Annotated in this window: 161 protein-coding genes and 1 pseudogene; 88 read left to right on the top strand and 74 right to left on the bottom strand. The window is 70.6% G+C overall.

From position 1 onward, the window contains the following. The first annotated feature begins 92 nt into the window (after window positions 1–92). Both K8640_RS31720 and K8640_RS31715 read left to right on the top strand, forming a co-directional pair. Complete coding sequence (locus K8640_RS31720) at window positions 93–608, top strand: ureidoglycolate lyase (RefSeq protein ID WP_223750506.1); 516 nt, start codon at window positions 93–95, stop codon at window positions 606–608. Window positions 609–684: 76 nt separating this feature from the next. Next, window positions 685–2340, top strand: coding sequence for an FAD-binding dehydrogenase (locus K8640_RS31715; RefSeq protein WP_223750505.1), 1656 nt, complete (start codon window positions 685–687; stop codon window positions 2338–2340). Window positions 2341–2352: 12 nt separating this feature from the next. Here K8640_RS31715 and K8640_RS31710 read toward each other — a convergent pair whose 3' ends face one another. The 4 genes from K8640_RS31710 to K8640_RS31695 all read right to left on the bottom strand — a co-directional run bounded on the left by K8640_RS31710 (window position 2353) and on the right by K8640_RS31695 (window position 4569). Then, a complete protein-coding gene (locus tag K8640_RS31710; RefSeq protein ID WP_223750504.1) occupies window positions 2353–2694 on the bottom strand; it encodes a DUF2845 domain-containing protein in 342 nt (113 codons plus the stop codon). A 75-nt stretch (window positions 2695–2769) separates the two neighbouring features. Further along, entirely contained in the window at window positions 2770–3162 is a 393-nt protein-coding gene (locus tag K8640_RS31705; RefSeq protein WP_223750503.1) for a hypothetical protein, read from the bottom strand. Next, window positions 3159–4145 (bottom strand): C2 family cysteine protease, encoded by a 987-nt coding sequence (locus K8640_RS31700; protein ID WP_223750502.1) that lies wholly within the window; start codon window positions 4143–4145, stop codon window positions 3159–3161. Before K8640_RS31700 ends, K8640_RS31705 begins: the two co-directional genes overlap by 4 nt. Before the next feature lie 133 nt (window positions 4146–4278). Then, window positions 4279–4569 carry a hypothetical protein gene (locus tag K8640_RS31695; RefSeq protein ID WP_046717013.1) on the bottom strand — a complete coding sequence of 97 codons (291 nt, stop codon included), beginning with the start codon at window positions 4567–4569 and terminating at the stop codon, window positions 4279–4281. A gap of 273 nt (window positions 4570–4842) precedes the next feature. On the opposite strand from K8640_RS31695, the gene K8640_RS31690 reads away from it, so the two are divergent. From K8640_RS31690 to K8640_RS31680, 3 genes are all read left to right on the top strand, one after another. Then, the gene (locus K8640_RS31690) at window positions 4843–6126 is read left to right on the top strand and encodes a Fic family protein (protein WP_223750501.1); all 1284 of its coding nucleotides are present in this window, start codon (window positions 4843–4845) and stop codon (window positions 6124–6126) included. Window positions 6127–6438: 312 nt separating this feature from the next. After that, a complete protein-coding gene (locus K8640_RS31685) occupies window positions 6439–6957 on the top strand; it encodes a hypothetical protein (protein WP_223750500.1) in 519 nt (172 codons plus the stop codon). Window positions 6958–7374: 417 nt separating this feature from the next. After that, entirely contained in the window at window positions 7375–8394 is a 1020-nt protein-coding gene (locus K8640_RS31680; RefSeq protein WP_223750499.1) for an ABC transporter ATP-binding protein, read from the top strand. Here the strand turns inward: K8640_RS31680 and K8640_RS31675 are convergent. Both K8640_RS31675 and K8640_RS31670 read right to left on the bottom strand, forming a co-directional pair. After that, window positions 8388–8909, bottom strand: a complete 522-nt coding sequence (locus K8640_RS31675; RefSeq protein ID WP_223750498.1) for an aminoacyl-tRNA deacylase — start codon at window positions 8907–8909, stop codon at window positions 8388–8390. The two genes, K8640_RS31680 and K8640_RS31675, sit on opposite strands and share 7 nt — an antisense overlap. Before the next feature lie 113 nt (window positions 8910–9022). After that, complete coding sequence (locus tag K8640_RS31670; RefSeq protein WP_223750497.1) at window positions 9023–9220, bottom strand: hypothetical protein; 198 nt, start codon at window positions 9218–9220, stop codon at window positions 9023–9025. A 363-nt stretch (window positions 9221–9583) separates the two neighbouring features. On the opposite strand from K8640_RS31670, the gene K8640_RS31665 reads away from it, so the two are divergent. The 4 genes from K8640_RS31665 (at window position 9584) to K8640_RS31650 (ending at window position 13295) form a co-directional block, all read left to right on the top strand. Further along, window positions 9584–9910 carry a DUF2171 domain-containing protein gene (locus K8640_RS31665; RefSeq protein ID WP_141332421.1) on the top strand — a complete coding sequence of 109 codons (327 nt, stop codon included), beginning with the start codon at window positions 9584–9586 and terminating at the stop codon, window positions 9908–9910. A gap of 147 nt (window positions 9911–10057) precedes the next feature. Beyond that, complete coding sequence (locus K8640_RS31660; protein WP_223750496.1) at window positions 10058–11308, top strand: kelch repeat-containing protein; 1251 nt, start codon at window positions 10058–10060, stop codon at window positions 11306–11308. A gap of 84 nt (window positions 11309–11392) precedes the next feature. Continuing rightward, window positions 11393–11776 (top strand): hypothetical protein, encoded by a 384-nt coding sequence (locus K8640_RS31655; protein ID WP_223750495.1) that lies wholly within the window; start codon window positions 11393–11395, stop codon window positions 11774–11776. A gap of 115 nt (window positions 11777–11891) precedes the next feature. Next, window positions 11892–13295 (top strand): M24 family metallopeptidase, encoded by a 1404-nt coding sequence (locus tag K8640_RS31650; RefSeq protein ID WP_370640418.1) that lies wholly within the window; start codon window positions 11892–11894, stop codon window positions 13293–13295. 60 nt (window positions 13296–13355) lie between these two features. Here K8640_RS31650 and K8640_RS31645 read toward each other — a convergent pair whose 3' ends face one another. Beyond that, window positions 13356–14516, bottom strand: a complete 1161-nt coding sequence (locus K8640_RS31645) for a cytochrome-c peroxidase (protein ID WP_223750509.1) — start codon at window positions 14514–14516, stop codon at window positions 13356–13358. 201 nt (window positions 14517–14717) lie between these two features. Beyond that, on the bottom strand, window positions 14718–15131 hold the full coding sequence (locus K8640_RS31640; protein ID WP_223750493.1) for a hypothetical protein: 414 nt from the start codon (window positions 15129–15131) through the stop codon (window positions 14718–14720). 413 nt (window positions 15132–15544) lie between these two features. On the opposite strand from K8640_RS31640, the gene K8640_RS31635 reads away from it, so the two are divergent. After that, a complete protein-coding gene (locus K8640_RS31635) occupies window positions 15545–16000 on the top strand; it encodes a DUF2267 domain-containing protein (RefSeq protein ID WP_223750492.1) in 456 nt (151 codons plus the stop codon). A gap of 78 nt (window positions 16001–16078) precedes the next feature. On the opposite strand, the gene K8640_RS31630 is transcribed toward K8640_RS31635, so the two are convergent. Together K8640_RS31630 and K8640_RS31625 are read right to left on the bottom strand one after the other, a co-directional pair. Then, window positions 16079–16771 (bottom strand): hypothetical protein, encoded by a 693-nt coding sequence (locus K8640_RS31630; RefSeq protein ID WP_223750491.1) that lies wholly within the window; start codon window positions 16769–16771, stop codon window positions 16079–16081. Window positions 16772–16918: 147 nt separating this feature from the next. Then, the gene (locus K8640_RS31625) at window positions 16919–18649 is read right to left on the bottom strand and encodes a S8 family serine peptidase (RefSeq protein WP_223750490.1); all 1731 of its coding nucleotides are present in this window, start codon (window positions 18647–18649) and stop codon (window positions 16919–16921) included. Between the two features lie 463 nt (window positions 18650–19112). Between K8640_RS31625 and K8640_RS42960 the strand changes: the two genes are divergently transcribed. Further along, window positions 19113–21593 carry a serine/threonine-protein kinase gene (locus K8640_RS42960; RefSeq protein ID WP_305070700.1) on the top strand — a complete coding sequence of 827 codons (2481 nt, stop codon included), beginning with the start codon at window positions 19113–19115 and terminating at the stop codon, window positions 21591–21593. A gap of 13 nt (window positions 21594–21606) precedes the next feature. On the opposite strand, the gene K8640_RS31610 is transcribed toward K8640_RS42960, so the two are convergent. Beyond that, window positions 21607–22281, bottom strand: coding sequence for a hypothetical protein (locus tag K8640_RS31610; RefSeq protein ID WP_223750489.1), 675 nt, complete (start codon window positions 22279–22281; stop codon window positions 21607–21609). Window positions 22282–22832: 551 nt separating this feature from the next. Between K8640_RS31610 and K8640_RS31605 the strand changes: the two genes are divergently transcribed. After that, window positions 22833–27395 (top strand): two-component regulator propeller domain-containing protein, encoded by a 4563-nt coding sequence (locus K8640_RS31605; protein ID WP_223750488.1) that lies wholly within the window; start codon window positions 22833–22835, stop codon window positions 27393–27395. Between the two features lie 9 nt (window positions 27396–27404). On the opposite strand, the gene K8640_RS31600 is transcribed toward K8640_RS31605, so the two are convergent. Next, window positions 27405–28376: a PDR/VanB family oxidoreductase gene (locus K8640_RS31600; protein ID WP_223750487.1), complete on the bottom strand. Its 972-nt coding sequence runs from the start codon at window positions 28374–28376 to the stop codon at window positions 27405–27407. 439 nt (window positions 28377–28815) lie between these two features. On the opposite strand from K8640_RS31600, the gene K8640_RS31595 reads away from it, so the two are divergent. Both K8640_RS31595 and K8640_RS31590 read left to right on the top strand, forming a co-directional pair. Beyond that, a complete protein-coding gene (locus K8640_RS31595; protein WP_223750486.1) occupies window positions 28816–29460 on the top strand; it encodes a hemerythrin domain-containing protein in 645 nt (214 codons plus the stop codon). 154 nt (window positions 29461–29614) lie between these two features. Beyond that, window positions 29615–30373: an SIMPL domain-containing protein gene (locus K8640_RS31590; RefSeq protein ID WP_223750485.1), complete on the top strand. Its 759-nt coding sequence runs from the start codon at window positions 29615–29617 to the stop codon at window positions 30371–30373. A gap of 89 nt (window positions 30374–30462) precedes the next feature. Here K8640_RS31590 and K8640_RS31585 read toward each other — a convergent pair. Together K8640_RS31585 and K8640_RS31580 are read right to left on the bottom strand one after the other, a co-directional pair. Further along, window positions 30463–31261, bottom strand: a pseudogene (locus K8640_RS31585) (tyrosine-type recombinase/integrase); the annotation flags it as partial. Window positions 31262–31304: 43 nt separating this feature from the next. Further along, window positions 31305–32715, bottom strand: a protein-coding gene (locus tag K8640_RS31580) for an IS3 family transposase (protein ID WP_223750484.1) whose coding sequence is annotated in 2 segments (ribosomal slippage) — window positions 31305–32358 and window positions 32357–32715 — 1413 coding nt in all. Because the reading frame shifts where the segments join, the coding sequence is not laid out codon by codon here. A 182-nt stretch (window positions 32716–32897) separates the two neighbouring features. Between K8640_RS31580 and K8640_RS31575 the strand changes: the two genes are divergently transcribed. The 6 genes from K8640_RS31575 to K8640_RS31550 all read left to right on the top strand — a co-directional run bounded on the left by K8640_RS31575 (window position 32898) and on the right by K8640_RS31550 (window position 38609). Then, on the top strand, window positions 32898–34247 hold the full coding sequence (locus K8640_RS31575) for a hypothetical protein (RefSeq protein ID WP_223750483.1): 1350 nt from the start codon (window positions 32898–32900) through the stop codon (window positions 34245–34247). Continuing rightward, window positions 34237–35766, top strand: coding sequence for a DUF2380 domain-containing protein (locus K8640_RS31570; RefSeq protein WP_223750482.1), 1530 nt, complete (start codon window positions 34237–34239; stop codon window positions 35764–35766). Before K8640_RS31575 ends, K8640_RS31570 begins: the two co-directional genes overlap by 11 nt. Further along, window positions 35763–36233 (top strand): NUDIX hydrolase, encoded by a 471-nt coding sequence (locus tag K8640_RS31565; protein ID WP_223750481.1) that lies wholly within the window; start codon window positions 35763–35765, stop codon window positions 36231–36233. The genes K8640_RS31570 and K8640_RS31565 overlap by 4 nt, the downstream gene beginning before the upstream one ends. 420 nt (window positions 36234–36653) lie before the next feature. Next, window positions 36654–37016, top strand: a complete 363-nt coding sequence (locus tag K8640_RS31560; RefSeq protein WP_141327471.1) for a helix-turn-helix transcriptional regulator — start codon at window positions 36654–36656, stop codon at window positions 37014–37016. A 31-nt stretch (window positions 37017–37047) separates the two neighbouring features. Further along, entirely contained in the window at window positions 37048–38169 is a 1122-nt protein-coding gene (gene arsB, locus K8640_RS31555) for an ACR3 family arsenite efflux transporter (RefSeq protein WP_223750480.1), read from the top strand. Then, complete coding sequence (locus tag K8640_RS31550) at window positions 38166–38609, top strand: arsenate reductase ArsC (protein ID WP_223750479.1); 444 nt, start codon at window positions 38166–38168, stop codon at window positions 38607–38609. Before arsB ends, K8640_RS31550 begins: the two co-directional genes overlap by 4 nt. Window position 38610: 1 nt before the next feature. Here the strand turns inward: K8640_RS31550 and K8640_RS31545 are convergent, their stop codons facing one another. After that, window positions 38611–39228, bottom strand: a complete 618-nt coding sequence (locus K8640_RS31545) for a TetR/AcrR family transcriptional regulator (RefSeq protein ID WP_223750478.1) — start codon at window positions 39226–39228, stop codon at window positions 38611–38613. A 127-nt stretch (window positions 39229–39355) separates the two neighbouring features. Here K8640_RS31545 and K8640_RS31540 point away from each other — a divergent pair, with 127 nt between their 5' ends. Beyond that, window positions 39356–40360 carry an NADP-dependent oxidoreductase gene (locus tag K8640_RS31540; RefSeq protein WP_223750477.1) on the top strand — a complete coding sequence of 335 codons (1005 nt, stop codon included), beginning with the start codon at window positions 39356–39358 and terminating at the stop codon, window positions 40358–40360. Between the two features lie 153 nt (window positions 40361–40513). Here the strand turns inward: K8640_RS31540 and K8640_RS31535 are convergent, their stop codons facing one another. Further along, window positions 40514–42382: a PAS domain-containing protein gene (locus tag K8640_RS31535; protein ID WP_223750476.1), complete on the bottom strand. Its 1869-nt coding sequence runs from the start codon at window positions 42380–42382 to the stop codon at window positions 40514–40516. 1134 nt (window positions 42383–43516) lie between these two features. Between K8640_RS31535 and K8640_RS31530 the strand changes: the two genes are divergently transcribed. After that, window positions 43517–45355 carry a hypothetical protein gene (locus K8640_RS31530; protein ID WP_223750475.1) on the top strand — a complete coding sequence of 613 codons (1839 nt, stop codon included), beginning with the start codon at window positions 43517–43519 and terminating at the stop codon, window positions 45353–45355. Window positions 45356–45364: 9 nt separating this feature from the next. On the opposite strand, the gene hxsC is transcribed toward K8640_RS31530, so the two are convergent. From hxsC to K8640_RS31490, 8 genes are all read right to left on the bottom strand, one after another. Next, on the bottom strand, window positions 45365–46534 hold the full coding sequence (gene hxsC, locus K8640_RS31525; RefSeq protein WP_223750474.1) for a His-Xaa-Ser system radical SAM maturase HxsC: 1170 nt from the start codon (window positions 46532–46534) through the stop codon (window positions 45365–45367). Between the two features lie 3 nt (window positions 46535–46537). Beyond that, the gene (gene hxsB / locus K8640_RS31520; RefSeq protein ID WP_223750473.1) at window positions 46538–47980 is read right to left on the bottom strand and encodes a His-Xaa-Ser system radical SAM maturase HxsB; all 1443 of its coding nucleotides are present in this window, start codon (window positions 47978–47980) and stop codon (window positions 46538–46540) included. Window positions 47981–47994: 14 nt separating this feature from the next. After that, a complete protein-coding gene (gene hxsD, locus K8640_RS31515; RefSeq protein WP_223750472.1) occupies window positions 47995–48324 on the bottom strand; it encodes a His-Xaa-Ser system protein HxsD in 330 nt (109 codons plus the stop codon). Window positions 48325–48341: 17 nt separating this feature from the next. Next, entirely contained in the window at window positions 48342–48860 is a 519-nt protein-coding gene (locus K8640_RS31510; RefSeq protein ID WP_223750471.1) for a hypothetical protein, read from the bottom strand. Then, complete coding sequence (locus tag K8640_RS31505; protein ID WP_223750470.1) at window positions 48857–50434, bottom strand: hypothetical protein; 1578 nt, start codon at window positions 50432–50434, stop codon at window positions 48857–48859. The genes K8640_RS31510 and K8640_RS31505 overlap by 4 nt, the downstream gene beginning before the upstream one ends. 688 nt (window positions 50435–51122) lie before the next feature. After that, window positions 51123–53351: a DEAD/DEAH box helicase gene (locus K8640_RS31500; RefSeq protein WP_223750469.1), complete on the bottom strand. Its 2229-nt coding sequence runs from the start codon at window positions 53349–53351 to the stop codon at window positions 51123–51125. Then, on the bottom strand, window positions 53326–54666 hold the full coding sequence (locus tag K8640_RS31495; protein WP_223750468.1) for an ATP-binding protein: 1341 nt from the start codon (window positions 54664–54666) through the stop codon (window positions 53326–53328). The genes K8640_RS31500 and K8640_RS31495 overlap by 26 nt, the downstream gene beginning before the upstream one ends. Next, entirely contained in the window at window positions 54663–57407 is a 2745-nt protein-coding gene (locus K8640_RS31490; RefSeq protein ID WP_223750467.1) for a TerB N-terminal domain-containing protein, read from the bottom strand. Before K8640_RS31490 ends, K8640_RS31495 begins: the two co-directional genes overlap by 4 nt. 227 nt (window positions 57408–57634) lie before the next feature. Between K8640_RS31490 and K8640_RS31485 the strand changes: the two genes are divergently transcribed. The 3 genes from K8640_RS31485 to K8640_RS31475 all read left to right on the top strand — a co-directional run bounded on the left by K8640_RS31485 (window position 57635) and on the right by K8640_RS31475 (window position 59265). After that, window positions 57635–58138, top strand: coding sequence for a hypothetical protein (locus tag K8640_RS31485; RefSeq protein ID WP_141330795.1), 504 nt, complete (start codon window positions 57635–57637; stop codon window positions 58136–58138). After that, a complete protein-coding gene (locus tag K8640_RS31480; protein ID WP_223750466.1) occupies window positions 58135–58512 on the top strand; it encodes a hypothetical protein in 378 nt (125 codons plus the stop codon). The genes K8640_RS31485 and K8640_RS31480 overlap by 4 nt, the downstream gene beginning before the upstream one ends. A gap of 189 nt (window positions 58513–58701) precedes the next feature. Next, the gene (locus K8640_RS31475; protein ID WP_223750465.1) at window positions 58702–59265 is read left to right on the top strand and encodes a hypothetical protein; all 564 of its coding nucleotides are present in this window, start codon (window positions 58702–58704) and stop codon (window positions 59263–59265) included. Between the two features lie 30 nt (window positions 59266–59295). On the opposite strand, the gene K8640_RS31470 is transcribed toward K8640_RS31475, so the two are convergent. The 5 genes from K8640_RS31470 to K8640_RS31450 all read right to left on the bottom strand — a co-directional run bounded on the left by K8640_RS31470 (window position 59296) and on the right by K8640_RS31450 (window position 70816). After that, on the bottom strand, window positions 59296–62832 hold the full coding sequence (locus K8640_RS31470; RefSeq protein ID WP_223750464.1) for a putative Ig domain-containing protein: 3537 nt from the start codon (window positions 62830–62832) through the stop codon (window positions 59296–59298). Window positions 62833–62995: 163 nt separating this feature from the next. Then, window positions 62996–65791, bottom strand: a complete 2796-nt coding sequence (locus K8640_RS42955; RefSeq protein WP_305070698.1) for an Ig-like domain-containing protein — start codon at window positions 65789–65791, stop codon at window positions 62996–62998. A gap of 128 nt (window positions 65792–65919) precedes the next feature. After that, window positions 65920–67341 (bottom strand): IgA Peptidase M64, encoded by a 1422-nt coding sequence (locus K8640_RS31460; RefSeq protein WP_223750463.1) that lies wholly within the window; start codon window positions 67339–67341, stop codon window positions 65920–65922. 134 nt (window positions 67342–67475) lie between these two features. Next, window positions 67476–68996: a PEGA domain-containing protein gene (locus K8640_RS31455; RefSeq protein ID WP_223750462.1), complete on the bottom strand. Its 1521-nt coding sequence runs from the start codon at window positions 68994–68996 to the stop codon at window positions 67476–67478. Window positions 68997–69052: 56 nt separating this feature from the next. Continuing rightward, window positions 69053–70816, bottom strand: a complete 1764-nt coding sequence (locus K8640_RS31450; RefSeq protein WP_223750461.1) for an Ig-like domain-containing protein — start codon at window positions 70814–70816, stop codon at window positions 69053–69055. A 346-nt stretch (window positions 70817–71162) separates the two neighbouring features. Here K8640_RS31450 and K8640_RS31445 point away from each other — a divergent pair, with 346 nt between their 5' ends. The 9 genes from K8640_RS31445 (at window position 71163) to K8640_RS31405 (ending at window position 79757) form a co-directional block, all read left to right on the top strand. After that, window positions 71163–72167 carry an SDR family oxidoreductase gene (locus K8640_RS31445; protein WP_223750460.1) on the top strand — a complete coding sequence of 335 codons (1005 nt, stop codon included), beginning with the start codon at window positions 71163–71165 and terminating at the stop codon, window positions 72165–72167. An 80-nt stretch (window positions 72168–72247) separates the two neighbouring features. Then, window positions 72248–73255, top strand: coding sequence for a diacylglycerol kinase family protein (locus tag K8640_RS31440; RefSeq protein WP_223750459.1), 1008 nt, complete (start codon window positions 72248–72250; stop codon window positions 73253–73255). A 57-nt stretch (window positions 73256–73312) separates the two neighbouring features. Then, window positions 73313–74002, top strand: coding sequence for an NrtR DNA-binding winged helix domain-containing protein (locus K8640_RS31435; RefSeq protein WP_141332218.1), 690 nt, complete (start codon window positions 73313–73315; stop codon window positions 74000–74002). Window positions 74003–74164: 162 nt separating this feature from the next. Next, a complete protein-coding gene (locus K8640_RS31430) occupies window positions 74165–74971 on the top strand; it encodes a protein phosphatase 2C domain-containing protein (protein WP_223750458.1) in 807 nt (268 codons plus the stop codon). A gap of 4 nt (window positions 74972–74975) precedes the next feature. Continuing rightward, window positions 74976–76847, top strand: a complete 1872-nt coding sequence (locus K8640_RS31425) for a hypothetical protein (protein ID WP_223750457.1) — start codon at window positions 74976–74978, stop codon at window positions 76845–76847. A 37-nt stretch (window positions 76848–76884) separates the two neighbouring features. Next, on the top strand, window positions 76885–77949 hold the full coding sequence (locus K8640_RS31420) for a nicotinamidase (RefSeq protein ID WP_141332215.1): 1065 nt from the start codon (window positions 76885–76887) through the stop codon (window positions 77947–77949). A gap of 99 nt (window positions 77950–78048) precedes the next feature. Beyond that, window positions 78049–78852 (top strand): hypothetical protein, encoded by an 804-nt coding sequence (locus K8640_RS31415; protein WP_046716976.1) that lies wholly within the window; start codon window positions 78049–78051, stop codon window positions 78850–78852. Between the two features lie 87 nt (window positions 78853–78939). Then, window positions 78940–79485 carry a nucleotidyltransferase family protein gene (locus K8640_RS31410; RefSeq protein WP_141332214.1) on the top strand — a complete coding sequence of 182 codons (546 nt, stop codon included), beginning with the start codon at window positions 78940–78942 and terminating at the stop codon, window positions 79483–79485. Further along, window positions 79482–79757, top strand: a complete 276-nt coding sequence (locus K8640_RS31405) for a hypothetical protein (RefSeq protein ID WP_141332213.1) — start codon at window positions 79482–79484, stop codon at window positions 79755–79757. The genes K8640_RS31410 and K8640_RS31405 overlap by 4 nt, the downstream gene beginning before the upstream one ends. Before the next feature lie 48 nt (window positions 79758–79805). Here K8640_RS31405 and K8640_RS31400 read toward each other — a convergent pair whose 3' ends face one another. Both K8640_RS31400 and K8640_RS31395 read right to left on the bottom strand, forming a co-directional pair. Further along, a complete protein-coding gene (locus K8640_RS31400) occupies window positions 79806–82550 on the bottom strand; it encodes a CARDB domain-containing protein (protein ID WP_223750456.1) in 2745 nt (914 codons plus the stop codon). Between the two features lie 164 nt (window positions 82551–82714). Further along, complete coding sequence (locus tag K8640_RS31395; protein ID WP_223750455.1) at window positions 82715–86692, bottom strand: MopE-related protein; 3978 nt, start codon at window positions 86690–86692, stop codon at window positions 82715–82717. Between the two features lie 421 nt (window positions 86693–87113). Here K8640_RS31395 and K8640_RS31390 point away from each other — a divergent pair, with 421 nt between their 5' ends. After that, window positions 87114–88304, top strand: a complete 1191-nt coding sequence (locus tag K8640_RS31390) for a glycosyltransferase (RefSeq protein WP_223750454.1) — start codon at window positions 87114–87116, stop codon at window positions 88302–88304. Here K8640_RS31390 and K8640_RS31385 read toward each other — a convergent pair. Next, complete coding sequence (locus K8640_RS31385) at window positions 88276–89535, bottom strand: glycosyltransferase family 4 protein (protein WP_223750453.1); 1260 nt, start codon at window positions 89533–89535, stop codon at window positions 88276–88278. The genes K8640_RS31390 and K8640_RS31385 overlap by 29 nt on opposite strands. A gap of 89 nt (window positions 89536–89624) precedes the next feature. Between K8640_RS31385 and K8640_RS31380 the strand changes: the two genes are divergently transcribed. The 4 genes from K8640_RS31380 to K8640_RS31365 are packed head-to-tail and all read left to right on the top strand — an operon-like array spanning window position 89625 to window position 92570. Beyond that, window positions 89625–90524 (top strand): hypothetical protein, encoded by a 900-nt coding sequence (locus K8640_RS31380; RefSeq protein WP_223750452.1) that lies wholly within the window; start codon window positions 89625–89627, stop codon window positions 90522–90524. Next, complete coding sequence (locus tag K8640_RS31375; protein WP_223750451.1) at window positions 90521–91174, top strand: hypothetical protein; 654 nt, start codon at window positions 90521–90523, stop codon at window positions 91172–91174. Before K8640_RS31380 ends, K8640_RS31375 begins: the two co-directional genes overlap by 4 nt. Continuing rightward, on the top strand, window positions 91171–91518 hold the full coding sequence (locus tag K8640_RS31370) for a hypothetical protein (RefSeq protein WP_223750450.1): 348 nt from the start codon (window positions 91171–91173) through the stop codon (window positions 91516–91518). The genes K8640_RS31375 and K8640_RS31370 overlap by 4 nt, the downstream gene beginning before the upstream one ends. After that, on the top strand, window positions 91518–92570 hold the full coding sequence (locus K8640_RS31365) for a hypothetical protein (protein WP_223750449.1): 1053 nt from the start codon (window positions 91518–91520) through the stop codon (window positions 92568–92570). The genes K8640_RS31370 and K8640_RS31365 overlap by 1 nt, the downstream gene beginning before the upstream one ends. Window positions 92571–92648: 78 nt before the next feature. Here K8640_RS31365 and K8640_RS31360 read toward each other — a convergent pair whose 3' ends face one another. Beyond that, complete coding sequence (locus tag K8640_RS31360; RefSeq protein WP_223750448.1) at window positions 92649–93032, bottom strand: serine/threonine protein kinase; 384 nt, start codon at window positions 93030–93032, stop codon at window positions 92649–92651. Window positions 93033–93290: 258 nt separating this feature from the next. Between K8640_RS31360 and K8640_RS31355 the strand changes: the two genes are divergently transcribed. The 3 genes from K8640_RS31355 to K8640_RS31345 all read left to right on the top strand — a co-directional run bounded on the left by K8640_RS31355 (window position 93291) and on the right by K8640_RS31345 (window position 96484). After that, window positions 93291–94784, top strand: a complete 1494-nt coding sequence (locus tag K8640_RS31355) for an ATP-binding protein (RefSeq protein ID WP_223750447.1) — start codon at window positions 93291–93293, stop codon at window positions 94782–94784. 100 nt (window positions 94785–94884) lie between these two features. Beyond that, the gene (locus tag K8640_RS31350; RefSeq protein WP_223750446.1) at window positions 94885–95487 is read left to right on the top strand and encodes a hypothetical protein; all 603 of its coding nucleotides are present in this window, start codon (window positions 94885–94887) and stop codon (window positions 95485–95487) included. A 10-nt stretch (window positions 95488–95497) separates the two neighbouring features. Further along, on the top strand, window positions 95498–96484 hold the full coding sequence (locus K8640_RS31345; RefSeq protein WP_223750445.1) for a LysR family transcriptional regulator: 987 nt from the start codon (window positions 95498–95500) through the stop codon (window positions 96482–96484). Between the two features lie 43 nt (window positions 96485–96527). Here the strand turns inward: K8640_RS31345 and K8640_RS31340 are convergent, their stop codons facing one another. The 3 genes from K8640_RS31340 to K8640_RS31330 are packed head-to-tail and all read right to left on the bottom strand — an operon-like array spanning window position 96528 to window position 99085. Then, a complete protein-coding gene (locus K8640_RS31340) occupies window positions 96528–97469 on the bottom strand; it encodes a pirin family protein (RefSeq protein WP_223750444.1) in 942 nt (313 codons plus the stop codon). A gap of 60 nt (window positions 97470–97529) precedes the next feature. Further along, window positions 97530–98462, bottom strand: a complete 933-nt coding sequence (locus tag K8640_RS31335) for a LysR family transcriptional regulator (protein ID WP_223750443.1) — start codon at window positions 98460–98462, stop codon at window positions 97530–97532. Window positions 98463–98494: 32 nt separating this feature from the next. Next, window positions 98495–99085, bottom strand: coding sequence for a TetR/AcrR family transcriptional regulator (locus K8640_RS31330; RefSeq protein WP_223750442.1), 591 nt, complete (start codon window positions 99083–99085; stop codon window positions 98495–98497). A 188-nt stretch (window positions 99086–99273) separates the two neighbouring features. Between K8640_RS31330 and K8640_RS31325 the strand changes: the two genes are divergently transcribed. The 3 genes from K8640_RS31325 (at window position 99274) to K8640_RS31315 (ending at window position 101808) form a co-directional block, all read left to right on the top strand. Continuing rightward, window positions 99274–100287, top strand: coding sequence for an NAD(P)-dependent oxidoreductase (locus K8640_RS31325; RefSeq protein WP_223750441.1), 1014 nt, complete (start codon window positions 99274–99276; stop codon window positions 100285–100287). A gap of 32 nt (window positions 100288–100319) precedes the next feature. Next, window positions 100320–101336, top strand: coding sequence for an NAD(P)-dependent oxidoreductase (locus tag K8640_RS31320; protein WP_223750440.1), 1017 nt, complete (start codon window positions 100320–100322; stop codon window positions 101334–101336). Window positions 101337–101505: 169 nt separating this feature from the next. Continuing rightward, window positions 101506–101808 (top strand): hypothetical protein, encoded by a 303-nt coding sequence (locus K8640_RS31315; RefSeq protein WP_223750439.1) that lies wholly within the window; start codon window positions 101506–101508, stop codon window positions 101806–101808. Here K8640_RS31315 and K8640_RS31310 read toward each other — a convergent pair. From K8640_RS31310 to K8640_RS31300, 3 genes are all read right to left on the bottom strand, one after another. Continuing rightward, the gene (locus tag K8640_RS31310) at window positions 101805–102311 is read right to left on the bottom strand and encodes a MarR family winged helix-turn-helix transcriptional regulator (protein WP_223750438.1); all 507 of its coding nucleotides are present in this window, start codon (window positions 102309–102311) and stop codon (window positions 101805–101807) included. The genes K8640_RS31315 and K8640_RS31310 overlap by 4 nt on opposite strands. Before the next feature lie 57 nt (window positions 102312–102368). After that, entirely contained in the window at window positions 102369–102746 is a 378-nt protein-coding gene (locus K8640_RS31305; protein WP_223750437.1) for a response regulator, read from the bottom strand. A gap of 80 nt (window positions 102747–102826) precedes the next feature. After that, window positions 102827–103180 (bottom strand): helix-turn-helix domain-containing protein, encoded by a 354-nt coding sequence (locus K8640_RS31300; protein WP_141327495.1) that lies wholly within the window; start codon window positions 103178–103180, stop codon window positions 102827–102829. Between the two features lie 232 nt (window positions 103181–103412). On the opposite strand from K8640_RS31300, the gene K8640_RS31295 reads away from it, so the two are divergent. From K8640_RS31295 to K8640_RS31285, 3 genes are all read left to right on the top strand, one after another. Further along, window positions 103413–104879 carry a GDSL-type esterase/lipase family protein gene (locus K8640_RS31295; RefSeq protein WP_223750436.1) on the top strand — a complete coding sequence of 489 codons (1467 nt, stop codon included), beginning with the start codon at window positions 103413–103415 and terminating at the stop codon, window positions 104877–104879. 2 nt (window positions 104880–104881) lie between these two features. Beyond that, entirely contained in the window at window positions 104882–107098 is a 2217-nt protein-coding gene (locus K8640_RS31290) for a serine hydrolase domain-containing protein (protein WP_370640419.1), read from the top strand. A 665-nt stretch (window positions 107099–107763) separates the two neighbouring features. Continuing rightward, window positions 107764–108423, top strand: a complete 660-nt coding sequence (locus K8640_RS31285; RefSeq protein ID WP_223750434.1) for a YIP1 family protein — start codon at window positions 107764–107766, stop codon at window positions 108421–108423. A gap of 94 nt (window positions 108424–108517) precedes the next feature. On the opposite strand, the gene K8640_RS31280 is transcribed toward K8640_RS31285, so the two are convergent. Beyond that, a complete protein-coding gene (locus tag K8640_RS31280) occupies window positions 108518–109615 on the bottom strand; it encodes a hypothetical protein (protein WP_223750433.1) in 1098 nt (365 codons plus the stop codon). Window positions 109616–109813: 198 nt separating this feature from the next. Beyond that, window positions 109814–110281 carry an amidohydrolase family protein gene (locus tag K8640_RS31275; protein ID WP_223750432.1) on the bottom strand — a complete coding sequence of 156 codons (468 nt, stop codon included), beginning with the start codon at window positions 110279–110281 and terminating at the stop codon, window positions 109814–109816. Between the two features lie 227 nt (window positions 110282–110508). On the opposite strand from K8640_RS31275, the gene K8640_RS31270 reads away from it, so the two are divergent. Then, complete coding sequence (locus tag K8640_RS31270) at window positions 110509–111228, top strand: trimeric intracellular cation channel family protein (RefSeq protein WP_223750431.1); 720 nt, start codon at window positions 110509–110511, stop codon at window positions 111226–111228. Between the two features lie 87 nt (window positions 111229–111315). Here K8640_RS31270 and K8640_RS31265 read toward each other — a convergent pair whose 3' ends face one another. Then, entirely contained in the window at window positions 111316–112431 is a 1116-nt protein-coding gene (locus tag K8640_RS31265) for a kelch repeat-containing protein (protein ID WP_223750430.1), read from the bottom strand. 175 nt (window positions 112432–112606) lie between these two features. On the opposite strand from K8640_RS31265, the gene K8640_RS31260 reads away from it, so the two are divergent. Both K8640_RS31260 and K8640_RS31255 read left to right on the top strand, forming a co-directional pair. Continuing rightward, complete coding sequence (locus tag K8640_RS31260; protein ID WP_223750429.1) at window positions 112607–113509, top strand: LysR family transcriptional regulator; 903 nt, start codon at window positions 112607–112609, stop codon at window positions 113507–113509. 86 nt (window positions 113510–113595) lie between these two features. After that, window positions 113596–114093, top strand: coding sequence for a DoxX family protein (locus K8640_RS31255; RefSeq protein WP_223750428.1), 498 nt, complete (start codon window positions 113596–113598; stop codon window positions 114091–114093). On the opposite strand, the gene K8640_RS31250 is transcribed toward K8640_RS31255, so the two are convergent. Together K8640_RS31250 and K8640_RS31245 are read right to left on the bottom strand one after the other, a co-directional pair. Next, a complete protein-coding gene (locus K8640_RS31250; RefSeq protein ID WP_223750427.1) occupies window positions 114060–115400 on the bottom strand; it encodes a nicotinate phosphoribosyltransferase in 1341 nt (446 codons plus the stop codon). The genes K8640_RS31255 and K8640_RS31250 overlap by 34 nt on opposite strands. A gap of 60 nt (window positions 115401–115460) precedes the next feature. Beyond that, window positions 115461–115913 (bottom strand): co-chaperone YbbN, encoded by a 453-nt coding sequence (locus tag K8640_RS31245; protein WP_223750426.1) that lies wholly within the window; start codon window positions 115911–115913, stop codon window positions 115461–115463. A 258-nt stretch (window positions 115914–116171) separates the two neighbouring features. Between K8640_RS31245 and K8640_RS31240 the strand changes: the two genes are divergently transcribed. The 4 genes from K8640_RS31240 to K8640_RS31225 all read left to right on the top strand — a co-directional run bounded on the left by K8640_RS31240 (window position 116172) and on the right by K8640_RS31225 (window position 121027). Continuing rightward, window positions 116172–117185: a 2-hydroxyacid dehydrogenase gene (locus tag K8640_RS31240; RefSeq protein ID WP_223750425.1), complete on the top strand. Its 1014-nt coding sequence runs from the start codon at window positions 116172–116174 to the stop codon at window positions 117183–117185. Between the two features lie 33 nt (window positions 117186–117218). Next, entirely contained in the window at window positions 117219–118508 is a 1290-nt protein-coding gene (locus tag K8640_RS31235; RefSeq protein WP_223750424.1) for a universal stress protein, read from the top strand. Between the two features lie 191 nt (window positions 118509–118699). Then, complete coding sequence (locus K8640_RS31230; RefSeq protein ID WP_223750423.1) at window positions 118700–119287, top strand: superoxide dismutase; 588 nt, start codon at window positions 118700–118702, stop codon at window positions 119285–119287. A 105-nt stretch (window positions 119288–119392) separates the two neighbouring features. Then, complete coding sequence (locus K8640_RS31225) at window positions 119393–121027, top strand: hypothetical protein (protein ID WP_223750422.1); 1635 nt, start codon at window positions 119393–119395, stop codon at window positions 121025–121027. A gap of 7 nt (window positions 121028–121034) precedes the next feature. On the opposite strand, the gene K8640_RS31220 is transcribed toward K8640_RS31225, so the two are convergent. Together K8640_RS31220 and K8640_RS31215 are read right to left on the bottom strand one after the other, a co-directional pair. After that, window positions 121035–121694: a hypothetical protein gene (locus tag K8640_RS31220; protein ID WP_223750421.1), complete on the bottom strand. Its 660-nt coding sequence runs from the start codon at window positions 121692–121694 to the stop codon at window positions 121035–121037. 121 nt (window positions 121695–121815) lie between these two features. Continuing rightward, window positions 121816–122874, bottom strand: a complete 1059-nt coding sequence (locus K8640_RS31215; protein ID WP_223750420.1) for an SMP-30/gluconolactonase/LRE family protein — start codon at window positions 122872–122874, stop codon at window positions 121816–121818. Between K8640_RS31215 and K8640_RS31210 the strand changes: the two genes are divergently transcribed. From K8640_RS31210 to K8640_RS31185, 6 genes are all read left to right on the top strand, one after another. Continuing rightward, window positions 122873–123778, top strand: a complete 906-nt coding sequence (locus K8640_RS31210) for a hypothetical protein (RefSeq protein WP_223750419.1) — start codon at window positions 122873–122875, stop codon at window positions 123776–123778. The genes K8640_RS31215 and K8640_RS31210 overlap by 2 nt on opposite strands. Window positions 123779–123880: 102 nt before the next feature. Beyond that, window positions 123881–124762, top strand: a complete 882-nt coding sequence (locus tag K8640_RS31205; protein ID WP_223750418.1) for a LysR family transcriptional regulator — start codon at window positions 123881–123883, stop codon at window positions 124760–124762. A gap of 98 nt (window positions 124763–124860) precedes the next feature. Then, entirely contained in the window at window positions 124861–125493 is a 633-nt protein-coding gene (locus K8640_RS31200; protein WP_223750417.1) for a CHRD domain-containing protein, read from the top strand. Window positions 125494–125597: 104 nt separating this feature from the next. Continuing rightward, entirely contained in the window at window positions 125598–127205 is a 1608-nt protein-coding gene (locus K8640_RS31195; RefSeq protein WP_223750416.1) for an LVIVD repeat-containing protein, read from the top strand. Between the two features lie 155 nt (window positions 127206–127360). After that, window positions 127361–128545, top strand: a complete 1185-nt coding sequence (locus tag K8640_RS31190) for a hypothetical protein (RefSeq protein ID WP_223750415.1) — start codon at window positions 127361–127363, stop codon at window positions 128543–128545. A 102-nt stretch (window positions 128546–128647) separates the two neighbouring features. Then, window positions 128648–129388: an SDR family oxidoreductase gene (locus K8640_RS31185; RefSeq protein WP_223750414.1), complete on the top strand. Its 741-nt coding sequence runs from the start codon at window positions 128648–128650 to the stop codon at window positions 129386–129388. A 15-nt stretch (window positions 129389–129403) separates the two neighbouring features. Here K8640_RS31185 and K8640_RS31180 read toward each other — a convergent pair whose 3' ends face one another. Both K8640_RS31180 and K8640_RS31175 read right to left on the bottom strand, forming a co-directional pair. Beyond that, the gene (locus K8640_RS31180) at window positions 129404–130072 is read right to left on the bottom strand and encodes a metallophosphoesterase (RefSeq protein WP_141332676.1); all 669 of its coding nucleotides are present in this window, start codon (window positions 130070–130072) and stop codon (window positions 129404–129406) included. A 3-nt stretch (window positions 130073–130075) separates the two neighbouring features. Next, the gene (locus tag K8640_RS31175; RefSeq protein ID WP_223750413.1) at window positions 130076–130990 is read right to left on the bottom strand and encodes a transcriptional regulator; all 915 of its coding nucleotides are present in this window, start codon (window positions 130988–130990) and stop codon (window positions 130076–130078) included. Window positions 130991–131186: 196 nt separating this feature from the next. Here K8640_RS31175 and alr point away from each other — a divergent pair, with 196 nt between their 5' ends. Further along, window positions 131187–132398, top strand: a complete 1212-nt coding sequence (gene alr / locus K8640_RS31170) for an alanine racemase (protein ID WP_223750412.1) — start codon at window positions 131187–131189, stop codon at window positions 132396–132398. A gap of 110 nt (window positions 132399–132508) precedes the next feature. Here alr and K8640_RS31165 read toward each other — a convergent pair whose 3' ends face one another. Next, on the bottom strand, window positions 132509–133504 hold the full coding sequence (locus K8640_RS31165) for a lysophospholipid acyltransferase family protein (protein WP_223750411.1): 996 nt from the start codon (window positions 133502–133504) through the stop codon (window positions 132509–132511). Window positions 133505–133596: 92 nt separating this feature from the next. Here K8640_RS31165 and K8640_RS31160 point away from each other — a divergent pair, with 92 nt between their 5' ends. Beyond that, a complete protein-coding gene (locus K8640_RS31160; RefSeq protein WP_223750410.1) occupies window positions 133597–136347 on the top strand; it encodes a M1 family metallopeptidase in 2751 nt (916 codons plus the stop codon). A 56-nt stretch (window positions 136348–136403) separates the two neighbouring features. On the opposite strand, the gene K8640_RS31155 is transcribed toward K8640_RS31160, so the two are convergent. Beyond that, entirely contained in the window at window positions 136404–137156 is a 753-nt protein-coding gene (locus tag K8640_RS31155; protein ID WP_223750409.1) for an enoyl-CoA hydratase, read from the bottom strand. Window positions 137157–137245: 89 nt separating this feature from the next. Beyond that, window positions 137246–138151: a ribose-phosphate pyrophosphokinase gene (locus K8640_RS31150; RefSeq protein ID WP_223750408.1), complete on the bottom strand. Its 906-nt coding sequence runs from the start codon at window positions 138149–138151 to the stop codon at window positions 137246–137248. A gap of 136 nt (window positions 138152–138287) precedes the next feature. On the opposite strand from K8640_RS31150, the gene K8640_RS31145 reads away from it, so the two are divergent. From K8640_RS31145 to orn, 3 genes are all read left to right on the top strand, one after another. After that, entirely contained in the window at window positions 138288–138974 is a 687-nt protein-coding gene (locus K8640_RS31145; RefSeq protein WP_223750407.1) for a phosphoribosyltransferase, read from the top strand. 54 nt (window positions 138975–139028) lie between these two features. Continuing rightward, on the top strand, window positions 139029–139721 hold the full coding sequence (locus K8640_RS31140; protein ID WP_223750406.1) for a dienelactone hydrolase family protein: 693 nt from the start codon (window positions 139029–139031) through the stop codon (window positions 139719–139721). 119 nt (window positions 139722–139840) lie between these two features. Beyond that, the gene (gene orn, locus K8640_RS31135; protein WP_046716931.1) at window positions 139841–140392 is read left to right on the top strand and encodes an oligoribonuclease; all 552 of its coding nucleotides are present in this window, start codon (window positions 139841–139843) and stop codon (window positions 140390–140392) included. A 21-nt stretch (window positions 140393–140413) separates the two neighbouring features. On the opposite strand, the gene K8640_RS31130 is transcribed toward orn, so the two are convergent. Next, a complete protein-coding gene (locus K8640_RS31130) occupies window positions 140414–140809 on the bottom strand; it encodes a response regulator (protein WP_223750405.1) in 396 nt (131 codons plus the stop codon). A 163-nt stretch (window positions 140810–140972) separates the two neighbouring features. Further along, window positions 140973–142517, bottom strand: coding sequence for an AMP-binding protein (locus K8640_RS31125; RefSeq protein ID WP_141330564.1), 1545 nt, complete (start codon window positions 142515–142517; stop codon window positions 140973–140975). 299 nt (window positions 142518–142816) lie between these two features. On the opposite strand from K8640_RS31125, the gene K8640_RS31120 reads away from it, so the two are divergent. The 7 genes from K8640_RS31120 to K8640_RS31090 are packed head-to-tail and all read left to right on the top strand — an operon-like array spanning window position 142817 to window position 153244. Further along, entirely contained in the window at window positions 142817–144061 is a 1245-nt protein-coding gene (locus K8640_RS31120) for an efflux RND transporter periplasmic adaptor subunit (protein WP_223750404.1), read from the top strand. Beyond that, complete coding sequence (locus K8640_RS31115) at window positions 144058–144825, top strand: ABC transporter ATP-binding protein (protein ID WP_223750403.1); 768 nt, start codon at window positions 144058–144060, stop codon at window positions 144823–144825. Before K8640_RS31120 ends, K8640_RS31115 begins: the two co-directional genes overlap by 4 nt. A 38-nt stretch (window positions 144826–144863) precedes the next feature. Beyond that, window positions 144864–147281: an ABC transporter permease gene (locus K8640_RS31110; RefSeq protein ID WP_223750402.1), complete on the top strand. Its 2418-nt coding sequence runs from the start codon at window positions 144864–144866 to the stop codon at window positions 147279–147281. A gap of 20 nt (window positions 147282–147301) precedes the next feature. Beyond that, window positions 147302–147979 (top strand): ABC transporter ATP-binding protein, encoded by a 678-nt coding sequence (locus tag K8640_RS31105; protein ID WP_223750401.1) that lies wholly within the window; start codon window positions 147302–147304, stop codon window positions 147977–147979. A 19-nt stretch (window positions 147980–147998) separates the two neighbouring features. Then, a complete protein-coding gene (locus K8640_RS31100; RefSeq protein ID WP_223750400.1) occupies window positions 147999–150404 on the top strand; it encodes an ABC transporter permease in 2406 nt (801 codons plus the stop codon). Between the two features lie 33 nt (window positions 150405–150437). Next, window positions 150438–151889: a sigma-54 dependent transcriptional regulator gene (locus tag K8640_RS31095; protein WP_223750399.1), complete on the top strand. Its 1452-nt coding sequence runs from the start codon at window positions 150438–150440 to the stop codon at window positions 151887–151889. Then, on the top strand, window positions 151886–153244 hold the full coding sequence (locus tag K8640_RS31090) for an ATP-binding protein (protein WP_223750398.1): 1359 nt from the start codon (window positions 151886–151888) through the stop codon (window positions 153242–153244). Before K8640_RS31095 ends, K8640_RS31090 begins: the two co-directional genes overlap by 4 nt. A 7-nt stretch (window positions 153245–153251) precedes the next feature. Here the strand turns inward: K8640_RS31090 and K8640_RS31085 are convergent, their stop codons facing one another. From K8640_RS31085 to K8640_RS31075, 3 genes are all read right to left on the bottom strand, one after another. Further along, entirely contained in the window at window positions 153252–153692 is a 441-nt protein-coding gene (locus K8640_RS31085) for a VOC family protein (RefSeq protein WP_223750397.1), read from the bottom strand. A 773-nt stretch (window positions 153693–154465) separates the two neighbouring features. Then, complete coding sequence (locus tag K8640_RS31080) at window positions 154466–154738, bottom strand: hypothetical protein (protein ID WP_223750396.1); 273 nt, start codon at window positions 154736–154738, stop codon at window positions 154466–154468. A 129-nt stretch (window positions 154739–154867) separates the two neighbouring features. Further along, window positions 154868–155392, bottom strand: a complete 525-nt coding sequence (locus K8640_RS31075; protein WP_223750395.1) for a hypothetical protein — start codon at window positions 155390–155392, stop codon at window positions 154868–154870. Between the two features lie 587 nt (window positions 155393–155979). On the opposite strand from K8640_RS31075, the gene K8640_RS31070 reads away from it, so the two are divergent. The 3 genes from K8640_RS31070 to K8640_RS31060 all read left to right on the top strand — a co-directional run bounded on the left by K8640_RS31070 (window position 155980) and on the right by K8640_RS31060 (window position 160010). Continuing rightward, window positions 155980–156555 (top strand): imm11 family protein, encoded by a 576-nt coding sequence (locus tag K8640_RS31070; RefSeq protein ID WP_223750394.1) that lies wholly within the window; start codon window positions 155980–155982, stop codon window positions 156553–156555. Window positions 156556–156672: 117 nt separating this feature from the next. After that, the gene (locus K8640_RS31065; protein WP_223750393.1) at window positions 156673–159246 is read left to right on the top strand and encodes a glycoside hydrolase family 15 protein; all 2574 of its coding nucleotides are present in this window, start codon (window positions 156673–156675) and stop codon (window positions 159244–159246) included. Between the two features lie 68 nt (window positions 159247–159314). After that, entirely contained in the window at window positions 159315–160010 is a 696-nt protein-coding gene (locus K8640_RS31060) for a hypothetical protein (RefSeq protein ID WP_223750392.1), read from the top strand. Between the two features lie 57 nt (window positions 160011–160067). On the opposite strand, the gene K8640_RS31055 is transcribed toward K8640_RS31060, so the two are convergent. The 3 genes from K8640_RS31055 to K8640_RS31045 all read right to left on the bottom strand — a co-directional run bounded on the left by K8640_RS31055 (window position 160068) and on the right by K8640_RS31045 (window position 164859). Next, entirely contained in the window at window positions 160068–160724 is a 657-nt protein-coding gene (locus K8640_RS31055; RefSeq protein WP_223750391.1) for a hypothetical protein, read from the bottom strand. 90 nt (window positions 160725–160814) lie between these two features. Beyond that, window positions 160815–162098, bottom strand: coding sequence for a hypothetical protein (locus tag K8640_RS31050; protein ID WP_223750390.1), 1284 nt, complete (start codon window positions 162096–162098; stop codon window positions 160815–160817). A 1-nt stretch (window position 162099) separates the two neighbouring features. Beyond that, window positions 162100–164859: a TonB-dependent receptor domain-containing protein gene (locus K8640_RS31045; RefSeq protein WP_223750389.1), complete on the bottom strand. Its 2760-nt coding sequence runs from the start codon at window positions 164857–164859 to the stop codon at window positions 162100–162102. Window positions 164860–165195: 336 nt separating this feature from the next. Between K8640_RS31045 and K8640_RS31040 the strand changes: the two genes are divergently transcribed. The 5 genes from K8640_RS31040 (at window position 165196) to K8640_RS31020 (ending at window position 170357) form a co-directional block, all read left to right on the top strand. Then, window positions 165196–166305 carry a GRAS family protein gene (locus tag K8640_RS31040; RefSeq protein ID WP_223750388.1) on the top strand — a complete coding sequence of 370 codons (1110 nt, stop codon included), beginning with the start codon at window positions 165196–165198 and terminating at the stop codon, window positions 166303–166305. Between the two features lie 31 nt (window positions 166306–166336). Beyond that, complete coding sequence (locus K8640_RS31035) at window positions 166337–166843, top strand: CinA family protein (protein ID WP_223750387.1); 507 nt, start codon at window positions 166337–166339, stop codon at window positions 166841–166843. A gap of 102 nt (window positions 166844–166945) precedes the next feature. Further along, window positions 166946–167344, top strand: a complete 399-nt coding sequence (locus K8640_RS31030; protein WP_223750386.1) for an STAS/SEC14 domain-containing protein — start codon at window positions 166946–166948, stop codon at window positions 167342–167344. A gap of 274 nt (window positions 167345–167618) precedes the next feature. Beyond that, window positions 167619–169853: a M4 family metallopeptidase gene (locus tag K8640_RS31025; RefSeq protein ID WP_223750385.1), complete on the top strand. Its 2235-nt coding sequence runs from the start codon at window positions 167619–167621 to the stop codon at window positions 169851–169853. A gap of 102 nt (window positions 169854–169955) precedes the next feature. Then, window positions 169956–170357 carry a hypothetical protein gene (locus tag K8640_RS31020; protein WP_223750384.1) on the top strand — a complete coding sequence of 134 codons (402 nt, stop codon included), beginning with the start codon at window positions 169956–169958 and terminating at the stop codon, window positions 170355–170357. Here K8640_RS31020 and K8640_RS31015 read toward each other — a convergent pair. Together K8640_RS31015 and K8640_RS31010 are read right to left on the bottom strand one after the other, a co-directional pair. Next, window positions 170324–176035 (bottom strand): AAA family ATPase, encoded by a 5712-nt coding sequence (locus K8640_RS31015; protein ID WP_223750383.1) that lies wholly within the window; start codon window positions 176033–176035, stop codon window positions 170324–170326. The two genes, K8640_RS31020 and K8640_RS31015, sit on opposite strands and share 34 nt — an antisense overlap. Window positions 176036–176214: 179 nt before the next feature. Continuing rightward, window positions 176215–177288, bottom strand: coding sequence for a gamma carbonic anhydrase family protein (locus K8640_RS31010; RefSeq protein ID WP_223750382.1), 1074 nt, complete (start codon window positions 177286–177288; stop codon window positions 176215–176217). Window positions 177289–177565: 277 nt separating this feature from the next. Here K8640_RS31010 and K8640_RS31005 point away from each other — a divergent pair, with 277 nt between their 5' ends. Continuing rightward, window positions 177566–178984 carry an MATE family efflux transporter gene (locus K8640_RS31005; protein WP_223750381.1) on the top strand — a complete coding sequence of 473 codons (1419 nt, stop codon included), beginning with the start codon at window positions 177566–177568 and terminating at the stop codon, window positions 178982–178984. A gap of 8 nt (window positions 178985–178992) precedes the next feature. Here K8640_RS31005 and K8640_RS31000 read toward each other — a convergent pair whose 3' ends face one another. From K8640_RS31000 to K8640_RS30980, 5 genes are all read right to left on the bottom strand, one after another. Then, the gene (locus K8640_RS31000) at window positions 178993–179412 is read right to left on the bottom strand and encodes a VOC family protein (RefSeq protein ID WP_141327056.1); all 420 of its coding nucleotides are present in this window, start codon (window positions 179410–179412) and stop codon (window positions 178993–178995) included. A 46-nt stretch (window positions 179413–179458) separates the two neighbouring features. Next, window positions 179459–179872: a hypothetical protein gene (locus K8640_RS30995; protein WP_141327058.1), complete on the bottom strand. Its 414-nt coding sequence runs from the start codon at window positions 179870–179872 to the stop codon at window positions 179459–179461. A 99-nt stretch (window positions 179873–179971) separates the two neighbouring features. Then, window positions 179972–181009 carry an ABC transporter ATP-binding protein gene (locus K8640_RS30990; protein ID WP_223750380.1) on the bottom strand — a complete coding sequence of 346 codons (1038 nt, stop codon included), beginning with the start codon at window positions 181007–181009 and terminating at the stop codon, window positions 179972–179974. Then, complete coding sequence (locus tag K8640_RS30985) at window positions 181009–182673, bottom strand: iron ABC transporter permease (protein WP_223750379.1); 1665 nt, start codon at window positions 182671–182673, stop codon at window positions 181009–181011. The genes K8640_RS30990 and K8640_RS30985 overlap by 1 nt, the downstream gene beginning before the upstream one ends. After that, window positions 182670–183716 carry an ABC transporter substrate-binding protein gene (locus K8640_RS30980; protein ID WP_223750378.1) on the bottom strand — a complete coding sequence of 349 codons (1047 nt, stop codon included), beginning with the start codon at window positions 183714–183716 and terminating at the stop codon, window positions 182670–182672. The genes K8640_RS30985 and K8640_RS30980 overlap by 4 nt, the downstream gene beginning before the upstream one ends. A gap of 141 nt (window positions 183717–183857) precedes the next feature. Here K8640_RS30980 and K8640_RS30975 point away from each other — a divergent pair, with 141 nt between their 5' ends. Next, window positions 183858–184352 carry a MarR family winged helix-turn-helix transcriptional regulator gene (locus tag K8640_RS30975; protein WP_223750377.1) on the top strand — a complete coding sequence of 165 codons (495 nt, stop codon included), beginning with the start codon at window positions 183858–183860 and terminating at the stop codon, window positions 184350–184352. An 84-nt stretch (window positions 184353–184436) separates the two neighbouring features. Here K8640_RS30975 and K8640_RS30970 read toward each other — a convergent pair whose 3' ends face one another. Both K8640_RS30970 and K8640_RS30965 read right to left on the bottom strand, forming a co-directional pair. Further along, complete coding sequence (locus tag K8640_RS30970) at window positions 184437–185693, bottom strand: SO2930 family diheme c-type cytochrome (RefSeq protein WP_305070696.1); 1257 nt, start codon at window positions 185691–185693, stop codon at window positions 184437–184439. Between the two features lie 28 nt (window positions 185694–185721). Further along, complete coding sequence (locus tag K8640_RS30965; protein ID WP_223750376.1) at window positions 185722–187227, bottom strand: parallel beta-helix domain-containing protein; 1506 nt, start codon at window positions 187225–187227, stop codon at window positions 185722–185724. A 209-nt stretch (window positions 187228–187436) separates the two neighbouring features. Between K8640_RS30965 and K8640_RS30960 the strand changes: the two genes are divergently transcribed. The 4 genes from K8640_RS30960 (at window position 187437) to K8640_RS30945 (ending at window position 191830) form a co-directional block, all read left to right on the top strand. Then, window positions 187437–188366, top strand: a complete 930-nt coding sequence (locus tag K8640_RS30960) for a DUF3445 domain-containing protein (RefSeq protein WP_223750375.1) — start codon at window positions 187437–187439, stop codon at window positions 188364–188366. Window positions 188367–188577: 211 nt separating this feature from the next. Further along, complete coding sequence (locus K8640_RS30955) at window positions 188578–189357, top strand: FKBP-type peptidyl-prolyl cis-trans isomerase (RefSeq protein ID WP_223750374.1); 780 nt, start codon at window positions 188578–188580, stop codon at window positions 189355–189357. 114 nt (window positions 189358–189471) lie between these two features. Further along, window positions 189472–190302 carry a dienelactone hydrolase family protein gene (locus K8640_RS30950; RefSeq protein WP_223750373.1) on the top strand — a complete coding sequence of 277 codons (831 nt, stop codon included), beginning with the start codon at window positions 189472–189474 and terminating at the stop codon, window positions 190300–190302. 109 nt (window positions 190303–190411) lie between these two features. After that, entirely contained in the window at window positions 190412–191830 is a 1419-nt protein-coding gene (locus K8640_RS30945) for an alpha/beta hydrolase (RefSeq protein WP_223750372.1), read from the top strand. On the opposite strand, the gene K8640_RS30940 is transcribed toward K8640_RS30945, so the two are convergent. The 4 genes from K8640_RS30940 to K8640_RS30925 form a co-directional block, all read right to left on the bottom strand. Next, a complete protein-coding gene (locus K8640_RS30940; RefSeq protein WP_223750371.1) occupies window positions 191824–192462 on the bottom strand; it encodes a CAP domain-containing protein in 639 nt (212 codons plus the stop codon). The two genes, K8640_RS30945 and K8640_RS30940, sit on opposite strands and share 7 nt — an antisense overlap. Window positions 192463–192538: 76 nt before the next feature. Beyond that, window positions 192539–193162, bottom strand: a complete 624-nt coding sequence (locus K8640_RS30935; RefSeq protein WP_370640417.1) for a CAP domain-containing protein — start codon at window positions 193160–193162, stop codon at window positions 192539–192541. 86 nt (window positions 193163–193248) lie between these two features. Further along, complete coding sequence (locus tag K8640_RS30930) at window positions 193249–194592, bottom strand: DUF1552 domain-containing protein (RefSeq protein ID WP_223750369.1); 1344 nt, start codon at window positions 194590–194592, stop codon at window positions 193249–193251. Beyond that, window positions 194589–196268, bottom strand: a complete 1680-nt coding sequence (locus K8640_RS30925; RefSeq protein WP_223750368.1) for a DUF1592 domain-containing protein — start codon at window positions 196266–196268, stop codon at window positions 194589–194591. Before K8640_RS30925 ends, K8640_RS30930 begins: the two co-directional genes overlap by 4 nt. A 271-nt stretch (window positions 196269–196539) precedes the next feature. Between K8640_RS30925 and K8640_RS30920 the strand changes: the two genes are divergently transcribed. Next, on the top strand, window positions 196540–198309 hold the full coding sequence (locus tag K8640_RS30920) for a R3H domain-containing nucleic acid-binding protein (protein ID WP_223750367.1): 1770 nt from the start codon (window positions 196540–196542) through the stop codon (window positions 198307–198309). A 4-nt stretch (window positions 198310–198313) separates the two neighbouring features. On the opposite strand, the gene K8640_RS30915 is transcribed toward K8640_RS30920, so the two are convergent. Together K8640_RS30915 and K8640_RS30910 are read right to left on the bottom strand one after the other, a co-directional pair. Next, window positions 198314–199495, bottom strand: a complete 1182-nt coding sequence (locus K8640_RS30915; RefSeq protein WP_223750366.1) for a serine hydrolase — start codon at window positions 199493–199495, stop codon at window positions 198314–198316. A gap of 1710 nt (window positions 199496–201205) precedes the next feature. After that, entirely contained in the window at window positions 201206–203287 is a 2082-nt protein-coding gene (locus K8640_RS30910) for a M3 family metallopeptidase (RefSeq protein ID WP_223750365.1), read from the bottom strand. Window positions 203288–203638: the final 351 nt, after the last annotated feature.

The following is a 203638-nucleotide window of genomic DNA, read 5'->3' as shown; positions in this document are numbered from 1 at the left end:
AAAACCGCACGTACGGTTTGAAAGGAGGCGGGTGGAAACGGGCCGCTGACCGGTACCGCGCCACCCATCTACCAATGCGTGAGCATCCAGACGTGCCCCGAGTCCTGGTCGCGCGGCCACTGACCCCCGAGGGCTTCGCGCCCTACGGCGACGTGGTCAGCGCGGGGCTCGGACCCGGCGCGCTCGCGAACCAGGGCACCGCGGTGCGCTTCGACTGGTCCGCGAAGCTGGAGAACGCTCGCGAGTCCGCGAGGCCCAACCTCGCGGTGTTCCGCTCGGTGGCGCGCTCCCTGCCGTTCACCGTGAAGCTGCTGGAGCACCACCCGTACTCCAGCCAGGTGTTCCTGCCCATGCGCTGCGAGCGCTACCTGGTGTGCGTCGCGCCGACGGCGCCCTCGGGCGGTCCGGACCTGGAGCGCCTGGAGGCGTTCATCTGCGGTCCCGGTGAGGGTGTGAACTATCACCGGGGTGTGTGGCATCACCCCATCGTCGCGCTCGATGCGCCCGCGGAGCTGGCCATGCTGGCGTGGGAAGACGGGAGCGAGGGCGACTGTGTGGTGCTGCACTTCGAGCCGTCCGCGCACGTCCAGGTGCGATTCGACGGCTGAGGCGTGACGCCGACGCGGACGGACGCGCGCGCTTCCCCTATCATCCGGGGCCTTCCTCGTGGGTTGGAGGCTCCGGATGGGACAGCAAGCGGACGTCATCGTCGTGGGCGCGGGGCTGGCGGGGCTCGTCGCCGCGACGGAGCTCGCCGACGCGGGCAAGCGCGTCATCGTCGTGGACCAGGAGGGCGAGCAGAACCTGGGAGGACAGGCGTTCTGGTCCTTCGGCGGTCTGTTCCTGGTGGACTCGCCCGAGCAGCGGCGCATGGGCATCCATGACTCGCACGCGCTCGCGCTCGAGGACTGGCTGGGCACCGCGGGCTTCGACCGCGAGGAGGACCACTGGCCCCGCAAGTGGGCCGAGGCCTTCGTGGACTTCGCCGCCGGCGAGATGCGCCCGTGGCTCTACAACCAGGGCCTGCGCTGGTTCCCCGTCGTCGGCTGGGCCGAGCGCGGGGGCTACGGCGCCGTGGGCCACGGCAACTCCGTGCCGCGCTTCCACGTCACGTGGGGCACCGGGCCCGGCGTGCTCGCGCCCTTCGTGAGGCGCGCCGAGGAGGCGCGCAAGAAGGGGACGCTGACGTTCCTGTTCCGCCATCGCGTGGACGAGCTGCTCACCGAGGGCGGCGCCGTCGTCGGCGTGCGGGGCATGACGTTGGTGCCCTCGGACGTGGAGCGCGGCGTGAAGAGCTCGCGCGACACGGTGGGCGACTTCGAGGTGCGCGCGTCGGCCGTCGTCGTCACCTCGGGCGGCATCGGCGGCAACCACGAGCTGGTGCGCAAGAGCTGGCCGTCGCGCCTGGGCCCCGCGCCCGCGTTCATGGTGCAGGGCGTGCCCGACCATGTGGACGGACGGATGATTGCCATCACCGAGTCCGCGGGCGGACGGGTCATCAACCGCGACCGCATGTGGCACTACACGGAGGGCTTGCGCAACTGGAACCCCATCTGGCCGCGCCACGGCATCCGCATCCTGCCGGGGCCCAGCTCGCTGTGGCTGGACGCCACGGGCAAGCGCCTGCCGCCGCCGCTGTACCCGGGCTTCGACACGCTGGGGACGCTGGAGCACATCCTGAAGACGGGGCACGACTACTCGTGGTTCGTGCTGAACCAGTCCATCTTGAAGAAGGAGTTCGCGCTCTCCGGCTCCGAGCAGAACCCGGACCTCACGGGCAAGGACTGGAAGGGCGTGCTCAACCGCGCCGTGGGCAAGAAGGCCATGGGCCCGGTGGAGGCGTTCAAGGAGCACGGCGCGGACTTCGTCGTCGCCGAGGACCTGCGCACGCTGGTGGCGAAGATGAACGAGAAGACCGACACGAAGCTGCTCGACTTCGCCACGGTGGAGCGCGAGGTGCTCGCGAGGGACAGGCAGCTGGACAATCCGTTCGGCAAGGACCTGCAGATCGCCGCGATTCGCCAGGCACGCAACTACCGGGGAGACCAGCTGGTGCGCACCGCGAAGCTGCACCGGCTGCTGGACCCGAAGGCCGCGCCGCTCATCGGCGTGAAGCTGAACATCCTCACGCGCAAGACGCTGGGCGGCTTCGAGACGGACCTGTCCAGCCGCGTGTTCGGCGCCGAGGGCAAGCTGGTGCCTGGGCTCTACGCGGCGGGCGAGGTGGCCGGGTTCGGCGGCGGCGGCGTGCACGGCTACCGCGCGCTCGAGGGAACCTTCCTGGGCGGGTGCATCTTCTCGGGACGCGCGGCGGGCCGGGCGCTGGCGGCGACGGTGTAGCGCGAGGGTCTGCTACTTGCCGTAGACCGTGCTGCGCACGTCGGTCAGCTTGCCGTCGGTGAAGGTCACCACCTGCATGAGGCGGTTGGGGCCGAAGTTGTAGGTCCACTCCTCGACCTCGACCGTGACGGTCTTCGAGGTCGAGGACTCCTCCTTGCCCTCGCGCACCCGCTCCTTGGTGGAGGTGGACTCGGTGCGGCGCTGCTTGGACAGGGGCTCGCCGCACTTGATGACGGCGTCGGTGGTGGTGGCCCCATCGGAGATGAGGTTGTTGCCACAGCGCAGCGTGGCGGCGTCCGCGTGCAGGGGCAGCAGCAGACCGGCGAGGGCGAGCGGGGCGAGGACCAGACGCATGAGGGCTCCACGGGGGAATGAAGGTGGGCGTCCGACGCGCGGGCCCCCGGGTTATTCACGCTGTCTCCGGAAGACTCAGGGCGCGCGGAGCTTGAGCCGCAGGCGCTGGTCGTCTCCCCGGTCGATGACCTCGGAGATTTCCAGCACCGAGCCCGCGGCCTCCACCGTCTGCCCCGCGCGCACGCGCACGTGCTGCTGCGAGGGGGGCTGGAGGTTCGCGTCGAAGATGAACAGCGCGGCGGTGGGCTCGCGGGTGCCCGCGTCGGTGCCCTCGGGCCAGAAGTTGCCCGTGGCCAGGCTCAGGCGGGGCGTGACCTGGAGGGGCCCGTGGTTCTTCGTCAGGGTGATGACGCCGGGCGCCGCCTCGGAGGACGGCGCCACGGCGGGCGTCTCGCGGGCGCACCCGGTCAGCACCAGCCCGAGGGCCAGCGCCAGACCGGTGTAGCCGCGCGACGCCCGGGGACTCACTTGGTGGGGTTGCTGTTGGCGTACTGGAAGGACTCCTGGAACTCCTTCTCGGTCAGCACGATGTCCGGCGTGCCGGCGCCCCAGGGGTTGCGCAGCGTGACGGTGCCGGCCTTGGTGTCCACGCCGGTGATGAAGTACTCGTGGTCCGCCACCAGCGTGCCGTCCTTGTAGCGCGCGCCGTCGGTGCCGTCCGGCAGGTCGATGCCGAGGAACTTGATGTCGTCGTGCGTGCCCGCGGTGAGGGCCTCGCCGGCCTTGAGGCGCGCGTCCAGGTCGGCCAGCGTGGTGCTGTCGACGTCCAGGCTGCTGCTCTTCTTGCCGGTGATGGCCTCCATCGCCTTGGCGCTGTTGCCGTGGACGATTTCGGGGTAGCCGCCCTTCCACTGGGCATAGGCCTTCTCGACCAGGGCCGGCCACAGCTCCGCCTTGCCGTTCTCCTGCGGGGTGCCGGCGTAGGCCGGGTCACCGCTGGCGTTGAGGGGCAGGTCGGGGGTGACGGTGATGTTCACCGGCTTGCCCTTGTCCTGGAAGGTGACGGTGTAGTTGCCGGACGCGTCCGGGCCCTTGACCATGTTCTCGATGAGGGCCGGGTTGGCGCGGGCGATGGCGCCCATGGAGGTCATCAGGTAGCAGTCGCCAATCTGGCCCTGCTGCACGTCGTTCCAGTGGGCCTTGGTGCCGTCGGTGCCGGCCTCGAAGACGCTGCCGTTCTTGACCTGACCGTAGGTGACGTTCGTGTCGAGCGCCTTGGGGTCCTTGGTCTTCGGCGTCTCGGCGCCGCTGGCCTGGAAGGTCTGTCCGAGCGCGGCGGCGAACTGCTCGCGGCGGCTGGGAGGCAGCATCCCGTCCTGGCTGCGTCCGCTGGCCCACTCGGGCTTCGTCTCGCGGACCTCCTGCTTCTTCACCTCCGGACGCACCGCCTCGGTTTCCTTGCGGGTGGTCTGGGTGACGCGGGACCCTTCATTCCCAATCTTGAAGCTCATGAACGTACTCCCCCTCGATGCGACTGACTTTGAACTTGGGACCGCCGTCCCCCAAGGACGGTGGTGGATGTCTGGATTATCTCAACGGCACTGCCCCGAGTTGCGTGGGGCCCGCACTTGCGGTGCGGGGGGGCTAGCGGACCTTGAGGTGGATGGCGGCTTCCTGGCCGTTCTCGCCACGGACCTCGAGGATCTCCAGCTTCGCTCCGTCGACCTCGACGACCTGGGAGGCGTGGACGCGCACGTGGTCCTGCTTGGAGGGGGAGGTGCGGGTGTCGATGATGAAGAGGCCCGCGGTGAGCTGCTTCTCGCGGCCGTCCACTTCCTCGGGCCAGAAGTTGCCGCTGGCCAGGCGCAGGTGCGGCTTCTGCGGGAGCACGAGGGGCCCCTGGCCCTTGATGAGTGTGATGGTGTCGGATGACATGCCTGTTTCCCCCAAGCGTCAGGACGTGCGGACCCATGGAACGGGCCTCGCGTCAGATGTTCCCGGACGCTAGCACGGGGGCCTGTCCCTGGCGGGAGAGGCTTTGACTGGGAGTGTGGGATGGGGTGGGCGGGTGGAGGCCTGTCCCCCGACTTCGGCATGAACTACTAATTTCATGCGGTAATTAGTAGTTGCTGGTACTTTTCGTCCATGCGGATGCCGGAAATCCCTCCTGATTCCAAGGAGATCCTTCAGGGGAGGGCACCCTGGGAGGTGGCGCGTACGCTGGAGCTGCTGGCCCGACCGGGGCAGGCCGAGGTGGAGGGGCGCTACCTGCATTGGGACGAGCTGCGGCGTCACCCGGTCCCCGTGGGGCTGACCCATCGGGAGTGGTGGTTTCAGATCGACATGACCCGGCGGGCGATGAGAGCCCCCCTTGCCCTGAGGGACAAGCAGGGGCGTCCGTTCTGCTATGCGACTCCGGGCAACGTGCTCGAAGGGCTCCATCGCATCGACCGTGAGCTGGGCAATCACCTGGAGTCGACCGCCCCCCAGTTGGGCGACAAGGAAATCCAGGAGCGCTACATCGTCCGCTCGCTCATGGAGGAGGCCATCACCTCCAGCCAGCTCGAGGGCGCCTCGACCACGCGCAAGGTCGCCAAGGAGATGCTGGTCGAGAAGCGTCAGCCGCGCACGAAGAGCGAGCGGATGATCTCCAACAACTTCCAGGCGATGGAGTGGCTGAGAAGGCAGACGAAGGAGCGACTCTCCATCTCCTTCCTCCGGGAGCTCCACGAGATCCTCACTCAGGACACGTTGGAGGCCGATGAAGTCGGACGGCTTCGACGTGCGGACGAGCAGGTCACGGTGATGGACCAGGGGGATGGAGAGGTTCTCCACATCCCTCCCGAGGCGGAGGCGTTGCCGGAGCGGCTCAAGGCGCTCTGTGCCTTCGCCAACGAGGAAGGAGCGAACGGCTTCGTCCACCCCGTGGTGCGCGCCATCGCGCTGCACTTCGCGCTGGGGTACGAGCATCCCTTCGTCGACGGGAACGGACGGACCGCGAGAGCACTCTTCTACTGGAGCATGATCCGGCAGGGATATTGGATTGCCGAGTTCCTCCCCATCTCCCGCATCCTGCAGCGTGCCCCGGTGAAGTACGGTCGCGCGTTCCTGTTCACCGAGACGGACAGCAATGACTTGACCTATTTCCTGCTGCACCAATTGGAGGTGCTCCGCTATGCGACCGAGGACCTCTATGTCTATCTGAGGCGCAAGCAGGAGGAGGCGCTTCACGCGGAGCAGATCCTCCGGAGAGAAGTCGACCTGAACCATCGGCAGCGCGAGCTGCTGCTTCATGCGCTGCGCCACCCCACGGCGCGCTATGACATCGACTCCTATCGGCGGCAGCATTCCGTGGTGTACCAGACCGCCCGGCAGGACCTGCTCGACCTGGAGGCGGCGGGATTGCTGCGGAAGGTCCGGGTCGGACGTGCGTACTCCTTCTCTCCGGTCTCCGGGCTCCAGCAGGTGATGGAGCGGAAGAAGGCCCGGTAGTTGTCGTCGGACTGGAGGAGCTGTCCTCCGGCACGCTGCGCATCGACGGAGAGGTCGTGAACGGCATGTGCCCCAAGGAGTGGGACATCAGCGTCTCCGAGAGAACCCAACCATGGCCGCGATGCGGGGTCTGCCTTTCCCTCTCCGCCCGCCAGTCTGTATGGCCTAACGCGCCCCGGACGGCGTCGGCCAGTCCACACACGGGCGTCCGAAATTCATACATCGTGATGGCGGCCCACTCAATGATGTACTGCCCGTGCGTATGGTAGCGGGCACGTCAACGCGCCCTTTCACCATCACAGGAGTGTTATGATGAACAGCCGTTCCGCCACGCTGTTGCTCGGTCTCGTGTGCCTCATCGCCCTGCCCCAGGCCGCGTCTGCCCAGTCGGACGATGGTCCCTTCTTCAGCAAGGCGCATCTGGTAGGCCACTGGCAGAACTCGCCGGAGTCATCCGCCCTCGAGATCTCCCTCAATGCATACACCGCCTATACGCGGATCGGCTTCGGGCCTGCCCTCCGCATGGACTACTTCAGTTGCCAGGACGGCCTCATCCGGACCGATTGCAACCAACTCCAGGGCCCGTTCGTCGTGGATTGGCAGCTCAGCGAATACCTGAACGCGTCGCCGGGAGCCGGCCACCTGCACGTCTATCTGGATGGCAATGTGTTCATGATAGGCTTCGGTCCGCTCTTCGGCACCTACCGCTACCGGACCTGCTACGGCGACACGAGCCCATTCGGGTATGGCGTCAACAAGTACATCCTGATGCAGTCCGGCTCGAACATCTACGGGCCGGTCCCCGGCCTGTCGTGCCTGCCGCGCCTGTAGCCCCGAGGCAGTGAGCGCTCGGAGCCGGCTGGTCGGGCTCCGAGCGTCACGCATGAATGACGCCATCGAGCGCGATGAACTCGCCGCCGATGCTCTCCCGTCTGACCGCGGCCTCGACCACTCGCAAGGTCGCCAAGGAGAGGCTGCTCAAGGGGCGTCAGCCTCGCACCAGGCGCCTTCCAGGCGATGGAGTCACTGCGAAGGAGCGGCCTGGCTCCGAGAACTCCACGAGATGCTCACGCAGGACACGCTGGAGGGGTGGAAGGCCCGGGAGTTGTCAGCCGGTGCACGTCGCCGTGACATCGCGCTTGCCGTGCGGGGTGTCGTGGCGATGCTCCGGGGTCATGCACCCTCGGACGACAGCTTCGACTTGGACGACATGGGCCCGGGCTTCGGGCCTCGGGGAGGCCTAGCCGCGTGGCGACGGTGTCCCTGGAGGATGTACGCAAGGTGTACCGGGGCGGCGTCGCCGCCGTGAAGGGTGTGACGCTCCACATCGCCGACGGCGAGTTCGTGTCACTCGTCGGCCCGTCCGGCTGCGGAAAGTCCACCACCCTCAACCTCATCGCCGGGCTGGAGGAGCTGTCCTCCGGAACGCTGCGCATCGATGGCACTGTCGTGAACGGCATGTCCCCCAAGGAGCGGGACATCGCCATGGTCTTCCAGAGCTACGCCCTCTATCCCCACTTGGATGTGGCCCGGAACCTCGCCTTCCCGCTGGAGGTCGCCGGCCTTCCTCGCTCGGACATCGATGCTCGCGTGCGCGAGGTCGCCTCGGTGCTCGGCCTGGAGGCCCTGCTCTCGCGTCGCCCGAAGGAGCTGTCCGGTGGACAGCGCCAACGCGTGGCCCTGGGTCGCGCCCTCGTGCGCCGCCCCAAGGTGTTCCTGTTCGACGAGCCCCTCTCCAACCTCGACGCCGCCCTGCGCACCCAGATGCGCGGCGAAATCAAGAAGCTGCACGAGCGACTCCAGGCCACCTTCATCTACGTCACCCATGACCAGGCCGAGGCCATGACGCTCTCCGACCGCGTCGTCGTGATGAGCCAGGGCGAGGTGCAGCAGGTGGCTCCACCGCGCGAGCTGTATGACGCCCCCGCGAACCTCTTCGTCGCGGGCTTCTTCGGCTCGCCTCGCATCAACCAGCTCAAGCCCCGGACCCTGGGACTCGCCGGAGAGGAGGTGGTGCTGGGCCTGCGCCCGGAACACCTGGAAGTGATGGCGTCCCCATCGACGGACAGCGCGCTGACGGGCCGCGTGTACCTGGTGGAACCCATGGGCGCCGAGAGCTGGGTGACCGTGGACGTGGGCGGTGAGCACCTGGTGGCCCGTGCACCCGGTGACTTCCGCGCGGCGTCAGGCGCGGAGGTCGCGCTGCGCTTCGATGCGTCCAGGCTGCGCCGCTTCGATGCGCGCACGGGCCGCGCGCTCGCTCAATAGTCGGGCTGGAGCGCTTCTCTGTCGAACGGGAGCCTCCGAGCCTCTCCCGGGCGGTCATGGACGATGGCGCCGAGGTACGGCGCCTCCACGCCCACGAAGTCCGCGAAGCGCAGCTCCAGCGCTTCATCGTGCGAGCCCGCGCGGAACAGCAGCGTCTCCGCCTCGCCCAGGTGCCCGTCCACCACCACCGGCAACCCATACCGCCTGCCGAACGGTGGCTCCGCGCCCACCTCGCAGTCGGGGAAGAGGTGGGCGAACTCCGACTCGTCCGCGAGCCGCAAGCCCTTCGCGCCCGTCACCTCCGCGACGCGGTCCACGTCCACCGTGTCCGGCGCTCCCACGACACAAATCCAGAACGAGTCCTCCGAGCGGAGGATGACCGACTTGGCCACCTGGAAGCCGCTGACGTGCAGCGACTGTGCGAGCGCCTGCGCGGTGATGGCTCGCAGGTGCGGTCTTCGCTCGAAGGGAATCTGGTGACGCTCCAGGTACTGGAGGATGTTCTGCGGAATCATGGCGCGGCCTCCCTCGGTCCTTCCCAAGGAAGGTGCGCCCCTCCGCGCACGACGACCAATCGCTGTCACTCGCGCGCATGGCCCGCGAGCCGCCGCCCTGGCGCTCCACTCGCTCAGGCGTAGACGGGATTGCCCTCCAACGACATCTCCAACCGACGGTTCAACTGCTCCAGCCGGTCATGCCGCTCGCGCAGCATGTCGCGGTAGGCCCGCTGGTCCGTCCGGGAAATCTCGTCGAGCAGCTCACGCAACGCCGTGTCCAATGCCTGCTTCAGCTCGCGTCCCTCTACCTCGGAGAGCTCCAGTAACATGCCGCACCTCCCGTGACGGAAAGTAGGCATCTGCGCTTCATGCGGGCAGGGCCCGCCCGCCCGCCGCGGACCCCGGCGACCTCTCGGCCGCTGTCCTTCCTCCCGACATGACCCCGGACAGGGCAGACCGCGGGGAGGGGCTCCTGCGCTCCTGGCCGCCCCTTGAAATGTCCGAGGGGCGCGCTCGCCCTTCCGTGCTCGAAGCAGCCCGAGGCCCTGGGCCTACGTGGGTCGCCTCGCCGCTCCTCGGTCCGTGAGCCCTGGCGCGAGCGCCTCCTCGCCTGCTCCCTCGGACTGTCATCGGCCACCCGGTGCCCGCAGGTTCTCCCTGACGAGGGCACGGTGTGGCCGCGAGGAGGTCCGATGATTCAGTCCGGCGAAGTGCGTGAGGGAATGACGGTGAGGACCGCGGATGGGCGCAAGCTGGGGCGCGTCGCCGCGGTCGGTGACATCCACTTCGAGCTCGAGCAGGGCCTGGTGCCCGTGCCTCGCCGCGACTACCTCGTGGAGTTCCGCGACGTGGACTACGTCAGCGCCGACGACGTGTACCTCGCCAACGCGGACCATCCGCTGTTGAAGCTCGAGGTGGATGACGACGGCGGCGCGCTCCCACCCCGAAGCTCCCGCGGCATGGACGCCGAGCCGGTGAACACGCCAGCCCTCGGGGACGACGACTCCGTGCGCCACTGAGCGGCTCGCGGGACCTCCTCCGCGAGGGTCTGACGCCCGACCCTTCAGGCGGGTCAAGCGTCCGGAATCACTCAGGTTGGACATCCCTGGAATGTCAGACCGTCAGGCTACACGGGCTCTCTTCGACCTGCGAGGCGAGTGGGCTCCATGCGACGTGTTCCGACATCCTTCCTGGGCGTGGCGCTGTGCGCGCTGGTGTTCTCGTGCGGCGCCGCTCCGCGTCCGGACGAGGGCGCTCGGGACGCCGTCGCCGTGCCGCTGCGTCTGCTGACGCCGCGCAAGCTGTTGCCGTTCGTCACGCTGGCGGATGGCCGCGTGCTGGCCGCGGGTGGGCATGATGGTCAGCGCACGCTCGCGAGCTGCGAGGTGTTCGAGCCGGAGACGGGGCTGTGGCGCGCGACGGGCGCGCTGAACAGGTCGCGTCGCAACCACGCGGCGGTGCGCCTGTTGGATGGGCGGGTGCTGGTGGTGGGCGGTGCCCAGGTCGCCGCGCCGAGCGCGCTGGCGGACGCGGAGGTGTACGAGCCGACCACGGGACAGTGGACGGTGGTGGCGCCGATGTCCGAGCCGCGCAATGACCCTGCCGTGGTGCTGCTGCCGGATGGCCGCGTGCTGGTCGCGGGCGGCACGGACGCGGACCGTCGGCCGCTGCGCTCGGCGGAGTTGTTCCAGCCGGAGACGGGCACGTGGGTGCCCGCGACGCCCCCGGGCTTCGTGCGAGGAGGCGCGGGGACGGCGGTGGTGCTCGGGCAGGGCAAGGTGCTCTTCGCGAGCGGGCTCCAGGCGGAGCTCTACGACGTGGCCACGGGGCGCTGGGAGAAGGCGGGCCTGACGGGAGGCGCGGCGGGGACCCATCGCGTGGGGCACTCCGTGACGGCGCTGCCGGATGGACGGGTGCTCGTGGTCGGCGGCGCCACGGCGCGCGCCTCGAGCACGGCGGAGCTGTATGACCCGATGACGGGCCTGTGGACGCTGGTGGCCGCGCCGTCCGTGCCTCGCGAGCACCACGCGGCGGTGGTGACGAAGGAGGGGATGGTGCTGGTGCTCGGCGGCGAGCACTTCACCACGGGCGCGCTCACGTCCGTGGAGCGCTTCAACCCGATGACGGGCCAGTGGTCCTCGGCGCCGGCGCTCGATGAGCCTCGGAGGTTCTCGCACGCGCTGCTGCTGTCGGACGGCGCGGTGTTGCTCGTGGGGGGCGCGAACGAGATGACGGGCATGCTCGGCTCGGGCGAGCGGTATCTGCCCGGGGGCTGCGTGCCGGTGACGTGTGAGGCGCGCGTGGGCGCGTGTGGCGCGGTGCCGGATGGCTGCGGTGGGGAGCTGCAGTGCGCGCCTTGCTTCGTGGACCGCTGTGACGCGCCTCCGTGTCACGCGGAGGGCCTCACGCGGCGGTGACGGACGGTGGCACGGACGTGTCCCGCGTGCTCACGGGGCGAGCGCAGATGACAGCCGTGGACGATTCCGGCTGGAATGCGCCGCATGCGCGGGTGGCTCGTCGGAATCGTCGTGGGACTGGGACTGCTCGGCTGCGGTGGTGACGGCGTCCCCACGCTCACCTACGACGAGTGGGCCGAACGTTCGGCCACCGCGCAGTGCTCCCACGCGCGCACCTGCGCGGGCTCCACGCTGGAGCAGGAGCCCTGTGTCGCCCAGGTCCTCGACAGCTACCAGCAAGTGGAGCCCACGCTGGAGGGCGCCGAGGGCGCCAGGTCCGGCTGCGTCCAGTGCATGCGCATCCGCACCGAGGAGCTCACCACCGCGCTCGACAGCGACTGTCAGCGCCCGCCCGACGCCGCGCGCATCGACGCGGCCTGTGGCGCCGAGCGTCAAGCCTGCCTCGGTGCGCCATCGCTCACACCCTGAGCCGTGCCCACGTGCGACTGCGTGAGCACTCCCGCACGGAAAGCCTCGCAACCCACGAAGCCCCGGACGCGCCGACGCGAGACGGCCCCTGCCGTGCGTGCCACACTGCGCGCCCATGCGAACCCGCCTCCGCCTCCTCGCACCGCTCATGCTCTCCACCGCATGCGCCTCCGTCTCCTCTCAGTCCCCGGATGCCCCCGCCGCGACGGTGAAGCCCTCCACGCCCGAGCGCCCCTTCGGCACGCTGCGCGAGCAGGCCGAGCGGCAACAGGCCTGGCTGCGCGAGCGCATGGACACGGCCCTGCCCCAGCTCATGCGCAAGTACGGCGTCGAGATGTGGGTCGTCCCCATGCGCGAGTACAACGAGGACCCCGTCTTCAAGGCGCTCGTGTCCCCCACGACGTTCGCCGCCCGCCGCCGCACCATCTACGTGTTCCATGACCGCGGCCCCGAGAAGGGCGTGGAGCGCCTGGCGCTCGGCGGTGGACCCCAGGGCGGTGTCTACGTGCCGCGCCGCGCGCAGCAGCAGGTCAGCCACGGCGGCCAGGGCCTGCGCCAGGCGGAGCTGTGGGGCCCCGACCAGTGGCTCGTCCTCAAGCAGGTGCTCGAGGAGCGGCAACCCAAGAGCATCGCGCTCGACATCTCGCGCACCTTCGCCTTCGCGGACGGCCTCTCCCATGGCGAGTACGAGGGCATGGCCGAGGCGCTCGGCCCCGACTGGGTCCAGCGCTTCAAGCCCGCCGGCGGCCTGCCCGTGGACCTGCTCGCCTGGCGCATCCCCGACGAGGCGCGCTTCTACGAGGACCAGACGAAGCTCGCCTGGAACATCATCGAGACCGCCTTCTCCAACCAGGTCATCACCCCCGGCACCACCCGCGTGAAGGACGTGGAGTGGTGGATGCGCCAGCGCCTGGCCGACCTGGGCCTGGAGACCTGGTTCCAGCCCTCCGTGGACGTGCAGCGCCAGGGCGTCACCGACGAGCAGCTCGGCGACGACCCCGTCATCCAGCGCGGCGACGTGCTCCACTGTGACTACGGCGTCACCGCCCTGCGCCTCAACACCGACACCCAGCACATGGGCTACGTGCTGCGCGAGGGCGAGACGGACGTGCCCCAGGGCCTCAAGGCCGCGCTCAAGACGTCCAACCGCCTGCAGGACATCGTCTTCGAGGAGCTGGTCCCTGGCCGCACCGGCAACGAGGTCCTCCAGCGCGCCCGTCAGCGCATGACGAGCGAGGGCATCGACGGCACCATCTACTCGCACCCCATCGGCCTGCACGGCCACGGCGCCGGCGCCATGGTGGGCCTGTGGGACCGTCAGGAGGGCGTGCCCGGCAACGGTGACCACAAGGTCATGCCGAACATGTGGTACTCCATCGAGCTGCAGGCCACGAGCGCCGTCCCCGAGTGGAACGGCCAGCGCGTGCGCTCCGCCCAGGAAGAGGACATCACCATCGACGCCGAGGGCCGCGTGCACTGGGCCTGGAAGCGTCAGACGGACTTCCACCTGGTGCGCTGAAGGCCCGCGTCACCGGGGCGGGCTCTCGTGCGAACCGCGCGCGCGAGGGCCCTGGCTTCGTCAGCGCGGCGTGCCGGTCAGCGACTTGAGCAGCTCCACCAGCGCGCGCTTCTCCGCGTCCGTCAGGTCCAGCGCGACGATGGACACCGTGCGCTTGCCCGTGAAGGTGCCGTCCGGGTCGCCGCCCTCGTTGTAGAAGTCGACGACCTCCTCCAGCGTGGCCTGCGCGCCGGTGTGCATGTACGGCGCCGTCAACGCCACGTTGCGCAGCGACGGCGTGCGGAACGCGCCCTCCAGCTCCTCCTGCTTCGCCTGCGTGCGCAGCGTGGCGAGCCGCCGCGCGTCCGCGCCGCTGCGGTCATCGCTGTAGCGCCCCGCCGCGTTGAACTCCCAGTCCAGCAGCGACTGCAGCACCGCCCACTGTCCCCCCGCGCCCGGCCCCTTGTCCTGAAGGCCCACGTTGTGGAACAGCTCGTCCGTCAGCGACGGGCCCTTGTGGCACACGATGCACTGGCCCTTGCGCACGAAGGTCTTCAGGCCCAGGTACGCCGGGTCGCTCTCCGCGGTGCCCGCATCCACCGCCGCCAGGAAGCGCCGCACGTCCACGTCGAAGGGCGCCTCCACCCGCATCAGGTCCCGCTCGTACGCCGCCAGCACCTTGCCCACGTTGGCCATCAGCTCCGGGCCGGGCTCCGCGCCCGGGTCCGCGCCGAACAGCTCCACGTAGCGCGAGCGGTACGAGTCCTGGGCCTGCAGCCGGGCGCGCACCACCTCCGCGTCCGAGTCCATCTCCACCGGGTTCGTCAGTGGGAGAATCGCCTGCGACCAGAGCGAGTCCGCCCGGCCGTCCCACATGAACCAGCGGTTGTGCCGCACGTTCAGCACGGTGGGCGGGTTTCTCTCCGTGCGCTGGCCGCCGCAGCCCTCCGCCGTCGGCGTCTCCACCGTGCGGCCCTCGCCGGTGTGACAGCTCTCGCACGACACCGAGCCGCAGCGCGACAGCCCCGGGTCCCGGAACAGCTCGTTGCCCAGCGTGCGCGCCGCCTCCAGCCCGTCCACGCGGTTGGTGGCGTCCAGGCGCGGGTGGCTCGACAGCGAGTGCAGGCTGCGCAGCTGGTCCAGCTCGTCCAGCGTGGGGAAGGGTTCCTCGGACTCACACGCCAGCCCCATCCCACCCAGGCTCAGGGCGAGCAGGGCGGTGCGCCAGCTTCTCGAAATCATCACCGGGTCGTCCTTCTTCACCATCCGTCGCGGCCCGGCCTGGTCCGGTACCTCGCGCCGCTCCACGGGCGGTCTGCCGGAAGCTTCGCGCCCCTCGGTGCGCGAATCAATCCGGAATTCCTGGACGACCTGGAGCCTACCTGCCCGCTCCGCTCCCGACACCGGGGCGGAGAGGGCAGGGGACGGCGAACGACGGTGAGCTCAGGAGCCGCAGCTCACGGTGAAGTCGCGCGTGCCGGTGGCGTAGTTGCTCAGCTTCAGCCCGGACGGCTCCGGGGAGATGCTGGGCGCGGAGCCGTTGTCGCACTTCAGGCCCGACTCGGCCACCGCGCTGATCTGCAGCTCGGTGTTGCTGGGGATGCCGGACACCGTGAAGGAGCAGCGGTTTCCGCGGCTGGACTTCACCATGCCGTGACCCAGGCCGTCGGTGGGCGTGCTCGCGTGAGCGACCACCACGCGCAGCTGGTCACACGGGTTGCCCGCCTGGGCCAGCCCGGTCTCCGGCAGCTTGATGACCCCGGCGACGTTGGCGTTGCCCTCGCGGCTCCCGCCGCCTCCCGTGGTGGCACAACCAGTGGCGGCGAGCATCAAGGCGGCAACGGCGATGCGATACATTTTTTCCTCAATTCATGGGGGAAGGAGAAGGCGGCTCGGTCGCCGCACAGACGACCTACGTCGCGCGCCCATTACAATTGCGACGACATTTCATTCCATCCATTTCGCTCGCACGCGAGGTGCCGGGTTTTCTCCAAATCGCGCGGAAGTCCGTGCGGTTCTGGACGCGGCGTCGACGGGCGGTGCGACCGGGCGTGCGGTTCGATGAGTCTTCTTCATCGCTCGAATCAAAGACAGACATGGTGCCCGTCCCTGGGATGGTTGGACGTCCCAGGAGCGGACAGGATTCCCATGTTTGGGAATGCACGAACGCTCGTGCCCCGCGCGGAGCGTGCGGCCGGGACGCAGTCCCTTTGTCTGCTGCCGGACAGCGCTCGCGCCCCCACGGTGAAGGCGCGAGAGAGGAGACGCGCATGTCGATGCAGAAGCAGGAGACGACGCAGTCGTGGTCGGGGCTGGGCGTGGGGACGGACCGGAAGTCCTTCCTGGCGGCGGTGTCCGCGCAGCTGCCGGACTTCGAGGCCGAGCGCGCGGCGGAGGCGGTGTTCTGTGGCCTGTCGGAGCTCTTGTCCGACGGGCTGATGCGGCAGCTGCGCGAGCAGCTCCCGGAGGACGTGCGGGGAATGCTGGATGCGTGCCCGCGTCATGCGCGGGAGGGCGGCAAGGTGGACCGGGATGACTTCTACCTGCAGGTGGCCAACCACCTGAACGCCGAGCCGGAGAACGTGAGGCTGGTGCTGCACGGCGTCTTCGCGGCGCTGCGGGCCCAGCTCACCGAGCAGGAGGCGGGCAAGGTCGAGGGCCAGCTCCCCCGGTGGCTCCAGGGCACGTGGGCCGCGGCGAAGCTGGGCATCGACCGGCCCTCGTGAGCGAGGGCTGACGGGGCGGGGCTCGCGCTCCCCCGAGGCGTCCGGACCCTCGCGGCCCGGACGCCTCGCGCGCGTCCCCTAATAGGTGCCGCCAATCTGCAGCGTCCCCATGTAGCGGCCGTCCAGGGCGTTGGGCGTCGCGGAGGTGGGGGCGAAGCCCTGGTCGAAGAGGAAGTTGTAGCTGACGCGCGCGTCGGCGGTGATGAGCTTGTTGACCTGGTAGCGCAGGCCCAGGCCCGCGGGCACGTAGCCGCTGGTGTCGTCCTCGAAGCCGAAGAGGCGGCCCTGCGCGTCGTGGCGGATGTTGTAGTCGTCGATGCCCAGGCCCGTCACCGCGTAGGGCTGCAGCCGGGTTTCGGTGAAGTTGCCGACGACGAGCGCCTGGCCTCCGCTGCGCACCACGTCCGGGCCGCTGCCCAGGCTGCCGCCGCGGCCGTTGCCGTCGATGTCCACGTCATTGACGCTGCCGTTGTAGCCGAGCTCCACCGCCATGAAGGGAATGGGCCGGTAGCCCACCGCGGCCCCGTAGGCGAACCCCGCCTCCATGCGGGGCGCCAGCTGCCCGGTGTAGCCCTCCGCGCCGCCGCCCAGCTGCGCGTACAGCCCGGTGTCGGCGCGCCGGGACTCCTTCTGCCGGCGCGGCTCGTCCTCCCGCGAAGGCTCCACATAGCCCTGGGCCCGCTCCGCGCTGGGGCGGAAGTCCTCCTGGGCCGCCACGGCGCATCCCCACAGCGCCCCCACACATCCCGCGATACGCACGAAGGTCTTCATGTCGGACTCCTTTCCAAGCGTCCGGAAGGCAACGTGACGTCCTCATTCCTCCCCGGCATGGTCCCGTGGGGAGGCGCGGGCGGAGGGCGGGCGCGTCGGCCGTCCCCGCGTCCCACCCGGGCGGGCGGGGCGGGCGGGCTCGTCGCCTCAGGGCATGGCGCCGATGAGCGCCTCCATCGCGCCGCGCGCCTGCACCAGGCCGTGGCCGTGCTCCGTGTCATACCCCGGCGCGCCCAGGTCCTTCGCGCTGGACTGGAGCGCGGCGCGCACCTGGGCGGGCGTCGCGCCGGGGCGGGCGCTGAACAGCAGCGCGGCGATGCCGCTGACGTACGGCGTGGCCATGGAGGTGCCGGACATGTACGCGTAGTCCACCGGGCGCAGCGTCAGCCGCGTGGTGGCGCCCAGCTGCCGGCCCATCACCGTGCTCGCCGCCTGGGTGATGGTGACGGCGGGCACCCACGCGCCGTGCTGCGGGACGGAGAGTATCTCCGCCCCGCCCTCCGCCAGCTCGCTGGCGAAGATGACCGCGCGCGCGCCCTGCTTCATCACGTTGACCATGGCCCGCTCCGGCCTCACGTAGGGGTGCGGGTGCAAATAGGCGATGAAGCCGTCACAGCTGCTGTCCTCGCCGCACGAGTCCAGCGTCCCGCCGTGCCCGCAGTCCACCAGCGCGCCCCAGGTGTTCCCGGTGGGTGCGTACAAGAGGGAGCGCGACGCGGGCCGGGCCCGTCCCAGCTCCAGCTGCGCGAACGAGCCCAGGCCCCGGGGGAAGGTGGACAGCACGTCCACGCCCGGCGCCATCAGCGCCAGCCGCTCGCCATGGGAGGAGAAGTACACGCGCCGGTCCAGGTCATCCACCGCGCCCACCGCGAGCACGGACGGGTCCGACGCCGGATAGGACACCAGGAACTGGCCCTCGTTGCCCGCCGCCGCCACCACCAGCATCCCGCCGTCGAGCGCGGCCTTGAAGATGTCCTCGGACGTGAAGGTGGCCAGGCCTCCGGCCAGCGACAGCGAGGCGACCCGGGCGCCCTGGCTCATGCACCACTCGACGGCCTCGAGCACCACGCTCATGTTCGTGCGGCCGTTCAGGTCCAGCACCCGCGCCACGAGCAGCTGGGCCCCCGGCGCCACGCCCATCAGCCCGCTCTCGGTGAGCACCGGTCCACCCTGGCCCCCCATGCCCGCCCGGGCCGCGATGATGCCCGCCACGTGCGTGCCGTGGCCGGTGCCCCAGCGGGCCTCCTCGCCGTCCGTCGCGTCGTCGTCACCGTCCAGGAAGTCCCGCGCCGCCACCACCGCGTCGCGCAGCTCCGGGTGGTTCATGTCCATGCCGCTGTCGATGACGCACACGCGCACGCCCGCGCCCGTCACCGCGCCCGGGTCCGGTACCCCGTCCCCGTCCCGGTCCCACACCTCGAGCGCCTGCACCCGCTGCAGCTTCCCGGTGTAGTCGCCGGTGCCGCTCGCGCCGAGCCCGACGCGCGTCAACGCCCCCAGCGGCAGCGCGCCGAGCCCCGTCGCGCGCAGCTCCGCGTCCGGCTCGATGCTCTCCACCGACGGGTCCAAAGCCAGCGCCAGCCGCTCCTCGGGCGTCACGCGCGCGGCCAGCGCGGGCGCGTGGCGGAAGCTCGCCGTCACCCGGCCTCCCAACTGGTGCACCCGCGCCGCCGTCACGCTCCGGGCCTGGCGGTAGCGGATGATGACCGGCTCCCGCCCGTCGTCCTCCGAGGCGACCTTCTGGGTCGTCCGGGGCTCCTGGGGCAGCGCTCCGGCATTGATGCCGGGGCAGACATTGCGCAGGGCGTCCCGCTGCTCCGAGTCGTCCGGCATGCACCCCGCCAGCACCATCAGCCCGATGAATCCCCAGCGCTTCATGAGCCACTTCCTTCCGTCGCCATCCCAGGCGACCTCGCGGGGCCCGGCCGGAGGGCTTCCAGCCGGACGACCCCACCAGCCCCCAGGGAGTGCATCCCTCCCCCGGGCGGCAACGGCGCTCGAAGCCCGCCGCCGACGGGAGGTGCGTGGGTTCACATCCGGACCGCGCCGCGTGTCTCAAACTGGCGTCCGACCCCGACCGCCCCTGGGAGCGGCTGTCCCGAAACCCGCCCTCCTTGCCCACCTCCACGCGGAGGGGAGGACCCCCGTGGCGCCGGGCGGACGCAAGCCCCGGGGCGGGGGCAGAGGGCGCCGTCACGCTCCTTTCTGCCCCACCGGTCTGACACCGGGAGGGGGAGCGGCCGGCTTTCTGTTTCGGGCCCGTGCGGTGTCCGACAGAGGCGAGGGAGCCCCCGGAGCTTGCTTCCGTGTGTGTCCGGGTGCTTCGCTGCCACGTGAAGCCATGAGCACCGAACCTACAGAGTCCTCCCGTTTCCTCGGGCGCTACGAGCTCGTCCACCCCCTGGGCCAGGGCGGCATGGGCGAGGTGTTCCTGGCGAAGATCAGCGGCGCGGCGGGCTTCGAGAAGCCGTGCATCGTGAAGACCATCCTCCCGGCGCTGCTGAAGGACCGGCAGTTCCTGGACCGCTTCCACCATGAGGCCAAGGTGCTGGTGCACCTGGTGCACTCGTCCATCGCCCAGGTCTACGACATGGGGGAGACGGACGGGACGTACTACATGGCGCTGGAGTACGTGGCCGGCGTGGACCTGGCGTACCTCCTGGAGCAGGCGCGGGTGCAGGGCGCGCAGGTGCCCGTGCCGGTGGCGCTGTTCCTGGGGCAGCGCATGGCGGAGGGCCTGGGCTACGCGCACCGCAAGGTGGGGCCGGACGGGGTGCCGCTGGGCATCGTCCACCGCGACGTGTCGCCCCACAACGTCATGGTGTCGTACGAGGGCGAGGTCAAGGTCATCGACTTCGGCCTGGCCAAGTCCGCCGCGCGCAGCAAGTACACGCTGCCCGCCACGGTGATGGGCAAGCTGGGCTACATGTCGCCGGAGCAGGTGCGCGCCGAGGCGCTGGACCACCGCAGCGACATCTACTCCTGCGGCGTGGTGCTCTGGGAGATGCTCGCCGGCCGCTCGCTCATCCCCCACGGGACGGTGGGGGAGATGATGGCGGCCATGTCCCATCCCACGGTGCCGCCGCTGACGGGGCTGCGCGGGGACGTGGACGAGGCGCTGGACGCGGTGGTGCGCCGCGCGCTGGCGACGAAGCCGGATGAGCGCTACTCGCGCTCGGACGAGCTGGCGCGCGCGCTCAACGGCGAGCTGGTGCGCTCCGGCGCGGCGGTGGGCGCGGAGGAGGTGGGCCACTTCGTCCGCGCGCTGTGCCCGGAGGCCTTCGCGGCGCAGCGGCAGCTCATCTCCAAGGTGACCTCGTCCTCCAGCCACCGCCGAACCCCCGCGCCCATCCCCCTGGTCGCCGGCGGCACGGGCGCGTACGGCACGGGGCCTCAGGAGGTGGAGCCCGCGGGCTTCGAGCCGACCCTGATGCGCAAGCAGGACGCGCCGTCGGGGGAGAAGCAGGTGGCCGGCATGGCCCGCCCGGACGTGCCCGGTCACGGCGAGTCGATGGCCACCGACGCCACCACCCTGCGCTCCGGCTCGGACCCCGGCGCCGCCACGGCGAGGACGGCCGTCTTCGACGGGGCGACGGGGAGCACGCCGCGCCCTGCCGGCGCCGAGGCGTCGGCCTCTGGTCCCCGGGCCGAGAAGGCGTCCGGCTCCGGCCCCCGCTTCTCGGGCAACACCTCGGTGCTCCCGCCCCAGGCCGAGAGTGCCTCGGGCTCGGGGCCCCGCGCCGCGGCTCCGCGGGAGCAGGCCCCGGCGCGCCCGGTGTCTTCGTCACGGGAGCACGCGCCCGTGCCCGCGCGCAGCGACGAAGGGCGTGGTCGCAAGGGCCTGTTCGCGTTGGTCGCCGGCCTGGTCGTGCTGCTGATGGTGGGCACCGCGGTGACCACGGCGCACTTCATGCGGCCCCAGGGCCCGCCGCCCGTGGACGCCCCGCCGCCGCCTCCTCCGGGGGGGCTGGCCGGGAGGGACGCAAGGCCCCCGCCGCCGGGGCAGCCCCCTCCCCGGGAGCCGCCGCCCACCACGGCCCCGGTCATCGAGCAGACGCCACCGCCCGCCACCGCCCAGGCGCCGGCCCAGCCCGAGCCGACGCCCGTCCCCAAGAAGCCGACGCCCAAGCCGGACAAGGTCGTCACGGCGCCGCCCAAGCGCCCCACCCCTGCGCCCAAGCCGGTTCCGGAGCCGGACAAGGCGCCGCCGGTGGAGCCCGTCGTGGCCGCCAACACCCCCGCCTTCGGCTACTTCGCGCAGGTGCTGCCGCTGACCGCCGATGACGGTACCTTCCTGGTGAAGGGGGCCCGCGCCAGGGCCTTCCAGACGGGCATGGACGTGAAGGTGGTGGGCGACGCGACGTCCGACGGACAGCGTCCCGTGCTCGGCACCGCCCGGGTCGTCGCCACCGACAGGCGGCAGGCGCGCCTGAAGCTGGCCAAGGACGTCAAGTCCGCCCCGAAGCTCTACGCCGCCGTCCCCGCGGAGGACCCCTACTTCGGAGAACCCACCGAGCGGGGCGTGGAGCCCGCGTCCGCCACCGCCCCGCCCCCGAAGTCCGGCGCGTTGACGGGACACATCTCGAAGCGCGACCCCCTGATTGGCGCCACCTCCTACACGGTGAACAACGCCGACGAGTTCGAGTGGACCGACTGCGTCCTCGTCATCGAGACGCGCCAGCGCGCGACCCTGGGAGAGGTGCCCGCCTACTCGAAGCGAGAGGTGAAGCGCTTCAGCAAGCCCCAGACGCAGCAGGTGCCCCCCGCGGGCAAGGCGGGCGTGTACTGCAAGGAGGGGACGCTCTTCTCGACGGTGAAGTGACGCCTTCCGGGCGCTACGGCCCGCCCGAGCGCTCCGCGGCCACCGGACAGTCCGCCACCACCTCGCGCACGTCCTCGCGCCCTCCGCGCGCCTCGCGCACGGCCCGGCTCAGCGACGTCTTGCACTCCCACGTCACGTCCCGCGTGCCGTGGCAGCAGTGCCAGCCCGTCAGCGTCCGCCCCAGGTACTTGAGCATCTCCGCCCGCGTGGGGGTGACGAGCAGCCACACCGCGCCCGCGATGAGCCCCAGCCAGGGCAGCTGCGCGCCCAGCCCCTTGAGCCGCGCCGAGGCGCCCGCCGTCACCGGCTCCGCGTGCACGCCGAGCCAGGTGTCCAGGGGACGGCGTTGCAGCACCGGGGTGATGAGCAGGTCCACCGGCGTGGTGAGCGCCCGGGCCAGGGCGCGCGGCACCCCGGGCGCGCGGCCCATGTGCACCAGCCGCACCCCGAGCAGCTGCCGCCACAGCGTCCTGCCCCAGATTCCGCCCACCGCCGACACCGCCAGCCAGGCCAGCAGGATGGCGACGAGCATCGCCACCGGGGTCCGCTCGTGCTCCAGCGCCCGCAGCGCGGCCCAGCCCACCAGGGCCGCCGTCGCCAGGTCCAGCACGTCCGCCACCCACAGGTGCCACTGGTACCGCGCCTCGGTGGTCACCTTGTCCGTCGAGAACAACGCCCCGTCGCTCATCCGCCCACGCTCCTCGGGGCGCCGAGCATAGACCTTCGCCCGGCCCCGCGGGGGACTGACGCGCCTGCCTTCCTCGCGCGGGTCCCCGTCCGGAAACAGTCGTCCGCGTGCGTGACGCCGGGCGGGAGAGCGGGCGCCCACGGGCCGCCCTGGGGCGACCGGGGGACGTGACTCCTGTCTGTTTCCCGCAGTGGCGCCCCGGGCCCCTGGCTCCCATCTTGGGTTCAGCGCGATGCGGCGAGGCCCCCGCCACCACCGGGGCCTCGATGCGCGGCGCGGACGCCACGTCCCCGGTCCTCCGGGGCGCGTGGCTCCTCAGGTGCCGACAGGTGGTGGCGTACGAGGCGACAGCGGCGGGGGGAAGTTTGGGAGTCGTGGGGGGGCAGGTGGTCCCCCGCCGCTGTCGCCGAGGCCGTTGGCGGCCAACGTTCCACTCCGGGTGAACGCCCGAGGTTTGGCCTCGGGGGCGATTCTGCCGGACACTGTGGCCCGTCATGGGCATTCCAGGGCATCGGCTCCGCGCGGCGTCGCGCGGGCTCGGGGGGTTCGTCTTGCTGGCTGGGCTCGTCCTGGCGTGGCCGGGCCTTGCCTTGGACCCGCAGCGCTGGGTCTCCCAGTACAGCCAGGACTCGTGGCGCAGCGACGACGGGCTGCCGCAGAACAGCCTGCTGTCGATGGCGCAGACGCGTGACGGCTACGTGTGGCTGGGCACGTGGGAAGGCCTGGTGCGCTTCGACGGCTCGCGCTTCGTCGTCTTCGACAAGCGCAACACGCCGGAGCTGCGCAACCACACCATCAAGGCGCTCGCGGAGGACGCGTCCGGCGTGCTGTGGGTGGGCACGGACCAGGGCCTCGTCTCATACGTGGACGGCCGCTTCGAGCGGGCCCCGGGCGCCTCGGCCCCGCTGGAGGGCTTCCGCGTGGAGCACCTCATCGTGGGCGAGGGCTCCCTGTGGGCGGGCACCTCGGGCGGGCTGTGGCAGGTGCCGCTGGGCGAGGGCGTGGCGCGGCAGTACACGGAAGCCGATGGCATGCCGGGCATGTCCATCACCGCGCTGGCGCGGGGCGGCGGGGACAACCGGCTGTGGGTGGGCACCAAGACGGGCCTGGCGCTGCTGGAGGGCGGCCAGGTGCGGGGCCTGCCCTTCCCGATACCCGGCGGGGACGTGCGCTCGGAGGTGACGTCGCTCTTCCAGGACGTCACCGGCACGCTGTGGATGGGCACCGAGGCGGGGCTGGTGTCGTGGAACGGCACGCTGGCCCGGCGCTTCAGCACGTCGGACGGGCTGCCGGCCGTCGTCACCGCGCTGCTCGCGGACAGCCAGGGCAACCTCTGGGTGGGCACGCGGCGGGGCGGACTGCTGCGGCGCGAGGCCGCGGGCTTCAGCGCGCCGCTGCATGGCGCGGGGCTGGTGGACGCGGAGGTGCTGTCGCTGCTCGAGGACCGGGACGGCTCGCTGTGGGTGGGCACCTATTCGGGCCTGTTCCGCCTGCGCGACGGCCCGTTCGCGACGTTCGGCGCGCCGGAGGGCCTGAGCAACGAGACGGTGAGCACGGTGCTGGAGGACAAGCACGGCACGGTGTGGCTGGGCACGGTGGGCGGCGGCCTGTTCTTCCTGCGCGACGGGCGCATCCACCGCATGGACGACTTCGAGGGCGGCACGGACCCGGTCATCACCGCGCTGCACGAGGCGCCGGACGGGACGCTGTGGGCGGGCTCGAAGGCGGGCGCGTTCCGGTACGACGGGCACCGCTTCGCGAAGTCCTCGCGGGTGCAGGGGCTGCCGGACGACGTGGTGACGTCCATCCTGGTGGACTCGCGGGGCACGCAGTGGTTCGGCACGCGCAAGGGCCTGGCGCGGGTGCGCGGCGGCGACGTGACGGTGTTCGGTCCGAAGCAGGGGCTCTCCTCGCCCATCATCGTCATGGCCGAGGACGCGTCCGGGGCGCTGTGGCTGGGCGCGGACAGCGGGCTGTGGCGCTACGAGGAGGGCAAGGGCCTGCGGCGCTTCACGGCGAAGGACGGCGCGCCGGGCGAGGTGGTGCTGGCGCTCCTGGCGGACCCCGACGGCACGGTGTGGGTGGGGACGGAGACGGGACTGGGCCGGTGGAGGGACGGCACGTGGTTCCGCTACACGGTGTCGCAGCACGGCCTCTACGACGACGCGGTGTTCAGCATCGTCTCGGATGGGGACGAGCACCTGTGGATGAGCAGCAACAAGGGCGTGTCCCGGGTGTCGCGGCGCGAGCTGGAGGATGTGGCGGAGGGCAAGCGCACGCGGCTGGCGGTGATGGGGTTCGACCAGACGGACGGCATGCGCACCGCGGAGTGCAACGGGAACACGCAGCCGTCGGGGTGGCGGGGCCGGGACGGGCGGCTGTGGTTCACCACCATCCAGGGCGCCATCGTGGTGGACCCGGTGCGCGTGCGCGCGACGCGGCAGCCTCCCGAGGTGCGCATCGAGGAGGTGCGGGTCAACGGGAAGCTGGTGTCGGCGCCAGGCCCGGTGGAGCTGCGGCCGGACGACTCGCGGCTGGACATCCGCTTCACGGCCTTCACGCCGGGGGACGCGGTGCGCGTGCCCTTCCGCTACCGGCTGGTGGGCCATGACGACGGCTGGGTGCGCGCGGAGATTCGCCGGGCCACGTACACGGGCCTGCGCCCCGGGCGCTACCTGTTCCAGGTGCAGGCGGAGCTGCGCGACGGCGGGTGGACGGAGCCCGTGTCGCTGGACGTGGTGCTGGAGCCGAGCCTGTGGCAGCGCACGGAGTTCTGGGCGCTGTTCGTGCTGGGCATGGGGATGCTGGGCGTCAGCGTGTATCTGCTGCGCGTGGGGCAGCTGAAGGCGCGCGAGCGGTGGCTGGAGGCGCGCGTGCAGGAGCGCACGCGGGAGCTGGCGCGCGCGAACGAGGAGCTGGAGGCCAACGTGCGCACGCTGCGGCAGACGCAGGCGCAGCTGGTCCAGGCGGGGAGGATGGCGGCGGTGGGCCAGCTCGCGGCGGGCGTGGGGCACGAAATCAACAACCCGCTGGCGTACATCGTGTCCAACCTGGAGCACGCGAGCGAGGAGTCGGACATGCTCGCCCGCGAGCTCGGCGAGACGCGCGCGGCGGGGACGCGGCTGCGCGAGGTGGGGCAGGCCCTGCGCGAGGCCCTGCACGGCGCGGACCGGGTGCGGCGCATCGTGCGTGACTTGAAGACCTTCTCCCGGCCGGATGACGAGAAGCAGGGGCCGGTGGAGCTGGGGGCGGTGCTCGACTCGGCGGTGAAGATCGCCATGGGCGAGCTGCGGCCGCGCGCGAAGCTGGTGCGCGACTACGGGGACGTCACGTGGGTGGAGGGGAACGAGGCGCGCCTGGCGCAGGTGTTCCTCAACCTGCTCATCAACGCGGCGCAGGCGCTGCCGGAGGGCCGCGCGGAGCAGAACGAGGTGCGCCTGGTGACGCGCGGGGGCGCGGACGGCTGGGTGGTGGCGGAGGTGCGCGACACGGGGAGCGGGATTTCGCCGGAGTCGCTCGGGCGCATCTTCGACCCGTTCTACACGACGAAGCCGGTGGGCGTGGGCACGGGGCTGGGGCTGTCGTTGTGCCACGCGTACGTGACGGCGATGGGCGGCACCATCTCCGTGGAGAGCGAGCTGGGCAAGGGCTCGGTGTTCCGCGTGTCCCTGCGGCGCGCGAGGGCCCCGGGCGCGGGCGTGGCCGTGGATGCGCGGCGGGGCGGCGGCTGGTCCGCGCGTGGGCCGGGTGAGCGCGCGTCATCGCCCACGGGCTATCCGACGGTGCCCGACCCGCGGCGGTCCACGACGGAGCCCACGGCCTCGACGGTGGCGCACGAGGTGTCGAAGCCCGCGGGGGACCCGCCGGCCAGCATGTCCAATCACACCTTCGTGGACGCGAGGGCCGTCTCCGAGCGTGCGTCCGCGCCGAGGTTCTCCGAGTCGTCCCCGGGCGACAGGGCCAGCACGGGGCACACGCCCGCGCCCAGGTTCTCCGAGTCGTCCCCGGGCGACAGGGCCAGCACGGGGCACACGCCCGCGCCGAGGTTCTCCGAGTCGTCCCCGGGCGACAGGGCCAGCACGGGGCACGCGCCGGCGCCGGTTCGCGAATCCTCCACGGAGGACCGTGTCGCCGTGTCGGGCCTCGCTCCGTCCTCGGCGCCAGGCCCCCGGCCATCGACGGAGCGCTCCCTCGCGCCGTCGGACGTCAGCGCCATCGCGCACCGTGCCTCGGAGGTCGCGGGCGCGACGACGGGACGCACGTTCGTGACGGGACACCCCCCGGCCGTCGAGCCCTCCTCGGGCATGCGGTCCGCGTCGGAGCCCGCGTCACCCTCGAGGTCCGTCTCGGGCTCGAGTCCGCTCGCGGAGGCGAGCTCGTCCCCAACCCGCGCGTCGGTGGAGCCCGCGTCGTCCGCGAAGCCCTCCTCGGGGGCGGGCCCGCTCGTGGAGGCGAGCCCGTCTCCGGTGCGCACGTCGGCCGAGCCCGCGTCACCTGTCGTGAGCCCGTCCTCCACGCTGGCCACCAGCGCGGCGGGCCCCGCGTCTGCCCTCCCCGCGACGGTGGCCTCCGCCAGCGCCATGGACTCCTCCTCTTCACGCCCCGCCCCAGGCGGCACCGAGGTGTCCATGTCGAGCCCGCCTCCAGGCCCCACCCAGGACGCCCCTCCGGGCGCGCGTCCCGCCGAGTCCGAGCCCGTCGTACCCCAGGCCCGAGGCCGTGTGCTGGTCGTGGACGACGACGCGCTGGTGAGCGGCGCCATCCGGCGCACGCTCTCGCGCGAGAACGACGTGGACGTGGTGGTGAGTGCCCGGCAGGCGCTGGAGCGGCTCAGCGGACCGGAGCCCCGCCACTACGACGTGGTGCTGTGTGACCTGATGATGCCGGAGATGACGGGGATGGACCTCCACGAGGCGCTGGGGCGCGCGGCGCCGGCCGTCGCGGAGCGGATGGTGTTCATCACCGGCGGCGCCTTCACGCCCACCGCGCGCACCTTCCTGGAGCGGGTGGAGAACCCGCGCGTGGAGAAGCCGTTCGACCCGGAGTCCCTGCGCGCGCTGGTCCGCTCGGAGGTGGCCCGGGCGCGACGCGAGGCCGCGGGCCGGGCCGCCTGAGCCGGCCGTCTACAGGTCCAGCACCAGTCGCTTCGAGCGGGCCCGCGACACGCAGATGAGCATGCGCTGATTGCCCGCGGGCTCCTGCTGGAAGAAGGTGTCGCGGTGCTCGGGCTCTCCCTCGCAGACGCGGGTGACGCACGTCCCGCAGGAGCCCGCCTCGCAGTCGCTCGTCACGCGCAGCCCGTTGCGGCGCAGCACGTTGAGCACCGACTGGCCCTTGGGCACGCTGAGCACCTGCCCCGTGCTGCGGATGGTCACCTCGAAGTCGGTGTCCTCCCGGGTGGCGAGCGCGCCCACGCCGTCGGCGCCGAACGACTCGAAGTGGACCTTCTCCCACGGCCAGCGGTGCCTCGCGGACGCGTCGCGCACCGCCTTCATCAGCCCCGCGGGGCCACAGCAGTACAGCCGCGTGCCTGGCGCGCGCGTGGACAACAGCCCGGACACATCCAGGCCCTTGTCCGGGTCACCCCCATCGAAGTGGAAGCGAACGTGGTCCGCGAAGGGTGGCATGGACAGCAGCTCACGGAACGCCGCGCGCTCCGGGGCGCGCGCGCAGTAGTACATCGTGTAGGGCAGCCCGGTCCGCTGGAGCTGCCGCGCCATGGACAGCAGCGGCGTGACGCCGATGCCGCCGGCCACCAGCACATAGCCGCGCGCGAACAGCAGCGGGAAGTCGTTGCGCGGAGGGCTCACCACCAGCACGTCCCCCTCGTGCACGCGCTCGTGCATGGCGCGCGAGCCGCCGCGGCCCCTCGCGTCCCGCTGCACGGCGATGACGTAGCGGTGCGTCTCCTCCGGGTCGTTGCAGAGCGAGTACGAGCGCAGCGTGGACTCCTTGCCGGGGATGCGCACGTCCAGGTGGGCTCCGGCCTCGAAGGCCGCGAGCGTGCCGCCGTCTTCCGCGACCAGCTCGTACGACAGGATGTCCTCGGCTTCGCGGGCGATGCGGGCGACGCGCACGCGCAGCGCTTCATTCATCACGGTGTTCACCAACTTCCCCTCTCCCTTCCCGCGGACGACGCGGGCCCAACCCTCCGTTCCGACGGACACGACATTGAGCAGAGGTGGTCCAGCGTGGGATTGCCCCCGGGGGCGGTCGGCGCGTCGCCTCCTCCACGCTCTTCGTGACGACGGGTGGACACCCCGGCGCCCGCGTTGCCCGACATGGGAACGACGCTTCCCTCCCGGGGTGCCCGCTCCACGTGGATGAGCGCGGGGGTGCCGCGCTTGAGGCCTGGGAGCGCCCGACATGGCAAGCGTGTCGCCCGGTCGCCGAGCACACGGGAGAGCAGGCCATCCGCGCGTCGCTCCGGCATCGCGCGCAGGTCATCCCCACCATCCAGGACATGCCGCGTCATGGACCGTGCACGCCACGGAGGGGATGCGCGGCCCCCGGAGCCCCAGGGAGGCAAACGACATGGATGCCATCGCGTTGCTGAAGGCGGACCACAAGACGGTGGAGCAGCTGTTCCGCCGGTTCGAGAAGGCGGGCCCCAATGCCCACAAGCTCAAGCGCAAGCTGGTGGAGCAGATGGTGCTCGAGCTGTCCGTGCACTCCTCCATCGAGGAGCAGGTCTTCTACCCGGCGGTGCGCCAGCGCTCGGCGTCCTTGCGCGACGAGGTGCTCCGCTCGCTGGAGGAGCACCACGTGGTGAAGTGGGTGTTGTCGGAGCTGGACGGGCTACCCTCGGAGGCCGAGCGCTTCGACGCGAAGGTCTCCGTGCTGATGGAGAACGTGCGCGCGCACGTGCTCGAGGAGGAGACCACGCTCTTCCCCGAGGTGAAGAAGGCGTTCCGTCCGAACGAGCTGCGGGAGCTGGGCCAGGTGCTGGAGGCGGCGAAGCAGGCGGCCCCCACGCGCCCGCATCCGATGGCGCCGGACACGCCGCCGGGCAACCTGGTCGCGGGCGCCGTGTCGGCGGTGATGGACATCGGCCGGGACGCGCTCCGGGCCGCGCGTCGCAAGGCCACGACCAAGGTGCGCGAGGTGACGGGGCGCGGCCCGAAGTCGCGCGCTCCCTCTGCCCCCGAGTACGAGGCCGGCGAGTCCGCCAGTCCGTGAGCGCGTGCTCCCCGAGTGAGCGGGCCCGGCTCTCCGTATGGTGGGCCGGGCCCTTTCTCGTGGGCGTGAATGTCCTCGTGGAGGGGCCGTCCCAGGGAGTAAGGCAGCGGCAACACGACCCCGCCGTACCGCCCATCCGCCCCAAGGAGGCGCCATGCTTCACGCCCGTCCCGTTCGTTCCTGGCTGCTCACCGCTGTCCTGCTCGCCACGATGGGCGCTTCCGCCCAGCCCCAGCCCGTGTCCCAGGCCCGCCCCGCGGTGGACCCTTCCACGCGCACCCTGCGCGTCGAGGGCACCGGCGAGGTGAAGGCGCAGCCCGACGAGGCCTTCATCGACCTGGCCGTGGAGACGCTGGAGAAGACGGCGAAGGCCGCGGGCGAGCAGAACGCGAAGAAGATGGAGAAGGTCATCGCCGCGCTGACGTCCGCGGGCATCCCCCGCAAGGAAATCCAGACGCGCAACTACTCGGTGTACCCGGACTACGGGCCGCCGGCGCCCAACGAGACGGAGCCCAAGCTGCGCGGCTACCGCGTCAGCAACGTGGTGAGCGTGCACCTGACGGAGCTGTCGCGCGTGGGCAGCGTGCTGGACCAGGCGCTGGCGGCGGGCGCCAACCGGGTGGACCAGGTGCGCTTCGGCCTGGCGCGCCAGGACGCGGTGCAGGGTGAGGCGCTGCGGCAGGCGGTGGCGCGGGCCCGCAAGTCGGCCGAGGTGCTGGCCGCCGCCCTCAACGTGAAGCTGGGCGCGGTGGTGGACGTGAGCACCGTCACGGAGCCGCCGCAGCTCTACCCGGCCCGCTTCGCCATGGCGGAGATGGCGTCCGACGCCCGCATCGCCACGCCCATCCAGCCGGAGGAGCAGACGGTGCAGGCCAAGGTGACGCTCATCTACGTCATCGAGTCCGCGCGCTAGTCCGTCGTCCAGCGATATCCAGGGCCTGCTGGGGTGTGCCATGCCGGTGATTCAGGCAGGTGCCCCCAGTGTGCCCCTTCGGTGAGGTGACCCGAAGCGGCTTGTCTCGAGGGGCTGGGACGGTCGAGCTGTTGGACCGCGTTCTCGCGGGTCTCCGGGGGGAGGTGGGCGTAGCGCATCGTCATCTCGATGGTGGCATGGCCCATCAGCTCCTGGAGGACCTTCAAGGGGACTCCGCGCATGGTGAGGTGACTGCCGTAGGTGTGGCGCAGGTCATGCCAGCCGATGCGTCCCTGTTCGCGCTGGATGTTCGCCAGCCTCAAGCAGCGCTCCAGCGGGCGCCGCATCAGTCTCGAGGTGAGGGGCTGGCCGTCCTCCTGGCAGAACACGTAGGGCCCGCGCAGGTGACGGTGTCTCTTGAGCGCGTCGAGGGCCGACAGTGGGATGTCCACCGTCCGCTCGCGTCCGCCCTTGGGCCGTCCTTCGGACTTGAAGCTTGCCATGGTGCAAGTCCAGGTCGCTCCACTGGAGCCCCATCAACTCTCCCTGTCGAAGCCCTGTCTTGAGGGCCACGAGGAGAATCGTTCTCCACTCGGGCTCGGCCAGGAAGACCAGCCGCTCGGCCTCCTCGAAGGTGAGGAAGTCGTAAGCGGTCTTCCCCAGCTTGAAGAGCTTCACGCGCGGGATGTGGGCGATGACGCCCTGCTCCTGCGCGAGCGCGAACACCTTGCGCAGTACGCTCAACGCGTTGTTGATGTACCGGAGGCTCATGGGCGGCGGGCCCGAGCCCTTGCGCATGCGGAGGGCCGCAGGTGAAGGGGCCTCCTTTCGTGCGCGTGCACCCGAGCGCTTCTTGCGCATGGCCGTCTTGAAGTTCTCGATCTGAGCCTGCGGAACCTGTCAACGCGAGTGAGACAGCGAGTTCGAGAGATTACTGCGCAGCCTCCTGTGAGTGAGCGAGCCGTGCGGGGTCGTTGATCCAGACGGCAGTCGGGAGGGCCTGCGGCTTGGGTGCGCCGCGCGGGAAGCGCTCGGGGTGGGTGGCGTAGGCGGCGGCGAGCACGGCGGCTCGGGCCGCGAGGCGCTGGGCAGCCAGGCCGTGGTGCACGTCGTGGGGCGTGAGCAGGCCAAGGCCGGAGTGATGATGCTCCTCGTTGTACCAGCCGAAGAAGTCGCCGCAGAAGCCCCGGGCGTCCTGGAGACAACCGAAGTGCTGGGGGAAGTCCGGCCGGTACTTCAGCGTCTTGAAGTGCGCCTCGCTGAAGGGGTTGTCGTTGGAGACGTGGGGTCTGGAATGCGTCTTCGTCACGCCCAGGTCCGCCATCAGCAATGCCACCGGCTTGGAGGTCATCGAGGTGCCGCGGTCGGCGTGAATGGTCAGCTGGCCAGGCTCAATGCCCTGACGTTCGCAGGTCTGAGCCAGCAGCCTCTGAGCCAGGACGGCCGACTCGCGGTGCGCCACCATCCAGCCGACGACGTACCGGCTGAAGACGTCTAAGACGACGTAGAGGTAGAAGTACGTCCACTTCGCCGGGCCGTGCAGCTTCGTTATATCCCAGCTCCAGAGCGCATTGGGCTTCGTCGCGTGCACCTGGGGCACTGGGTGGCTGGGGTGGCGCAGTTGATTGCGGCGCTCGCGCACCTCGTGGTTCTCGGCGAGCACCCGGTACATGGTGCGCTCCGAGCAGAGGTAGCGGCCCTCATCGAGCAGCTGCGCGTAGACTTCCGCGGGCGCGGCATCCTGGAATCTTGGCTCATGCAGCACCGTGAGCACCTCGGCCCGCTGCTCGGGTAGCAGGGCTCGCGGTGGGCTGCCTCGGCGCACCGGCTCCTGATTCGGCCGGGCTCGCCGGTAGAAGGTGGCTCTGGGCAGACCCAGCGCCTGGCACACCGGCGCCACGCCCAGCTCACCAACGGCCTCCAGTGCCACGCGCATCAAGGCTCCTCGTCGGGCTTGGGCAGTCCCACTCCCAGGATTTCCGAAACTTTTTTTGGAGGTCCAGCAGGGCCTCCGCGCGCTTGAGCCGCGCCTGGGCCCGAGCCAGCTCCTTCTCCAGTTCGGCGACGCGCCGGGCGCTCGCGTCGGGCAGCTTCGCCGGCGGGCCGCGCTTCTTTGGACTGCTGGCGGACAGCTCTCCCGCATCGCGCTGGCGTCGCCACGCGCTCAGCAGCGACGAGTACAGCCCCTCCCGACGCAGCAGCGCTCCCACTTCACCGGGCTTCGTGCAGCGGTCCGCTTCCGCCAGCACTCGCAGCTTGTACTCCGTCGTGAAGCCTCGCCGCCTGGCTTTCTCCACCACCTCGGTCTCCCGGACCCGAGCCTCTTCCACCACCGGATTCATCGTCCCTGCCTGGGTCGCCCTGCACACTAAACTGCTGGGTACGGACTGTCTCACTCACCTTGGCAGAGAGGGCTTTCCCCTCACCACCGCGGATTCACCACCGGCGCGGCGCGAGTCGCTCCAGCCGACCGGGAGACGTGTGTTCTTCGTGCCTCATTCCGGGGCACGCACAGGAGGCGTGTATGCACAGGAAGCGAAGCTGTCTGGCCGCGCTGCTGCTGTTGCTGTTACCGACGACGGGAGGTGCCTCGGAGCCCCCTGCCCCGGAGGCAGAATCATCCACCACCCCGGATGCACTACCCGCGCGCAAGTGGCACTACCTGACGCGCGTGGAAGCCACGACGCTGGCGTTCCTTCCTCGTGCTGGCGCGGGGGAAGACGAGGGCTTCATGCAGGTGGAGCCCACGTTCATCCTCGACGGTGGCCCCGAGTTCGGCGTCAACCTGGGGGCGCCCGTGCGCTTCCGTCTTTGGGGCGGGGAGGATGGCGGGTCCCTCGTGCGTCGCGAGGACTGGGACACGCTCTCGGACTGGGGGCAGCTCGTTCGCGGCCTCTTGTTGGGGTCGGACGACGCGCCCATGGGAGTCTGGTTCGGCCCGCTGGAGGAACACAGGCTCCTCTCGGGTCATCTGGTCCGTCGCTACTCCAACCGGACCAATCCCGACTACCACCCGGCCGGGGGCATCTTCACCGGCACGCTGGGGCCGCTCTACACCGAAGCCTTCGCATCGGACGTGCTGGGAGCGCGGTTGGTGGGTGCGGAGTTCTCCCTGGACGTAGAGCACATCTTCTTCGGCCAGCCCGAAAAGGGGGGGCGGTACACGCTAGCTCTGTCCGCTGTCCACGATGGGGGGCGAGCTGGAGGTGACGCGCCTTCGATGACGCTTGCGCACCTGGATGCGATGGCGGTGGTGGTGGCGCGCTCCGACATCGAGGCCCACTTGATTGCCGGGTGGGGAGGTCGTCCTGGCGAGGGCGGCGCGTGGGGAGCTGTCGTAGGGGGCGGGGTGGACTACCTCACCGACAGGTTCAACCTGCGCATGCGACTGGAGGCGAGGCGCCAGCATGGCGGCTTCCGACAAGGCTTCTTCGGCGCGGACTACGAACTGGCGCGCTTCCAGGCGGCGGGCCCTGACGGCGTGCCGCTCGCGGATGCTCGCTTTCCGGACGGCTACTCCGCATTCGCAGAGGCCATCGCGGAGTGGGATGCCGTCAGCTACGGGGGCCCCAACAGGCACCTGAACCTCTCGGTGGGCGCGGAAGTCTTCTCATGGGGCCGCGCTGATGTTGATGGGCGTGTGGCGGTGCAGCTCTTCGAGCGCAGCTTGGAAGTAGCGTTGAAGGGACTCGCGGTTGGAGCTGGGAAGCCCGGAGCGCGCTACCTCGGAGCGGCGGAAGTCCGGTGGAGGTTCCTGGGGGGCGCGCTCTACGCGATGGGGACGGGCGGCACGCTGTTGTTTCCCACGGCGGAAGGGACATTGCGACCTGGCGCCTTCGCGTCGGTGGGCCTGGGGGTGGACCATGCGCGCTAACATCCTGTGGCTCGCGCTGGTGCTGTTCACCTCGGGATGCGTTTCGGTGCCTCATGCTCCCGGACGTGGCCGCACGCTGCACTACACGCCGCGCGCGGTGACACCTCCCGAGAGGGCGGATGTGCCGAGCGACGAGAACCCCGATGCCTTCGTTCCTCTCCCGTCCTCCATCGCGAGCTCCGGGAGGCAGCAGCGATTTGTGCGCCATGTGGGGCCACGAAGCGTTGCAACGAGGGCTGCATCCGGAGCCGTCGGGGGTGGAGCGCGGTCCGGCACCTCGCAGCGACAGGCTATCCTCGATGCCATCGACGAAGTGAAGGTCTCACTGGACGGGGTTGAGGGGGCATTCTCGAAGCTGGCGGACCGGCCTGCTGCACTCGGTGACCGGCGTCTCGATGGGGGAGTGTTCAGGCGCTATGTCGAGCACGGCTCCGCTCAAGTGACGTGGCTCCGTGGCGCGCTCGGGAGTGCAACCGGGCTGACGGAGGTGGCCTCGGAAGTGGGCGACTCGGACATGGAGCTGGGGGTACTTCGCATGACGGGGCCCAAGCTCCAGGCCGCGATGTTCGGGTCCTTGCTGCTGGCCGCCTGGGTGGACTTCCTCCAGCTCTCTGACGCTGTCCTCCGACATTGCTTCGTATGCAGCGACGAGAAGCTGTTCGTGGACCTGCACCGGGTGCAGGGCTTGATGGCGCCCACGTTGATGGACCTCGAATCGCTCGACCCGGAGCGAGTCGAAGCGGCGGCAACCGCGATGCCCGAGTTGATGGGGAAGCTGACCCGGGAGTTTGCCGCAATCCACGCGCATACCCGTGAGAGCATGAGAATTGGTGAGAAGGTTCTGACAGCGGCGCAGGTGTTGGAGATGCTGTCCATGATTTCCACGCTGAAGATGTCTCTGCCTCGACTGCCTCCGGCCGCACCGGTGACACTTGGCATGAGCCTCGCGATGGGGTCGGGGGGCGTCATGGCGGGCTCGCGGCTCGTCGTCTCCGCTGAGTGGGTGGAGATGATGCGAAGGCTGGTGCAGGCAGGCGTCATCTCCCTCCCCGCCGTCAGCGCGGCCGTTCGCATCCACGGCGGACAGGTGATGATGGCGCAAGCGCACCAGGACTTGCCCGAGGGCGTGCGAGAAGCGCTGGGGGACAGTCCCGAGGTGCGGGGTATGAGGGTGACGGGCAGAGCCGGAGCGGGCATGTCCGAGGCCCCGAAACATCACGTCATGCCGAAAGAGCACCGCGAGTGGTTCGAGCAGCGCGGCTTCAAGGGTGACATGGACATCGACCAGTTCTGTGTCCGGCTGGAGCGGTCCCACCACGAGGCGATTCACGGCGGGGGGAACTGGAAGCTGGGGCGCCTGTGGCCCGGAGAGTGGAATCGGCTGGTCATGGAGGCCCTGCACGAAGCCGAGACCACGGCAGGTCGGATGTTGACGCGGAATCAGGTCCTGGACATCGTCGCGGGGCGCATGCGGAGCTACGACATCCCGATGAAGTTCTCCAAAGGGAGCAGCCGATGACCGATGGACGCTCGTGGCAGGGCAACTGGAAGGCCCGCTTGTATGAGCGCGTTCGCGAACGCGGCTACGACTCACTCACAGCCTTTGCCGAGTCCCGTCCCACCGCATCGTTGGAGGCACTGGCCGAGGAGCTTGGACCCGACGATGTTGCGGGAGTCCAGGTGTACGATGGGCTGGTAGTCGAGGCGGTGCGAAGCAAGCAGGTGACCCGCTTGGTTCGTGGACAACTCGTGCGCGAGCTATGGGAGAACCTCCCCAATGGGTGGCCGACAGTGCTCGACGACACGAGTCGATTCGCCGTCGCAAAGGCACTTGGCCCCTGGATTGCCTATGCCCCGGATACGCACAAGGGGCGCGCACGCGAATTGAGGACGTCGCTCCTCGCCAATCCGCCCCCCGCTGGCTGGCGTCCTCTCGGTCCTGACGACGAGCTTCTCCGGACCCTCCTTCCCGACAACGAAGCCTGAACGGAGCTGGTGGCCCCAGGAGCTCCAGCCGGATTCCCCCATGTGCCCCCAGTGTGCCCCTCCAGGGTGGAGCGAGCGTGCACACGGGGGAACAGCCTGGGACGGGACGAGATGACGTCTCCGAGCGAAAACCGAGGCACCAGCGGGGAACAGCGCGTCCTGCTTGGGTTTTTCTGGTGCCGTGGCGACGGTGACGCTCATCTACGTCATCGAGTCCGCGAAGTAGTCAGCCGTTCAGCGGCGGCAAGGGCTTGCTGGGGTGCGCCATGTCGGTGTGATTCAGGCAGGTGACCCCAGTGTGCCCCTCGCGGAGGCCTACCCCCGGTCACCGGGTTCTTGCCGAATCGACCCCTTGCCCCCGGAGCGAGCCTCGCGACGGGGATTGTCGGGATGCGGACATGTGGATATATTCATGTCGATATGTCTTCTGGCCCCTCTCTCGACGTGCGCCCGCTGACCCGGGTGCTCAAGGCCCTGGGCGACGAGACGCGCCTGCGCATCGTGTCCCTGCTTTCGCACTCGGAGTTGTGCGTCTGCCATCTGGAGAGCGCCCTCTCCATTCCGCAGTCCAACACCTCCCGGCACCTGTCCGTCCTCAAGGCGGCTGGGCTCGTGGAGGCACGTCGGGAGGGCAGCTGGGTCTACTACCGGCTGGCGCCGCAGACGGATGCGCTGTGCGCTTCCCAGGTGCAGGCCCTTGTCTCTGCCTTCGCGACGCGCGCGACGCTCCAACGCGAAGTGGCGCGCGTCCTGAAGTCCTGCGGCCCTGAGGCCTGCAAGTAGCGCCTTCCTCTTTCCTGGGTTGCTTCCGTCCATGTCCTCGCCGCGTGCCTCCGAAAACATCGTCAAGAAGCTCTCCCTCATCGACCGTTTCCTGCCGGTGTGGATCTTCGCCGCCATGGGCCTGGGCATCGGCCTGGGGCGCGCCTTCCCGGACCTCGGGAGCCGGTTGGACACGGTGAAGCTGGACACGGTCTCGCTGCCCATCGCGTTGGGCCTCTTGTGGATGATGTATCCGGTGCTCGCGAAGGTGCGTTACGGCGAGCTGGGGCGCCTGCGCACGCGAGGGAAGCTCTTCACCACGTCCCTGTTTCTCAACTGGGTGGTGGGGCCGCTGCTCATGTTCGCGCTGGCGTGGCTCTTCCTTCCGGACCTGCCGCACTACCGCAATGGCCTGGTGCTCATCGGCCTTGCCCGCTGCATCGCCATGGTCCTCATCTGGAACATGCTGGCGTGTGGCAGCACCGAGGTCGCCGCCGTGCTCGTGGCCCTCAACTCCCTCTTCCAGATCTTCTTCTATTCGGTGCTCGGCTGGCTCTTGCTCACCGTCGTTCCGGGGTGGCTCGGAGCGGAGGTCGCGGCGTTCGACGTGTCGATGTGGAGCATCGCCCGGAGCGTGCTCATCTTCCTGGGCGTGCCGCTGGTGGCGGGCGCGCTGACACGCGTGGGGCTGACCCGCCTCAAGGGAGAGGCCTGGTACGAGCAGCGCTTCTTGCCGCGGCTGGGGCCTACCGCGCTGCTGGGGCTGCTCTACACCATCGTGCTCATGTTCGCGATGCAGGGCGAGAAGATCACCCGCCTGCCGTTGGATGTGGTGCGCATCAGCATTCCGCTGCTGGTCTACTTCGTCGTCATGTTCGCCAGTGCCTTCTTCCTCTCGCGCAAGCTGGGCTTCGACTACGAGGAGACCGCGTCACTTTCCTTCACGGCGGCGGGCAACAACTTCGAATTGGCCATCGCCGTCGCCGTGGGGGTCTTCGGCGTGTCTTCTGGAGAAGCGCTGGCCGGAGTGGTGGGGCCGCTCATCGAGGTGCCCGCCCTCATCGCCCTGGTCTACCTCTCGTTGTGGCTGCGACGTCGGCTGTTCCCCAGGGCGACGAGCGCGGTCCTTCCTCGCCGTTTCAGTGAGAGCCCGTTCGAGGAGTCCCCCCGATGAAGAAGGTCATCTTCGCCTGTGTGCACAACGCGGGCCGCTCCCAGATGGCGGCTGCGTTCTTCAATGCCTTGGCTGACCCAGCGCGGGCGCGGGCCGTGTCCGCTGGCACGCAGCCGGGCACCCATGTCCATCCCGAGGTCCAGGCCGTGATGGCCGAAGTCGGGGTCGACCTGTCGGGAGCCAGGCCCCAGCACCTCACGGACGAGCTCGCCCAAGGCGCCCAGTGGCTCATCACCATGGGCTGCGGGGAGGCGTGCCCCTTCGTGCCTGGCTTGAAGCGGATGGACTGGCCCTTGGAGGACCCCAAGGGCCAGCCCATGGAGCGTGTGCGTGAGATTCGCGAGGAGGTGCGGACGCGCGTCGCGGAGTTGCTCTCTCAAGAGGGCTGGGCGCGCTCGCTGGACGGGCTCCAGGGGCCGGCAGGCGACGCGGTGTCCTGAATCACCGGGTGCGCGTGCTCTTGGGTTCCCCTCGACCGACAGCGGTGCTCCCACCGGAAAAAATCGCCTCAATCGAGGAGCGCACGCGAGTGGCCACCTCCTGCCTTGTCCCCGTGCCGAGCTTCCCGTCGAGGTGAAGGAAGGCAAGCCCGTGGACAAGGGACCAGCCCGCCGTCGACAGCGCGCTCGCGTCGGCTCCCGGGAAGACGCTCGCCAAGGCCGTGGACACGAGGCCTCGGACCTCAGTCGCTGCTCGAACCCGCTCATCGTTCGAGTCGTCACACGCGTTGCCGAACATGAGACAGAAGAGGGCGGGCCGCTTCAGCGCGAACTCCACGTACCTGACGCCCAGCTCGGCGATATCGGACACCGTCCGCGGGGTGACGCCCGCCTGGGAGAGCTCGCGTCCCAACTCGCGGAAGCCCTCCGCGGCCAGCGCGGACTCCAGCGCACGCTTGTCGGCGAAGTGACGATAGGGCGCGGCGGACGACACTCCGGCACGCCGGGCGACCTCTCGCAGGGAAAGCTCGCTACCTGTCTCGAGCAGCTCCAGCGCGGCCTTCAGCAGCGCCGCGCGGAGATCTCCGTGATGGTAGCTGTCCTTTCCTGATGTTGACACCGTTAACACCCTCGCCTATGTATGCACCGTAAACTTCGGTCCGGCTCGCGACAAGGCCTTGAGGCAGAGCACCCCGTCGCCCGAGCCCCGGATCGTGCCCTGGTCCTCAGTGAAGGCAAGAGACCTCATGCGTGCATTCGTCCTCACCCGGTATGGCGGCCCCCAGGCCGCCGAGCTTCGCGACATGCCACCGCCCGAGCCGGGGCCTGGCGAGGTGCGCATCGACGTGAAGGCGGCAGGCCTGAATCCCGTCGACTTCAAGACACGCGAAGGCAAACTCCGGGTCATCGACTCCTACGCGCTTCCGGTCGTGTTCGGCTGCGAATTGTCCGGCGTTGTCACGTCGGTCGGTGAAGGCGTGACGCGGTTCCGCCCAGGTGACGAGGTCTTCGCTCGCGTGGCCAGGCATCGGCTCGGCGCCTTCGCTGAGACAGCGTGCGTGGGCGAAGAGCTCGTCGCGAAGAAGCCGGCGTCACTCGATTTCGTTCAGGCCGCCGCGGTGCCGCTCGCGGCGCTCACCGCGCTTCAAGCGCTGCGCGACGAGCTCGCCGTCGCGCCGGGCATGCGCGTCTTCATTCCAGGTGGCGCAGGGGGTGTTGGGACTTTTGCCATCCAGCTCGCCAAGCACCTTGGCGCGACCGTCGCGACGACGGCGTCCGCGCGGGGCAGGAGACTCGTCGAGCGCCTCGGTGCGGATGTCGTCGTCGATTACACCACCCAGGACATCACCACCGAGCTGCGCGAGTACGATGCCGCGCTGGACCTCGTCGGCGGCGACACCCTCACGCAGACCTTCTCGACCGTTCGCCGTGGCGCCAAGGTCGTCAGCATCGCGGGCATTCCCGAGCCCCTGACCGCGACCCAGGACCTCGGCCGCGGCCCTGGACTCGCGATGCTCTTCTGGCTCGCGAGCGCTGGGGTTCGATTTCGCGCCTGGCGCTCGGGCGTCACCTACCGCTACCTGTTCATGCATCCGAGCGGAAAGGACCTTGAAGCGCTCGCTGCCCTCATCGACGCGAAGAAGCTCGAAGTCGTCATCGACCAGGTCTTTGCCTTCTCCAACATCGCCGATGCGTTCGACCATCTCGAGAAGGGCCACGCCAAGGGCAAGGTCGTCGTCTCGATGGGCTGAACATCGTCCGTTCTGGAGTGACACCTCTTCCTGACGACGATGCCTGAACGGAGCGGGTAACCCCGCGAGTCGACCTGTGCCCCTCCAGAAAGGCGTCTCCTGGTGACTTGGCCAAGGTGACGCTCATCCACGTCATCGGGCCTTCCGCGCCCGCTAGCGCGGCAGGCTCACGGTGAAGGTGGTGCCATGCTCCGCCGTGGACTCCACCTCGACGTGCCCCTGGTGCGCGTCGACGATGGCCTTCACGATGAAGAGCCCCAGCCCCACGCTGCGGCTCGCCAGGTCCACCGCGTCGGTGCCGCGCTGGAGGGGCTGGAAGAGGTTCGGGAGGCGCGAGGCGGGGATGGGCGGGCCCTCGTTGTGGACCCGCAGCGTCACCCAGGCGCCCTCTCCTCGCGTCTCCACCTGGACGGGGGCTCCGGGGCGCCCGTGCTTCAGCGCGTTCATCAGCAGGTTCTGGACGACCTGCGCCAGCCGCTCCTCGTCCCACGCGCCGTGCCCGTCGCCGCTCGCCGCCACCCGCACGTCCGCGGCGGGGTGGGCCGCCTCCACCTCCTCCACGGCCGCCTGACAGACCTGGTGGAGGTCCGCGGGGGCGCGCTCCAGCCGGATGCCGCCGCCCAGCCGGGCCTGGGTGAAGTCGAGCAGCTCCTTCACCAGCTTCACCGCGCGGGTGGCCGACGCCTGGATGCGCTCCACCGGCCTGTGGGCCTCCGGTGGCAGGGACTCCAGGCGCTTGAGCCGCTCGGCCCCCATGAGGATGGCGCCCAGGGGATTGCGCAAGTCATGGCTCACGATGCCGATGAGCAGCTGCTCGAACTCCGCCTGCTGCTGGAGCTGTCGCGCGTGCTGCTCCCGCTCCTGCTCCAGCTTGCGCTGCGCCGTGATGTCCTGCAGGAGCGCGACATAGCCGTCCACGGAGCCGCCCGGCGAGTGGTGCGCGATGAAGGACACCCGCACGTCCCGCTTGCCCCCCAACCGGTAGGGCACGTCATGCTGCTCGAAGGAGAAGCTCTCGCCCGCCAGGCCCCGCCGCACGTACGGGCCCAGCACCGCGTAGGCCGCCTCCCCGATGACCTCCCGGACCTTGCGGTTGCGCATCTGGTCGCGCGAAATCCCGAACCACTCCTCGTACGCCTTGTTGACGCGGCCGTAGCGCTCGTCCGCGTTGACGTACGAGACCAGGACGGGAATCGCGTCGAGCAGCAGGGACTGCTCCGCCTCGCTCGCGCGCAGCTGCTCCGTGAGCGCCTCGTTGCGCTGGCTCACCTGCATCTTCTCGGTGACGTCGCGGAAGATGAGCACGGCCCCGGAGGGAGCGCTCGGTCCCGTGCGAATCGGCGCGGCGCTGTCCTCGATGGGGACGTGCGTCCCATCCTTGCGCAGCAGCAGCGCGGGCCCCGTGAGGCGCTGGACCGACTCGGAGCCGAGCGCCCGCTCGACGGGGTTCTCCAACGGCTCCCGGGTGACGGCGTCGACGACGCGGAAGACCTCCGCGACCGGAAGCTGCCACGCCTCGGACGTGCTCCAGCCGGTGAGCCGCTCGGCCACCGGGTTGAGGAAGAGGACGCGTCCGACCGGGTCCGTGGTGATGACCGCGTCGCTGATGGAGGCGAGCGTCGTGGACAGGTGGGCCTCGCGCTCCCTCAGCCGCTCCCCCTGGGCCCGCACGCGCAGGAGGCTGGCCACCCGGGCGAGCATCTCCGCGTCGTCGAAGGGCTTGGCGACGTAGTCGTTGGCGCCCGCCTGCAGGCCCTCCGTGAAGTCCTCGTGGGCTCCCCGCGCGGAGAGCATCAGGATGGGGAGGGTGACTTCATCGTAGCGCTCGCGGACGTAGCGGCACGCGTCCAGCCCCGACACGCCCGGCAACCGCCAGTCCAAGAGGAGCACGTCGGGAGGTGGCCCCGAGGAGAGCCGCTCGAGCGCCTGCTCGGCGTCCTCGAACGTCTCCACCGCGTGGTGCCTGGCCAGCAGCTCCCGGGCCCGCGCGCGCTGGAGCGGACTGTCCTCGACCAGCCACACGCGGGCGGATGGCGCCGTGCGCGAAGAGCGCTCCTTCGAGGCTGGAGGAAGACCCGGGGGCTTGTTCAAGGGCGGGGGACGTCGGTGGTGCGCGGGGGCGCTTGTCCACCCAAGTTAGGCAGGACCCGGCGGGTCCGTCGAGGGCTTCACCCCGAGGCCAAGGTCCCCTCACTCTTCATCCCAGCGCCCGAGCGCACCCGTGCGCGCGCTCGAAAGGCCCGGCCCGCCCGGCCGCCTGGCCCAGGCTGAAGCCACCGGTCGCCACGGGCTCAATCCGATGCATTCCACGACCAGGGGGATGGAATCCCATCCAACCAGGTTGGGATTGGGCCTGTGTGTTCGTCGGCTGACGATGCATGGCGTCATGAGGTTGCGGCTTGACTGACAGACTTTATCTCGTTTCAATGATTACTCCGGGTCCGCCAGTTCTTCTCGTGGCGTGAACCGGTTGTCCGTATCACTCACACAGGAGCAACCCATGAAGATCAAGACGCGCGTTCGTGCGGGCCCCATGTCGGCTGATGACGGTATCGGCGGCGGCGGAGGTCGCGGCTGTGGCGGCGGCATCATCATCGCCACGCCCCTCGACATCTGAGCGGCTTCCCGTCGTAGCGACTCGGCCGTCGGCGGACCGTGCACGGTCCGTCGGCGGTCGTTGTCTTTCCGGCCCCCAGGGCACGGCCCGTCTCGGACACCCAGGTCCCGAGGTGATTTCGGGGTGTCTGTTAATTCTTGATATTCAAGTATTGATGTCTTTGTGGCTGGAATTCCAGCACGCAGGACAGTGATTGCGGGGCATCGCGTCACGCGTGTCCGCAACCGGTGCCTGGATGGCTGGTGCAACTTGACCTCAAGATTCGGATTGGTTCTGATTGCGACTCCGGGTCCGCGAGGTTTGTGCTTCGCGTGAAGCGGAAATCACGTCTCACTCACACGAGGAGCAGTCCATGAAGATCAAGACGCGCGTTCGTGCTGGGCCGCAGTCCGGTGGTCGTGGCTGTGGTGGTGGCGTCATCATCGCCGCGCCCCTCGACACGTTCTGAGGTGGTGGCGTTGAGCTGAGCCAGTCGCTGGTGGCCCGTGCACGGGTCGCTGGCGGCTGTTTTTCTTCCAGGACCCGTCAGGAGCATTCGCGTGAGCCAGGACTCGGTGCCGGTGTCGGTGGACCCCCACGAGACGCTGTACGTGCCGCTGAGGCGTCGCTTCATCAAGGAGTACCTGACCTCGCCCGAGGGCGTGCGCGAGCTGCACATCTATTACGGCACCCGGGAGATCTCCATCGAGGAGCAGGACCTGCACTCCTTCGGAGAGCAGCTGTGCCTGGAGGACTCCTTCATGGCGGGCAACGCCACGAAGTGGACGACCGGTGAGCCGTATCCCTGGGAGCGGGTGAAGGAGCTGCTGGAGGCGCTGCTGGAGGAGGGCGTCGTCACGCGCGAGGCCCCGACGCTCGCCTTCGAGAGCGAGTCCCACCGCAAGTACCTGGCGATGGAGGCCAGGCGCGTCGCGCCCACCGAGCCCCTGTGGTGGAACCCGGACGCCCCGGAGGTGATGCGCAGGCTGACGGGCCGGCCCCTGGAGCTGGGGTTCCTGGAGGCGGTGCTGCCGGTGTACCGCATCGCGCACCCCGCGCTCGACACCGAGGGGCGGCACATCGGGGAGAGCAACACCTTCCCCGAGCAGATGCGCATGAAGATGGACACCGAGTTCAAGGCCTGCCACTTCGCCGGCAGCCGCTATCGGAACAACGCGCCCATGAACGTGACGGCGCTCAAGTCGATGATGCGGCACTGGAAGCCGATGATGCACGCGGTGCGCGCGGTGCGGCAGGCGTTCCTGCGCCCCGACACGGTGCTCCCGGACGGGCGCTGGCGGATGGGGGACCTGCACGCGGCGGCGTGCGCGGTGCTCGCGGTGCCCTCGTACATGCTGATGCGCGCCAACGACCCGGTGCCCAACGGGCAGCTGGACCCGGTGCTCTCCAACATCTACCGCGTGACGGACGGCGTGCGGATGGTGGCCGCGTACATGCTCTTCCTGCCGGAGGAGCCGCTCACCTACGACTCGCCCATCTCGTCCGCGGAGCTGTTGTACGTGACGGACCGCGACAACCACTACCTGTCCAACCGAGGCGTGTGCGCGGGGCCGCCGAACCTGGTGGACGAGTACTTCCAGACGCTGATGGACGGGCGGCCGGTGGCGAACGAGGAGCCCATGTCCTTCGCATGGGAGAAGGACATCGTCCCGGGCGTGGACTACGGGCAGCTGGGGCTGCAGCTCTACTCGCTCCAGTTCAACCTGTGGAGCTACATGTGCCGCGCGTACGAGCAGGTCCGCGCGGTGGCCGAGTCCGTCACGCCGACGGAGGGCGACTTCTGGAGCGGCCTGCGGGCGCGGCTGAAGAAGGACTTCGAGATGATGCGGCCCACGCGCCTGCACACGGCCACCCAGCGCGACTGGGCGGAGGCGCGCTACATCGAGATGTTCGACCGCGCGCAGCGGGGCATGAGCACCTTCAAGGAGGAGTCGCTGGTCCACCTCAAGGACATCTTCACGCCCGTGCACGACGCGGTGTTCGAGGCGACGCGCAAGCGGCTGCGCATGGTGGTGCGCGCGAAGGTGGGCGACGCGTTCGGGACGCAGGCGGACGCCATCGCGGACGCGGTGGCGGAGTACCTGACGCTGGAGCGCTCGGCGCTCCTGGCCCTGGAGAACGTGCAGCGGGAGACCAACGCGCTCCTGCGGCGGCCTCATCCGGAGCGGCGGTTCACCAACAAGGACCTGTCGCTCCACCACCGCATGCGCGCGGGCACCGTCGGCGTGCTGCCGTACCTGCTGGACGTGTTCCGGGACGAGTTCGGCGTGGACATCGACAACTCGCCGGAGGGGACGAAGCTGACGCCGGTGGGCGCCCCGCTGGCGGCCGAGGGCGCGGTGTGTCCGTTCACCGGGCGGACGGCGTCCGTCGCGTAGCCGCCCTGCTCAGTCCAGGAAGGGCTGGATGCCCCGGCTGCGCTTCGCGAGGCCGGAGGCGAAGAGCCCGCCGCAGTCCTCCCGGCGGGTGCAGCGCTCGCAGTCCTCGGCGTAGAGGTTCTTCCAGTCGGAGATGCTCTTGCGCGCGAAGGGGTGCAGCTCGCCGGGCAGGGTGCAGAGCGGGTGGTTGTAGAGGGACGTCTCCAGCCCCGCGCGGCTCAGCGTGCGGACCGCGGCGGTGAGCTGGGGCCGGTAGTCGAGCGGGTCCATCCAGAGCAGGCCGAGGTTCGCCTTGGCGAACCCCATCAGCTCCAGCCCCATCAGCGCGACGTGGTCGACGAAGGCCAGGTTGCGCGCGATGAACTCCGCCAGCTGGGGCAGGCGCGCGTACGTCTGCGCGTGGACCACGCAGCGCAGCTCCACGCGCACCCGGGCGCGCTTGAGGTGGAGGATGCCTCGGACGGTTTCATCGAAGGCGCCCAGGGCCTGGACGACGTAGTCATGCTCCTCGGGCAGGTCCGAGTAGAGCGGGATGCCCAGCATCAGGTCGGGGTGCTGGACGTCCGCCACCGCGCGCGCCAGCTCGGGGTTCGCGAAGCCGCGCCCGTTGGTCAGGAGGTGGACGGCGGTTGTTGGCAGGTGGTGCTTCATCTGCGCGAGCAGCGCGATGAGGCGGCCCTTGAGCAGGCTCGGCTCGCCGCCGGTGATGCCGAGCTCGCGCGTCTCCGGGGAGATGAGCGGGAGCGCCTGCATCAGCTCGTCCACGAGCCAGGAGTCATCCTGCTTGCGGGGTGGCTGGGAGCACATCAGGCAGTGGTTGTCGCAGCGCTCCGTCACCAGGAACGTGTTCGACGGCGAGGCGCGGCGGTACAGCGTCGACAGGGCGTCGCGCTCGGGGTGGATGCGCACCACGTCCCCGTCCGCGAGGTAGCGCAGGTTCGGAGGCAGGACGTAGGTGTCCCCTGGGGCCGGGCTGCTGCTCACGAGGCCCTCGTCCCACAGGAGGTACCCCCGGAAGCCCGGGGGCAGTGAATGCGTGGGACGCCGGACGAGGAGCACCTCCCGCTCATGGGCGAGGGGCGCGTCGTCCAGGTGCTCGCGGAGGCGGGCGATGAACGGCTCAATGGAGCGCGTGGAGAGCGCCTTCAGGCCGGCCGAGGAGAGGTCCAGGGCGGGCATGGCTCAGCGCCACCCCATGAGGATGTCACGCGCGCGGGCGTCATCCGCGAGCAGGCCGATGAGGTGGCGCAGCACGCGCATCTGCTTCTGGCAGAAGGCGCTGAACGCCTTGTGTCCGACGGCGTCCTTCATCGTCGCCTGGTGGAAGACGGGGTCGGCGCCACAGTAGGGGAGGAAGGCGCAGTCGCCGCACATGGGCACGCCCTCCGGCATGGTGTCGCTCAGGTGGGCGAGGAGCGTGTCGGACGTCATGATGGACTCGTAGGAGTCGTGGGAGAGGTGCCCGAGCCGGAAGGAGAAGTCACCCATCTCCGCGAGCATCCGCCCCTCGTCGGAGGCGTACACCGCGCCGTCGTAGTTGTAGACGAGCGCGCCGATGCCGATGCCCGCGGGCGACTGGAGGTCGACGTACGTCGAGCCCCGGGGCGAGAAGAGCTTCTGCAACAGGATGGCGGTGTACTCCTCCTGGAGCGGATAGCCCTGCTTGTTGATGCGGAGGATGTGCGCGAGCCCGCGCCGGTAGAACTCCACCCACGCCCCGACGTCGTACTGGCGAGAGGCGCGCTGGCGGACGGCGAACCCGTAGGGGCTGATGTTCCTGAGGAAGATGCCGTGGAAGCCCTGGCGCACGTACTCGTCGATGATGTCCTCGACGCGCGTGAGGCTCGCCTGCGTCGTCGTCATCAACGCGGAGACGGAGTCCGGTCCGAGCGCCTGTCGCGCCCGGTGAATCGCCTGGAGCGTGCGTCGGTGGCTGTCCCCGCCGCGCACGGGGCGCTGGGTGTTGTGCAGGTCCTCGGGGCCGTCCAGGGAGGTCGAGAGCAGCACGCCGTGTTCGCGGCAGAAGTCGAGCACCTCGTCGGTGAGGCGGGAGAGGTTGCTCGCGATGACGAACTGGAGGTCGCGGCGGTGCACCTGGTTGAGGGCCTTGGCGCGCTCGACGATGTACCGGATGCGCTCGAAGTGGAGCAGCGGCTCTCCGCCCTGGAACTCGACCTTGAGCGTGGGCGAGGGACTGCGGAACATGAAGTCGAGCGCCCGGTCCGCGTGCTCCTGTGACATGTCGAACTCGCGGGCACCCTCTGCCTGACGGGACACCTGACAGTACGCGCAGGAGTGGTCGCAGCGCAGGGTGACCACGAAGATGTGCAGCCCGGTGAAGTTCGCGAGCTGCTCGGCGCGGGTGCGGTACTTCAGCGCGAGCAGCTCCAGCGCCACGCGGGAGTGCTCGTCGAACAGGAAGTGCTTCGACTTGAGCGTCTTGTAGGCCTCGCGGTGCGGGGGCAGCGCGTGACGGACGAAGTCGACCAGCTCGTGTCGGGGGAGCACGACGTATTCGCCCACGTCGTTCGTCACGACGTAGCGGGCGTCGTCCAGCCGGCTGAAGCGCAGGGGCGCGAGCTGGTAGCCCTTCGTGGACTGGTACCTGGCGCGGTCATGGAACATGGTGTGCGTCGACCTCAGTCCTGGCGAATCAGGCCGGTGCGTGAGAAGGCCTGCGCGACAATCAATGCGCGCAGGGCCCGGGTCTCGTCGCCCACCTGCTCTCGCAGCTCCTGGTCCAACAGCTCCTGGAAGAACAGGCGCACCGTCTCCAGCGCGTCGCGCTCGGTGACGGTGGGGGCGAAGAGGAAGCGGATGGGAAGCCGGTCCGCGTCGGGCGAGCCGAGCACCGCGGTGCACCGGTCGGCGAAGCGGTACGCGGACTTCTGTATCGCCGCGAGTCGATAGACGCGCAGGTCGAGGACGGCCTGCACGGCGCCGTCGCGGAAGGTGGGGTCGGTGTCCATGGTCACGTGTCTGCTCCTCACCACTCGATGGTGACGTCGCCCGTCTGGCCGGCGACCAGGTCCACCTCGACGGTGGTGGTGCCGAGGAAGCGGTTCTCGATGCGGACGGTGTGCTTGCCCGCCGCCAGCCGCATGAGGGCCGTCACGTCCTGACCCGCGGGCTTGTCGTCGACGAAGATGCGTCCGCCGGGGAAGGCGACGAAGGACACCGTCGCGGGCTTGGGGGGCGGCTCGGGCGCTTCGTCGGGAGCGGAGTAGCCGCCGCCGTAGCTGCGGCTCCTGCTGCCGGAGTAGTGGCTGCGGTGCGAGGAGTGGGAGCGGTGCGAGCGATGACCCGCGAGCAGTATCTGTCCGTTGGTGGGAGGGACGACGAGAAGCAGCTCGTCGCGCGAGTCCTCTTCGTTGCGTCGCCGCCACGTGGGTTGGGCGACCTGGAGCTCGATGCCGGGCACGAGCAGCCCTGATGGGGCCGCGCCTCCGAGCAGTCCCATGAGCGCCGCGCTGACGGAGAGCAGCCGGGGAGGTTTCGGGTTCATGGCTTCACCTCACCGATGCGCAGCTCCATCAGGTAGATGCCGTTCCATCTCGCCACGAGCGTCACGCGGCCATCCTTCCAGGTCGTCTGCGTGGGGGGCTTGCCTCCGCGAGGCTGGGGCGGCGCGGGCAGCTCGACCGGATGTCCGAGGACACGGGAGAGCAGCTCCTTCGTCACGGGCGTGCGCTTCAGATTGTTGAGCACGCGGGACTCCTTGTCCGCGCCGGCCAGGTACGCGCCCACGCAGCGGCCGTCCCGCAGCTCGCACGAGAGGGCGACTGACTCCGTGGTCTTCGACAGGATGTTCGGGTGGCTGGTGGCCTTCAGTTGGAGCAGGGAGATGGCCACCTCGCGCTCCGCGCCGATGAGCGGAATCCGCTCCCGTTCCTCCCGGGCCCACGTGGCGGCCTGTTTCGCGAGGACCGACACCGGTGGGTCGTGCGGCGTATCCGCCAGTTCGGCGGCGAGCGCGGTCGTCTTGTGGAGGTGGAGGACCCAGTCCAGGGTGACGGCCTTGGGACGCGGCCTGGGCGTCAGTTGCTCCACGAGCATCGCGCGGGCCTGTCCGAGTCGCTGCTCCCGGCTCGGTGTGAGCTCGGCGCGAAGCGCGAGGGAGAGCGTCTTCCAGCGGCAGGAGGCCGTTGTGCAGGCCGCGTGCTCCGCCTCGTAGAGGCGCGCGGTCAGCTCGTTGAGGTCCTTCGGGAACGCCTGGGCGAGCACGGGCTGGGCGGAGGCGAGTACCTCCGAGGCGGAGGACACATTCTTGCGCTCGAGCGACGCGAGGACCTGCTGACGTGTGAGGGACAGGAGGTGTTGTTCGACCTTCGCCCGCTCGGGTGCTTTGGACGCCATCGCGAGGGCATCCTTGACGACCTCGTCCACGTTCTGCTCACGGAGCGCATGGGCCAGGTGGAGGTCCGCCCAGGCCTGCTGAAGCTCGGGTGATTCGGGCTCACCCAGTGCCTGCAGCTCCGTCTGTGCGTCATCGAGGCGGCCCTCCGAAATGTCTCGCCGTGCTTCGAACAGCCAGGGTTCGGCGAATAGCGCAACGACAATGGCGATGAGCGCATACACAGACATGCCAAATCGCCACTGGCGAATCTTCTGTCTCCTGCCCAGGGTCCAGTCCTGGACCAGGCGGTCAGTGACGACCGCGAAACCACCGAGGGAGAACAGCAGTGCCGCCAACCAGCCGTTCCAGAAGAAGGAGCCGCGGAGGATGTAAAGAAGTGGGATTCCCAAGGCCACGGCGATGAGGGGCAACCGTACCGCAAGGACCTTTCGCCCCCGAGCGGTGAGCTGCCGGTCCTCCTCGACCGGTGGCGCGAGCATTCGCCTTCCCTCGAATTGAACCGTGGTTGAGGGCGCGTTCATGATGCCGTAGGACACGTGCGCGGCGGGCACCTCGAACACCTGGAAGCGCTGGCGGGTGATGCGCTCGTTCACCTTCACGGGGACGCGGGTCTTTCCCCAATGCTCCTTGACCCAGTCTCCTGGGAGGTGCTGCGCGACCTTCTCCTGGGGGAGCACTCCATTCGCGCTGATCTCCCCCACGAGCTTTGCGTCCTGCTCCATGTCCTCATTCGTCCACACCAGTCGGCGCAGGTGCTCGTCCTCGGACATCACGAGGACGTCGGTGCGGACTGAGTCGACCAATTCGAGCCAGCGCTGTTCGCGACCGTGTCCCAGACAGGGTGCACAGGACACGCTCCCTGAGTTGCAGCCACTACAGGAGACCCTCCCACTCGCATCGCACTGCCGGCAGTTCATGAGTCGTCGAGAGTTATTCTTGGCGTAGCCGTAGGCCTTTCGCGTGCCTCGACAGTTCCAGCATTGGACGTTCCCTCTCCCCTTGCACTTGGGGCAGGGGGTCGAGCCCACGCCTCCGCATGGGGAACAGGCGAGAACGGAGAGGCTGCTGTTACGAAGGCTCTCGGACGTTTCCGCCCAGAGGTCGACGCTGCTGGCTTGTCGCCTCAATCCTGTAACGGGGGGAGAGCCGTGAGTCGGGCCTTCCTTCCACACGACACTCCGCTCCGTGATGGTGGAGTAGATACGTGCGGCTCCGCGCGCCTTCGGCTCCACGGAGCGGATGAACTCTTGCGGATTCGGAGGCGGCACGGGCAGTCGCCGGGTCCACTCGACGAAGGCCTGGACGGCGGCCTTCTGGAGGGCCTCCGCGTCCGCGGGAGGCATCGGGTCGACAGCCTGGGGTTCCTGGGATGGAAGGCTCATGGGAGACAAGGCCTCGTCAGAAGACGCATCACTGCAACACCTGCCGGGCGACACGCCACGCACCCTCGACGTCCAGGTACCGGGCGGCGTAGTCGCGAGCGAGCAGGTCCTCCGGCACGAAGCCGTCATGTTTCTCGAGCGCCATGTTCTCCACGTGGCGCGTGAGGGACTCGGCCCGAGGTGGCCCCTCCGCCACGAGCGCGCGCAGGGCGCCCTCCACGTCGGCCTGCGGTCCCGCCACGCTCAACACGGGACCCAGCGTCTGCACCGACAACCCACGGGCCTGGAGCGTGAGCGCCAGCGTGTGCACCACCGCGTCACCAGCCCACGGGAAGACATGGACCTCCATCCCCGAGGCCACGATGGAGCGCTCGCCGAGCCGCCATCGCTGGAACGTCGCCCGAGCCTCCGCGAGCAGCTCCAGCGCCCGCGCATCCAGGTAGCGAGGCAGCCCCTCACCGGCATAGATGGCGCGCATCTGCTCCCGGACGCGGTCATGCACGCGGCCGACACCGGTGGGCTCGAACACGGGCACGCGTCCGGCGGGCGCGGGCTCCAGCTCCACGACCTTCTCGTCGCCCTGCACGGCGAGCACGCGCCACCGCCGTCCACCGAAGATGAGGTACGCGCCGACGAAGAGCGGCTGGTCGAAGGGCATCGTGCCCAGCGTGCGACCCCCGGCCACCAGCCGGAACTCCTCCACCGAGGCGAAGGCCGCATAGAAGCTGTAGTGGTTGACGAGCCGCTCACCCACGCGGCCCAACAGCAGCGTCCCATCCGAGGACTGTGAGAGCAGCTCGCGCTGCCCCAGCCCGCGCAGGAAGCGCACGAAGTCCTCGCGTGACACCCGCGCGAAGGGACCTTCGTGGCACAGCGCCAGGAAGGCCTCGCCCGCCTTGACGCCGCCGTGCTGCGCGATGAGCGAGAGCAACTGCTGCACCAGCGTGGAGAAGTGGAAGGCGCCCGAGGCGGGGGGCTCGAACCAGTTCGTCAGCAGCAGCTCCAGCATCGCCACCGACTGGACCAGCCGCACCCGGAGCTGGTCCGGCAGGGGACTGGTGCTCGTCAGCTCCGCTTCTTGAAGATACAGCCGGAGCACGGAGGGGCCGCCCTTGCGCCCGCTGCGTCCCAATCGCTGACGGAGGCTGGACACCGAGGGAGGCACGCCCACCTGCGCGATGCTCTGCACGGAGCCCACGTCGATGCCCATCTCCAGTGTCGTCGTGCACACCAGGCTCACGGGCCGCTGCTTCGCCTTGAGCGCGGCCTCCGCCTCCTCGCGCAGCTCCTTGGACAGGTTGCCGTGGTGCGGGAAGAACTCGTTGGGCAGCCGCGCGTCTTCACACCTGCGACGCAGGAGGTCCGCGTACAGCTCGACGTTCGCGCGGCTGTTGGCGAACACCAGGTTGTGCGTCCCGCGCAGCGTCTTGAAGAGGTGCGCTCCCACGTCGTGCTCGTCCTCGGGCGGGCCGTCCGTGGGCTCCTCGTCTTCTTCCGGAGTGCGCGCATCGGGCGCGCGCTTGCGATAGCCCCGGAGCTGGAGGAGCAGCTCGCCGCCGCCCGAGTCGGAGTTGCACAGCCGCACCTTCGCGCCCGCGCCGGGACGGAGGAACTCCGCGGCCAGCGACATGTCGCCCAGGGTGGCGCTGAGGCCCACGCGGGGCACGGTGCGACGCAGGCTCAGCTCGACACGGTGCAGGAGCGACTGGAGCTGGCAGCCCCGCTCGGTGCCGATGAAGGCATGCAGCTCGTCGATGACGATGTGCTCCAGCCCGGAGAACAGCCCGGCGAGCGCGGAGCCCTGCCGGATGAAGAGCGCCTCGAGTGACTCCGGGGTGATGAGGAGGATGCCCGCGGGGGACTGGAGCAGCCGGGCCTTGTGGCCCTGGGACACATCGCCGTGCCACCGGTGCACGGGGATGTGGAGTCCGTCGCAGAGCCCGTCGAGCCGCTCGAACTGGTCGTTGATGAGCGCCTTGAGCGGGCCCACGTAGATGGCGCGCACGCTGCCGCCGGCGTCCTCCGCCAGTCGGCTGCAGATGGGCAGGAAGGCGGCCTCCGTCTTCCCGCTGGCCGTCGACGCGGAGAGGATGACGTCCTGGGTCCCCTCGAGGATGGGGACGATGGCGGCCTCCTGGATGCCGCGCAGCTCCTTCCACCCCTGGGTCCACACCCAGCGCCGCACCTGGGGGTGCAGCCGGAGGAAGGCGCTCGACGCGGCGCCGCCCGGGTCAGAGCTTGAAGGATGCGAGCTCATCATCCGCTCCGGCCGCGGGGGCTCCCGCCTCCGTCTCGCCCAGGGGCGCGAGGTCGGGATTGACGTCCGCGGCGAGCTCCACGCCGCCGAGCAGCTCCTTCCAATCCGCGCCCGGGTTCTGTTCGAGCACGGCCAGCAGGTTGATGAACGCCGTCACGGTGCTGCGGGGCGTGCGGAAGTACGCCTCTCCGATGCGCTCCGAGCAGTGGGTCATGAAGCCGTGGAGCCCCTCATCGGGCAGGCGCTGCGCGGACGCATCTCCCGCGGAGTAGACGTGCCGCAGCTTGGTGAGCAGGACGTAGAGGTCCTCGGGGGTGAGGTTCGCCAGCCGGAGGACCGGGGAGCTGTAGTCGACCAGGTGGCCCACGGCGAAGGTGTTCTGGGCGAGGCGCGACTGGAGGGCCTCGTAGCTGTAGAGACCGCGCCGGGTGTCCATGAGGAACTCGGGCGTTCCTCCCAGGATGAAGCCCAGGCCCTCGGCGCTGCCCTGGAGACAGTCATTGAGGATGCGGAGGATCTGCTCGTAGTTGGACGCGCGGGCCTTGGTGTTGGCCATCTTGTAGAGGTTGACCAGCTCATCCAGACACACCATCAACCCGTCGTAGCCGGACAGGCGGACGAAGCGGGCGAGGAGCTTCAACTGGTCGTAGACCTCCGCGTCGTCGATGATGGTGCGCACGCCGAGCGCCTTGCGGGCATCGGTGCGCGTGGAGAACTCGCCGCGCAGCCACTTCACGGCATCGGCCTTGAGCACCTCGTTGCCCGTGTCATGGCCGCGCCAGTAGGCGGCGATGACCTCCGCGAAGTCGTAGCCTCCCACCAGCTCCGACAGCGCGGCGAGCTTCTCGCGGATGACCACCTCGGGGTTCAGCTCACGGCTCTTGGCGTCGGTGAGGGCGCTGGAGACGAAGCGCTCCACGACGCTGGCGAGCGCGCCGCCCTCGGGACGGGCCCGGGTGGACAGGTTGCGCATCAGCTCCGCGTAGAGGCTGCGGGCCTTGCCGTCCGTCGCGTGCAGGCGCCGGTCGGGGTTGAGGTCCGCGTGCAGGGTGACCAGCCGCTTCTCCAGCGCGATGGAGCGGATGAGGTTGAGGAAGAACGTCTTGCCGGAGCCGTACTCGCCGATGACGAAGCGGATGGCGCTGCCGCCCTCGGCGATGCGCTCCACGTCGCGGACCAGGGCGCGGACCTCCTCGGCCCGACCCACCTGGATGTGCTGCTGTCCCACGCGAGGCACGACGCCCGCGCGCAGCGACTGGACGATGGTGTCCCGGTCCTTCGGCCTGATGCGTCCCTGGGGCGTCGCGTCCGTCATGACATCATCTCCTTGACCGCTTGTTCATTGAGCTGAAGGGTTTCGTCGCCCTCGAGGATGGGCTCGCCGCACACCTCGAAGGCCGCGTCGTTGATGACATCCAGCGCGCCGTCCGGGAGCAGGCCGAGTCCGCTGGCCAGCTTCTCCACCTCCGCGCGAGGCCACTCGGGCTTCGCGACGAGCGCGCGCAGCAGCGACGTGTGAAGCGCATCCAGCCCCGCGACCCCTGGCTGCGCTGGCTGGGGCGCGGGAGCGACGGGTTCTTCGTCGGCGAAGATGCTCCCCAGGAGGCTGGAGACCGCGGCGGTCTCCGCGAGCTTCGCCTGGACGCTGCGCATGTCGAGCGCCACCCGCTCGCCCTTCCCTGGAGGTGGCGCGGGGATGGCGAAGCCCTGCTCGGGGGCGCCGGCCAGTCGCATGGAGACGGGCTCGGTCGCGGGTCGTGACGCGGTGGCGGCGTGGACGCGCGAGTAGACGGTGTCTTCGTCGAGCCCCAGCATGGCGTAGAGCTTCGACAGCGTCTTGAGCTCCTGGGGTGACACGTCGCCGTCGGCGACGGCGACCTCGACCAGGAGGTTGCCGAGCGACGTGCGGGCCTCGGGCGTCAGCGCCTCCACACGCTTCTTGTGGCCCGCGCTGGAGGCGGGGCGCGCGAGCAGCCAGGACACGTGGGCGCGGAGCCGGACCTTCTCCGAGGCGAGCAGTCCCTGCGCGGCTTCGACGAGGGCCTCCATGCGGTGGACTTCATCCGTGGAGACGGTGCCATCGGCGGTGGCCACCGCGGCGGCGAGGTGCAGCATCGCGAGCGCGGACAGGTAGCTCGCGGAAGGGGCGCTGGGTGAATCGGGGGGCAGGGGGAAGAGCCACGCGGACTCGTCGGGGGAGAGCACGGCGCCGCCCATGCGAGGGTCGGGCTCCATGCCGTGGCCCAGCTTCTCCAGCGCCTGGGCCAGGCCCACGGCTTCGGCCTTGGTGAGCTTGCCGAGGGTCGACGTGGGCCAGTGCTTCAGCAGTTCTGTCGCGGGCACGGGAGCGGAGGGGTTGTCCCCGAGGAATTGGCGCAAGAGGGCGCGGAGAGCCTGCACGTCCGAGCCTCCGTCGATGGACGCCGCGAGCTCGGGAGGAAGCAGGGCCAGGGCGCTCATGCTGTTGCGCGCGTCGGGGTTCTTGCCCACCCAGCGGCTGTAGGACTCGAGCGACTCGCAGCACTCCTCGATGAGCGCGCGCACGGGCTTGAGGGAGGTCTCGGAGGCCTCGTTGATGGAGGCTGAAGACAGCCGCACCGAGCCGCCGAAGGATGCGCTCGCGGGGTTGTAGCGGGCCTCGACCTTCGCCTTCAGCGCGCGAGGGATGATGCCCGCGCCGTGGTCTCGCAGATAGCGTGCACGAAAGAGGGCCTGGAACTCCTCGGGACAGCGCGTGGCGGGAGTTCGAAGCCGGGTGACATGGGTCTCCACGGCCCAGACGAGGGCCCAGTCCGCGGGGAGCGGAAGCGCGCGAGTGGCGGCGGTGCCCGCGGCCATGCGCACGTCGAACGAGGCGGAGCCGGCGCTGCGCAGCCAGAACTCGGGGGACTCCTTCAACAGTCCATCCTCGCCAGCGCGGTGCACGCGCAGGACGTCGAGGAAGGCCGAGGCGTAGCTGGCGAAGGAGCTGTTCTCGCCGTGGACGTCGAGGAGGCCTTGGACTTCGTCTTCGATGAGACGGGCCTCGGCGAGCGCGGCGGGCTCGGTGCCCAGGTCGTGGAGCACGCGCCGTTCCAGCCCGTAGAAGAACAGGAAGACGAAGCCGATATCGATTCCAGGCTGACGCCGTCCACCCGCGAGCCACGCGAGATAGCCCGCACGGGAGGCGGGTGAGAGGTCCGAGTACGAGGGCCAGTATCGCAAGCCCTGTCCACCGCGATTGGGGCGAGCGGCGACCTCGAGCCTGGGGTTGATGAGGGCCGGCTCGGTATTGGGGGTCTTCACCGCGCGCAGCCGCGAGCCCACGTAGACCATTCCATCCTTGAGCGTGTAACCGGCGACCTCGATGGACTGACCCGGAGCAATCCAGGCCGTCTTCTGCGAAGCGGGAGTCGACGGCTCGGAATCAGGCGCGGACGCAGGCTCAACGGACCGCGCGGGTGCGATGCGCTGCACGGCCTCGGCGAGTGGCGCGGACGCGGGTTCGAGGGGTTGTGCAGGTGCGACGCGCTGCACGGTCTCGACGGGCTTCGGGGGTGGCGCGGGAGTCGACAGCACGCTGAGTTCGAGCGGCGTGGGCTCGACAGGCTTCGGGGTCGGAGTGGGAGAGGAAGGCGTGCGCGGTGCGGGCTCGACGGGCTTCTCGCTCGGGGTCGGCGGAGCGATGACGGCGCGCGCCGATTGCGCGGGCTCGACACGTGAAGCGGTCGGCGTGGAGGCGGCCTGTGCGAGCGGCTCGGCGGCGCTCTTCGCAATGGCCCGTGGCTCATCCGCGATACGGACCCTGAGCCCTTGTGAGAGCCGGGGCGCGCTCACGTTCTCGAAGCGCAGGGCGATGGTGGACGAGTCGTGCGAGGTCGGGGACGTGACAGCCGCGAGTCCGACGCCAGCCCGCGCCTGCTGCGCGGCCTTCATCCGCGCATTGACCTTGTTGAGCCAGACGATGCCACCCCATGCACCCAGCCCGAGGACGACCACGCAGCACAGGGCGCCACTGGCTCCATCTGACTGAGCAGCGACCACGAGGGTCGGCAGCGCCCGAATCCATACCGCCATTGAGTTGCTCCCCGCCCGGCGCCAAAGGAAGGCGACCGCTCACGTCTGTCTCTACCCGTGAAGTGAATGGTAACGGGATACAGTCGCGAGCGTGAGGGAAAGGGCTCCCCGGAGTCTCACCCCGGAGTGGTATTTCCCTCGGGGCGGTCATGACCCAGCGTGGGTCTGAAGCGTGTCGCGGATTGCGACGCCTCGCTCATGGTTGGGTTTCATTGCCGAGGTGTGTGATGCCACTGCCGCTCATTCCCGCCGCGTTCCTCCTCGCGGGTCTCATGGGTTACGGCGCCAAGAAGGCGTACGACGGAATCGACAGCATGAAGGACGCCAAGGACCTTGGCGAAGAGGCCGAGGCGCGACATCGGGACGCGGTTCAGCGGTTGGACGGTGCTCGCGAGGTGCTGCAACAGCAGCTCGACGCCCAGGTCGCGTCCATCGACGCGGCCATCGCGCTGCTGGCACGGGCGTGCACGCGCGTGGAGGAGCTGAGCGGGGTGCTCGGCGCGCTCGATGAACGCGCGGGTCGAGCCCTCGACGCGCTGTGGGCGCTGGGAGGCCGGTTCGACGCGGAGGATGATGTCCATCTGGCCCGGTTCGCCACCGCGATGCAGCTGGTGAAGGCCCAGAGCGAGCTGATGCGGATGCCCCTCTTCGCCGCCGGCGGAGACCTGAACACCCAACTGGAGACCTTGCTGGAGCAGTCGCGTGGCCTGCTCCAAAGGGAGACGTCATGACGCTGAAGACAGAGCTGTCCCTGAAGGACGTGCTGACGGGCATCCAGGTGGTGGCCGACTGCGTGCGCGACATCCAGAAGGAGCGCACGGAGCAGACCCGGCTGCGTGAGCAATCCCGGGTGGATGTCGAGCACATCCACGCGATGCGCGACGTGCTCATGGACTACCTGGACCGCAGCTTCGACGAGCGACGGGAGAACTTCCGCCAGCTCTTCGAGCGTCTGGACGGCGCCATCGCCAGCGACAACGTGGGGATGGCGGCCGCGGTCCTGGAGTCGGTCGTGAAGCTGGCCGACGCCTCGCCTTTCAAGGCGCTGCGGGAGGTGGCGGCGACGCGCGTGGCGCTCGGCAAGGATACGGAGTGGAAGTTCTGAGGCGCGAAGTCCCCGCGGGGGAGGCATTCGCGCGGGGGGACGCCTGCCTGCCCCTGGACCTGTGAGGCCGGGGCGTGGGGACTCGGGGTTCTCGGCTGCCTGGAGCGTTCACATGTTGACGCGGAAGCAGCGGATGCGTCGGGTGTGTGGTTCCGGCTCTGGAACGACACGCATGGGGAGGCCGGGACGATGAACCGCAAACGCCGGGTCAGGGGGTGGGCGCTGGGGCTCCTGCTGGGCGTCTGGGGCGTGAGCTGCGAGCCTCATGAGGACACGGGAGGAGGCGGCGGCGAGGGCCTCCCCTCCGCGAAGAACCGTGAGCTGCGCTCGGCGTTCTGGCGGGACCTCATGGCCTCGCGTGAGAAGGCGCCGGACCCCGAGGCCCTGAAGGGCCCGGATGAGCAGGGCGTGGGAGGCTCGGGGCGCGCCGAGCCCTCGGGCATCCTGCACGGCCGGGTGACGTGGGTGGGGGACAACGAGCTGCTCGTGCGCGACGGCGCGGGCGTGGAGCAGGACATCGAGGTCGTCCCCGATACACGGTTGAGGCTGAACGGGAACGCCGTGGGCCTGGCGTCGATGCGTGAAGGCGACACCGTCAAGGTGACCTACGACGACGGCCCTGGCGGCTGGGTCGCGCGCGAGGTGGACGTGGAGGTGAGCCCACCTCGGGACATCTCCACCGAGCGCGAGGGCCGCCGAGGACGAGCATCGGGCGAGCAGCGTGGAGGCGGCTCCTCCACGCCGTCTCGCTGAAGACGCTCACCCAGGGGCCACAACGTCCGCTCAGAACGCCGAACCACTCGCGCGCCGTCCGGGGGACGCGCGGAGCGTGGGGTTGAGCTGGGGATGGCGGACGAAGGGCGCGCCGGCCTGGGCGTCGGGCGAGCGATTGATGGAGGTGTCGTCCTCGGTGGCCGTGTAGCTCAAGTCATCCACGAGGGCGGAGTCCAGCGCCCGCAGGAACACGGAGTCGCTGCTGTTGTTGAGCCCGAGCGCCCCGGACGAGGCGGACACGGTGTTCGGTGTACCGGGCGAGTAGCCACGATTCCCACCGAACACGACGTACGCCTTGCCCGCGGGGACGATGGTCCCGTTGGCGAAGACATGACGGACGCTGACGGAGTCCGACAAGGTCCACCCGGACACGTCGGCGGGGGCCGTTCCCAGGTTGACCAGCTCGATGAACTCGTAATCGGGGTCCGGCGTGGAGGTGCCGTCGCCGTTCGGGGTGGAGGGCTCGTTGGCGAGGACCTCGTTGATGATGACCCTCGGCGCAGTTGGCGGTGCTCCGCCAAAGGCATAACGGCTGATGACCGGGTAATGGTCGCTGACGACGCTGCCGTAGTTGGGAATCCCCGTGGGTCGGATGACCGTCAGCGAGCCCGGGACGAAGGTCCCGGCGACGCTCGCGTTGACGAGCGTGTGGTCGATGGTGTCGGAGTGGCTGGTGGTGGTGCTCTCCGGGCGACTCGACAGGGCCCCGGTGATGAAGGTGTAGTTCGAGTCGCTGGTGAAGTTCTCGAAGGGCGTGGCCAGCGGGACCCCGGCGACGGTGGTGATGGACACGTCCACGTCGTCATTCCAGTCTCCGATGACGAACACGTTCTGGAGCGCCTGGTTGTCGAGATAGGACTTGAGCCCGAGGCTCGCTTCCCGTCGCCGCCCGTATGAGTACTCATCGGCGAACGCCTTCATGTGCAGGACGATGACGGTGAGGGGCGTGGTCGTCCCTCGCAGGGTGAAGTCGACACGCAGGGGAGGGCGTCCGGCGAAGAGGGATTCGCTCTCCACGAGGATGAGCTCGGCGCTCTGGAACGTGACGCTGTCGTCGTAGAGGATGGCCGGCTTCTGCTCGTTCGTGGAGTAGTAGCCGCCGGTGTTGGGGACGCGGCTCCAGTCATTGGCGACGAAGCCCTGGTGGTTGGGGAGCTGCGCGAGCACGGTCTCGAAGTCCTGATTGTCCACGACCTCGACGAGCCCCCAGATGTTGGCGCCGGTGTCGCGGAGGATGTCGCGGGTGTGGGCGATCTGCAGGTCATCGGGTGCGCCACCGGGAGAGGTGGAGTTCGGAGGGCCCAGGGTGTCCGAGCCGAACCACTCGAGGTTCCAGTGGCCCACGGTGATTTCGACGCCCGCTGGGAGGATGTTGAGCGGCAGCTCGCGTGAGGCGAAGGAGTTCCGGTCGTCGGTCACCACGAACGTGATGCGCGGGGTGCCCGCCGTGGTGGGGGTGCCGGAGAGCGTCCCCGTCGTGGAGAGCGAGAGCCCCGCGGGCAGCGTGCTCGAGGTGCTCCACCTCAGGGGCGCCCTGCCACCGGACGCGGTGAGGGTGACGGAGTAGGGCTGGCCCACGGTGGCGTCGGGGAGGGTCGTGGTCGTCACCGCGGGAGGTGGCTCGATGATGGTGAACGAGAGGCTCTTGTCCGCGAAGCGGCCGTTGGCGTCGGTGGCGCGCGCGGTGAAGGTGGTGGCGCTCGCGTTCGTGGTGCCGCTGATGAGGCCGGACGTGGAGAGGCTCAGTCCCGAGGGCAGCGTGCCCGAGGCGATGCTCCAGGTGATGGGCGCCTTGCCACCGGAGGCGGCGAGCTGGGTCGAGTACGGCTGTCCGAGCGTGGCGGGCGGCAGCAGGTCCGTGGTGACGCTGGGGAGCGCGTAGACGGAGACCGTGACCTGAAGCGTGGCGGCGCGGCTGGCGACGTCGGTGACGCGAAGGGTGACGGTGGAGGAGGCGGCGGTGGGGCCGAGGGTACCGGACACGAGCCCGTTGTCCGGTGAGAGGCTGAGGCCCGAGGGCAGCGTGCCCGAGGCGATGCTCCAGGTGAAGGGCGCGCGCCCGCCCGCCGCGGTGATGGAGCTGGAGTACGAGGTGCCCGCGTAGCCATCCGCGAGGGTGCCGCTCAGGGAGAGCGGAGCCTCGACGATGAGCGCGAGTGCGCGGCTGTCGGTGCGGCCATTCGCGTCGGAGACGCGCAGGGTGACCGCGTGGGAGCCCGTGGTCGAGGGCGTGCCGCTCAGCGCGCCTTGGGTCGACAGGGAGATGCCCGGGGGGAGTGCACCGGAGGCGAGCGTCCAGGAAAGGGTGCCCTGGCCACCCGTGGCGCCGAGGGTGTGTTGGTAGGCGATGCCGCGAGTCGCCTCGGGGAGGCTCTGCGTGGTGATGGTGGGCAGCGTGGAGACGGAGACGGAGACGGAGCGCGAGACGGTGCGGCTGTTGGCGTCACTGGCGACGACATTGAAGGTGAAGTCGCCGCTCTGGGTGGGCTGGCCGTGGAGGAGCCCCTCGCGAGCGAGGGTGATTCCGGGAGGGAGGGGCCCCGTCGTGGTGAACAGGTACGGGGGCTTGCCCTGGGAGGCCTCGAGGGGGCGGGTGACGTTGTCGCGGACGTAGAAGCTCAGCGCGGGAACGGCGGCGAACGCGGGAGGCAGATAGGTCGAGACAGAGACCTCACGCGAGTCCGTGGCGCCGGCGGAGTCCGTGACGCGGAGGACGAGGGTGAAGTCGCCCGACGTGGTGGGCGTCCCTTCGAGGTGGCCCGAGTCGCGGAGGCTCAGTCCGGGAGGCAGCGTCCCGCTGACGAGCGCCCACGTGTACGGCGCCGTGCCGCCGAGCGCGGTGAGGGCCTGGGCGTAGGTCCTGTCCGTATAGGCATCGGGGAGGTGGGTGGCGGTGATGGTGAGGCCGTCGCGGACGGTGAGCTGGAAGGCGGCGGAGGCCGAGCGGTTGTTGGCATCCCGGACCTCGAGGGTGAAGGTCGACGTGCCCGAGGTGGTGGGGGTACCGACGAGGGACAGGGCGTCGAGGCGGAGCCCCGCGGGCAGCGTGCCCGAGGCGAGATGGAGGGAGAGGGGAGGGCGGCCGCCCGAGGCCGTGAAGTTGAACGTGTAGGGCGCGCCGACGACGCCGAGAGACAGGTTGGTGTTGGCGAGTGTCGGCGGGGTGAGGACGGTGAGCTCGAACTGCTTGGAGACGCGGGTGCCGGCGCTGTCCTCGACCTGGAGGGTGGCGGAGAAGGAGCCGACGGCGGTGGGGGTGCCGGACACGAGGCCCTGGTTGGAGAGGCTCAGGCCCGAGGGCAGCTCACCGCTGGCGAGGCTCCAGACGAAGGGGGCGGTGCCGCCGGAGGCGACGAGGGGCGAGGCGTACGACTCACCGAGGTATGCGTCGGGGAGCGCGGTGGACTGGATGGAGAGCGGATTGCCGCCGCCATCGGAAGGGCCTGGGCCCGAGTCGGGCGTGTCGGGCAGCTTCGGTGGCGGGGAGCTGGAGCAGGCTGCGAGAGAGACAATGAGCAGCAGCGAAAGGGCGCGGCTTGACCGCATGGGGACTCCGGTCCGTCGGAGCAGGAGGTTGTGCTCCGTGGTGCAGTCAACACTGTAGTCACCGGGAATGACATGGATTCAAGGCCGCCCAGGCTGCGGCCAATAAAAAGGCCGCGGCCCCCGAAGGGACCGCGGCCAGGTGTCTCAGGGAGACGGAATCAGACTACGGGTTCGCGACGCCCCACGAAGACGGCCCCACGGCCCAGTCCGCTGCCATGTTGGTATCCGTCGCGCTGACGCGGCGGATGGTGACCGTATCCGGCGTCACCTGCGACGTCGGGATATCGGCCCAGTCCGCCGAGACCGCCACCGCCGAGGGAGTCGAGTCGTAGGTGCAGTTCGCGCCACCGCAGTTCGCGGGCAGCCACTGCCCCGTGGCCTGGAGTGCCTGCAGGTTCGCGGGGAACGCCCCAGGAGGCGTGGTGAATCCGCTCGCGCGCACGAACGAAGCAGCGTCCTGAATCGTTCCGGAGGCGTCCTTGACCAGCACGAGGCGGTTCGAGAACGTGATGTTCGCCGAGTTGCCCTTGAAGTCCCAGGCGGTGTCGTAGTTCGCCGGCGTCGTGCTCTTGGGGAACTGGTTCTTGGCGGTGGTCTCGCCCACGTACGCCGCAGCCTCGCTCATGTGGACGACGATGATGTCATCCTGGGCCACGGTGACATTCGGGAACGTCAGGAGCGTCGTGGGGGAGTTGATGTCCTGCTGGAGCACCAGCCCGTCCGTGGTTCCGCCCTGGATGACCTGCAACTCGACCAGGTCCCTGTTGCTCGGTCCATTCGGCTGAACCTCGGTGATGCGCAGCACCGCGACGACGCGATAGCCCGTGAAGGACGCCGTGTTGTTCGCGGCAGCGACACCCACGCCACGCGAGTCCGTCACGGTGTTGGCGACGGTGACCGTGTACGCGGCGCCCGCGGTCTGGTCGGTCGTGGTCACCGCGACCTGGCGACCCGTCACCTGCGCACTCGTGGCCATGAGGCCGTTGGAGAAGGTGAACTGGCTGGCGGCGTCGGTGATGCTGTCCTGGGCGATGTTGCGGTCGAACGTCAGCGTGACCGTCGTGGCCGCAGTGCCCGCGGCGGCGGTCAGCTTCGGAGCCGGGCAATTGGTGATGGTGAAGTCAGACGCGCTGAACGCCGAAGGCTGGGCGTTGGTGGTGAACCGCCACACGGGGCCCACGAGGCGGAACTGGCAGCCGACAGTGACGTCGAGCGACTGGGCGAGGCCCGTCGGCAGGCGTGCCCTCAGGGCATTCACCGCCGAAGTCTGACCTGTCGTGGTGAACGTGAAGCCAATGAAGCCCGCTCCCTGGGCCGTGCCAGCATCCGAGATGGTGCCGGTGAGGGAGATGAGCTCGTACTCGTACGTGTCGAGCCCACTGACGAGGTCGGCCGCACCAGAGCGGTCAACGGCGAGCGAGGCCACGCTGTGGCCCTGGCTGAGACGGGTGAAGTTCGTGACGGTCTTGGCCTCCTTGATCGCGTTGTTGACCAACTTCTCCGTCACAGTCAGGCTGACGCGGTCGCCCACCGAAACTTGGCTCAGGGCCGCAGCATCGGTGACCAGCATCGCAGGGCCATTGGGCTCCGCCTGGAGGAAGAAGCCCACCTGCTCCGAGGTCGCCTGCCCCGGCACGGCGGGCTTGATGAACGTGACGTACGCACCATTGATGGGCTGGTTGAGAGCACCAGCCGCCGCGCCCAGGAAATCATCAATCTGATCGCTGGTCTCCGCCGCCGTCGGGCCCGGAGCCGTCTCGCACGCGTTGGTCGTCGTGTTGCAGACCTGTCCCGCCGAGCAGCTCGCGTTCGTCAGGCACTGCACGCACGCCGTGCGGTTGTTGCAGACGGGCTTCGTCGGGTCCACACCCGCGCACTGCGCATCGGTGACGCAGACCTCGCACTGGCCGCGGCCGTTGTTGCCCGTCGTGTCGCAGAAGTCACGGGCGCTGTCCGGCACGCCGGCGCACTGCTCGTTCGTCGTGCAGCCGCACAGGTAGTTCGCGTTGCAGGCCGGCTTGGTCGCATCGCAGTGCGCGGTCTGGTCCGCGGTGCACTCGACGCACGCCGTCGGCGTGGTGTCCGTGCGGCAGACCGGGGTCGACGGGTCGCACGAGGCGTTGTCCGCGCAGCCCTCGCAGGCGGTGCCCGTGGCGTTGCACGTCTGCTCACCCTGGCAACCCTCGGTGGCGTTGCACACCTTGCACTCGCCCGCGCCGTTGTTGGCCGCCGTGTCGCAGATGTTGGTAGGCGAGGAGCAGCCCAGGTCGGGGCTCGTCGCCGAGTCCATGCAGACCTTGCACGCGCCCGCGCCATTGTTGGCCGCCGCGTCGCAGATGGGTGCCGTGGCCGAGCAGCCGTTGTCCTGGCCGTTGCCCGTCGCGGAGTCCGTGCACGCCTTGCAGACGCCCACGCCGTTGTTGCCGGCGGGGTCGCAAACCGGCGTCTCGGCGGAGCAGCCGTTGTCCTGGCCGCTGCCCGTGGCCGTGTCACGGCACGCCGTGCACACGCCCTTGCCGCTCGCGCCCGTCGGGTCGCAGATGGGCGTCGTGGCGGAGCAGCCCTCGTCGGTGCCCGAGGCCGTCGCCGTGTCACGGCAGGTCTTGCACACGCCCGTGCCGGAGCTCACATCGCAAATCTCACCCGTGGCGCAAGCCGGGCTGCACGTCACGCCCGCGTCCGGCGTACCCGAGTCCGGCGTGCCGGAATCCGGCGTGCCCGAGTCCGGCGTACCGGAATCCGGCGTGCCCGAGTCGGGCGTGCCCGCATCCGGGTCCGGCGGCTGGGTGACGGGCTCCTGCTTGCAGGTGCCGTCGTCACAGACCCACTCATTGCCCTGGCTCGGCTGGCCATTGTCGGCGCGACAGTCAAACTGGTCGACGCACTCATCTCCACAGCCCGTGCCCAGCGTGACGAACACGGCGGTCATGAGAGCTGGAAGCCAATTTCGCTTCAGCATGCGGTCCCCTCCATTGGGATGCGGCAGGTAGTAGCCCCGCCCCCTTACACCCGAACCCGGAGAGGGTCCATTGCGGGGCCCGCGTGACACCGCCATGTCACGCGGGATTCCCTTGAAAAGTCAGGCTTTCACGGAGTCTTGCGGGGTGTCTGACCGCGTTGACCCGCGTACAAGTCGATGACCTGTGAAATCGCGCTCTGACACACCGCGCAGAAGGGCACCCGGTCCCGCGTGAACATGACGCAGTCGAGCTGGGGTCGGTAATACCCACGCGCTTCATAGTTCGCGCCCTCGAAGGCGCCCACCTTGCCCGAGTACTTCTGGGAGGAGAGGAACTTCTCCTCCCAGTCGCGCTGGGCGATGAACAGCGAGTCCATCTCCGACTCCGGCTTGCGCTGGGCGCGGACCTGGCGGCGGCGCTTCTGGATGTCGTTGGAGTGGTTCTCGTAGGCCTCCTTGCCCCACGGGGTGGGCAAGGGTGTCCCAGTCGTCACCAGGTGCTTCCACTTGAGCTGCTCGGGGTCCTTGAGCGCGGTGACGTTCTTCTCCCACGGCTCCAGGCGGTCCTCGCTGGGGACGTAGACGGACTCGGAGGTGTAGTACTCGTCCGCGAGCCCCGCGAAGTGGTGACCGAACTCGTGGACGAAGACGTAGGGCGCCCACAGGCTGTCGGACGCCACCGTGCCGTAGAGGCCGAAGATGCCTCCGCCTCCGTAGGTGTTGCCGTTGGAGAGGATTTCCACGAACTCGTAGGGCGCGAAGGCGGACAGCTCCCGGAACGCCTTGTTGTCGAAGGTGAGCACGTAGCGCTCGCTGCCGAACGCGTCATACGTGGTGCCCACGGGCGAGCGTTTGTGGACGCCGGTGGAAGGCCGGGAGATGCCGGACTGCGTGGCGGCGGGGGCGAGCCCCCAGACGTTGAAGTCCGCCTTGCGCTCCTTGAAGGGCGAGAAGGTGAAGAGGATGTCCACCATCCGCTTGGCGTCCTTCTCGAACTTGCCGCGCTCGGCCTGGGTGTAGCCGTCACCGAGGATGAGCAGGTCCACCTTCTGCTCCGGCGGGCCGTTCTCCAGGAGCTTCAGGAGCGGGCCCGGCGCGGGAGGCGAGGACGGGTCCACGAACATGCCCTTGGGGTCGACGACGAGCGACCACACCTCGCGGAAGGCGTTCTGTGCATCGCGCTTCTTCACAAGGACCTGCACGGGCCGCTCGGGCGTGGGGAAGCGCAGGGACTCGTGGAAGGTGCGGTTCTCGCTCTTCGCGTCGGTGGTCAGCTCCCACTCGCCATAGATGGAGGCGAAGCCGCGGGAGAAGAGGAGTTGGTTCGTTTCGCGATCTCTCACCTCGTACAGATACTTGCCGAGGTTGGTGTTATCGATGGTGCGCTGGGGATGTCCCGGCCAGGGCAGCGGCTCGATGACGACCTTGTCGAGGCTGAAGCGCTCCTCGGTGGCGTTGCCGGTGTGGAAGTAGTCCACTCGGAGGGTGCGAGGGGCCGCGGCGGAAGCGCTCGTGACCAGCAGCAGGAGGGCAAGTAGGGCTCGCGTCATGCGCGGCACTCTACGCCGCGGATGCGAGGCTGGCGCGCCACGTGCGCGAAAGCGCGGCCTGTCTGACGCAGCGAGGCACGGCGGGCCCACTCCTCGTGGGAGTGGGCCGCCGCCAGGTCATGAAGGCGCGAAAGTCAGAAGGTTCCGGAGAGGCTCGCGGAGAAACCATCGCCGTCCGTGGCGACGCCCACGGAGACAGGCGGAGGCGCCTCGGGTGAGGGCGAGAGAAGGAAGAGCACTGCGCCCGTTGCGGCCGCGGCACCGCCTCCGACGAGCAGCCCCGTGAGGAGGTTGTTCTTCTGCACGAGGGAATCACGCAGGCGCAGGGACTCCTGGTCCGTGGAGCGGATGCGTCCGTTCTCGAGCCGCTTCTCCAAATCGTTCACGTCCTTCTGGGCCAGCAGTCGCACCACGCCCGCGCCACCCAGCGCAGCCACGCCCGTACCGAGCAGGACGTAGGACGCCACCCGCAGGCCTGGAGTGGACTGGGATGCAGTGCCCGTGACGCCCTCCGTCAGGCGGTCCGGCGCGCTGACATCCAGGCCGCTTCCCGGTGGAGGTCCGTTCTTGTCGGTGGTGCTGGGCTGTTCCCAGGGCGCGCGGCCATTGGAGTTCATCACCACGAGGTTGGAAGGGGAGCGCCCCGTGGTCACGAAGTCGACGAGCGCGGAGAGCGCTTCGGCGGGAGCGTCGAGGCCCTGGGTCTTGAAGCCGCCTTCACGCAGCTTCTGGCCGCCTTCGACATTGAGCACGGTGGCCGCGAACCACTTGGGGCCGCTGCTGGGGCGCTCCAGGCGCACGACGATGACCTCCTCGACGCCGAGCGTGCCTCCCAGACGGACCGCGTGGCTCAGGGTCCGCTCATCACTCCCATCGGTCGTGGTGAGACAGGGGAACGGTGTGGCGATGATGGAGCCCTCGTAGGCGAGGTCGACGAGCAGCGGCGTGTCCACGCCTTGCGCCTGGATCTGCCGGGGGAAGCTGATGGCGTCGCCCTTCACCACGGTCAGGTCATAGGTGCCTGCCGGAACATCGAGCGTCATCGGCGACTGGCCTACCTTGAGACCATCCAGATAGACGTCCGAGGTCGGCAGTGTGGAGCGTATCGAGAGCTTCACCTTGCGAGCCTGATTCATCTCCCGCCGCAGCTTCTCGAAGCCCTGCCTCACCGAGGGGGCGAAGTAGTCGGGGTCGAGCGCGTACGTGGGCTGAAGCCGCAGCACGTTGCGGAACGCGGTGTCGCTCTCCTTCTGTCGCGACATGGCCCGGTAGTTGATTCCATGCAGGAGTTGGGCGCTCACGAAGAGCTTCCGGCGCGCCTCACCAACGGGGAGCCGGTTGATCTGCTGGAGAGCCTCGTCGACGAGCTGCACCGCCTTGGCGTTGCGGTTCTCGTAGAAGTGGTCCTGGGCCGAGTCGAGCTGGCGCTGGAGGTCCTCGTAGCTCTTGCTGGGCTGAGGGAAGAGCCGCTCGCTGAACCCCTCCGCGCTCAGGACGTCCTGCTCGGGGCGGGACACCAGGGCGCCGAGGAACGCGTTGGCCTGACTGCCCAGCTCCGCGTCCTTGCAGTCGCCTCCCGCGACGACCATTCGCCGCGGTGCGGAGAAGGCGGTGAGGGGAAGAATCAAGCTCAGGATGAGCAACGCGGACCGCATGGTCTGTTCCCGGGATGAGAGGAGAATGGCTCGACGTTGTGAGAGCATGGTCGGCGTCAGCGATTGGGATGGACGTGAACAGCCTGAACACCACCGCTCGAGAGGGTGGTCAGCACTTGAAGACCGTGGGTGTGTGGCGCGGGACTGGAGGTCGTGAGTACCGCGGTCGGAATCGGATGTGGAGCAGTCGAGCTGCTGGCGAAATGTGACCAGTTCTCACCGGTACATTGCTCGATATGGAAGCCAGGGGTGCCATCCTTTGCCCAGAGCATCCACATCGACCCGGTGGGGTCGACTTCCAGGCGCGATAGCTGGGAGTGCCGCTCCGGTGAAGGATTGAGTGGCGGGCAGTAGTGCGACCATTCACCGTTCATCCAGACGTAGGAGCGCGCGGTGGCGGAGCCAGGATTTCCTTGCTCGAGCCAGGTCAGGAGCGGTCTCCCGTCCGGGGTGATGAAGAGGCCGAAGTCGCGAGCAGGTGGGACCCCTAGGGGGAGATCGACCGGAGGTTGGGTTCCACGAAGAGTCTTCCACGTGGTGCCATCCCATTGGGCGACAGCGAGCTTAGGCACGTCGTGTTGTGTCCCCAGGAGGGCCACGAACACGGTGTTGGAGGAAGGGCTGGCCACGACACCAATGGGTTGACTCGAATCCCACTCAAGCGGTGCGTTGAGGCTTCCTCCGACGGGCTCCCACGTCGTTCCCATCCAGCGGTAGACGTAGGTCGTCTTCTCCGCGTCGGAGAGGAATGCGACCAGCGGGTTCCCCACCGAATCCAGGTTCATGACGGGATGGAGGCCGGAGGGGTGCTCCGGAACGATACCCGTCGGCCCTCCCAGATAACTCCATTGAGAGCCCGTCCAGCGGGCGACATAGATGCGCTCGTCCTCGTTGCTGCCATTTCCTTCATGCCATGCGACGACGGGGGAACCATCCCCGGGGTCGAACCGGAGCGTGGGTTGATAGGGCTCGAAACCGGTGGGCCTCGCCTCTAGGCCTCTTCCCAGCTCCGCCCAGGCGCTACCTGCGTTGGTGTAGACACGCAACTGGACATGCGTCAGGAAATTCTCGGCTTGGATGATGAATGCATGCCCCCGCCTATCCGAGCCGAATGCATAGCGGTGGGCGTGGATGCTTCCCGAATCCTTGTCGAAGATGGGACTCGAAACCTCGAACCGGACCTTGGGGTGTTCCCAACTCCATGCGCTCGTGGGAACTTCCAGGGCGTTCCCCGCCAGGTCTGTCAGAGCCGAGGTGAGTGTGATGGCCGCCGAGGCGGGGGCAGAGATGGGCGTTGCCGGCGTCACCGTCATCGTCTTGCCATCCGCTGACAGCGATACCGTCCGAGCCGCCTCCGCGTTCTCGACCATGAGTCGCATGGAGGTGCTCGTCACGGAGCTTTCCTTCATGGGCTCGGAGAACACGGCCTGGATTGCGCTCTTCACCCAGACGTTCCCGGCCCCCGGTTCAGGGCTCTGGGACACCACCCGGGGCGCCGTGCGATCCACCACGACCCGCCGCTCCTCCGCCGCGAGCACCGTCTCACCGAACACCAATTGGGCTCCCAGCCGGTGCTCTCCTTCCGCTACCCCCGTCGTGTCCAACGCGTAGGTGTACGGGGACTCCAGCACCGCGAGTACCTCTCCATCCCAGAGCAGCTCCACGCGGTCTGGCGGATGCCCCGTCACATCGAGGCTGATGTCCAGGACACCCTTCGTATAGGCGGTCGCCTCGGGTGTTCTCAGACGCACCTCGCCCCGGACATCGGTAATGCCCGGCACCTCGATACAGGCCGGCGAGGACAGGAGGACAGCAGCCACCCAGGGCAGCAGGACAGGTCTTGGAGTGCGCATCACGAGACGTCGGTGCAGGCCCCATTCCGTTGCCCACAGGACAGTCCTCCGCACATAGCAGCCCTGCCTCACCCCCTTCAAACCCCCTGCTTTCAACTGCTTACCCTCGACTCCCTCCACCTGTGCCCCGGGTGGAATCCACACGGACCCGTCCCGCGCCGGGACCCCCGGTCCGGACGAGGAAACCGCTCCGCCGCCCGCCCTCCTGGGGAGCCCCACGGGGCACGGGGCGCCGCCCGCCTCCATCCCCATCTTGGTCCAAGGGGTCCGTCGCCACGGCCGCGACCACTCACCCACGGGAGACTTCGCACCCATGAAGCGTGCCTGGAAGAACCGCGTCGTCGTCATCACCGGAGCGTCCAGTGGCATCGGCCGCGCCACCGCCCTCGCCCTCGCCAAGAAGGGCGCCCACCTGGTCCTCGCCGCCCGCCGCGAAGACCCGCTCGAGGACCTCGCCCATGAGTGCGAAGCCCGGGGCGTCCGCGCCGTCTCCGTCCCCACCGACGTCTCCGACGCCACCTCCGTCCAGGCCCTCGCCCAGGAGGCCGTGCGAGCCTTCGGCCGCTTCGACGCGTGGATCAACAACGCCGGCGTCTACCTCATGGGCAGCCTGGAGGAGACCCCCGACGACGCCTTCCGCCAGCTCATGGAGACCAACTTCTTCGGTACCGTCAGCGGCACCCGCGCCGCCGTCACCCAGTTCCGCCGCCAGGGCTACGGCACCCTCGTCAACGTCTCCTCGTCCTTCGGCGCCGTCACCGCCCCCTACGTCAGCGCCTACGTCGCCTCCAAGCACGCCGTGCGCGGCTTCACCGCCTCCGTCCGCCAGGAGCTGCTCGACACCGGCATCCACGTCTGCACCGTCATGCCCGCCGCCATCGACACGCCCCTGTGGCACCACACCGCCAACTACACCGGCTGGCGCGTGCGCCCCGTCGAGCCCGTCTACACCCCCGAGCGCGTCGCCCGGAGCATCCTCCTCGTCTTGCGAAAGCCTCGCGCCGAGGTCCTCGTCGGCCCCGCCGCCCGCGCCTTCGCCGCCATGCACGGCCTGATGCCTCGCACCTTCGAGCGCACCATGAACGGCGCCACCGAGGCGCATCACTTCGAGGACGAGCGCCAGGGCGCCACCGCCGGCAGCCTCTTCCGCCCCATGCCCGAGGGCACCGCGGCGTCCGGCGGCTACCACTCGAAGGGCAAGCAAGCCCTGCGCCGCCTCCTCTTCGCCGGGGGCGTGGTCGCAACAGCCGCCTGGCTGGGGAGGAGGGAAGCCCGAGGGCGGCTCGGCGCACGTGTCGCCCACGCACTGGGCGTGTGAGACACACATTGTCGTCACGGGGCGAGTCCCTCGCGTCCCGTGACCGGGCCATGACACGGCCCGGGGAAAGTCCGGCCGCCATGACCGACATCGCCGTCCTCGTCAACTTGCGCGCACGCCGTGGCTCCGAGGGAGTCGGCGGCCTGGTGCAGCGCTTCCTGCCCCGTGCCCGCGTGGCGCTCACCCGCTCGCTCGACGAGGCCCGTCACTGGATTTCCGACCAGCTCCGGCCCAACCCGCCCTCGCTCCTCCTGGCCGGCGGCGGCGATGGCACCATCACCGGGCTGCTCAACGAGCTGCGCGCGGCGGGCGTGGCGCTGCCCGCCATCGGCGTGCTGCCCATGGGCACCGGCAACGCCTGGGCCCGGGTCACCGGCGCCCCGAAGCCCTCCGTGGCGCTCAAGCAGATCGCCGCGATGAAGAACGACCTGCCGCCCTTGCGGCCCTTCTCGCTGGTCCGCGTGGACGGCAAGGTGGCTCCGTTCGCGGGCACCGGCTGGGACGCGGAGATGATTCAGGACTTCAAGGATCAGCTCGCGGCCTCCGGCCCCCTGCGCAGCCAGCAGGCGGGTCTGCGCGGCTACCTCACCGCGATGTTCACCCGGACGGTGCCCCGGCACATGTTCGGCGGCGGCAACCCCCGCGTGTCCGTCTACAACCTGGGCGACGCGGCGCTCACCGTGGACGCGAAGGGCCACGTGGTCCCCGTGCCCAACAGCGAGAAGGGCGCGCTCCTGTACGAGGGCCCGGCGGGCGTGGCCGGCGCCGCCACGACGCCCGAGTGGGGCTTCGGCTTCAAGGCCTTCCCCTTCGCCCAGAAGGTCCCGCACCGGCTCTCCGTGCGCGTGTACGGCGCGGGCGTGCTGGAGGCCACGCGCAACATGTTCAAGCTATGGCGCGGCGAGCACCCGCTGCCGCACATGAACGACTGGTTCGTGCAGAAGCTGCGCATGGACTTCGACCGCGAGGTGCCCTTCCAGATGGGCGGCGACGTCATCGGTCTGCGGCGCTCGGTGGAGTTCGACCTGGCCGAGGAGAGCGTGCAGCTGGTCGACTGGCACAAGCTGTCGCGCATGGTGAAGGCCTGAGCCTCCCGCCGGCGGCGCGTTGACTCGGGTGTGCTCCGGACACTATGCCCGGTGTCCGTGAGCCACACCTACGAGTACCCGAGACCGGCGTTGACGGTGGACTGTGTCGTCTTCGGCCTGGATGACGACGACCTGAAGGTGCTGCTCATCCAGCGCGGCGTGGAGCCCTTCCAGGGGCGGTGGGCCCTGCCCGGCGGCTTCGTGCGCATGGACGAGTCGCTGGACGAGGCGGCCCGGCGCGAGCTCGAGGAGGAGTCCGGCATCCGCCCCGGACACCTGGAGCAGCTCTTCACGTTCGGCGCGCCGGAGAGAGACCCTCGGGGTCGCGTCGTCACGGTGGCGTACTTCGCCCTGGTGAAGCTCAGCGCGCACACCCTGCGCGCGGCCACGGATGCGCGCGAGGCGGCGTGGTTCTCCGTCTGGGACACGCCCAAGCTGGCGTTCGACCACGCGGACATCCTCAACACCGCGCTCCAGCGCCTCAAGGGCAAGGTGCGCTACCAGCCCATCGGCTTCGAGCTGTTGCCGCCCAAGTTCACCCTCACCCAGCTCCAGCGCCTGTACGAAATCGTCCTCGAGCGCGAGCTCGACAAGCGCAACTTCCGCAAGAAGATCCTCGCCATGGACCTGCTCGAGGAGCTGGACGAGGTGGAGCAGGACGTCTCCCACCGCGCCGCTCGCCTCTACCGGTTCGACCACAAGAAGTACCGGCAGTTGGAGAAGGCCGGCTTCAACTTCGAGCTCTGAGCCCCCTGGAAGGCCCCTCCCCGGAGGGCGAGACGCGCTCGCGTTGACATCGTGTAGCTTCGACACTATGTTGGTGTCGTAAGTACACGAACAGGGGCCATGAGGCTCCGCGAGACCACGTCCGTGTCTGCCATTGCCCGCGTCGCGGGCCAGGGGAGAGCCATGTCCTCGTTGCCCTTCGAAGTCGCCGCGGGCTCGGTGCTCGGCCGGGAGCATGCTCGGGCGGGCCGCAACAACCAGGATGCGTGGTGTGTGCGGACGAGCGAGCACGGGCTGGTGGCGGTGGTGGCGGACGGGTGTGGCAGTCAGCCGTGCAGCGAGCTGGGGGCGCAGCTGGGGGTGCGCCGGGTGGCACAGGCGGCGCTGACGCGGTTGGCGGAGGACGAGCGTGTGGATGAAGCCGGGTTCCTGCCCGGCCTGCGAGAGGACGTGTTGTGTCTGCTCAGCGAGCTTCGGGGGGAGCTCGGTCGCGACACACTGGGGGACTTCCTCTTCACGGTGGTGGGCGCGGTGATGACGCCCTCTCACACGCTCGTCTTCTCCGCGGGGGATGGGGTGTGGGCCCTCAACGGCGAGGTGCATGCGCTGGGGCCCTTCCCGAACAACGCGCCGCCGTATCTGGCGTATGCCTTGTCGCGCGGCGAGGAGGACACTCCGCTCGTGCGTCAGGCGCTGGTGCCCACGGAGGACGTGCACGCGCTCCTGCTCGGCACGGACGGCGTGGCGGACCTGGCGAAGCTCGCGGACGTGGTGATGCCGTCGGGGGATGAGCGGGTGGGGCCGCTGTCGCGCCTGTGGACGGAGGCGCGCTACTTCGAGAACCCGGATGCGCTCCGGCGCAGGCTCGCGATGCTCAACCGCGAGTCGGTCCGCGCCGACTTCGATGCGCGACGGCTCGTGCGCACGCCGGGATTGCTCCCGGATGACACGACGCTGGTGGTGCTGCGCCGTCGCATGGGGAGGGCGTGAGGCCATGGACGTCTGGCTCGAGGGGAAGAAGGTGCGGTTGGACCCTGCGAAGGCGCTCGGCAAGGGCGGCGAGGCGGACGTGTTCGACCTGGGGGACGGCCGCGCGCTCAAGGTCTTCAAGCCGCCCGAGCACCCGGACTACACGGGGCTCGCCGTGGAGCAGGAGGCCGCGCGGGCCCGCATCGACGAGCACCAGCGCAAGCTGCGCGTGTTCCCCACGGGGCTGCCCGGGCGCGTGGTGACGCCGCAGGCGCTGGCCACGGACAAGAAGGAGCGCACGGTGCTGGGGTACGCCATGCGCAAGCTGGACGGCGTGGAGTCGCTGCGGCGCTTCGGTGAGCCCTCGTTCCGTCGTGCCGGCGCCACCTCGGCGCGCGCGGTGGAGGTGCTGCGCTCGCTGCACCACACGCTCGCTGGAGTCCACGCGGCGGGCGTGGTGGTGGGTGACTTCAACGACCTCAACGTGCTCGTCACGGGCGCGGCGGACGCGCACCTCATCGACGCGGACAGCTTCCAGTTCGGAGGGTTCCTGTGCGCGCTGTTCACCGAGCGCTTCGTGGACCCGGTGCGGTTGAACGGGAAGAGCCTGGTGCCCACGCGCCCGGCGTCGAGTGAGAGTGATTGGTACGGCTTCACCGTGGCGGCGATGCAGTCACTCTTGTGCGTGGGGCCGCATGGCGGCGTGCACCGACCGAAGTCCCCGTCCGCGCGCACGACGACCGCGGGGCGGCTGCTCCAGCGCATCACCGTCTTCCATCCGGAGGTGCAGTACCCGAAGCCCGCGCTCCCGATGCGGACGCTCCCCGATGACGTGCTCCACCACCTCCACCGCGTCTTCGTGGAGGACCTGCGCGGCGCCTTCCCGCTGCCGCTCTTGGAGGGGCTGCGCTTCACGCAGTGCCCGTCGTGTGGTGTCGAGCACGCCCGGCGCGCCTGTCCCACGTGTCAGCCGAACGCGGTGGCGCAGACCACGCCTGTCACCTCGGCGCGAGGTCAGGTGACGGCCACGCGCCTGTTCGCCACGCGCGGGGTCCTGGTGCACGCGAGCGTGGAGGACGGTGTCCCGCGCTGGCTCTACCACGCGGATGGCGCCTATCGCCGAGGGGACGGCCGTGTGGTGATGCGAGGACCGCTGGACCCCTCGTTGCACTGGGCGCTCCAGGGGGACGTGACGCTGGTGGGGCGGGACGGCGTGGTGGCGGTGCTGGGGCCGCTGGGCGAGCGGGAGCGGTTGGGGGTGGACGCTCCCGAGGGACGCCCGGCCTTCGCGGCCAACGCGAGACATCGCTACTGGGCGGTGGGGGGCGGACTGTGGCGGGACGGCGTGCACGGGCCGGAGCGCATCGGCGATGTGCTGGAAGGGCAGACGCGGTTGTTCGTGGGACCTCGCTTCGGGCTGGGATTCCATCGCGCGGGTGGACTCCGAGGCGCGTTCGTCTTCGACGCCGAGCGTCTGGGACTGCGCGACGGGCTGACACTGCCGTGGCCGTCGGGGCAGCTCGTGGACGCGGACTGTCTCTTCGACGGGTCGCTGGCGTGGTTGTTCCTCGCCGAGCAGACGCAGGGGCGAACGGTGCATCACTGCGTGGTGCTCGGCTCGGATGGCGCGGTGCGGGCGCAGGCGGTGGCCGAGGCGAATGACGGCTCGTGGCTGGGCGGCGCGCTCGGGACGGGACGGTGCGCGGTGGGCGAGGCGCTGTTCTGCGCCACGGACGCAGGGCTGACCCGTGTGGAGCTGCGACAGGGGCGCCTGGAGGCCGTGCGGGACTTTCCCGACGCGGAGCCCTTCGTGGACGCGGGAGCCCGGCTCCTGCTGACGCGTCAGGGATTGGTCGTGGTGGGGCGACAGGAGCTCACCGCGCTGCGGATGGCTTGAGCCGGGTGGATGTCTTTACATGACAGGGGGTCGTGCGATGAGGAAGCAAGTGAAGGAGCTGCCGGTACCTGGGTTCTATCGGGCGGAGCACGCGGGGAAGTACAGCTACGGGCCGGACGCGGGGAAGCTGCAGATGGAGGCGGGCACCTGGCGCAGCGCGAACGGTGTCACCGCGGCCGCGTCGGATGGATTCAACCTGCACCTGCTGCTCATCGACGTGCAGAAGGACTTCTGCTTCCCGGAGGGCTCGCTCTACGTCGCGGGGCGCAGCGGGCGCGGCGCCGTGGAGGACAGCCGCCGCATCGCCGAGTTCATCTACAAGAACCTGGGCACGCTCACGAACGTGACGGCGACGCTCGACACCCACTTCGCGTACCAGATCTTCTTCCCGTCCTTCTGGGTGGACCAGGATGACCAGCCGCTGACGCCGTACCGCGAGGTGACTCGCGAGCAGATTGAGCGAGGACAGGCGAAGCCGAACCCGGCGATGGCGAAGTGGCTGTGCGGTGGCAACTACCCGTGGCTGCTCAAGCAGGTGAAGTACTACTGCGAGGAGCTGGAGCGCGCGGGCAAGTACACGCTGTACCTGTGGCCGCCGCACTGCCTGCTCGGTGGGGACGGGCACGCGCTGGCGGGGGTGGTGCAGGAGGCGCGGCTGTTCCACTCGTACGTGCGCGGCATGCAGTCCTGGGCGGAGGTGAAGGGCGGCAATCCGCTGACGGAGAACTACTCGGTGCTGCGTCCGGAGGTGATGAGCCGGCATGACGGACAGCCGCTGGCGCAGCGCAACACCCAGTTCCTCAAGACGCTGCTGACGGCGGACGCGGTGGTGATTGGCGGACAGGCCGCGAGCCACTGCGTGAAGAGCTCCATCGACGACCTGCTCGGCGAAATCGTGGCGCAGGACGCGGCGCTGGCTCGCAAGGTGTACCTGCTGACGGACTGCATGTCGGCGGTGACGGTGCCGGACGGGAAGGGTGGTTTCGCGGCGGACTTCACGCCGCAGGCGGATGCGGCGCTCAAGCGCTTCGCGGACGCGGGCATGCACCTGGTGCGGTCCACGGACCCGCTGGCGAGCTGGCCGGACCTGCGCATCGGCTGAGCCGCGGTGGTGTCGTGAGTTCGATGACCGCGCCTGTCTCAGGTGGGGCGGGGCGGCGGAGCCATGCCCTCGCGATGAGGGAGAAAGAGAGAGCAGGACATGAGCAGGACGACGAGTGGAGGCCCCCGGACGGCCACGCAGCTCTTCGAGGATGCGCACGCCGAAGGGGTGCTGAGCCCCGCGGGACTGCAGGCGCTGACGGTGGTGGACCTGGGCGCGCAAATCCAGGCGGGCCTGGGCGTGCGGGTGGAGGACGTGCAGGCCAGCGAGGTGGTGCTGGTGACGGTGATGCCGGACGACTCGGGGAGCATCTCCACGTCGGGGCACACGAAGACGGTGTGTGACGGGCACAACCTGGTGCTCGACTCGCTCCTGGCGAGCAAGCAGAAGGACGGCGTGCTCTTCCACACGCGCTACCTGAACGGCCAGGTGCTCAATCCCTACCGGCCGCTGGAGGACGTGGTGCGGATGCACTCGGGCAACTACCGCGCGGACCAGGGGACGCCGCTGTATGACCAGGCGGTGGTGTTGCTGGGGACGGTGCTGGCGAAGTCCCAGGAGTTCAGCGCGAACGGCGTGCCGGTGCGCACGGTGACGCTGTTGATTACGGACGGCGCGGACATGCACTCGAGCCGCGCGCAGGCGAAGGACGTGGCGGCGGTGGTGAAGGACCTGCGGCGGGCGGAGAACCACATCGTCGCGGCGATGGGCATCGACGACGGGAGCACGAACTTCCGGCGCGTGTTCCAGCAGATGGGCATCGAGGACGCGTGGATTCTCACGCCGGGCCAGTCCGAGCGGGAGATTCGCTCGGCCTTCCAGGTGTTCAGCCAGTCCGCGGTGAAGGTGAGCCAGGGCGGCGCGAGCTTCAGCCGCACGGCCCTGGGTGGCTTCGGGCGGTGAGGCTTGGAGTGGAGGTGGGGCCTGCCAGCCCTGCGGGCTGGCGGGTCAAGACGGGCCGACGGCGACTGAACGCGCTATCTTCCGCGCGTGGACGATTACCTCAAGGTCCTCCTCCTGGTGGGGAGCAGGCTGGAGCAGGCAGGCATCCCGTACATGCTGAGTGGCTCCACGGCCATGAACTTCTACGCGCGTCCTCGCATGACTCGCGATGTGGACATCGTCGTCGAACTGGAGGCTCCGAAGGTTCCAGTCCTTCTCTCGCTGTTCCAGGCCGACTTCTCCATCGATGAAGAGGAGATTCGCGAGGCGCTGTCACACCAGTCGCTCTTCAACCTCATCCACTTCGAAACGGTCGTGAAGGTCGACTGTGTCATCCGTAAGAGGTCGGCGTATCGACAGGAGGAGTTTCGCAGGCGGCGAACAGTCGAGCTCCAGGGACAGCGCATCTGGATTGTCTCGCCTGAGGACCTGGTACTCTCGAAGCTTTACTGGGCGCGGGACAGTCTGTCCGAGATGCAGATGGGAGATGTGCGGAACATCGTGGATGCTACGTCCTCGATGGACTGGGCCTATCTGATGCACTGGGCTCGGGACCTGGGAATCGAGTCCTTGTTGGAGACGGTGAAGCCATGAAGGACACCCTGCCTCGTGCCGAGGCTCTCGTTCGCTCGCTGCTCCTGCGCAAGTCAGGGGAAGAGCGTCTCGTGATGGGGGCCGACATGTTCTCCGCCGCGCGTGCACTGGTCTCAGCCTCGCTACGGGAGCAGGGGCTGACGATGGGTTCTGCCGAGTGGAAGCTCGGGCTCCTCGACCGGACCTACGGCGCGGAGATCTCGCCCGCCCATCGGCGTCGCTTGTTGGAGCGATGGCGTGCCGAGGCGACGCCTGGCTCCACCTCGACATGAGCCGCCCGGAGACGAAGTCGCGCTCCGGACGGCTCGGGTCCTCGTGCTTCAGTGCACGCGGGCGCGCGGCAGGTTGGAGGGCGCCAGGCCCACCGACTTGAGGCCCGCCGTGGGCGTGCACACCAGCGCCTTCAGGTCCTCGGCGCGGCGCGTGAGGTCGTCGAACGTGCGAATCGACTTCGTCACCGGGTCCGTCACCGTGGTGCCTCGCAGATAGGGCGACAGCGTGGACGTCCTGCCCGAGGCCCGCGCGGACACGTGGACGAACTCCGTCTGCGTCTCACCCGCGTGACACCCGCTGCACGTGTTGAGCGAGAACTTGTGCCGCACCTCGTTCGACACGTTCGGCGCGCGCCAGAAGAAGTCCAGCGGCACCAGCGAGTGCGCCCCCAGGAACGGGATGCCCCCCATGCTGTCGGGCACCGTGTGCCGCTCCTCCAGCACCGCCGCCGAGTTCTCCGTCAGGTAGCTGGCCAGCATCGGCGTGTTCTCGAAGTGGTTCGCCGGCGTGAGCTTCATCGTCGTCGGCATCAGCCCCAGGGGTGACAGCACGAACTCGCGCAGCTCCCACGGCTCCTCCAGCTCGATTTCGTTGGTGCGAATCTGGTTCAGCGCGCTGCCCTGGTGCCGACCCGTCATCACCCCCGCCTTCACGAAGCGGTCCGTGAGCGCCTGCAGCTTCGCGTTGTAGCCCGCGTTGCCCACCTTCACCGCGCCCAGCGCATGCCAGTCCGAGGCCCAGCGCTGGATGGCCTCGGGCGTGGTGCCCGGCAGCGCGTACTCCAGGATGACGGTGAACTCGAGCGGCTCGCCGTTGGGCGCCACCACGCCGTAGATGAAGCGCCCCTCGCCCGCCGTCACCCCCTGCTCGCGCAGGTCGATGCGGTTGACGATGGCCAGCAGCCGGAACGGCGCCGAGTTGAAGTCCAGCGGCTTCGACGGCCCGCCGCTGCGCGTCTCCCACGGCCCCAGCACCTTCGTCTGCATCTCCGGACGCGGCGGAATCGTCAGCCCGTTCACGTGCTGCTTCTCCAGCCACGTCTTCAGCCACGCGCGCACGAGCTCGGACGGGTCCTGTCCGCCGTTCAGCTCGCGCATCACCGTGCCGAAGTGCCACGCGCCTCCCGGCGCCGTGCGCACCGGGTCCTCCACCACGGACAGGTGGGTGATCATCAGCTCGCTCGGCTTGTCGATGGTGCACGTGTTGGTGGGCTGGCACACCGTGCGCGACTCGCAGCCGTTGGACGCCTTGCCGTCACAGTCGTAGTAGCCCGGCACGCAGGTCTGTCCGCACGTCGCCGCCACGCAGACGCCGTCCGCGTAGGGACCGTCCTGGCACGAGTTGCCGCACGTGCCGCAGTGATTGGGGTTCGCCGTGAGGTCCACCTCGCAGCCGTTGGACGAGCGGCCGTCACAGTCCGCCGTGCCGGGCGGGCAGCGCAGCTCGTACGCGGGACCCTCGGCGCACGTGGACACGTTGCCGCACGCGTCCTTCGCCGCCAGGAACACGCGGTGGCTGCCACCGGGACCGAACGGGGCCACCGTGCTGAAGCGCCCCTGCGCGTCCGCCTGCACCGTGCGCGTGGGCGTGCCCGTGCAGGCCACGTCGACGAAGATGCCCACCGTGGCGTGCGGCTCCGCGGTGCCCGTGATGACGAGCTGCTGGCCATCGTTCAGGTACTGCCACTTCACGTCCGTCACGCGCGGCGGCTCGGGCGGCTCTCCGTCATGCTGGTACTCGAGCGGGTTGGAGCAGGTGGACGCGGAGTCGTAGCCACCCGCGGCTGTCGCCCGGGCGGACACCGTCACCTTCGCGTTCTTCGCCACGCTCACCTGGGCGTAGAACAGGCCGATGTCGTCAGTCGTCACCGTCTTCTCCACCGGGCCCTGACAGTTGGCGGTGCGGAAGACCTCCACCGTGACGCGCGGCTCGGCGCGACCGTGGAAGACGGGCTGCAGGCTCCCGCCCGGGGACGTGGGCGAGGTGCTCAGCAGCACCGGCGCCATCCGGGGCGTGCCCGGGCCGTAGGGGTAGTCGACGGCGGGGCTGCACTGGGAGCCGTTGCCGACGGCGTCGTAGGCGCGCGCGGAGTAGCGGGCGCCCGGGCCGTTGGGGACGGAGATGGGGACCTCGCAGTAGTTGCCCGCGTTGGCCACGGTGGAGCCGACCTCGGTCCCGGTGCAGCCGGGGCCCTGGTACACGCGGACGGTGGCGCCGGCCTCGGTGTGGAGGGTGAGGGCGCGCGAGTTGCCGGAGCCCGCCTGGGCCCAGGTGGGCGCGGGCGTGGGCGGCGGCGTGCGGTCCACGAACACCGCGTTGCCGAGGCGCGTGTTGTTGCCCTCGCTGTCCTCGGTGACCAGGCCATCCGGGTCCACGCGGGCGCTGAGGAAGTAGTCGCCTTCCGGGATGGCGCGGGCGCTGACGGACGCGGAGACCTCGCGACATTCGCCGGCGCGCAGGGAGAAGCGGGGGCTTACGCCCAGGTGGAACTCGGAGGCGCCAGGGGCGGAGGAGGCGGTGAGGAAGAAGGCCGCGTCCGTCATGCCGGAGCCCGCGCCGTCGTTGCACAGGCGGGCCTGGACGCGCTGCTCACCCGTCCCCAGGGCGGAGGGGCCTGAGACGAGCTCCACCCGGAAGTCGGGGGCGCTCGGCTGGGGCCTGGGGTTGCTGGGGTCGGGCCTGGGCTCGCTGGGGTCGTCGTCCCAGTCGGGCGGGTCGTCCAGCCCGGACTCGACGATGCAGCCCGCGAGTGTCCCCGCGAGCGCGATTGCCCACCACGGGCGCGCGTGCATGTGTGGAATGCCTCCGGAGGAGCCTGTAGGGGTCCGGCCCTGGGGTAGGGGTGGATCCTCCGTGCCCCTGGACGGGGGCTCGCGGGAATTATTCACGGAACGGCGTCAGGAGGGTGCGTTCCCCTGACGCCGGGTCATGTGGTTGACCTACCTACGGCGTGTCCTCACCAGCTGTAGGGCGGGAGCTGAGGTGTTGGGGACGGGTAGCAGTCGATCCTCATGGACGTGACATCGTAGGACGCGAACGGCTCGATGTCGGGGCAGGGGTTCCGCGGACCACAACCTTCGTTCTGGGTCCCGGAGCAGTTGTTGTCGACTCCGTCCCAGCAGGTCTCCATCTCGCCTGGGTTGACCATGCCGTTGCTGTCGTTGCAGTCCATGGCGTCCGAGACATAGCCGGCAGGCCGGCCGCAGCTCTGCGTGGACATGCTCGCGTTGCCGTGGCCGTCGCCGTCCGCGTCGCGGTACCAGGTGGACTGAACCCCTTCGTCGACGGAGCCGTCGCAGTCGTTGTCCAGGGAGTCGCAGGCTTCGGCCGCTCCGGAATAGACCGTCGCGTTGCCATCGTGGCAGTCCGAGGCGTTGCTCACATAGCCGGCGGGCTTTGCGCAAGCCTGGGTGGTGTTCGTCGGGTAGCCGTAGCCGTCGCCGTCCGCGTCCCGGTACCAGGTGGGCAGCACGCCCTCATCCACGGAGCCGTTGCAGTTGTTGTCCACACCGTCGCAGGACTCCGAGGCGCCCGGGCGGATGCCGGAGCTGCCGTCATTGCAGTCCGAGGTGTTGCTCACGTAGCCGGAGGGCTGCCGGCAGTTCTGCGTGGAGACGCTCGCATTGCCGTAGCTGTCGCCATCCGCGTCGCGGTACCAGGTGTACGTCGTGAGGCCCTCGTCCGCGCCACCCGCGCAGTTGTTGTCCACGCCGTCGCAGACCTCGGACGCGCCTGGGTGGATGGATGCGCTGCCGTCGTTGCAGTCGGTGGCGTTCGACACGTAGCCGGAGGGCTTCGAACAGGCCTGTGTCGTGCTCGATGCGTGGCCGTAGCCGTCGCCGTCCGCGTCGCGGTACCACGTGGACTGAACCCCTTCGTCGACGGAGCCGTTGCAGTTGTTGTCCACACCGTCGCAGGACTCCGAAGCACCCGGGCGGATGCTGGCGTTGCCATCATGGCAGTCCGAGGCGTTGCTCACGTACCCCGACGGCTGGCGGCAGTTCTGCGTGGAGACGCTCGCATTGCCATAGCTGTCGCCATCCGCGTCTCGGTACCAGGTTGAGGTGGTGAGGCCCTCGTCGGCGCCGCCCGCGCAGTTGTTGTCGATGCCGTCGCAGACCTCGGTGGCTCCGGGGTGGATGGCACCACTGCCGTCGTTGCAATCCCCCGCGTTGGAGACATAGCCCGCGGGTTTCGTGCAGGCCTGGGTGCTGGCCGAGGCGTTGCCGTAACCGTCGCCATCCGCGTCGCTGTAGTACGTGGAGGTGACGCCCTCGTCGACGGAGCCATTGCAGTTGTTGTCCACGCCATCACACGTCTCGGAGGCGCCGGGACGGATGTTGGGGTTCGCGTCGTGGCAGTCCGAGGCGTTGCTCACGTACCCCGACGGCTGTCGGCAGTACTGCGTGGCGTTGTTCGCGTCGCCGTACCCATCACCGTCCACGTCCCGATACCAGGTCTGGGTCGTGAGGCCCTCGTCGACTCCTCCCGCGCAGTTGTTGTCCACGCCGTCGCAGACCTCGGTAGCGCCCGGGTGCGTCGTCGGGTTGGAGTCATCGCAGTCCGAAGCGCTCGCCACGTAGCCCGTGGGCTGACGGCAGCTCCGCGTCGACAGGGTCGACCGACCATATCCATCCCCGTCTCCGTCCAGGAACCACTCCTGCGTGGGGACTCCCTCATCGACGCCACCCGCGCAGTTGTTGTCGACACCGTCGCAGACTTCCGCGGCTCCCGGGTGGATGGACGCATCCGTGTCCAGGCAGTCCGAGGCGTTCGTGACGTAGCCCGTGGGCGCCGCGCACGCCTGCGTCGACTGGCTCGCGCTGCCGTAGCCATCGCCATCCGCGTCCCGATAGAACGTCCCCAGTACTCCCTCATCCGTCAGGGAGTCGCAGTCGTTGTCCGCGCCGTCGCAGACCTCCGCGGCTCCAGGCTTGATGGAGGCGTTGCCGTCGTTGCAGTCGCCCGCCACGGCCGCATAGCCCGCGGGCTGCCGGCAGTCGCTCACCGTGTCGCTCGCGACGCCGAAGCCGTCACCGTCCGCATCGCGGTACCACGTCTGTCGCGTCAGGCCCTCGTCCACCTGGCCATCACAGTTGTTGTCCACGCCGTCGCAGGACTCGGGCGCGCCGGGGTTGAAAGCAGCCCGCGTGTCGTCGCAGTCACCCGCCTGGGCCGCGTGGTTCACCGGGCGCGCACAGGCCTGCATCGACTGCGAGGCGACACCGTAGTCGTCGTGGTCCTGGTCCAGGTACCACGTCGCGAACGTCAGCCCGTCGTCCGTCTGGCCGTTGCAGTCGTTGTCGCGGTTGTCGCAGGTCTCCGCGGACGGGGCGTACTTCTGCACGCACTCCAGGGCGCCGTGGGTGCAGTACCTGACGCCCTCGCCGCACACGCCGACGCCGCCCGTCTCGCACGCGACGAGTCCGCCCGGGTTGCCGTCGTCCACCTCTCCGTCACAGTCGTTGTCCAGGCCGTCGCACTGCTCATCCGATGCGGCCTGGTTCTGCTCGCACACCACGAGGCCCTGCGTGCAGGCCGTGGTGCCCTTCGCGCAGACACCGAGCTGGCCCGTGGCGCACTCCTCGCCGCCACTCGGGTTGCCCTCGTCGACCTCACTGTCGCAGTTGTCGTCGATGCTGTTGCACGTCTCCGGCGCGCCTGGGTACGTGGTCGACGTGAAGTCGTCACAGTCGATGTCCTCCACGAAGCCATCCACCGGGGCACAGGCCTCCATGGACACATACTCGTCGCCGAAGCCGTCCATGTCGCTGTCGTAGTAGTAGGTGTTGAGGATGAGCGTCGTCACGGGCGCGGAGGTCGCCGTGGTCGTGTACGCACCCGTGCCGAGCTGCCCCTGGCTGTTGTTGCCCCACGTCCACACCGGACAGCCCGGGCGCACCGCCAACGCATGGTGGTAGCCCGCGGCGATGGCCGTGACGTCCGTGAGTCCCACGGCATCCACGGGAGCTCCGCTCGTACCTCCCGGGGCGCCATGCCCGAGCTGGCCGGAGGCGTTGAGACCCCACGCCTTCACCACGCCATTGCCCATGATGATCATCGAGAAGGCAAGACCCGCGCGCACGTGCGTCGCGGCGAACACGCCCGGGACGGCCGTGGGCGCGAGCACCGGTGTGGTGCTCGTCGTCCCGGTGCCGACCTGCCCGGAGGAGTTCTGCCCCCAGGCCCAGACGTTGCCGAACTGCTCATCGATGGCGAGCGAGTGCGCTGCTCCCGCCGCGATGGCCTTGGCCCGAGGCAGCGTCGTCACCACCGTGGGCACGAGCACCATGGCGGGCGAGGTGCTCCCCGTGCCGAGCTGCCCGAAGTCGTTCTTGCCCCACGCCCACACCTTGCCGTCCGCATCCAGCGCGAGCGCGTGGTTGTGACCCGCCGCGATGGCGCGGATGGTGGGCAGGCTGTTCACCTGGCGGGGCGTGGACTCCGCGGTGCTGACCGCGCCCTTGCCCACCTGCCCGGAGGCGTTCTGTCCCCAGGCCCAGACGCGGCCGTCCTGCCCCAGCGCGAGGGAGAAATTCCCGTTCGCCGAGATGGCCTGGATACCCGACAGCCCACTCACGCGCGTGGCGGCGTTCACCAATCCACCCGTGGTGCCGAGGCCCACCTGGCCGAAGTCGTTCTTGCCCCAGGCCCAGACATTCCCATCCACATCGAGCGCGAGCGAGTGCGTCTGTCCCGCGGCGATGGCCTTGCTGGGAGGCAGACCCACGGGCTTCGTGGGGCTCGCCACCGGCGTGGTGCTGGTGTTGCCCGTCCCCAGCTGTCCGACGGAGTTCTGTCCCCAGGCGAAGACCTCGCCGTTCTTCTGCAGGAACAGGGAGTGGTAGGCACCGGCCGCCACGGCCCGGTCCACCTTCACCTGGGCGGACAGCTTCTTCTGGGTCGTGGTCGTCTCCGACCCATTGTCAGACATGGGCTCCGGCTCGCCGCAGGACAGCAGGGCCAGGAGGAGGGGAATCACGGAGTGGATGCGAGGTACGAATGACCTCGGCTGACAGGGGTGTCTCAAGCTGCGCTCCAAGGATTTTCTCCGGCGACCGGCCTCTCGTGCGCGGAGGAGTGGGGACGAACTCCCGTCGAAGGATGTGGGGCGGTGATGACACCCGGTTGCGGTGAGGGAGCGCGTCCCAACCCGGCTGGGATTGAGTCACGGACCGCGAGCCGGGGGGAGTGAGGGCGATGTCATGGTGTGAGTGATTCGCCAGGGGTGTCCAATCAATTCGTCTGGCTTTGTGCGTCGTGATGACCGGTTGTTGTGTGGTGAGTGATGGCTCGACCGGGGCTCGTGAGATTCCACGAGGGTGAAGCAGCCCCAGCCGGGTAGATTCATCCCCATGGCTGGCTCACCTCGTGTCCTTCTCCTCGCTGAACGCTTCCCGCCTGATATCGGTGGTCTTGCTCGCAGCGGTGCCCGCACCGCGGGAGCCCTGGCTCGACTCGGGGCTCGGGTGGAGGTGCTCGCCTGGACCCGCACGGCGGCCCCCGGCGCGTTGAGCACACTGGACGATGCGGGCGAGGTGACGCCGTTGGCTCGCGGTGTCACGTTGCATCGGCTGGGGCTCTTCGGCAGCAGCGACCTGTCCATGCAACACACGCTGGACGTGCTCGGGTATCTGCACTCGCGTCGACGCTATGACCTGGTCTGGGGGCACTACCTGTCCCCTCCAGGGTTCCTCGCCGTGGTGTTCGCCGCGTCTGTCGGCATCGCCTCCACCGTGAGCGCTCGCGGCAATGACGTGGACCAGCACATGTTCCCGCCCGGGGACTTCGCTCGCCTGCTGTGGACGCTCCAGCGCGCGGATGTGCTCACCGCGGCCTCCGCCGACCTGGGCCGGAAGATGAGCATGCTGCTGGGCAAGGACGGCCGCGTGGAGGTCATCCCCAACGCCGTCGACACCGAGATGTTCTCACCCGGCCCCGCGGAGGTCTCGCTGCGCGCGCGGCTTGGCATCGCTCCGGATGAAGCGGTGCTCGGTTTCTCCGGTGAGCTGCGTCACAAGAAGGGGCTGCCGTTCCTGCTCGCCGCGCTCTCGGAGGTGCGGCGCACCCGGCCCGCGTGTCTGCTCGTCATTGGTGAGGTGCGGCCTCGGGATGCCGAGCACCTGGTCGCCTTCCGCGCCGAGCACCCCGAGGACGGGGCTCGCATCCTCGTCTCCGGCGCGCTCGAGACGCCTGAGTCCATCGCCGCGCACCTTCGCCTGTGCGACGTGTATCTCCAGCCGTCCCTGTGGGAAGGAATGCCGAACGCGCTGCTGGAGGCGATGTCCTGCGGCCTGCCTGTCATCGCCAGTGACGCGGGCGGCATCCCCGAGGCCGTGGACCATCAGCGCAACGGTTTCATCGTCTCCAAGGCCCTGCTCAATCACCTCGGGCAGGCTTGTCTCGACGTGCTGTCGCTGTCCTCGGAGCACCGCGCCGCCATCGGTGCCGCCGCGCGCCGTCGCATCCTCGAGCGCTTCCAGTCCGAGGCCGAGGCGGAGGTGCTGCGCCGGGTCCTCACTCGCGCTGTTCCTCGCGTGGGGTGACGTCCGGGGCCTTGCGCGTCATCCCGAGCCCTGTCTCGTACGCGCTCACCAGCGCCTCACGGGCCTTCGCCCAGCTGAAGTCGCGCTCCACGCGGGCCCTCGCCCTGTGGCTCAGTGACGGACCCAGCTCCGCGTTCGCGCACAGGTCCTTCACCGCCTCCACGATGGCCTTCGGCGAGCCCGGCCTCACGAGCAGCACCTCGTCCGGCCCCGCCAGCGTCCTCACCACCGGCAGGTTCGACGCGATGACCGGGGTCCCCGAGGCCATCGCCTCCAGCAACTTCAGCGGACAACACCCCTGCACGCAGTTGCGGTCATTCACCGGCAACGGCACCAGCACCGCGTCACAGGCGTGATGCAGCGCCGCCAGCTCCGCCTGGGGCAGGGGCTCCCGCAGCTCCACCGCCCCCTCCAGGAGCAGGTCCCCACACCGGTCCATCATCACCTTGCGCTGGTGCTTGCGCAGCGGCCCCACCAACGTCAGCACCGCGGGCATCTGCTCGCGCAAGAGCCGCAGCGCCTCGATGGCGTGATGCACTCCCTGCCACGACGTCATCGTCCCGCTGTACAGCAGCCGCACCGGCTGCCCCGGTACTCGAATCCTCGGCGGCGCGTGGCGGAACACCTCCAGCTCGACACCATTCGGAATCACCTGCACCTTCGACGCCCGCGCGCCGCGCTTCACCAGGTACTCCGCCGTCACCTCGCTGGGCGTCACGAGCAGGTCCGCGCTCGCGATGCACGCGTCCTCCTGCGCGACGAGCTTCAGCATGAGCTCCGCGTCGTCCGCCACGTCCGGGTGGTGGTACTTCAGCTCGATGGACGGCAGCCCATTCACCTCGAACACCAGCGCGTCCGTCAGCGCGCCCTTCCGCGTCGCCACCGGATAGCCCTCGAAGATGGAGCGCACGTGGACCACCCGCGCCCTCGGCCGGTTCCTCCACCACGCCGCAAGGTGCGTGCGGAACGACAGCGCCTGCGCCACCAGGTCCCGCCCCCTCGCCTCCAGGGGGTGGTACGTCACACCCTCGACCAGGGGCCTCGGCTCCGCGCTGGCCGTGGGGCCGTCCCGGAGCGCGAGCAGGTCCACCCCTCCGAACGCCGTGCCCAGCGCCTCCACGAAGGCCCGGATGTGCACGGCTGCCCCCTTGGGGGCCGGGAAACGGTCGAACGATGCGTAGACGATGCCGGACGCGGAGGCCACGTCATGCGTGCTATCGCGCCTGGCCATCCCCGGCCAACCTCCTCGTTTGCCCCGCCCCCCGCCGACCCATACACTCAGCGCCTCCGTACCGTGGCTCCGAGGGGGAGCATCCCACCGTGTCCTTCGACATCGACCGCTTCCGCGTGGAGAAGCGCTACCGCAACACCGCGCCCGTCTCCGTGTTGATGGAGGACCTGGACCAGCTCGGGCACCTCGACGAGCACATGGCCGAACAGGCCCGCCTCTGGCGTCGTCGCCGCGGATGGGCCCTGAGGGGCTTCGCGGGCCTCGTCGGCCTGTCCTTCATCCTTCGCGGCTTCACGGAGGTCTCCTGGCTCGGCGGGTGGGCGTGGTGGCTCGGCTGGCTGTCGCTCGTGGGCGCGGTTGGCCTGCACCTCAAGGCTTCCGGCTACGCGGGGTGTGACCTGGAGGACCGCCGCTACCAGCTCCCCGCCCGACTGCTGCGCCCGCTGCTGCGGGACATCGATCCCCAGGAGCGCGTCACACTGGAGCTGGACTTCCAGCCCATCGACCACTCCTCGAAGTTCGTCCGCCAGGGCAGGACGGCCACTGGCTGGGAGACCAACGAGTTCGAGGATGCGTGGATGTCGCTCCAGGCCCGCCTGCGTGATGGCACCCACCTGCGCCTCTCCCTCACCGAGTGGCTCCAGAAGCGTACGCGCAGCCGGCGAAACCCCCGCGGCAAGTTCAAGACGAAGCACAAGCGCAAGAGCGCCACCTTCCTCCAGGCCCAGCTGCGCGTGAAGCCCGAGCGCCACCCCGGCCTCGCCCAGATGCGCGCGCAGGCCCAGCAGGCCGTGAAGCTGCCGCCCCAGGTGAAGCTGTCCCGGCTCGACGTGACGGAGGACAAGCTCGCGATGCGCGCCCACATGGACTCCGAATGGAAGGTGGAGCCGGACGCGACGCGGGCCTGCCTGATGATGCTGTTGAGCCTCTTCCAGGTGCTCCACGCCTCCTCGGCGCGCGGCAAGCACCTCACCTCGAGGGCTTCATGAGCCGCCTCCCACTTCTCCTGTGCCTGTTGCTCGCCTGGGGCTGCTCGCGCCCCTCCGGCTCCGAGCCTCCCCAGGCCCCCACGACCACCGCCGCCTCCGCGGAGGACGTGCCCCTGCCGGGCAAGCTCAAGTTCAAGGACGGCGACGGCCGCGAGCGCTTCTCCCTCAAGCCCAAGGACGATGGCGCCAAGCTCGTCGACGGTGACGAGCGCGAGCTGGCGCGCCTCAAGTGGAAGGGCGCCTCCCTCAAGGTCTCCGGTCCCGATGACGTGGCGCTGGGGTACGTGCTCGGCTCGTCCGGTGGCGCCATCATCGTGCGCGACGGCGAGCAGCGCCAGGTGCTCTACACCCTCGCCATCCAGGGGCCAGGCTGGCGCCTCACCGACTCGAAGGGCGCGTTGCTCTACACCGTGCTCCCGGAGGATGACGGTGCCCGTGTCTATGACGCGCCGGGCGCGGAGATTGCGCGCGTGAAGGTGCGCGAGGGCAAGGTGTCCCTGCGCGATGCCCAGGGCAAGACGACGCTCTCCACGCATGCGCTCGTGCGCGCGGACGCGGCGGCGTGCCTCGCCTTCGAGGCGGTGTCCTTGCCCTTGCGCGTGGCGCTGCTCCACCAGCTCCAGCAGCCGCCTTCCGGACCCACGCCATGAGCCCCGCTTCCGCGAATCCTGGCTGTCAGGTGCGGCTGGGCTTCCTGCTGCCCCACGAGTGTGGGGCGCCCGCGAGCATCCCGTGCGAGCTGTGCGGCAAGCTTGCTTGTGAGCTGCACCTGACGTCGCAAGAGGACCAGACGGTCTGCACGGGGTGCGCGGGCGTGCTCTCCGGAGAGTCGGACGAGGCGAGCACCTACTACGACGACTACGGCTACTACGGCCGGGGCGCGTCGTGGGGGGGCGGCTCCTCGAGGGACCCGCATGACTTCACCGAGGCGGATGGCGAGAGCCTGCGCCACGAGGAAGATGCCTCCTTCGAGGAGGACCTGGGCGGAAGCTGATGACTCCCGCGCGCTGGCTCATCTACGCCCTGGGCGGTGGCATGGGGCACTTCACCCGTGCCTCGGGGCTCGCGCGCAACGCGGCTCGGAAGGGCCATCACGTCACGCTGGTGACGAACAGCCCCTTCGCGCCCGATGTCCCGCTGGAGGCGGTGCTCGGTCCGGAGGTGCATGTGCACCGCTTGAGCCCGGAGCTGGGCAAGGCCGCCATGCGCGAGACGGTGGACTGTCTGCTCGAGGGCGTGCGCCCGGACCTGCTCGTGGTGGACACGTTCCCTCGCGGGCTGGTGGGAGAGCTGGCGCCGCTGTTGCCCTCGCTGCGCATGGGCAAGGTGCTGGTGCATCGCGACTTGAACCCCACGTACGTCGCGCGCTTCGACATCGCCGCCGCGGTGGAGGACTTCCACCTGTTGCTCGTCCCGGGTGAGGACGCGCCCTTCGCGGGGCATCCGCGCGCGGTGCGCACGGAGCCTTGGTTGCTGCTCGGCCGCGAGGAGTGGCTCGGGCGTGAGGAGGCTCGTGAGCGGCTGGGCGTTGCGCCCGATGACACGCGTCCCCTGGTCGCGGTGATGGGGAGTGGCAACGCGCTGGAGGTGGAGGAGGCGGGGCTCATCGCCGCGCGGCTTCAGGAGCGGCTCGGTGCGAAGGCGCCGGTGCGGTGGCTCGCGCCTCCGGGGCCTTGGCTCTCCGAGAAGGCGCCCCGGAAGAAGAACGTGGTGCGAGACGGCGCGCCGCGTCCGTTGCGCGTGTGGCCCGCGCTGGCGGTGATGTCCGGTGTGGACGTGCTCGTCGGCGCGGGTGGCTACAACACCGTGCAGGAGGCCCGGGTGACGGGCACCCCGTTGGTGGCTCTCGCACGGGCGCGGCGCTACGACCGACAGGCGGTGCGGCTGCGCCCCGAGGAGCTGGCGCGCACGCCCGAGGAGCTGGTGGAGCGCGCGGTGGAGTTGGTGGACTCGCGCCCCAGGCGCGACCCTCCGAGCTACGCGAACGGCGCTCGGGACGCGGTGGCGCTCATCGAGCGCGTCCTGCTTGGTGCTCGGGGTGCCTGAGCCTCGGTGTCCGTGGCGAAACATCTCGAACCCCGGCGCCGTGCTCCGCGATGAACGGAGCACACGGCGCAACGGCGCTCAGTGCTTGAGGTCCTTGTGGCCCGGCGCGGGGTCGATGCCGTGCGCCATGATGAAGTGGTAGAGCACCTGCGGGTCCTCCTTCGGACCGCCTATCAGCTCCACCAGGAAGTGGCCCTGGGTGCCCGAGTCCGGGTCCGGCGCCACGTTCACCTCGGTGACCTCGCGGCCCGCCATCACCAGCTCGCCCACGAGCACCTTGCCCTTGAGCACCTGGATGATGTGCTGGCGGTCCTCCTCGAGCACCACCCAGTGGAAGTCGTCGTGGTCATACAGCATCGCGTCGACCGAGCCGCACCGGAGGATGCACTGCGTGTGTTCCTGGAGCCAGCGCCAGAAACCATCGAACTTCAGGGTACGACTCGGCTGGGGGAGCATGTCCATGGTGGTGACCTCACGCGCGGCCAGCAGGCTCTCGCCCGCCCGCCTCGCTGAAACCTCCCTAGCACGATTGCCCGCCGCCAGCGCTGACACCGTGCGGGGAACCCACCCCCGCGCCGCGCCGTTGTCCACTCGGTGAATCCCCCACCTCCTGGGCTTGTTCCTCCAGTCAGGTAGGGGGCACCGCCGTCTCACCCGTCCCCAGTCCAGGAGGGCTTGAACCGTGACCCGTCCCGCCCTCGCCACTCTCCAGGAGACACCATGAGCCTGCGTGCCTGGCTGGCCGCCACCATGGGCGGACTGGCCCTCCTCACCCTCATCGCCGCCATCGCGCTCATCGTCCTCACGAACGCGCAGACCCACTCGGCCAACACGCTCGGCAACTCCGTGGATGGGCTGCACATGGCGGAGGAGCTGGAGATCGACCTGCTCAACCACTTCCGCCTCAGCGGCGGCGCCGGGCCGCAGGACACCCGCTCCCAGCTCATCCGCGGGCGCTCCGTGGAGAGCATCGAGGCCTCGTTCCCCCTCCTGCTCGACGGGCTGGAGCGCAACGCCGTCAGCGACGCCGAGCGGACCCTCATCCAGGAGGTGGAGGAGGACTTCGAGCGCTACCTGCAGGCCCAGCGCGAGGCCGCACGCCTGCCCGCGCGCACGCGGCTGGCCCCCGTGGTGCCCGCGATGGACGCGGCGCTCGATTCGCTCGAGCGACTGGTGCAGCTCAACGTGGAGGAGGCCCGCGTGGCGCGGGAGGCCTCGGCGGACCTCAGCCGCCTGGGCAACACCGTGGGCCTGTCGCTGTGCGGCCTGCTCCTGATGGCCTTCGTCGTGGGCTCGCTCCTGTTGCAGCGCATCGCGCTCCAGCCGCTGAAGGACATCAGCCAGGCCATGCGCCGCTTCGGCGTGGGCCGCAAGCGCACGCGCGCCCCGGTGGCGGGGCCCACGGAGCTGCGGGACATGGCCAGCACCTTCAACGAGATGGCCAACGGCCTCACGCACCAGCAGGAGCAGCAGCTCGCCTTCCTCGCCGGCGTGGCCCACGAGCTGCGAAACCCCCTGTCCGCGCTGAAGCTGTCCACCGCGCTGTCCGAGCGCAGCCAGGCCCAGCTCACCCCGGAGCGCATGCAGCGCACCCTGGCGCTGGTGGGACGTCAGGTGGAGCGGCTGGACCGCATGGTGGGGGACCTGCTCGACGCCACGCGCATCGAGGCGGGCAAGCTGGAGCTGCGCCCGGAGGTGAGGGACGCGCGCGAGCTGGCGCGCGGCGTGGTGGAGCTGTACCGCTCGAGCGACAGCGGACACGTGCTCCAGCTGGACGTGCCGGACGCGCCGCTCTTCGTGCGCGCGGACCCGGACCGGCTGGAGCAGGTGATGGCCAACCTGGTGAGCAACGCGCTGAAGTACTCCCCGGCGGGAAGCCGCGTGGAGGTGGCGGTGCGAGGGGAGGCGGAGCACGTGCTCCTGGTGGTGAAGGACCAGGGCATCGGCATCTCCGAGGAGGACATGGCCATCCTCTTCGCGCCCTTCCAGCGGCTGGGCAGCCCGCGCGGCAAGCGCGCTCCAGGGGTGGGGCTGGGGCTGTCCGTGGCCCGGCGAATCGTGGAGGCGCACGGCGGCGACATCGAGGTGCAGAGCGCTCCCGGGGCGGGGTCCTCCTTCTGTGTCCGGCTGGCGCGGGTGAGCGGCGAGAAGGCGCACGGCGCCGAGGGGCCGGCCGCGGAGGCCCGGGGCGGGGGCCCGGACGCCCTGCACTAGACGCAAAGCGTTGCGCGCGACGCTCGTGTCGTGGAGGCTGGGTGCGCCGGACGCTCGTCGGACGTACCTTCCGGGCCACATGCCAGGAGTCGCAGGGATTATGAAGAATTCGCGCCGGGTCGCGTCGCTCGCCATCCTGCTGTCCGTGGGAGGATTGGGGGCGTGTGCCTCCCGCCAGACGGCGCCCGAGCCCCCGGTGGCCCCGTCGGCCGCCGCCAGGGCTTCTGTCGTCCAGTCCACGGAGGGCGGCTTCTCCGTGGCGCTGCCGGGGCCGGTGAGCGAGGAGCGCCGCTCGCAGCTGACGGATGTGGGCGAGGTGACACTCCATACGTTCATCGCCGAGCGCAAGGAGTCATCCACGGCGTACTACGTCTCGTACACGGACTTCCCCGCGTCGGCCGTGTCGCAGGCGAAGCCGGGCGACGTGGTGTCTCGCGCGAGCATGGGCGCGCTGGAGGCGCTGGGGGCCACGGGCGTGTCCTCGCGGCCGCTGACGCTGGAGGGCTTCCCGGGCTGGGAGGTGGAGGGCATCTCCGGGCCGCGCCGGCTCAAGGGCCGCTTCTACCTGGTGGGGCCCCGGCTCTATCAGCAGCTCCTGCTCCACCCGGAGGGCCAGCCGCCCGCCGACGCGGAGGCGTTCTTCGAGTCCTTCCGCCTGGACCCCCAGGTGGCGGCGATGTTGTCGGGCGCGCAGCGCTCCTGAGCGTGCCGTCATGAACCTGTCCGCCATCGACCTGAACCTGTTCCTCGTCCTGCACGCGGTGCTGGAGACGGGGAGCGCCACGGACGCGGCCAAGCAGCTCCACGTCACGCAGTCCGCGGTGAGCAACGCGCTCGCCCGGCTGCGGGAGATGTTGGGGGACCCGCTCTTCGTGCGCAGCGGTCGAGGCCTGGTGCCCACGCCTCGCTGCGAGGAGCTGCGGCCGCTCGTGGTCAACGCGGTGGCGCAGCTGCAGGTGGCGGTGGATGGACAGCGCTTCGTGCCCGCGGAGAGCACGCGCACCTTCACGCTGTCGTGTGGCGACAACCAGGATGTCTGCGACGTGCCCCGGGTGGTGGAGGCCTTCGCCCGGAAGCTGCCCCGCGCGCGGCTGCGCGTGGTGAGCATCGACTTCCTGATGGCCTCGGACGGGCTGACCACGGGGGAGGTGGACGCGGCGCTGGCGCCCCAGATGGTGGCGACGCGGGATGGCTACTTCTGCGAGGACCTCTACCTGGAAGAGGTGGCCTTCCTGGTGCGCAAGGAGCATCCGCGCCTGCGCGGGTCGACGTTGACGAAGGAGGAGTTCAACGCCTCCCGGCACATCGGCATGGTCATCGCGCAGGGGCGTCCGGGCATCGGCCACCGCTACTTCCAGGAGTTCTGCAAGGAGCACGGCCTGGAGTTCAACCCCGCGCTGTCCGTCTCGCACTTCATCGCCGCGGGCATGGCCGTCACGCGCACGGACTACGTGGCGGGGATGCCGGGGCGCACCGCGGACGCGCTGTGCGCGATGCTGCCCGTCAAGCGGCTGCGCCTGGCCATCAGCACGCCGCCCATGACCATGTCGCTGATATGGCATGAGCGCACGCACACGGACCCCGGCGCGCGCTACTTCCGGCAGTTGATGGTGGAGGTGCTGAAGGAGCCGTCGATGACGCGGGCGGCGGAGCCCCGCGTGAAGCCACAGGCCGCCGCGCGTCGGGCCCGGGGACGCTGAGCGCCCGTCGGAACACAAGGGTCCGACGGGCGTCGCGCTGAATCTACGGGGTGGCGCCGGGCGAATCCTCGGGGATGTCGCCGAAGCGGCCCATCTCGAAGTCATGAATCGCCTGGAACAGCTCGCGCTGGCTGTTCATGACGAACGGGCCCATGTGGAAGATGGGCTCGCGGATGGGCTCGCCCGCGAGGACCACCAGGTGCGTGTCCTCCTCGGCGAGGAGCGTCAGGTGCTCGCCGTCGTTGGCGAACACGGCCAGCTCCCCCTCGGTGGCCCGCTCACCGCCGGACGACACGCGGCCGGAGGCGACGAGCACCATGGCGTTGTAGCCACGGGGCAGGGGGACTTCGAGCTTCGTCCCCGCGCGCACGTTGACGTCGAGCAGGGTGATGGGTGTGAAGGTCCGCGCGGGGCCTCGGGTGTCGGCGAAGTCGCCCGCGATGACGCGCACCGTGCCGCCCTCGATGGGGACGGTCGGAATCTGGGCCGCGGTGATGGGCTGGTAGCCCGGGGCGGCCCGCTTGTCGGCGCGAGGGAGGTTCACCCAGATCTGCAGGAACTCGAAGATGCCGCCCCGCCGGGAGAAGGACTGCTCCTGGTACTCCTCGTGGAGGATGCCGGACGCGGCCGTCATCCACTGCACGTCGCCCGGGCCGATGACGCCCGAGTGGCCCGCGTTGTCACGGTGCGCGACGACGCCCTGGAAGGCGAGCGAGACGGTCTCGAAGCCCCGGTGCGGGTGCCAGCCGACGCCGCGCTGCCCCTTGGCGAGGGCCGGGTACTCGTACGGAGGATGGTGGTCCAAGAGCAGGAAGGGGCTGACGCGCTCCTGGGTGAGGCCGCCACTGGGGACGAGCGTCTTGACGCGGAAGCCGTCACCGACCCAGTGCAGGGGCCCGCCGCCGTGGACGCTCTCGAGCGTCCGCGCGCGGGGAGGCGCATGGGGAACGGTGGGGGGAGGAAGTGTCTGGGTCGTGGTGCTCATGACCCAAACAGTAAGGCTGGGAGTCGACGTGTAAATCGCCGCTGCCCATGATGCCTGGCATCACGTCGTGTGATGGTCCGCGGACAGCGCGAGCTGACACAGGTCCGTGAGCCGGTTCGAGGCCCACGTGGCCACCGGGCCCAGCGGCACGCCCTTGCGGCGCACCAGGGCGAGCGGGCGCCGGGGCGGAGGGCCTCCCTCCCACGCGGCGAGCCGCAGCTGCACGAGCCTGCCGGCATTCAGGTCCTCGCGCACCAGGTGCTCGGGCTCGTGGCCCCAGCCCAGGCCTCCGAGGATGAGGGCATGTTTCGTCATCAGGTCCGCGACGCGCCACTGCTTCGGCGACAGCACGCCCCGGTCCGTCGTGCCCGCCTTGCCCGTGGGCAGCCGCTCGCTCAGCACCAGCTGCGTGGCGGAGGCGAGGTGCTCCTCGGTGATGACACCCTTCACGTGGGCCAGCGGATGCGAGGGCGCGGCGACGGGCAACATGCTCAACAACGCGATGGGCCGCTGCTCCAGGCCGGTGAGGTCCAGGTCCGCGCCGGCGATGCCGAGCGTCGCCTTGCGCTCGCGCAGGCGCTCCGTCACCGCGGAGAGCAGCTCCACCTCCAGCGTCAGCTCCACGCCCGGATGTGTCTGGGCCAGCTCACGCACGAAGGAGAGCAGCGCGGGAGTGGGGAACATCGCGTCGACGACGAGCGCGAGCTTCGTCTCCTCGCCACTCTTGATGCGGCCCACCACCGACTGGAAGGTGGCCAGGTCTTCATGGAGACGGCGCGCGGCGGCGACCACGGCCTCGCCCTTGGCCGTGAGCCGGGGGACGCGGCTGCTGCGGTCGAAGAGGCGCAGGCCCAGCTGCTTCTCCAGCCGCTGGATGGCCTGACTGACGGCGGGCTGGCCCAGGCCCAGCTTGCGCGCCGCCGCGGAGAAGCTGCCCTCCTCGGCCACCGCGCGGAGCGTCCGGAGCTGGTCGATGGTGACGCTGTCGAGCACCGCGCGACTGCATCACATCGACGCGGGCGGTGCTACTTGCGCGAGGTCAACCAGGAGACGATGAGCGACGCGAGCGTGTTGGCCGCGGTGCCCTCCGCCACGGCCCCGCGCAGCACGTCGCGCGACAGGGCCTCCGCCGCGCCGATGATGGCCACGCAGCGCTGGCGCAGGGCCTCCCGGGGCAAATCGCAGAAGGGCGCGAGCGTGCGCTGGTAGAAGTCCACGTACTGGTCCAACAGGCCCTGGTGGAAGGCCTCCATCTGCCCGTCCCCCTTGAGCGCGGCGGCGATGGCGAAGTGCTCGGGGCCGGACGTGGTGTAGCAGCTCATGTACGCGGCGCTCATCACCCGGGCCACGTCCTCCAGCTTGCGCCGCGTGCGCTCGAGCGCCTCCTGAAGCTGGGCCACCTGCCGCGCGTCGGTGCGCTCGTACAGCGCCATCAACAGCCCGGCGCGCGTCTGGAAATGCTCGTAGGTGATGGGCTTGCTCACCCCCGCGCGCTCGGCCAGGTGCCCGAGCGTCAGCGCGTCCGTGCCCTCCTCACGCACCACCGCCACCGCCACGTCGAGCAGCTGCTCGCGTCGCTGGGCCTTGGGCAGCTTCTTGGAAGAGGTCTCACTCATGCGCGTCACCACGGCTCTTGAGGGCTTAGTCGCCTCGCCCCTGGCGCGCAACCGACGGGGTCCTGGTCGAAATGGTTGCGGACCTACTTTTGGTAACTTACTTCCTGTAGGGTCGTCGGAATTCCCGTCCGCGCCGGTCCTCCGGCCCTCTCGACCACTGCCTTCGCTGGCAGGGGAGCGCACCCGTCATGTCTTCACCCACGCAGAAGCCCGTCCTCATCATCGGAGGCTCGGGCGTCGTCGGCTCGATGGCCGCCCAGACGCTTCGTCGTTTCCATCCCGAGCTGCCCATCACGATTGGCGGGAGGGATGTGGCCCGCGCGGAGGCAGTGGCCCAGAAGCTGGGGCACGCGGACGCGGTGCGCGTGGACTTGTCGCGCGGGGATTTGGGATTGCCCGAGGGGCGCGGGTACAGCGCCGTGGTCCTGTTCGTGAAGGACCACACGCTCAACGCGCTGCGCTTCGCCCAGGCCCGGGGCATCCCGCACCTGGGCATCTCCACGGCCCTGTTCGAGGTGGCGCCCGAGGTGGCGTACTTCATGAACGCGCCCCAGCGCTCGGCGGTGCTGCTGGGCACCAGCTGGCTGGTGGGCGCGGCGACGCTGCCCGCGCTCCACTTCGCGCGGGAGTTCAAGACGCTGGACTCCATCGCGATGGGCGCGGTGCTGGACGAGCAGGACGTGGGTGGGCCCGCCGCGTCCGCGGACCTGGAGCGCGCCGCGAGCGCCGCGCCCAACGCGCTCATCCTCGAGGACGGCAAGTGGCGCTGGGTGGGCGGCCCGGCGGGGGAGCGTCGCTTCCGCGATGGCGACGGGAACGAGCACGTGGGGCAGGCGTACTCGCTGACGGACCCGGTGAGCCTGGCGGCCGAGACGAAGGCGCGCGCCATCCGGCTCGACGCGGTGGTGGGCCTGTCCGCCGGGCGTCGCAAGGGTGGGGCCTGCTCCGTCGAGACGCTCTTCGAGCTCGAGGGCACGCTGCAGGACGGCACGCGGGCACTCGTGCGCTACGAGATGAGCCACGCGCAGGGGCAGGCGCCTGTCACGGCGGTGGGCGTGGCCGTGAGCGTGGAGCGACTGCTGGGGCTCGCGGGCGGCGCTCCCGTCGCGCCGGGGCTCTACCTGCCGAACGTCCTCATCGAGCCCGCCTACCTGATGCGACGGCTCGAGGAGGCCGGTGTCCGTACGCGCCGCCTCTCCTGATTCGCATCCCCTTGCTCGAAAGGAATCCCGTCATGAACAACGCATCGAAGCTCAACCCCGTCCTCTTCATCGGTGGCTCCGGCGTCGTCGGTCGTCGCGCCGTGAAGGCCCTCCGCGACCTCCAGCCGCACCTCCCCCTCCGCATCGGCGCGCGCGATGTGACGAAGGCGTCCGCGCTCGCGCGTGAAGTGGGCCACGCCGACGCCGTGCGCATCGACCTGGAGCGCGATGACCTGGGCCTGCCTCCGGGCTCCACGTTCAGCGCCATCGTCGTGCTGCTCAAGGACGACTCGCTCCGGACCCTGCGCTACGCGCAGGACCAGGGGGTGCCCTACGTGTCCTTCTCCGACTTCGTCTTCGACATCGGCCCGGAGGTCGCGCTCCACGTCCAGCGGCCCACCGCCGCGCCCACGCTGCTGCTCGGGCACTTCCTGGGCGGCACCGTCGCCCTGGCCACGCTCCACTTCGCGCGCGAGCTGGCGAAGGTCCACGCCATCCGCATCTGCGCCGTGTTCGACGAGGAAGACGTGGGCGGACCCGCCGCGCTCGGCGACATGGACCGCGTGGCGAAGGGCGTGCCCAGTCCGCTCATCCGCAAGGAGGGCCGGTTCCTCTGGGCCACCAGCGAGGCCGACCTCACGCGCACCTTCCAGGGCGTCGACGGCACGCAGTGGCAGGGCCGTGCGTATCCGCTGCTCGACGTGGCCTCGCTCGCGGCGGTCACGGACGCGAGCGACATCCGCCTGGACTTCGCGCTGCGCCCCGCGTCGCGCCGCGCGCCGGGACAGGGTCCGGGCCACGAGGTCATCATCGAGCTGGAGGGCGTGAAGGCGGACGGAACGCCGTCACTCGTGCGTCACGCGCTGGTCGACGCGGACGTCCATTCCGGTCTCAGCGGAAAGGGCGCCGCGCTCGCCGTGGAGCGGCTGCTGGGCCTCACGGGTGGGACGCCCGTGGAGCCCGGCTTGTACTCACCCGAGGGTGTGCTCGACGCGGCCTACGTCGTGAGCCGCCTCCAGGAGTGGGGAACACGGATTCACCGCGTATGACGCAATCGAGTGCCTGGAGAGGAGGCCGCCGTCCCCACCCGACTGGCGACTGTCAGTCCACGGGCGGATACTCGCGCCTCCCCCTCACTCCGTTCCCGCAGGAGTCCGCTTCATGTCGCGTCCGCTGACCGCAGCACTCCCTCGTCCTTCTTCGGTGAATCGGTCTTCCGTGAGTGTCGCGGTCTCGAACGTGAAGGTGGCGGACCCCGGTGACGCGGGCGCGCCGCGCGCCGTGCCCGCGGGTGAGCGCACGGAGCGGCTCGACGGCATCTCCCGCTTCATGCAGGAGCTGGAGCAGGGACAGCGCGCGCTCGTCGGCGTCATCCAGTCGGCGCCCTCGGGCGAGCGGCTGTCCAACGCGGAGCTGCTCGCGCTCCAGGCCTCGATGACGCGCTACACCCAGGCGCTGGAGCTGGTGAGCCAGCTGGTGGGAATCGGCGGCAGGCCGACGCGCACCGCGCCGGCGCGCTAGCCGGACTTCTTGCGCTGACCCCGGGGCGCCGCGGCGGAGGACTCCTCACCCAGCCGCGCGCCCAACTGCTCCCGGATGGCGAGCACGCGGGCCTTCAAGTCCCGGAGCTCCTCCAACGTGCAGCCCGAGGCCTCCAGGATGGACGGCGGCACGCTCTCCGCCCTGGCGCGCAGCGCGCGACCGGACGCCGTCAGGCGGATGCGCACCTGGCGCTCGTCGAGCACGTCCCGCTCACGCTTGAGCAACCCCGCCGACTCCAGCCGCTTGAGCAGCGGCGTCAGCGTGCCCGAGTCGAGCAGCAGCCGCTCCCCCAGCGCCTTCACCGTGACGCCGTCCTCCTCCCACAGCACCATCATCGCCAGGTACTGGGGATACGTGAGGCCCAGCTTCTCCAGGAGCGGCCGGTACGTGCGGTTGAGCAGGTGCACCGTCGAGTACAGGGTGAAGCACAGCTGCTCGTCCAGGTGCAGCGCGTCGCCGCGCTTCTTGTTCGACGGGGACATGACGGCTCCTCTCCCCACCATGCCCCCGGACTGCATTGTGCGCAATGAAATCGTGCCTCAGGGCCGGGGCAGGTCGCGCGCCAGCCGCAGCCAGACGGGGAGCCGCTCCAAAAGCGTCTCCAGGTCGAAGGGCTTGAGCAGCGTGTCGAGCACGCCCGGGTGATGGATGGGCCGCGTCGTCATCGCCACGACGGCGAGGCCCGGCCAGTGCCGCGCCACGCGCCCGAGGAAGTCCTGGCCCGTCATGCGCGGCATTCCCATGTCGAGCAGCACCAGCCTGGGACGGCCGTGCACCTCCAGCCAGGTGAGCGCCTCCAGGCCGTCCTTCGCCATGGACACGAGCTGTCCCGTGCTCGCGATGATTTCGACGACGGCGGCGCGCAGGTCCGCATCGTCCTCCACGACGAGGAGGATGCCTTCGGGGACTCCCGACATATGCGAGCGTGCGTAGGTCAGCGTGGCCGTGGGGAACAGGGAACATCTGCCGGTTTCCACCGGCAGATGTCCGAAGAAGACTACGAGTCCTCGAACATCGCCTGGAGCACCCTCCGGGCGAGCTTCACCTCCGGGTCGGAGCGACACGAGAGGAAGTCGCAGATTTCCGCCACGTCGCCGGTGCGCTCGTGCTCGAAGCCCTGGAAGAGCGTCTTGAGCGACACGTCCAGGCCCACCGACAGCTTGCCCAGCGTGTCGAGCGAGGGAGAGAAGGACCCGCGCTCGATCCGACGGATGGCATCCACGGAGAGGTCGCACCGCTCGGCCAGCACCTCCTGGGTGAGCTCGCGGCCATTACGGAGCTGGCGTACATGGCTGCCGAACTTGCGATGGAACCTCGTCCAGTTCGCTACCTTGTTTTTCGCTTTCTCCATATGAGTGGCAGGTAATTTGGGGACGCGGCGGCCCAAGTGAAGTGAGTCTGTTGGCGTGTGGACCCTGGCATCGGCCTGTCCGCCAACTCGCAGGCCCTGTGTGTCGCAGGCGCGCGCGAAACCAGTGGGCAAGGTGCGAGCCCCCGGAAGCTTCGGGCTCCCTCGGAGAGCAGGGGGCCTGGCGGGCCGGGAAAATGCGCGAGCGGAAGCTTTCGTCTACGCTGGATGCCGCATGACGCATTCGGAAGTCGGGTGGGTGGGCGTCGGGCGCGTGCTCCGCGTCCTGGCCTGTGGCGGGCTGCTGACCGCTTGTGAAATCGGTTCCGAGGCACGTCCCCCCTCCGCGCCAGTCCCCGCGGCGGTGGCGACGCCGGCCGTGGCGTCACCGAGGACCCCGGTGCCGGTGACACCCGCCGTGGCGCCCCGCAGGGTCTTTCCGGAGCCGACCGAGCGGACCCGCTCGACGCAGGCGCTGGCGGTGAAGCTGGGTGCTCCGGGCGCGAAGGTGGAGGACCCGTGCGTGGCGTCGGTGGCGCAAGGGTGCGTGCGCACCGCGCTGGCGCCCTTCTTCGAGTCGCTGGACGCGCTGTCGTCGGGCACGGCGAGGCGGCCCACCGTCATCGAGGCGTTCGGCAACTCCCTCATCGCGGGCGATCGCATCGTGGACATCCTGCGGGATGACCTGGGCGCGAGCTTCGGCGCGGCGGGGCGGGGCGTGCTGCTGGTGGACCGGATGGCGCCCTACGGCGGGCGTGGCCGGGCGAGCCACAGCGCGAGCGGTTGGACGCCGCGCACGCTGGGCGAGCTGCGCGCGCCGCCGCTGCCGTTCGGAATCACCGGCGTGTACCACGTGGCCACCCAGGCGAAGGCGCGCGGCCGCTTCAAGCTGGAGGGCGAGGCGCGGGGCACGCTGTGGTGGCTGGACGTCCCGCGAGGGGGCGCGCTCAGCGTGGTGAGCGGCGACACGGTGCTGGCGCGGACGACGCCGGAGGGCACGGGCGCGTCGCGCTCCACGCGCTTCGAGCTGCCGCCCGGCGCGACGACGGTGGACGTGGTGGCGGAGGGCAAGGGCGCGGTGGTGCAGGGGGTGGTGCTCCAGCACGAGCGCCCTGGCATCGTCCTGGACATGTTGGGCGTCCCGTCCGCGGACGCGAGCCTGTACGCGCGGCTGGAGGACGGAGCGCTGCGCTCGCAGCTCACCGAGCGGGACCCGAAGCTGCTGGTGTTCTTCCTGGGCGGCAACGAGTCCAAGCGCCTGGAGTGGAAGCGCACGGACCTGACGACGCTGCGCGAGGACCTGGGGGCGCTCTTGCGGCGGGCCCGCGTGGCGGCGCCGTCGAGCGCGTGCCTGGTGGTGGGGCCGATGGACGCGGTGCGCGACGCGAAGGACTCGGGCAAGGCCTTCACCCAGCGCCCGTTCCTGGAGGCGGTGGTGGAGGCGGAGCGCGAGGTGTCGCTCGCGGAGGGCTGCGCGTTCTTCAACCTGTACGAGGCGATGGGCGGCAAGGGCGCGCTGACGCGCTTCCACAAGTCCGGCTTCATGCATGACGACCTGGTGCACCCGCGTGGACGCGGGCTGGATGTGCTGGGGCACCTGGTGACGGATGCGCTCCTGCGCGCGTGGGTGGAGACGCCGCCGGCCCAGGGCCCCGTGGCCCAGGTGGCTCCGGCGGCCGAGCGGGTGGAGGCCGTGCCATGACGATGCGAAGCGCGGGGTGGCTGGCCGTCGTCCTCTGGGTCTCGACGCCGGTGGTCGCGGCGCCGAAGCTGCCGTCCAGCTGTGAGAGCGTGGAGGTGGACGAGGCCGGCGCCTCGCCGCGCGCGCTGCCCGAGGAGGTGACGAAGGCGCTGGACGCCATCGTCCGCTCGGAGCTGTCCCAGGGGCCCGTGGCGGGCTTGTCCGTCGCGGTGTCCCGCGGGGAGCAGCGGTGGGTGTGTGGCTATGGCTACCGCGACGTGGCGAAGCGGCTGCCCGCGACGCCGCGCACCACGTACCGCATGGCGTCCGTCACCAAGTCCTTCACCGCGGTGGCGGTGCTGCAGCTGGTGGAGCAGGGCAAGCTGTCGCTGGACGCGGACATCCACTCGGTGGTGCCGACGTACCCGGCGAAGCAGTGGACCGTCACGGTGAAGGATTTGCTGGGACACCTGAGCGGCGTGCCCACGTATGACGGCGTGGCGTCGACCCAGAACGTGAAGGCGGTGAGCACCGAGGAGGCGCTGGCGGTGTTCTCGCACAAGCCGCTCGCGTTCGAGCCGCGCTCCCGCTACCTGTACAGCACGTGGGGCTACAACCTGCTGGGCGCGGCGGTGGAGTCCGCGTCCGGGCAGTCGTATCGCGACTACCTGCGCGAGCATGTCTTCCAGCCCGCGGGCATGGCGCACGCGGACCTGGATGTCACCGCGACGCGCGATGAGCACCAGGCGGTGGGCTACCGGGTGAAGGAGGGGGTGCTCCAGCGCTCGCGCTTCCTGGATGTGTCCAGCCGCTTCGGTGGGGGTGGGACGCGGGGGACGGTGGGGGACATGCTCGGCTTCGGTCGGGCGGTGCTGTCGCACCGGCTGGTGTCTCGCGACACGATGGGGAAGATGCAGGCGTCCATGGCCACGAGCGATGGGCGGCTGACGGACTACGGCATGGGCTTCGCGACCTATCCGCTGCGAGGCCACTACCTGGTGGCGCACGCGGGAGGGCAGCCGGAGACGACGACGCTGCTGGTGATGTTCCCCGCGGAGGACACGGTCATCTCGCTGGCCACGAACATCGAGGGCGAGGCGAAGCGCCTGCGCCGGCTGTCCATCCGGTTGATGGAGGGGGTGCTGGAGCAGGGCGTCACGCGGCGGGATGCGCACTTCACGGACCCGGTGGACTCGGTGGTGTACGAGGGGCTGGGGCGCATCGCGAGCTACGGGCTCGCGTACCATCTGTGGGCCACGCGCGGGCCGGGCTCGCTGCCGGCGGACGAGGACCTGCCGGGCGCGTTCGCGCGGGTGTCGGAGCTGCTGGACCGCAAGGCGATTGCGCGCGATGGCAAGGCGGCGCTGGAGCGCATCCGCGGTGGGCATGACCCGCGGCTGGGGTCGGTGTTCATCCGCGTGGGCGCGCACATGGCGCGCACGTTGGAGAAGGCGCGGGGCCCGGAGCGGCTGCTGGCGTATCCGGCCGAGGGGCCGCTGTCGTTCTTCGCGGACTACCTGGCGGCGTGTGAGGCGCAGGGAGCGCCGGACACGGAGCGCTTCGGGGAGCCGCTGCGCACGGACCTGCTGCGCTTCGTGGCGGGGTGGAAGCGCGCGGAGGTGCCAGAGCTGCAACGTCAGCGGCTGGACGAGGAGTCGAACCCGGAGCCGCGCTGGGCGGTGGTGAAGAAGGCGGCGGGGCTGTCGCCGGACGTGCGGCCGGACTACTCGGACGAGATGCTGCGCATCGCGGAGCGCTTCGCGTGGCGCAAGCAGCAGGCGGGGCGGCTGCGCTGGCTGGAGCGCGCGGTGGAGCTGCACCCGAGGAGCGTGGACGCCCGGCTGGCGTTGGCGCAGGCGCTGCTGGTGGCGAAGCGGGACGAGGAGGTGCTGGGGCATCTTCGCGAGGCCCACGCGACGCCGCAGGGCATGCTGGCGCTGGCGCCGACGCCGCTGCTCAAGCGCGTGGCGGAGGCGGAGTCTCCGCGCGTGGGGCTGGGGCTCTTGCGCGCGGCGGTGGCGCTGCATCCGGAGTCGCCGGAGCTGTGGGAGGCGCTGGCGAAGCGGGAGAAGGCGCAGGGGCACAAGGCCGAGGCGAAGGCGGCGCTGCGTCAGGCGCGACGCGCGCGTGAGGCCCGGCCGGAGCCCTCGGTGGACCCCGCGAGCCGGAGCGGTGGAGACCGTGGCGCGGGCCCCGTGCCGGATGACCACGGACTGGTGCGGCCGCGTCCGTCGCCCTGAGCGGGGGCTCGCGTCGCGGGCCGGAGCGGTGGAGACGGTGGCGCGTGCATGGGCCTCTCGCCTCGCGCGGGCGCCTCGTTGCGAGCCCACGCGCCGGAGCGGCGCGAAGCTCGTGCGCCCATGCTCTTCTCTCGCGCGGGCGCCTCGTTGCGAGCCCACGCGCTGGAGTGGCGCGGGCGCCACGTGCCGGAGCGGCGCGGCGGATGCGCCCGCGTTCCTCGCATTGCGAGGATGCCTCGCTCCGAGTCATGACCCGGGCGGGTGCCGGAATGAGCACGGGTTGATGCGTCCGTGTCTCATGTTCTGAGCGGGTGGCATGCTCGTCGAGTCACCGAGGGCAGACGGGCAGGCGCTGCGCATGAGGCGCTCCCGCAGGCGTTCCGCTGGGGCCTTGCGAGCGTTGCGACTGTGCGAGGATGTGAAGCGTGTCCGAGTTCGTGTGTCCCTTCTGTCAGGCCCCCGTGGGCGCAGGTGCCCTTCGCTGCGGTGGCTGCGGCGCCTCCTTTGTCGTCTCGCCTCCGCCCGACTCGGGCGCTCCGGTGTGTGCCGTCCATCCTCAGTGGATGAGCCTTCATGCCTGTGAGCGCTGCGGCGCCTTCGCGTGCGCCCGGTGTTTGCGCCGAGGTCCTCGGCAGGAGCTGGTCTGCGAGTCGTGCCACGCCCGCGTGCCCCACGCCCTGCTTCCGTGGGACCAGCGCGCGGAGCTGGGCTGGGTCAAGGCGTTCTGGAGGACGTGCGTCGAGGTGATGCTCCGCCCCGTCACCACCTTCGAGCGGATGTCTCGCGAGGCGTCGGTGGGCGACTCGCTCCTCTTCGCCGGCCTCAGCGCGTTCGTGGGCTACGCCTCCACCTGGCTCCTCTACACCCTCTTCCTGCTCGCCTTCCCCTACGAGAGCTTCCCCGCCAGCGGCTCCGACAACGAGACCCACCCCGCGCTCTTCCGCGGCGTCGTCGTGGTCCTCTTCGTCGTCTGCATGCTGCTGTTGCCGTTGCTGAGCATGGGCCTCACGCTCGCTGTCGCGGGGCTGGACCACCTGGTGCTCAAGGTCGCCGGCGCGCAAGGCACGTTCAGGACGACGCTGCGCGGCCATGCCCTGTCCCAGGGCGTCAACCTCGCGGGCCTGGTGCCCTTCTGCAGCATGTACGTGCTGCCCTTCTGGAGCCTCGGCGTCCGCGTCTCCGCGTACCGGAGCCTGCACGGTGTCGGCTGGGGGCCCGCGGTGTTCGGCGCGCTGCTGATACCCGCGCTCACCTGCTGCATCGGCGTGGGCAGCTACGTGGCCATCATGACGGCCATCCTCGCACCCGGGACCCTCAAGCTCTGACGACCGCGCTCGGTGCTTCGCGTCTCCATGCCGTGGAGGGGACCCTGCCTTCGCGTCGCGGCGACGCGAAGGCGCGCTCATGCACCTGAGGGGACTACTGCGTCGCCGACGCGCCCGCCGTCGGGATGGCGGCCGTCACCGTGCGCTGCTTGGGCCAGAAGCGCGCGTCGTGCACGTCGTCCAATGACGCGATGCGCTTCTTCGTGCGCGCGTCGTAGACGCGGGCGTGGGCCTCCGCGCTCACCAGCAGCAGGGCGCCCCTCACGCGCACGGCCACCACCTCCGTGGGGGACAGCGACAGGGACTCGGGCTCCGACAGCCGGTCCTCCGACTCCCACCGCAGCGGCAGCATCAGCACCGGCAGCTCGGTCGCCGCGCGCCACGCGTACAGCGGCCCGCCATGCGTCTCCAGCGAGACCCAGGCGCCGTACTCCGTATGGCCCTTGTCCTTCACCACCGCGTCCAATCGCACGGCGTCCTCGCTGCCCTCGGAGAGCTCCGTCGCGACGGGGTCGTCCGGGTCCGTGCCGACGGTGGAGGACACCAGCTGGCTCGCGGTGGCCAGCGCGCTCGTGCCCGGCGCGTCCTCGGTCTCGTACACCGTGGCGACCGACTCGATGCGCTTCCACGCCTCACCCTCGCGGCGGTACGCGTGGGCCAGGCCCGGGCTGCTGCCCTCCATCTCCGGCACCATCAGCTTGCGGCCGTCGACGACGAAGAACTCCTCGCCGCGCTCCTCCTTGCGCGCCAGCCCCTCGAGCTGGGAGACGAGCGCCACCACCTGCCCCCGGGCGTCGAAGCCGACCGTGTCCGTGTGGCCCTCGGTGGGCAGCGGCAGCGGGACACCCTGGGCGGCGTCGAAGTCCACCCTCCAGGCGCGCGGCTGCACATTGCCGTTGCCCCGGTCCACCAGGACGCCCTGCTTGCCGTCCGGGCTCCACGCCAGGCGGACCCGCGCGCAGGGCGCCTCCACGGTGGCCAGGGCCTTGCGTATGCCCGTGGTGTCCTGACGCAGCCACGTACAGCTCGCTGGCGCCGCGTCCTGGAGGAGCGACAGCGAGAAGGCGGGCACGGGCTCCGGGGCGGGCTTGGGCGCCGCGGGCGTCTCGGGGACGGGGTCCTGTGACTTCTTGCAGGCGCCACCGAGAAGCATGGTGCCGAGGAAGAACGCGGGGCCGAGATGGCGGAGCATGGAGGCTCTCCGGTGCGGGGTTCCTTCACACCATCGCAGAACGGCCGGAGTGGGAGGAAGTCACCCTCGGAGTAGACGGCGAGGAAGTTTCCGATAGACCACTCGCGCGTGGGTGTCATTCACCCCGCTCCCCCCGTCACGACGCATCGCTTCCGTCGCATGTCTTTTCATTTTCTCGCGCGATGAAGGCAGGCGGGCTCAGACGAGCCAGCCGCTCTCGTCGAGGAACAGGGCCTCGCTGAACACGGTGTCGTCGTCTTCCTTCGCGGCGCGCGCGTTGTCGAAGTAGAGGCTCTCGCCGTCCTTGACGATGTGCAGCACGCGCAGGTCCTCGCGGGCGCGGGGCGTGATGGTGAGTGGGTTGTCGGAGAGCACGACGAAGTTGGCGCGCTGACCGGGCTCGAGCGTGCCCTGAGGTTCGGCGTCGCCGGAGGCCGCGGCGTCGGTGGTGGTCGGGTCATCGACGATGGCGGGAATCATGGTGCCGCCCCGCAGCGAGACGACCTCCGTGTCGGGGCCGCGCAGCGCGAGGATGTCGGCGCGGGTGCCCACGGCGAGGATGCGGCCGGCCTGGACTGCGATGGCCTCGGCGGTGGGCTGCTGGTCGTTCATGGTGAGGAGGGTGCCACCCTCGAAGATGCGGTCCGCGGGCTGGGTGGGGCTCATGGCGTGGGCTCGGGGGAGGGGGTTGCTTTCAGCAAAAGGTGTTGTCGCGCGCGGAGCCCGTCCACGGGGGCGTGAGGTGTCGCGCCGTCGCCCGAGAGGTTGCCCGCCGGGGTGGGAGCGCCGTGCGGACGGTCCCTGGGCCTGTCGGCGTGTGTTGCCCGCGGCGCGTGGCGTCCCCACGCTGCCAGTGGGGTGGTGGAGCGCTGACGGGCCGCCTCGCGCATGCCATGTCACTCGACCTGACGGAACCGAATGTCCAGGAGCAGGTCATCTCGCTGGGGACGCTGGTGGCGGACCTGCTGGGGGTGTTCTCCGGCTCGGTGCTGGGCGCGCTGCTGGCCGAGCGTCGGAAGATGGACCTGATGGGCTTCCTGGTCCTGGGCCTCGTGTCCGGCGTGGGCGGCGGCATCCTTCGCGACACGCTGTTGCAGGTGGGGCCTCCGCTGGTGTTGGTGAAGCCGGCGTATCTGGTCGCGGCCTTCACGGGGGCGTTCGCCGCGTTCCTCTTCGAGCTGCGGCACGGGCCGACGGTGAAGCTCTTGTCGATGCTGGACGCGCTGACGCTCGGCTCGTTCGCGGTGGCGGGCACGCAGCGCACGCTGGAGGTGGGGCTCAGTCCGGGGACGGCGGTGTTGATTGGCATCATCACCGCGTCGGGGGGCGGCATCATCCGCGACGTGCTCATCCGGCGCACGCCCACGGTGATGAGGCCGGAGCCCGGGTACTACGCCATCGCCGCGCTCGCGGCGAGCGTGGTGTGTCTGGCGTTCTCGCTCATGGGGCACAGGCGTCTGGCGTTGGCGGCGGGCATGGCGGTGGGCGCGCTGGTGCGGCTCATCTCCGTGCGGCGCGGGTGGAGGCTGCCGGTGAAGCGCTCGCGGCAGCCTCCCAGGAAGGGCGATGACTTCGGTGGGCCCCCGGACAGCGAGCAGTGGGTGAAGCCGTGAGGTGACGGCTCAGGGCTTCTTCTTCTCGCGGAGGACCTCGGCGGGGAGGTTGCGTCGGAGCGGACGCAGCAGCGCCGAGACGGCGGGCTACTCGGTGAACAGCTCCGCGGAGGAGTACAGCTCGGGCTCCTCCTGGCTGGTGCCGCCCGCCACGAGCACCTTGCCGTTGATGAGGCGCGTGGCGGTGTGGCCCTGCGTGGGCTGGTCATTGCCCACCACGGACAGCTGCCAGAAGGCCTGCGGGTCGTAGACCTCCGTGACGCCGCCAATCTGGTTGCGCGTGCCGCGCGCGACGAGCACCTTGCCCGACGGCAGCAGCGTCAGCGAGTGGCCCATGCGGCGCTCCTCGGTGGCGTAGGACGTGTACTCCCACTCGTTGTCCTCCGGCCAGAACAGCCACGCGCCGCTCGCGTACTGGCCCTGCTCCTGTCCCACGGCCAGCACCGCGCCCTGGTTCAGCAGGATGGCCGCGTGCCCGTAGAACGCGGGCGCCGCCGCGGCGGTGCTCCACGTGCCCGTGCTCACGTTGTAGACCTCGGCCGCGCCGACGACGCCGTCGTCGTTGATGGCCAGCACGTTGCCGGACGGCAGCCGCGTGAGGCTGGCGCGGCCCGCCACCACGGACGTCGAACCCGTCGCCGTCCACGTGCCCGTCGCCGGGTCATACAGCTCCGCGCTCTTCAGCGCCGTCGCCCCGAAGCCGCCGAACACCAGCACCTTGCCGGTCGACAGCACCACCGCCTTGTGGCCCCGCCGCGCCGTGGCCAGGCTGCCCGTGGCGCTCCACGTGTTCGTCGAGGGGTTGTACAGCTCCGCGCTCGCCAGCGTGCCGGCGCCCTGGCCGCCCACCACGAGCACCTTGCCCGAGGACAGGAGCGTCGCCGTGTGGTTCGAGCGCGTCTGGCTCATCGTCGCCGTCGCCGCCCAGGTGTTGGTGTTCGGGTTGTACGTCTCCGTCGACGCCGTCACGCTGCCCCAGCCGCTGCCGCCCGTGACGAGCACGTTGCCCGTCGGCAGCCGCGTCGCCGTGTGGTACGCGCGCACCTGGCTCATCGACGCCGCCGCGGACCAGGGCGAGGTGAAGGCCGCCCGCGTCTCGGCACGCGGCGCCTCGGCTGCCGCCGTGGTGGCGCCCGCCATCGTCGCCAGCGCTCCGCACAGTCCCAGGCCCAGCCACGTCTTCGCTGTGGTTGCTCGTGTCATCCGTTCCTCGTGGTGAATGGTGAGGCCCGCATTGTGACAAGTGGGACCGACGCTCCGGGCGGTCTTCCACGTCAACTCCGCGTGACGGCGGCATAACAGTCACCTGGTTGCATTGGAAATACGGTGTAGATGTGTGTATCTGGTCCTTGAGGTATGTCCGTGGCAGCCTGCGCGCGTGACGGAGCCTCTGTTCGATGACCTGCTGGGCCTCGCGTGCTTCGCGCGCGTGGTGGAGCACCGCTCGTTCACCCGGGCGGCGGCGGTGCTCGGGGTGTCCAAGTCGGTGGTGAGCGCGCGTGTCTCCCGCCTGGAGTCCAGGGTGGGGGAGCGGCTGCTCATCCGCACCACCCGCAAGCTCTCCGTCACGGACGCGGGGATGGGGGTGTACGCGCATGCCGCGCGCCTGTTGGAGGAGGCGGGCGCCGCCACGCGAGGGGCCTCCGATGCGGGACGGGGGAGTCTGCGCGTCAACGCGCCCATCAGCTTCGCGCAGATGTACCTGGCCCGGCCCCTGGCGCGCTTCCTCGCGGCCCACCCGGGGGCTTCGGTGGAGGTGATGTTGAGCGACAGGCTGGTGGACCTGGTCGAGGAGCGGGTGGATGTCGCCTTGCGAATCACGCGCCTGCGCGATTCGAACCTCGTGGCGCGCAAGCTCGCGACCACCGCGCTGTATGTCTGCGCGGCGCCCGCCTACCTGAAGCGCAGGGGGACACCCCGCAGGCCCGAGGACCTGTCGGGCCATGCGTGCCTGCGCTACGCGCACCTGCGCGCCGAGGACGAGTGGCGCTTCCACGGCCCCCGGGGGCGCATCCCCGTGTCGGTGAGCGGTCCGCTGACGGTGGCCAACGGCACCCTGCTGCGCGAGGCGGTGGCGGAGGGAATCGGCCTCGCGGTGCTGCCGCGCTTCATGGTGGACGAGGACCTGCGCGCGGGGCGGCTCGTCACCGTCCTGGACGACTTCATGCCGAGGCCCGTGGGCATCCACGCGGTCCACGCGGCGGGGCGCTCCCCCGCGCCGCTGGTGCGCGCCCTGCTCGACGTGCTGGCCGCGGAGTTCCGTCCCGCGCGCTGGGGCTGAACGGACCGACGCACGGGATTGTCCTGCCAGCAGAACGATTCGTTCTCGACACAGACCTTCCGCCGGAGCCGCCAGGCGCGCATTCCATGTCGCGTCAGCTCACCCGTCTTCCGGAGGTCGTCGTCATGCTCGACAACGCATCCCATCCCGCTTCATCCGCCCTCGCCGCCACCGTGCTCCGCGTATCCCTGGGGGTCGTGTTCCTGGCCCACGCGGGCGCCAAGTGGTTCATCTTCACCCTCGAGGGCACCGCCCGGTTCTTCGTGGCCCATGGCTTCCCCGGGTGGACGGCCACGCCGGTGTTCGCCATGGAGCTGCTCGGCGGCCTCGCGCTCATCGCGGGCCTGCGAGTCCGCCTCGTGTCACTGGCGCTCCTGCCCGTGCTGCTCGGCGCCTTCGCGTCCCACGCCTCCCTGGGCTGGATGTTCACCAACCCGGGCGGAGGCTGGGAGTACGTCGCCTTCCTCATCATGGCGCTCGTCACCCAGGTCCTCCTCGGCAGCGGCGCCTTCGCCGTGGACGGCGCCCTCGCGCGAAACGTCTCGGTGAATCACGGCTCGGTCGCCCAGACCTCCACCTCGTGAGCCCGCGCCCGCGCCAGCCCGTCCCCGATGACGACCGAGTAGGGCGGCCTCGCTGGCTGCAGCGCCCGAACCTCCCTCGGCAAGCGCTCACGCTCCCGACGCGCGTACTCCCGCGCCTCGGCCAGTGACGCCACGGCCCCGGGCACGCGCTGTCCCGCGCGCATCACCGGCCGCAACAGCGGACGCCCCTGCGCCGCGTCTCCCCGCCGCACCAGCAGGTCGCGCCTCGCCACGCCGTCCTCCTCCTGCCGGTACACCTGCTTCGCCCCGGGGAGCAGCGCCTTGCCCGCGGACAGCTTCACCCGCGCCCGGCCCGCGTACTCCACCAGCTTGTAGGCCATGTCCAGCGAGGGTGCGTCCGCGGACACGCCCATCGCCGTGCCCACCCCGAAGCTGTCGATGGGCGCGCCCCGCGCGAGCAGCCCCGCCACCTGCTCCTCGTCCAACCCGCCACTGGCCACCAGCCGCACGCGCTGAAGCCCCGCCTCGTCGAGCAGCTCCCGCGCCGCCAGCGACAGCGCGAGCAGGTCCCCCGAGTCGAGCCGCAGCGCGCGCACGCGGAACTCCTCACCCCGCTCGCGCGCCAGCCGGATGACGTGCTGGATGCCCCGCAGCGTGTCGTACGTGTCCACCAGCAGCGTCGCGTCCGGATACACGCGCGTGAAGGCGCGGAACGCCTCCAGCTCATCGTCGTGCGACTGCACGTAGCTGTGCGCCATCGTCCCCGCGAGCGGAATCCCATACCGCTTCCCCGCGAGCACGTTCGACGTCGAGTCCACCCCCGCGAGGTACGCCGCGCGCGCCACCTTCAGCCCCGTGTCCGCGCCGTGGATGCGCCGCAGCCCGAACTCCATCACCGGCCGGCCCCGCGCCGCCTCCACCACCCGCGAGGCCTTGGACGCCGCCAGCGTCTGCAGATGCACCAGGTTGAGCAGGTACGTCTCCACCAGCTGCGCCTCCGGCAGCGGCGCCCGCACCTCCAGCAGCGGCTCCTGCGCGAAGACCGGCGTGCCCTCCGGCATCGCGTCCACGTCCCCGCTGAAGCGGAAGCGCTCCAACCACCGCAAGAGCCGGTCCGAGAAGCGGCCCGTCGACTCGAGCCACGCCAGGTCCTCGGACTCGAAGCGCAAGCCCTCCAGCGTCTGGAGCACGTCCTCCAGGCCCGCCGCCACCAGGTAGTTGCGCTGGCGAGGCAGCCGGCGCGCGAAGAGGCTGAACACCCCCTCGTCCCACTGGCCCTCGGCCAGGTACGCCTCCGTCATCGTCAGCTGGTAGAGGTCCGTCAGCAGCGCGGCCTCGGACTCCATGTCGACTCCCCTCCTGCGCGGGCCCCGAGCCGAGGCGCGGGCCGCACTCGAATGCACGACTCAGGCCGTCACGCCCGCGCCTCCTTGCGCCGACGTCGCGCCCGCCACCCAGCGCTCCAGCTCCGGCTTCGGCATCACCCCGCTGCGCCGCGCCACCTCGCGCCCGCCCTGGAACACCACGAACGTGGGGATGCCCTGCACGCCGAGCGCGCTCGCGGAGCGCGGGTTCTGCTCCGTGTTGAGCTTGAGCACGAGCAGTCGCCCCGCCTGGGCCCGGCCCACCGCGTCCAGGATGGGGGCCGCCGCGCGACACGGTGCGCACCAGGGCGCCCACAGGTCCAACAGGATGGGCACCGGCGAGCCCAGCACCGCCCGGTCCAGCCCCTCGCCGTCCACCTCCTGCGGCGCGCCCGACAGGTCCAGCGCCCGGTGACACCGGCCACACTCGGGGTTTCCCGAGGGTCGGGGCTCTCTCACACGATTGAACGCACCACAGGCCGCGCAGCGGAACATGACGCCTCCTTCTCGACAGCCTCTCATTGCGAAAGGTAGGCCGCGCGGGGCCCCGGCGCGTCCCCCCCGCGAGCACGTCACGCCGAGGGCACCGCCTGCCCGCCCGCCACGGTGCCCTGACTTTTTTGCGCCCTCTGTCGCGCATGCGCAGTTTTTTCGCGGTCCTCCATCGCGCCCGAGCCACGAGGAGGGCATGGTGTGGGCGTTGCAGGGAGCACCATCAGGACGGGCACCCGGTCCGTCGGCGGGAGGGCAGGCATGCGGCTGGCGGTATTCGACACCCATCGCTACGACCGGAGCGCGTTGGAGGAAGCCAACGCGGACTTCGGCCATGCGCTGACCTTCCTGGAGCCCCGCCTCACGGCGCAGACCGCGCGGCTGGCGGAGGGCTTCCACGCCGTGTGCTCGTTCGTGAACGACCGCGTGGACGCGGCCACGCTGGAGTTGCTGCGTGCGTGCGGCGTGCGGCTCGTGGCCACGCGCTCGGCGGGCTACAACCACATCGACCTGGAGGCCGCGCGGCGGCTGGACGTGCGGGTGACGCGCGTGCCGGAGTACTCACCGCACGCGGTGGCCGAGCACGCGGTGACGCTGGTGCTCTCGCTCAACCGCCACATCCCCCGCGCCTTCGCGCGCGTGCGCGACTGGAACTTCTCGCTCGACGGCCTGGTGGGCTTCGACCTGGCGGGCAAGACGGTGGGCATCGCCGGCACGGGCCGCATCGGCCGCGTCGCGGCGCGCATCTTCCGGGGCTTCGGCTGTGACGTCGTCTGCTTCGACGCCGTCGCCGACGCGACCTTCGCGCGCGAGGTGGGCGCCCGCTACGTGACGCTGGAGGAGCTCTACGCCGTCAGCGACGTCATCTCGCTGCACGTGCCGCTGACGCCGGGCACCCACCACATGGTGGACGCGAAGGCGCTGGCACGGATGAAGCGCGGCGTGGTGCTGGTCAACACGGGCCGGGGCGCGCTCATCGACAGCCGCGCGCTCATCGACGCGCTCAAGTCCGGCCACATCGGCGCGGCGGGGCTGGACGTGTACGAGGAGGAGGAGGGCGTCTTCTTCCAGGACCTCTCCGGCCAGGTGCTCCAGGACGACGTGCTGGCGCGGCTGCTCACCTTTCCCAACGTGCTCGTCACCTCGCATCAAGCCTTCCTCACCCGCGAGGCGCTGGGCAGAATCGCCCACACCACGCTCGCGAGCGTCCGGGCCTTCGAGCGCGGCGAGCCCCTGGTCAACGAGGTGCGCGTGGAGCAGGTGCGGCCCGCGTGAACCCCATCCCGTAGCCGACTCGAGGAGTCCCCCATGTCCATCGTCTGCGCCACCAACTTCTCCGATGCCGCGCGCCGCGCGTGTGACGTCGCCGCCGAGCTTGCCCGGAAGGCGAACGTGCCGCTGTTCCTGGTGCACGTGCTCAACCCCAACTCCGCGCGGGCCTTCGGTCCCTCGCTGCTCCAGGCGGCCGAGGCCGCGCTGGGCGACGAGGCGAAGCGGCTGTCCCAGAAGGGCGCGCGCGTGGAGCAGGAGCTGCGCACCGGCGAGCCCTCCGCCGAGGTCGCAGACGTGGCCCGCCAGCGCCTGGCCACGCTCGTGGTGGCGGCCTCGCCCAGCAAGGAGGCCCCGTTCCTGGGCGTCGGCGGGACGGTGGACCGGCTGGCGCAGTCGCTGGAGGTGCCGCTGCTCGCCGTGCAGGACGCGAACGCCATGGAGGCGTGGGCGCGGGGCCAGCGGCCGCTCAAGGTGGTGCTGGGCGTGGACCGCTCGCTGCCGTACGAGGCCGCGCGTGAGTGGGTGCGCGCCCTGGGCGTGTGGGGCCCGCTGGACGTGGTGGGCGCGCGCGTGGTGTGGCCGGACGAGGAGTACCGGCGGCTGGGCCTGCCGCGGCCCATGGAGCTGGCGGAGGTGACGCCGGAGCTGCGCGCGGTGCTGGACAAGGAGACGCAAGCCCTGGTGACGCCGCTGGGCACGCAGGGCGTGAAGGTGCGCACGGTGCTGGAGCCGTCCCTGGGCCGCATCGCGGACCACCTGGTGGAGCTGGCCGCGCGCGAGCAGGCGGACCTGCTGGTGGTGGGCACGCACCACCGCCGGGCGCTGGGGCGCATGTGGAGCGTGTCCCACAACGCGCTGAGGCTGGCGCGGGTGTCGGTGGCCTGCATCCCGTCGCAGGCGATGGCGCCGGGCGTGGACGCGCCCCTGCCGTCGTTCCGCGAGGTCATGGTGGCCACGGACTTCTCCGAGACGGGCAACCACGCGGTGGCGCACGCCTTCGGCCTGGTGCCTCCCGGGGGCAAGGTCTACCTGGTGTCCGTGGCGGAGCTGGGCTCGCAGGTGGACACGGAGCGCGGCCGGCTGATGGCGCTGGTGCCTCGCGAGGCGGAGGCCACCGGACGCCGCGCGCAGGCGGAGGTCATCATGGATGCCGAGGACGTCGTCACCGCGCTGGTGCAGACGGCGGAGCGGCTGGGCGTGGACGCGGTGGTGATGGGGACCCACGGGCGCACGGGGCTCAAGCGCGCGCTGCTCGGCTCGACGACGCAGGCGGTGCTGTCGCGCACCTCGCGGCCGGTCCTGCTGGTGCGGCCTCCCACCGTGTGAAAGGCGACGCTCCATGTAGGGCCCGCCCACCCGGAGGGCGGGCCCTCGTACGACGCGTCGAAGTGTTGACCCGAGGATGGCCGGGAGGCTCCAGCAGGTTGGCGGCACGCCAATGGATTGGAGTCAGGCCCTCTTCCTGGGTGGGATGGTGGTAGGTGTCCTCGTCCCTTTACCCTGGAAAGGACCTGACCATGGCCGTCACGCTGCCCCCTCTTCCCTACGCCCATGACGCCCTCGCTCCGCACATGAGCAAGGAGACGCTGGAGTACCACCACGACAAGCACCACGCGGCGTACGTGAACAACCTCAACAAGCTGCTGGACGGCAAGGCCGAGGCCAACAAGTCCCTGGAGGAGATCATCCTCAGCAGCGACGGCGGCGTGTTCAACAACGCGGCCCAGGTCTGGAACCACACCTTCTTCTGGAACTGCATGAAGCCCAAGGGCGGCGGGCTGCCCACGGGCGAGCTGCTGGCGGCCATCGAGCGCGACTTCGGCTCCTTCGACAAGTTCAAGGAGGAGTTCTCCAACGCGGCCGCCACGCAGTTCGGCTCCGGCTGGGCGTGGCTGGTGCTGGACAAGAACAAGCTGGCCGTCACCAAGACGAGCAACGCGGACCTGCCGATGAAGCACGGCCAGAAGGCGCTGCTGACCATCGATGTGTGGGAGCACGCGTACTACATCGACCACCGCAACCTGCGGCCCAAGTTCATCGAGACGTTCCTCACGCACCTGGTCAACTGGGACTTCGTGGCGGACAACCTCCTCAAGAAGGGCTGAGGTTTCCACCGGGGGGTGGCTTTCCAAGGCGGGCTGTCATTGGGTTGAATGACAGCCATGGCCCTTGCCGCCCCCCGTTGGTCGTCCCACCGCCGGAGCCGGGGCGTGACGAAAGCCCTGGTGCTCGTGGCGCTCTGTCTGGTGATGGGCGCCGCGGCCGGGCTGTTCGTCCTGAAGCAACGCGGGTTGTCCGGCGAGGGAGGCCCCACCGCGCGGGCCCCTGTCGTGTGGTGCGAGGGTTTGCCGGTGGAGCGCTGCGGGCAGCATCCGCGCGACTGCCGCGTCTTGGCCTACTGCGATGGCGTGAAGTTCTGCGCGGCGACGACGGCAGCGCCTGAGCCCTGTGGCGTGGCGGGCGAGCGACCCGAGGGCATCGAGGGAGGGGCTGACGGGGCGGCCTCGCTCGTGGAGGTGGCGGAGGAGCCGGTGATGGAGGCCGTGCTCCGCTCGGACGGGTTCCGCCTGGGTGAGCTCATCGCCTCCGGGCGTGGCATCAACCTGCCGGGCAGGTCCAAGGCCACGCGGAACCTCTCGCCGCTGATGGCGGCGGCCGAGAAGGCGGATGTGGCCATCACCCGGCTGTTGCTCTCGTCGGGGGCGGACCCCTCCCTGCGGGTGCCCCGGCACGCGGAGGCCTGGCCGCCCCATGGGTGGACCGCGCGGTGCTTCGCCCGTTTCCAGGCGCTGTCCGCGGTGGAGGCGGGGCTCGTGGGCGCGAACACGGAGGAGGAGGGGTGTCTGCGGGAGGCGGACCTCCTGTCGGCGTTCCGGAGCCGGGACTCCACGCGCGCCCTCTCGCTGAGCCGCGAGCTGCGCGGAAAGGTGCAGGTCCGGGTGCTCGAGCGGGCCGCGGAGCTCTCCCTGAAGCACCGCAGCCCCTTGTTGATGCGCGCGGCGGTGGGCGCGGGCTGGGTTCCGCCGAAGGGCAACGAAGCCAGCTTCGAGCGCTGGCCCGCCTACCGGGCGTTGCTCCAGCGGGACCTGCAGACCGTGGAGGTCCTCGTGGAGGCGGGGGCGCGGTGGCCGCCGCTCGCGGAGCTGGCCCGGCTGGGACATGCGGACCTGGTGCGGCGCTCCCTCGAGGCGGGGGCGGACCCGAATGCCCAGCTGCCTCGGCTGCCCACGCCGCTCGTGGCGGGGGTGCAGTCGGGGAGCAGCTCGGTCGTCGACGTGCTGCTCGAGAAGGGCGCCGACCCGAACCTGCCGAGCCGGGGGGACGTGATGCCCCTGGGCGCCGCGGTGAACCGCCCGGGGGGCGCTCCCGCGGACGAGGAGATGGTGGGGCTGCTGCTGGAGGCGAAAGCGAATCCCAGCACGGCGGGGAAGGTGGGCGCCCTGTTGTACGCGGCGACGGGGGCCTGTCGTCCGAGCATGATTCCCCTGGTGCTGAGCCATGGGGCTCGCTGGGACAAGGCCACCCAGGGCGCGTTCCTGTATCTGTCGGCCCTGGACGCCCGCAGGTGCCCGGACGCCTCGAAGCTGGAGCTGCTCCAGGCCCTGCTCGCGGCGGGTGTCACGCTGAGCGCCGAGGACGCGGAGCGCCACGATGCGCGGTGGCGCGAAGCCATCCTCCATCCCCCCTTCGCGCGGGTCCTGCGTCAGGCGGGGCTGGTGCTGGCGCCCGTGCCTCCCAAGCCGGTGCATGAGAAGCACCTGCTCCTGTTCGACTCCGCGGACAGGGGCAAGGACCCGCGTGGCGAGCCCCGGTGGAACAACGCCGCGTCCTCCGACGCGCCGTGAGGTCCGCTCAGAAGGCGATGCCCGTCTGGATTTGCGGCCCGAAGCTGAAGCCGCTGTCGCCCGGCGCGCCGGTGAAGAACAGCGGCAGGTCCAGCTCGAGGAACCACTTGAGGTGTTCGGTGATGGGGAAGGGCTTCACGACGATGGGCACGACGCCCAGGTTGAACGGCTGGCCCGCGCCCACCTGCATGGCCAGGCGCACGCCGGCGGTGAAGCCGCCGAAGTTGTAGAGCAGGCCCGGGTCCACCACGAAGCTGGTGCCCACCCGCTCCGGCTCGCCGTCCTTCTCGAAGTCCCAGCGGCTGAAGGCGATGAACTCGAAGTCGAGCGTCCACTGCTCGGTGAGCTTCAGCGAGATGCCGGGCGTCAGGCCCAGGGAGAAGAAGTCCCCGCCGATGACCGTGGTGTCATCGTCGGTGATGTTGAGCAGCGGCAGCGCGAAGCCCACGTGACCGCCCAGCCGTGGATACATGGCCGCCATGCCGGAGCCGCCCATGGCGGCCTCTTCGTGGTGACGGCGGTGCCGCTTGTCCTTCTTGAGTGAGTACCCGGAGCTGGGGCGCCAGTCCTCGCCCGCGTGCTCGGTGGCCTGCGCGCTCCAGGGCGCGAACGTCGCGAGCAGCCCACCCAGCCCCACCATGCCTCGCCAACCCAGCCGACTCCCCATGCAGTCATCCCCCTCGTGACACTTCGCCCTACCTCGACACGACGGAGGGTGGGGAGCTCCTCAAGTCAGGACAAGCCGGCCGGGACTGGGGGACAAGGGGCGCGTCGGATTCTGGTGGGCCTCAGGGCAGCTCGCAGTCGAGGAAGTCCTTCTCGAAGACAGGGCCCAGCAGCATCCGCTTGCCGAAGACGGCGGCGGTGGCGGTGGCGGAGGTCTGCTGTCCGTCGTCGAGGAAGACCTCGGTGACCTTCATGTCCGCGTCGGTGCCGGACAGGCGCAGCACCTGGGCGGGCGCGCGGGCCTTGCCGGTGGTGTCGCCCGCATAGGCGGCGAAGTCGAGCAGCTTCGGATGGGCGGCGACCCAGAGGTTGCCCTCGGCGTCGAGCTCGATGTTGTCCGGGCCGGTGTCCAGCGCGAGCGAGTGGCGCAGGGTCAACGCGCCCGTCTCCACGTCGCGCGAGTAGCTGTCGAGCGTGCGACCCACGGCCTGCGCCAGGTACACCGTGGCCCCGTCGTGGGAGCGGTTGATGCCATTGGCGTACGTGGTGCCCTCGATGACCTTCTTGAAGCGCTGGCCGTCGAAGTAGAGGACGTTGCCCTGGCCCAGCTGGAGATAGTCCTCCAGGGTCTGCCAGAAGCCCGGCGGGTTGCCGTGGTCGTTCGTCACGTAGAAGCGCTCGGCGTCCACGGCGACCACGTCGTTGGGCGAGACGAGCTCGGGGCCCTCGCGGGTGGCGCGGTGGACGAGCAGGCCGTCGCTGCCCACCTCGAAGCGCTCGATGGTGTTGCGGTGCCCCGGGAGGTGGTTCACGACGAAGAGCGTCTGCGCGCCGGTGGGGTCCACGTACAGGCTGATGCCGTGGGGCTGGAAGGTGCCCTGGAAGCTCCCGGTCAGCAGCACCGGCGGCGTGTCGCCCTCGAGCGAGTAGCGGTAGATGTCGCCCCGGACGGGGGCGCCGGCCGCCATCGCCGCGCGGCGGTCATGCGAGGACACGTAGGCGTACTCGCCGCTCGGATGGAAGGTGAGGTCCTCCGCGCCGGGCATGCCCGACACCGGCTTGCACCTGCCGGGGGCGTGGGGGGCGATGGAACGGAACTGACCCGCGTCTCTCATTGTCTTGAGCGCGAAACCCGCGAGCAGCACGCACAGCATGCCCGCGACCATCAGGAATTTCTTCATGGGGATTGGGAGGCAGGGAGGAGGAATCCCGCAGGCTACCACGGCGGTGTGGAGGCGGCTGGGGCCCTGGCGCCAGGTCCTGGTGACGGGGGGCTTCTTGCTGTGGCTGAGCCAGTCGCGCGGGGCCCTCTGGGACGTCCGCCCGCCGGAGCCGACGACGGTGTACCTGCCGGTCTCGCGGGTCGAGGGGCCCTCCGGGCCGATGCGCACCTTCGAGGATGGGATTGACGTGAGGGGGCGCGTGCTCGACGCGCGCGGCAGGCCCGTGGCCCGGGGCTTCGTCTCCTTCACGCTGCCGGGCGGCCTGTGTGGCAACGAGCCTCGGATGAAGGGGCGGGTGGCGTTCACCGAGGGCGTCTTCCGGGTGGAGCTCCCCCACGCGAGGTTCGTGACGGTGGTCGCGGAGGACGGCCGCGCGAGCTCGGTCCGCGTCGAGCCAGGGCTGTTCCGGAGGGTGGAGGTGACGGCGGTGCTGCCGGACCACCCGACCGCGCCCTCGGGCGCGGACGCCGTGCTGCCCTGGGCACGGCCCGAGGGGCCCATCGACGAGATGTCCGAGCGGCGCTCGCCGCATGAGGCGCGCCAGGCCGCGGCGCTGACAGGCCCCCCGCGCACCGCCTGTGAGTACCTGGCGGGTGCGCGCTTCGAGACCGTGGCGGTCCCCTCACAGGGGGCCCGGGAGGTCGAGTTCCCCGTGACGTCCGCGGGGGAGCTCACGTTGGACCTGGGGCGCTTCGTCGGGTCATCCCCGGTGGACTGCGACGGCTGGAGCCTGGTCAAGGTGGACCGGTCCTGGATGACGCGGCAGCGCGTGGGCCACGTGGAGCCGTCGACGGGGCGACTCGTGCTCGAGGGCGTCGAGTACCTGCGCGCGGGCCCGGTCCACGGGGGCCGCGTGTACTGAGCCGCGCGTGCCGGACGCTTCCGGGCGCGGAGGGCGGGCTCGCGCGGGCGGGCGGGCTTCAGGGAAGATGCGCGCGGTGGCCTCCACCGGAGCGAGGACGGCATGGACCTGGAAGAGTTGCGAGCCTTCGTGGGCGTGGCGGAGACGGGCTCGTACCTGGAGGCGGCGGAGGTGCTGGCGGTGTCGCGCACCACGCTGCGCAGGCGCGTGGAGGCGCTGGAGGCCCGCGCGGGCGTGCCGCTGCTCACGAGCACCCGGACGGGCATCATCCTGACGGAGGCGGGGGCCCTGCTCGCGCGCCGGGGCCGCTTGATGATGCAGGAGACGAGCGCGCTGGTGGCGTCGCTGCGCGAGGTGGGGCACACGCCCTCCGGCACCCTGCGGGTGGTGCTGCCGGTGGGGATGCCGCCGCACCTGCTCGCGCCGCTCTTCGGCCTGCTGCGGACCACCTATCCCCAGCTGCGCGTGCACGCGCGCTTCAGCGAGCACCCTTTGTCGGAGTCGCTGGAGGACGTGGACCTGGCGGCGCACTTCGGCGACGCGCTGCCCCGCGGGCCGTGGCTGTCGCAGGTGGTGCTGCGCGTGCGCGAGGGGCTGTGGGCCAGCGAGACCTACCTGCGCCAGCGTGGCATGCCCGCCTCCGTGGAGGACCTGAAGGCGCACGAGCTGTTCTGCTGGCAGGCGCCCGGTGACGACGCGAGCGTGTGGCCCACGCTCACGGGGGCCCCGTTCCCGGTGGCGCCCGCGCTCATCTCCACCGACATCCACTTCGTCCGCGTGTGTTGTCTGGCGGGGCAGGGCATCGGCCTGATTCCCAGCGTGGAGCTGCCGGACCCGGCGGGAGGGGACGCGCTGGTGGCGGTGCTCCCGGACGTGGTGGGCCGGGTGCGCCCCTTGAGGCTGAGCGTGCCGGAGGCCCTGAGCGAGATTCCCAAGGTGCGCCAGGTGCTCACGCACATCCGCCAGTTCCTCGAGCCGCTGTGATGGGGCGGGGCGGCCATCGGGTGGCCATCTTCGGCCATCCGCGGGCCCTCGCATCCACGCTACGCCAGGAGCGTCTCATCCCCGCCCTGGAGCCCGCCATGCGTCCGTTGCTGATGTCGCTCGTGTCGACCTGTGTCCTCGTGTCCTCGGCCCACGCCAAGGACCCCGCGCTCGGGGCGAGCACCTTCACCGTCTACGAGGCGTTCCTCAGCCCCGCGCAGGAGCCGGGTGAGGAGTCGGAGGTGCCCAAGCTGTTGGAGAAGAGCCTGGGCGCCACCGCGCCCTCGACGCCGCGCGAGGCGCGCAAGTCCCGCGGGTACGGCGTGCTGCGCTTCAGCAAGGATTTGACCCGGGCCTACGTGGAGGTGGAGATGACGGGCGTCAATCCCGCGGACATCCTCATGTTCCACATCCACTGCGGGCCGCCCGGGGTGCTCGGGCCGGTGGTGGTGGACTTCGGGGAGCTGGGCAACCTGTCGAAGACGCTCGCCAACGGGCGCTGGTCCGTGGAGCTCACCAACGCCAACGTCACCTTCGTCAAGGAGATGAAGGGCATCAAGCCCGGGCTGCCGGAGAGCTGCCCCGCGGAGCTGGGGTTCCTTGCCCAGACGCGGACGCTGGCCAGCCTGGAGTCCCTGGCGCGCAAGGGCGTGCTCTACTTCAACCTGCACACCAAGGCGCATACCTATTACGGGGAGATGCGCGGACAGCTCTACGCCGCGCAGCCCTGAAGGTGCCGCGCCGCCGGCGCAATCGTCTGGCTTTTCGTTCGATATGCGGGAGGGACCCCGGACGTTTGGAGTCCAGGGGCCGGAACACATGAACGAGGAGCTTCATGACGAACCGGTGGAAAGGTGGCGTGCTCTGGGTCCTGCTCTGCGCGGGGATGGGGAGCGCGTGTTCCCGCGAGCTGGATGACGTGGTGAAGGTGCCCGTGGAGCAGGGGCCCTCCCACAGACTGGAGGACCACGGGGACTGGTCCACCGAGCCGCTCGCCGCCTGCCCGGTGCTCCCCGCCGGGAGTACGAGCGCCGCGTGCGGAACGCTGGAGTCCTTCGACCTGTCGGCCTGCTCGCGCGACAGCCTGGGGGCGGTGCGGGGCGCGGGCATCTTCACCCTGCATGTCATTGGCAATGACATCCTGACGAACGACAACAGCCAGGGCACCGGAGCGGTGCGCATCCTGGAGGACGGGCGCGTGTTCCAGGATGGCGTGCCCTTCCCGGAGTCGCGCCTGGATGAGAGCACCTTCTTCGCCTCGCGCGGCGGCACGCTTCCGGATGGGCGGGCGTACCGGACGTCGATGGTGGGGTGCAAGGCGGAGGGCTCGACGCGGCTGACGGGCTGCTTCGTGAACTGCCTGGGTGGCACGCCGGCGTTCCAGGGCACCTTCGAGCTGGAGAAGGTCCGCCGGCGCGAGGGCGAGGCGGAGGGCTCCAAGCTGGAGCTGGTGGGTGAGGGCGTGGTGCCCCAGGGCACGGTGGCCGACGTCTTCGTCACCAAGGGCCACGCCTACGTGGTGTCGCTGGAGGATGCGTTCAAGGGGCCCGGCGGGCTCTACGTGTTCGACCTGGCGGACCGCAAGGCGCCCCGGCTGGTGAAGAACGTGTTCTTCCCGGGGGACAGCTACTGGAACGGCGTGTGGGCCAAGGACGACGCGCTGTATGTCGCCAGCGCGGCGCGGGGGCTGCTGGTGTTCGACATCTCGGACCCGGCGGACCCGGTGCTGGTGAGCGCGCTGCCGGGCGGAGGTGCGGTCAACGTGCACACCGTTTTCGTGGCGATGGACCGGCTGTATGCGATGTCCATCTCGCCGGCGCCGGTGACGCTCATCTTCGACGTGAAGAACGCGCGGGAGCCGGTGCTGCTCGGTCGCTACGCGGACCCGAGCGTCAATCCCAGCGTGGCCTCCTTCCCGCATGACGCCACGGCGTGGGGCAACCGGCTGTTCGTGAATCACTGGCGCGCGGGCCTGCTGATTCTCGACGTGAGCGACCCGGCGAACGTGGTGAAGGTGGGGGAGTATGTCTATCCGCGCTCCACCAGCCACACGAACCGCTGGCACTACGTGAACAACCGCCTCATCGTCTTCGAGGGCGGCGAGGACTGGGGAGGGCACGTGCGGGCCATCGACATGACGGACCCGAAGGACCCCATCCTCGTCGGCGAGTACCGGCTCACCCCGGGCGTCTCCGTGCACAACATGGAGCTGAAGGGGAATCGGCTCTACCTGAGCCATTACCAGCACGGCGTGCGGGTGCTGGACGTGTCGCGGCCCTCGGAGATGAAGGAGGTCGCCTACTACAACACCTGGCGGGCGACGGACCGGGCGCGGGGGTTGATGTTCTTCGACGGCGCCATCGGCGTGCGCATCCCGGATGACGGCCACGTGTATGTCATCGACACCTCGCGGGGCCTGCTCATCTTCGAGGAGGTGGAGTAGCGGACGTGACGCCGCGCCGGAGGTGGGCCTCGTGTCCGCCTCCGGCGGTGGGGTCCTCCTCCGGGATGACTGGCATGGTCTCGCGCGGGCCTCCTGGCCTACGCTCGCGCGGGGTGCCGGGTCATTCGAAGTCGGGAGCCGGAGAGATGGGCTCGATGAAGCGTTACGGGTGGATGGTGGTGTTGCTGCTCGCGGGCGGCTGTGGTTCGCGTCACCACGGGCCGACGGTGCACGAGCGCCGGGCGGCGATTCGGGCCGACCATGCGGGCAAGTATGGCGGCGAGGGCTTCCAGGCCACGCAGTGGGGCATGTCGCGCGCGCAGGTGCGGGCGCTGTACCCCGAGGCGCTGGTGACGGCGCGCGAGGACCTGGTGGTGTCGACGACGCTCGGGGAGCGTCCGGCCCGGGTGTTCTTCCTCTTCGCGGGAGACAAGCTGGGCTCGGTGTTCGTGCGCTTCGCGACCCCGGAGGTCCTGCGGGACGAGCACCAGCAGATGGTGGAGGTGCTGAACGCGAAGTACGGGCGGCCCCGGAAGCGAGGCTCGTCGCGACGTGTGTTGAAGTACCGCGAGTCCATCGACCTGGCGTGGCTGCTCACCAAGACGTCGCCGCCCGCGGCTGAGTGGGCGCCCGCGCGGCGAGATTCCGCGTTCGGGACGAGCGAAGCACCGGCGGAGGCGATGTCCTCGCCGCCGCTCGTGGAGGAGTCGGGGAGGGTGACCGTGGCGCCTCCCGTGGAGGCGCAGGCGATGGAAGGGCGGGCGGGGAGCGAGGCATCCGCTCAGGCGCAGTCGACGGGAGGACAGGCGGAGATCGCGACACCCGCGCAGGAGCAGTCGACGGGAGGACGCGCAGGGAGCGCGGCACCAGCGCGGGCGCAGGCGACGGGAGGACAGGCGGGGAGCGAGGCACCCGCGCGGGCCCAGGCGAGCGGAGTTCCTGCGGACGATGCGATGGCCTCATCGCGCGAAGGGGCTCGGGAGGGCGAGGCGCAGATGGACGTGCCGCCGCTCGTGGCGGTCGAGCAGGACGCGATGGACGAGGCGCCGCCGCCGCTCGTGGAGGCCCAGGTGGACGATGACGACCGGCCTGACGCGTACGACGACACCCAGGAGGAACCCTCTTCTCCGGAGCCGGAGATTCGCGCGTCCCGGAACGGGTACGTGGTCGTCGCCCGCTGGAAGGCCCCGGAGACGGCGGTCCGGCTCCTGGGCTACCAGGTGGCGCGAGACCGCCTGCTGACGCTGCTCTACGAGAGCGATGCCTACGGCGAGGAGATTCGCGAGGAGATGGAGGGGCGGCTCGCCGCGGAGCTGCGCAAGCAGGCCCGCGACTTCTAGCGGACAGTGACGGCGGACCCCGCGTCACTCCCTGCTTCCCGCCGAGCGAAAGACATGGTTCCTCCCGGCTTTCGTCACGGAAGTCCGGCCGGGAGGAATCACATGAGCATCCAGGGTTCGAAGGTCGCCCTCGTCACCGGGGCATCGCGAGGCATCGGCGCGGCGGTCGCGGAGCGGCTCGCGCGGGACGGCTTCAGCGTCATCGTGAACTACTCGAGCTCCGCGGGGCCCGCGGAGGCGCTCGTGCGTGACGTCGAGCGGGCCGGCGGCAAGGCCCTGGCCGTGAAGGCGGACATCAGCAAGAGCGCCCAGGTGCGCGGCATGTTCGACGCGGCCGAGAAGGCCTTCGGCGGCGTGGACGTGCTGGTCAACAACGCGGGCATCATGACGCTGTCGCCCGTGGCGGACATGGAGGACGCCGCCTTCGAGCGGCTCGTCGCCGTCAACCTCCAGGGCACCTTCAACACCCTGCGCGAGGCCGCGCGTCGGCTGCGCAAGGGCGGGCGCATCATCAACTTCTCCTCCAGCGTGGTGGGCCTGCTGCAGCCCACGTACGCCGTCTACGCGGCCACCAAGGCGGGCGTGGAGGCGATGACGAGCGTGCTGGCCAAGGAGCTGCGCGGCCGCGACATCACCGTCAACGCCGTGGCCCCCGGCCCCACCGCCACGGACCTGTTCCTCGACGGCAAGCCCCAGGAGGTCGTCGACCGGCTGGCGAAGCTGGCCCCGCTGGAGCGGCTGGGGCAGCCCGTGGACATCGCGTCGGTGGTCTCCTTCCTCGCGGGCCCCGACGGCGCGTGGGTCAACGGGCAGGTGCTGCGCGCCAACGGCGGCATCATCTGACGCGGAGTGCCCGCCTCACGGCGAGCCGTGCACATCGACATAGGCGCGCTGGGCCGGCACGGACACGAGCCGGCCCTCCGGCATCACGTACGCGGTGAGCCGCCCGCCGTACACGCAGCCCGAGTCGAGCCCCACGGCGTGCGGATGTTGCTGCACGCCGCGCATGGCGTCGTGGCCGAAGATGACCAGCTCCGGCCCCTTCCAGCAGCTGGCCCAGGGCACGCCGCCGTCCACCCGCTTCGACGGCGTCCCGTCCGGGGCGATGCTGCGCAGGTTGAGCAGCTCGTCCGCGCGCTGCGCCTCCAGGGGAACTCCCGGCACCAGCCCGCCGTGCACCGCGAGCACGTTCAGCTCCGGGAAGCGGCGATACAGCGGCTGCGCCTCCAGGTACGCCCAGTCCTCGGCGCACAGCGTGTCGAGCACCTGGCGGTGCTCCTTGCCCAGCTTCTTTCCCTCGGGCCCGCGGCCCGAGTGCCAGCGCAGCACGTGCGCGTCGTGGTTGCCGCGCACCGCGAGCATCCCCAGCTCGCGCGCCCGCCGCACCACACCCGCCGAGTCCGGCCCCTTCGCGACCAGGTCCCCCACCAGCACCACGCGGTCGTCGGGGCACCAGCCGCACGCGGTCAGCAGCGCGTCCAGCTCCCGCGCGCAGCCGTGCACGTCGCCGATGAAGAGCGTGCGCATCGCTCACTCCACCTTCGAGCGCAAGAGGCGGCTGAGGTTGACGTCGAGCTGGCTGGAGATGAGGCGCAGCACGCTGTCGAGCTGCGAGCCGGTCAGCCGCAGCTTCTCGGTGAGCAGGCGCCGCGTCTCCTGGAGGAGCGACTCCTGCGCGGCCACCACCCAGCGCGCCGCCGTGGAGCGGTGCACGCCGTACAGCGCGCCCAGCTGGTCGATGCTCAGCCCGTCCAGGTACTTCATGCGCAGGAAGTTGCGCTGACGCGCCTCCAGCGTGCCGAGCGCGGTGGTGAACGACGCGCTGAACTCCGCGCGGTACGTGTTCTTCAAGTAGACGAGCTCCGGGTCGTCCCCGGGCGCGACGAGCAGCGACAAATCCCCATCATCCGCCTGGGGGTGTCCGCCGCGCTGGCGCTGCCAGTCGAGCGCGAGCCACAGCGCCGCGGCGCGCACCCAGCCGCTCAAGGGACCCGTGCCGGGGTAGGCCGCCAGTCGGGCGGGGGCATCCTGGCTGCCCACCAGCATGCGCTGGCGCAAAAGCTGGCGGACCTCGTCGAGCCCCGAGGGCGGCAGCTTCAGCCGCGCCACGGCGGCGTTCACCTCGGGCATGAAGCTCGCCTCGAAGGCACTCAACGCGGAGGGGAGCTGGTCCGCCGCCGCGCGCGCCAGGTAGACGTCCGGGAGGTGGAACTTCTCCACGTCCTCGGAGGGGGCCTGCGCGGGGAGCAGCCGCGCCAGGTGGACGACGAAGCGCGCGCCGTCCAGTTCCACCCCGGGCCACGCCGCGCGCGCCGTACCCAACACGCGCGCGAGCAACGCCTGAAGCGGGGGCAGCGACTCCGGCGCGCAGGGGACACCTCGCGCCGCGATGAAGGCCTGGGCCAGGGAAACGTCCGGGGAGGACACGCCGTGGGACGATAGCACCCCCCTCCCGTAATCCAGATTCGACCATTTCCGAAGTGAACGCTTGTTTGCCCCGTCTCGTGACGGGAGTGGGACGCCTGGGTGCCTTGTGTGACAAGGGGCTCGCCTGTCCCGGAAACGGGCGCCCGCGGCCCCTGGACCGCGCGCTCCCTGGCCCGGCCATTGCTGGTATGGGACGGGAGTCGACGTCGCGGAGGTGCACGTGGAGTCCATTGGTGGCGGGCCTGGGGACGCGGCTCATACCTCGTGGTTGGAGCTGAGCGCGGGTGCGCTGAGGCACAACGTGGAGGTGTTCCGGGCGCTGGAGGGGGGCAAGGGGTCCTCGGGGGCACTGGGCGTGGTGCTCAAGGGCAACGCCTACGGACACGGGCTGTCGCAGGTGCTGCCGGTGGTCCATGGGCGGGTGGACATCCTGTACTTCATCGCGCCGCAGGACGCGCTGCGGGTGCGGGAGCACGAGCGGGCCCAGGGCCTTGCTCCCCGGCAGGTGGTGGTGCTGGGGGCGGTGGCGCCGGAGGAGGCGGTGGTGCTGGCGCGGGAGGGCGTGGAGGTGGTGGTGGCCGACCGTGGTTGGGAGGCCGCGGTGCCGGTGCTGCGCGCGGCCAGGCTGGCTCGGCCGCTGCGGGTCCATGTCCACATCGACACGGGCCTGGGGCGCGAGGGCTTCACGTTGGAGCAGCTGCCCGGGGAGACGCGGTTCCTCGTGGACGCGCGCGACGTGCTGGAGGTGGTGGGCGGGCTGAGCCACTTCGCCAACACGGAGGACGTGACGGAGCAGGGGTACGCGCTGGCGCAGGTGGACGCGTTCGAGACGGGGCTGGGGCTGCTGTCGGCGCAGCTGGGGACCGGGCGGGTGTTGCAGCGGCACATCGCCGCGAGCGCCGCGACGCTGGTGCTGCCCCGGGCGCGCTACGAGGCGCGGCGGGTGGGGATTTCGTTGTACGGGCTGTGGCCGTCGGCGGAGACGCGGCTGTCGGCGCGGCTGGTGCTGGGCGAGGTGCCGTCCTTGCGGCCGGTGTTGTCGTGGCGGTGCGGGAGTCAGGTGGTGAAGTGGCTGCCGGCGAATGCGTACGTGGGCTATGGCTGCACGTACCGGACGTCGGAGCCCACGCGCATCGCTGTATTGCCGGTGGGGTACTACGACGGCTACCCGAGGCTGGCGTCGGGCAAGGCGCACGTGCTGGTGAACGGGCGGCGGTGCGCGGTGCTGGGGCGCGTGATGATGAACCACCTCATCGTGGACGTGACGCGGGCGACGCCGGACGAGCACCCCGTGACGGCGACGCTGCTGGGGCGCGACGGCGAGGAGTCCATCACCGCCGAGGCGCTCGCGGGCTGGGCGCAGACCATCCACTACGAGGTCGTCACGCGCCTGGGCGCGCACCTGCGCCGCGTGGTGGTGGAGTAGGGCCCCGGTCAGCGCTTCGCGTCCATCCCAGCGGGCGCCGGACGCCGCCCGGGTGGTCGCGCGGCGGCATCACGCGGCCGCGCGATGGGGGGCAGCCGGGCGCGCGCGCCTCAGCGCTTCGCGTCCGTCGCCGCGGGCGGCTGCACCTTCCAGCGGCGGTGCAGCCACATCCACTGGTCGGGGTACTTGCGGATGCAGCGCTCCAGCGCGGCGGTGATGCGCGCGGTGTGCTCCGTCACCGGGTCCGCGCACTCACCGGGCGCGGGCGCCGGGATGGGGCCCTCCACCTCCAGCCGGAAGCGCGCGCCCTTGCCGCTGCGCACGCCCATCACCACGAACACCGGCGCGCCCGTGCGCTGCGCGGCCACCGCGCACGCGGGCGTGGTGGACGCGAGCCGACCGAAGAACGGCACGAACACCGCGGCCTTCGCCGGCAGCGCCTGGTCCAGCAGCATGTAGGGCGACTCGCCGCGCTCCACCGCCTCCGAAATCTCCTGGATGGCGCCGCGCGGATAGATGAGCCCCGCGCCGCAGCCCAGCCGGTTCTCCGCGATGCGCGTGTTGAGCGCGCCCTTGAGCGGACGCACCAGCGCGTCGATGCCCACGCCCCAGCGAATCAGCATGTCGCCGAGCAGCTCCCAGTTGCCGAAGTGCGCCGTCACCAGCAGCGCGCCCTGGCCCGTGGCCACCCGGGCCCGCAGCGCGTCCCAGGCCTCCTGGCCCACGACCCCCTGCTCGCCCCAGTCGGCGGGCAGCCGGTCCCCACCGGGAATCGACTCCAACACCACGCGCGACATGTTGATGTACGCGCCCCGCGCGATGTCGCGCCGCTCCGCGTCGCTCTTCTCCGGCAGCCCGCGCGCCAGGTTGTCCATCACCACGCGGCGACGGATGCCCAGCGTGTACGCCAGATTGCCCACGAAGCGGGCGAGTGCGTCACGCGACTGGGGCGACAGCCAGGTGATGAAGGCGAAGACGGGCCGCGTCAGGAGCTTCACCAGCGCGCCGGGCGGCGTGCCGATGATGCGGCGCAGGTGCTCCGCGGGCTGCTTCTGGGCGTTCGTTACCGGGACGACCTGGTCGGAAATGGGAGCGGAGGCGGACACGCGGGCACTCCACCCCGAAGTGAAGTTTCCGGCAAGGACACACTCGCGCTCGGCGCTACCCTGGCTGCTCGGCATAAGACACACTGCGCGCCATGCCCAACCTGCTCCGTCCGGTGGCGCTGGCCACCGTTGCCCTGTTGTCCGCATGCGGTGCCCGGCAGACCCCGCCGGTCACCGAGCCCGTGGCGACCACCGCCGCGGCTCCCTCCACCGCGGCCCCCACGCCGCCCACGCTGCGCCTGCCCAAGGACGTGCGTCCCAAGGGCTACGCCGTGGAGCTCACCCTGGACCCGAAGGCCTCCGCCTTCCAGGGCGTCGCGGAAATCGGCCTCGACGTGTCGAAGCCCACCACCGTCGTGTGGCTGCACGGCAAGAACCTCACCGTGAAGCAGGCCACGCTGACGCAAGGAGGCACGCCGCGCGAGGCGACCGTGCACCGGAGCGAGGCGGGAGACTTCCTGGGCTTCTCCGTGAAGGAGCCGCTGACGCTGGGCACCGCGAAGCTGCGCGTCGTCTACGAGGGCATCGCCTCCGAGAAGGAGACGGATGGCGCCTTCCGCGTGAACGAGGGCGGTGACTGGTATGTCTTCACCCAGTTCGAGCCCATCGACGCGCGCCGCGTCTTCCCGTGCTTCGACGAGCCCGAGTTCAAGGTGCCCTGGCAGTTCACCTTCCACGTGCCCGCGGGCAACGTGGCCGTCACCAACACGCCGCAGCTGGCAGAGGAGGCCCGCCCCGACGGCGGCCGCACCTACCGCTTCGGCCGCACGCAGCCCCTGCCCAGCTACCTCATCGCCTTCGGCGTGGGCCCGTTCGACTTCCTGGAGGCGGCCGACTCCGGACAGAAGAAGGTGAAGACGCGCATCATCACCCCGCGCGGCCGCACCGTGGAGGGCACGTACGCCGCCAAGGTGACGCCCGAAATCCTCGCCGCGCTGGAGGCGTACTTCGGCATCCCCTACGCATACGAGAAGCTGGACGTCATCGCGGTGCCGCTGCTCGGCGGCGCCATGGAGCACCCGGGCCTGGTGACGTTCAACTCGCAGCTCATGCTGTCCAAGCCGGAGGAGGACTCCATCGGCCGCCAGCGCGCCTTCTCGGAGACGCAGGTGCACGAGCTGGGGCACCAGTGGTTCGGCAACCTCGTCACCCTGGCGTGGTGGGACGACCTGTGGCTCAACGAGTCCTTCGCGTCCTGGGTGACGCCGCGCATCGTCGAGTCCTGGCAGCCGACGTGGGACGCGCCGGTGGAGCGCGTGCAGGACCGCAGCCGCTCGCTGGACGCCGACAGCCTCTTGTCCGCGCGCCGCATCCGCCAGCCCATCGACAGCGCCAATGACATCCACAACGCCTTCGACGGCATCACCTACGGCAAGGGCTCCGCGGTGCTGACCATGACGGAGGAGTGGCTGGGGCGCGAGGTGTTCCGCAAGGGCATCCAGCGCTACATGAAGAAGCACGCGCACGCCAACGCCACGGCGAAGGACTTCCTGGACGCGCTGTCGGCGGAGGCCGGGCAGGACGTGACGGGCGTCTTGAGCACGTTCCTGGACCAGGGCGGCGCGCCGCTGGTGACGGCGACGCTCGAGTGTGGCGCGGGCCAGCCCAAGGTGGTGCTCACCCAGCAGCGCTACCTGCGCCTGGGCTCGAAGGCGCCCCAGCCGCAGACGTGGAAGGTGCCCGTGTGCGTGAAGTACGCGGTGGGCAACAAGGACGCGAAGGCGTGCACGGTGCTGGAGGGCGAGCGCGCCGAGGTGGCCCTGACGGAGGCGAAGACGTGCCCGGCCTGGGTGTTCCCCAACGCGGAGGGCGCGGGGTTCTTCCGCATCCAGCTGGCGGGCGAGGCGGCGAAGAAGCTGACGAAGGCGGGCATGGCGAGGCTGTCGCGCGCGGAGCGGGTGGCGCTCTTGGGCGACGTGCGGGCGCTGGCGCTGGCCGGGGCGCTGCCGGCCTCGGAGGCGCTGGCCCTGGCGGAGCGCTCGGCGCACGACCCGGACCGGGTCATCGTCGAGAGCACCATGGAGATGCTGGACCTGGTGAGCACGCGGCTGCTGCCGGAGAGCCGGCATGCGGACCGGGCGCGCTTCCTGCGCGAGACGTACGGCCCCCGGGCCCGGGAGCTCGGCTTCACGCCGCGCAAGGGCGAGAGCGAGGACACGCGGCTGTTGCGTCCCCGCGTCATCCGGCTCGCGGGCCGCGACGGCGCGGACCCGAAGCTGGTGGCGGAGGCGAAGGGGCTCGCGGACAAGTGGCTCGTCAACCCCGCGGCGGTGGACCCGGAGATGGTGGACGCGGTGCTCTCCATCGCCTCGGCGCACGGGGACGCGGCCTTCCAGCAGAAGCTGCTGACGGCGGTGCGCTCGGAGAAGGACCGCTCGCGGCGCGGGGACATGATTCTGGCGCTGAGCGGCTTCGTCGACCCGGAGCTGGTGAAGCAGAACCTGGGGCTCGTCTTCGAGAAGGGGATGGACCCGCGCGAGACGGTGTGGATGGCGTTCGCGGCCTCGCAGCACGTGAAGACGCAGGGCGTGGCGTTCGACTTCGTGACGAAGAACTACGACAAGCTCGTGGGCGACTCGCCGGACGCGCTCCTGCCGCAGGACGCGGCGGGGCGGCTGTCCTTCGTGGGCCGCGCGTTCTGCGGTGAGGAGCAGCGCAAGGCGCTGGCGGAGTTCTTCACGCCGCGCGCCGAGAAGGCCCCGGGGGGGCCTCGCACGCTGGCGCAGGTGCTGGAGTCGGTGGACCAGTGCGTGGCGCTGAAGGCCGCGCAGGCCCAGAGCGTCGAGTCGTTCCTCGACGGCCGCGTCACCCACCCCCAGCCGAAGCTGCAGAAGACGCGCTGAAGCGGGTGTCGCGCAAAGCCCGGAGGGCCTTCGTGGCTCTCCGGGCGGTCCGCGGGCTACTTCCGGCCGCGCGACATGAACGCCATGAAGGCCTCCTGGGCCTCCGTGGAGCCCAGGCGCTCGATGAACTTCGCGCCCTCGCGCGCGAGCGTGGCGTGGGTCTGCTCGCGCAGCGGGCCGCGAATCAGCTCCTTCGTCACGCGCACGGCCTCGGCGGGGCGGGAGGCCAGGGTGCGGGCGCGCTCGGTGGCGACCTCGTGGAGGCTCGCGTCGGGGACGACCTTGTTGATGATGCCGGCGCGCAGCGCGGTGGCCGCGTCGAAGGGCTCGCCGAACAGGAGCAGCTCGCTGGCCAGCGCGTAGCCGGCCATGCGCGGCAACAGCAGGCTGCTGGCGCCCTCGGCGCACAGGCCCAGCTGCACGAAGGGCATGTGGAAGCGCGCGCGCTCGGTGGCGATGACGTAGTCACAGTGCAGCAGCATGGTGGTGCCGATGCCCACCGCCGGGCCGTCCACCGCCGCGAGCACGGGCTTGGGCGCGTCCACCAGCGCCTTGAGGAAGAGGAACACGGCGCTGTCCTCGCCCGCGGGCGGGTGCTCCATGAAGTCGCCGATGTCGTTGCCCGCGGTGAAGACGGTGCCGGCGCCGATGAGCAGCACCACGCGGACCTCGTCGTCCGTCGCCGCCTGCTGGAGCGCGGCGGTGGCCGCCTCGTACATCGCATGCGTGAAGGCGTTCTTCTTCTCGGGTCGGTTGAAGGTGAGGGTGAGGACCCCCGCTTCCCGCTTCGTCAGCAACGTGTCGGACATGGCGCCGGAGCCTAGACCGACTCGCGCCGGGGCGCGGGCGGAACTTGCGGCCCACCCCGCGTGTGCTCCGTCTCCCTACGCGAAGCGGCTCAGGGCCGCAGCGCGCGGGCCACCAGCGGCGCGAGCGTCACCACCCTGTGCTCGATGGGCAGCCCCGAGCGCGGCTCCACGCTGTCGGTGGAGACCAGCTGCCCCAGGGGCAGCGTGCGCAGGCGCTCCACCGCCGGGCCCACGAGCAGCGCGTGCGTCGTCACCACCGTGAGGTCGTCCGCGCAGCCCGCGTCGCGCAGCGTGCCCGCGGCCGCCACCAGCGTGCCGCCGGTGGACACCATGTCGTCGACCAGGATGGGGCGCTTGCCCCGCACCTCGCCCATGAGGCCGCTGGCGTGCACCTGGTCCCCGCTCAGCCGCACCTTGTGAATCACCGCCCAGGGGCGCCCGAGCAGCCGCGCCAGCGCCTCCGCGCGCTTCACCGCGCCCAGGTCCGGCGCCACCACCACGGACGTGTCGCTCACCCTGGGCAAGAGCGCGTCCGCGAGCAGCGGCAGCGCGGTGAGGTGCTCCAGGGGCGAGTCGAAGCACCCCTCCAGCGCGGGGCTGTGCAGGTCCACCACCAGCACCCGCGCGAAGCGGCCCTGGGACAGCATGTCCGCCACCAGCCGGCCACCCAGGGGCTCGCCGGGCCGGGCGCGCCGGTCCTGTCGCGCGTAGCCCAGGTAGGGCACCACCGCCTCCAGCCGCGCCGCGCCGGCCCGCCAGCACGCGTCCGCCATCAGGAGCAGCTCCAGCAGGTGCTCCCCCGCGGGCGGCGTCAGCGACTGCACCAGCACCACCGTGCGGCCCCGCACCGAGGCGGGCACCTCCAGGTGCATCTCCCCATCCGGGAAGCGCTCGAAGTGACAGTCGGCGAGGGGCACGCCCAGGGCCAGGGCGAGCTCCCGCCCGAGGTGCGGACTGGCGGTGCCGGTGAGGAGGAGGGGGTCCATGGGCCGCACCCTAGCGCGCCCGGTGCCCCGGAGCGCGGGCCCCCGCCGTCCGCCCCGGGCACATGCCTCCAGGCGGGCCGTGGGTCGCCCCTCCGGCGCAAGCAGGCCGGGCCGTGCTTTTCCTTGGGAGCAAGGAGGATGACGCATGCGCTTTCGCGACAGGGCCGATGCCGGACGCAGGCTGGCGGCCACGCTCTTGCCCTACCGGGGCTCCAACGTGCGCGTGTTGGGGCTGGCCCGGGGCGGCGTCCGGGTGGCGTACGAGGTGGCCCGCGCGTTGGAGGTCCCCCTGGACATCTGGGTCTCGCGGCGACTGAGCATCCCCGGCCGGGTGATGACGCTGGGCGCGGTCTCCGAGAACGGCGCCCGGTTCCTGCTCTCGGATTCCCTGCGCCTTATGCCCATGCCCCGCGCGGAGGTCGACGCCCTGGTGTCCGACGAGGCGGCCGAGGTGGAGGCGCAGGTGCGGCGCCTGCGCGGGCGGGCCCAACCGGAGCTGGGCGGCTGCACGGTCATCCTGGTGGATGACGGCGTGCTGACGGGCGCCACGGCCGCCGCCGCGCTCGTCGCCTTGCGACAGTTGCACCCGGCGCGCCTGGTGATGGCCACGCCCGTGGCGTCGCCGCGAGGGCTGGAGGTGGTGCGCGCGGAGGCGGACCAGGTGTCGTGCGTGGAGACGGAGCCGGGCCTGCGCACCGTGGCCGAGGCGTACGACGACTTCCGCGCGTTCCCGGACGTGGAGCTGCAGAGCCTGGTGGAGCGCTCGCGCCAGCCGCCGTGGCGCTCGCGCTCGGTGCTGGAGTCCGCGGACCCGGGCGGCTCCTGGATGTGAGTCGTGAGCCGTGACGCGTTCTGGAGTCCCCCGCAATCCAAGAGGTCCGCCGCGATGACGACCGAGGTCAGCCTGGATGTGGACGTTCGCGAGGTGAGGGTCCGCTCCGGCCACGCGGAGCTGGGAGGCAGCCTGGGGGTTCCGCCCGGCGCGCGCGGGCTGGTGGTCTTCGCGCACGGCAGCGGCAGCAGCCGGTTCAGCCCGCGCAACGTCGCCGTCGCGCGCGGCCTGCGCGAGGCGGGGCTGGGCACGCTGCTGTTCGACCTGCTCACCGAGGACGAGGAGGCGATGGACCTGGGCACCGGCGAGCTGCGCTTCGACATCCCGTTCCTCGCGCGGCGGCTCATCGCGGTGACGCGCTGGGCGCGGGCGCAGCCGGAGCTCGCGGGGCTGGGCCTGGGCTACTTCGGCTCCAGCACGGGCGCGGCGGCGGCGCTGCTGGCGGCGGCGCTGCATCCCGGGGACGTCCAGGCGGTGGTGTCGCGCGGCGGCAGGCCCGAGCTGGCCGGGCCCGCGCTCGGGCGGGTGCGCGCGCCCACGCTCCTTCTGGTGGGGAGCCTGGACGTGGACGTGCTCGAGCTGAACCAGGAGGCGTTCGACGAGCTGCTCTGCGCCAAGTCCCTGGTCGTCATCCCCGGCGCCACGCACCTGTTCGAGGAGCCCGGCGCGCTGGGGGACGTGGCGCGCCGCGCGGCCGACTGGTTCTCCCGCCACCTGGACGCCCCCGGGTTCGCCGCGCGCGAGTGAGGTCGTCCTGGGGACTCGCGGTGCGACGGCGCGCGGACGGGCCGTGGACCGTCGGGGGCTCGCGCCGGAGCCAAGCTTTGGCGCACCGCCCGGACGCGCGGGCTGCTATAGGCAGGTGCATGCCCTCGCGTGAACCACGCTTCGTCTGGTTGGACCTGGAGATGACCGGGTTGGACCCCGAGTCCTGCGCCATCATCGAGATTGGCGTCATCATCACCGGCCCCGACCTGCGCCCGCTCGCGGAAATCGAGCGGGTCATCTGGCAGCCGGAGGAGGTGCTCCTGCGCATGGAGCCCGTCGTGCGCGAGATGCACACGCGCAACGGCCTCCTGGAGAAGGTGCGCGCCTCCAGCACCTCGCTGCGCGTGGCCGAGCGCGAGGTGACGGCGCTGGTGGCCGAGCACTGCCCGCTGGGCGAGGGCGTGCTGGCCGGCAACTCCATCCACACCGACCGCCGCTTCCTGTTCCAGTACATGCCGCTGCTCGAGCGCTACCTGCACTACCGCATGGTGGACGTCACGAGCCTCAAGGTCCTCACGCGCGCCTGGTACCCGAACCTCGTCGAGCCGCGCAAGCCGCCCTCCGGGCACACCGCGCTCGCGGACCTGCGCTCGAGCATCAACGAGCTCCAGTACTACCGGGACACGCTCTTCCGCGCGACGCCGGGCTGAGCGGCGTCACGCTCGAGGGCCTCAGCCCTGGGAGCCCTCGCCGCTCCCGGGCACGGGCCCGTTGGGGCCGCCCAAGAGCTCGCTGATGGTGTCCAGCAGCAGGTCCAGCTCGAAGGGCTTGGCCAGGAACCTCGCGCTGGAGCGCCGCTCCTCGTCGGAGATGCGCCCGGCGCTCATGACGACGACGGGGATGGTCTTCAGGGCGGGGTCGTCGCGCATGCGGCGCAGCATCTCCCGCCCGTCCATCACCGGCATCATCAGGTCCAGCAGCACCAGGTCCGGCTTGATGTCCGCCATCCGCTGGAGCCCCTCCGCGCCGTTGAAGGCGGTGAGGATGCCGTAGCCCTCCACGGAGAGGATGTCCTGGAGCGCCTCGACGATGGCCAGCTCGTCATCGACGATGAGCAGCCGCTTCATCGAAGCCCTTCCTCCCTTCGCCAGGCGCCCTCGGCGCGCTCATGGGCCGCATCTCGCCAGACGTCATTCCACCCGCGCGCCCCTGGGCGCAAAGCTAGGGGAAAGTCCGGCGCAAGCCACGCATTTGCGTGAGGTGTGTTCGGAATATTGCGCTCGAGGTGGCTCACCGCAGGCGCGCTCGCAGCAGGTGTTTCTGCACCTTGCCCAGCGCGTTTCGCGGCAGGGAGTCCATGAAGACGACGCGGCGGGGCTTCTTGAAGCTGGCCAGCCGGTCCTTGCACCACTCCACCAGCGCCTGGGCCTCCGGGGCGTGCACGCCCGGCGGGGGCACCACCACGGCGACCACCTGCTCGCCGTAGTCCGCGTCCGGCAGGCCCAGCACCGCCACCTCGGCCACGCCCGGGTGGGTGGCGAGCACCTCCTCCACCTCGCGCGGGTACACGTTGAAGCCCCCGCAGATGATGAGCTCGCGCGCCCGCCCGGTGATGCGCAGGTAGCCGTCCGCGTCGAGCTCGCCCAGGTCCCCGGTGTGGAACCACCCCTCCGAGTCGAACGACTCGCTCGTCGCGTCCGGACGCCGCCAGTAGCCGGCGAAGACGTGGGGGCCGCGGACCTCGATTTCCCCCGTCTCGCCCTGGGGCAGCGGGCGGCGGGTGCGCACGTCCACCACGCGGGCCTCCTGGCCGGGGAAGGGGAAGCCCACCGTGCCGGGGCGGCGCTCGCCGTCGTACGGGTTGGTGGTGTTCATGATGGTTTCCGTCATGCCGTAGCGCTCGAGGATGCGCGCGCCGAAGTCGTGCTCGATGTCATGGAACAGCTGGGGGCTCAGGGGCGCCGAGCCGGAGACCCAGAGCCTCAGCTCCCGGGGCTTCACGCCCGTGCGTCGCGACTCCTCCAGCAATCGTCCATACATGGTGGGCACACCAAAGAACATCGTCAGCGACGTGTCATCGCGCAACGTCGCCAGCGCGTCGGTGGCCACGAAGCGCCGGTGCAGCTCCAGGCTCGCGCCCGTGTACAGCGTGCCGTGCAGGCCCACCATCAAGCCGTGCGTGTGGAACAACGGCAGGGTGTGCAGCAGCCGGTCCGCCGCCGTCCACCGCCACGCCTCGGTGACGGCCTTGACGTTGGCCAGCAGGTTCCTGTGCAGCAGCATGGCGCCCTTGGAGCGCCCCGTGGTGCCGGACGTGTAGCCCAGCACCGCCAGGTCCTCGGGCCGCGGCAGCGCCAGCGCCAGCGTGGACTGGCTGCCCTCGGTGACGAGCGTGTCGAAGTCGATGACCTCCAGCGACGCGGGCGGCGTCACCGTGGGCGCCTCCACCGTCACCAGCCACTGCAGCGTGGGCAGCTGCTCGCGCAGCGGCGCCAGCTCCGCCACGCCCGCCGCGCCGGTGACACACGTGTGCACCTCCGCGTCCGCCAGGATGTGGGCCAGCTCCACCTGGCGATACGCCGTGTTCACCAGCACCACCACGCCCCCCGCGTACTGCACGCCCAGGTAGGCGACGATGAAGCTCGGGCTGTTCTCCAGGAAGAGCGCCACGCGCTCGCCCGGTTGCAGGCCGCGCTGGCGAAGTCCCCGGGCGAGCGCCGCGACGCGCGCGGCCAGCTCTCCGTAGGAGGTCGACTCACGCTCGAACGTGAGCAGCGGCCGTGCTGGCGCGCCGTGGGCGTGGTCCAGGAAGGCCTCGAGCAGGGACGAAGTCATTCGCACCGCAGCCTACTGCCGTGGCTTCGTCTGGGAACAAGCTGTGAGTCAATTTTGACGCTCTAGAATGGTATTAACTGCATAGTCTGCAATTCTAGTCGACGCTGACCTCACCCGGGAGACGGGGAGTGTTTGCCGGGCCGGACCGCACGCGCATCCGGGTCGCGCGGTTGTTCGCTTCTGGGACATCACTTCGCGGAAGCGGGCACGGCCTGGGGCGAGGGGGGCCCTGCCTCCAACGATTCTGTGGGGTTGGTGCGCGAGGAGGTGTTGGCACGCGGCTCGCTCTAGGGCCTGGCGTGGACATTCCCAAAGCCAAGAAGCCTCGCCGCAAGCCCTGGGTCTTCGCCATCGGAGGCGCGCTCGCCCTCATCCTCGTCACGGTGGGGCTGGGCCGGCTGCGCCCCGCGGCGCCGTCGGTGGACCGGGCCTCGGTGTGGTTGGACACGGTGAAGCGCGGCCCCATGGTGCGCCAGGTGAAGGGCGCGGGCACGCTGGTGCCCGAGTACATCCGCTGGCTGACGGCGGACACGGCGGGGCGCGTGGAGCGCATCCACGTGCGGCCCGGCGCCGAGGTGAAGGCGGACACGCTCCTGATGGAGCTGTCCAACCCGGACGTGCAGCTGCAGATGCTGGAGGCCGAGCGGCAGCTGGCGAGCGCGGAGGCCGAGTACATCCAGCTGCGGATGACGCTGGAGACGCAGCGGCTGGCGCAGGAGGCGACGGTGGAGACGCTCACCGCGGAGTCCTCGGACGCCGCGCGCCGGGCGTCGGCGAACACGGCGCTGGCCCAGAAGGACCTCATCCCCGCGCTCGAGGCGCGGCAGCAGGGGGAGAAGGCGGGCGAGCTGACGCGCCGGCTGGAGTTGGAGCGCAAGAAGCTGACCGTGGTCGCCGCGAGCATGAAGGACCAGCTGGCCGCGCAGGCCGGACAGGTGGAGCGATTGAAAGCGGTCGCGCGCTTCCGTCGTACCCAGGTGGACTCGATGAAGGTGGTCGCCGGGGAGGATGGCGTGCTGCAGGAGCTGCCGTTGGAGCTGGGCCAGTGGGTGACGCCGGGCGTGCTGCTGGCGAAGGTGGTGAAGCCCGAGCGGCTCAAGGCGGAGCTGAGAATCGCCGAGACGCAGGCGCGCGACATCGTCCAGGGCCAGAAGGCGCTGGTGGACACGCGCAACGGCGTCGTCGAGGGCACGGTGGCGCGCGTGGCGCCGGCGGCCAGCCAGGGCACGGTGCGGGTGGAGGTGTCCCTGCCGGCCCAGCTGCCCCGGGGCGCGCGGCCGGACCTCACGGTGGAGGGCACGGTGGAGCTGGAGCGGCTGGCCAACGTGCTGTCGGTGGGGCGCCCGGCGGGCGCGCAGCCCAACGGGACGATGTCGCTCTTCCGTTTGATGCCGGGAAGCGACGAGGCCGTGCGGGTGCCGGTGCAGCTGGGCCGGGGCTCGGTGAATGCCGTGGAGGTGCTCCAGGGCCTCGCGGAAGGTGACCAGGTGGTGCTTTCGGACATGGCCGCGTGGGACGCGGTGGAGCGGGTGAGATTGCGATGACGACGACGACGAGCAGTGTGGAGACCCCCGCTTCCGAGGACGCGGCGGTGCTCTCCGGTGGACCCAAGGCGGACCCGAGCAAGGCCCTCATCACGCTGGAGGGGCTGACGAAGGTGTTCGAGACGGAGGAGGTGGAGACGCACGCGCTCTCCAACATCCACCTCAACATCCGCCAGGGTGAGTGGGTGGCCATCGTCGGCCCGTCGGGCTCGGGCAAGTCGACGCTGCTGGCGGTGCTGGGGTTGCTCGACACGACGACGCGCGGCACGTACCTGCTGGACGGCAAGAGCGTGCTGGACTTGTCCGCCACGGACCGCGCGCTGGTGCGCAACCGGCACATCGGCTTCATCTTCCAGAGCTTCAACCTCATCGGTGATTTGACGGTGTTCGAGAACGTGGAGCTGCCCCTGACATACCGGGGCATGCCCGCCGCCGAGCGCAAGCAGCGGGTGGAGCGCGCGCTGGAGAAGGTGGGCATGGCGCACCGCGCGCGGCACATGCCGGGGCAGCTCTCGGGTGGTCAGCAGCAGCGCGTGGCCGTGGCGCGCGCGGTGGCGGGAGACCCGCTCATCCTGCTGGCCGACGAGCCCACGGGCAACCTCGACTCGAAGAACGGCGAGGCGGTGATGCAGTTGCTCTCCGAGCTGCACAAGGCGGGCGCCACCATCTGCATGGTGACGCACGACCCCGCGCACGCGCGCACCGCCACGCGCACGGTGAGCCTCTTCGACGGCCGCATCGTGCAGGACGAGCAGCGCCGCTGACCGTCCGTCGTCCCCTTCGACACGCGGACTCCCCACCCATGGAAAACCTTCTTCAGGATGTCCGCCTGGCGCTGCGCTCGCTGCGCAAGAGCCCCGGCTTCACGCTGGTGGCGGTGCTGGCGCTGGCGCTGGGCATCGGCGCGAACAGCGCGGTCTTCAGCGTGGTGAACGGCGTGCTGCTGGTGCCGCCGCCCTTCGCGGCGCCGGACCGGCTGATGGACGTGTCGAACGACTTCGCCCGCGCGGGGCGCAAGGGGCTGACGTCCTCGGTGGCGGAGTACCAGGACGCCGCGAGGCTGCCCGTCGTCTTCTCCTCGGTGGCGGCGTACACGGATGACAGCGTGACGCTGACGGGCGTGGACACGCCGCAATCGCTGGTGATGGTGGAGGCCACCGCCTCCTTCCTTCCCACGCTCGGCGTCGCGCCCATGCTGGGCCGCAACTTCACCGAGGCGGAACAGACGCAGGGCAATGACCGGGTGGTGGTGCTCACGCACCAGACGTGGCGCGCGCACTTCTCCGAGGACCCGAGCGTGCTGGGACGCACGCTCCAGCTGAACGGAGAGCCGTACACCGTCATCGGCGTGCTGCCGCGCGGGGTGGCGTTCCCGGCGGGCTCGCAGCTGTACAAGCCCTTCGCGCCCTCGGCGGAGCTGGCGTCCGAGGACAAGCGCGACACGCGGTTCCTGGAGGTCATGGCCCGGCTGAAGCCCGGCGTGACGCTGGAGGCGGCGCGCGAGGACCTGGAGCGGGTGTCGCGGCAGCTCGCCCAGGAGCATCCGAAGTACGCGCAGGGCCAGCGCACCATCGCCCTGAAGTCGCTGGAGGACGAGGTGGTGGGCGAGGTGCGCGGGACGCTGTGGCTCTTGCTGGGCGCGGTGGGCTTCGTGCTGCTGGTGGCGTGCGGCAGCGTGGCGAACCTGCTGCTGGCCCGAGCCGCGGCGCGCGAGCGCGAGGTGTCCATCCGCGCGGCGCTGGGCGCGAACCGCGCGCGCCTGGTGGCGCAGTTCCTCACCGAGAGCCTGTTGCTGTCGCTCCTGGGCGGGGCGCTGGGGTTGCTCTTCGCGCTGTGGGGGACGGACGTGCTGCTCGCCTTCGTGGGTGACGCGTTGCCGCGCGCGGCCGAGGTGCGGCTGGAGGTGCGCTCGGTGCTGTTCACCGGTGGGGTGAGCCTGTTGTCGGGACTGGTGTTCGGGCTGGTGCCGGCGCTGCAGGCGAGCCGCGCGGACCTGAACGCGGCGATGCGCGAGGGCTCGCGCGGCACGGCGGGCGGGCGCTCCGGGAAGCTGCGCTCCGGGTTGGTGGTGGGGCAGGTGGCCTTCGCGCTGGTGCTGCTGGTGGGCGCGGGGTTGTTCGGCCGGAGCCTGCTGGCGCTGCTGTCGGTGGACCCCGGCTTCCGGCCCGAGGGCGTGCTCACCGCGCGGCTGACGCTGCCGGAGAACCGCTACGCGACGACGGAGCAGCAGGGCGCCTTCCAGCGCGAGCTCCTGACGCGCCTCCAGGCCCTGCCCGGCGTGGAGTCCGCGGGGCTCACCAACCTGCTGCCCCTGGGCCGCTCGGTGACGTTCGGCTTCGACATCGACGGGCGCACGAAGGGCCCCGACGAGGTGTGGCCCGCGGTTCAGCTGCGCACCGTGAGCCCGGACTACCTCTCCACGCTGGGCATGCGGCTGCGCGAGGGGCGGCTGCTCGAGGCGACGGACGTCCCGGGCACGGCGTGGGCGGTGGTCATCAACAAGACCTTCGCGGACGCGTACTGGCCCCAGGGCAACGCGCTGGGGCAGCGGCTGAAGTTGAGGTACCCGAAGGCCGAGTGGGCCACGGTGGTGGGCATCGTCGAGGACGCGCGCGAGTGGGCCTTGGACAAGCCGGTGGTGCCCATGGCGTATTACTCGCTGCCGCAGCTGGGCGGCTCGCACCTGGCGCTCGCCGTGCGGACGAAGGCCGGGGCCCCGGAGGCGCTGCGCGCGGGCATCGCCGCCGAGCTGCGCCAGGTGGACGCGGACGTGCCGCTGTTCGGCGTGGCGCCGCTGACGCGGCTGGTGGACGAGTCCATCGGCGCGCGGCGACTGTCGGCGCTGCTCATGGGCCTGTTCGGCGGCACCGCGCTGCTCTTGGCGGCGCTGGGCCTCGCGGGCGTCATCGGCTACTCGGTGGCGCAGCGCACGCGGGAGCTGGGCATCCGCATGGCGCTGGGCGCGGCGCGCTCGGACGTGCTGTGGCTGGTGCTGCGCCAGGGCTTGAGCCTCGCGGGGCTGGGGGTGGTGCTGGGCCTGGGGTTGTCGCTGGGCCTCGCGCACCTCTTGCGCTCGCTGCTGTACGGCGTGGCGGCGTACGACGCGTGGACCTTCGCGGGGGTCGCGGCGCTGCTGGGCGCGGTGGCGCTGGCGGCGACGTGGCTGCCGGCGCGCCGGGCCACGCGCGTGGACCCCATCATCTCCTTGCGCTCCGAGTGAGCACGAAAGAAGCACGCACCATGACCACTCCCCTCATCTCCCTGCGCCAGGTCGAGAAGTCCTATCCCCTGGCGGGCGGCCGCACCTGGGTGCTGCGCAACATCGATTTGGACATCCAGGCCGGCGAGTTCGTCACGCTGATGGGCCCCTCCGGCGCGGGCAAGTCCACGCTGTTGTCCGTGCTGGGCATGCTCGACGCCGAGTGGAAGGGCGAGTACGCCCTGGACGGTCAGGCCGTGCACGCGATGAAGCCCAAGGAGCGCGGGGAGCTGTCCCGCCGCACCATCGGCTTCGTGTTCCAGCAGTACCACCTGCTCGACAACCTCACGGTGGCCGAGAACCTGGAGGTGCCGCTGTCCTACCGCAACCTCAAGCGCGGCGAGCGCGAGGCGCTGGTGGGCGACATGCTCGACCGCTTCCAGCTGGTGGGGAAGAAGGACCTGTTCCCCTCGCAGCTCTCCGGCGGTCAGCAGCAGCTGGTGGGCATCGCCCGCGCGCTCATCGCCACGCCCAAGGTCCTGTTGGCGGACGAGCCCACGGGCAACCTCCACTCGGCGCAGGCGAAGCACATCATGGAGGTGTTCCAGACGCTCAACCAGCAGGGCACCACCATCATCCAGGTGACGCACTCGGAGGCCAACGCGGCCTACGGCCACCGCATCATCCAGCTCGCCGACGGCTGGCTCCAGAAGCCCTGAGAGTTTCGCGAGGAACGCCATGCTGAGCGACCTGTCGATGGACGTGAAGTACGCCCTGCGGACGATGCGCCAGTCGCCCGTCTTCACGGTGGCGGCGGTGCTGGTGTTGACGCTGGGCATCGGCGTGACGACGGCGCTGTTCAGCGTCGTGGACGCGGTGCTGCTGCGCCCCCTGTCGTTCCCGGAGCCGGAGCGACTGGTGGTGCTGTCCAACGCGCGGCCCGGGAAGTCCCTGGCGCGCTACAGTCTGCCCAACTACGAGGACGTCGCGCGGCGCTCCACGCAGCTGCGCTCGATGACCGCGTACGGCCAGCGGCTGATGAACCTCACCGGCCAGGGTGACGCCGAGCAGCTGCGCGGCGCGGTGGTGGTGGGGGACTTCTTCGGGGCCTTCGGTACGAAGCCGATGCTGGGCAGGACCTTCGCGCCCGAGGAGCGCGCCGCGCCGCTGACCGTCATCTCGTACGCGCGCTGGCTGAAGGAGGGCGGCGGCGCGGGCGTGCTGGGCCGCACGCTGACGCTGGGCGGTCAGCCCTACACGGTGATTGGGGTGATGCCGCCGTCCTTCGACGCGCCCTCCCTCACCACCGAGGTCTGGGTGCCCTTCGACAGCCTGCCGGGCGCGGCCACGTCGGATGAGCGCACGCAGCGGGGCTTCCGCTCCTTCGCCGTCGCGGCGAGGCTGGCCCAGGGCGCGACGCTGGAGTCGGCCCGGCACGAGCTGGAGGGCCTGCGCGAGGAGCTGCTCGCGCGGGACGACACCACCCTGGGGTTGCGGGTGGTCCGCTACGACGAGCACCTCACCCAGGGCGTCAGCCTGCTGCTGTGGGTGCTGCTGGGCGCGGTGTCCCTGGTGCTGCTGCTGGCGGCGGCCAACGTGGCGCACCTGCAGCTCGCGCGGGCGGCGGCGCGGCAGCGGGAGATGGGCATCCGCGTGGCGCTGGGCGCCGGGCGTGGCCGGCTGATGCGTCAGCTCCTCACGGAGAGCGTGCTGCTGGCGCTGATGGGCGGGGTGGGCGGCGTGCTGCTGGCGCTGTGGATCACCGATGTGTTGATGGCGCTGGGCGCCGACAAGCTGCCCCGCTCGGGCGAGGTGGTGGTGCATGGCCGCGTGCTCGTCTTCGCGCTGGCGGTGACGCTGACCACGGGCGTGGGCGTGGGGCTGGTGCCGGCGCTCCAGCGCACGCAGCTGTCGCCGGCGACGGTGCTGGGGCGCGGAGCGACGGAGACGTCCCGCGGGCGCGCGCACGCGGCGCTGGTGGTGGCGGAGGTGGCGCTCGCGCTGATGCTCGTCACCTCGGCGGGGTTGATGCTCAAGAGCTTCTGGCGGATGTACCAGTCCGACCCGGGCCTGGACCCGGCGGGCGTCTTCGTGGCCCGGCTGGCGCTGCCGCAGGGCCGCTATGACACGCCGGAGCGAACGGAGGCCTTCCATCGGGAGCTGACGGCGCGGCTCTCCGCGCGTCCGGAGGTCGCTGGCGTGGGCGTGGGCGAGAGCCTTCCGGCGGGGGGCTCCATCTCGCGCTCGGGTTACTGGAAGGAGGGCTCCGAGGATCCACCCGTGCGTCCCGACGCGCTCATCAACGCCGCCACGCCGGGCTTCCTGGAGGCGCTGCGCGTGCCGCTGCGGGCGGGGCGGCTCCTGACGGAGGCGGACGGAGCGAAGGCGCCCCGGGTCGCGGTGGTGAGCGAGCGCTTCGCGCGCGAGGTCTTCCCGGACCAGGACCCGATTGGCCGCCGCATCTCCTTCGGAGGTGACGACGAGCAGGGCAACCCGCTGTGGACGACGGTGGTGGGCGTGGTGGCGGACGTGGCGTACGCGGGGGTGGAGACGGGGCACGAGCCCACCGCGTACGTCCCCATGGCGCAGGAGCCGACGACGGACGGGCAGCTCGCGGTGCGGGCGGCGCCGGGCCTGGACCCGAGGACGCTGGAGTCGGTGGTGCGCGAGGAGCTGCGCGCGGTGGACTCCTCGGTGGCGCTGGCGCGCGCGAGCACGCTGGAGGAGCGGCTGGCGATGGACTTGGGACAGCCGCGCTTCCGGGCGGTGCTGTTGGGGGCCTTCGGCGTGCTGGCGCTGGTGCTCGCGGCGGTGGGCATCTACGGCGTGATGTCGTACTCGGTGGCGCAGCGCTCGCACGAGATGGGGGTGCGGCTGGCGCTGGGCGCGCGCGGCGTGGATGTGCTGTGGCTGGTGGTGGGGCAGGCGCTGCGGCGGGTGGGGCTGGGGTTGGGCCTGGGCCTGCTGGGCGCGCTGGCGGCCCATCGCATCATGGAAGGGCTGCTGTATGGCATGGGCGCGCTGGATGTTCCGGTGTTGGCGGGCGTGGCGCTGTTGCTCCTGGGTACCGCCTGGCTGGCGAGCTGGCTTCCGGCTCGCAGGGCGGCGAGCGTGGACCCCGCGTCGGTGCTTCGTCGCGGCTGAGTCCCTTCCTTTCTGGCACTCTCTTTCTCCTGGATGACCTCCGTGTCCGAATCACTCTCCGTTTCCGTTCCCACCCCCGTCCCTGCGTCGCCGGCCCTGGTGGCCGCCGCGAGGCCCTCGCGCATCCTCATCGCGGACGACCAGGCCGACGTGCTGGAGGCCCTGCGCCTGCTGCTCAAGCGTGACGGACACACCGTCGTCACCGCGCAGTCGCCCGCGGGAGCGCTCGCCACGCTGGAGGCCGAGGACGTGGACCTGGTCCTGATGGACCTGAACTACGCGCGCGATACCACGTCCGGCAAGGAGGGCATGGACCTGCTCGGCCGCATCCGCGCGCAGGACGCGTCGCTGCCGGTGGTGGTGATGACGGCGTGGAGCAGCGTGGAGGGCGCGGTGGAGGCCATGCGTGGCGGCGCGCGCGACTACGTGCAGAAGCCGTGGGACAACACGCGGCTGCTCGCCACGCTGCGCACGCAGCTGGAGCTGAGCCGCGCGCTCAAGCGCAGCCGCCGGCTGGAGGAGGAGAACCAGCACCTGCGCCGGGGACAGGGCGGGCTGCCGAACCTGGTCTCCGAGTCGCGCGCGATGATGCCGGTGCGCCGCATGATTGAGCGCGTGGCCCCGTCGGCCGCCAACGTGCTGGTGACGGGTGAGCACGGCACGGGGAAGGAGGTGGTGGCCAGGCTGCTGCACGCGTCCTCCACGCGCGCGGACCGGGCCTTCGTGGCGGTGAACTCCGGCGGCCTGTCGGAGGGGGTCTTCGAGAGCGAGCTGTTCGGCCACGTGAAGGGCGCCTTCACGGACGCGAAGACGGACCGCATCGGCTGCTTCGAGCTGGCGGACGGCGGCACGCTGTTCCTGGACGAAATCGGGAACATGCCGCTGTCGCAGCAGGCGAAGCTGTTGCGCGTGCTGCAGACGGGGGAGCTGCACCCGGTGGGCTCGTCGAAGACGCGGCGGGTGGACGTGCGCGTGGTGAGCGCGACGAACGTGGACCTGCCCAAGGCGGTGGCCGAGGGCCGCTTCCGCGAGGACCTGCTGTACCGCCTCAACACGGTGGAGGTGCCGCTGCCGGCCCTGCGGGAGCGGCGCGAGGACATCCCGCTGCTGGCGGCGCACTTCCTGGCCGAGCACGGCAAGCGCTACGGGCGCCATGACGTGCGGATGTCGGCGGGGGCGCTGGAGGCGCTCTTGTCCTATCCGTGGCCGGGCAACGTGCGCGAGCTGGAGCACGCGGTGGAGCGCTCGCTGTTGATGGCGGTGGGCAACGAGGTGACGGCGGAGGATTTGCTGCTGCGCCGGGCGGGGCGTGAGGGGTTGTCGCGGCTGGAGGAGATGACGCTGGAGGAGGTGGAGCGCTACCTCATCGAGCGGGCGCTGGCGCGGCATGAGGGCAACGTGAGCGAGGCGGCGAAGGGGCTGGGCCTGTCACGCAGCGCGCTGTACCGTCGGCTCCAGTACTACGGCATCAAGGGAGCAAGGTGAGGCGCGAGCGCGGGCCCTGGCCACATGACCTGCAGGTGCTGGCCCTGACGTGGCTGGCGGGACTGCCGGGCGGGGTGGCGTCGCTCGCGCTGGTGTGGACGGGAGACTTCTCGTCGAAGGTCCGCTGGACGCTCACCACGCTGGTGGTGGGCATCTTCCTGGGCGTGGGGCTCCTGGTGCGCGAGCGGGTGATGCGGCCGCTGCACGCGGTGGCGAACCTCTTGGCCGCGCTGCGCGAGGGGGACTACTCGACGCGCGGGCGGGGGGCTCGGGCGGGCGACGCGCTGGGCGAGGTGCTGCTGGAGGTGAACGCGCTGGGCGACACCTTGCGCGAGCAGCGGCTGGGGGCGCTGGAGGCGGGGGCGCTGCTCGAGCAGGTGATGGAGGAGATCGACGTCACGGTGCTGGCGTTCGACGTGGCGGGGACGCTGCGGCTGGTGAACCGGGCGGGTGAGAAGCTGTTGGGCCAGTCGCGCTCGCAGTTGATGGGGAAGGGCGCAGGCTCGGTGGGGCTGGCGGACCTCTTGGAAGGGCCGGCGCCGCGCAGGCTGTCGCGCACCTTCGCGGAGGAAGGCGGGCCGTACGAGCTGCGGCGCGGGGCGTTCCGTCAGGGGGGACTGCCGCATCACCTGGTGGTGATTGCCGATTTGCGACTGGCGTTGCGCGAGCAGGAGCGCGAGGCGTGGCGCCGGCTGGTGCGCGTGTTGAGCCATGAAATCAACAACTCGCTGGCGCCCATCCAGTCCATCGCGGAGGCGCTGCGGGACACGCTGGTGATGGAGCCCAGGCCGTCGGATTGGGAGGACGACGCGAAGAGCGGACTGGGAATCGTGGCGAGGCGCTCGGAGGCGCTGGCGCGGTTCATGTCCGCGTATGCGCGGCTGGCCAGGCTGCCGCCGCCGGTGTTGCGAGGCGTGGAGGTGGATGGGTGGGTGCGGCGCGTGGCGGCGCTGGAGCACCGCAAGCCCGTGGCGGTGCGGACGGGGCCGTCGTTGGTGGTGCGGGGGGACTCGGACCAGCTGGAGCAGTTGCTCATCAACCTGGTGCGCAACGCGGTGGACGCGGTGCTGGCGGAGCCGCGCGGGGGCGACGTCTGGGTGTCGTGGGCGGTGCTGTCGCCGGGGGCGGTGGAGGTCTGGGTGGAGGACGAGGGCCCAGGGCTGGCGGACACGGGGAACCTGTTCGTGCCGTTCTTCACGACGAAGCCGCAGGGCAGCGGCATCGGCCTGGCGCTGAGTCAGCAGATTGCCGAGGCGCACGGTGGCACGCTGCGCCTGGAGAACCGTCCGGAGGGACGTGGGTGCCGGGCGCGGCTGCGGCTCCCGCTGGAGGGGCGTGGGGTGATGGTGGGGTGAGGGTGCTTCAGCGGAGCTCCTCGGCCAGGGCGACGATGATGCCCGAGGGGCCTCGGAGGTAGCAGAGCAGGTAGAGGTCCTGGTAGCGGGCGACCTCGCCGACGAGCTCGGCGCCGTGTTTGCGCAGGCGGGTGACGACGTCGTGGATGTCGTCGACGGCGAACATGATGCGACGCAGGCCCATGATGTTGGCGGGAGCGTCCTTCGGCTCGCCGTGGGTCGCGGTCGGGTGGTGGAACTTCGTCAGCTCCAGGCGGGTGGGGCCATTCGGGGTCCGCATCATCGCGATGTCGACCTGGACGTTCTCGAGTCCGACGCAGCGGTCGACCCAGTCACCTTTCACGGGCATCTCGCCCTCGAGCTCCAGGCCCAGCTCGGTGAAGAAGGCGATGGCCGCCGGGAGGTCCTCGACGACGATGCCGATGTTGTCCAAGCGCTTGACGGTCATGTGCTCGTCCCTGGGGGTGAAGGGGGCCGGCGGACAGCATCGCTCAGTGGGGCCAGGTACACGGCATGAAGATGCGTGTGAGTCGTTGCCCGGTGGGGCGTTCGAGCAACTGCAAAGGCAAGCGCCGTGAGCGGGTGGGTCCCAGGGGACACGATTGTCAGGCTGGCACGCCTGCCCGAGGATGGGGGTGGCTCGAACATCCCTGGCTCGCACAGCTCCACGAAACGGGAGGGCTGCCATGAAGTGCTTCAAGTGGTGGGTTTTGGCCTGTGCTGTCGGTCTGGTGATGGGATGTGGAGGCGCGTCGACCGAGGTCGCTGTGGAGGGCGAGGTGCTGGAGTCGTCCTCGCAAGAGCTCGCGGTCTGTACCGCGCTCTGTTCCTCGGGCTCGGTCAGTTGTCCGACGGGGACCTCGACGTGCACGACGACGGACTACCAGGGCGTGACGTGCGACGGGGTCTTCATGCCGTGCCCCTCCTCGCCGCCTGGGTGTATTGACGATACGCCCTGCAAGTTCGTGCACCGGACGGAGTGCGGAGAGGAGACGAGGAGGCGGTGCTGCTATCCGGTCGATATTCCTGGAAGCTGCGTCTGCTTGGGGCGATGGCAGTGCGATCCGGATTGGCCGTAGCGGGTTGGCCTGTAAGTGATTGAGTCGGGCACCTCGAGTGAGCGATTCGAGTGTTCGCCCGGGGTGTCTTTCATGGGCGGGACTGTTCTTCCGGTCGCTGGCTCGCCGCGCGAGAAGCCACGCGGCGAGGAACGGGCGACGCTCAGAAACCGCAGCAGGTGATGTACTGGTCCTGGCACAAAGCGCGGCACGCGGTGTCGCCGTTGCAGCCGGCGACACAGGCGACCCGGGCCGGGCCGCAGTACGAGGGGCACGCGGCCGTGGGGCCCGGAGGCACCAGTTCCTGCGCGGTGTGCGCGGCGACACAGACCTGCTCGCTGGCATCCAGGTTCGTCACCTCGGCACCGCTCGTGGCGACGACGCCCATCAGGCCCACCAGCATCACCACCGCGGACATGAACATCTTGTTCAGCATGGGGCTACCTCCAGGTTGTGTGGAACCGCGCCTGCGCTGCCTCACGTGAGCCCGAGGGACTCACGCGTGACTGGCGTTGCGTGCATTCCAGCACAGAGCCCTGCCCTGGAGGGACGGGTGTCCGGAGACTCAGGCCACCTGGGCGCCGGTGTCGGGCGGGGCGTCGTAGGTGGGGGTGAGGTCGACCACGTTCACCGTGACGAGGTGGTAGACGATGACGTTGCTCACCCAGAAGAACATGGCCGCGTAGTGCACGTAGATGAGCGGCGAGCCCGGCCACACCTGGAGGGGATGGTCGAACATGTTGGCGGCCATGTAGCCGCCGAACCACTCGCCCATGAAGCAGACCACGGCGCCGATGCCCACGCGCGTCCAGACCTTCACGCGGCGCGGGTAGAACCAGAAGTAGTGCAGGGTCCACAAGAGGCCCACGCACCCGGCCCACAGAATCATGCTGCCGAAGGAGAACCAGTGGTACGGCGACTCCGGGTAGTGCCACCCCCAGTCGCCGTTCATCCATCGCCAGGCCACGTTCTGGGACAGCTCCATGAACCAGAACAGCGGTGCCACGTAGAGCACCTGCGTCATGAGGACCCTGAGGAAGCAGCTCAGCGTCTTCCAGAGTCTCACCGTGGACCCGTCGAGCGAAATCATGCCTTTGTCCCCCCCGTGTCTCGGCCTGGTTGACCGAGGGCCGTGCACTTCACAGAACGCAAGAAGTCGCATGTCTTGAGACGAACGTGGGCGACAACCCGTTGTCTCCTGACGCCAAGCCGGTGCGCGCGGATGCCGCGATGCACGGCGTGCCCTGTGTCACGCGCGCGTGAAACCCGAGGGGACGCGGGGGCTTACGGTGTCTCGATGGGAAAGGCGCCGTGCGTCAGAAGCCGCGGCTCAATGCCGTGAACGGCCACGGACCTGCAGTAAGCGCGGAGCAGGGCTGTAGCTCGTGATCGAGTGTCCGCGCCGTGGCGGTTCCGAGGATGGTTGCGCCAGCGCTGCCCGGCTGTCTGCGCGCACTGCCTTGTCGTCAGTGTGGATTGCCCGACAGTTCATCCACTGCTCATGGGCCACGAGTTGGAGAGCCCCAGGATTGGTAGCACCCCAAATGCACGGTCGGCATGGACCAGGAGCGCTGCCGAGCTCGCTGGCGGAGCAACTTGCCAGGAGCGCATGGAGCCTCATGGGTGACGGGTCCGAGTTGAGAGGTCTCTTCGTGCAGAGCGCTCAAGAGTAGGGACATGGCACAGCGCTACTTCGACCTGAGCATGGACGAATACGTCAAGGGGCGGTGGTACCTCGACGACCCGACGTCAGTGACAGGTCAGGCGTTGGAGGATGTCTGGATGTTCTCGGATGGGCGGCCCATCGCGCCACAGGCGCAGCTGAGAGTGCCCATCTCTCGTCCAGGAATACCGCTCGATATCGAGTTTGCCGGAACAGGGTTGGCACCTGTCGTGAGCGGGCGTGTGGCGTCCATCTTCCGCGAGATGGCACCAGACGATGTGCAGTTGTTCCCGGTGGAGGTCGAAGGAGAGTCGAGCCCCTATTTCATTTTGAATGTCGCTCGGACCATTCGCTGTATCGATGATGCAGCTTGCCGTGAGGTGCAGCTCTACACCGCGGACGACAAGCTGCATGCGGACCGGGTGGGCGAGTACCGGTCGGTCATCGGTCTGCGAATCGACCCAGCGAAGGTCGTGAATGCGCGCGTGTTCCGACCCTGGGGATGGCCCGCGGCCCTGATCGTCGACGAGGAGCTCAAGGACGCGCTGGAGGCGAACGGTATCTCGGGAGGACGGTTCGACGAGGTCTGAGCTGCCTGGCAACTCGTCGCCGGAGCGGACCACCGTCACGGGTCCACGGGCACCCGTGACACAGGGAAGCGACGTACCCGGTTGGCCTGGGGCGGGAAGCACTCCAGAATCGGCGGCATGAAGCGTCTCCCCCACCTGTGTCGCGCCCCCGCCCGGGCCTTGACCCTCCTCCTCGCCCCCCTGCTGTGTGGCCTCGCCCTGGAGGCTCGCGCCGAGGTCGCGGTCCAGCGCACCTTCACCAAGCTCGCCTCCTCCAACGGCCACGGCGCCGTGATGCTCGACCTGGAGCAGAAGAAGGTCGCCCACTTCCGTGAGCACCTCTTCGCCACCGAGGAGCCCGTCATCGACGGCGTGGGCAACGACGTCTTCGTCCGCGGCCAGCCCCAGGTCGTCCACGCGCGCGATGTCCTCTTCGACGCGTTCTTCGGCCTGCGCTCCGGCGGCTCCCAGCGCTGGCTGAGCGCCCAGGACGTGGACCTGGACGCGAGCGGCTACGCCCCCTGGGCCTCCGGTGAGAACGGCGGCACGGGCCTCGCGCGCATGGTCCAGCGCGTGGGCACCCTCGAGGTCACCACCTACGTCTTCGCCCCCCAGTCCCTCCCCCACGCCGCCTTCGTCATGGCCCTGCGCGTGCGCAATACCGGCACCGCGCCCTCCACCGGCGTCAGCGTCTTCTCCCTCCAGAACTTCCACCTGGGCTACGGCCGCCCCGGCGTCATGTCCGACATCGACGAGAACGGCGAGACGGTGGAACTGAGCGGCAACGACTTCGTCGAGAAGGGCTTCGCCGGCGTCGTCGTGGGCCGCCCCCTGGGCGCCGTGGCTCGCAAGGCCGCGTGGATCTCCACCGCCACGGGGGCCGCCAATGGCTACAACGTGGTGCAGAGCGGCGGCGGCCAGGACCTGCAGGACTTCACCGCGCAGCCCTCGGCCGCCAAGGGCTGGGCCACCGCCTACCAGTTCAACCTGGGTGACATCGCCGCCGGCGCGGAGAAGTGGGCCGGCGTCGCCTTCGTGCACTTCGGCAACCCCGAGGGCTCCGCCACCGCGCGCCAGTGGCTGTCCGACTACGTGGGCACCTCCGACGCCAAGGCCCTGGTCGACGCCGAGGTCGCCCGCTGGGCCTCCTTCCAGAACGACACCGTCAAGGTCCCCACCGGCCTGTCCGACAACGAGGAGACCCTGCTGCGCCACTCCGCCGTCGTGATGCACATGGCCCAGGTCCGCTCCAGCGAGGCCTGGCTGCGCGAGTTCCTCTCCCGCGACGGCGAGCCCCGCGCGACGCGCTTCAAGGCCCCCAATGGCTCACCGGCCACGCTGCCCGGCCTGGTGAAGCACGCGGGCAAGGGCGCGGTGCTCGCGAGCCTCCCGCCCGGACAGTGGACCTACGCATGGATTCGCGACGGCGCCTACGCGGCCGCCGCCATGGCCACGCTGGGCATGAACACGGACGCGCGCGAGGCGCTGTCCTACTACCTCAACGCGGACAGCGGCCGGTTCCAGAACTGGCGCGAGCTGCAGCCGTACTCCATGCCGCCCTACATCATCACGCTCACGCGCTACCACGGCTTCGGCGTGGAGGAGACGGACTTCAACGAGGCGGGACCGAACATCGAGTTCGACGGCTTCGGCCTGTTCCTCTGGGCGCTGCGCCACTACGAGCGCACCACCGGAGACGTCACCCTCGTCGACCAGACGTGGCCCACCGTGTCCACGAAGGTGGGTGACGCGCTGGTGGCGCTCATCGACCCGCAGACGGGGCTCATCCGCGCGGACTCGTCCATCTGGGAGACACACTGGAACGGACGGCAGCGCTCGTGGACGTACACGAGCCTCACCGCGGCGCGCGGCCTGTGTGACGCGGCGGCGCTCGCCGAGCGCGTCGGTGACACCGAGCGCGCCACGCGCTACCGCAACGCCGGTGAGTCCATCCGCCGCGCGATGGCGGAGAAGCTGACGGACCACAACTTCGCGCTCGGCTCCAACCTGGAGGAGGTGCGCTCGGGTCGCGGCTACTGGGACGCGGCGGTGCTGGACGCGTTCGCGTTCGAGCTGTTCGACCCGGCGGGGAAGATTGCTCGCGAGACGATTCGCGGACTGGACCTGCGCCTGTCCTCTCCCGCGGGCGCGGGCTGGTCGCGCAACGATGACCGCTATGACCACACGGGCGGCGCGGACCTGAGCCCCTGGGGCGGCGAGTACGACAGCGCGGAGTGGGTCATCGTGAGCCTGCGCGGCGCCATGGCGAAGCGGATGGCCGGAGACCCGGAGCGCGCGGAGCGGGTGCTCAAGTGGGTGACGGACCAGTCGCTGAAGAACTACCTCGCGGTGTCCGAGACGTATGACGAGCTCAATGGCACCTACAAGTACAACTCCCCCATGGTGGGCTTCGGCGCGGGGGCGTATGCGCTCGCGCTGGCGCACCGCGCGGAGGGCACGGCCGACCCGGCGTGCGGCGCGTACCTGGACGAGAGCACCATCACCAAGACGCCCGACGCGGGCCCTGGCACGCCCGACGCCGGCCCGGGGACGCCCGATGCGGGCAACCCCGGTCAGCCCGACTCGGGTTCGTCCGAGGAGCCCCAGGTGACGGGCGGTGGCTGCAGCGCCACGGGCCCCGGCGCGATGGCGCTGTGGCTGATGCTCTCGCTGGCCGGTGTCACCGCGCTCACGCGCCGTCGGCGGGCCTGAGGCTCGCGTCACTGCGCGCTCCATCCCACGCGGATGGAGCGCGGCGAACCCCCCATCAGGGAGCCGCCATGAAGCGCCTGAAGAACCACTACGCCTGTTGGGGTCTGTTCCACGATTGGGATGATGCGCGCGCCGACTTCCAGCGGCGAGCCGTGCTCGAGATTCGTGCAGGCAAGCCGTTGGTGCTCGCTCCGCTCCCGCCCGAGAAGCTCGCCGAGCAGCCTGAGGCGTTGGTGGTGATGATGAATCCGGGCTCATCGGCGCCGAAGCCAGGCTTCGGTTCGCGCGAGCATGCGGGGCTCCTGGTGCCCACCAAACCCGACGCGGTCCAGTACCGGATCATGCGTGTCATGGAGGCCGTCGGCATGACCCATGTGCGGGTCGTGAACCTGTCCGATGTTCGCGCGGCCAAGAGCGCCGACCTGTTCGCGCTCATCAGCAAGGGCGCGACCCACGCGGACCTGGGGTGCGTATTCGCAGAGGCGAATGCGGCGATTGGCACCGACGTGCTGGGCGCGCCGCTCGTCATCTGCGCATGGGGCTTGGACAAGCGGCTCGCGTCGCTCGCAGTCGAAGCGCAAGCCTGGGTCGACGCCCAAGGTGTCGCGACCGCGGGTTGTCGCAGCGACGAGGAGACGGACTTCCCCGCGTGGCGTTATCCGAAGCCGGTTCGCAACTGGGCACTGGCGCGGGCATGGCTGGAGAGCGTGACGGAGCAAGTCTCGGCGCTGTACGCGTCCACGCCGACTTCCGCTCAATCCTGACGACTTCCTCGCCGAGCCTCGTCGGGTTCGGCGAGGCGGTGCGGTGAGCCGAGAAGCTCAGCGGCGCGAGTCCTTGCGCGCCTGCGTGCGCCGGTTGCGACCCTGGACATGGGACGCGCGCCGCATCGAGCTGAAGCCCTGCTGCTTGCGAGCCCCACCCTTGCGGCGCTGGGCCTTCATCTCGCGCACCGAGCCCGTCGCGGTGCGACCCGCGGCGCTCATGCGGCGCACGGGCTTGCGCCCACCCACGGCTCGCGTCGCCGTGCCCGTGCGCGTCCTCCGCGCGCCGCCCGTGGTCCGCGTCGCCGTCCGAGTCCTCCGCGTACTCCCACCCGCGGCCCTCGTCGTCCTCCGGGCCCCCGTGGCCTTCCTCGTGACACGGGCCCGCTTGGCCATCATCGCCTCCTGGCGGTCCAGCATCGCCAGGCGCTTCTCGAAGCGCATCAGCGCCTGACGGAAGTAGGTGGCCTTGCGCCGCGTGTTCGCGTTGCCCTCGGCGCGCTTGGAGCGCGTGGGCGTGCGCCTGCCCAGGGCCTCGCGCCGCTGACGCGTGGCCAGGCCGTCATACTTGTCCATCAGCCGCCGCGCGCGCTGGATGCGACCTCGCAGCTCGCGGCGGGACAGCTCCATCAGATTGCGGGGCGCGCTGGCGAGCACGAGCTGGGCTTCGTTCTCCGTCAGCAGGGACATCTTCTTCTCGGGCGTCGTACGCAAGGGCCTGCTCCTTCGAGGCAATGTGGACTACCTCGCGCAACGTCGACACGTGTCCCCCGGGCAGCAACCTGCTCTCCAGGGCGATGGCCCCTACTCGAACACCGAGAGCTCCGAGAGCGCGGAGATGGGAATCGTCCACGAGCCTCCTCCCGCGAACACCCGCAGGCGCACGAAGCGCACCGGCACCTCCCCCGTCAGCGCCACCTCGACGAAGCGCGCCGGACGCTTCATGTCCAGCGGCCCATCCCCATAGGGGCTGTCCTCCGCCGTGTGGTCGAGCGCGGTGGAGAAGCTCGGGTCTCGTATCTCGACGTCGTCGTAGTTCTCGTACGGCGCGCTCCCCAGCGTCGCCCAGCTCCCTCCATCCAGGCTGCCCTCCACCTGGAAGAGGAGCTGGGGCGTGGCGCTCGAATGCAGCTCCACCTCCCGGATGACGGCGTGCCGGGGACGGATGGGGGCCTCCCACTGGAGCACCACCTCGTTCACGCCGGAGTCCACCTCGCCCTGCGTGGTGCGCACCTTGCGCAGCAGACCATCCGTGTACGGACACGGCTCGCCCACGGGAGCAGGCGTGCACGCGGCCCCTCGGCTCACGGGGTGCAACGTGCCCACGGGCACGGGGACACGCGGACCCCGCCACTCCACGCGGAACGACACCGAGCTGTCATTGGAGGCCAGCGGACGGAAGATCCACGTGCCCAGGCTCACCGCGCGCACCTGCGCCTCCACCCCGGCGAAGTCCTCCAGTTGATAGGGATTGGGACGCCAGGGCGCCGCCGCGTCATGGACCTCCCAGAGCCTTCCTCCCGGGCCATGCAGCTGGACCACCGGGTAGGGCGTCCACGGCTCGATTGCCACCAGGTCCGGCGAATCGCCCGACTCCCATTGCATCAACCGCCCCGAGGGCGGCAGCGGCGGCACCGGCGGCGCCGCGTCGAACGACAGCGCGAGCCCTTCCGCGCCCCGCCCCACCGTCAGGTTCGGCGCCCACGGGCGCAGGGGAGGAATCTCCACGTCGTCCTCGAAGACGAAGGACGTGTAGACGCCATGCCCCGCCTCGAGCGGCGCGGCCAGCCGGAAGCGGTACTGCGTCCGCTCGTACTCCCCCTCCTCCAGGGCGTCTCCGTGGAGCACCTCCAGCGTGACCTGGCCCCCACCCTCGCTGCGAGCCTCCGTGTAGGGCTTGAAGCCCTCGTTCTCGGGGTGCTCGTAGCTCGGCTGGCGCGTGCGCTCCAACGTCAACGCGACGTCCGGGCGCGGCGAGCCATCCAGGTGTTGCAGGAGGCCGTAGACGAAGACGGGGTCCTCCGGCTTGCGGTCGCAGCCCGTGACGAGCAGCGCGACGAGGGGCAGGCAACGAAGCAGTCGCGGCATGTCAGTAGGTCCCCTTCGCGCCGAGCAGCGGCAGGATGATGGGAAAGCGCGTGGGCTTGCGCTCGGGGCGCAGGGCCTCGTCGAAGCCGTAGTCGTACGCGAACACCTCCTGCCGCGCGGACACGTTGAGGATGTCCAGGTACGCGTCGAGCGTGAAGTCCTCCATCGCCCAGGACTTCGCCACGCGCAGGTCCACGCGGAAGAACGCGTCCAGGCGCTCGGCCTTGTCGCGGTCCTGTCGCACCCAATCCTGCGTCCCGTCCGCGTCCGTCACCAGGCGCTGCGTCAGCGTGGTGATTTCGCCGGACTCGGGGCGGCCGGTGTTGAAGTGCACCACCGTGCCCACCGTCCAGTTGTTGCCGAGCTTGTAGCTGAGCGCCGCGTTGAGCACGTGCGCCTGCTCGAAGGCGAAGGGCAGCGTGCCCTCCACCGTCTCCACCACGCGGTCATCATCCCCGTACCGGTCGAAGCGCACGCGCCGCTTGCTCTGCAGGAAGCTGTAGGAGACCCAGCCGAACCAGTCCCTCCCCAAGGGGTGTCGCGCCATCAGGTCGATGCCGTACGCATACCCGCTCGCGGACGGGTCCGGCGTGTCGAGCCCCCGGCGACGGCGGTTCTCCACCACCTGCCGCAGGTCCAGCTCCACCGTGCGGGTGAGCGGGTTGTAGAAGACGTCGCCGCTCAGCTCCAGGCCCTCCACCGCCTTCCACTCGGCGCCCACGTCGAACTGCAGGCCCTCCTGGAGCCCGTGGCGCAGGCTGGACGTGTCCACCGCGGGCAGGTGCACCAGCACCGTGGGCGTCTGGTGGAAGACACCCGCGCCGCCCTTGAGCACCAGCGCGTCCGTGAGCTGGCGCCGCACCGTGAGCCTCGGCTCCGCCACCGTGTGGTTGATGCCGGGGGACAGGTGGTAGTTGTCCACGCGCACGCCGGGCTGCACCAGCCATCCGGGCGCGGGCAGCCACGTCGCGGAGAGATACGCGCCGGAGAACAGCGCCAGCGAGGACGGGCTCTTGAGCGGGTCCGTCGTCTCGCCGGGCCGGCTGCCGGGAGGAATGCCGGTGCCCCGGATGTCCGTGGCCGCGCGCCGGTGCTCGAGGTCGCCCCCGACGGCGACCTCCAGCGTGTCGCTCAAGCTCCGCTTCCAGCCCGCGCGCGCCGCGAAGGTGAGCTGTTCGAGCGCGTACTCACCGACGTCCTGGTAGTCGATGGCGCCGCTCGCCGTGCGGAAGGACTCCTGGCCGGTGAACCCCAGCGCATCCGTGCCGAAGGTGAAGCCCACCTCCGCGTCGCCGCCCGCGAGCGGGTGCGTGCCGCGCAAATCCACGCGGTGGAAGCGCGAGACGATGCGGCCGCCCGTCATGCCCACCCAGTCGAGCGAGGGCGAGGAGCCCACGTCGTCCGAGCTGCCCAGCGCGAACAGCCGCAGCCGCCCCTGGCCCACCTTCTGCTCGACGCGCGCCTGGTAGTCCCAGAAGTCGGCGTGGAGCTTCTCCGTCTCCGCCGAGCTGAGCAGCTTGGAGCCCAGCGTCATCAACAGCGCCGAATAGCTGAGGCGCCCCGCGACGCTGACGGAGGTGCCGGTGCTCTCGAACGGGTACTCGATGAAGCCGCCGGCGTTGATGGGGTCCACCGAGGCGGTGACGTGCAGCCGGTCCTCGCGCGGACGGCTCAGCCGTCCATCCACCGCGCCGCCCAGCAGCCGGCCGTACTGCACCGGCGGCGTGCCCGGGAAGAAGTCCACGGTGTCGATGAAGTCCGGGTGGAGCACCGCCGGCCCGAGCATCAGGTGGTACAGCATGGGGATGCGCACGCCGTCGAGGAAGAAGCCCGTGGCCGCGGGCTGGCTGCCGCGCACCACCGGGTAGCTGATGCCCGAGGCGAGGCTGCCCACGCCGGGCATCAACATCACCACGCGGAACGGGTCTCCCAACGTGCCGGGCACCTCGCGAAGCTCCTGCTCGTGCAGCGTGATTCGCGTCACCTCCGTGCGCGGGCGCTCGTCGCGCACCACCGTCTCGTACGGATTCACGCGGCCGGGCTGCAGCCGGTAGATGACCTGGAGCGCCTGCCCCTCCGACAGCGTCTCCTCGAACGTGCCCGGTTGATGTCCCGGCGCGCGCACCTCCACGCGGTGGACGCCGGGCGGCAGCGCCAGCGTGAAGCGCCCGTCCGCGTCCACCGCGCCCGAGGGCTCGGTGGCGCCGTCGACGAAGAGCGTGGCGTCCGCGAGGGGACGGCGCGTGCCCCGGGCCCGCACCTCTCCGGAGAGGCTCGCGGTGGAGCGGGGCACGGGTGCGGGCGGCTCGAAGCGATAGACGAAGGGCAGCCGCACCGCCACCGGCGCGCCGGCGAGCACCGCGGGCGTGAAGCGCAGCCCCGCCGCGGCCTGGCGCGCGGCCTCGGTGAGCCGGGGCTCCTGGGGCGCGGCCACGACCTTCACCTCGGCCACCGCGCCCTCCACGTCCACCAGGAGCTCCAGCGTCACCTCGCCCGGCGTGCCCTCCAGCCCCTCGGGCCACGCGGCCGGGGAGGGCGTGACGAGCGTGGGCGGCTGGAGTCGGGCCTCGCGGCCATCCTCGGTGACACCCAAGCGCTCCGCGTCGTCGGCGGAGAGCACGGTGCCGCCGTCGCTGGCCTGGAGCTGGACCTCGATGGCGCGCGCGTCCGACGCGGGCGAGGGGACACCCTGGGCGTGCGCGAGGACGGACAGCGTGGTGAGGACGAGCAGCGGGAGGAAGACACCGCGTCTGGAACGCATGAGGCCCCCTTCAACACCCGATGACCGCGGAACTGTCACTCCGGCGAGTCCTCAGGTGGGCGCAGCCTCGCCCCGTCCCTCCGGCGCGTCGAATGGTTTGTTCGATTACGCGGGAAGTCATGCATCCCGCGTGCGGTGGGTCCCTCACGGCGAGTCCTGGTCGCCGGGTACGAGTCCGTCGTCGTCCCGAGGACGGCCGGGGCGCACGTTCGTGCGTCCGCGTGTGTGGCAACTCACGGAGGAAGGGCGCGGGCGTGGGGCGCGGGTGGAGGGCCCGGGAGGGCACCATTACCGTTGAGTCCACGCGGGGCTTCTCGTGGGGAAGGAGTCGGGGCGATGCGCGCGCAGAAGGAGCAGCTGCTCTTCCAGGCGATGGAGCAGGGCCTGTCGGGACGCGTCGACGAGGCCACGGCGTCGCTGGGGGCGCTGGAGTCGATGCTGGACGTGGACGCGGTGCCCGAGGACCTGGGCTACCAGCTCTTCGCCACCGCCGTGAGGCATCGCCTGGCGGGCGCGGGTGCGGGGAGCCGCAATCCCTATCTGCACCCCGACGCGAGCGAGCGGCAGATTGATTTGTTCCGCTCGCTGATGGCCCACATGCCGCTGGCGTCCACGGCCGACGCGCTGGCGAACGCGGTGCTGGAGTCGCTGCTGGGGGGCCAGGAGGAGGCCACGCTGGTGGACGTGGGCATCGGCCAGGGACGGCAGGCCGTGCGGCTGTTGCAATCCCTGTCACGACGCGGCGCCCTGCCAGGGCGGCTGACGCTGGTGGGCGTGGACCCGAGCGGGGCGAGCCTCGCGCAGGCGGAAGCCACGACCGCGCGCGTGGCCCGTGAGGTGGGCGCGAGCGTGTGCTTCATCGGCGTGGAGTCCCCGGTGGAGGCGCTGAGCGAGGCGACGTGGGCCCGGCTGCGCGCATTGCCGGGACCCCGGGTGGTGAACGCGGCGTTCGCCCTGCACCACGTGGCGGAGGCGCCGGACAGCCAGGGCCCGGCCCGGGACGCGGTGCTGCGGCAGCTGCGCGCGCTGGAGCCCGTGGCGCTGGTGATGTGCGAGCCGAACACGGACCACTTCCAGGCCGCGCCCCTGGAGCGCTTCGGCCACGCGTGGCGGCACTTCACGCACGTCTTCCAGTTGCTGGACTCCCTGGGCGTGCCGGGCGAGGAGCGCGCCGCCATCAAGCGCTTCTTCGGGCGCGAGGTGGAGGACGTGGTGGGCACCGTGGACGAGTCGGCCCGCTGCGAGCGCCACGAGACGGCGCGCATGTGGATGGCGCGGCTGTCGCGCGCGGGCTTCGAGCCCCTGGAGCTGCTCGAGCACCTGGGCCCCGACGGCGTGCACCCGGCGCTGACGCTGGAGCGCGAGCCGGGCGTGGTGGGCCTGCGCTGGAGGGACGAGGTGCTGGTGGCGGTGCTGGCCGTGAAACCCGCGCCTGCCCGGAGTTGAGGCCCGCGGCCCTCCGCGCGAGGATGGCGCGGTGACGCCGCGAAACGACGGACAGGAGCAGTCGCTGGAGGAGCGCGTGCTGGAGCGCTGCCGGAGCGCGGGCGTGCGGCTGGTGCTGGTGGAGGCGTGCACCGGCGGGCTCTTGTGCGGGCGGCTGACGCAGGTGCCCGGGGCCTCGGCGGTGGTGGAGCGCGGCTTCGTGCCGTACTCCCACGAGTCCAAGGTCGAACAGCTCGGCGTCCCGCTCGAGCTGCTCCAGGCGCATGGCTCGGTGAGCGCCGAGGCGGCGGAGGCCCTGGCGCGCGGGGCGCTGGAGCGCTCGCGCGCGGACTGGGCCCTCGCGGAGACAGGCATCGCGGGCCCCGGAGGGGGCACGCCGCACAAGCCCGTGGGCCTGGCCTTCATCGCGGTGATGCGGCGGGGCGGAGCGGCGGCGGTGGAGCGCCACGTCTTCGCCGGGGGCCGGGCCCAGGTGCGCGACGCCGTGGCCCGCCGCGCCTTCGCGCTGTTGATCGAGCGGCTGAGCGTCGAATCCTGAACCGGACATCCACCCCGCACTCCCGGGTGTCTGGGCTCGCCACCAGCGGGCTCCTACGCTGTGGGGGCGCGCGACGCGCGTGCTGGTGGCGAAGGAGCCCGGGTGTTCCGAATCGACGTCGACAATGCGCACGCCATCGTGGGCTTCGTCCTGGAGGGCTACATCCGGGTGCCGGAGATGGAGGCCTTCGTGACGGAGCTGGAGCGGGCCACCGACTCGCTCGCCGGCCAGGACATCAAAATCCTGGCGGACCTGCGCGCCTTCCGCCCCGCCTCGCCCGAGGCCGCCAACATGATTCGCCGTGTGCAGGAGTACGGCCTGCGCTCGGGCGTGGTGCGCGTGGCGGAGCTGGTGGAGAGCGAAATCGTCGCCCTCCAGCTCAACCGCGTGGCCCAGAACAGCCGCACGGACCGCATCCTGCGCCGCTTCTGGGAGGAGTCTGCCGCGCGCCTCTGGCTCATCCAGGGGGATGCGACCGAGCCGCCCCAGCCGCGCCCGTGAGCCGCGCGAAGTCAATGCCTCTCAAACCCCGTTGAATCCCTGACGCTGACAGACGTGTTTTCAGGCGGGCTCGACTTCTACCGCCAGACACGCTCTTTCGAGCCGTTGTCCTACCCTTGTGCTGGCCATTTCTCGTCGCGCGAGGATTCACACGTAAAGCAAATTGACGTGTCTGGGTTGGAAATATATCGAAACATGAATAATGGCTTTTACGTTTGAAATCGTGATTCCAGGTGTGTCACGAATAAATGGCCTTTTACCGGAGGTCTTGCGTTTGGCTCATCGAGTCCTGAAGACGATTGGCGTGGCCTGCTTGGGTGTTGCGCTCACCGCGTGTGGCACCACGGAGTCCGCGCCGGACGAGGCGAAGGCGCCCGAGGTGAAGGCGGGGTCGGACATCCAGCAGTCGCTCAAGAAGCTGCCGAGCGCGGGCGTGGCGGGGGCGCACACGGACGGCGTGCCCGACACGCTGGTGGGTGAGCTGGGCAAGGTGGAGCGCACGCTGTCGGCGCTGGGCGTGGGCCAGGCGGCGTTCGCGGCGGCCCCGGCGCTGACGGACATCGCCCCGGTGTTCCGCCTGCGCGCCGACGACCTGTTCCTGCAGCGCGCGCGCACGGACAACCAGGGCAACCAGCACCTGCGCTATCGCCAGACGAAGAACGGCCTGGAGGTGGTGGGCGGTGAGCTGATGCTGCACGTGCGCCCCGACGGCAACGTGTACGCGGCCAACAGCTCCGCCCGTGACGGCGTGGACCTGCCCGCCACGCCCCGCGTGGACGCCGCCGCCGCCGCGAGCGCCGCGGCCCGTGCCACCGCCGGCACCGGCATCGCCTCCGAGGGCCAGCCCCGGCTGGTCTACGTGCGTGACGACGCGGGCACGCTGTTCCTCGCCTGGCACGTGCGCGTGACGGGCACCCAGCCCTCCGGCATCCCCCTGGTGGACAACGTCTATGTCGACGCGCTCGGCAAGGCGGGCGTCGTGGCGCGCCACCCGCTCATCCACACCGCCCGCAACCGCGCGGTGTACACGGCCAACAACGGCACCACGCTGCCGGGCACCCTGCGCCGCGGCGAGCTGGGCGCGGTCACCAACGACGCACACGTGGACCAGAACCACACGCAGCTGGGCTACACGTACGACTGCTACCAGACGCTGTTCGGCCGCGACTCGTTCGACAACGCGGGCGCGGAGCTGCGCAGCACCGTCCACTACAGCAGCAACTACGTGAACGCCTTCTGGAACGGCAGCCAGATGGTGTACGGCGACGGCGACGGCGTGAACTCCATCGAGCTGGGCAAGGACCCGGACGTCACGGTGCACGAGCTGACGCACGCGGTGACGGAGCGCGAGTCCAACCTCATCTACTCCGGCCAGTCCGGCGGTCTGAACGAGGCGCTGTCGGACACCTTCGCCGCCATCTGCCAGAGCTGGGCGTCCGGCACCTGGAGCACCGCGCCCGCCATCTGGATGATTGGCGAGCAGGTGTGGACGCCGAACACGCAGAACGACGCCCTGCGCTACATGGATGACCCGAGGAAGGACGGCGTCTCGCTGGACCACCTCGACAGCTACACGTCCAGCACCGACGTGCACTACAGCTCGGGCATCCCCAACCTGGCCTTCGCGCTGCTCGCCAAGGGCGGCACGCACCCGCGCGGCCGCACCACCATCAACGTGCCGGCCATCGGCGTCGAGACGGCCGCGCGCATCTGGTACAAGGCCAACACGGACATCTTCACGGAGGGCACCACGTTCCTCCAGGCGAAGACGTGGACCATCCAGGCCGCCGCCGACCTCAACTACAGCCAGGCCATCCAGGACGCGGTGAAGGCGGCCTGGGAGGCGGTGGGGGTCAACGGCGTGTGGACGCCGCCGGTCTCCATCCCGCTGACCAACGGTACGCCCGTGACGGGCATCTCCGGCACGCTGGGCAACGAGAAGTACTACTCGCTGGTGGTTCCGGCGGGGACCACCAAGGTGGTGTTCACCACCACGGGCAGCTCGGGTGACCTGGACCTGTACGTGGGCCGCGGCACCCAGCCGACCACGTCCAGCTACCTGTGCAGCTCCGCGGGCAGCAGCAGCACGGAGACGTGCACCCTCAACAACCCGACGGCGGGCACCTACCACGTCCTGCTCTACGCGTACTCGGCCTACTCCAACGTGACGCTGACGGGCACGGCGAGCGCCACCGTGGGCAACGTGCTGCAGAACAACGTGCCGGTGACGGGCCTGTCCGCCGCCACCAGCGCCAGCGTGAACTACACGATGGACGTGCCGGCCAACACCCGCGTGACGTTCGCCACCAGCGGCGGCACGGGTGACGCGGACCTGTACGTCCGCTTCGGCTCGGCCCCCGGCACGGGCTCCGGCACCTACGACTGCCGCCCGTACCTGGGTGGCAACGCGGAGACCTGCCAGCTGACGAACACCACGGCGGGCAAGTACTACGTGATGGTGCGCGCCTACTCGGCCTTCACGGGCGTGACGCTGAAGGGCTCCTACTAGCTCCAGGAGCTTCGAGGTTCGGGGTTGGACGGCGACACCCGGGGGGCCATCATGGGCCTCCCGGGTGTTGCTTTTTCCCGGGGCACGCAAGGGAGCATGCGGATGGCACGTGACAGCGCGGCGAAGCCGGGTGGCACCTCGTGGGGCCGGTACGGCTGCGGCGTGTCGCTGCTGGTGTTCGTGCTCGTGCCGGGACTGGTGCTGTTCTTCTCCTGGCTGAGCGCGCGCGTCCTGACGCCGCGCAGGGAGCGGCAGGTGCAGGCGCGCGTCGCGGGGTTCTGCGGCGAGGTGAAGGCGGGCGAGCTGCCCGAGGACGCGCTGGAGCGCTCGCGCTCGCTGGGCTACCCCGTCCGGCTGGAGGGCTCCGTCGCGAAGCGGCTGCGCATCCTCCGCTTCGACGCGCCGGTGAGCCAGATGCTGGGCTGCGAGCTGCACACGGACGCCGCGGGCCGGGTCAGCGCCACGAAGCCCTATGTCATCTCGATGGAGTACGAGGACTTCTGAGCCTCGGGGTCGGTCGGCAGCTCGACGGTGAAGGTGCTGCCCTCGCCGGGGGTGCTCTCCACGTGGATGGAGCCCCCGAGCGCGGTGAGGATTTCGCGCACCAGGTGCAGCCCCAGGCCCAGGCCGCCGTAGGCGCGCACGGAGACGGCGCGCTCGAAGCGCTCGAAGATGTCGGCGAGCCGGTCCTCCGCGATGCCGATGCCCTGGTCCGTCACGCTCACGCGCACCCGCCCGTCGTCCTCCCACGCGCGCAGGGTGATGGGCTTGCCCGGGCCGAACTTGAGCGCGTTGGACAGCAGGTGCACCAGCACCTGCCCCAGCCGCGCGCCGTCCCAGTTCCCCCACAGCGGACCGTCGATGTGCAGCTCCAGCGCGCAGCCGGCGCGCTCCAGCGGCTCGGCGAGCCTGCTGGCCGCGTGGCGGATGAGGTCCGCCAGGTCCACGCGCGACAGGCGCAGGTCCATGCGCCCGGCCTGGAGCCGTGAGATGTCGAGCATCTCCTCCACCAGCGTGGCCAGCTTCAGCGTCTGGCCGTCCAGCGTGCGCAGCGCGCGCACGGCGTGGGGCGGCAGCCCGGGCGGCGTGTGGCGCAGGAGCGTCTGCACCATGAGGCGCAGCGAGGTGAGCGGCGTGTTGAGCTCGTGGGAGGCCACGCTGAGGAACTCGTCGCGCAGGCGCACGGCGTCCTGGGCCTCGCGGTAGAGGCGGGCGTTGTCCAGGCAGACGGCCACGCGGCGCGACAGCTCCTGGGCGAGCCCCAGGTCCGCCTCCGTGTAGCGCCTTCCGGGCGCGCCGGAGACGAAGGTGGCGACGCCCAGCGTCTTGCCTCCGGCGATGAGCGGCACGTGCATGGCGGCGCGTGAGCCGATGTCGCGCAGGGTGTCGATGTACTCCTGGCCATGGCCATGCTCGCGCAGGATGAAGTCGGGGACGTCCTCGCGCAGGAAGGGCTGGCCGGTGCGCAGCGCGTGGACGAGGGCGGGCGGGGACGTCCAGTCCACCGGGTACCGCTCCAGCATCTGCTTCAGCCGCGCCTCCTTGCGCGCGTCCACGTGCGTCGCCGACAGCACCCTCAGGTGCTCGCCGCGCTCGACGACGGTGACGATGCACCAGTCCGCCAGGAAGGGCACCACGCGCCGCATGGCGTTGCCCAGCATCACCTCCACGTCCAGCGACTCGGCCAGGGCCAGCCCCGTGTCCGCCAGGAAGCGCACGGCCCGCTCCGCGCGGCGGCGCTCCTGCACCTCCACGTGGAGCTGCTCGAACAGGCGGCTGTTCTCCAGCGAGATGGCGATCTGCGACGACAGCGTGCGCAGCACGCCCACGCGCTCCGGGGTGAAGGCGCGCGTGGCCAGGTCGTTCTCCAGGTAGAGCACGCCCACCGTGTTGCCGTGGCGCTGGATGGGCACGACGAGCGCGGACTTCACCGCGCGGCGGACCACGTAGGCGTCCCCCACGAAGCGGCCCTGGTGCGCGGCGTCGGCCAGCACCAGCGTCTCACCGGTGTGGAAGGCGTGCTCCACCAACGTCACCGGCACCTGGGGGCTCGACTCCAGCGGGGTGCGCTCCAGGCTGACGGGCTCGGAGCTGGCGCCCATGGCGCAGACCTGGAGGCTGCCGCCCTCGTCCAGCACCAGCGCCCCGCGCGTGGCCCCCGCCGCCTCGAAGCACACCGCCATCAGCTTCTCGAGCAGCCGGTCCAGCACCACCTCGCTCACCAGCGTCTCGGAGGCCTTGAGCAGGGTGAGCAGGTCCAGCGAGGCCCCCGGCGGCGTGGGGCCCGTCGTGATGGCGCCGGGCTCCGTCCAGGGCCGGTCCAGCCGCGTCGCCAGCTCCGGGAACTCCTCCTCCAGCTGCGCCACCTTCGCCTGCGCGCCCCAGCGCACGTAGCAGTCCAGCGCCGCGCGCAGGTACAGCGGCACCAGTCGCCGGTGGCCCTGCTGCTGGTGGAACCGCCCCGCCAGCTCGTGGGCCAGGGCCTCGTCCTGGAGGAAGCCCTCGGTGTGCGCGCCGTCGATGGCGCTGTCGTACAGCCGCATCGCCTCCAGCGCCCGGTCCTCCAGCCGCGCCACCTCCGCCGCCACCAGCTGGTGCTTGTGGCGGAAGTTCTCCGGGCACGTCCGGGCCCACGCCTCCAGCCTGCGCTGGTTGGCCTCCACGTGGGACAGCAGGGCCTCCTTCTCCAGCGGTGTCCGCGACGCGCGCGCCAGGAGCGTCAGCGAGGTGAGCACGTTGAAGTCCACGTTGCGGAAGAAGCCCTGCGTGTAGTGCACGTAGGGCAGGGCCTCGCGCGACATGCGCAGCGCCTCGTCGAGGTCGCCCATCACGTAGGCGACGAACAGCTTCATCATCGCGAGCAGGTAGAGGTTGGTCTGCTCCACCCGGTCCGACGCGAGGTAGGCGCTCTCGTCGAAGTCGTCGTCGTCCAGCCGCGCCGGCGTGCGCGTGCGGCCCTGGAGCGCGCGGATGGCCTGACGGTAGAGCAGGGACACGTCCACCATGCCCTGCACGTTGGCGCGCCGGGAGTAGGAGAGCGCGGTGTCGATGGAGCCGAGGATGCGCACCAGCTCGGTGCCCATCGCCAGCTCCGTGGAGACGACGGTGGTGAGCGCGTAGCTGGTGAACTGCAGGTCACCGCTGGCCAGCCCCGTCGTCACCGCCCGGCGCAGCAGGGACAGGCTGGTGCGCAGGGGCGCGCGCCAATGGTTGACGTTGAGCGTGAGGCTGATGAGCGCCCGGCACTCCTGCCTGGCGTCGCCCAGCTTGCGCGCGAGCGCCACGCCCAGGTGTCCGTAGGCCTGGGCCTCCTCCACCTCGCCCCGGCTCGCCAGCAGCATGCCCTGCACGGCGTACACGGCCGGGGCCCAGCGCGAGCTGCCATGCTCCAGCGTGAGCGCCAGCGCCAGCGTGTTGAGCCAGGCGAACAGGTCCGGGTCCACGAAGAAGGCGGGCGTGACGAGCTCCGACAGCAGCTGCACGCAGGCCAGGTGCGCGCTGTCCGTCATCATCGGCGCGTCCAGCAGCGCCTCCACCCGGCGCCCGTCCAGGTGCCGGCGCACGCGCGCCTGTCCCTCGGCGAGCGCCTCCGTGTAGCCGTGCTCGGGCAGCTCCACGCCGAACAGGCGCAGCCCCTCGCGGCCCGCGGCGAGCGCCTCCGGGTAGCTGCCCGTCATGAGGTTCGCGAGCACCTGGAGCACGTACAGGTCCGCCTTCTGCGTCGCGGACGCGGCGTGCGTGTGCGCGGTGTGCAGCAGCTCCTCCGCCAGCCTCCCGTTGCCGGAGAGGTACGCGCACTCTGCGGCCTCCCGGTGCACCTGGAAGAGCCGGGCCTGTCGCCGAAGTCCCCCGTCCGCGGGCAGCAGCGACAGGCCGCGGGTGAAGTACACCAGCGCCGCGCCGAAGGCGGAGGCCCCCTTGGCCTTGAAGCCCGCGCGGAAGAACAGCTCCGCCAGCTGCTCGCGCTCCTCTCCGTCGCTCAGCTGGCCGAGGCCCCGGTACAGGTGGTCCACCACCGCGAACAGGCGCTCCTCCAGCGCCTCGCCCCTCGCGCCGTGCCACAGCTTGCGTCCCACGGCCAGGTGCAGCGCCTGACGCTGGTCCTCGGTGAGCAGCGAGTACGCCGCCTGTCGGACGCGGTCGTGCGCGAAGCGGTAGGTGGCCTCGCGCCGAGCGCCGTCCGTCGTCGCCGGCGCGCGCGCGGGCTCGCTCTCGGGGACGAGCAGCCCTTCTCGCAGGAGGCTCCACAGCGCGGAGGCCGCGTCCTGCTCGTCCTCGTCGACGAGCGACGACAGGAGCCCCAGCTCCACCTGGTCCCCCAGGCACGCGGCCACCTCCAGCACGTACTGGGTGCGCTCGGGCAGGCGGCGGATGGCGGCGAGCAGCAGCTCCACCACGTTCTCCGTCACCTCCACCCGGGACAGCCGCTCCAGCTCCCAGGTCCACGTGCCGCGCTCCCAGTCGAAGCGCAGGAGCCCGGACGCGTGCAGCAGGCGCAACAGCCGCGTGAGGAAGAGCGGGTTGCCCGCCGTCTTGCCCGCGAGCAGCCGGGCCAGGGGCGCCACCCGCGCGGGCTCCAGCTGGAAGGTGTCCGCGCACAGCGCGGTGATGGCGCCGACCTCCAGCGGCGCCAGCTCGAAGTCCTGGACCGGCAGCGTGTCCTGCTCCGCGAGCACGTCGAGCAGGCGCGACAGCGGGTGTCCGGGGCCCACCTCCTGCGGTCGCCACGCGCCGATGAAGAGGACGTGTCGCGAGCCCGGGTCCGTGCACAGGCTCTCCAGCAGGTGGAGCGAGCCGGGGTCCGCCCACTGCAGGTCATCCAGGAACAGGATGAGCGCGTGCCGGGGCGTGGCCAGCGACTGCACGAAGGACTGGAAGAGCAGGTGGAAGCGCGCGGCGGCCTCCACCGGTCCCAGCGCGGGCGGCACCGGCTGCGGCCCGAGCAGCACCTCCAGCGCGGGCACCACGTCGGTGATGACACGCGCGTGCGGCCCCAGCGCGCCCAACAGGCGCTCGCGCCAGAAGTCGCGCGACGGGGGCGACTCCTCCAGCAGCTCGCGCATCAGCCCCTGGAACGCCTGCACGAAGGCGGCATAGGGCACGGTGCCCTGCAGCTGGTTGAACTTGCCGGTGAGCAGCCGGTCTCCAGGGAGCGCGTCGCGCGCCAGCTCGTGCACCAGCGCGGACTTGCCGATGCCCGCCGCGCCCGACAGCAGCACCAGCTCGCTTCCGCCCCGGCGCACGCGCTCGCGGGCCGCGCGCAGCGCCTGCTGCTCGGGCTCGCGGCCGTACAGGCGCTCCGGGAGCGACAGCTGGTGGGCCAGGTCCAGCCGCCCCAGCGTGAAGTCCCCGTCGTTCTGACGCCGGCTGGCCTCGAGCAGGTCCGACAGGAGCGAGTCGGCGCCCTGGTAGCGCTCCTCCGGCATCTTCGCGAGCAGCTTGAGGACGATGTCCGAGACGATGCGCGGCACGGCGGGGTTGACGAAGGCGGGCGGCACGGGCGCGCGGGCCAGGTGCGCGTGCACCAGCTCCACCGGGTCCGGGGAGGTGAACGGCGGCAGCCCCGTGAGCAGCTCGTAGAAGGTGGCGCCCAGCGAGTACAGGTCCGCGCGGTGGTCGATGGGCCGGTTCATCCGTCCCGTCTGCTCCGGGGCGACGTACGGCAGGGCCCACTGCAGCTCGCCGGGCAGCTCCCCGCTGGGGGCGATGCCCGAGACGCGCGTGGCCAGGTCCAGGTCGATGAGCGTCAGGTGCGTGCCGTCGGCGCTCATCACCAGGTTGGTGGGGTTGAGGTCGCGGTGGATGACGTGCTGCTCGTGCAGGCGGGTGAGGATGCCGGTGAGCTGGAGCGCCAGCGCCATGAAGCGCTCCAGGTCCACGGGCTTGCGGCGCAGCCACTCCTGCAGGTTGTGCGGCCCCGCGTCCTCCAGCACCAGCGCGGGCGGGTGCGAGGGCGCGTCCTCCAGCGACACGACCCGCGCGAGGTCGGGCACGGTGTCGCGCAGCCCGGTGAGCAGCGCGTGCTCGTGGCGCAGCATGGGCGCGCTGCCGGCGGCGAGCGGCCCCTGGCGGACCTGCTTGATGATGAGGGGCCGGCCATCGCGTGCCCAGGTGCGGAACACGACGTACCGGCGTCCCCGATGGATTTCCTGAAGGCCTTCGGTGCCCGGCGCCTGCCACATCGTTCGTCCCCGCCGCGAGGCGAGGTCCTCCGTCCGTCCCCCAGGCGCGCGGACGTTTCCACGCGCGGGCGGGCCCGTTCCCTCAGGATTTGGACGAAGGCGCCCCTCGGCACGCGGGAGCGCAGTCGACAGCGGGCAGCGGGGCGGGGCCTCGCGGCATGCCCGGGCGACGAGCGGCTTCAGCTGACGCGGCGCAGCTCCGGCAGGTCCTCCGGCTTGAGCGCCCAGGGCGGCGTCGCGGGCAGCGCGGACAAGAAGCCCGTCTGCACCGCGGGGAAGCCATCCACCTGGGCCGCGTCCGGGAAGAGCGAGCCGGGGCGCACCATGCTGCCCGCGCCGACCAGGCAGCCTCGCCCCAGCCGGCTGCGGTCGCAGAGGATGGCGCCCGCCTCCACCACGGTGCCCGCGCCCACGAAGCAGCCGTGCACCAGGCAGCCCGGTCCGATGATGGCCCCATCCTCCACCACCAGCGTGCCCCCCGGTTGCAGCTGCACCACGGCGTTGGCGTGGATGCGCACGCCCGCGCCGATGCGCAGCGGCGCGTGGGACTCGCCGATGATGCGCACGCCGGGGCCGATGATGGCGCCGGGGCCGATGAGCACGTCGCCCGTCACCTCGGCGGAGGAGAACAGGGTGGCGGTGGGGTGGACGAGCGGGTGCTTGTCTCGGAGGGAGTAGAGCTGTCCCATGGGTGCATCCTCGGCGCGGTCTCTGGCGAAGAAAGGGGTGAGGGGTTGTTGGGGAAGGGTGAGTGAGCCGCCGCGCGAGGCGCGCAGCCGCTCCAGGTCGCCGGTGTCCACGCGCCGCACGACGCGCGCGGGCCGGCCGACGACGACGGAATCCGAGGGCACCCACATGCCGGAGGGCACCAGCGCCCCATCCGCCACCAGGCAGCGGTCGCCCAGCCGGGCGTCCGGTTGGAGGATGGCCCCCGGGCCCACGTCGCACAGGTGGCCCACCGACGCGCCGAGCACCAGGCTGCGCGGGCCCAGCGTCGTCTTCTCGCCCACCACCACGGGATGACGCGCGGTGCCCACGACGGTGGTGTTCTCCCTCAGCGTGGAGCCCGCGCCCAGTTGAACCGCGCCCTCCGGAGAGCAGACCACCGCGCCCTGCGCGAGGTGGACTCCGGGTCCCAGGTGCACGCGCCCCAGCACGCGCGCACTGCTGGCCAGACGGAAGTGCGCGGTGCCCGGACTGGGGACTGACGGGAACAGCGAACGAGAGAAGCTCGGCATCATGAGTGGGCGCAAGCTACACCTCGCCTCGGCGATGAAGGACCGCCCGGAGGCGCTGGAGTGGTGTCGGAGGTGCAACGGCGAACAGCGCGTAACCCGGCCCCGGGTCTGGGGTGGGTGACGGCCATCCACGCCCGCCCGGGCGCGGAGGACAAGGCCGAGCGTGCGCACCCGCCCCGCCGCGAGGCGCCGTGCGGGTCAGCCGGCCGCGCGCCGCGGCGTCCTGGACGCCGTCGCCCCTTCCTGACAGAAGGGCCCGAGGCTCGGCGGGGCGGTCCAGGAGGCAGCACACATGTCGCAGGTGGAGGGGCGGGAGTCCGTGCCGCGAGAGGGGTTCTGGGCGTCGCTGAAGGAGGCCATGCACGGCACGGAGAAGGACCTCACGGGGCTGCCCGTGAAGCGCGCCATCTTCCTGCTCGCGGTCCCCATGGTGCTGGAGATGGTGATGGAGTCCATCTTCGCGGTGGTGGACGTCTTCTTCGTCGGGCGGCTGGGCGCGGATGCGGTGGCCACGGTGGGGCTGACGGAGTCGTTGCTCACCATCATCTACGCGGCGGCCGCGGGGCTGAGCATCGGCGCCACCGCGCTGGTGTCGCGGCGCATCGGTGAGAAGAACCCGGAGCAGGCCGCGCGCACGGCGGTGCAGGCGATTGGCCTGGGCGTGTTCCTGGCCATCCCCCTGGCGGTGGGCGGCGTGGTGTTCTCGCGCTCCCTGCTGGAGCTGATGGGCGGCGAGCCGTGGGTGCTGGAGCACGGCGTGCGCTACACGCAGGTGATGCTCGGCGGCATGGGCACGGTGCTCCTGCTGTTCCTCATCAACGCCATCTTCCGGGGCGCGGGGGACGCGGCCATCGCCATGCGGGTGCTGTGGCTGGCCAACGCCATCAACATCGTCCTGGCGCCGATGCTCATCTTCGGCGTGGGCCCCTTCCCGGAGCTGGGCGTCATGGGCGCGGCGGTGGCCACCACGTTCGGCCGGGGCTGCGGCGTGGTGTACCAAATCTACCGGCTGGCCCGGGGGAGCGGGCGGCTGCGCGTGCGCTGGGAGCACGTGCGGCTGGAAGTGGGCACCATGCTCTCCATGCTGCGGCTGTCGGGCGCGGGCACGGCGCAGTCGCTGGTGAACACCACGAGCTGGGTGGTGCTGGCGCGCATCGTCTCCACCTTCGGCAGCCAGGCGGTGGCGGGCTACACCATCGCGATGCGCATCGTGCTCTTCGCGCTGCTCCCCTCGTGGGGCCTGGCCAACGCGGCGGCGACGATGGTGGGCCAGAGCCTGGGCGCGCGTCAGCCGGAGCGCGGCGAGCAGGCCGTGTGGACGGCGGGGCGCATCAACGCCGTGTTCCTGGGCTCGTTGGGGGTGTTGTTCGTCGCCTTCGCCCAGCCGCTGGTGGGCGCCTTCTCCCCGGACCCGGTGGTGGTGGACCACGGCTCGCACGCGCTGCGCATCATCAGCGGAGGCTTCCTCTTCTACGCCTTCGGCATGGTGCTGACGCAGTCGTTCAACGGCGCGGGGGACACCACCACGCCCACGCTCATCAACGTGTTCTGCTTCTGGATTCTGGAGCTGCCCCTGGCGTGGGTGCTGTCGGGGCCCCTGAAGATGGGGCCCTCGGGCGTGTTCCTCTCGCTCACCGTGGCCTTCTCCGTGCTGGCGGTGCTCGCGGCCCTCCTCTTCCGCAGAGGGCGCTGGAAGCTGCGCCAGGTGTAGGCGCCACGTCAGACGCCGTGCGCGCCGCCCGCGGACTCGTCCCAGAAGGACGCCTCAATCTTGTGGCCGTCCAGGTCCTTCACGAAGCAGCCGTAGTAGGGCGCGCCGTACTGCGGACGGGGCCCGGGGGCGCCGTCGTCGGTGGCGCCCGCCGCGAGCGCGGCCTGGTGGAAGGCGTGCACGGCCTCCTTCGATGCGGCGATGAAGCCGAAGTGGGTGCCATTGCCGACGTTGGCGCGCTGCCCGTCGATGGGGGCCTGCACCCAGAACTCGGGGAACTGCTTGCCGTAGGCCACGGCGTTGGGGAAGTCGAGCACCCGCTTGCAGCCGAGGGTGCCGAGGACGGCGTCGTAGAAGGCCACGGCCTTCGCGAAGTCGTTCGTGCCGAGGGAGACGTGGGAGAGGATGCTCGGGTTCGAGTCGCTCATGGGTGCGGCTTTAACCCGGCCCGAGCCTCCTCGCGCGCCCAATCGCTCAGGGGCAGTAGGGGCAGGACGGCATGCCCGGGTTGTCCGCCTCGAACTGGGCGTACACGCGGCAGTTGTCGTCGCGCCGCGACGTCTGGCCCTGGCAGCCGTAGTGGTACGCGGCCTGGCAGAAGGAGGAGGACTGCGGGTCGGCCGAGGGGCCCGAGTACGGGCTGTTGCACGCGCTCGACGTACCGCCGCACTCGTCCGCGTCGTCCTTCAGCTCCGAGTAGGAGCAGGAGCTGCCCTCGCCATACGCGGAGCAGGTGCTGTCGGACGGACACCACTTGCAGGCGTTGGCGACGTACTCACTGGCGCAGCCGCCACAGGTGGAGATCTCGGTACAGACGTCGTCCTCGAAGCAGGCGGTGAGTCCGAGGCACGACACGAGGAGCGCGAGCAGGGCGATGGGGCGAAACACGAGGACTCCGGGAGTCGGGGGTGACGCTGGGAGTCTCCCCGGAGCGGTTCGTCCCGGGCAATGAGTCCGAAAACATCCAGGTGCCCCCGAGCCCACGCCTCACCGTGGGGCGAAGAGGCGGACCTTGCGCAGGCGGACGTGGAGTGTCTGGCCCGCGCGCACCTCGAGTGGAGGGGCCACCGCGCGCAGGAGGGTGCTGCCGACGGGGAAGCGGTACTCGGCGGCGTGGCCCAGGAACAGGCGCGCGGACAGGGGCAGGGGCGTGCCGTGCTCGCCGAGCTCCACGTCCTCGGGGCGGACCACCAGGGTGGTGGGGCCCGGCGGGGTGGCGGGAGTCCCGGGTGGCAGCGCGAACCCCGTGCCTCCAGGGGTGGTGTGGAAGTGGCCCGCGCGCACCTCGCCCGTGAGCACGTTGGCGCCGCCGACGAAGCCCGCGACGAACGGGGTGGCGGGCTCGCGGTAGAGCGTCTGGGGCGAGTCCACCTGCTCGAGCACGCCCTGGTTCATCACCGCGATGCGGTCCGACAGCGCGAGCGCCTCGCCCTGGTCGTGGGTGACGAAGACGAGCGTGGTGCCCATCTTCGCGCGCAGCGTGGCGAGCTCCGCGCGCAGCTCCTCGCGCAGCGCCGCGTCCAGGTTGGAGAGCGGCTCGTCGAGCAGCAGCACCCGGGGGCTCGCCACCAGGGCGCGCGCGAGCGCCACGCGCTGCAGCTGTCCTCCCGACAGCTCGTGGGGCCTGCGCGTGGCCAGGTGCTCCAGGCGGACCTGTCGCAGGGCCTCGCGCACGCGGGTGGCCAGCTCCGCCTTCGGCACGCGGCGCAGCACCAGCGGATAGGCCACGTTCTCCTCGACGGAGCGGTGGGGCCAGACGGCGTAGCCCTGGAACACCATGCCCAGCCCGCGCCGCTCGGGCGGCACGCGCACGCCGGGGCCCGCCACCGTCTCCTCGCCGATGCGGATGACGCCCGAGTCCGGGTGCTCCAGGCCCGCGAGCATGCGCAGCGTCGTCGTCTTCCCGCAGCCGGAGGGGCCCAGCAGCGACACCAGCTCGCCCTCGTGGACGTCCAGGCTCAGCCCGCGCACCACGGGTGTGGCGCCGTAGGCCTTGAACACGGACCGCAACGCAATCGCCGCCATCACCGCGTCTCCGTCGCGCGACGCGACACCAGCGCGAGCACCGCTTGTCCCGCCACCACCAGCGCCACGAAGGCGCACGCGAGCACCGCCGCGGAGGCCGGGTCCGCGTAGCTCTGCAGGTCGAACAGCAGCTTGCCCAGCACCTCCGAGCCCGCGGGCACCAGCAGCACGGACATGGTGATTTCCGTCGCGCACGCCAGGAAGGTCAGGATGAAGGCCACCGTCAGCGCGGGACGCAGCAGCGGCAGCGGCACGTCCAGGAACGCGCGCAGCGGGCCCGCGCCCGACACGCGCGCCGCCTCCGTCAGCGAGGGGTCCAGCTGCGCGAGCGCCTCCGAGGCGTTGCGGGTGCCCAGCGCCAGGTACTTCGCCGCGTACGCGACGAGCAGCAGCCACGGCGTGTGCGCCAGCGCCAGCACGAAGGCCACGCGGTCCACGAGGATGAAGCGCCAGTCGCGCGAGAACGCGACGAGCAGCGCCAGCGCCAGCACCGTGCCCGGCACCGCGTAGGGCCAGACGGCGAGCGCCTCCACGCCCGCGCCCAGGCGACGCCACGCCCGCTGGAGCAGCGCCGCCGACAGCCCCAGGCCACACACCAGCGCGCCCGCGCCCGTCGCGAGCAGCAGGCTCAAGCCCGTGGCGCGCAGCGTGCGCGGCTCGAACAGCACGCCGGACCAGTGCGACAGCGTCAACTCCTCCCACGCCAGCCGGGCCCCGAAGCCCCGCTGCAGCGAGGTGAGCAGGATGGCGCCCAGGGGCAGCAGCACCAGCAGCACGCAGGCCGCCGCCACGCCGCCGGTGGCCAGTCTCCGCGCGCGGCCCAGGGACAAGGGCCGTGGAGACAGCCCCTTGCCCGCGCTCAACCGCACGCGCCCCGCGCGCCCCAGCGTCCACGTGGCGAAGAGCGACAGCGGCGTGAGCAGCAGCAGCACGAGCGCGAGCGTGCTCGCGCGTCCCAGGCCCTCGTCGCCCAGCAGGACCAGCTCGTAGATGCGCGTGGTGAGCACCCGCGTGGGCGGCGTCGCGGACACGCCCAGGAGGTACGGCACCCCGAACGACGACGCGGCCATCAGGAACACCATCACCGCGCCGGAGAGCAGCGACGGCATCACCAGCGGCACCGTCGTCGTGAGCAGCGCGCGCAGGGGGGAGGCGCCGCACACGCGCGCGGCCTCCTCCAGCGCCGGGTCCACGCGCCTCAGCGCCGCGGCGCCCGCGAGCAGCACGAGTGGAAGGCCGGACACACCCTCGACGAAGGCGATGCCCACCGGGCCGTGGATGTCGAGCGTGCCAGCGCCCAGCAGGCGATTGAGATAGCCCGCGCGAGGGCTCGCCAATGACAACCACCCCATGCCCCAGATGAAGGCGGGGATGGCGGAGGGCAGGGTGAAGAGCACGGTGAAGGCGCCGCGCAGCGGCAGGTCCGTGCGGAACAGCAAGAGCGACAGCGGCGTGCCCAGGCAGAGCGCCAGCAGCGCCGCGCCGCCGGAGATGGCCAGCGTGTTGAGCAGCGCGCCCGTCTCCGCGCCCAGGCCGCTCATCCCCGCCTCACCCGTCTGCGCGCCGAGCCCGCGCGCCAGCAGCGCCACCACTGGCCCCACCGCGAAGACGAGCAGCGGCGTAAGCCACGCGCCAAGCCCCAGCCACCGCGTGGGCACCCTCATCGCGCGAAGGCCCGGCTGAAGGCTTCCTTGATGGCGCTGCCCCGCGTGAGCCCCTGCTCCAGGAGGGGCGGCGTCCACGGCTGCGTGCGCTGTAGCAGCGCGTCCACGCCCGGCTCCTCGCGCGGGCCCGGCAGCCGGGGGTCCACCGCGTGCATGTCTCCCTTCTCGACGATGAGGCGCTGGCCCTCGGGAGACAGCATCACGTCCACCACGGCGCGGGCGGCCACGGGGTTCGGCGTCCCGGCGAGGATGGCCACGGGGCCGGGGATGGTGACCGCGCCGTCGGTGGGCCAGACGATGTGCAGCCTGCTGCCGCGCGCCCGGGCGGCCAGCGCGTTCTCGAGCAGCAGCACGCCCGCGTCGGCCTCGCCGCTCTCGACCTTCTGGAGCACCGCCGCGTTGCCGCCGGCCACGAGCGCGCCGTGCTCGCGCAGGCCGGTGAAGTACGCCTCGCCGTACCTGGAATGACAGAACACGGCCCACGTGAAGGCGGTCCCCGACGTGAGCGGGTCGCCGATGGCCACGCGTCCCTTCCAGCTCCCATCCACCAGCGCCGCGAAAGAGGTGGGCGGAGGCGGAGAGCCCTCGCGATGCACCAGCACCATGGTGGACACGCGGATGGAGGCGTAGCGGGCATCCAGGTCCACCAACGCGCGCGGGGCCCGCAGCACGTGCACGGACGCATACGGCAGGAGGGCCCCCTCGCGCGCGAGCCGCTCGACGAGGAACGGGTCCGACGCGGAGAGGAGGTCCGCGCGCACGGCGCCCGCGGCGCGCTCGGCCTCCAGGCGACTGGCCACCTTCTCGCTGCCGGCCTGGTACCAGCGCACCGTGACGCCGGGGAGCTTCTCCTTCAGGAGCGGCTCCATCGCGTCCAGCACGTGCTGATACATGGACGTGTAGACCCAGACCTCGCCCGATGGCGCGCCCTCGTGCTTGTTGGCGGCGCCGGACGCGGGCGCCGCGGACTCGATGCGGCACGCGGCGAGCACCGCCAGCGCGACGGCGAGGCCCAAGGCCCGGGCGAGGAGGGGAAGGGACATGGGGGCGGGATTATGCGACACGCCTGCGGAAAGTCCTGGGGGGCGATGTCACGAAAGGACCCACGGGTCGACGACGACAAGGCCAGGTCCAGGGAGGACCCGCATTGCACAACCCGGGATGTGAATGCGACACAGTGGCGCATGTCACGCCGGATGGAAGACGTGGACGTGCGCCCCGAGTCGCTGGACCTGGGGTACCTGGCCCTCTTCGTGGGGCAGCGGATGAACGACCAGGTGCTGGAGGAGCTCCACGGCGCGGGCTTCACCGGGCTGCGCCACTCGCACGGCCATGTCTTCCAGCACCTGCTGGGCGGCGCGCGCTCCATCAGCGAGCTGGCGAAGCTGTTGGGGGTGACGCAGCAGGCGGCGTCCAAGTCCGTCGCGGAGCTGGAGTCGCTGGGCTACGTGGACAAGACGGAGACCGGGGACGCGCGCGTGCGTCAGGTGGCCCTGTCGCCCCGCGGGCTCGCGTCGGTGGAGAAGTCCCGGGCGCTGCGCTCCGCGCTCCAGAAGCGCTTCGAGCGCCAGCATGGCGAAGGCCCGCTGCAGGAGGCCCGCACGCTGCTGGCGGGCATGCTCGTGTCGCTGGGCGGTGAGGACGCGGCGCGCCGCCGCCGGGTGCGGCCGACTCGCTGAGGCCCGACAAGGCGAAGGCCCTCCGCCGTGCCTCGAAGGGGCAGCGGCGAAGGGCCTTCATCCACACCCAGGACTGTCGCGCCGCTACTTGCAGGACCGCGGCGGCATGGCGTCAATCCAATCGGCGATGAGCTGCGAGCCCACGTCATGGCGCAGGGCGCGGCCAATCTCCGGCATCATCTTCCCCGACTCCTCGGTGTGCAGCCGGTACCAGAGGATGGACGTGGAGTGGTCTCCGGGGACGATGTCGAACTCACCGCCCACGCCGCTGCCCGCGGAGCCCGGGCGCTTGCAGTAGCCCAGGCTGAACTCGTCCGTCGTCTTGATGTCCAGGAACAGCCGGCTGGTGATGCCCGGCTGCGCCTTCGGGTTGTGGCAATGCGCGCAGTTGATGTCCAGGTACGTGCGCGCCCGCTCGGCCACCGTGGCCTCCGTGGCGTCGAACGCGTTCGGCGCGCGGGGGATGTTGGCGGAAGGCAGGTTGCCCAGCTTCCCCAGCGCCGCCAGGTGCTGGAGCTGGTTCACCGGCTGCCCGTCGTAGACGTGCTCCCGGTTGAGGTAGCGCGCCTTCACGCCGATGGGCACCAGGTACTGGTTGTCCTGCGCGTCCACCTCGTGGTGGCACTTCTGGCACTGGTTGCGCTGGGGTACCAGGTAGTTGAACGTCTTCTTCACGCCCTCGGCGTCGATGAACTCGAAGTTCTCGAATACGTAGCCGCCGACGACCTTGGTCGCCTCTGTCAGCGCGTCGTTCCAGACGTAGGGATACGCCTCCCAGCCGCTCGGCTGTCGCACCAGGATGCGTGTCTCCAGCGGGCGCACATTCTTGTCCGGCTCCCGGAAGTCCGCCGGGTACGCGAACGTCTTGGTGATGATGGTCCCCACCGGCAGGTCCAACACGTCGTTCGCCGAATACAGCGCCTTCTTGCCGTCCGGCACGTACAGCGTGCGGGACTTCAGCGAGTAGTCGGAGAACAGCGGCGTGGTCAGCTCGTACGGGATGTTGCCCGCCACGGGCTGGAAGTCCCCCGTCGCCGGCGTGCCCGTGAAGAGCTTCAGGTCCGACAGCTTGTTCGGGATGACCACCGTGCCCGGAGGCCCGGCGTCGGGCGTGCCCGCGTCGGGGGGACCCGCGTCCGGCACCCCCGCGTCGGGGGGCCCCGCGTCCGGGCCCGAGTCCGGCGCACCCGCGTCCGGCGTGCCGGCATCCCCTTGCGAGGGATTGCCCGCGTCCGGCGTGGGCTCGTTGCCCGGTGGGTCCTCGTCACCGGAGCAGGCGGCCACCGCCGCGGCGAGCAGCACCGCGGCGAGGCCCAGATGTTTCGTGTACGGCGCGCGCATGGCGACGGGCGTCCTCGGTCCGCTCACTTCAGGGGAGGTCCAGCGCGGGCGCGAAGCCGCGGCAGTTGAACGGCTCGGCGCCCTGGTCGTAGCGCGCCGTCGCGGCCCACGCCGCCGCCGGGTTGGGCGTCTGCGCCGTCAGGTACGCCTGCACCGACTGCAGGTCCAGGTCCACCACCGCCTGCTTCGTCGTGGCCGGCACCGTGTTGTTGTAGAAGCACAGGTTCAGCGCGTTGGGCTCGCGGCCCTCGGCGCGCGGCGCCGGGTCGATGCCGTCCCACAGCACGTGCTCCACGCGCTCCACGCCGTGCACCGCCTTGCCGTACGCGTACAGGTTGAACATCAGCGCGCCCAGCGGGCGCTTCTGCAGGTCCGGCTGGCCGTTGTCCACGTTCGCGCCGCTGCCACCCAGGAACGTGTTGTCGTGGATGGACACATCGCCCGTGTTGAAGTTGAAGAAGCCCGCCGACCACAGGATGGGGTTGGGCTCGATGGCCAGGCCGCTGAGCACCGCGATGTCCACGGAGCCGTTGTCACCCCACGTGTTGCCCACGAACTCCACCCGGCGCGACGCCAGGATGAACGTGCCCGTGCCCGCCGGCACCTGCGACACCGTGCTGCTGCTGGCCGTCACCGACGCGAAGTTCGGCCGGTTGTTGCCCGTGATGGTGTTCTTGGTGATGAGGATGTCGGTGCCCTTGATGGGGTTGCCCGGCAGGTCGAACACCACCAGGCCCGTGGTGTTGTCGATGGCCGTGTTGCCCTCCACGTAGGCGAAGCGCGTGTTCTCGATTTCGATGCCCGCCACGTTCTTCTTCGCGATGTTGCGCCGGACGATGGTGTAGCGCGTCTGGCCCACGTAGATGCCCGCGTCCGCGGCGTTGTACGCCTCGCAGTCCTCGATGAGCACGTAGCGCGACTTCACCGGGTAGATGCCGTACTTGCCGTTGTTCTCGTCGTTCTCCACCGCCCACTCGGTGCGGATGCGCTGGATGAACACGTTGGACGAGTTCTCCACGCGCAGCGCGTCCTTCTTCGCGTTCCACAGCGCCACGTCCTTTACCGTGAACAGCTTGCCCACCACGTCCAGGCCGTTGGTGTTGGCCACTGCGTTGGAGAAGTCCAGCACGGTGCTGGCGGCGCCGCCGGTGCCCTCGCCCTGCGCGCCCCGACCCGCGCCGACGATGGTGATGCCGTCCTGGCGGATGGTCACCGCGTTGTTGAACTTGAACGTGCCCGCGCCCAGCTGCACCGTGGTGCACGGCTGCAAGTCATTGACGGCGTTCTGCAGGTCCTGCTCCTGACCCGGATTGAAGGTCAGCGTCTTGCGCTGCGCATCGGTACACGAGAACTCGGCGGGCCACACGTCACCTGAGTCCGGCGTGCCGGAGTCGGGCGTGCCGGCGTCCGTCGCGGGCTCTCCCGGGCTCGGGTTGGGGCTCGCGAACTGACGGTCCTCGTCGTCGTCCGAGCAGGCGGGAAGGGCCAGCAGACTCAGCGCGGCGACGAGCACGGCACGTGACAGACGGTTCATCAGGGTTCCTCCAGGAGTCGGCCATGCCCCCCTCGTGTCTCGACGGGGAGCGGAGCGGGGCGGGGCCAAGGGATGGCGCGAATCCTCATCCCGCCCGCGCCCGACCTCAAGGGTGAGGTGAGGATTTCCTTCGCGCCTGGGTTTCGTGACGCGCTGCGATGTGCAAGGAATGGCAGGCTGTATTTTTCTCGGGTCGGAGCTTCGTCCACGTGCTGCCCTACTTCCCCTTCGAGCAGGACGCCTACGCCATGGCACTTGGAGTGCGCGCCTTGCGTCCCGGTGAAACACTCATCGAGGTAGACGCAGCGCATTATCGCGCTGAGCTGGCGTTGAAAGCCTCGCTGCTCGGCGAGGACCCGCACGCGCGCTTCCAGGCGCAGCCGGGCACCGGGCCCCAGCAGTGGGAGGTGTTGCGGCTCTTGCTGTCGCGCATGGCCGAGCAGACACCGGAGTCGTTCACCCTGCGGGTCGACGACGACGGGCGCTGGCATTGGCACAACACGCTCACGGGCGACGCGGCCTCCTTCACGCCGGGCCAGGAGGACGGCCTGCCGTTCGCGCCGCTGGATTGGGTGGGGAGGCAGGTGCAGGAGGACCTGCTGGTGCTGGACGGCACGCGCGAGGGCTGCCCGCTCATCGCCGGACAGCTCTGCTTCCCCTCTGGCTGGAGCCTGGGGGAGAAGCTGGGCAAGTCCCTGCTCGCGGTGCACGCGCCGGTGCCGGGCTTCGCCGAGCAGATGGGCCGCGGCACGCTGAAGCTGCTGGAGGGCCTCAAGCCGGGCCGCCCCGTCACCCGCTGCAACTGGGCCGTCACCGTCACCGACAGGCTGTGCATGGAGCCGCGCTCCTTCCCCGAGTGGCGCCACCTCTTCGAGGGCCTCACGCCCGACAACGCCGGGGAGCGCTGCTTCCTGCGCCTGGAGCGGCAGACCTTGAGCCGCCTGCCCCAGACGGGCGCCATCCTCTTCACCATCCACACCTACGTGGCCCCGGTGGCCGGCGAGGTGCCCACGCCCGAGCGCCGCCAGCGCCTGGCCCGCGTGCTCGCCACCGTCCCGGACGACCTGAGCGGCTACAAGCGCCTGGGCCCCCTGCGCGAGCCGCTCCTCGCGTACCTGCGCCGCCCTGGCGCTTGTTGACGCTCGAGCCCGGAGTCCCTTCGCGTTCGTAGGGCCTCGGGATGGTGGGTGGAGAAATATCCTACCCGGATGAAACGAGGGCGGCGGATGGGCGTCGCGGTGCGGCGCCAAGAGGAAGGACGCGCGTTTCTGTAGTAAGTCGCCCCTCCGGAACGAGAGATTGGCGGCGCGCTTTCGCCGCCGCGGCCACAAGCGAAGGAAGGGCAAACACATGCGGAAGATGTGTCTGGTTGCGATGATGCTGAGCCTGACGGCGTGCCAGCCGCAGGGTGCGAAGGACGGGGGCGCCACCGCCACGGCGACGGCGGGCGCGGCGGCCAACCCGCAGACCGAGGACCAGAAGACGCTGTACGCGCTCGGTCTGTCCATCGGCAAGAGCATCAGCGTGTTCGACATGACTCCGGAGGAGCTGGAGTACGTCAAGGCGGGCCTCAACGCCCAGGTGAAGGGCGACAAGCCCGCGGTGGAGCTGGAGACGTACGGGCCGAAGCTCCAGGAGCTGGCGCGCGCGCGCACCACCGCCAAGGCGGAGAAGGAGAAGGAGAAGTCCAAGCAGTTCCTGGACGAGGCCGCCAAGGAGTCGGGCGCCACCAAGACGGAGTCCGGCCTGGTGTTCAAGGACATCACCCCCGGCACCGGTGAGTCCCCGAAGGCCACGGACATCGTGAAGGTGCACTACAAGGGCACGCTGCCCAACGGCACGGAGTTCGACAGCTCCTACAAGCGTGGCGAGCCCACGCAGTTCCCGCTCCAGGGCGTCATCAAGTGCTGGACGGAGGGCGTGCAGAAGATGAAGGTCGGCGGCAAGGCCAAGCTGGTGTGCCCGTCCGACATCGCCTACGGCGACCGCGGCGCGCCCCCGAACATCCCGGGCGGCTCGGCGCTGGTGTTCGAGGTGGAGCTGCTGGAGATCGTCAAGCCGCCCGAGGCCCCCCCCGCTGGCGCGCCGGCCGCCCCCGCGACGCCTCCGTCCGCCGAGCAGAAGAAGTAGTCCGGCCCGCTCCAGTCATTGGAGCGTGGGCACATGGAGGGCTGGCGGGGATGCTCCCTGCCGGCCCTCTTCGTTTGCAGTCATGCGAGCGCCTCAGGGCGCGAAGGAGCGTTCATGCACCGTCACCTGCTGTGGTTGGGTGTGTTGTTGCTGGTCTCAGGCTGCACGCGGGGCAAGCCGGTGGAGGTGCGGCGGGAGCCCTCTCCCACGGGCGCGGTCTCCGAGGCGGAGTTCAAGGCCATGCACACCCTGCGCGACGACGCGCCGCCCGAGCTGAAGGGGCAGGAGGTGGAGGTGGCCGGGACGAAGATGTACCTGAGCCTGCCCGAGGGCGCGAAGGGGCCCCTGCCGGCGGTGCTGGTCCTCCATGAGTGGTGGGGGCTCAACTCGCACATCAAGCACTGGGCGGACCGGCTGGCGGCCAACGGCTACGCGGCGCTGGCGGTGGACCTGTATGGCGGCAAGGTGGCCACCACGTCCGAGGAGGCGCTGGCGCTGGTGAAGGCGGTGGACCACGCGCGCGCGGGGCAGACGCTGGTGGCGGCGCACAAGTTCCTCCAGGAGGACGCGCGCGTGAAGGCCACGCGCACGGGCAGCCTGGGGTGGTGCTTCGGCGGGAGCATGTCCCTGCGCACGGCGATGCTGGTGCCGGAGCTGGACGCGGCGGTGATTTATTACGGCAGCCCGGTGACGGACGTGAGCGAGCTGTCGACCATCCGCGCGGCGGTGCTGGGCATCTTCGGGACGCGGGACGCGTCCATTCCGTTGGAGAAGGTGGCGGAGTTCCGCGCGGCGCTGGACCAGCTGGGGATTGCCCACCGCATCGTCGAGCTGGATGGGGAGCATGCGTTCGCGAACCCCTCGGGGGCGCGCTACGACGAGCAGTCGGCCGCCAGGGCGTGGGCGGAGACGTCGATGTTCCTGGAGCACCACCTGAAGCGCTGAGTGGGAGTGTCCAGCGGTCCACACGAGCGAGCCCGGACGCGACACGGTGTTGCGTCCGGGGCCCCGGGTCGGCTTGAACGCGCGCGCGTCAAATCATCGGAGGCGTGGCGTGCCGAGGCTGGGTGTGAGCGTGGTGGTGGTCCTGGGGCTGGTGCTCGTCGGGAGCGGGGCCTGGGCGTCCCGGGCGACGGTCCCCGTCGAGGGGGTCTGGCGTCGGCCGGACGGAGGGCTGGTGCGGGTGGCGGGGGAGGGCACGGCCCCGTTCCTGATGGACTTCGCCTCGCGGCGGCGCTGGCGGTTGGAGCCGAGGGAGCCCGGGGTGTGGGCGCTCGCGGGAAGCCGTCCGGAGGCGCGCGTCACGTGGCGATCGCCGGAGCTGGTGCTCACGGGGGTGAGCGCGGAGCCGATGGTGCTCGCGCCGGCGCCGGTGCGCACCGAGGCGGTGACGGTGTCCGTGGAGGGCGCGGAGCTGCCGGCGACCCTGTGGCTGCCGGGGACGGGAGTGCCCAGGAACGCGGTGGTGCTGCTGCACGACGTGGGGCGGGGCTCTCGCGCGGCGCTGGAGCCCTATCCGGCGCTGCTGGTGGAGCATGGATTCACGGTGCTCACCTACGACGCACGTGGGACGGGGCTGAGCGCGCAGGGTCGTGATGGCCGAGCCACCGATGCCACACGCGCGCCGGGGCTGAAGACGCAGGGCGATGACAAGCGCACCACCGATGCCGCTCTCCAGCCGGGACTGAAGAGGCCGGGCGATGACGGCCGCATTGCCGAAGACGCTCTCCAGCCGGGGCTGAAGGCGCAGGGGGATGACGGCCTCGCGGCGGTGCGGCTGCTGCGGCAGCGGCTGGGCCCCTCGGTTCGGGTAGGGCTGATGGGCTTCGGGCAAGGCGCGTGGACCGCGGTGAACGCGTCGGCGCGCGCGCCGCAGGAGGTGGGCTTCCTCATCCTCATCTCGGGCGGAGCCGGCGCGGTGTGGAAGCAGGAGCAGCACCGCATGCGCAACGAGGGCCGCAAGCGCGGCCTCACCGGGCCGGAGCTGGTGGACCTGAACGAGTTCCTCGAGGTGCTCCACGACGCGCGCCTGTACCAGGACGGCGGCGAGGCCCGTGCACGCAAGACGCTCGACTTCCACTTCCAGCGCGCGAAGCGCAAGCGCTGGCTCGCGGTGACGCCGCTGTCGTCACTCGGAGACGTGACGGTGGAGCGCTTCCTGGAGCGCCAGCGTCCGCTGTGGCGCGACGTGCTGTCCTACGACGCGGCCGAGGACCTGCCACGCGTGCGAGGCCCCGTGCTCGCGCTGCTGGGCGAGCGCGACGAGACGACCCCCGCCGCGCTCACGGCGCGAGCGCTCAACCAGGGGCTGTCGAAGCGCACCGGCGCGAACGACCGCGCACAAGTGAAGGTCATCGAAGGCGCGGACCACGCTCTCGCCGTGGTCACGCGTGAGTCGCCCGCCGTGGAGACGCTGTCCCGGCAGGCGCTGGACACCCTCTCCGCATGGCTGCGCGCCCTGGCATCTCAGTAGGGCTTCTGCCCCGTGTAGTTCCCCGGCGGCGCGTAGTTGCAGACCCAGTACTGCCACGTGGGGAACCTGCTGCCGAACGGCGAGTTCTCCGTGCAAGTCACGGTGGCGCAGCCCACGCGCTTCGTGTCGCGCCACACCACCTGCGTGTAGTGGCCGCACTGCTTGCCCGACGCGCACGAGTTGTTGGCGTAGTTGTAGTCGACGGCCTCATCGCTCCAGCCCTTCACCACCTCCAGCGTGGACATGGAGTTGGGCGTGGCCGCGGTGATGTTCTCACCGTAGGGGCCGCGGTTGGGGTTGTGCCCCCACTGGCACTTCGCCGCCCACGCCTTCGCCACGTCCTCCGCGCCCGTGTCCCAGCCGAGCGGCTCCAGCGCGGGGCTCGGCGTGGGCCTGGCGGAGGCCCGCGTGGCGTTGTGCCCCGTCAGCATGTCCTGCGCGAACTGCGACAGCGACCCGGAGCCCGAGTCGGGCGTACCGGAGTCCGGGCTGCCCGAGCCCCCTCCATCCGGGGTCCCCGCATCCCCCGAAGGCGTGTCGTCATCGTTGTCATCATCGGAGCCGCAGCCGGTGGCGAGGCAGGGCACGAGCAGACCGAGGGCCAGCAGACGTCGGACGGAGGAGCGGTTCATCCCGCGATTATCGACGGCGCCACGGGCCTCCGGAAGGTGTACGCACCCACGCACCCTCCCACGGCGACACCGCGTCTCAGTAGGGCCGCTGTCCCACGAAATTTCCGGGCGGCGCGTAGTTGCAGACCCACAGCTGCCACGTGGGGAAGTCGGCCCCGAAGGGCGAGTTCTTCTTGCACGTCACGGTGGCGCAGCCCACGGCCGTCGTCTTGCGCCACACCACCTGCGTGTAGTGCCCGCACACCTTGCCCTTCTTGCACGTGTTGCGAGCGTGGTCGTAATCGGAGACCTCGTCCGCCCAGCTCTTCACCACCTGCGGCGTGGTCCACGCATCCGGCGTGGCGGCGGCCAGGTTCTCGCCGTACTCACCCCGCTCCGGGTTGTGCTCGAACTTGCAGGCCCTGGCCCAGGAGGCGGCCTGGCGAGCGGCCTCGTCGGACCAGACGAGCGGCGGCAGCGCGGGCTTCGGCGTGGGCCGCGCCTGGGCGCGCGCCTGGTTGTGGGCCTCCACCATGTCGCGCGCGAAGTCCTTCGCCGTGGGCTGCGCGGGCCGGGTCTGCGGAGCGCTCCGGGCCTGCTGTCCCCGGGGCGCGCTGGCGGAGGCCCGCTGGGGCGGCGCGGCCTTGCGCGCGCTGGACTTCGAGGCCGACGCGCAGCCGGGAGGAAACACGAGCAGGAGCAGGACGACTGCGCGGAGCACGGAAGACGGACGCATGCCGAGGATGATGCGTCAGGACGTCCGTCCATGCATGGTGACGTTTTGCGTCCATGCCGCGAGGTCGGGCGCTACCCCCCGAATCCCGGCAATTCTCCCGTACCGTCCGAGCCAAAAGTCGTGATTCCGGGGACGCCCATGGCCCGCATCATGGAGATGTAGAGGTTGGCGATGGGCAGGCCCGTCGCGCGCAGGTGTCGGTTGGTGCCCACCGCGCCGCCACACCGGCCGGCGATGAGCACGGGCAGGTTGCGATGGATGTGCCCGTTGCCGTCCTCCAGCTCGCTCGTGAAGTAGACCATCGAGCTGTCGAGCAGCGACGCGCCGCTGGCATCCCGGCTCTCCTTCAACCGCCGCACGAGGTAGGCGTACTGCTCCACCTCCCACCGGTCGATGCGTGAGAGCGCGTCGAAGTTGGCCGGGACGAACTGGTGGTGCGAGTACGCATGGTGTCCGCCGCTGAGCCCGAGGAAGCCGTACACCTTGTTGCTGCGCGCGTTGGCGAGCATGAAGGTCGCCACGCGGGTGAGGTCGCATTGGAAGGCGAGGACGATGAGGTCCATCATCGCCTTCGTCTTGGCGCGAGGGTCCTCGTTGTCGACGGGCGACACCTGGGCGCCGCACACGGGTACCTGTTGCCCCAGGACCTCCAGCTGCTTCTCCAAATCTCGCACGCTGGTGAAGTACTCCTCCAGCTTGCGCTGGTCCGTCACGCCGAGCTGCTTCTGGAGCGCCGTGGCGTCCTCGCGCACGAAGTCGATGATGCTCAGGCCATAGGCGCGGCGCTTCTCCACCTGGGCCTGGGTGGAGCCGGGGTCCACGCCGCCGAAGAGCCGGTCGAAGACGGCCTTGGGGCGCACCTCCTTGGCCATGGGCGTGCGAGGCCCGGCCCAGGAGATGTTGTTGGCGTAGGGGCACGCATAGCCGGAGTCACAGTTGCCGATGCCGCGCCCCGCGTCGTTGCCCAGCTCCAGCGAGGCGAAGCGCGTGGCCTTCTGCTGGGCCAGGTGTCGGGCGATGACCTGGTCCATGGAGATGCCCGCGCGGAAGTCGGTGCCCTCCGTCTTGACGGCCTTCATGCAGGACAAGAGCGCGGCGGTGCCCGCGGCGTGGTGGCCGTCGCCGTCGGGCCTGCCCGCGTCGTTGGTGAGCCCGCTGATGACGAGCACGTCGCTCTTCACCGCCGCCAGGGGTTGGAGCGTGGGCGTCAGCTCCCAGGAGGCGCCCGTGCCGGTGGGCAGCCACTTCTGCATGTGGATGCCATTGGGCACGTAGAAGACGGCCAGGCGGCGAGGGGCCAGGGGCGCCTCGGCGGCGTTGGCGGTGGAGACCATGCGCTCGAGCAACGGGAGCGCCATCAGCGCGCCCGTGCCGCGCAGGAAGGTTCGACGGGAGAGTGGCCGCTTGTGGCTCATGGCGTCTGGGCCTCCGTGTCGCCGCGCCGGGAGGTGAACGAGTCACTGAGGACGATGGCGAGGATGTAGTCGACGAGCCGCCCGCCGCTGGCCTCCGCGGAGGCGGAGATTTCGCGCACCACGCACGCGTCGGCCTCGGACATGCCCCGGCCGAGCGCGTACGTGAGCAGGTGCTCGGTGATGCACGCGGGCAGCTTCGGGTCCTCCTTGACGAAGCGCCGCATGTCCGCGCCACCGTTGAGCACGGCGCCGTCGGGCAGGTCCCCCGTGGCGTCCACCGGCGCGCCGCTGACCTCGTTGAGCCGCCAGCGGCCGATGGGGTCGTAGTTCTCCAGCGCGAGCCCCAGCGGGTCCATCATCCGGTGACAGCCCTGGCACTGCGGCAGGCTGCGGTGCAGCGCCATGCGCTCCTTCATCGTCATGAGCGGATTGACCGGAGGCGGCAGTCCCTCGACGTTCGGCGGCGGCGGCGGCGGCGCGGAGCACAGCAGCTGCTCGAGCACCCACACCCCGCGCTGCACGGGCGAGGTGCGGTCCGGATTGGAGGTGACGGTGAGCAGCGAGCCGTGGCCGAAGATGCCCTGGCGCTCGGGGTGCGCGGACAGGTCCACGCGCTTCGGCGTGGCGCTGCCGGGCAGCGGCAGTCCGTAGTGCGCGGCGAGCGCGTCGTTGACGTAGGTGAACGGCGCGTCGAGCAGGTCGCGCAGCTTGTGGTCACCGGTGAGGAACTCCTGGAAGACGAGCTCCGTCTCCTGGCGCATGGCCTGGCGCAGGTCCTCGTTGAAGGTGCCGTAGAGCATCGGGTCCGGCTCGGCGGAGGCGAGCGCGCGGGTGAAGAGCCACTGTCCGGCGAAGTTGCTCACCAGGGCCTGGGCCTTGGGGTCCGCGAGCATGCGGCGCACCTGGGCCTCCAACTGCTCGGGCGTGGAGAGCTGTCCCTGCTCCGCGGCCTGGAGGAGCGCCTCGTCGGGCATGCTGCTCCAGAGGAAGTAGGACAGGCGGCTCGCCAGCTCGAAGGCGTCCAGCCGATGGGGCGAGAGGGACGTGGCCTGCGGGTCCTTCTCCACGCGGAAGAGGAAGTGGGGCGAGACGAGCACCGTGCGCAGGGCGAGCTTCACGCCGGCCTCGGGCGGGTCTCCGTGTCGCTTCGCGAGCGTGAGCGCGCCGAGCAGCCGGTCCACCTCCTCGGGTGTCACGGGGCGGCGCCAGGCGCGGCGGGCGAAGCGCGAGAGGATGTCGCGTGCGCAGGGCTCTGGGTTCGTGGCGTCCAGGGTGCATGTGCGCACGGTGCCCTGGGCCCAGGCGTTCTCCACGAGCTTCTCCGCCGCGGTGGCGTACTTCTCCAGCAGCAGGGGCGAGAGGCTGAGGACGTCGGCGTTGTTGTCGAAGCCGTAGCCGTGGTCATCGGCGGGGAAGTCGCGCGCGGGGCGGGTGGTGTCGCCGAGCAGGTCCCTCACGGTGGCGTCGTACTCGGCGCGGTTGAGGCGGTGCAGGGTGACGCGGCCCGGGTCCGCGGAGGTGTTCTCGCAGCCCTCGGCGTGGGTGGGCGGCGGCTCGGGGAGGACGCGGGCCTTGGGCAGCGAGTCTCCCTTGCAGGCGGCGAGCAGCAGGAGGAGGCCCGTGCTCGCGCGGGCGCGCCAGGGGCGTCGCCTCCGTTCGTGAAACCTGGAAGTCACTGCACCTTCCCCCTTTCACCGAGCCGCCCGAGGCGGAGTTCGGTGAGGGCCGAAGCAAATCCCTCTCCAGCGCGAGGCGGTGGGCGGTGAACGCGGGGGCCGTCCCGAGGGGAGGGTGAGGGGGTGGGCAGTGCCCTGTCATGGGTCGGAGGAGGGCGGTCGAGGGGAAGCGGGGTGCCGTTGGTGGGCGTGCGGGAGGGTGGTGGAGGGAGCAGGTTGAGGTGGAGGGGCATGGATGCCGCCCCGGGCGTTCCGGTAGAGGAGAGGCGCCATGACCTCACCGCGTGTCGATGCCGTCGCCGATGACTTCCTGTTGCTGGTGGAGGTGTTGCCGGAGGGGCTGCGGACGGCGGTGGGGGCGCTTGCTCCCTCGGAGGTGTTGGAGGTGGTGTTGGACCTGGGGCGGGTGCCGGAGGCGCGGCTGGTGGACCGGGTGGTGCGGCTGCGCGAGACGCCGGTGGGGGTGGAGGACCTGCGTCAGGTGATGGAGCGGGTGGGGGCGCCGGGGGAGGACAACCGCGCGGGCATCGAGCGGACGTTGCATCGGGTGTCGGCCATCCGGAACCGGCGCGGGCAGGTGGTGGGGCTGACGCTGCGGGTGGGGCGGGCGGTGTTCGGGACCATCGACATGTTGAAGGACCTCATCGGCTCGGGGCGCAACCTGCTGTTGTTGGGGCGGCCCGGGGTGGGAAAGACGACGAAGCTGCGCGAGGTGGCGCGCGTGCTCGCGGATGACCTGGGCAAGCGGGTGATGGTGGTGGACACGTCCAACGAGATTGGTGGGGACGGGGACGTGCCGCATCCGGGGATTGGTGGGGCGCGGCGGATGCAGGTGTCGCGGCCGGACCGGCAGCACGACGTGATGATCGAAGCGGTGGAGAACCACATGCCCGAGGTCATCATCGTGGATGAAATCGGGACCTCGGCGGAGGCGTCGGCGGCGCGGACGATTGCCGAGCGGGGCGTGCAGTTGGTGGCGACGGCGCACGGCAACACGCTGGAGAACCTGGTGTTGAACCCGACGCTGTCGGACCTGGTGGGCGGGGTGCAGACGGTGACGCTGAGCGACGACGAGGCCCGGCGCAGGCGCACGCAGAAGACGGTGAGCGAGCGCAAGTCGCCGCCCACGTTCGACATCGTGGTGGAGATGGTGGGCCGTGACGAGGTGCGCGTGCACGGCGACACGGCGGAGGCGGTGGACCGGCTGCTGGCCGGCAAGGACGTCGGCGGCGAGCGACGAAGGCAGGACGCGCAGTCGGGGCGCGTGGAGGTGGAGCCCGCGAGGCAGGTCACGGTGGCTCCGGAAGGAAGAGCCGCGTCGAGCACGGAAGAGGAACCCGAGGGACCGGCATCCGAGGGCGTCTCTGTGTCAGGTGAGACGCCCGAGCACGGGGGGCCCTTCACTCCGCCACCTGACGAACTGCCGGCACCGAGTCCGGAGCCGCGCGCGCCGGAGCCCGCGAGCCCCAGGCAGACGCGGTTCTCCTCGCGGTTCGTCGACGAGCCCCAGGAGGAAGGGGCCGCGCCGGCGGCCCGCCCCACGCGCATCTATCCGCACGGCGTGAGCCGGGAGCTGTTGCAGCGGGTGCTGCGCGAGATTCCGGTGGAGGTGCGACTGGTCAGCCGGCTGGAGTCGGCGGACCTCGTCGTCACGCTGCGCTCGAACGCGAACGACCCGAGGATGCGTCGGGTGGTGGCGAAGACCGGCGCGCGCGTGGAGTCCGTGAAGCGCAGCAGCTCCGCGGAGCTGCGCCGGATGTTGAAGGGCTTCTTCAACGTGCTGGAGGGCGTGGACGCGGAGGAGGTCCGCGAGGCGGTGGCCGAGGCCGAGGCCGCCGTCCAGCGCGCCCTGCGCGAGGGCGTCCTGGTGGAGCTCGCACCGCGCCAGCCCCGCGTGCGCAAGCTCCAGCATCGTCTGGTGAGCCGCTACCGCCTGGAGGCGGTGAGCCACGGCAGCGAGCCCTCCAGGCATCTGGTCATCTACCCGCTGGGCGCGGAGCTCGACGCCGCGCTCGCGGAGGAGACGGAAGGCGGCGCGTGAGCGCTCAGCGTCCGTCCCAGAAGACCCGGTCGCCGTACTCCCAATCGAAGGGCACGCCCGTCTCCCCCAGCACGAAGCGCACCAGCTGGGGGAAGGCGTTCTCGGCGCGCACGTCGTTGGCGAGAATCAGCACACAGCGGCGCGCGCCGGGCAGACACACGAGCGTGTTGCCGGTGCTGTCATTGTGCCCGCCCTTGTAGAAGCCGCGCCCCTGCGGCCCCTCGAACAGCACCACGCCGAGCCCCGCGGCCAGGTCCTTGCGGCGCTGCTCCACGGGCAGCTCGGCCTGGAGCGAGGGGAACTGGCTCTTGGTGGTGATGGCGAGCTGCGGCGAGGTCAGCTCGGCGAAGGACTGTGACGACAAGCCCTCACCGCGCACCAGCGCCGCGGCGAAGCGCGCCAGGTCATCGATGGTCGTGTCCATGGAGCCCGCGGCGCGCACGGTGCTGCGCTCGTCGTGCGGCTCCACCGCGCCCTCCATCGTCCACCCGTCCGCGAGGTTCTTCGCGAAGTCCGGTCTCCACACCATGCTGGTGTTGACCATGCCGAAGCGGTCGAACACGCGCTTCTGCATCTCCGCGCCCAGGTCCAGTCCCAGTCCCCGCTCCAGCACGAACTGCAACAGGATGAGCCCATCCCCCGAGTACGCATACCGGCTGCCCGGGTCGAAGTGGAAGCGCAGCCGCTGGTCTGGCTCGAGGAAGCCGAAGTTGGCGAAGCCCACGCTGTGGGTGAGCGGGTGGCGCGGCGTGATTCGCTTCCAGCGCTCGTCATCGGCCAGGTGCGACCACGTCGAGTAGCGCTGCTCGTCCGGGTACTCCGGGAGCGGCTTGTCGAGGTAGCGCGAGATGGGCGTGTCGAGCTGGAGCTTCTTCTCGTCCACCAGCTGCAACACCGTATAGGCGAAGACCGTCTTGGTGATGGAGGCGCCATACATCACGGTGTCCGTCTGGAGCGGCTCGCCCTGGGCGTTGCGAGCGCCGTAGGCCCGCGTCGCCACCACGCGCCCGTCGTCAATCACCGCGATGGCCAGCCCCTTGGCGCCCGTCGCCGCCATGGCGCGAGCGACCTCGGCATCCAGCGCGGCCGTGTCAGGAAGGGAAGGAGGCGCCTGACGTGAAGCGGACGTCGTGGCACAGCCGCTGGTGACGAACAGACCCAGGACACACGCATGCAGCAGTTTCATCGAGATGAGCTCCGGACCGAGGCGTCTCCACCCTCGAAGTCGAGGCTCAATCTACCGGCGCCACCGGGCTCCTTCAATTGTTCCGAGGAGACTTCGGTAACCCGATTACCAAGACATGCGGTTCATCCCCGAGGGGCTGTCACCTGTCGGCATCCAAAGGTCTTGAGGTCTTCCGTCACCGTGTAGCACTCTTGTCCCTGTGGGCAGAGTTGCTCGCCGAAGTCGCAGGCTCGGTAGCAGACACTACGGCCTTGGCTGCCGGCACCACAGACGGACCCAGGGGGACAGCTGTGGGCCTTGAAGGGACTGCAGCTCTTGCGACACTCGAAGATGGCGACCTCGAGACGCGCGTCGACCTCACAGACCTCACCCTCCGCGCACCCCGTATCCAGGCAGTTTCTTCCGATGCGGGTGAAGCATGCCGGCGCGGCGTCGAGTTCGAGGCACTCCTGGCCCTGCGGGCATTGCCCTTCACGACATGACGGCATGCAGCCAGGGCCACCCGGTGTTGCGACGCAGCGCTGCCCCGAGGGGCAGCTCCCCAAGGTGTTCAGTTCACAAGGGCGTCCGCACTTGCCCTGGACACAGCGCAGCCCCCTGTCGCACATCTGGGAGAGGTCACTCGACAGGTGGTGACACGCCTCGCCCTCCTTGCGCGTGCCGGAGGACATGCAGCGATGGATGGGCGCTCCAGAAGAGACGTTGCTGGCAAGCCGGCAGACCTCTTCCTGGGCACAATCCTCATCGCGCGCGCAGTTGGAGGACTGACAGCTCATGATGCTGTCGCGAGGTTCGAACACGCAGCCTTGCCCCGTGGGGCAGTCAGAGCTGTTGGCGCAGCGCCGTGATTCGGTGGCCAGCGCGGCGTCTTCCGCTTGCTGGTCGGGGCCGAGAGGGCTGTCCGCGCCTGGCGTGGAGGAGGGCTCGGACGGACGAGGGGCTGACACCTGCTGGGTCGCTGGAATCGCGCTGACGGTCGCCGAGGATGCTTGTCGCCGCGCGTCTCGCACCGCCCCTTTCTCGGCATGGAGAGGTGGCTTCGGGCCGAACGGCACAGACGGTGTTGGCTCTGAGGTTGAAGATGCAGCTGTGGCAGGGCTCTCGATGTGGGGAACACCGAATCGCCAGTTCGTGGCATAGCCGGCAACGATGGTGATGCCAACCACGCACAATGTCAGGCGTACCATCGTTGCCTTCATGATTCAGTGGATTCCTTGCTTACGGCGTGCCGCCATCAGGAGTGACGATCTTGCGGCAGGTGCAGTGCAGGCCCGTGCCGTTCTGGTAATCCACGCAGTAGACTTGGTAACCAGCCGGGCACGTGAAGTGATAGGTGGGGTCACTGCCGCCGCCCCCTCCCGTGCCTGTCCCGCCGCCCCCGCTCCCTCCGCCGGAGCCACCCCCGCCAGGGTTGCCGTTGTTGGCGCACCCTTGCTCAAGGAACTCACAATGCATTGCATCCGCAGGTGCGCTCGTCAGCGAGACTGCGATGGGAAGCAGCCCCAACGCAGCCGCCATGAGCGACGCCGCGACGTGCGACTTGATTTGACGCATATGTCCCCCTCTTCATTGCCCCAGGATGGGCGGGCGAAGGGTACATCTGCGTTGATGATGTCTGCAATTGATTTGTTGTGAGGCTTCAGGGTGGGGAAGGTGTCAACCCATTGGATGGGGAGCCCATGGTGACACGGGCTCCCCGGGGGATGCGTGTTACTTCCCGGCGTCGACGTAGGCGCGGTACGCCTCGAAGCCGTAGTCACGGCCGAGGAAGTCCTTCACCAGCTCGGCGGCGGGCTTGGCTCCGCCCGGCTCCAGCACGGTGCGGCGGTACTTCATCGCCGTCTCGCGGTCCAGGTAGCCCTTCTTCTGGAACTCCGTCTCCAGGTCCTTCGCGATGACGGAGGACCACAGGTACGTGTAGTACGCGGCCGAGTACCCATCCAGGTGGCCGAACGCGAGCTCGAAGTGCGTTCCCGGGCGGTGCTCGTGCTTGAACGGGCTGAGCTTCGTCTGCTGTTCCACCAGCGCCGCGGTGGTGTCGAAGCCCGGCTTGCGCGAGTAGTAGTCCAGGCTCACCGCGGACAGGAACAGCTGCCGCCGCGCCCACAGGCCCTTGCCGAACTCCTTCGACGCGCGCAGCTTCTCGACCATCTCCGCGGGAATCGCGGCCTCCGTCTCGTGGTGCTTTGCGAACTCCTTGAGCACCTCGGGGTTGCCCGCCCACTGCTGGAGCAGCATCGACGGCGTCTCGACGAAGTCCCACTCGGTGCGGATGCCGGAGATGCCGCTCCACTGCTGCTTGCCGGAGAACACCGCGTGCAGCAGGTGGCCGAACTCGTGGAAGAACGTCTCCACCTCGTCGTGCGTCATCAGCTCGCCGGGGCGCGCGAAGTTGCACACCAGGGTGCCCTCGGGGAGCCGCTTGCCGGCCTGGCCCTGCGCCAGGTCGAACTGGGCCGCGTGCTTGTACTTGTCGTCACGCGGGTGCATGTCCAGGTAGATGCGGCCCAGCAGCGTGCCGTTGTCGAGCACGTCGTAGGCCTCCACCTCCGGGTGCCACACCTTGGCGTCCGCCGCGCGCTGGTAGGTGATGCCCCAGATGCGCGAGGTGATGTCCATCACGCCCGCCTTCACCCGGCTGTACTCCAGATACGGGCGCACCTGCTGCGAGTCGAACCCGAAGCGCTCCGCGCGCAGCCGGTCCTCGTAGTAGTCCTGGTCCCAGGGCTCGAGCGTCTTGGCGCTCGGGACGTCCTTCTTCTTGCGCGCCAGCAGGTCCGCGAACTCCTGCTTCGCTCTCGCCTGGGTGGCGTCCGCCAGCCGGTCGATGAACTCCGACGCGGCCTTCTGCGTGCGGGTCATCTTGGTCTCGGTGGTGTACGCGGCCCAGGACTCGTAGCCCAGGAGCGTGGCCAGCTCGTGGCGCTTGGCGATGAGCTGCTGGAGCACCTCCTGGTTCGCCGGGAAGGCGCGCTGGCGGTAGGTGCGCCAGAGCTTCTCGCGCGCCTTGCCGTCCTTCGCGTACGTCATGAACGGGAAGTAGTCGGGGTAGTTGGTGGTGATGACCACCTTGCCGTCCTTCCCGGCCGGGTGGGACTTCACGTAGTCCTCGGGCAGCCCGGCGAGCTCCTTGGGCGTGAGGGACACCTGGCGCACGCCCTCGGCGATGTTCTTGCCGAACTGCTGGCCCAGCTTGAGCAGCTCCTCGTTGAGCGACTTCACCTTCGCGCGCGTGGCGTCATCGCGGTCCACGCCGGCGCGGCGGAAGTCGAGCAGCGTGCGCTCCATCCAGTACTTCGTCGGCCCGTCCGCCTGGGACAGGTCCACCGCGGACAGCGCGTCATAGACGCCGCGGTCCTGGGAGATCTCCACGTTGAGGGCGTCCACGCGCTGCTCGCACTCGCGGGCGGCGTCGCGGAAGGCGGGCAGCGGGTGGACCTCGCGCGCGAGGCTGGAGCGGTTCGCGGCGGCGATGAGCGAGCCCGTCGCCTCGTCATACGCGGCGAGCACGGCCTGGGCATCCTTGCGCGCGTCCAGCTTCGTGAGCGCGGTGATTTGGGCCTGGGCGCGCTCGAGGTCGGCGGTGCAGGCGGCGGTGAAGGCCTCGGCGGTGCCGGCGAGCACGTCCGACGTCCGGGGCGCGGGCAGCGGCGCCGGGGTCTTCTCCGGAGCCGGCGTGGCGGGCGCGGTGGCCTGCTCGGGCGGGGTGGTCGGCTCGGTGGCCGCGGTGCCATGCGTGCAGCCGGCCGCCGCCAGGGCCGCCGACAGGGTGAGCGCAGTCAGTCTCTTCAAGGCAGATTCCTCCGGGATTCCAACACAAACGCCCGAGCGTCATGCCACATCCCGGCCTGCCGTGCTCGCCCGTCGCCCGGGCCTGCTGACATTCTCGGACGACCTTCCAACACAAGGAGGTGAGGACTGCGTCGGGCTGATGCGCTGGGCGGGCCCGCGGCTCGAGGGTTTCCATCGGGTGCGAGGGCAGGTGCGCAGGAGGCCGCGGTGAGGGACCACTGTGTCGGGCTGAGGCGCTGAGCGAGCCTGCGGCGCGAGGGGTTCCATCGGGGGCGCAGGAGGTCGCGGTGAGGGATGAGGACTGCGTCGAGCTGGTGCGTTGGGTGGGCCCGCGTCTTCGCCTGCGGCGTC

This window comes from Myxococcus sp. XM-1-1-1 (assembly GCF_020037095.1).
Taxonomy (GTDB): Bacteria; Myxococcota; Myxococcia; order Myxococcales; family Myxococcaceae; genus Myxococcus; species Myxococcus fulvus.
This window is presented reverse-complemented; position numbering and strand designations above follow the sequence as displayed.

What these genes read in the sequence shown, in the direction of transcription:
- K8640_RS31205 (WP_223750418.1), top strand. Translation starts at nt 123,881, where the DNA reads ATGGACCTGGAAGAGTTGCGAGCCTTCGTGGGCGTGGCGGAGACGGGC.
- K8640_RS31000 (WP_141327056.1), bottom strand. Translation starts at nt 179,412, where the DNA reads ATGAGCGACTCGAACCCGAGCATCCTCTCCCACGTCTCCCTCGGCACG.
- K8640_RS30975 (WP_223750377.1), top strand. Translation starts at nt 183,858, where the DNA reads ATGTCACGCCGGATGGAAGACGTGGACGTGCGCCCCGAGTCGCTGGAC.
- K8640_RS31625 (WP_223750490.1), bottom strand. Translation starts at nt 18,649, where the DNA reads ATGAAGCGCTGGGGATTCATCGGGCTGATGGTGCTGGCGGGGTGCATG.
- K8640_RS31060 (WP_223750392.1), top strand. Translation starts at nt 159,315, where the DNA reads ATGAAGCGCCTGAAGAACCACTACGCCTGTTGGGGTCTGTTCCACGAT.
- hxsC (WP_223750474.1), bottom strand. Translation starts at nt 46,534, where the DNA reads ATGCCCGCCCTGGACCTCTCCTCGGCCGGCCTGAAGGCGCTCTCCACG.
- K8640_RS31005 (WP_223750381.1), top strand. Translation starts at nt 177,566, where the DNA reads ATGTCGCAGGTGGAGGGGCGGGAGTCCGTGCCGCGAGAGGGGTTCTGG.
- K8640_RS31455 (WP_223750462.1), bottom strand. Translation starts at nt 68,996, where the DNA reads ATGCGGTCCGCGTTGCTCATCCTGAGCTTGATTCTTCCCCTCACCGCC.
- K8640_RS31695 (WP_046717013.1), bottom strand. Translation starts at nt 4,569, where the DNA reads ATGTCATCCGACACCATCACACTCATCAAGGGCCAGGGGCCCCTCGTG.
- K8640_RS31320 (WP_223750440.1), top strand. Translation starts at nt 100,320, where the DNA reads ATGAACAACGCATCGAAGCTCAACCCCGTCCTCTTCATCGGTGGCTCC.
- K8640_RS31415 (WP_046716976.1), top strand. Translation starts at nt 78,049, where the DNA reads ATGAGCAGGACGACGAGTGGAGGCCCCCGGACGGCCACGCAGCTCTTC.
- K8640_RS31340 (WP_223750444.1), bottom strand. Translation starts at nt 97,469, where the DNA reads ATGAGCACCACGACCCAGACACTTCCTCCCCCCACCGTTCCCCATGCG.
- K8640_RS31240 (WP_223750425.1), top strand. Translation starts at nt 116,172, where the DNA reads ATGCGGCTGGCGGTATTCGACACCCATCGCTACGACCGGAGCGCGTTG.
- K8640_RS30955 (WP_223750374.1), top strand. Translation starts at nt 188,578, where the DNA reads ATGCGGAAGATGTGTCTGGTTGCGATGATGCTGAGCCTGACGGCGTGC.
- K8640_RS31685 (WP_223750500.1), top strand. Translation starts at nt 6,439, where the DNA reads ATGAACAGCCGTTCCGCCACGCTGTTGCTCGGTCTCGTGTGCCTCATC.
- K8640_RS31185 (WP_223750414.1), top strand. Translation starts at nt 128,648, where the DNA reads ATGAGCATCCAGGGTTCGAAGGTCGCCCTCGTCACCGGGGCATCGCGA.
- K8640_RS30930 (WP_223750369.1), bottom strand. Translation starts at nt 194,592, where the DNA reads ATGAGCCACAAGCGGCCACTCTCCCGTCGAACCTTCCTGCGCGGCACG.
- arsB (WP_223750480.1), top strand. Translation starts at nt 37,048, where the DNA reads ATGTCCTCGCCGCGTGCCTCCGAAAACATCGTCAAGAAGCTCTCCCTC.
- K8640_RS31195 (WP_223750416.1), top strand. Translation starts at nt 125,598, where the DNA reads ATGACGAACCGGTGGAAAGGTGGCGTGCTCTGGGTCCTGCTCTGCGCG.
- K8640_RS31200 (WP_223750417.1), top strand. Translation starts at nt 124,861, where the DNA reads ATGCGTCCGTTGCTGATGTCGCTCGTGTCGACCTGTGTCCTCGTGTCC.
- K8640_RS31360 (WP_223750448.1), bottom strand. Translation starts at nt 93,032, where the DNA reads ATGGACATGCTCCCCCAGCCGAGTCGTACCCTGAAGTTCGATGGTTTC.
- K8640_RS31665 (WP_141332421.1), top strand. Translation starts at nt 9,584, where the DNA reads ATGATTCAGTCCGGCGAAGTGCGTGAGGGAATGACGGTGAGGACCGCG.
- hxsD (WP_223750472.1), bottom strand. Translation starts at nt 48,324, where the DNA reads ATGGACACCGACCCCACCTTCCGCGACGGCGCCGTGCAGGCCGTCCTC.
- K8640_RS31220 (WP_223750421.1), bottom strand. Translation starts at nt 121,694, where the DNA reads ATGGGGAGTCGGCTGGGTTGGCGAGGCATGGTGGGGCTGGGTGGGCTG.
- orn (WP_046716931.1), top strand. Translation starts at nt 139,841, where the DNA reads ATGCCCTCGCGTGAACCACGCTTCGTCTGGTTGGACCTGGAGATGACC.
- K8640_RS31295 (WP_223750436.1), top strand. Translation starts at nt 103,413, where the DNA reads ATGACGCATTCGGAAGTCGGGTGGGTGGGCGTCGGGCGCGTGCTCCGC.
- K8640_RS31375 (WP_223750451.1), top strand. Translation starts at nt 90,521, where the DNA reads ATGAGCCGCCTCCCACTTCTCCTGTGCCTGTTGCTCGCCTGGGGCTGC.
- K8640_RS31510 (WP_223750471.1), bottom strand. Translation starts at nt 48,860, where the DNA reads ATGAACCCGAAACCTCCCCGGCTGCTCTCCGTCAGCGCGGCGCTCATG.
- K8640_RS31365 (WP_223750449.1), top strand. Translation starts at nt 91,518, where the DNA reads ATGACTCCCGCGCGCTGGCTCATCTACGCCCTGGGCGGTGGCATGGGG.
- K8640_RS31160 (WP_223750410.1), top strand. Translation starts at nt 133,597, where the DNA reads ATGCCCAACCTGCTCCGTCCGGTGGCGCTGGCCACCGTTGCCCTGTTG.
- K8640_RS30920 (WP_223750367.1), top strand. Translation starts at nt 196,540, where the DNA reads ATGACCTCACCGCGTGTCGATGCCGTCGCCGATGACTTCCTGTTGCTG.
- K8640_RS31400 (WP_223750456.1), bottom strand. Translation starts at nt 82,550, where the DNA reads ATGCACGCGCGCCCGTGGTGGGCAATCGCGCTCGCGGGGACACTCGCG.
- K8640_RS42960 (WP_305070700.1), top strand. Translation starts at nt 19,113, where the DNA reads ATGAGCACCGAACCTACAGAGTCCTCCCGTTTCCTCGGGCGCTACGAG.
- K8640_RS31075 (WP_223750395.1), bottom strand. Translation starts at nt 155,392, where the DNA reads ATGATTTCGCTCGACGGGTCCACGGTGAGACTCTGGAAGACGCTGAGC.
- K8640_RS31485 (WP_141330795.1), top strand. Translation starts at nt 57,635, where the DNA reads ATGCCACTGCCGCTCATTCCCGCCGCGTTCCTCCTCGCGGGTCTCATG.
- K8640_RS31070 (WP_223750394.1), top strand. Translation starts at nt 155,980, where the DNA reads ATGGCACAGCGCTACTTCGACCTGAGCATGGACGAATACGTCAAGGGG.
- K8640_RS31280 (WP_223750433.1), bottom strand. Translation starts at nt 109,615, where the DNA reads ATGCTCCGCCATCTCGGCCCCGCGTTCTTCCTCGGCACCATGCTTCTC.
- K8640_RS31350 (WP_223750446.1), top strand. Translation starts at nt 94,885, where the DNA reads ATGAAGAATTCGCGCCGGGTCGCGTCGCTCGCCATCCTGCTGTCCGTG.
- K8640_RS31425 (WP_223750457.1), top strand. Translation starts at nt 74,976, where the DNA reads ATGGACGTCTGGCTCGAGGGGAAGAAGGTGCGGTTGGACCCTGCGAAG.
- K8640_RS42955 (WP_305070698.1), bottom strand. Translation starts at nt 65,791, where the DNA reads ATGCTGAAGCGAAATTGGCTTCCAGCTCTCATGACCGCCGTGTTCGTC.
- K8640_RS31495 (WP_223750468.1), bottom strand. Translation starts at nt 54,666, where the DNA reads ATGACGGACGCGACGCCCCAGGGACGCATCAGGCCGAAGGACCGGGAC.
- K8640_RS31600 (WP_223750487.1), bottom strand. Translation starts at nt 28,376, where the DNA reads ATGAATGAAGCGCTGCGCGTGCGCGTCGCCCGCATCGCCCGCGAAGCC.
- K8640_RS31675 (WP_223750498.1), bottom strand. Translation starts at nt 8,909, where the DNA reads ATGATTCCGCAGAACATCCTCCAGTACCTGGAGCGTCACCAGATTCCC.
- K8640_RS31115 (WP_223750403.1), top strand. Translation starts at nt 144,058, where the DNA reads ATGACGACGACGACGAGCAGTGTGGAGACCCCCGCTTCCGAGGACGCG.
- K8640_RS31445 (WP_223750460.1), top strand. Translation starts at nt 71,163, where the DNA reads ATGAAGCGTGCCTGGAAGAACCGCGTCGTCGTCATCACCGGAGCGTCC.
- K8640_RS31290 (WP_370640419.1), top strand. Translation starts at nt 104,882, where the DNA reads ATGCGAAGCGCGGGGTGGCTGGCCGTCGTCCTCTGGGTCTCGACGCCG.
- K8640_RS31145 (WP_223750407.1), top strand. Translation starts at nt 138,288, where the DNA reads ATGCGCTTTCGCGACAGGGCCGATGCCGGACGCAGGCTGGCGGCCACG.
- K8640_RS31230 (WP_223750423.1), top strand. Translation starts at nt 118,700, where the DNA reads ATGGCCGTCACGCTGCCCCCTCTTCCCTACGCCCATGACGCCCTCGCT.
- K8640_RS31235 (WP_223750424.1), top strand. Translation starts at nt 117,219, where the DNA reads ATGTCCATCGTCTGCGCCACCAACTTCTCCGATGCCGCGCGCCGCGCG.
- K8640_RS31015 (WP_223750383.1), bottom strand. Translation starts at nt 176,035, where the DNA reads ATGTGGCAGGCGCCGGGCACCGAAGGCCTTCAGGAAATCCATCGGGGA.
- K8640_RS31405 (WP_141332213.1), top strand. Translation starts at nt 79,482, where the DNA reads ATGAAGGACACCCTGCCTCGTGCCGAGGCTCTCGTTCGCTCGCTGCTC.
- K8640_RS31645 (WP_223750509.1), bottom strand. Translation starts at nt 14,516, where the DNA reads ATGATTTCGAGAAGCTGGCGCACCGCCCTGCTCGCCCTGAGCCTGGGT.
- K8640_RS31385 (WP_223750453.1), bottom strand. Translation starts at nt 89,535, where the DNA reads ATGGCCAGGCGCGATAGCACGCATGACGTGGCCTCCGCGTCCGGCATC.
- K8640_RS30990 (WP_223750380.1), bottom strand. Translation starts at nt 181,009, where the DNA reads ATGGCGGCGATTGCGTTGCGGTCCGTGTTCAAGGCCTACGGCGCCACA.
- K8640_RS31640 (WP_223750493.1), bottom strand. Translation starts at nt 15,131, where the DNA reads ATGTATCGCATCGCCGTTGCCGCCTTGATGCTCGCCGCCACTGGTTGT.
- K8640_RS31190 (WP_223750415.1), top strand. Translation starts at nt 127,361, where the DNA reads ATGAAGCGTTACGGGTGGATGGTGGTGTTGCTGCTCGCGGGCGGCTGT.
- K8640_RS31560 (WP_141327471.1), top strand. Translation starts at nt 36,654, where the DNA reads ATGTCTTCTGGCCCCTCTCTCGACGTGCGCCCGCTGACCCGGGTGCTC.
- K8640_RS31370 (WP_223750450.1), top strand. Translation starts at nt 91,171, where the DNA reads ATGAGCCCCGCTTCCGCGAATCCTGGCTGTCAGGTGCGGCTGGGCTTC.
- K8640_RS31155 (WP_223750409.1), bottom strand. Translation starts at nt 137,156, where the DNA reads ATGTCCGACACGTTGCTGACGAAGCGGGAAGCGGGGGTCCTCACCCTC.
- K8640_RS31140 (WP_223750406.1), top strand. Translation starts at nt 139,029, where the DNA reads ATGACGACCGAGGTCAGCCTGGATGTGGACGTTCGCGAGGTGAGGGTC.
- K8640_RS31180 (WP_141332676.1), bottom strand. Translation starts at nt 130,072, where the DNA reads ATGCGCACGCTCTTCATCGGCGACGTGCACGGCTGCGCGCGGGAGCTG.
- K8640_RS31105 (WP_223750401.1), top strand. Translation starts at nt 147,302, where the DNA reads ATGACCACTCCCCTCATCTCCCTGCGCCAGGTCGAGAAGTCCTATCCC.
- K8640_RS31655 (WP_223750495.1), top strand. Translation starts at nt 11,393, where the DNA reads ATGCGCGGGTGGCTCGTCGGAATCGTCGTGGGACTGGGACTGCTCGGC.
- K8640_RS31550 (WP_223750479.1), top strand. Translation starts at nt 38,166, where the DNA reads ATGAAGAAGGTCATCTTCGCCTGTGTGCACAACGCGGGCCGCTCCCAG.
- K8640_RS31700 (WP_223750502.1), bottom strand. Translation starts at nt 4,145, where the DNA reads ATGAGCTTCAAGATTGGGAATGAAGGGTCCCGCGTCACCCAGACCACC.
- K8640_RS31330 (WP_223750442.1), bottom strand. Translation starts at nt 99,085, where the DNA reads ATGAGTGAGACCTCTTCCAAGAAGCTGCCCAAGGCCCAGCGACGCGAG.
- K8640_RS31470 (WP_223750464.1), bottom strand. Translation starts at nt 62,832, where the DNA reads ATGCGGTCAAGCCGCGCCCTTTCGCTGCTGCTCATTGTCTCTCTCGCA.
- K8640_RS31125 (WP_141330564.1), bottom strand. Translation starts at nt 142,517, where the DNA reads ATGACTTCGTCCCTGCTCGAGGCCTTCCTGGACCACGCCCACGGCGCG.
- K8640_RS31020 (WP_223750384.1), top strand. Translation starts at nt 169,956, where the DNA reads ATGGCACGTGACAGCGCGGCGAAGCCGGGTGGCACCTCGTGGGGCCGG.
- K8640_RS31310 (WP_223750438.1), bottom strand. Translation starts at nt 102,311, where the DNA reads ATGTCCCCGTCGAACAAGAAGCGCGGCGACGCGCTGCACCTGGACGAG.
- K8640_RS30985 (WP_223750379.1), bottom strand. Translation starts at nt 182,673, where the DNA reads ATGAGGGTGCCCACGCGGTGGCTGGGGCTTGGCGCGTGGCTTACGCCG.
- K8640_RS31505 (WP_223750470.1), bottom strand. Translation starts at nt 50,434, where the DNA reads ATGGAGCAGGACGCAAAGCTCGTGGGGGAGATCAGCGCGAATGGAGTG.
- K8640_RS31660 (WP_223750496.1), top strand. Translation starts at nt 10,058, where the DNA reads ATGCGACGTGTTCCGACATCCTTCCTGGGCGTGGCGCTGTGCGCGCTG.
- K8640_RS31265 (WP_223750430.1), bottom strand. Translation starts at nt 112,431, where the DNA reads ATGACACGAGCAACCACAGCGAAGACGTGGCTGGGCCTGGGACTGTGC.
- K8640_RS31475 (WP_223750465.1), top strand. Translation starts at nt 58,702, where the DNA reads ATGAACCGCAAACGCCGGGTCAGGGGGTGGGCGCTGGGGCTCCTGCTG.
- K8640_RS31210 (WP_223750419.1), top strand. Translation starts at nt 122,873, where the DNA reads ATGGGGATTGGGAGGCAGGGAGGAGGAATCCCGCAGGCTACCACGGCG.
- K8640_RS31100 (WP_223750400.1), top strand. Translation starts at nt 147,999, where the DNA reads ATGCTGAGCGACCTGTCGATGGACGTGAAGTACGCCCTGCGGACGATG.
- K8640_RS31080 (WP_223750396.1), bottom strand. Translation starts at nt 154,738, where the DNA reads ATGCTGAACAAGATGTTCATGTCCGCGGTGGTGATGCTGGTGGGCCTG.
- K8640_RS31355 (WP_223750447.1), top strand. Translation starts at nt 93,291, where the DNA reads ATGAGCCTGCGTGCCTGGCTGGCCGCCACCATGGGCGGACTGGCCCTC.
- K8640_RS31040 (WP_223750388.1), top strand. Translation starts at nt 165,196, where the DNA reads ATGCGCGCGCAGAAGGAGCAGCTGCTCTTCCAGGCGATGGAGCAGGGC.
- K8640_RS31300 (WP_141327495.1), bottom strand. Translation starts at nt 103,180, where the DNA reads ATGGAGAAAGCGAAAAACAAGGTAGCGAACTGGACGAGGTTCCATCGC.
- K8640_RS31670 (WP_223750497.1), bottom strand. Translation starts at nt 9,220, where the DNA reads ATGTTACTGGAGCTCTCCGAGGTAGAGGGACGCGAGCTGAAGCAGGCA.
- K8640_RS31710 (WP_223750504.1), bottom strand. Translation starts at nt 2,694, where the DNA reads ATGCGTCTGGTCCTCGCCCCGCTCGCCCTCGCCGGTCTGCTGCTGCCC.
- K8640_RS31390 (WP_223750454.1), top strand. Translation starts at nt 87,114, where the DNA reads ATGGCTGGCTCACCTCGTGTCCTTCTCCTCGCTGAACGCTTCCCGCCT.
- K8640_RS31095 (WP_223750399.1), top strand. Translation starts at nt 150,438, where the DNA reads ATGACCTCCGTGTCCGAATCACTCTCCGTTTCCGTTCCCACCCCCGTC.
- K8640_RS31305 (WP_223750437.1), bottom strand. Translation starts at nt 102,746, where the DNA reads ATGTCGGGAGTCCCCGAAGGCATCCTCCTCGTCGTGGAGGACGATGCG.
- K8640_RS31215 (WP_223750420.1), bottom strand. Translation starts at nt 122,874, where the DNA reads ATGAAGAAATTCCTGATGGTCGCGGGCATGCTGTGCGTGCTGCTCGCG.
- K8640_RS31500 (WP_223750469.1), bottom strand. Translation starts at nt 53,351, where the DNA reads ATGAGCTCGCATCCTTCAAGCTCTGACCCGGGCGGCGCCGCGTCGAGC.
- K8640_RS31250 (WP_223750427.1), bottom strand. Translation starts at nt 115,400, where the DNA reads ATGGAGTCCGAGGCCGCGCTGCTGACGGACCTCTACCAGCTGACGATG.
- K8640_RS31430 (WP_223750458.1), top strand. Translation starts at nt 74,165, where the DNA reads ATGTCCTCGTTGCCCTTCGAAGTCGCCGCGGGCTCGGTGCTCGGCCGG.
- K8640_RS31270 (WP_223750431.1), top strand. Translation starts at nt 110,509, where the DNA reads ATGTCACTCGACCTGACGGAACCGAATGTCCAGGAGCAGGTCATCTCG.
- K8640_RS31440 (WP_223750459.1), top strand. Translation starts at nt 72,248, where the DNA reads ATGACCGACATCGCCGTCCTCGTCAACTTGCGCGCACGCCGTGGCTCC.
- K8640_RS31460 (WP_223750463.1), bottom strand. Translation starts at nt 67,341, where the DNA reads ATGACGCGAGCCCTACTTGCCCTCCTGCTGCTGGTCACGAGCGCTTCC.
- K8640_RS31610 (WP_223750489.1), bottom strand. Translation starts at nt 22,281, where the DNA reads ATGAGCGACGGGGCGTTGTTCTCGACGGACAAGGTGACCACCGAGGCG.
- K8640_RS31085 (WP_223750397.1), bottom strand. Translation starts at nt 153,692, where the DNA reads ATGACCGTCAAGCGCTTGGACAACATCGGCATCGTCGTCGAGGACCTC.
- K8640_RS31590 (WP_223750485.1), top strand. Translation starts at nt 29,615, where the DNA reads ATGCTTCACGCCCGTCCCGTTCGTTCCTGGCTGCTCACCGCTGTCCTG.
- K8640_RS31540 (WP_223750477.1), top strand. Translation starts at nt 39,356, where the DNA reads ATGCGTGCATTCGTCCTCACCCGGTATGGCGGCCCCCAGGCCGCCGAG.
- K8640_RS31345 (WP_223750445.1), top strand. Translation starts at nt 95,498, where the DNA reads ATGAACCTGTCCGCCATCGACCTGAACCTGTTCCTCGTCCTGCACGCG.
- K8640_RS30950 (WP_223750373.1), top strand. Translation starts at nt 189,472, where the DNA reads ATGCACCGTCACCTGCTGTGGTTGGGTGTGTTGTTGCTGGTCTCAGGC.
- K8640_RS31050 (WP_223750390.1), bottom strand. Translation starts at nt 162,098, where the DNA reads ATGCCGCGACTGCTTCGTTGCCTGCCCCTCGTCGCGCTGCTCGTCACG.
- K8640_RS31635 (WP_223750492.1), top strand. Translation starts at nt 15,545, where the DNA reads ATGTCGATGCAGAAGCAGGAGACGACGCAGTCGTGGTCGGGGCTGGGC.
- K8640_RS31255 (WP_223750428.1), top strand. Translation starts at nt 113,596, where the DNA reads ATGTCGCGTCAGCTCACCCGTCTTCCGGAGGTCGTCGTCATGCTCGAC.
- K8640_RS30940 (WP_223750371.1), bottom strand. Translation starts at nt 192,462, where the DNA reads ATGAACCGCTCCTCCGTCCGACGTCTGCTGGCCCTCGGTCTGCTCGTG.
- K8640_RS31420 (WP_141332215.1), top strand. Translation starts at nt 76,885, where the DNA reads ATGAGGAAGCAAGTGAAGGAGCTGCCGGTACCTGGGTTCTATCGGGCG.
- K8640_RS30980 (WP_223750378.1), bottom strand. Translation starts at nt 183,716, where the DNA reads ATGTCCCTTCCCCTCCTCGCCCGGGCCTTGGGCCTCGCCGTCGCGCTG.
- K8640_RS31130 (WP_223750405.1), bottom strand. Translation starts at nt 140,809, where the DNA reads ATGAAGCGGCTGCTCATCGTCGATGACGAGCTGGCCATCGTCGAGGCG.
- K8640_RS30965 (WP_223750376.1), bottom strand. Translation starts at nt 187,227, where the DNA reads ATGAACCGTCTGTCACGTGCCGTGCTCGTCGCCGCGCTGAGTCTGCTG.
- K8640_RS31065 (WP_223750393.1), top strand. Translation starts at nt 156,673, where the DNA reads ATGAAGCGTCTCCCCCACCTGTGTCGCGCCCCCGCCCGGGCCTTGACC.
- K8640_RS31110 (WP_223750402.1), top strand. Translation starts at nt 144,864, where the DNA reads ATGGAAAACCTTCTTCAGGATGTCCGCCTGGCGCTGCGCTCGCTGCGC.
- K8640_RS31325 (WP_223750441.1), top strand. Translation starts at nt 99,274, where the DNA reads ATGTCTTCACCCACGCAGAAGCCCGTCCTCATCATCGGAGGCTCGGGC.
- K8640_RS31480 (WP_223750466.1), top strand. Translation starts at nt 58,135, where the DNA reads ATGACGCTGAAGACAGAGCTGTCCCTGAAGGACGTGCTGACGGGCATC.
- K8640_RS31595 (WP_223750486.1), top strand. Translation starts at nt 28,816, where the DNA reads ATGGATGCCATCGCGTTGCTGAAGGCGGACCACAAGACGGTGGAGCAG.
- hxsB (WP_223750473.1), bottom strand. Translation starts at nt 47,980, where the DNA reads ATGTTCCATGACCGCGCCAGGTACCAGTCCACGAAGGGCTACCAGCTC.
- K8640_RS30915 (WP_223750366.1), bottom strand. Translation starts at nt 199,495, where the DNA reads ATGAAACTGCTGCATGCGTGTGTCCTGGGTCTGTTCGTCACCAGCGGC.
- K8640_RS31715 (WP_223750505.1), top strand. Translation starts at nt 685, where the DNA reads ATGGGACAGCAAGCGGACGTCATCGTCGTGGGCGCGGGGCTGGCGGGG.
- K8640_RS31630 (WP_223750491.1), bottom strand. Translation starts at nt 16,771, where the DNA reads ATGAAGACCTTCGTGCGTATCGCGGGATGTGTGGGGGCGCTGTGGGGA.
- K8640_RS30970 (WP_305070696.1), bottom strand. Translation starts at nt 185,693, where the DNA reads ATGCGCGCGCCGTACACGAAACATCTGGGCCTCGCCGCGGTGCTGCTC.
- K8640_RS31570 (WP_223750482.1), top strand. Translation starts at nt 34,237, where the DNA reads ATGCGCGCTAACATCCTGTGGCTCGCGCTGGTGCTGTTCACCTCGGGA.
- K8640_RS31575 (WP_223750483.1), top strand. Translation starts at nt 32,898, where the DNA reads ATGCACAGGAAGCGAAGCTGTCTGGCCGCGCTGCTGCTGTTGCTGTTA.
- K8640_RS31490 (WP_223750467.1), bottom strand. Translation starts at nt 57,407, where the DNA reads ATGGCGGTATGGATTCGGGCGCTGCCGACCCTCGTGGTCGCTGCTCAG.
- K8640_RS31275 (WP_223750432.1), bottom strand. Translation starts at nt 110,281, where the DNA reads ATGAGCCCCACCCAGCCCGCGGACCGCATCTTCGAGGGTGGCACCCTC.
- K8640_RS31245 (WP_223750426.1), bottom strand. Translation starts at nt 115,913, where the DNA reads ATGTTCCGCTGCGCGGCCTGTGGTGCGTTCAATCGTGTGAGAGAGCCC.
- K8640_RS31565 (WP_223750481.1), top strand. Translation starts at nt 35,763, where the DNA reads ATGACCGATGGACGCTCGTGGCAGGGCAACTGGAAGGCCCGCTTGTAT.
- K8640_RS31045 (WP_223750389.1), bottom strand. Translation starts at nt 164,859, where the DNA reads ATGCGTTCCAGACGCGGTGTCTTCCTCCCGCTGCTCGTCCTCACCACG.
- K8640_RS31395 (WP_223750455.1), bottom strand. Translation starts at nt 86,692, where the DNA reads ATGTCTGACAATGGGTCGGAGACGACCACGACCCAGAAGAAGCTGTCC.
- K8640_RS31650 (WP_370640418.1), top strand. Translation starts at nt 11,892, where the DNA reads ATGCGAACCCGCCTCCGCCTCCTCGCACCGCTCATGCTCTCCACCGCA.